Origin of the sequence: Corynebacterium sp. BD556, from assembly GCF_038452275.1 — a bacterium.
In the GTDB taxonomy this organism is placed as follows: domain Bacteria; phylum Actinomycetota; class Actinomycetes; order Mycobacteriales; family Mycobacteriaceae; genus Corynebacterium; species Corynebacterium mayonis.
This window is the reverse complement of record NZ_CP141643.1, coordinates 399,362-630,047: the sequence shown is the minus strand read 5'-3', so window position 1 is coordinate 630,047 and position 230,686 is coordinate 399,362. Positions and strand designations below refer to the sequence as shown.

Annotated in this window: 197 protein-coding genes, 5 tRNA genes, 5 pseudogenes and 1 riboswitch (2 of these 208 cut by a window edge); of the genes and pseudogenes, 88 read left to right on the top strand and 119 right to left on the bottom strand. The window is 60.9% G+C overall.

The window, feature by feature from the left end:
- Nucleotides 1-953: the 5' portion of a pyridoxal-phosphate dependent enzyme gene (locus VLL26_RS02965; protein ID WP_342319635.1), read on the bottom strand. Its footprint begins 4 nt before the window's first position; the window shows 953 of its 957 coding nt (coding positions 1-953); the start codon lies at nucleotides 951-953; its stop codon lies off the left edge, out of view.
- Between the two features lie 90 nt (nucleotides 954-1,043).
- Between VLL26_RS02965 and VLL26_RS02960 the strand changes: the two genes are divergently transcribed.
- Nucleotides 1,044-3,617, top strand: coding sequence for a YhgE/Pip domain-containing protein (locus tag VLL26_RS02960; RefSeq protein WP_342319634.1), 2,574 nt, complete (start codon nucleotides 1,044-1,046; stop codon nucleotides 3,615-3,617).
- Nucleotides 3,617-5,803: a YhgE/Pip domain-containing protein gene (locus VLL26_RS02955; RefSeq protein WP_342319633.1), complete on the top strand. Its 2,187-nt coding sequence runs from the start codon at nucleotides 3,617-3,619 to the stop codon at nucleotides 5,801-5,803. Before VLL26_RS02960 ends, VLL26_RS02955 begins: the two co-directional genes overlap by 1 nt.
- A 418-nt stretch (nucleotides 5,804-6,221) precedes the next feature.
- Here the strand turns inward: VLL26_RS02955 and VLL26_RS02950 are convergent.
- The 5 genes from VLL26_RS02950 to chrA all read right to left on the bottom strand — a co-directional run bounded on the left by VLL26_RS02950 (nucleotide 6,222) and on the right by chrA (nucleotide 8,812).
- Nucleotides 6,222-6,297 (bottom strand) — tRNA-Glu (locus tag VLL26_RS02950).
- A 282-nt stretch (nucleotides 6,298-6,579) separates the two neighbouring features.
- Complete coding sequence (locus VLL26_RS02945; protein ID WP_342319632.1) at nucleotides 6,580-6,711, bottom strand: hypothetical protein; 132 nt, start codon at nucleotides 6,709-6,711, stop codon at nucleotides 6,580-6,582.
- Between the two features lie 108 nt (nucleotides 6,712-6,819).
- The gene (locus VLL26_RS02940; RefSeq protein ID WP_342319631.1) at nucleotides 6,820-7,380 is read right to left on the bottom strand and encodes an alpha/beta hydrolase-fold protein; all 561 of its coding nucleotides are present in this window, start codon (nucleotides 7,378-7,380) and stop codon (nucleotides 6,820-6,822) included.
- A gap of 30 nt (nucleotides 7,381-7,410) precedes the next feature.
- The gene (locus VLL26_RS02935) at nucleotides 7,411-7,569 is read right to left on the bottom strand and encodes a hypothetical protein (RefSeq protein ID WP_342319630.1); all 159 of its coding nucleotides are present in this window, start codon (nucleotides 7,567-7,569) and stop codon (nucleotides 7,411-7,413) included.
- A gap of 10 nt (nucleotides 7,570-7,579) precedes the next feature.
- Entirely contained in the window at nucleotides 7,580-8,812 is a 1,233-nt protein-coding gene (chrA, locus tag VLL26_RS02930; protein ID WP_342319629.1) for a chromate efflux transporter, read from the bottom strand.
- An 896-nt stretch (nucleotides 8,813-9,708) separates the two neighbouring features.
- On the opposite strand from chrA, the gene VLL26_RS02925 reads away from it, so the two are divergent.
- Nucleotides 9,709-10,002 carry a hypothetical protein gene (locus VLL26_RS02925; protein WP_342319628.1) on the top strand — a complete coding sequence of 98 codons (294 nt, stop codon included), beginning with the start codon at nucleotides 9,709-9,711 and terminating at the stop codon, nucleotides 10,000-10,002.
- A gap of 24 nt (nucleotides 10,003-10,026) precedes the next feature.
- On the opposite strand, the gene VLL26_RS02920 is transcribed toward VLL26_RS02925, so the two are convergent.
- From VLL26_RS02920 to gltX, 4 genes are all read right to left on the bottom strand, one after another.
- A complete protein-coding gene (locus VLL26_RS02920) occupies nucleotides 10,027-11,241 on the bottom strand; it encodes an alpha/beta hydrolase (RefSeq protein WP_342319627.1) in 1,215 nt (404 codons plus the stop codon).
- Between the two features lie 127 nt (nucleotides 11,242-11,368).
- Nucleotides 11,369-11,441: transfer RNA gene (locus tag VLL26_RS02915), tRNA-Glu, on the bottom strand.
- A 27-nt stretch (nucleotides 11,442-11,468) separates the two neighbouring features.
- A tRNA-Gln gene (locus tag VLL26_RS02910) sits at nucleotides 11,469-11,540 on the bottom strand.
- 145 nt (nucleotides 11,541-11,685) lie between these two features.
- Nucleotides 11,686-13,185 (bottom strand): glutamate--tRNA ligase, encoded by a 1,500-nt coding sequence (gene gltX / locus VLL26_RS02905; RefSeq protein WP_342319626.1) that lies wholly within the window; start codon nucleotides 13,183-13,185, stop codon nucleotides 11,686-11,688.
- 176 nt (nucleotides 13,186-13,361) lie between these two features.
- Between gltX and VLL26_RS02900 the strand changes: the two genes are divergently transcribed.
- Complete coding sequence (locus tag VLL26_RS02900; protein WP_342319625.1) at nucleotides 13,362-15,851, top strand: choice-of-anchor M domain-containing protein; 2,490 nt, start codon at nucleotides 13,362-13,364, stop codon at nucleotides 15,849-15,851.
- A gap of 36 nt (nucleotides 15,852-15,887) precedes the next feature.
- The gene (locus VLL26_RS02895; RefSeq protein ID WP_342319624.1) at nucleotides 15,888-16,496 is read left to right on the top strand and encodes a choice-of-anchor M domain-containing protein; all 609 of its coding nucleotides are present in this window, start codon (nucleotides 15,888-15,890) and stop codon (nucleotides 16,494-16,496) included.
- A gap of 19 nt (nucleotides 16,497-16,515) precedes the next feature.
- On the opposite strand, the gene VLL26_RS02890 is transcribed toward VLL26_RS02895, so the two are convergent.
- A protein-coding gene (locus VLL26_RS02890) for an IS3 family transposase (protein ID WP_342319623.1) occupies nucleotides 16,516-17,750 on the bottom strand; the annotation gives its coding sequence in 2 pieces (ribosomal slippage) (nucleotides 16,516-17,462 and nucleotides 17,462-17,750; 1,236 coding nt in all).
- Nucleotides 17,751-17,800: 50 nt separating this feature from the next.
- Between VLL26_RS02890 and VLL26_RS02885 the strand changes: the two genes are divergently transcribed.
- The 7 genes from VLL26_RS02885 to VLL26_RS02855 all read left to right on the top strand — a co-directional run bounded on the left by VLL26_RS02885 (nucleotide 17,801) and on the right by VLL26_RS02855 (nucleotide 25,190).
- A complete protein-coding gene (locus VLL26_RS02885; protein WP_342319622.1) occupies nucleotides 17,801-18,778 on the top strand; it encodes a choice-of-anchor M domain-containing protein in 978 nt (325 codons plus the stop codon).
- A complete protein-coding gene (locus VLL26_RS02880) occupies nucleotides 18,775-20,277 on the top strand; it encodes an anchored repeat ABC transporter, substrate-binding protein (RefSeq protein WP_342319621.1) in 1,503 nt (500 codons plus the stop codon). The genes VLL26_RS02885 and VLL26_RS02880 overlap by 4 nt, the downstream gene beginning before the upstream one ends.
- A gap of 17 nt (nucleotides 20,278-20,294) precedes the next feature.
- Entirely contained in the window at nucleotides 20,295-21,197 is a 903-nt protein-coding gene (locus VLL26_RS02875) for a choice-of-anchor M domain-containing protein (RefSeq protein WP_342319620.1), read from the top strand.
- The gene (locus VLL26_RS02870; protein WP_342319619.1) at nucleotides 21,194-21,940 is read left to right on the top strand and encodes an anchored repeat-type ABC transporter ATP-binding subunit; all 747 of its coding nucleotides are present in this window, start codon (nucleotides 21,194-21,196) and stop codon (nucleotides 21,938-21,940) included. Before VLL26_RS02875 ends, VLL26_RS02870 begins: the two co-directional genes overlap by 4 nt.
- Nucleotides 21,940-22,788 (top strand): anchored repeat-type ABC transporter permease subunit, encoded by an 849-nt coding sequence (locus VLL26_RS02865; RefSeq protein WP_342319618.1) that lies wholly within the window; start codon nucleotides 21,940-21,942, stop codon nucleotides 22,786-22,788. The genes VLL26_RS02870 and VLL26_RS02865 overlap by 1 nt, the downstream gene beginning before the upstream one ends.
- Entirely contained in the window at nucleotides 22,785-23,987 is a 1,203-nt protein-coding gene (locus VLL26_RS02860; protein ID WP_342319617.1) for a choice-of-anchor M domain-containing protein, read from the top strand. Before VLL26_RS02865 ends, VLL26_RS02860 begins: the two co-directional genes overlap by 4 nt.
- Before the next feature lie 78 nt (nucleotides 23,988-24,065).
- Nucleotides 24,066-25,190 carry an isochorismate synthase gene (locus tag VLL26_RS02855; protein ID WP_342319616.1) on the top strand — a complete coding sequence of 375 codons (1,125 nt, stop codon included), beginning with the start codon at nucleotides 24,066-24,068 and terminating at the stop codon, nucleotides 25,188-25,190.
- 51 nt (nucleotides 25,191-25,241) lie between these two features.
- Here VLL26_RS02855 and VLL26_RS02850 read toward each other — a convergent pair whose 3' ends face one another.
- The 9 genes from VLL26_RS02850 to VLL26_RS02810 all read right to left on the bottom strand — a co-directional run bounded on the left by VLL26_RS02850 (nucleotide 25,242) and on the right by VLL26_RS02810 (nucleotide 36,631).
- Complete coding sequence (locus VLL26_RS02850) at nucleotides 25,242-26,033, bottom strand: fumarylacetoacetate hydrolase family protein (protein ID WP_342319615.1); 792 nt, start codon at nucleotides 26,031-26,033, stop codon at nucleotides 25,242-25,244.
- A 34-nt stretch (nucleotides 26,034-26,067) separates the two neighbouring features.
- Nucleotides 26,068-26,640, bottom strand: a complete 573-nt coding sequence (locus VLL26_RS02845) for an exonuclease domain-containing protein (protein ID WP_342319614.1) — start codon at nucleotides 26,638-26,640, stop codon at nucleotides 26,068-26,070.
- Nucleotides 26,641-28,494 carry a DUF294 nucleotidyltransferase-like domain-containing protein gene (locus VLL26_RS02840; protein ID WP_342319613.1) on the bottom strand — a complete coding sequence of 618 codons (1,854 nt, stop codon included), beginning with the start codon at nucleotides 28,492-28,494 and terminating at the stop codon, nucleotides 26,641-26,643. It lies immediately after the preceding gene.
- A gap of 54 nt (nucleotides 28,495-28,548) precedes the next feature.
- Nucleotides 28,549-30,021: a cell wall-binding repeat-containing protein gene (locus VLL26_RS02835; RefSeq protein ID WP_342319612.1), complete on the bottom strand. Its 1,473-nt coding sequence runs from the start codon at nucleotides 30,019-30,021 to the stop codon at nucleotides 28,549-28,551.
- A 128-nt stretch (nucleotides 30,022-30,149) separates the two neighbouring features.
- On the bottom strand, nucleotides 30,150-31,172 hold the full coding sequence (locus VLL26_RS02830; protein ID WP_342319611.1) for a 3-isopropylmalate dehydrogenase: 1,023 nt from the start codon (nucleotides 31,170-31,172) through the stop codon (nucleotides 30,150-30,152).
- A 110-nt stretch (nucleotides 31,173-31,282) separates the two neighbouring features.
- Nucleotides 31,283-32,866, bottom strand: coding sequence for a phosphoglycerate dehydrogenase (serA, locus tag VLL26_RS02825; RefSeq protein WP_342319610.1), 1,584 nt, complete (start codon nucleotides 32,864-32,866; stop codon nucleotides 31,283-31,285).
- A 113-nt stretch (nucleotides 32,867-32,979) separates the two neighbouring features.
- Entirely contained in the window at nucleotides 32,980-33,873 is an 894-nt protein-coding gene (locus VLL26_RS02820; protein ID WP_342319609.1) for a hypothetical protein, read from the bottom strand.
- Entirely contained in the window at nucleotides 33,809-35,695 is a 1,887-nt protein-coding gene (locus VLL26_RS02815) for a GmrSD restriction endonuclease domain-containing protein (RefSeq protein WP_342319608.1), read from the bottom strand. The genes VLL26_RS02820 and VLL26_RS02815 overlap by 65 nt, the downstream gene beginning before the upstream one ends.
- Nucleotides 35,696-35,716: 21 nt before the next feature.
- Nucleotides 35,717-36,631, bottom strand: a complete 915-nt coding sequence (locus VLL26_RS02810) for a cation diffusion facilitator family transporter (protein ID WP_425292296.1) — start codon at nucleotides 36,629-36,631, stop codon at nucleotides 35,717-35,719.
- Between the two features lie 231 nt (nucleotides 36,632-36,862).
- Here VLL26_RS02810 and VLL26_RS02805 point away from each other — a divergent pair, with 231 nt between their 5' ends.
- A complete protein-coding gene (locus VLL26_RS02805; protein WP_342319606.1) occupies nucleotides 36,863-37,198 on the top strand; it encodes a hypothetical protein in 336 nt (111 codons plus the stop codon).
- A gap of 71 nt (nucleotides 37,199-37,269) precedes the next feature.
- Here VLL26_RS02805 and ilvC read toward each other — a convergent pair whose 3' ends face one another.
- The 3 genes from ilvC to VLL26_RS02790 form a co-directional block, all read right to left on the bottom strand.
- Nucleotides 37,270-38,286: a ketol-acid reductoisomerase gene (gene ilvC, locus VLL26_RS02800; protein ID WP_342319605.1), complete on the bottom strand. Its 1,017-nt coding sequence runs from the start codon at nucleotides 38,284-38,286 to the stop codon at nucleotides 37,270-37,272.
- A gap of 96 nt (nucleotides 38,287-38,382) precedes the next feature.
- On the bottom strand, nucleotides 38,383-38,898 hold the full coding sequence (ilvN, locus tag VLL26_RS02795; RefSeq protein WP_342319604.1) for an acetolactate synthase small subunit: 516 nt from the start codon (nucleotides 38,896-38,898) through the stop codon (nucleotides 38,383-38,385).
- Nucleotides 38,899-38,900: 2 nt separating this feature from the next.
- A complete protein-coding gene (locus VLL26_RS02790) occupies nucleotides 38,901-40,799 on the bottom strand; it encodes an acetolactate synthase large subunit (RefSeq protein ID WP_425292285.1) in 1,899 nt (632 codons plus the stop codon).
- Nucleotides 40,800-41,051: 252 nt separating this feature from the next.
- On the opposite strand from VLL26_RS02790, the gene VLL26_RS02785 reads away from it, so the two are divergent.
- The 3 genes from VLL26_RS02785 to ilvD are packed head-to-tail and all read left to right on the top strand — an operon-like array spanning nucleotide 41,052 to nucleotide 45,059.
- Complete coding sequence (locus VLL26_RS02785) at nucleotides 41,052-42,593, top strand: mechanosensitive ion channel family protein (RefSeq protein ID WP_342319602.1); 1,542 nt, start codon at nucleotides 41,052-41,054, stop codon at nucleotides 42,591-42,593.
- 57 nt (nucleotides 42,594-42,650) lie between these two features.
- Complete coding sequence (locus VLL26_RS02780; protein ID WP_342319601.1) at nucleotides 42,651-43,214, top strand: PH domain-containing protein; 564 nt, start codon at nucleotides 42,651-42,653, stop codon at nucleotides 43,212-43,214.
- Nucleotides 43,215-43,217: 3 nt separating this feature from the next.
- Nucleotides 43,218-45,059, top strand: a complete 1,842-nt coding sequence (gene ilvD, locus VLL26_RS02775) for a dihydroxy-acid dehydratase (protein WP_342319600.1) — start codon at nucleotides 43,218-43,220, stop codon at nucleotides 45,057-45,059.
- A gap of 72 nt (nucleotides 45,060-45,131) precedes the next feature.
- Here ilvD and VLL26_RS02770 read toward each other — a convergent pair whose 3' ends face one another.
- Nucleotides 45,132-46,007, bottom strand: a complete 876-nt coding sequence (locus VLL26_RS02770; protein WP_342319599.1) for a DoxX family protein — start codon at nucleotides 46,005-46,007, stop codon at nucleotides 45,132-45,134.
- A 116-nt stretch (nucleotides 46,008-46,123) separates the two neighbouring features.
- Between VLL26_RS02770 and VLL26_RS02765 the strand changes: the two genes are divergently transcribed.
- On the top strand, nucleotides 46,124-47,197 hold the full coding sequence (locus VLL26_RS02765) for a glutathione S-transferase family protein (RefSeq protein ID WP_342319598.1): 1,074 nt from the start codon (nucleotides 46,124-46,126) through the stop codon (nucleotides 47,195-47,197).
- A gap of 714 nt (nucleotides 47,198-47,911) precedes the next feature.
- On the opposite strand, the gene gatB is transcribed toward VLL26_RS02765, so the two are convergent.
- From gatB to gatC, 5 genes are all read right to left on the bottom strand, one after another.
- Nucleotides 47,912-49,411 (bottom strand): Asp-tRNA(Asn)/Glu-tRNA(Gln) amidotransferase subunit GatB, encoded by a 1,500-nt coding sequence (gatB, locus tag VLL26_RS02760; protein WP_342319597.1) that lies wholly within the window; start codon nucleotides 49,409-49,411, stop codon nucleotides 47,912-47,914.
- Between the two features lie 451 nt (nucleotides 49,412-49,862).
- Nucleotides 49,863-50,894, bottom strand: a complete 1,032-nt coding sequence (locus tag VLL26_RS02755; RefSeq protein ID WP_342319596.1) for a 6-phosphofructokinase — start codon at nucleotides 50,892-50,894, stop codon at nucleotides 49,863-49,865.
- Nucleotides 50,895-50,940: 46 nt separating this feature from the next.
- Nucleotides 50,941-51,780, bottom strand: a complete 840-nt coding sequence (locus VLL26_RS02750; protein WP_342319595.1) for a siderophore-interacting protein — start codon at nucleotides 51,778-51,780, stop codon at nucleotides 50,941-50,943.
- Nucleotides 51,781-51,807: 27 nt separating this feature from the next.
- A complete protein-coding gene (gatA, locus tag VLL26_RS02745) occupies nucleotides 51,808-53,295 on the bottom strand; it encodes an Asp-tRNA(Asn)/Glu-tRNA(Gln) amidotransferase subunit GatA (RefSeq protein WP_342319594.1) in 1,488 nt (495 codons plus the stop codon).
- Between the two features lie 3 nt (nucleotides 53,296-53,298).
- Nucleotides 53,299-53,607, bottom strand: a complete 309-nt coding sequence (gene gatC / locus VLL26_RS02740; protein WP_342319593.1) for an Asp-tRNA(Asn)/Glu-tRNA(Gln) amidotransferase subunit GatC — start codon at nucleotides 53,605-53,607, stop codon at nucleotides 53,299-53,301.
- Nucleotides 53,608-53,736: 129 nt separating this feature from the next.
- Between gatC and VLL26_RS02735 the strand changes: the two genes are divergently transcribed.
- From VLL26_RS02735 to VLL26_RS02720, 4 genes are read left to right on the top strand one after another with little or no spacing between them, the layout of a single operon-like run.
- The gene (locus VLL26_RS02735; RefSeq protein WP_342319592.1) at nucleotides 53,737-54,405 is read left to right on the top strand and encodes an amino acid-binding ACT domain protein; all 669 of its coding nucleotides are present in this window, start codon (nucleotides 53,737-53,739) and stop codon (nucleotides 54,403-54,405) included.
- A gap of 56 nt (nucleotides 54,406-54,461) precedes the next feature.
- Nucleotides 54,462-54,959, top strand: coding sequence for a winged helix-turn-helix domain-containing protein (locus VLL26_RS02730; protein ID WP_342319591.1), 498 nt, complete (start codon nucleotides 54,462-54,464; stop codon nucleotides 54,957-54,959).
- Entirely contained in the window at nucleotides 54,959-55,981 is a 1,023-nt protein-coding gene (locus tag VLL26_RS02725) for a serine hydrolase domain-containing protein (RefSeq protein ID WP_342319590.1), read from the top strand. Before VLL26_RS02730 ends, VLL26_RS02725 begins: the two co-directional genes overlap by 1 nt.
- Nucleotides 55,978-56,214 carry a hypothetical protein gene (locus VLL26_RS02720; RefSeq protein WP_342319589.1) on the top strand — a complete coding sequence of 79 codons (237 nt, stop codon included), beginning with the start codon at nucleotides 55,978-55,980 and terminating at the stop codon, nucleotides 56,212-56,214. Before VLL26_RS02725 ends, VLL26_RS02720 begins: the two co-directional genes overlap by 4 nt.
- A gap of 46 nt (nucleotides 56,215-56,260) precedes the next feature.
- Here the strand turns inward: VLL26_RS02720 and ligA are convergent, their stop codons facing one another.
- Nucleotides 56,261-58,276 carry an NAD-dependent DNA ligase LigA gene (gene ligA / locus VLL26_RS02715; protein WP_342319588.1) on the bottom strand — a complete coding sequence of 672 codons (2,016 nt, stop codon included), beginning with the start codon at nucleotides 58,274-58,276 and terminating at the stop codon, nucleotides 56,261-56,263.
- Between the two features lie 58 nt (nucleotides 58,277-58,334).
- Between ligA and VLL26_RS02710 the strand changes: the two genes are divergently transcribed.
- Nucleotides 58,335-59,006: a 3'-5' exonuclease gene (locus VLL26_RS02710; RefSeq protein WP_342319587.1), complete on the top strand. Its 672-nt coding sequence runs from the start codon at nucleotides 58,335-58,337 to the stop codon at nucleotides 59,004-59,006.
- A gap of 8 nt (nucleotides 59,007-59,014) precedes the next feature.
- On the opposite strand, the gene VLL26_RS02705 is transcribed toward VLL26_RS02710, so the two are convergent.
- Together VLL26_RS02705 and mnmA are read right to left on the bottom strand one after the other, a co-directional pair.
- On the bottom strand, nucleotides 59,015-59,884 hold the full coding sequence (locus tag VLL26_RS02705) for a methionine synthase (RefSeq protein WP_342319586.1): 870 nt from the start codon (nucleotides 59,882-59,884) through the stop codon (nucleotides 59,015-59,017).
- Between the two features lie 9 nt (nucleotides 59,885-59,893).
- On the bottom strand, nucleotides 59,894-60,991 hold the full coding sequence (mnmA, locus tag VLL26_RS02700) for a tRNA 2-thiouridine(34) synthase MnmA (RefSeq protein WP_342319585.1): 1,098 nt from the start codon (nucleotides 60,989-60,991) through the stop codon (nucleotides 59,894-59,896).
- 26 nt (nucleotides 60,992-61,017) lie between these two features.
- Between mnmA and VLL26_RS02695 the strand changes: the two genes are divergently transcribed.
- Complete coding sequence (locus tag VLL26_RS02695) at nucleotides 61,018-61,812, top strand: spermidine synthase (protein ID WP_342319584.1); 795 nt, start codon at nucleotides 61,018-61,020, stop codon at nucleotides 61,810-61,812.
- A 558-nt stretch (nucleotides 61,813-62,370) separates the two neighbouring features.
- Here VLL26_RS02695 and VLL26_RS02690 read toward each other — a convergent pair.
- The 5 genes from VLL26_RS02690 to VLL26_RS02670 form a co-directional block, all read right to left on the bottom strand.
- Nucleotides 62,371-63,432 carry a glycoside hydrolase family 25 protein gene (locus tag VLL26_RS02690; RefSeq protein ID WP_342319583.1) on the bottom strand — a complete coding sequence of 354 codons (1,062 nt, stop codon included), beginning with the start codon at nucleotides 63,430-63,432 and terminating at the stop codon, nucleotides 62,371-62,373.
- Between the two features lie 86 nt (nucleotides 63,433-63,518).
- Nucleotides 63,519-64,655: a cysteine desulfurase family protein gene (locus tag VLL26_RS02685; RefSeq protein ID WP_342319582.1), complete on the bottom strand. Its 1,137-nt coding sequence runs from the start codon at nucleotides 64,653-64,655 to the stop codon at nucleotides 63,519-63,521.
- A 36-nt stretch (nucleotides 64,656-64,691) separates the two neighbouring features.
- Nucleotides 64,692-65,840, bottom strand: a complete 1,149-nt coding sequence (locus tag VLL26_RS02680; RefSeq protein WP_342319581.1) for a THUMP-like domain-containing protein — start codon at nucleotides 65,838-65,840, stop codon at nucleotides 64,692-64,694.
- The gene (locus VLL26_RS02675) at nucleotides 65,830-66,681 is read right to left on the bottom strand and encodes an NUDIX hydrolase (protein WP_342319580.1); all 852 of its coding nucleotides are present in this window, start codon (nucleotides 66,679-66,681) and stop codon (nucleotides 65,830-65,832) included. Before VLL26_RS02675 ends, VLL26_RS02680 begins: the two co-directional genes overlap by 11 nt.
- Before the next feature lie 104 nt (nucleotides 66,682-66,785).
- Nucleotides 66,786-67,583: an ABC transporter ATP-binding protein gene (locus tag VLL26_RS02670; RefSeq protein ID WP_342320132.1), complete on the bottom strand. Its 798-nt coding sequence runs from the start codon at nucleotides 67,581-67,583 to the stop codon at nucleotides 66,786-66,788.
- A gap of 167 nt (nucleotides 67,584-67,750) precedes the next feature.
- Between VLL26_RS02670 and VLL26_RS02665 the strand changes: the two genes are divergently transcribed.
- Together VLL26_RS02665 and glgB are read left to right on the top strand one after the other, a co-directional pair.
- The gene (locus VLL26_RS02665; protein WP_342319579.1) at nucleotides 67,751-69,781 is read left to right on the top strand and encodes a maltotransferase domain-containing protein; all 2,031 of its coding nucleotides are present in this window, start codon (nucleotides 67,751-67,753) and stop codon (nucleotides 69,779-69,781) included.
- A 69-nt stretch (nucleotides 69,782-69,850) separates the two neighbouring features.
- Nucleotides 69,851-72,049: a 1,4-alpha-glucan branching protein GlgB gene (glgB, locus tag VLL26_RS02660; RefSeq protein WP_342319578.1), complete on the top strand. Its 2,199-nt coding sequence runs from the start codon at nucleotides 69,851-69,853 to the stop codon at nucleotides 72,047-72,049.
- 10 nt (nucleotides 72,050-72,059) lie between these two features.
- On the opposite strand, the gene VLL26_RS02655 is transcribed toward glgB, so the two are convergent.
- The 15 genes from VLL26_RS02655 to atpB form a co-directional block, all read right to left on the bottom strand.
- Nucleotides 72,060-72,962 (bottom strand): tetratricopeptide repeat protein, encoded by a 903-nt coding sequence (locus VLL26_RS02655; protein WP_342319577.1) that lies wholly within the window; start codon nucleotides 72,960-72,962, stop codon nucleotides 72,060-72,062.
- Between the two features lie 9 nt (nucleotides 72,963-72,971).
- The gene (locus VLL26_RS02650; protein ID WP_342319576.1) at nucleotides 72,972-73,220 is read right to left on the bottom strand and encodes a thiamine-binding protein; all 249 of its coding nucleotides are present in this window, start codon (nucleotides 73,218-73,220) and stop codon (nucleotides 72,972-72,974) included.
- Nucleotides 73,221-73,299: 79 nt separating this feature from the next.
- Complete coding sequence (gene istB / locus VLL26_RS02645; RefSeq protein WP_342319408.1) at nucleotides 73,300-74,097, bottom strand: IS21-like element helper ATPase IstB; 798 nt, start codon at nucleotides 74,095-74,097, stop codon at nucleotides 73,300-73,302.
- Nucleotides 74,098-74,140: 43 nt separating this feature from the next.
- Nucleotides 74,141-75,343 (bottom strand): IS21 family transposase, encoded by a 1,203-nt coding sequence (istA, locus tag VLL26_RS02640; protein ID WP_342318463.1) that lies wholly within the window; start codon nucleotides 75,341-75,343, stop codon nucleotides 74,141-74,143.
- A gap of 124 nt (nucleotides 75,344-75,467) precedes the next feature.
- Nucleotides 75,468-75,755, bottom strand: a complete 288-nt coding sequence (locus tag VLL26_RS02635; RefSeq protein ID WP_342319575.1) for a hypothetical protein — start codon at nucleotides 75,753-75,755, stop codon at nucleotides 75,468-75,470.
- Nucleotides 75,756-75,816: 61 nt separating this feature from the next.
- A complete protein-coding gene (gene nucS / locus VLL26_RS02630; RefSeq protein WP_342319574.1) occupies nucleotides 75,817-76,509 on the bottom strand; it encodes an endonuclease NucS in 693 nt (230 codons plus the stop codon).
- A 55-nt stretch (nucleotides 76,510-76,564) separates the two neighbouring features.
- A complete protein-coding gene (locus tag VLL26_RS02625; RefSeq protein ID WP_342319573.1) occupies nucleotides 76,565-77,032 on the bottom strand; it encodes a DUF2550 domain-containing protein in 468 nt (155 codons plus the stop codon).
- Between the two features lie 163 nt (nucleotides 77,033-77,195).
- Complete coding sequence (locus VLL26_RS02620) at nucleotides 77,196-77,570, bottom strand: F0F1 ATP synthase subunit epsilon (RefSeq protein WP_342319572.1); 375 nt, start codon at nucleotides 77,568-77,570, stop codon at nucleotides 77,196-77,198.
- A gap of 10 nt (nucleotides 77,571-77,580) precedes the next feature.
- The gene (atpD, locus tag VLL26_RS02615; protein WP_342319571.1) at nucleotides 77,581-79,101 is read right to left on the bottom strand and encodes a F0F1 ATP synthase subunit beta; all 1,521 of its coding nucleotides are present in this window, start codon (nucleotides 79,099-79,101) and stop codon (nucleotides 77,581-77,583) included.
- 3 nt (nucleotides 79,102-79,104) lie between these two features.
- Nucleotides 79,105-80,079, bottom strand: a complete 975-nt coding sequence (locus VLL26_RS02610; RefSeq protein ID WP_342319570.1) for a F0F1 ATP synthase subunit gamma — start codon at nucleotides 80,077-80,079, stop codon at nucleotides 79,105-79,107.
- A 48-nt stretch (nucleotides 80,080-80,127) separates the two neighbouring features.
- The gene (gene atpA, locus VLL26_RS02605; protein ID WP_342319569.1) at nucleotides 80,128-81,795 is read right to left on the bottom strand and encodes a F0F1 ATP synthase subunit alpha; all 1,668 of its coding nucleotides are present in this window, start codon (nucleotides 81,793-81,795) and stop codon (nucleotides 80,128-80,130) included.
- A gap of 10 nt (nucleotides 81,796-81,805) precedes the next feature.
- Nucleotides 81,806-82,648: a F0F1 ATP synthase subunit delta gene (locus VLL26_RS02600; RefSeq protein ID WP_342319568.1), complete on the bottom strand. Its 843-nt coding sequence runs from the start codon at nucleotides 82,646-82,648 to the stop codon at nucleotides 81,806-81,808.
- A 5-nt stretch (nucleotides 82,649-82,653) separates the two neighbouring features.
- Nucleotides 82,654-83,223, bottom strand: coding sequence for a F0F1 ATP synthase subunit B (locus VLL26_RS02595; RefSeq protein WP_342319567.1), 570 nt, complete (start codon nucleotides 83,221-83,223; stop codon nucleotides 82,654-82,656).
- Nucleotides 83,224-83,267: 44 nt separating this feature from the next.
- Nucleotides 83,268-83,513, bottom strand: a complete 246-nt coding sequence (locus tag VLL26_RS02590) for an ATP synthase F0 subunit C (RefSeq protein ID WP_038589976.1) — start codon at nucleotides 83,511-83,513, stop codon at nucleotides 83,268-83,270.
- Nucleotides 83,514-83,618: 105 nt separating this feature from the next.
- The gene (gene atpB / locus VLL26_RS02585; protein WP_342320131.1) at nucleotides 83,619-84,413 is read right to left on the bottom strand and encodes a F0F1 ATP synthase subunit A; all 795 of its coding nucleotides are present in this window, start codon (nucleotides 84,411-84,413) and stop codon (nucleotides 83,619-83,621) included.
- Between the two features lie 502 nt (nucleotides 84,414-84,915).
- On the opposite strand from atpB, the gene VLL26_RS02580 reads away from it, so the two are divergent.
- Nucleotides 84,916-85,449, top strand: a complete 534-nt coding sequence (locus VLL26_RS02580; protein WP_342319566.1) for a YceI family protein — start codon at nucleotides 84,916-84,918, stop codon at nucleotides 85,447-85,449.
- 210 nt (nucleotides 85,450-85,659) lie between these two features.
- Here the strand turns inward: VLL26_RS02580 and VLL26_RS02575 are convergent, their stop codons facing one another.
- The 8 genes from VLL26_RS02575 to rho all read right to left on the bottom strand — a co-directional run bounded on the left by VLL26_RS02575 (nucleotide 85,660) and on the right by rho (nucleotide 93,784).
- Nucleotides 85,660-86,136: a hypothetical protein gene (locus VLL26_RS02575; RefSeq protein ID WP_342320129.1), complete on the bottom strand. Its 477-nt coding sequence runs from the start codon at nucleotides 86,134-86,136 to the stop codon at nucleotides 85,660-85,662.
- A gap of 133 nt (nucleotides 86,137-86,269) precedes the next feature.
- Nucleotides 86,270-86,434: a hypothetical protein gene (locus VLL26_RS02570; RefSeq protein ID WP_342319565.1), complete on the bottom strand. Its 165-nt coding sequence runs from the start codon at nucleotides 86,432-86,434 to the stop codon at nucleotides 86,270-86,272.
- Between the two features lie 442 nt (nucleotides 86,435-86,876).
- Nucleotides 86,877-87,977, bottom strand: coding sequence for an FAD-dependent oxidoreductase (locus VLL26_RS02565; RefSeq protein ID WP_342319564.1), 1,101 nt, complete (start codon nucleotides 87,975-87,977; stop codon nucleotides 86,877-86,879).
- A gap of 20 nt (nucleotides 87,978-87,997) precedes the next feature.
- Nucleotides 87,998-89,167 carry an MraY family glycosyltransferase gene (locus tag VLL26_RS02560; RefSeq protein ID WP_342319563.1) on the bottom strand — a complete coding sequence of 390 codons (1,170 nt, stop codon included), beginning with the start codon at nucleotides 89,165-89,167 and terminating at the stop codon, nucleotides 87,998-88,000.
- Nucleotides 89,168-89,833, bottom strand: coding sequence for an L-threonylcarbamoyladenylate synthase (locus tag VLL26_RS02555; protein ID WP_342319562.1), 666 nt, complete (start codon nucleotides 89,831-89,833; stop codon nucleotides 89,168-89,170).
- A gap of 30 nt (nucleotides 89,834-89,863) precedes the next feature.
- Nucleotides 89,864-90,715, bottom strand: coding sequence for a peptide chain release factor N(5)-glutamine methyltransferase (gene prmC / locus VLL26_RS02550; RefSeq protein ID WP_342319561.1), 852 nt, complete (start codon nucleotides 90,713-90,715; stop codon nucleotides 89,864-89,866).
- Entirely contained in the window at nucleotides 90,702-91,793 is a 1,092-nt protein-coding gene (gene prfA / locus VLL26_RS02545; protein ID WP_342319560.1) for a peptide chain release factor 1, read from the bottom strand. The genes prmC and prfA overlap by 14 nt, the downstream gene beginning before the upstream one ends.
- Nucleotides 91,793-93,784, bottom strand: a complete 1,992-nt coding sequence (gene rho, locus VLL26_RS02540; RefSeq protein ID WP_342319559.1) for a transcription termination factor Rho — start codon at nucleotides 93,782-93,784, stop codon at nucleotides 91,793-91,795. Before rho ends, prfA begins: the two co-directional genes overlap by 1 nt.
- Nucleotides 93,785-94,247: 463 nt before the next feature.
- On the opposite strand from rho, the gene VLL26_RS02535 reads away from it, so the two are divergent.
- From VLL26_RS02535 to VLL26_RS02505, 7 genes are all read left to right on the top strand, one after another.
- Nucleotides 94,248-96,035, top strand: a complete 1,788-nt coding sequence (locus VLL26_RS02535) for a long-chain fatty-acid--CoA ligase (protein WP_342319558.1) — start codon at nucleotides 94,248-94,250, stop codon at nucleotides 96,033-96,035.
- 51 nt (nucleotides 96,036-96,086) lie between these two features.
- Nucleotides 96,087-97,118, top strand: coding sequence for a GTP 3',8-cyclase MoaA (gene moaA, locus VLL26_RS02530; protein WP_342319557.1), 1,032 nt, complete (start codon nucleotides 96,087-96,089; stop codon nucleotides 97,116-97,118).
- Between the two features lie 3 nt (nucleotides 97,119-97,121).
- Nucleotides 97,122-98,360 (top strand): molybdopterin molybdotransferase MoeA, encoded by a 1,239-nt coding sequence (locus VLL26_RS02525; RefSeq protein ID WP_342319556.1) that lies wholly within the window; start codon nucleotides 97,122-97,124, stop codon nucleotides 98,358-98,360.
- A gap of 18 nt (nucleotides 98,361-98,378) precedes the next feature.
- On the top strand, nucleotides 98,379-98,852 hold the full coding sequence (gene moaC, locus VLL26_RS02520) for a cyclic pyranopterin monophosphate synthase MoaC (protein WP_342319555.1): 474 nt from the start codon (nucleotides 98,379-98,381) through the stop codon (nucleotides 98,850-98,852).
- 10 nt (nucleotides 98,853-98,862) lie between these two features.
- Nucleotides 98,863-99,405 (top strand): molybdenum cofactor guanylyltransferase, encoded by a 543-nt coding sequence (mobA, locus tag VLL26_RS02515; protein ID WP_342320128.1) that lies wholly within the window; start codon nucleotides 98,863-98,865, stop codon nucleotides 99,403-99,405.
- Between the two features lie 63 nt (nucleotides 99,406-99,468).
- A complete protein-coding gene (gene modA / locus VLL26_RS02510; protein ID WP_425292284.1) occupies nucleotides 99,469-100,215 on the top strand; it encodes a molybdate ABC transporter substrate-binding protein in 747 nt (248 codons plus the stop codon).
- A gap of 72 nt (nucleotides 100,216-100,287) precedes the next feature.
- Nucleotides 100,288-102,114, top strand: coding sequence for an ATP-binding cassette domain-containing protein (locus VLL26_RS02505; protein WP_342319553.1), 1,827 nt, complete (start codon nucleotides 100,288-100,290; stop codon nucleotides 102,112-102,114).
- 274 nt (nucleotides 102,115-102,388) lie between these two features.
- Here the strand turns inward: VLL26_RS02505 and VLL26_RS02500 are convergent, their stop codons facing one another.
- Nucleotides 102,389-102,643, bottom strand: coding sequence for a MoaD/ThiS family protein (locus VLL26_RS02500; protein WP_342319552.1), 255 nt, complete (start codon nucleotides 102,641-102,643; stop codon nucleotides 102,389-102,391).
- Nucleotides 102,644-102,679: 36 nt separating this feature from the next.
- Here VLL26_RS02500 and VLL26_RS02495 point away from each other — a divergent pair, with 36 nt between their 5' ends.
- From VLL26_RS02495 to VLL26_RS02480, 4 genes are read left to right on the top strand one after another with little or no spacing between them, the layout of a single operon-like run.
- Nucleotides 102,680-103,849 (top strand): molybdopterin molybdotransferase MoeA, encoded by a 1,170-nt coding sequence (locus VLL26_RS02495; RefSeq protein ID WP_342319551.1) that lies wholly within the window; start codon nucleotides 102,680-102,682, stop codon nucleotides 103,847-103,849.
- A 13-nt stretch (nucleotides 103,850-103,862) separates the two neighbouring features.
- The gene (locus VLL26_RS02490) at nucleotides 103,863-104,336 is read left to right on the top strand and encodes a MogA/MoaB family molybdenum cofactor biosynthesis protein (protein WP_342319550.1); all 474 of its coding nucleotides are present in this window, start codon (nucleotides 103,863-103,865) and stop codon (nucleotides 104,334-104,336) included.
- Nucleotides 104,323-104,787 (top strand): molybdenum cofactor biosynthesis protein MoaE, encoded by a 465-nt coding sequence (locus tag VLL26_RS02485; RefSeq protein WP_342319549.1) that lies wholly within the window; start codon nucleotides 104,323-104,325, stop codon nucleotides 104,785-104,787. The genes VLL26_RS02490 and VLL26_RS02485 overlap by 14 nt, the downstream gene beginning before the upstream one ends.
- A complete protein-coding gene (locus VLL26_RS02480; protein WP_342319548.1) occupies nucleotides 104,780-105,805 on the top strand; it encodes a ThiF family adenylyltransferase in 1,026 nt (341 codons plus the stop codon). Before VLL26_RS02485 ends, VLL26_RS02480 begins: the two co-directional genes overlap by 8 nt.
- Here the strand turns inward: VLL26_RS02480 and thrB are convergent.
- The 4 genes from thrB to argS form a co-directional block, all read right to left on the bottom strand.
- The gene (thrB, locus tag VLL26_RS02475) at nucleotides 105,791-106,720 is read right to left on the bottom strand and encodes a homoserine kinase (protein WP_342319547.1); all 930 of its coding nucleotides are present in this window, start codon (nucleotides 106,718-106,720) and stop codon (nucleotides 105,791-105,793) included. The genes VLL26_RS02480 and thrB overlap by 15 nt on opposite strands.
- An 11-nt stretch (nucleotides 106,721-106,731) precedes the next feature.
- Nucleotides 106,732-108,084 carry a homoserine dehydrogenase gene (locus tag VLL26_RS02470; protein ID WP_342319546.1) on the bottom strand — a complete coding sequence of 451 codons (1,353 nt, stop codon included), beginning with the start codon at nucleotides 108,082-108,084 and terminating at the stop codon, nucleotides 106,732-106,734.
- Nucleotides 108,085-108,181: 97 nt separating this feature from the next.
- A complete protein-coding gene (lysA, locus tag VLL26_RS02465) occupies nucleotides 108,182-109,531 on the bottom strand; it encodes a diaminopimelate decarboxylase (protein WP_342319545.1) in 1,350 nt (449 codons plus the stop codon).
- A 5-nt stretch (nucleotides 109,532-109,536) separates the two neighbouring features.
- Nucleotides 109,537-111,189: an arginine--tRNA ligase gene (gene argS / locus VLL26_RS02460; RefSeq protein ID WP_342319544.1), complete on the bottom strand. Its 1,653-nt coding sequence runs from the start codon at nucleotides 111,187-111,189 to the stop codon at nucleotides 109,537-109,539.
- A gap of 111 nt (nucleotides 111,190-111,300) precedes the next feature.
- Between argS and VLL26_RS02455 the strand changes: the two genes are divergently transcribed.
- The 6 genes from VLL26_RS02455 (at nucleotide 111,301) to VLL26_RS02430 (ending at nucleotide 117,645) form a co-directional block, all read left to right on the top strand.
- Nucleotides 111,301-112,086: a (Fe-S)-binding protein gene (locus tag VLL26_RS02455; protein WP_342319543.1), complete on the top strand. Its 786-nt coding sequence runs from the start codon at nucleotides 111,301-111,303 to the stop codon at nucleotides 112,084-112,086.
- The gene (locus tag VLL26_RS02450; protein ID WP_342320127.1) at nucleotides 112,083-113,609 is read left to right on the top strand and encodes a LutB/LldF family L-lactate oxidation iron-sulfur protein; all 1,527 of its coding nucleotides are present in this window, start codon (nucleotides 112,083-112,085) and stop codon (nucleotides 113,607-113,609) included. The genes VLL26_RS02455 and VLL26_RS02450 overlap by 4 nt, the downstream gene beginning before the upstream one ends.
- Before the next feature lies 1 nt (nucleotide 113,610).
- Nucleotides 113,611-114,273: a LutC/YkgG family protein gene (locus VLL26_RS02445; RefSeq protein WP_342319542.1), complete on the top strand. Its 663-nt coding sequence runs from the start codon at nucleotides 113,611-113,613 to the stop codon at nucleotides 114,271-114,273.
- A 163-nt stretch (nucleotides 114,274-114,436) separates the two neighbouring features.
- Entirely contained in the window at nucleotides 114,437-116,071 is a 1,635-nt protein-coding gene (locus tag VLL26_RS02440; protein ID WP_342319541.1) for an alpha/beta fold hydrolase, read from the top strand.
- Nucleotides 116,072-116,152: 81 nt separating this feature from the next.
- Nucleotides 116,153-116,229: transfer RNA gene (locus VLL26_RS02435), tRNA-Arg, on the top strand.
- Nucleotides 116,230-116,565: 336 nt separating this feature from the next.
- Nucleotides 116,566-117,645, top strand: a complete 1,080-nt coding sequence (locus VLL26_RS02430; protein WP_342319540.1) for an alpha/beta hydrolase — start codon at nucleotides 116,566-116,568, stop codon at nucleotides 117,643-117,645.
- On the opposite strand, the gene VLL26_RS02425 is transcribed toward VLL26_RS02430, so the two are convergent.
- From VLL26_RS02425 to VLL26_RS02400, 6 genes are all read right to left on the bottom strand, one after another.
- Nucleotides 117,626-117,832 (bottom strand): PspC domain-containing protein, encoded by a 207-nt coding sequence (locus VLL26_RS02425; protein ID WP_342319539.1) that lies wholly within the window; start codon nucleotides 117,830-117,832, stop codon nucleotides 117,626-117,628. The two genes, VLL26_RS02430 and VLL26_RS02425, sit on opposite strands and share 20 nt — an antisense overlap.
- A gap of 126 nt (nucleotides 117,833-117,958) precedes the next feature.
- Complete coding sequence (locus VLL26_RS02420) at nucleotides 117,959-118,468, bottom strand: MarR family winged helix-turn-helix transcriptional regulator (RefSeq protein ID WP_342319538.1); 510 nt, start codon at nucleotides 118,466-118,468, stop codon at nucleotides 117,959-117,961.
- A gap of 32 nt (nucleotides 118,469-118,500) precedes the next feature.
- Nucleotides 118,501-121,128 (bottom strand): AAA family ATPase, encoded by a 2,628-nt coding sequence (locus tag VLL26_RS02415; RefSeq protein WP_342319537.1) that lies wholly within the window; start codon nucleotides 121,126-121,128, stop codon nucleotides 118,501-118,503.
- Nucleotides 121,129-121,132: 4 nt separating this feature from the next.
- Nucleotides 121,133-122,263: a metallophosphoesterase family protein gene (locus VLL26_RS02410; protein WP_342319536.1), complete on the bottom strand. Its 1,131-nt coding sequence runs from the start codon at nucleotides 122,261-122,263 to the stop codon at nucleotides 121,133-121,135.
- A 78-nt stretch (nucleotides 122,264-122,341) separates the two neighbouring features.
- Nucleotides 122,342-123,190 (bottom strand): hypothetical protein, encoded by an 849-nt coding sequence (locus tag VLL26_RS02405; RefSeq protein WP_342319535.1) that lies wholly within the window; start codon nucleotides 123,188-123,190, stop codon nucleotides 122,342-122,344.
- Nucleotides 123,191-126,181, bottom strand: coding sequence for a DEAD/DEAH box helicase (locus tag VLL26_RS02400; RefSeq protein ID WP_342319534.1), 2,991 nt, complete (start codon nucleotides 126,179-126,181; stop codon nucleotides 123,191-123,193). It abuts the gene before it with no gap.
- A 130-nt stretch (nucleotides 126,182-126,311) separates the two neighbouring features.
- On the opposite strand from VLL26_RS02400, the gene putP reads away from it, so the two are divergent.
- The 3 genes from putP to VLL26_RS02385 are packed head-to-tail and all read left to right on the top strand — an operon-like array spanning nucleotide 126,312 to nucleotide 129,133.
- Entirely contained in the window at nucleotides 126,312-127,973 is a 1,662-nt protein-coding gene (putP, locus tag VLL26_RS02395) for a sodium/proline symporter PutP (RefSeq protein WP_342319533.1), read from the top strand.
- Between the two features lie 7 nt (nucleotides 127,974-127,980).
- Nucleotides 127,981-128,637: a GmrSD restriction endonuclease domain-containing protein gene (locus VLL26_RS02390; protein WP_342319532.1), complete on the top strand. Its 657-nt coding sequence runs from the start codon at nucleotides 127,981-127,983 to the stop codon at nucleotides 128,635-128,637.
- A 10-nt stretch (nucleotides 128,638-128,647) separates the two neighbouring features.
- On the top strand, nucleotides 128,648-129,133 hold the full coding sequence (locus VLL26_RS02385; protein ID WP_342319531.1) for a DUF2269 domain-containing protein: 486 nt from the start codon (nucleotides 128,648-128,650) through the stop codon (nucleotides 129,131-129,133).
- A 158-nt stretch (nucleotides 129,134-129,291) separates the two neighbouring features.
- Here the strand turns inward: VLL26_RS02385 and VLL26_RS02380 are convergent, their stop codons facing one another.
- Complete coding sequence (locus VLL26_RS02380) at nucleotides 129,292-130,122, bottom strand: trypsin-like serine protease (RefSeq protein ID WP_342319530.1); 831 nt, start codon at nucleotides 130,120-130,122, stop codon at nucleotides 129,292-129,294.
- Nucleotides 130,123-130,323: 201 nt separating this feature from the next.
- A complete protein-coding gene (locus tag VLL26_RS02375) occupies nucleotides 130,324-132,378 on the bottom strand; it encodes a DEAD/DEAH box helicase (protein WP_342319529.1) in 2,055 nt (684 codons plus the stop codon).
- A gap of 377 nt (nucleotides 132,379-132,755) precedes the next feature.
- On the opposite strand from VLL26_RS02375, the gene VLL26_RS02370 reads away from it, so the two are divergent.
- The 3 genes from VLL26_RS02370 (at nucleotide 132,756) to VLL26_RS02360 (ending at nucleotide 135,887) form a co-directional block, all read left to right on the top strand.
- Nucleotides 132,756-133,811, top strand: coding sequence for a DNA cytosine methyltransferase (locus VLL26_RS02370; RefSeq protein ID WP_342319528.1), 1,056 nt, complete (start codon nucleotides 132,756-132,758; stop codon nucleotides 133,809-133,811).
- Entirely contained in the window at nucleotides 133,804-134,748 is a 945-nt protein-coding gene (locus VLL26_RS02365) for a NaeI family type II restriction endonuclease (protein ID WP_342319527.1), read from the top strand. The genes VLL26_RS02370 and VLL26_RS02365 overlap by 8 nt, the downstream gene beginning before the upstream one ends.
- 173 nt (nucleotides 134,749-134,921) lie before the next feature.
- Nucleotides 134,922-135,887, top strand: a complete 966-nt coding sequence (locus VLL26_RS02360) for an L-lactate dehydrogenase (protein WP_342319526.1) — start codon at nucleotides 134,922-134,924, stop codon at nucleotides 135,885-135,887.
- 21 nt (nucleotides 135,888-135,908) lie between these two features.
- Here the strand turns inward: VLL26_RS02360 and VLL26_RS02355 are convergent, their stop codons facing one another.
- Together VLL26_RS02355 and VLL26_RS02350 are read right to left on the bottom strand one after the other, a co-directional pair.
- Nucleotides 135,909-136,898 (bottom strand): nucleoside hydrolase, encoded by a 990-nt coding sequence (locus VLL26_RS02355; RefSeq protein WP_342319525.1) that lies wholly within the window; start codon nucleotides 136,896-136,898, stop codon nucleotides 135,909-135,911.
- 4 nt (nucleotides 136,899-136,902) lie between these two features.
- Nucleotides 136,903-138,147, bottom strand: a complete 1,245-nt coding sequence (locus tag VLL26_RS02350) for an MFS transporter (RefSeq protein WP_342319524.1) — start codon at nucleotides 138,145-138,147, stop codon at nucleotides 136,903-136,905.
- 102 nt (nucleotides 138,148-138,249) lie between these two features.
- Between VLL26_RS02350 and VLL26_RS02345 the strand changes: the two genes are divergently transcribed.
- Entirely contained in the window at nucleotides 138,250-138,753 is a 504-nt protein-coding gene (locus VLL26_RS02345) for a hypothetical protein (protein WP_342319523.1), read from the top strand.
- Here VLL26_RS02345 and VLL26_RS02340 read toward each other — a convergent pair.
- Nucleotides 138,750-139,586, bottom strand: coding sequence for a hypothetical protein (locus VLL26_RS02340; protein WP_342319522.1), 837 nt, complete (start codon nucleotides 139,584-139,586; stop codon nucleotides 138,750-138,752). The two genes, VLL26_RS02345 and VLL26_RS02340, sit on opposite strands and share 4 nt — an antisense overlap.
- A gap of 117 nt (nucleotides 139,587-139,703) precedes the next feature.
- The gene (locus tag VLL26_RS02335) at nucleotides 139,704-141,287 is read right to left on the bottom strand and encodes a carboxylesterase/lipase family protein (protein ID WP_342319521.1); all 1,584 of its coding nucleotides are present in this window, start codon (nucleotides 141,285-141,287) and stop codon (nucleotides 139,704-139,706) included.
- A gap of 225 nt (nucleotides 141,288-141,512) precedes the next feature.
- Here VLL26_RS02335 and VLL26_RS02330 point away from each other — a divergent pair, with 225 nt between their 5' ends.
- The 3 genes from VLL26_RS02330 (at nucleotide 141,513) to VLL26_RS02320 (ending at nucleotide 149,916) form a co-directional block, all read left to right on the top strand.
- On the top strand, nucleotides 141,513-142,328 hold the full coding sequence (locus VLL26_RS02330) for a hypothetical protein (RefSeq protein WP_342319520.1): 816 nt from the start codon (nucleotides 141,513-141,515) through the stop codon (nucleotides 142,326-142,328).
- Nucleotides 142,329-142,415: 87 nt separating this feature from the next.
- Nucleotides 142,416-146,045, top strand: a complete 3,630-nt coding sequence (locus tag VLL26_RS02325; protein ID WP_342319519.1) for an ABC transporter ATP-binding protein — start codon at nucleotides 142,416-142,418, stop codon at nucleotides 146,043-146,045.
- Nucleotides 146,046-146,169: 124 nt separating this feature from the next.
- Nucleotides 146,170-149,916 carry a multifunctional oxoglutarate decarboxylase/oxoglutarate dehydrogenase thiamine pyrophosphate-binding subunit/dihydrolipoyllysine-residue succinyltransferase subunit gene (locus VLL26_RS02320; protein WP_342319518.1) on the top strand — a complete coding sequence of 1,249 codons (3,747 nt, stop codon included), beginning with the start codon at nucleotides 146,170-146,172 and terminating at the stop codon, nucleotides 149,914-149,916.
- A gap of 200 nt (nucleotides 149,917-150,116) precedes the next feature.
- Here the strand turns inward: VLL26_RS02320 and VLL26_RS02315 are convergent, their stop codons facing one another.
- Together VLL26_RS02315 and VLL26_RS02310 are read right to left on the bottom strand one after the other, a co-directional pair.
- Nucleotides 150,117-150,851, bottom strand: a complete 735-nt coding sequence (locus VLL26_RS02315; RefSeq protein WP_342319517.1) for a hypothetical protein — start codon at nucleotides 150,849-150,851, stop codon at nucleotides 150,117-150,119.
- Between the two features lie 18 nt (nucleotides 150,852-150,869).
- Nucleotides 150,870-151,127 (bottom strand): hypothetical protein, encoded by a 258-nt coding sequence (locus VLL26_RS02310; RefSeq protein WP_342319516.1) that lies wholly within the window; start codon nucleotides 151,125-151,127, stop codon nucleotides 150,870-150,872.
- Nucleotides 151,128-151,248: 121 nt separating this feature from the next.
- Between VLL26_RS02310 and VLL26_RS02305 the strand changes: the two genes are divergently transcribed.
- A protein-coding gene (locus VLL26_RS02305) for an IS3 family transposase (protein ID WP_342318484.1) occupies nucleotides 151,249-152,489 on the top strand; the annotation gives its coding sequence in 2 pieces (ribosomal slippage) (nucleotides 151,249-151,576 and nucleotides 151,576-152,489; 1,242 coding nt in all).
- Here VLL26_RS02305 and VLL26_RS02300 read toward each other — a convergent pair.
- Nucleotides 152,486-152,725, bottom strand: coding sequence for a general stress protein (locus VLL26_RS02300; protein WP_425292283.1), 240 nt, complete (start codon nucleotides 152,723-152,725; stop codon nucleotides 152,486-152,488). The genes VLL26_RS02305 and VLL26_RS02300 overlap by 4 nt on opposite strands.
- 98 nt (nucleotides 152,726-152,823) lie before the next feature.
- On the opposite strand from VLL26_RS02300, the gene VLL26_RS02295 reads away from it, so the two are divergent.
- A complete protein-coding gene (locus tag VLL26_RS02295; RefSeq protein ID WP_342319515.1) occupies nucleotides 152,824-153,972 on the top strand; it encodes an Mrp/NBP35 family ATP-binding protein in 1,149 nt (382 codons plus the stop codon).
- On the opposite strand, the gene tatB is transcribed toward VLL26_RS02295, so the two are convergent.
- The 3 genes from tatB to sigE form a co-directional block, all read right to left on the bottom strand.
- Nucleotides 153,969-154,361 carry a Sec-independent protein translocase protein TatB gene (gene tatB / locus VLL26_RS02290; protein WP_342319514.1) on the bottom strand — a complete coding sequence of 131 codons (393 nt, stop codon included), beginning with the start codon at nucleotides 154,359-154,361 and terminating at the stop codon, nucleotides 153,969-153,971. The two genes, VLL26_RS02295 and tatB, sit on opposite strands and share 4 nt — an antisense overlap.
- 10 nt (nucleotides 154,362-154,371) lie before the next feature.
- Entirely contained in the window at nucleotides 154,372-154,692 is a 321-nt protein-coding gene (locus VLL26_RS02285; RefSeq protein WP_342319513.1) for an anti-sigma factor family protein, read from the bottom strand.
- A 136-nt stretch (nucleotides 154,693-154,828) separates the two neighbouring features.
- On the bottom strand, nucleotides 154,829-155,482 hold the full coding sequence (gene sigE / locus VLL26_RS02280) for an RNA polymerase sigma factor SigE (protein ID WP_342319512.1): 654 nt from the start codon (nucleotides 155,480-155,482) through the stop codon (nucleotides 154,829-154,831).
- 178 nt (nucleotides 155,483-155,660) lie between these two features.
- On the opposite strand from sigE, the gene VLL26_RS02275 reads away from it, so the two are divergent.
- Complete coding sequence (locus tag VLL26_RS02275) at nucleotides 155,661-156,308, top strand: O-methyltransferase (RefSeq protein WP_425292295.1); 648 nt, start codon at nucleotides 155,661-155,663, stop codon at nucleotides 156,306-156,308.
- On the opposite strand, the gene glgC is transcribed toward VLL26_RS02275, so the two are convergent.
- Nucleotides 156,305-157,522, bottom strand: coding sequence for a glucose-1-phosphate adenylyltransferase (glgC, locus tag VLL26_RS02270; protein WP_342319510.1), 1,218 nt, complete (start codon nucleotides 157,520-157,522; stop codon nucleotides 156,305-156,307). The two genes, VLL26_RS02275 and glgC, sit on opposite strands and share 4 nt — an antisense overlap.
- A 90-nt stretch (nucleotides 157,523-157,612) precedes the next feature.
- Between glgC and glgA the strand changes: the two genes are divergently transcribed.
- A complete protein-coding gene (glgA, locus tag VLL26_RS02265) occupies nucleotides 157,613-158,779 on the top strand; it encodes a glycogen synthase (RefSeq protein ID WP_342319509.1) in 1,167 nt (388 codons plus the stop codon).
- A gap of 42 nt (nucleotides 158,780-158,821) precedes the next feature.
- Nucleotides 158,822-160,225, top strand: coding sequence for a GH32 C-terminal domain-containing protein (locus tag VLL26_RS02260; RefSeq protein ID WP_342319508.1), 1,404 nt, complete (start codon nucleotides 158,822-158,824; stop codon nucleotides 160,223-160,225).
- 6 nt (nucleotides 160,226-160,231) lie between these two features.
- Here VLL26_RS02260 and VLL26_RS02255 read toward each other — a convergent pair whose 3' ends face one another.
- The 7 genes from VLL26_RS02255 to dapE form a co-directional block, all read right to left on the bottom strand.
- Complete coding sequence (locus tag VLL26_RS02255) at nucleotides 160,232-161,101, bottom strand: methyltransferase domain-containing protein (protein WP_342319507.1); 870 nt, start codon at nucleotides 161,099-161,101, stop codon at nucleotides 160,232-160,234.
- 47 nt (nucleotides 161,102-161,148) lie between these two features.
- Nucleotides 161,149-161,319 carry a DUF3117 domain-containing protein gene (locus VLL26_RS02250; RefSeq protein WP_342319506.1) on the bottom strand — a complete coding sequence of 57 codons (171 nt, stop codon included), beginning with the start codon at nucleotides 161,317-161,319 and terminating at the stop codon, nucleotides 161,149-161,151.
- Nucleotides 161,320-161,353: 34 nt separating this feature from the next.
- Entirely contained in the window at nucleotides 161,354-161,641 is a 288-nt protein-coding gene (locus tag VLL26_RS02245) for a cell division protein DivIVA (RefSeq protein ID WP_342319505.1), read from the bottom strand.
- Between the two features lie 25 nt (nucleotides 161,642-161,666).
- On the bottom strand, nucleotides 161,667-162,398 hold the full coding sequence (locus VLL26_RS02240) for a glucosyl-3-phosphoglycerate synthase (RefSeq protein ID WP_342319504.1): 732 nt from the start codon (nucleotides 162,396-162,398) through the stop codon (nucleotides 161,667-161,669).
- Entirely contained in the window at nucleotides 162,395-163,207 is an 813-nt protein-coding gene (folP, locus tag VLL26_RS02235; protein WP_342320126.1) for a dihydropteroate synthase, read from the bottom strand. The genes VLL26_RS02240 and folP overlap by 4 nt, the downstream gene beginning before the upstream one ends.
- Before the next feature lie 15 nt (nucleotides 163,208-163,222).
- Nucleotides 163,223-163,972, bottom strand: coding sequence for a TIGR00730 family Rossman fold protein (locus tag VLL26_RS02230; RefSeq protein ID WP_342319503.1), 750 nt, complete (start codon nucleotides 163,970-163,972; stop codon nucleotides 163,223-163,225).
- A gap of 113 nt (nucleotides 163,973-164,085) precedes the next feature.
- A complete protein-coding gene (gene dapE / locus VLL26_RS02225) occupies nucleotides 164,086-165,189 on the bottom strand; it encodes a succinyl-diaminopimelate desuccinylase (protein ID WP_342319502.1) in 1,104 nt (367 codons plus the stop codon).
- 40 nt (nucleotides 165,190-165,229) lie between these two features.
- Here dapE and VLL26_RS02220 point away from each other — a divergent pair, with 40 nt between their 5' ends.
- From VLL26_RS02220 to dapD, 4 genes are all read left to right on the top strand, one after another.
- On the top strand, nucleotides 165,230-166,165 hold the full coding sequence (locus tag VLL26_RS02220) for a succinyltransferase (protein WP_342319501.1): 936 nt from the start codon (nucleotides 165,230-165,232) through the stop codon (nucleotides 166,163-166,165).
- A 62-nt stretch (nucleotides 166,166-166,227) separates the two neighbouring features.
- Entirely contained in the window at nucleotides 166,228-167,664 is a 1,437-nt protein-coding gene (locus tag VLL26_RS02215) for an amino acid permease (protein ID WP_342319500.1), read from the top strand.
- Nucleotides 167,665-169,068 (top strand): amino acid permease, encoded by a 1,404-nt coding sequence (locus tag VLL26_RS02210; protein ID WP_342319499.1) that lies wholly within the window; start codon nucleotides 167,665-167,667, stop codon nucleotides 169,066-169,068.
- Between the two features lie 5 nt (nucleotides 169,069-169,073).
- Nucleotides 169,074-170,039, top strand: a complete 966-nt coding sequence (dapD, locus tag VLL26_RS02205; RefSeq protein WP_342319498.1) for a 2,3,4,5-tetrahydropyridine-2,6-dicarboxylate N-succinyltransferase — start codon at nucleotides 169,074-169,076, stop codon at nucleotides 170,037-170,039.
- Between the two features lie 97 nt (nucleotides 170,040-170,136).
- Here the strand turns inward: dapD and VLL26_RS02200 are convergent, their stop codons facing one another.
- The 7 genes from VLL26_RS02200 to typA all read right to left on the bottom strand — a co-directional run bounded on the left by VLL26_RS02200 (nucleotide 170,137) and on the right by typA (nucleotide 177,097).
- The gene (locus VLL26_RS02200; RefSeq protein WP_342320125.1) at nucleotides 170,137-170,712 is read right to left on the bottom strand and encodes a GtrA family protein; all 576 of its coding nucleotides are present in this window, start codon (nucleotides 170,710-170,712) and stop codon (nucleotides 170,137-170,139) included.
- 111 nt (nucleotides 170,713-170,823) lie between these two features.
- Nucleotides 170,824-171,936 (bottom strand): succinyldiaminopimelate transaminase, encoded by a 1,113-nt coding sequence (gene dapC, locus VLL26_RS02195; RefSeq protein ID WP_342319497.1) that lies wholly within the window; start codon nucleotides 171,934-171,936, stop codon nucleotides 170,824-170,826.
- A 33-nt stretch (nucleotides 171,937-171,969) separates the two neighbouring features.
- Nucleotides 171,970-172,293, bottom strand: coding sequence for a ferredoxin (fdxA, locus tag VLL26_RS02190; RefSeq protein ID WP_342319496.1), 324 nt, complete (start codon nucleotides 172,291-172,293; stop codon nucleotides 171,970-171,972).
- Between the two features lie 13 nt (nucleotides 172,294-172,306).
- Nucleotides 172,307-172,684: a hypothetical protein gene (locus tag VLL26_RS02185; RefSeq protein ID WP_342319495.1), complete on the bottom strand. Its 378-nt coding sequence runs from the start codon at nucleotides 172,682-172,684 to the stop codon at nucleotides 172,307-172,309.
- On the bottom strand, nucleotides 172,681-173,514 hold the full coding sequence (gene mshB / locus VLL26_RS02180; protein ID WP_342319494.1) for an N-acetyl-1-D-myo-inositol-2-amino-2-deoxy-alpha-D-glucopyranoside deacetylase: 834 nt from the start codon (nucleotides 173,512-173,514) through the stop codon (nucleotides 172,681-172,683). Before mshB ends, VLL26_RS02185 begins: the two co-directional genes overlap by 4 nt.
- Nucleotides 173,511-175,169, bottom strand: a complete 1,659-nt coding sequence (locus tag VLL26_RS02175; protein WP_342319493.1) for an ABC transporter family substrate-binding protein — start codon at nucleotides 175,167-175,169, stop codon at nucleotides 173,511-173,513. Before VLL26_RS02175 ends, mshB begins: the two co-directional genes overlap by 4 nt.
- Before the next feature lie 11 nt (nucleotides 175,170-175,180).
- On the bottom strand, nucleotides 175,181-177,097 hold the full coding sequence (gene typA, locus VLL26_RS02170; RefSeq protein WP_342319492.1) for a translational GTPase TypA: 1,917 nt from the start codon (nucleotides 177,095-177,097) through the stop codon (nucleotides 175,181-175,183).
- Nucleotides 177,098-177,281: 184 nt separating this feature from the next.
- On the opposite strand from typA, the gene VLL26_RS02165 reads away from it, so the two are divergent.
- The 6 genes from VLL26_RS02165 (at nucleotide 177,282) to VLL26_RS02140 (ending at nucleotide 184,501) form a co-directional block, all read left to right on the top strand.
- A complete protein-coding gene (locus VLL26_RS02165; RefSeq protein WP_342319490.1) occupies nucleotides 177,282-178,022 on the top strand; it encodes a hypothetical protein in 741 nt (246 codons plus the stop codon).
- A 2-nt stretch (nucleotides 178,023-178,024) separates the two neighbouring features.
- Nucleotides 178,025-178,561, top strand: a complete 537-nt coding sequence (locus VLL26_RS02160) for a DUF402 domain-containing protein (RefSeq protein WP_342319489.1) — start codon at nucleotides 178,025-178,027, stop codon at nucleotides 178,559-178,561.
- Nucleotides 178,562-178,757: 196 nt separating this feature from the next.
- Nucleotides 178,758-180,485 carry an ABC transporter family substrate-binding protein gene (locus VLL26_RS02155; RefSeq protein WP_342319488.1) on the top strand — a complete coding sequence of 576 codons (1,728 nt, stop codon included), beginning with the start codon at nucleotides 178,758-178,760 and terminating at the stop codon, nucleotides 180,483-180,485.
- Between the two features lie 113 nt (nucleotides 180,486-180,598).
- On the top strand, nucleotides 180,599-181,582 hold the full coding sequence (locus VLL26_RS02150; RefSeq protein WP_342319487.1) for an ABC transporter permease: 984 nt from the start codon (nucleotides 180,599-180,601) through the stop codon (nucleotides 181,580-181,582).
- 94 nt (nucleotides 181,583-181,676) lie between these two features.
- On the top strand, nucleotides 181,677-182,612 hold the full coding sequence (locus VLL26_RS02145; protein WP_425292294.1) for an ABC transporter permease: 936 nt from the start codon (nucleotides 181,677-181,679) through the stop codon (nucleotides 182,610-182,612).
- On the top strand, nucleotides 182,609-184,501 hold the full coding sequence (locus VLL26_RS02140) for an ABC transporter ATP-binding protein (RefSeq protein ID WP_342319485.1): 1,893 nt from the start codon (nucleotides 182,609-182,611) through the stop codon (nucleotides 184,499-184,501). Before VLL26_RS02145 ends, VLL26_RS02140 begins: the two co-directional genes overlap by 4 nt.
- A 32-nt stretch (nucleotides 184,502-184,533) precedes the next feature.
- Here VLL26_RS02140 and VLL26_RS02135 read toward each other — a convergent pair whose 3' ends face one another.
- The 3 genes from VLL26_RS02135 to VLL26_RS02125 are packed head-to-tail and all read right to left on the bottom strand — an operon-like array spanning nucleotide 184,534 to nucleotide 187,070.
- Nucleotides 184,534-185,001 carry a hypothetical protein gene (locus VLL26_RS02135; protein ID WP_342319484.1) on the bottom strand — a complete coding sequence of 156 codons (468 nt, stop codon included), beginning with the start codon at nucleotides 184,999-185,001 and terminating at the stop codon, nucleotides 184,534-184,536.
- The gene (locus VLL26_RS02130) at nucleotides 185,002-185,754 is read right to left on the bottom strand and encodes an energy-coupling factor transporter transmembrane component T family protein (protein WP_342319483.1); all 753 of its coding nucleotides are present in this window, start codon (nucleotides 185,752-185,754) and stop codon (nucleotides 185,002-185,004) included. It lies immediately after the preceding gene.
- Nucleotides 185,751-187,070 (bottom strand): ABC transporter ATP-binding protein, encoded by a 1,320-nt coding sequence (locus tag VLL26_RS02125; protein WP_342319482.1) that lies wholly within the window; start codon nucleotides 187,068-187,070, stop codon nucleotides 185,751-185,753. The genes VLL26_RS02130 and VLL26_RS02125 overlap by 4 nt, the downstream gene beginning before the upstream one ends.
- A gap of 109 nt (nucleotides 187,071-187,179) precedes the next feature.
- On the opposite strand from VLL26_RS02125, the gene VLL26_RS02120 reads away from it, so the two are divergent.
- Nucleotides 187,180-188,420, top strand: a protein-coding gene (locus VLL26_RS02120; RefSeq protein ID WP_342318167.1) for an IS3 family transposase whose coding sequence is annotated in 2 segments (ribosomal slippage) — nucleotides 187,180-187,507 and nucleotides 187,507-188,420 — 1,242 coding nt in all. Because the reading frame shifts where the segments join, the coding sequence is not laid out codon by codon here.
- Here the strand turns inward: VLL26_RS02120 and VLL26_RS02115 are convergent.
- The 5 genes from VLL26_RS02115 to VLL26_RS02095 all read right to left on the bottom strand — a co-directional run bounded on the left by VLL26_RS02115 (nucleotide 188,401) and on the right by VLL26_RS02095 (nucleotide 194,731).
- Nucleotides 188,401-189,036: an ECF transporter S component gene (locus VLL26_RS02115; protein WP_342319481.1), complete on the bottom strand. Its 636-nt coding sequence runs from the start codon at nucleotides 189,034-189,036 to the stop codon at nucleotides 188,401-188,403. The genes VLL26_RS02120 and VLL26_RS02115 overlap by 20 nt on opposite strands.
- Nucleotides 189,028-189,134, bottom strand: a riboswitch (TPP riboswitch). It overlaps the preceding gene by 9 nt.
- 306 nt (nucleotides 189,135-189,440) lie before the next feature.
- On the bottom strand, nucleotides 189,441-191,150 hold the full coding sequence (locus VLL26_RS02110) for an ABC transporter ATP-binding protein (protein ID WP_342319480.1): 1,710 nt from the start codon (nucleotides 191,148-191,150) through the stop codon (nucleotides 189,441-189,443).
- On the bottom strand, nucleotides 191,147-192,109 hold the full coding sequence (locus tag VLL26_RS02105; RefSeq protein ID WP_342319479.1) for an ABC transporter permease: 963 nt from the start codon (nucleotides 192,107-192,109) through the stop codon (nucleotides 191,147-191,149). Before VLL26_RS02105 ends, VLL26_RS02110 begins: the two co-directional genes overlap by 4 nt.
- Entirely contained in the window at nucleotides 192,102-193,028 is a 927-nt protein-coding gene (locus VLL26_RS02100; RefSeq protein WP_342319478.1) for an ABC transporter permease, read from the bottom strand. Before VLL26_RS02100 ends, VLL26_RS02105 begins: the two co-directional genes overlap by 8 nt.
- A gap of 44 nt (nucleotides 193,029-193,072) precedes the next feature.
- Nucleotides 193,073-194,731 (bottom strand): peptide ABC transporter substrate-binding protein, encoded by a 1,659-nt coding sequence (locus tag VLL26_RS02095; RefSeq protein WP_425292293.1) that lies wholly within the window; start codon nucleotides 194,729-194,731, stop codon nucleotides 193,073-193,075.
- Between the two features lie 190 nt (nucleotides 194,732-194,921).
- Between VLL26_RS02095 and VLL26_RS02090 the strand changes: the two genes are divergently transcribed.
- Both VLL26_RS02090 and VLL26_RS02085 read left to right on the top strand, forming a co-directional pair.
- The gene (locus VLL26_RS02090; protein WP_342319476.1) at nucleotides 194,922-195,851 is read left to right on the top strand and encodes a DUF808 domain-containing protein; all 930 of its coding nucleotides are present in this window, start codon (nucleotides 194,922-194,924) and stop codon (nucleotides 195,849-195,851) included.
- A gap of 111 nt (nucleotides 195,852-195,962) precedes the next feature.
- Nucleotides 195,963-196,397 carry a cupin domain-containing protein gene (locus tag VLL26_RS02085; RefSeq protein WP_342319475.1) on the top strand — a complete coding sequence of 145 codons (435 nt, stop codon included), beginning with the start codon at nucleotides 195,963-195,965 and terminating at the stop codon, nucleotides 196,395-196,397.
- Between the two features lie 74 nt (nucleotides 196,398-196,471).
- Here the strand turns inward: VLL26_RS02085 and selB are convergent, their stop codons facing one another.
- From selB to VLL26_RS02070, 3 genes are all read right to left on the bottom strand, one after another.
- Entirely contained in the window at nucleotides 196,472-198,229 is a 1,758-nt protein-coding gene (gene selB, locus VLL26_RS02080) for a selenocysteine-specific translation elongation factor (protein WP_342319474.1), read from the bottom strand.
- Nucleotides 198,217-199,494: an L-seryl-tRNA(Sec) selenium transferase gene (gene selA / locus VLL26_RS02075; RefSeq protein ID WP_342319473.1), complete on the bottom strand. Its 1,278-nt coding sequence runs from the start codon at nucleotides 199,492-199,494 to the stop codon at nucleotides 198,217-198,219. Before selA ends, selB begins: the two co-directional genes overlap by 13 nt.
- A gap of 22 nt (nucleotides 199,495-199,516) precedes the next feature.
- Nucleotides 199,517-199,611: transfer RNA gene (locus VLL26_RS02070), tRNA-Sec, on the bottom strand.
- Nucleotides 199,612-199,636: 25 nt separating this feature from the next.
- Here VLL26_RS02070 and selD point away from each other — a divergent pair.
- Nucleotides 199,637-200,614 (top strand): selenide, water dikinase SelD, encoded by a 978-nt coding sequence (gene selD / locus VLL26_RS02065; protein ID WP_342319472.1) that lies wholly within the window; start codon nucleotides 199,637-199,639, stop codon nucleotides 200,612-200,614.
- A gap of 12 nt (nucleotides 200,615-200,626) precedes the next feature.
- Here selD and nrfD read toward each other — a convergent pair whose 3' ends face one another.
- Genes nrfD through fdnG form a run of 3 tightly spaced genes read right to left on the bottom strand, consistent with a single transcriptional unit; the run spans nucleotide 200,627 to nucleotide 205,949 of the window.
- Nucleotides 200,627-201,721: an NrfD/PsrC family molybdoenzyme membrane anchor subunit gene (gene nrfD / locus VLL26_RS02060; RefSeq protein ID WP_342319471.1), complete on the bottom strand. Its 1,095-nt coding sequence runs from the start codon at nucleotides 201,719-201,721 to the stop codon at nucleotides 200,627-200,629.
- Nucleotide 201,722: 1 nt separating this feature from the next.
- Nucleotides 201,723-202,715 carry a 4Fe-4S dicluster domain-containing protein gene (locus tag VLL26_RS02055; protein ID WP_425292282.1) on the bottom strand — a complete coding sequence of 331 codons (993 nt, stop codon included), beginning with the start codon at nucleotides 202,713-202,715 and terminating at the stop codon, nucleotides 201,723-201,725.
- Nucleotides 202,716-205,949, bottom strand: a complete 3,234-nt coding sequence (gene fdnG / locus VLL26_RS02050; protein ID WP_342319470.1) for a formate dehydrogenase-N subunit alpha — start codon at nucleotides 205,947-205,949, stop codon at nucleotides 202,716-202,718.
- Nucleotides 205,950-206,056: 107 nt separating this feature from the next.
- Here fdnG and VLL26_RS02045 point away from each other — a divergent pair, with 107 nt between their 5' ends.
- The 4 genes from VLL26_RS02045 (at nucleotide 206,057) to VLL26_RS02030 (ending at nucleotide 212,235) form a co-directional block, all read left to right on the top strand.
- The gene (locus VLL26_RS02045; RefSeq protein ID WP_342319469.1) at nucleotides 206,057-207,100 is read left to right on the top strand and encodes a hypothetical protein; all 1,044 of its coding nucleotides are present in this window, start codon (nucleotides 206,057-206,059) and stop codon (nucleotides 207,098-207,100) included.
- A 103-nt stretch (nucleotides 207,101-207,203) separates the two neighbouring features.
- Complete coding sequence (locus VLL26_RS02040; RefSeq protein WP_342319468.1) at nucleotides 207,204-208,538, top strand: DUF4185 domain-containing protein; 1,335 nt, start codon at nucleotides 207,204-207,206, stop codon at nucleotides 208,536-208,538.
- 121 nt (nucleotides 208,539-208,659) lie between these two features.
- The gene (locus VLL26_RS02035) at nucleotides 208,660-210,711 is read left to right on the top strand and encodes a bifunctional metallophosphatase/5'-nucleotidase (protein ID WP_342319467.1); all 2,052 of its coding nucleotides are present in this window, start codon (nucleotides 208,660-208,662) and stop codon (nucleotides 210,709-210,711) included.
- Nucleotides 210,712-210,798: 87 nt separating this feature from the next.
- A complete protein-coding gene (locus VLL26_RS02030; protein ID WP_342319466.1) occupies nucleotides 210,799-212,235 on the top strand; it encodes a DHA2 family efflux MFS transporter permease subunit in 1,437 nt (478 codons plus the stop codon).
- 13 nt (nucleotides 212,236-212,248) lie between these two features.
- Here the strand turns inward: VLL26_RS02030 and VLL26_RS02025 are convergent, their stop codons facing one another.
- Nucleotides 212,249-212,662 (bottom strand): GNAT family N-acetyltransferase, encoded by a 414-nt coding sequence (locus VLL26_RS02025; protein ID WP_342319465.1) that lies wholly within the window; start codon nucleotides 212,660-212,662, stop codon nucleotides 212,249-212,251.
- 21 nt (nucleotides 212,663-212,683) lie between these two features.
- On the opposite strand from VLL26_RS02025, the gene VLL26_RS02020 reads away from it, so the two are divergent.
- Nucleotides 212,684-213,451 (top strand): spermidine synthase, encoded by a 768-nt coding sequence (locus VLL26_RS02020; protein ID WP_342319464.1) that lies wholly within the window; start codon nucleotides 212,684-212,686, stop codon nucleotides 213,449-213,451.
- Between the two features lie 155 nt (nucleotides 213,452-213,606).
- Here the strand turns inward: VLL26_RS02020 and VLL26_RS02015 are convergent, their stop codons facing one another.
- From VLL26_RS02015 to VLL26_RS02000, 4 genes are all read right to left on the bottom strand, one after another.
- Nucleotides 213,607-214,182, bottom strand: a complete 576-nt coding sequence (locus VLL26_RS02015) for an NADPH-dependent FMN reductase (RefSeq protein ID WP_342319463.1) — start codon at nucleotides 214,180-214,182, stop codon at nucleotides 213,607-213,609.
- A 148-nt stretch (nucleotides 214,183-214,330) separates the two neighbouring features.
- Nucleotides 214,331-215,902, bottom strand: coding sequence for a metallophosphoesterase family protein (locus VLL26_RS02010; protein ID WP_342319462.1), 1,572 nt, complete (start codon nucleotides 215,900-215,902; stop codon nucleotides 214,331-214,333).
- A gap of 166 nt (nucleotides 215,903-216,068) precedes the next feature.
- Complete coding sequence (locus VLL26_RS02005) at nucleotides 216,069-217,310, bottom strand: IS110 family transposase (RefSeq protein ID WP_342319461.1); 1,242 nt, start codon at nucleotides 217,308-217,310, stop codon at nucleotides 216,069-216,071.
- A 751-nt stretch (nucleotides 217,311-218,061) separates the two neighbouring features.
- Nucleotides 218,062-219,302 (bottom strand): IS3 family transposase gene (locus VLL26_RS02000; protein ID WP_342318167.1). Its coding sequence is split into 2 segments (ribosomal slippage): nucleotides 218,062-218,975 and nucleotides 218,975-219,302, totalling 1,242 coding nucleotides; the frame shifts between segments, so codons are not numbered across the junction.
- A gap of 71 nt (nucleotides 219,303-219,373) precedes the next feature.
- On the opposite strand from VLL26_RS02000, the pseudogene VLL26_RS01995 reads away from it, so the two are divergent.
- The 6 genes and pseudogenes from VLL26_RS01995 to VLL26_RS01975 all read left to right on the top strand — a co-directional run.
- Nucleotides 219,374-220,255, top strand: a pseudogene (locus tag VLL26_RS01995) (IS256 family transposase); the annotation flags it as partial.
- A gap of 57 nt (nucleotides 220,256-220,312) precedes the next feature.
- Nucleotides 220,313-220,426 (top strand): HAD hydrolase-like protein, encoded by a 114-nt coding sequence (locus tag VLL26_RS11130; RefSeq protein WP_425292292.1) that lies wholly within the window; start codon nucleotides 220,313-220,315, stop codon nucleotides 220,424-220,426.
- Between the two features lie 84 nt (nucleotides 220,427-220,510).
- On the top strand, nucleotides 220,511-221,764 hold the full coding sequence (locus tag VLL26_RS01990; RefSeq protein ID WP_342319460.1) for an L-tyrosine/L-tryptophan isonitrile synthase family protein: 1,254 nt from the start codon (nucleotides 220,511-220,513) through the stop codon (nucleotides 221,762-221,764).
- Nucleotides 221,761-222,978, top strand: coding sequence for an MFS transporter (locus tag VLL26_RS01985; RefSeq protein WP_342319459.1), 1,218 nt, complete (start codon nucleotides 221,761-221,763; stop codon nucleotides 222,976-222,978). The genes VLL26_RS01990 and VLL26_RS01985 overlap by 4 nt, the downstream gene beginning before the upstream one ends.
- A gap of 284 nt (nucleotides 222,979-223,262) precedes the next feature.
- A pseudogene (locus tag VLL26_RS01980) lies at nucleotides 223,263-224,325 on the top strand (IS110 family transposase); the annotation flags it as partial.
- Between the two features lie 53 nt (nucleotides 224,326-224,378).
- Nucleotides 224,379-224,903 (top strand): annotated as a pseudogene (locus VLL26_RS01975) (transposase); the annotation flags it as partial.
- A gap of 37 nt (nucleotides 224,904-224,940) precedes the next feature.
- On the opposite strand, the gene VLL26_RS01970 reads toward VLL26_RS01975, so the two are convergent.
- Nucleotides 224,941-226,181 (bottom strand): IS3 family transposase gene (locus VLL26_RS01970; RefSeq protein WP_342318167.1). Its coding sequence is split into 2 segments (ribosomal slippage): nucleotides 224,941-225,854 and nucleotides 225,854-226,181, totalling 1,242 coding nucleotides; the frame shifts between segments, so codons are not numbered across the junction.
- Between the two features lie 74 nt (nucleotides 226,182-226,255).
- Here VLL26_RS01970 and VLL26_RS01965 point away from each other — a divergent pair.
- A pseudogene (locus tag VLL26_RS01965) lies at nucleotides 226,256-227,074 on the top strand (IS256 family transposase); the annotation flags it as partial.
- A 37-nt stretch (nucleotides 227,075-227,111) separates the two neighbouring features.
- Nucleotides 227,112-227,297: pseudogene (locus VLL26_RS01960) on the top strand (helix-turn-helix domain-containing protein); the annotation flags it as partial.
- Between the two features lie 335 nt (nucleotides 227,298-227,632).
- On the opposite strand, the gene VLL26_RS01955 reads toward VLL26_RS01960, so the two are convergent.
- Complete coding sequence (locus VLL26_RS01955) at nucleotides 227,633-228,259, bottom strand: TMEM175 family protein (RefSeq protein WP_342319458.1); 627 nt, start codon at nucleotides 228,257-228,259, stop codon at nucleotides 227,633-227,635.
- On the opposite strand from VLL26_RS01955, the gene VLL26_RS01950 reads away from it, so the two are divergent.
- The 3 genes from VLL26_RS01950 to VLL26_RS01940 form a co-directional block, all read left to right on the top strand.
- Nucleotides 228,258-228,503, top strand: coding sequence for a hypothetical protein (locus tag VLL26_RS01950; protein WP_342319457.1), 246 nt, complete (start codon nucleotides 228,258-228,260; stop codon nucleotides 228,501-228,503). The genes VLL26_RS01955 and VLL26_RS01950 overlap by 2 nt on opposite strands.
- A gap of 629 nt (nucleotides 228,504-229,132) precedes the next feature.
- A complete protein-coding gene (locus tag VLL26_RS01945; protein ID WP_342319456.1) occupies nucleotides 229,133-229,489 on the top strand; it encodes a helix-turn-helix domain-containing protein in 357 nt (118 codons plus the stop codon).
- Nucleotides 229,486-230,686: the 5' portion of a DNA primase family protein gene (locus tag VLL26_RS01940; RefSeq protein ID WP_342319455.1), read on the top strand. Its footprint extends 713 nt past the window's final position; 1,201 of the gene's 1,914 nt are visible here — the first part of the coding sequence; its start codon is at nucleotides 229,486-229,488; the stop codon falls past the right edge of the window. The genes VLL26_RS01945 and VLL26_RS01940 overlap by 4 nt, the downstream gene beginning before the upstream one ends.

Here is a 230,686-nt window from a genome sequence, read left to right as displayed (position 1 = left end):
TTTTGGACGTTCCTTTCGACCCATTCGTCGTTGTATACCGTATCGAGGTAGGCGCGGCCGTCATCGTGAAAAATGGCGGCTATTTCCGCGCCCGGGTTGTTGCGCACCAGCTTGTCGACGCCCACGCACACCGCCCCACCCGAAGCCCCCGGCAAAAAACCTGTCGTGCGGGCGGTTTTCCGCGCGGCCGCAACGGCGTCGGCGGCGCAGACACGGATGATGTCATCGGGGGTGACGTGGCGTGAAAGATCCGTTACCACACCGGCCCCATAGCCGGGCAGGACGCGCTGTCCGCGGGCGCCGTTGAAAAGCACCGAGCCTTCAGCGTCGACGGCGACAATGCGGGTGCCTAAGCCGTGTTCTTTAGCGAAGCGTTGGCAGCCCCCAATGGTGCCCGTGGTGCTAACGGCCGCGACCACAAAATCTGGGGCGTGGCCAAGTTGCTCAACAATCTCACGCATGGTGCCTTCGCTATGGGCGACAAACGCCGCCTGGTTGGAGTACTGGTCGAGGTTGACCGCGCCGAGTTCTTTGACGAGGGCGGCGGCTTTCATGCGGCGTGCCTGCAGCCAGTCCCCGGTGCTCGGGTCGGGGGCAGTGACCTTGTGGATGGTCGCGCCGAGGGCGCTCATGTGGGCCAAGGTGACACGGTTGGCGCGCGGATCAACGACGCAGTGGAAGTCGTAGCCGCCCAGGGCGGCCTCGCGGGCGAGGGCCACACCTAGGTTTCCGGAACTAGATTCAACCATCACCGCCCCGGGGGTGAGCACCCCGCGCTGGATGGCATCGCTGACAAGAGCGCGGGCAGTGCGATCCTTGGCACTGCCGCCCGGATTGAAACTCTCCAGCTTCGCCCACACGCGGCAGCCTTGTTCGCCCTCCAGCGAATACAGCCGCACGAGAGGTGTGTGTCCAACGGCCGAGAGCAGATCCGACCCTGTGTCATAAAGCATGGCCTTCATCTTATGGCGATGTAAGGCAGCAAACCGGCAGGCGGTGTAGCGGGTGGGTGAGAAGGTACCCAAAGGGAGTACTATCGACGCGTGGTTAAAAGCGGCGAAATTCTGGCAAGGGACATCCGACGGCTGATGCGTGTGCCGCGCGCCATCATCATCATTATCGGCGTGCTGGTCACCCCGGCACTCTACGCCTGGTTCAACATCAACGCCTTTTGGGACCCCTACGAGCAAACGCGAAACATTCACATTGCCGTGGTCAACCAAGACCGCGGCGCTTCCACCGAGCAAATCGGGGATGTTGATGTGGGCGGCCAAATTGTCGAAGAACTCAAAGAAAACGACGCGATCGGTTGGGAGTTCGTCGACGAAAGCCGTGCTCACGAGGGCCTCAAACGCGGTGAGTTCTACGCCGTGTTCCTCATCCCGCCTTCATTTAGTGAGGATTTTTTAAGCCTGACCAGCGGCACCTACACCCAGCCGGTGTTGGAATACTACGTCAACGAAAAAACTAACGGAGTCTCCCCCGCCATCACCGACACGGGTGCTACTGCGGTGGAGACTTCAGTAACCGAAGCATTTAAGAAGAAGGTTGGCGAGGCCGCCGCCGCTGAACTGCGCGACGCCGGGGTGAGTTTGCGCGCCAATGCGCAGGAGGTGCGCGACGAGACTGGAGGCGGCCTCGGTCAGGTCGCCGCCGATTTGGACGCCGCCAGCGAGCGGGTTTCTGCGATGCGTGGCTCCGTCGAAAGTGCCCGCCCCGTCGTCACTGAGCTCAACAATGTTGTCACCTCCGTTGACACCGCCCTCGGCGAAATAGGCACCGCACTCGGTGACAGCGAGGCGCTCGTGCGGGAGCTGGAGGCCACCTCCGCTGATTTCGCCGCCGCGAACTCCACCGCTTTCATCGAATCCGCCAATGCGGTGAGCACGGGTGCCGCCGCTGCTCAGGCCTCCATCGCGGGAGCGACCGACCAACTCTATACGGTTAAGCGTCGCGCTCAGGTTCTGGCGAACGAGATCGACGGCGTAGTCACCCAGGGCGAGGCCGCCTCCGCGCAATTGCGCGCCTTGTCAACGGTTGCTCCTTTATCGCCGCAGATCAAAGGCAATATTGACGCTGCAATCGGGGTGCTTGATCAACGCACAGACGCTTCCCGGGCGGTGTTAGACAGCCTCAATCAGCTCGACGCCAACTCCACCGCCGCACTGGGCTCGCTTGAAGCGCTCGGCCAATCCTTGCAAAAGGCCACCGCCGAATCGAGCGAAACTGCCCGCGCCGCCAGCCGCCAGCTCGCCTCTACCGTGCCCGCCGTCAACGCCTCCTTGGCAAGGCTTTCCGGCAACCTGGCTACCGTCCAAGGCGCCGTGCGAAGCCAGCAGGCCCTGACGGATGAAACGACCGAGTTGTTGGCTGGGGTGGATCGCCAACTTGGGGCGTCGACAAGCGTGCTCGACGAAGTTGCAGGAAACCTCAACACACTTGCTAACGGCGCCCGCGACGCACAAAGCGACGTGGCCTTGCTGTTGTCCACCTCCGACTCGGACGCCCTCAACACCGTCACCGGGCTCAACTCCCTAAAGATCGGCGAATACATCGCATCGCCCATCAACGTTGAGCAGCAGCCGCTTTTCCCCACCGACAACTACGGCAGTTCCATGGCTGCGTTTTTTACCAACTTGGCCCTGTGGATCGGCGTGTTCGTGCTCACCATCATTTTCCGCGTCGAAGTCGACCTGGAAGGCTTCCGGCGCCTCACCGTCGGCCAGGCTTACATGGGCCGCTTCATGCTTTTTGCCACTCTCGCCGTCGCCCAGGCCGTGGTGGTCTCTGTGGGAAACATGGCCTTCGGTGTGCAAATGATTTCCGCCCCCGCATTTTTGCTCACCGCCGTAGCCACCAGCGTGGCCTACACCGGCATCATCTACGCACTCGTCTCGGCGTTGGGGCACATCGGGCGCGGACTAACAGTTTTCCTTGTGCTCATCCAAATCCCTGGCGCCTCCGGGCTCTACCCCATCGAACTCATGCCTGGCTTTTTCCAGCGCATCTACCCCTTCTTGCCGTTTCGCTACGGAATCGACGCCATGCGCGAGACCATCGCAGGTTTCTCCGGCGGCTCCTACATGAAGTGCATGGGTGCGCTGGCGGTGATGTCGCTGGTAGCTTTGACCCTCGGCTGGTTGTTCCGGCGCACCTCCTCACACGCAAATCACCTTTTCAACCGGGAATTGGAGCGCACCAACCTGATCAGCAATGAAAACGTTGAAGTCATGGGCTCCCCTTATCGAATTTCAGATATCGTCGCTGCGCTGGCGGACCGTGAGGAGTTCAACGCCGGGGTCACACGCCGCTCCCATTTCCTGCGGGAGCACTACCACACGCTCATCGCTGCGGGCCTCGGCGCGGGTGTCGTGGGAATTTGCATCATCACTCTCATGGCGCAGATTTTGCCCACCGACAAATCAGTCATGCTGGCGGTGGCCGTCGGCTGGACACTTCTGACTATTTTCTACTTGGGGTCGGTGGAGTACCTCATGCGCAGCCTGACGGACTCGGAGGAAGTGTCGCGGTTGAAAGACAGTGAGCTGCGTGACGTAGTGGTCCACAGTCACGATTCCGGCCCCGCTAGGGCTGAAACCGCAGGAGGCAAGCAGTAATGAGGGCAGCACTTTCCATTGCCGCAAATGATCTGCGGCGTCTTTACACCAACGTCATGGCGGCGATTGTCATGATCGGGCTCATCGCCCTGCCTTGTTTCTTTGTTTGGTTCAACGTGCTGGCAACCTGGGATCCTTTCGGCAACACTGAGCGGTTGAAGGTCGCGGTGGCTAACGCCGACCGCGGCCACACCAGCGAGCTGACGCCTTTAAACGTCAACGTCGGCGATATGGTTTTGTCTAAGCTTTACCGCGACCGGGAAATGGATTGGGTAATTACTGACCCGCAGCGTGCGGTTGAAGGGGCCAAATCCGGCGAATACTACGCCGCGATCGTGCTTCCAGAAACGCTCAGCGAGGACATGTTCAACTTCTACGCCACCAATGCGCAACCCAGCACTATCCATCTTTACGTCAACGAGAAGAAGAACCCGATTTCTCCCCTGCTGGTTTCCTCCGGCACTAATGACGTCAGCGCGCAAATCAACGCCTCGTTTACCCGCACACTGTCCGAGGTTTCCTTCGGGCTGATTGAGTCGGCGGGCGAAGTCATCACCGACGGGGAGACCACCCGCGCCTTGGGCAATCTTGAAACGCGGGTGGGCAACGTGCGCGACCAACTTCTCTCTGGGGCATCCACGGTAGATGCTCTTGCAGCACTGACCGAGTCAAGTGTGCCGCTTGTTGAGGGCGCTGAGCGTCTCGCGTCCTCCGTCGGGGCTAACTTGGGGCAAGTCCAACTCACCGGCTTGAGCCCTTCGGGCGTTTCCGGCACTGAGCTTGGTGCTGGCGCCGATGCGTTAGGGGCAACTCTTGCCGCTACCGCCGATAGTTACGCTGCCGTCGGTGAGCGTGTTGACCAGTTGCTGGCCAACACAGGCGCCGCCTCGGAATCCACTGCCGCCGCATTGACGCAGGCCGCCGGCCGCGTTGATGTCCAAATTCGGCAGTACACGGCGCTGCGTGACCAGCTCGACCGTGATCTTGCCCCGGTCCTGCCGCTGCCGGCCCGCCCGCAGCTCACTGAAGTCACCGCCGCCCTCGACGAGGCGATCGCCCGGCAAACCGGGGTGCGCGACAGGCTTAACGACGCCGCCGCAAACCTCACAGCCGGCACCGGCGACAGCGGCGACCGCCAGGAGATCAAGGACTCTATCGCGAGTGCCCGTGAATCGTTAGACGCGGCACGCACCACCTTCGACACGCGCATCACACCACAATTGGAAACATTGTCGGGCTCGGTGAGCATGATTCAAGGCAGCGTCGACAAAGCCCGCGCCGACATGGGCGGGGTTGCCCGCGCTTTGGATGACAGGCCCGGCTCGCTGCGCGAGTCATTGTCCACAACCAGCGCGAATCTGCGCACCATGGCTGATTCTTTGCGCAGTAGTGCGGCGACGATGAACAGCGCGCAGCAAAAAATCGCCGCAGCTCGCGACGGCGGAGATTTAAGCGAACTCGCCGATTTGGTTTCTCAGCGGCCGCAAGAGCTTGCCGACGCCTTCGTTCACCCCATCAAGGTCGAGCGCAACGCCGTGTTTCCGCGGGTGAGCTTCGGAGCGGGCATGGCCCCGCTCTACACCATGCTTGCTTTGTGGGTCGGTGCACTTCTCACCGCCGTCGCCCTGCGCTTCGACGAGGACTCCATCGAGCAAAACGTGACGGCAAATGAGAACCTTCACCGGGCGCAGATCTACTTCGGCCGCTACCTCACCTTCGCCGCAACAGGGCTGATCCAATCGACACTGATCGTGGCCGGACTTATTGCCTACGTGGAGCTTGAACCTGCCCACAGTTTCCTGCTGTATGTTGCGGCATGGGTGTCCTCGCTGGTCTATCACCTCATCTGTTATTCGCTTGTGTTGGCGTTGAGCAACGCCGGGAAAGCCATCGGCGTATTGATTCTTGTGTTGCAAGTCTCCGCGGCGGGAGGTGCCTACCCATTGCCGCTTCTTCCTGGCTGGGTGCAAGCACTCAGCCCCTGGCTGCCCGCTACCTACTCAATTGCGGCTATGCGCGCGGCGATCTTCGGCACCTACGAAGGAGACTTCCTCACAGCCCTCGGCATGCTGTTGCTCTTTGCCTTGCCCTTCCTTTTGCTCGGCCTGGTGCTGCGCGAAAAGCTGCGCCCGGCGATAGCCAAAATGGACGGCGCGGTGGCGAAAACGAAGGTGATGATGACGTAGTGGTTGCGCGGGACCCGTGGTGGCAGCCCGCTTGGACACTTTCATCGCCGGCAACGCGGCGCGCGCTGTGAGATATTTGCGTCAACAAAACAGAGCTTGTCGACGCCACCTTCACCCCCACGACCAAAGTAGACATCCTGGGGCAAAAACAGCGCAGCGCCAACGTGGGCCCGACCGGCTAGAGCCCCGCCCGGCTTGGGCGCGCTCACCTTGGGGGCGAAGAAGCACAACGGGGGCTTTAACTCCAACACGGCAGACGATATGGATTCAGCCGCCGTGTTCGAGCGGAATAAGTCTAGGCGCGTAGCCGAGTGCCGCACACCCCCAGCTTCCATTCCACCGCAACAAAAGCAAAAAGATACACCCAGCGAATCCTCACCGGCTGCCCCGTTAGTCAGCGTGGCATCTAACCACGAAGTGGTACCCCGTACGGGATTTGAACCCGTGTTACCGCCGTGAGAGGGCGACGTCCTAGGCCGCTAGACGAACGGGGCTTGTTCCTTTGTCGTTTGCGACTCGTTAAACTTAAAGCACCGTGCCTGAAATCTACAAATCATCAGGCCAGTTACGTTTCTTTATTGCACTCCAATGGCGGGTCCGATGGTGCGCCAACTGGTGCGCATTTCCAATTCGAACAGGCCCCAGGTGTGGGTGCCTTCCGGGGTTTCGAACCAGTCGACGTCAAGGCCTGCCCGGCGCGCTTCAGAGGCGAAGTGTGCCGAGCTGGCGTAGGAGGATCCTTCGATAACCCTGGGGGCACCGAGACGTTTGGTGCGTCAGGACAATCCTGCCCCACCGTCGATTTTTCCGGGCACTCCCATGGAGGCGCCGACAAAGAAGGCTACATTTTTCAGGTTGAGTACTGCGGAGTGTTTCACCCACGCTTCGTTGCCTGGAAGTCCCCACATGTTGAGCGGGTTTCCTCCGTTCATGTCTACGGCTGCGGAGGTCCATGCTCCACCAAGCAGGCCGGTGGTGGCGGGGCAGCCTGAGTAGGATCCAGCGGCGACGAAGCGTTACGGGTCGAATCCCGCGATAGAGATGGCTGGGCCGCCCGACATGGAAATCCCGGCGATTGCGTCGCGGCTAGTGCCGTGGAAGGTGGCGTCGATAAGCGGCGGCAGCTCTTTAGTCATATACGTCAACCATTTGTTGAGACCCGTTTTCGGGTCTTCGCGGTACCAATCGGCCTGCATGGAGGATATGGAACCCTTCGGAGTGACCACGTTGACATGTTTGGTGGCGAAGAAAGACTCGTAATCCGAGGAATTGTGCCACGTAAAACCGCCGCCAGCGCCGTCGGCACCCATCATCAAGTAGAAGGTGGGCCGCGGTTCGGTGCTGTCTGTGCCGCCGGGCAAAAGGATGTCGTTTTTTACCTCACGGCCCATCGACGGTAAAACCTGTGAGCTCATAGAGATCGCCGCGGATGTGTTCAAGCTCAACGAGCTGCCCACCACGCCAACGCCCTGGTACAGCGAGGAACCGAAGATGCCGCGGCCAAGAATGGCCAACAGCAGGGCGGGCACCGCCAGCAGGGGAACCTGCGAAAACACGCTTAAGTGAGCCAAGGGCACACTCGCCCAATCCAACACCGTGGAACCTGTTTAGCTGGGCAACCCCGTGATCACCGAGGACAGTGGGTTGACCGACGACAAACTGTGGTTTTGCGGCGGCAGCGCCTGAGCGCCAGCAGAGACAAGCCCGGGGCTAAGCGCTACTCCAGCGGCAAGAGCGATGGAAAGCGGGCGGGAAATAGTGCCCATTGGGCACACGCTACTGCATGCCCAAGCCAGCACCTGCCCAACCTGCGACCGCAGCAGCAACGACCACAGCCCACGCAGGGGTTCGAAACGCCTGCAAAGCAGCAAACGCGGCAATGGCCAGCGCCATAGTCGCAGGCCCCGTCACACCCGCGGTAAAGACCGGACTGTACAGCGCCGCACCCAAAAGGCCCACCACCGCAGCATTCGCACCAGCAAGCACCCCGGCGGCTGCGCGGTGGTGGCGCAGCCTTTCCCAATAAGGCAGCGCCCCCAACACCAACAGCGCCGCCGGCAAGAAGATCGAGACGGTGGCCAGGGTCGCACCCCACCACCAACTAATGCCCTGCGAGCTGGCCCCCAGATACGAAGCAAAAGTAAACAGCGGGCCGGGCACGGCCTGGGCAGCACCATAACCAGCGAGGAAAACATCGCGGCTGACCAGGTCGGTGGGCACGGTCGCCTGCTCCAAAAGCGGCAGCACCACGTGACCCCCGCCGAAAACCAACGCACCTGAACGGTAGAAGGTGGCCATAATAGCCGCACCCACACCACCTGTTGCGCCAGCGAGCCACGGCAAACCAACCAACAGCAACCCAAAGAGCACAAGGCTGGCAAGCCCGACTGCCTTAGGTACTGGCGAGGCCGCGGCGGGTTCTTGTTGGGCCTGCGGTTTTGTTTTCAGCGCTAACCCCGCCGCAGCGCCACAAGCAATCGCCGCTACCTGGGCCGCCGGGTGCGCGATGAGAAGCACTACCGCCGCTGCCGCCGCCGCAATTAGCGCCCGCCATTTATCCGTGAGCAAATTTTTCGCCATGCCGAAAACAGCGTGGGCCACCACGGCCACCGCCGCCGCCTTCAACCCCACAATCCAACCCGCACCTTCAACATCACCCAGGTATCCAACGCCTAACGCGAAGGCCACCAAAGCCACCACCGAGGGCATGGTGAAGGCGAACCACGCCGCAGCCAGACCCGCATAACCCGCGCGGCGAAGCCCCACCGCCATACCTACTTGGCTCGAAGCGGGCCCGGGCAAAAACTGACACAGAGCAACCAAATCTGCGTACTCGCGCTCCCCCAGCCATTTGCGGCGGGTAACAAACTCCTCGCGGAAATAACCCAAGTGGGCCACCGGCCCGCCAAAGGAGGTCACGCCGAGGCGGAGGAAAACCCAAAAGACCTCCCACAGGCGCCCCCACTTACCGGCTTGGGGCGGTACGGATAAGGATTCGCTGTCTGACACCTAAAAAGAATCGCACACCGCGCATGACCACGCAGCATAAATCTGCCTTTCTAACTGCCTCGGGGATCGGCCCCACCACGCGATGATGCTGACTGTCTAAAGGGCACTAACAATGTTGACCTTGCTCGCCCGCCTTGTGCTCTCAGACCATAGAAATGTCTGACCTATTGTGTGAGGAAAGCAAAAAGCCTTCTCGCTTTCGGGCTGTGAGCACCTTTGATAAGGCAGCGTGATCAGGGCTGCTTGCTGCATCCGTGCTTTCTTCAATCCCCTGCCTGAAATTCACGTTTCCCAGCACCTCGCTTTGCACCGCCTCAAAGGTGCGTTGGTCGAAGTTGCCGCGGATCATCGCTTTTGGCTGCGATGTGCTGGCGTCTGTGTCGCGGCGCAGCCTCGCACTGTGGCTAAGGCGAAAGGGACAACCTGGCCGTCGATGGAAAACACGGAGCCCAAGGTACGGTTGCCGGGGCTGGGTCGGAGGCTGTGCGTGGCTTGTTTTCTCCGCATTTGTGGAAGGCAGTGGGGATAAGGGGGCTAGTTGAGGCCATTTTTATTCCTTGATCTCGCTTGAGAAATAGGAAGTTTTTCGCGCGCCGGTGGTAGGCCTCTTCTTATGCGTCCACGGTTTCGGTGAGTTCGCCTCCAGCAAGCACTTGAAGTTGCGGGACCGGTACTGCACCCAGGAGGAGATTCCACTTGCTTTTCAAATTCCCTTTACGCACTTGAGGTCGCAATGCTTCACGCTGTGGGTTTGGCGCAGGCAGGAAGGAAGTCAGAATACAGCGTACAGCGCCGGTGTGAGATTAAACACCCACACTGAAAACGTATTGAAAATGCCCGGTTCTTTGCCTTTAATGAAAGTGGAATGAAAACGCTATCGCTTTAAAGGAGCACCCATGACTGAGCACAACCCTCACGACAACCACGACCACACCCACGGTGAGAACTGCGGCCACGTCGCCGTCCTGCACCGCGATCACGTCGACTACGTCCACGACGGACATATCCACCGTGAGCATGACGGACACTGGGACGAGTGCGAACCAACGCAACACCACATCCACACCGATCATCCCCATACCCACGGTGAAGGCTGCGGCCACGACGCTATTGCCCACGGCGACCACGTTGACTACATCCACGACGGACATCGCCACGCGCTTCACGACGGCCACTGGTGCGAGCACTAGACATCCACCGCACCCTTAGTTTCACTAATCGACGCCCAAAGCCGGGCCGATCGTTTTCCACGTTGCTGGGAGCTGACGGCGAAACAGCCCCCAGTTATGGGTGCCCTCGTTAAACTCATAAAAATCGACGTCAAGACCTGCTTCGCGCGACCTATCAACAAAATAGCGAGTACAGGTGTACGCGAACTGCTCATCAACAACCAATAGCGGCGCCGGGGAATCTTTCACCGGCTCGTCACTTTCAGCGGGAACACCCCGCGAAGCAGCGGCGAAAACCTTCAAGCCCCGCATGTCCTCCACACGCAACACCGGCGAATGGGCAGCCCACGCCGGGTCCGCCGAGCTGCCCCACATGTTTGTCGGGTCCGCCCCATAAAAGCGCACAGTAGATGATGCAAACGCTTGACCAAACACACCCGTAGTTGACGGGCAGCTCGAATAGGTTCCGGCCACCTTGAAACGATCATCAAGCGTGGCGATAAGCAAAGCGGGCCCACCCGACATCGACATGCCCGCAATAGCATCATTGCCGGTGCCGTAAAAGTGGGCGTCGATAAGCGCAGGAAGCTCCTTAGCCAAGTAGGTCGACCACTTGTACCGCCCGAACTTCGGATCCTCCCGCGCCCAGTCCGCCTGCTGCGAACCAATCGCGCCACGGGGCGTGACCACGTTGATCAACTTATCGCGGAAAAAATCAGGCGCGCCGCCTGCGCCCGTCCACCCGCCGCCGCCCGCGCCGCCGAGGAGGTAAAAGGTCGGGCGCGGCGCGGTGTTGTCCGGCCCTCCCTCCGGCAGGACGAGGTCGTTGGTGATGCTGCGCTGCATCGACGGCGAGTACACCGTAAGCTCCCACAAGTTATCGCGCACGTGCTCAAGGCTGACAAACTCCGCCGGCGGAGCGTCCGGATCGGGGAAGGTGTCGGCGAGATCCACGTCGCTAGAGCCCAGCTTCGAGCTGGTCTCGAAAGCGAAGCGCTCGAAGGAGAGGTAACCGACGAGCCCGCCCATGAGCGCCGAGATGAGCAGCGCGGGAAGTGCCACCGGGTGGATGTCGGAGCGGAAACTGGAAAACGCGGCGGCGATCGAGGAGGCGTCAAGCAGTGTGGAGCCGGTCTCGACAACCTCGCCGGAGGAGAGCGAGGACAAAGCGTTAGCGTCGGGTGCGGTCAGGGTGGAAGCTGTGAGGGCTGCTGCCACGCACAGGGCCACGCCGCGGCGATGAGGCTGAGGCGTTTTCACCCCCAAAACTTTACCTAATAACCACCTTGGAAACTACTTGCCGCTTCCGCAAAACTTGCCGTGTGGTGGGTTCACCCGGTGACGCTAAAGCGCCCAACCCGGAGGACCGGATTGGGCGCTTTCTTTGTACCCCGTACGGGATTTGAACCCGTGTTACCGCCGTGAGAGGGCGACGTCCTAGGCCGCTAGACGAACGGGGCATGAGGACACAGAACTAAGTTCTGCAGCTGGCCTACCTGGACTCGAACCAAGAATGACGGTACCAGAAACCGTTGTGTTGCCAATTACACCATAGGCCATCGTGTTTTAGATCCTGCAGCTCGGGCTTTTCGGCTCGCGCTGCCCTTTCTGAACAACGTGGATTACTATAGCCACCACACTGGCGGGGAGACAAATCGCCAGCTCAGTGTCGTTGGGCGTCATCTGCTAATGTCACGCGCGTTGCTATTGTGCCGCTGGGGCGTACGGCGTCGCTGCGCGCGCTGCGCGCAGGCGGGCCAGGGTGGATTCCCGGCCGAGAAGCTCCATGGACTCAAACAGCGGCGGGGAGATGGCTTCGCCGGAGATGCCCACGCGAAGCGCCCCGAAGGCGGTACGCGGTTTGAGGTCGAGGTCCTCGATGAGCGCTTTGTTCAGCGCGGCCTCGATCTTGGCGGTGGTCCACTCCCCTTCGCCGAGCACCTCGAGGGCGACAATGCCGGCGTCGAGAGGCTGGATCGCGGCCTCCTTGAGGTTTTTGCGCGCGGCTTTGTCGTTGAGTTCGAGGTCGACGTCGGCGGTGACGAGGAACTTGAGCAGGCTGTAGGCGTCGGAAAGCACTTTGATGCGTGTTTGTACGAGGTCGGCTGCGACGGCGAATTTGTCGGCTGGGTAGTCCGCGGGAAAGTCCGTGAACTCGGTGAGGTAGTCGCGCAGGCGCGCGGCGAAGTCTGCTGCTTCAAGCAGGCGGATCTGGTCGGCGTTGATCGCCTCGAGTTTTTTCTGGTCGAAGCGTGCCGGGTTGCCCAGTACGTCGGAGACGTCGAAGGCGGCGACGAGCTCGTCTGCGGTGAAGATGTCTTTGTCGGCGGATAGCGACCAGCCCAGCAAGGCAAGGTAGTTGATCATCCCCTCGGGGATGATGCCGTTGTCGCGGTGGTTAAACAAGTTGGATTCGGGGTCGCGCTTGGACAGCTTTTTGTTTCCTTGGCCCATTACGAAGGGCAGGTGGCCAAATTGCGGGGTGAAGTCTGTCACGCCGATGCGCTTGAGCGCTTCGTACATGGCCATCTGGCGCGGGGTGGAAGAAAGGAGGTCTTCGCCGCGCAATACGTGGGTGATTTGCATAAGGGCGTCGTCGACCGGGTTGACCAGGGTGTAGAGGGGTGCGCCGTTGGAGCGGGCCACCACGTAGTCGGGCTGCGTGTCGGACTTGAAGGTCACCTCGCCGCGAACCAGATCGGTCCAGGTCCAGTCTTGATCCGGCATGCGCAGGCGCCAGACGGGTTTGCGGCCTTCGGCCTCGAAGGCGGCGATTTGGGCCTCGGAAAGTTCGCGGTCGTAGTTGTCGTATCCAAGTTGCGGGTCGCGGCCTGCCGCTTTGTGGCGTTCTTGGACTTCCTCGTTGGTGGAGTAGGCCGGGTAGACCTCACCGGCTTCGATGAGCTTGTCCAGGACTTCTTTGTAGATGTCCATGCGTTGGGACTGGCGGTAGGGCTCGTGTGGGCCTCCCTTGACTACTCCTTCGTCCCAGTCGAGGCCGAGCCAGGTCAGCGAATCGATGATCGCTTGGTAGGACTCCTCGGAATCGCGGGCGGCGTCGGTGTCTTCGATGCGAAACACCAGGGTTCCTTTGGTGTGGCGCGCATAGGCCCAGTTGAATAGGGCTGTGCGCACCATGCCCACGTGTGGGGTGCCGGTGGGCGATGGGCAGAAGCGAACTCGTACGTCAGTCATGTAGGCCATGTTACTTTCCTGCCTGCCGCGTGCTGGTTTGGGAGTCTCGCCGGCGGGGGTAATGAAAATAGTTTTCATCAGTGCAGCTTGGGCGAGGTCACGGGGGTAAAGGCTTAATGGAATCTATTTCCATTAGCTATCTTAAGGCCCATAGCTGACCACCCGACCCGACAAAGAAAGGGACCATGTCCGTGCCTCGCCACCTCCGCGTCGCCATCGCCGCGCTGACTACCGCCGCGCTTATCTCCCCCATCACCGCAGCCGTCGCCACAGCCGGGCCCGACGACGGCAAGACAGTCGCCACCAAATCGCATGTCGACGCCCCCAAAACCTACTGGCAAGGCGACACCTTCGACCTGAAAACCTCCTTCAGGGACACCACCGTCGGCCTCAACGAATCCGTGGTGTGGATTGGTAAAGGCTGGGGCCGAGCAGGCCAAAGCCAGTACCAGTTCACCGTGCCCGAAAACCCGAAAATGTCCTTCTTGGGCGCCCCCGGCGACACCGTCTACTCCGCCCCCGCTGTCAGCTCAGGCAACCACGACCCGGTCTGGCTCGGCTTCGGCGCGGACACCGACATTCCCGTTGACACCTTCCGCGACGGCTACGCCACACTCGACTTGGTATCCGTCGACGGCCCGGGCCGAGTAGACATGTTCACCTGGTACGACGATCCGGCTGGTTTCCGCCACATGCTTTCCTCGGCCAGTGACGGACCCCGCTCAGCTCTTTTAACCGCCGGCACGCACACCCACAACTACACCACCTTCACCAAACCTGGCCGCTACGCTTTGACGTTTCGCACGGTTGCGCGCGACACCCACGGCAAGCTCATTTCCTCGCAGCTTTCCACGCTCGCCATCCAGGTCGGCGGGCAGCAGCCGCGAGAGACTCCGACCCCGTCCACCCAGCAACGCTACGAGGCCGCTCCCGCCGGCAACCTCACCGACGCGGACTACACTTTCTCCGCCGCCGCGCTGCCTCAACCTTCACGCGACGGCGATAACAACCTCACCCGCCTGAGTTTTACTTCGAAGGACAGCACGTTAAAAGGCACGCTGACTTTGCTTATCGACGGCCACTTCCTCACCGACCTCCCAGTCGACAACGGCGAGGCCACCTGGGATGAGATGCTGGTCCCCGAAACCTCCCAATTGCAGGCCGTGTTCACCCCGGCAGGTGAAGGTGCGCGCTGGTCCTCACCGGCCCTTACCGTCGAGACGGGCCGAGAGTCCTCTGTAAGTTCCAGCGCGGGCGAAGCCGCGATCATGGAACCGACACAGCCTGAGATCAACACAGATTTGGCCCTTGAGCCTCACGAACTGGTAGACACTTCCTTTACCGCGGAGATCACCCCGGCGGAAGAAGACGGCTACACCCGTGTCACGCTCGACTTCGATGACTCGACTTTCCGCGGCTTTTTGCGCGGTGGGATCTATACGGACGCCGATTCCACCTATTCTGATGAAGCCTTTGAAGCCACCATCGAAAACGGCCATGCTGAGTTTCTCTTTGAAGACGACGGCGACCTCGACACCAGGCAGGTACGCCTGATTGTTTTGCCCCACCCCACGATGAACGCAACCGCACACACCGTGGCAATGGAAAAGCCGCACGAGGCGGGGGTGAAACAGACGCTACGCGCAAAGCTGGAACGCAAAGAGGCTTCGACGAGCGCGGACGCCCCCAAGCCGCTGACCTGCCACGGCGCTTATGTCCTCGACCGCGGCCACGTGGACATTAAAGCCACCGGCAGTAAAGACAGTTTCGGTCTGGTGCTCAAAGACGAGACGGGGCTGATCGAACGCGGCGCGCACGATCGCGCGCTTTCCGACGTCGTCCTCGGCGCCCACGACAACTCCCGCCAGACCCGCAAGGGCTCCCTCCTGCTCGACCCTGCCCTGGATTACCTGGGCAAAGAGGGCTCCGAGTTTTACCTGCTGCCGATGACGCAAAACCCCGACGTGATTTGGCCGGGCTACAACACCCAAGACATCGACTATTCGCTGATCGACGGCACCGTCGATCTCCACATCGAACCAACCAGCGCCCCGACAGGCGGCCACATGGGCATGTTCCTAGTCAAGGGGCTGGGCAACGAGATTGAGAACCTGCTCAGCACCAAAGACGGCGACACCGTCATCGAAACGGCCTACGCCACCCACACCCACACCAACTGGGCATTTACCAAACCGGGCATCTACACCTTCGACACGTGGTACTCGGCAAAAGCCAAAAACGGCACCGCACTGACCTCCGCGAAGCAAACCCTCACCATCGCCATCGGAGACGCCGCAGTAAAAGACTGCCAGAACCCGACCGAGCCGAGCACGAAGCCGACCGAGCCGAGCACGAAGCCGTCCGAGCCGAGCACGAAGCCGTCCGAGCCGAGCACTAAGCCGTCCGAGCCGAGCACGAAGCCGTCCGAGCCGAGCACGAAGCCGACCGAGCCGAGCACCAAGCCGACCGAGCCGAGCACCAAGCCGACCGAGCCGAAGCCCTCGGAGAAACCACAACCTCCGAAGATGCCGGAACTGTCAGGCGAGCCCTCCGATGTACTCGTCGTGCTCGCGTGGCTGATGAGCGCCGCCTTCGCCGGTGCCGTGGTCTACTTCCTGATCAATAAAGCCCCCGCCCTTCAGGAGCTGATCCGCCCCTACCTGCCCCGCTTCTAGCCAAGCATCCGTTCGCAGAGAACAGAAAGGTTTTACATGCTTAGCACCCGCCGTCTGCCTGCGGTCGCTGCTTTCATCCTCGCGTTAATCCCCACAATCGTTTTCGGTGCCGCCTCGCCTGCACAAGCAGACACTGTCGTGTTCGACACCGGACACGTCGACGCCTTCCACGTCACTGCACCCGGGAATGCCCTCGAGCTGGACATGAAAGAGGACGTCACCGGGTCTGCGGTACGCCGCTCACCAGAGTCCGTGATCCTCCACGTAGCTGAGGCCGCCTGGTCGGAGGAGACTTCCGCGGTGCCTGGAATCGACCGGGCCACCTACTACCTTCCGCAAACGCAACAAGCGGATCTGATTTGGCCCGGGTGGGATACCCAATCTGTCGCCGGTGCGGGGTTTAGCACCATCGACCTCAACTTCAAGCGGGTCAGCGGCCCCGGCGAGATCTACATTTTCGAAACCGGCGGTTTAGGAGGCATCAACTCTGTCGTGGCAGACGGATCCCTCCACCTTTCCTCCGGCACCACAATCACCCAAGCTAACCCGGCGCACCGCCACATCAACTGGGCATTTACCGAACCCGGCCAATACACCATGGAGGTCTCCGCCTCCGGCACGAACACTTCCGGTACCACGGTGTGAAGTGCCCCGGGTTTTGTTCCTAGGCATGTGCCTTGATTTCCATTATGTCCTGAGCTGAGCTTTTGCTCCAAAATTCTGATTCAACCTCCGCCGGCGTGCGGTAGTCTAGGGACTGGTGGAGCCGTGATTCGTTCCACCAATTCACCCATTCAAACGTCGCGATTTCCACCTCGACAACGTCCGCCCACCTCCGAGTTTGAATGAGTTCATTCTTGTAGGAACCGTTAACGTTTTCAGCCAGAGCATTGTCGTAGGAGTCACCGACCGTCCCAGTAGACGCAGCGATCCCGTGCTCACCCAGACGCTCGTTGTAGATGATGCTGACGTATTGCGAGCCGTGGTCCGAATGGTGAACTAGACCTTCGGTTTTCTTCGCACACACAATCGCTTGGTTCAGCGCCTGCAGAGGCAACGCCTCGGTACGCATCGAGTCTGACAACGCCCACCCGACAATCCTGCGGGAATACACATCAGTGACAAATGCGGTGTAGACGAAGCCTTTCCGCGTGCGCACATAGGTGATGTCAGCCACCCACAGTCGGTTGGGGCTTGGCGCTCTGAATTCACGATTGACCAGATCAGGTCGCACATCCGGCCCCTTCGGCTTGCGGGTCGTGCGAGGTGCACCTCCTTTGCCTTTGCCGGACAGACCGGCCAGGCGCATCAGGCGGGCGGTCTGCTCGCGGCCGATATGAATGCCTTCACGTCGAAGGGCACGCCACATTTTCCGCACGCCGTAAACGCCGTAATTGTTTGCGTGAACCTGGCGAACATGCTCCATGACAGCTGCGTCACGAAGTGCGCGGGCACTTAAGCCCCGGGCTTTCGACTGCCTGTAACCACGCGAGGTAATGAAGCCACCTTCACGATTATTCTTTAACGTCGCACAGATGAACTCGACCGTGAAACGATCCCGATAGTCGTCGACGAACCGGATCATTTCCGACGTGTTGGGCCGAGTTCCGATGCGAAAAAAGCCGAGGCAGCTTTCAACAGCTCGTTGGTGTCACGTAGCTCCTGAACTTCGCGCCGTAGCCTGGCGTTTTCAGCAGCCAAGTCTTCAGGCAAATGATCAGGGACTCGTCCGTCGCGGCGAGCAGCCTGCGTCCACTGTCGGGCTGTGTGCCACGAGACACCCAGTTTGGGTGCGACAGCCTGACATGCGTCTTGCATCGAAAGATTTTCCGCCACGATACGGTCTTCAACGAGACGGACAACGCGGTCCTTCGCATCCTGGTCAAATTTCCTCGGCATGTTCCAGATTTTCCCATCTACTCAAACGGAACAAAACCTGGGGCACTTCAGTGGAAAGCAACACCGCCACCTACACCTGGACGGTGGGCAACGACAACGCCACAACCACCGCCAACACCAGTGCGAAAAGCAGCACCAACGAGAACAACGGCCCAGACGCCAGTGCACGATCCAGCACTGAGAGCAACGCCGCACTTACCCCTAGCCACTCCGTGCAAGCGCGCGATGCAGGCGGGCAGGGGCAGGTGGACGTCGAAAAGCAAGCCGCACCTGATAATGCCTGCGTGCCAGGTTTGGTGCCACTGATCAAAGACGACCGCCGCGTGCCTGCAACGTGGGCCAGCCCTCAATCCCTAGAGTTCTCCCTCGGCCCTACGGCGAAGAAATCGCTGCCCTCCGCCGTAGGGCCCGTGCCCGCCGGTGAAGTATGGATGATCGGCGCAACCCAGGAGCCCGGCGTGCCGTGGCTTGGCGCAAACACCCAACACCCCAGCATGCTGGAAGCAGGTCTAGGTCCCGTCACCTGGGAGCTTGTCTCTTTCGACGGCCCCGGCGCGATGAGCGTTTACACCCAAGGGGGGTTAGGCCAAATAGTCGGCGAAGAATGGTTCAACGCCGACAACGGCCGTGGCTTTGGAACCCACACCATCGCCCCAAACTCACACGTCCATCCCGTGTGGCTGTTTAGCGCGCCCGGTACCTACAAGGTGGGCATCAAACAGTCGGCAAGCAAAGACGGAAAAACCTATTCCGGCGCTGGGGTGCTGACCTTCCACGTCGGCGGCGGCGCCAGCGCAGCAAACGATGGACACTTCGACCTCGGCGCAGAATTTAACGCGGCTGGCGGCGACTGCGGCGCCGCAGGTGTGGGCGGATCGTCCAACGCCTCCCAAAACGCGAAGGGCACTTTGGCGCAGACTGGTTCCACCTTCATGACCCTTCCCTACGCCGCACTCGGGCTGGGCATGATTGCGCTCGGAGCCGGTGTGGTGCGCCTGGCCGTGCTGACAGGCAGGGCGAAAAAGTGAGGCTTCGCACTGTTTTACCCGGCCTCGCTGCCGCCGTCGCTATCATCAGCGCGGCGGCCTTTGGCCTGTCTCAAACTGCAGCGCCCGCCGCTGATCCAGCTCCGGACACCCCGCTAGTGGTCGCCACCACGCCAATTATCACGGATCTGGCGCGCAACGTCGCAGGCGAGCGCGCCCACGTGCGCGGGTTGATGCCGCCGAGCGCGGACCCGCACACCTTCGAACCGGGGCTGCGGGCGGTACGCGACATCGCAAACGCCGCCCTGGTGCTGACCAATGGGCTGCTACTCGAGCCGACGTCGCTCGCAGCCACGGTGTCTAGCACCGCACAAGACAACACCCCGGTTGTTCCGGTGGCTGAGAAAATTACCAACCACGGCGGCGAGTTGATTCCCCTGGTAGAAAACGCCTCCCTTGATACGGTGTGGCTGGGGCTGCGCAGCGCCACTGACTTAGCCGCAACCACCCCCGTCGACCTTCGCCTCAGCCAAGCCGACGGGCCAGGCGACGCCGCCGCCTATATCACCACCACCTTCGGCCGCCCGGAGGTGCTGTTTAACACTGCAGACGGAATAAACCAGTCAGATTCAGTGCAGTTGCCTGCCGGGGCACACACCCACGTTTCCTGGGCTTTTTCCCGCCCCGGCAAATACACACTGCGCTTTGAAAGCGGTGCCGCGAAGGCAGATGTGACAATCGCTGTCGGGGTGGACGCAAACACGATTGCAGCAAACACCAACGCCGACGTGATTGACTCCGGGCACGTCGACATTACCGCCGGCAAGCGCATCACCCTGGTGCGCGATACCCCGCTGGGTGGGCGCGAAGAACTCTCACCGGACTCCGCCATCATCGCGGTGCCCTCCACCACCTTGCAGCCGATCCCAGGCGACCCGCAGTTTCGCTTCCTAGGCAGGCCCGGCACGGAGACATACCTGCTGCCGCAGGCAGTGTTGGGCAAACACATCCACGGCGAGATAGACCCCCACGTGTGGCACGACGCCGCAGCGGCTGCCGCCATGGTGGAAGAAATCCGCGACGAGCTGATCCGTGTGGACCCCGCCGGCGCCGCCCACTACCGCAACAACGCCGAAGCCTACTTAAGGCGCGTTGCCGCAGCAGACACCTACGTGCGCGACAAAATCAACTCAATTCCGAAAGAAAAACGCTACCTGGTGACTACCCACCACGGCTACGCCTACCTCGGGCGTGCCTACGGAATAAAGATCGCGGGTTTTGTCAGCCCCAACCCTTCCGTGGAGCCGACTCCACGCGATGTCATGGCACTCTCTCGCACCTTGGAAAACCTACAGGTTCCGGCTGTTTTTGTGGAGCCGACACTGGCCCACACGCCCACTACCCTGACGCAGTCCGCCGCAACACACGGAGTTGAGGTCTGCCCCATTCACGGAGACACCCTCGATGACAGCGCCCCGACATACCTCGAATTGATGACAACTAACGCCGACAGCTTGGCTTTATGCCTGAGCAAACGGTGAGAAAGGACATGATGAAGATGCGCACGCCACTTGCAATAATTGCCGCCGCGGGACTGCTCGTGGGTTCAGCACCTTTGGGGGTAGCTCCTTGGGCCGCAGGCCAACAGGCACCCATCGACCCGGCACTGACCCAACACGTCGACGCCGCCGAGCATGTCGCACCCCCGGGCGAGTTAACCACCATCGACTCGGGTCACGTGGACTTAGGCCCAATGCTCGCCCCTTCCAAGGGGCTGTTCGCCCGCGATGATACCGCCACCTCACCTGTGTGGCGCCACCTCGACGACGTGGTTTTTTACGTCTCAAACGCCGCTGCCCAGCAGTTACCCGCAGGCGATGAGTTCGCTTTCGTCGGCGCCGCGCCCGGTGAAACCGTGTGGGTTGTGCCGCAAACGGAGGTCGCCGGGGTGCCGTGGCTTGGGTGGAACACGCAGTCGCCGTCGCTGCTTAACGCCGCCGATCAGGGCGTGACTTTTGAATTTGCTGGCCACCAGGGCCCGGGTGATTTCAGCCTGTTTTTGCAAAACGGCGGTTTCGAACCACCCCAGGTGCTGTGGTTAAGCTCCGCTGATTCAACCCAGACGTTTTGGGCGCAGCTCAACACACACACCCACGCCAACTGGGTGTTTACTGAACCCGGCATACATAAGGTGGCGCTTACTATCACCGCACCACTCAACGACGGCACTGAGTTCACCGACACCCAAATCCTCACCTTCGCCGTGGGCGAAAACACCGATCCGGCCGCCGCGCACTTTACTGAATGGGAAGGTGCTCTGCCTGAGACTGCCGCAGCCGAGGAAACCTCTTCTAAATCCGGCGCTGGCACAGTGGTGTTTTTCGCCGTAGCTGGGCTGCTGCTGGCCGTCGTCATCGGCGGACCTTTGGTGGCTCTACGCCAGAAGGCGGCGCGCCGATGAGCTTGTTGCGCATAGATAAGGTCAGCGTTTCGCTTTCGGGCCGTCCGGTGGTCAGCAACACCAGCCTGCGGGTGGCTAAGGGCGAGTTTGTGGGCCTTTTGGGCCCCAACGGTGCAGGCAAAACCACCCTTTTGCGCGCCGTTCTCGGCCTGGTGCCAGCCACTGAGGGTGGGGTTGATATTGCGGGCCACACCGGCAAGGCGCTAAGGCGCCTGGTTGGTTACGTTCCGCAACGCCACGATGTGGCCTGGGACTTCCCCATCGACGTTCGCGCGGCTGTGCTCGGCGGTCGCACGGGGTTAATCGGGTGGCTGCGCCGGCCCAGCGCCGCAGATCACGAGGCCGTCGATGACGCTCTTGCGCGGGTGCGCTTGACGGAGCTAGACCACCGCCCCATCGGCGAGTTGTCCGGCGGGCAACGCCAACGGGTGCTTGTTGCCCGGGCCCTGGCCACTCGCCCTCGCCTTTTGCTTCTCGACGAACCCTTCACCGGACTCGACATCCCCAGCACCGAGCAGCTTCTTGACCTGTTCGGCGCACTCGCCGCGCAAGGCACCGCAATAGTCATGTCCACCCACAACCTTGCCGAGGCAGTCCACACCTGCAGCAGGATCGTACTTTTCAACCGCACCGTGATCGCCGACAGCGCCACAGATGATCTTAGCGAGCCTTCCCCCTGGATGGACACCTTCGGTGTGCGTCCCGGCTCCCCTCTTTTGGCGTCCGTGGGGGTGAGCTCCTAATGCTGTCCATCGCTGATTTCCTCCACGACCTCACCAACCCCTCGCTGAGCTTTCTGCCCCGCGCGTTGTTAGTGTCATTGATTTCCGCAATTGTGTGCGCCGTAGTTGGAACCCATGTGGTGCTGCGCGGCATGGCCTTTATCGGCGACGCCGTGGCACATGCCGTCTTTCCCGGCATCGCGGTCGCCTTCGCACTACAGTTTTCCCTTCTTGCCGGGGGCGCACTCGCCGGCGCGGCAGTAGCGGTGCTCATCGCCGTGTTCTCCCAACGCCGCCGCATTAAAGAGGACACCGTCATCGGGATCTTCTTCGCCGCCAGCTTCGCCCTCGGAATCATCCTCATTTCTCGCGTACAGGGCTACACCGCGTCGCTGACAAACGTGCTTTTCGGCTCAATTACCGGTGTCACAGAGCGCGACATAATGGTGGCGGCGGTTGTGGGGGCGTCGATAAGCGGGCTGCTTTTTGCCCTGACCCCGCAGCTCACCGCGGTCGCGCTGGACCGCGAAACCGCCCGCGCCATGAACTTGCCTGTCTTTGCGCTTGACCTCGTGCTCTACCTCGCCGTGACCGCAGCGGTGGTGATTTCGGTGCGCACCATCGGCAACATTCTCGTGCTCGCACTGTTGATTACCCCAGCGGCCGCCGCCCGCCTTCTCACCGACCACTTACACACCATGACGGCGCTGGCCGCCGCGATCGGCGCAGTCTCCGCGGTGGTGGGCATCTACCTATCGTGGGCACTCGACCTGCCCACCGGCGCCACCATCGTGCTGAGCGTCACCGCTGTCTTTCTCGCCGCGTGGCTTATCGCACCCGCGCGCCACAACCGGAAAGGAACCCCATGACCCGCCTCGCTGCCGCACTAACCGTCGCAGCACTGAGCTTTCCGCTTCTCAACGTCCCCGCAGCACTCGCCGCTGAAACCTGCACCGCTGACCACACTGTCAACGTCGGCCACATCATCCGCAGCGGACACCAAGACATCCACGTGCTCGCAGGCAACGACGTGGTAGTCCGTGACGAAGGCACCGACCGCACCTCCGGTAGCTTCAGTATCGCCGTGCCCGACACCACCCTGCGCGCAGGCGGACCGGCACCCCTCGGCGCAGCCTTTCACGCCATCGACCAGGCACAAACCGCCGGGGTGCCGTGGCTCGGCTTTTCAACCGAGGACATCTCCACCCCCGCCACCTTCTCTTTCGCCTCAGTCCAAGGCCCGGGCCGCGTCCTTGCCTGGCATACCAAGCTCAGCACCACAATTGATTTTCTGCTTGACAGTGCCGATCCGGCTTCGGCCTACACACTTGCCGCGGGGCGCCACGACCATGTCAACTGGGCGTTTACCCAACCCGGCGCCTACCGCATTGTCATGAAGGTCGAAACCGACACAACCGCCGAGATTGAGTTTTTCGCCCTCGTCGGGGACAAAACCATCAACGACGCCGCAAACGGGCAGGTAAGTATCCCCTGTTCCTCTCAGCGCCTCCCGGACGAGGGGCCCGAACGCCTCGCCGCCGAAATCAACGACATCGGACGCGAATTTACGGCGTTGGACAAACAATGGGGCACTTTCAACCGCCATATCGACGAGATCCTCAGCGCATCGACGAGCACCAGCACCGCCCAACCCACCCCCACCCAGCGCGCTGCGGCAAAAAACACTATCCCACCAAGCGCACAGCCCACCACCTCGACGCCTGCGCCCCAGGGCAACCCTCCGCGAGAAACAATGCGGGGTGCGGCGGGCCCGTCGCGCGTTGCGAAGAAAACGGAAAATACATCCGCAAAGAACACGGCAGCGAAACGCTCCGCTGCTGCCGCCGCACAGGCAACGAAGCGGGACTCCACACCAACCCCTGCCCCCTCTGTTTTGCAGCAGGCAGGATCGCCTCCTGCACAGCCGGCATCCATTGAGGCGGCGCAGGCAGGCGGGTGGCGCTCGCAGAACTGGTGGGCTGGGCTTAGCACAGGAATCGGCATCACCACGTTCATCGGTGGTGTGGCCCTGCTCGCCTTCGCCCGCAGATTGCTGCCTTCCTCTTAGCCACACCACAAGACGCAGAAAAAGTGGAAGCGGTGCTTAGATTAAGGCGGCCGGGGCGAGGTATTACACTGTCTCCCCATGTGTGCCTACCGTCCCGCGAGCGCCCCGGACTTCCTTTTGTCCCGGGCGCACGGTTCTGTACGCACCCAGGGCTCCCGCGAGACATTTACCGATGTTTTCACAGCCATTGACGCCCTAGAAAAAGGCCGCGTCGACATGATTGTCGGCGCGTTGCCTTTTGAAACGGGGGCGCCCGCGGCACTGACCGTGCCGGAAAGAATAATCCGCGAAGACGGCCCCCTTGAACCCCACTCCTACTACCGGCAAGGTGAAGGTTCAGTTCTGCACGCCAGCATCACCGGCTACGACCCGGAGCCGGAAGAACATTTGCGCCGAGTAGAAGCCGCCGTAGGGACAATCCAAGCCTCAAGACTGGGCAAGGTCGTCCTCGCCCGCGCCGTCGACCTCAGCTTCGACCCGCCCGTCGACCCGCTTTTAGTCGCGGCGCGTCTCATTGACAACTCCTACCACCGCGATGGCTTCATCGCTGATCTCACCCCTGCTGGTCGCCCCGGCAACATGCTGGTCGGCTCCTCCCCCGAAGTTCTTGTGCGCCGCCACGGCCGGACCGTGTCCTCCTACCCGATGGCCGGATCTGCCCCGCGCACAGGAGTAGAAGCCGCTGACCGCGAAGCCGTCGAGAAGCTTTTAAGCAGCGCCAAGGATCTTGAGGAACACCAGTTTGTCGTCGACCATCTGCGCGAGAAGCTCGAACCCTACTGCGAAAAGCTCGATATCGCACCGCGGCCGCAGATTACGCGCACCAACGAAATGTGGCACCTGGCTACCCCGGTGGTGGGCACGCTGAAGAACCCGGAAATGACCGCTTTGGAGCTCGCGGTGCATGTTCACCCGACACCGGCGATTTGTGGCACGCCGACGCACGCTGCTGAAGCTCTCATTACGACCGCGGAATCCGACCGCGGTTTCTACGCCGGGGCGGTGGGCTACACCGACGCCAGCGGTGACGGCGAATACATGGTTGCCATTCGCTGCGCAGAAGTCGCAGGCGACGGGGCCTCGGCACGCGCGTGGGCGGGAGGCGGCATAGTCGCCGACTCCGACCCGCAAGCAGAGCTCGATGAAACCACCGCGAAACTGCGCACCATCATGCGTGCGCTCGGGCTCCAGCGGCACCTTTAGCGCAACGACCGCCACGCCGACAGGGGCGACGCTGTTGCCCGCACTGCCCGGCTAGGCGCGCTCGACCGGGTTGCCCAGGGAGCCGATGCCGGGGATTTCCACCTCAATGTAGTCGCCCGGGACCATGGGGGCGGTGCCTGCGGGCGATCCTGTGCAAATCACGTCGCCGGGCAGCAACGTAAAGGAGGCGGTGATGAATTCAATGATCTCGCCCAAATCCATGATCATTTGATCCGAATTGGAGTTTTGCTTAGTTTCTCTGGTGCCGTCGTGGGTGAGGTGGGCTTTGATGGGCAGGTCGGAGAAATCGAACTTGTCTAAGTCAGTCTCAATCCAAGGGCCGAGCGGGCAGAAAGTGTCGATGCCCTTCGCACGCGCCCACTGACCGTCGGCGAACTGCAGGTCACGCGAGGAGACATCGTTGACGATTGTCACTCCACGCACAACCGACCTCCAGTCTGCGGCCTTGACATTTTTGCAAGGCTTGCCGATAACTAAGGCCAGTTCACCTTCGAACTCCACCCGTGTGGCAAACTCCGGGATCTTGATCGGGGCGTGCGGGCCAATGACCGCCGTGGGCGGTTTGAGAAACAGGGTCGGTGGGAGGTGCTCGGAAGACTGCTTGAATACCTCCGCCACGTGGTCGGCGTAGTTGCGGCCGATGGCCACCACCTTCGACGGCAGCATGGGGGCAAGCAGACGTACCTGATCCAAAGACCACTGTTTGCCCGTGTACTCCGGTTCAGTAAAAGGCGTGCCCGCGATCGCCTTCGCCGTGGTTGCCTCATCACTGATGACTGCGAAGGTCATCCCTTCGGGTGTCGCAATTCTTCCAAAACGCATGGAGATGAGCTTACCTATTCTTCACAGTCGTGTATCAGTAAGGCGAGCTGCTTAGCGCAAGATACAGCTCAGCGCACGCGATGGCGTCGTTTAACGCATTGTGGTTGCCGTACCAAGGAAGTCCGTAGCGCTCCCGCACACGCGCCAGGCGCAGGTCCTCACCACGTGGGTAGGTGCCCATCCGCTCCATGTGACGCCGCTCCATCACGAAGGTGTCTGCCACATCGGCCTCGCGGATTTTCCATTTCTTGCCGTAGGTCCGCTTCATTGCCGCGCCAAGAAAGCCCAACTCCATCTGCGCAAAGTGCGCAAGCAGGCGCCGGTTGGCGAGGTCTTTTTCGAACTCTTCGAGGATGTGCGCAAGTTCCACACCATCTTTTTCGATGTCTGCATCGGTCACACCGTGCAAGGTCGCTGACTCCCCTACCTGGGCGCCAGCCACGAGGAAGTGCCGTGCCCCGGACAGGTCGATCACGCGACCGTTGACGGGCACCCAACCCACCGAAATTAGTTGGTCGCGCTCCGGTTTCAGCCCGGTTGTTTCCACGTCGACGGCGAGCAGGCGGGTGGGATCAGCCGCACCGCGTGCAGAAAACAAGTTAAACATCTACACCGCCCTCACCGGGTATTGGCTGCTTAAAGCAGACTGCAGGGACTTAATCACCCCGAAAGCGTCGCGCAGCGCGTCACGGTCGCTGCCGGATAACTGCTTCGGATCGATGTGGTAATTCGGGCGTGTCCCTTCGCGTACCTGCTTGGACTGCTGCTGGAGAGCCAGGTTGGACAGGTACTCGTAGGCGCCGATGAGATCATCTGCTCCACGTTGGGACAAACTGCTGCCTGCCGAGGCGCGGATCCGCGACAAAGTGTCCACCTCGGAGACACCTGTGGTGATTGCGTAAAGGCGCGCCATTTGCACCACCGCCGCGGTGCCGCCGCGTTTGACATCAAGGGTGTCGGCGTATTCTCCGCTGCGTTCCACCACCAGACCCCGAAAAAATCCCAGGGGTGGTTCGCGGAAGGTGGCCAAGGCCGCCAGGTGGGTGTGGAGGCGCTTGGAACCTCGCGCTGCCGTCAGCGCCGCCTGGTGGACGCGCTCAGACATTTGTTTGTCGCCGACCATGCAGCGAAAGTCGAAAAAGACTTGGGCGTAGAGCAAAGCATCCGGTTTCGGGGCGGTGACCCAGCCGTGGAAGGTGCGGTCCCACTCGTCGACGGTCATGCGCCACTGCGGGTTCATCGCCATCATGTCACCCGGGCACAGCACCTGACCGGCCGCATCGAGCCCCCGGCAGACAAATTCAGTTAACTGCGCGAAGTACTCCCCGTGTTTCTCCTCGTCGTAGGAGTTGTCTAGCACCAAAGCGTTGTCCTGGTCGGACGCGGGACCCATTTCGTGGCGGGCCTGCGAGCCGACCGCCACGAAGGCGAAAGGAATTGGGGCCGGGCCGAACTTCTCTTGGCCGAGCACGAACAGGCGCCGCGCCACGGCATCGGCGATGCTGGTCAGCAGCCGTTGAGTTTCGAAGGCGGAGGCGCCACGTTCCATAAAGCGGCTGGCGATCTCCGCCGCACGCACGTAGGCGTCTTTGAGATCTTCCAAGCTGGCCCGGTCGACTGCGGCGGCGAGGAAGATCGGGTTGGCCCGCAACGGGCGCATAATGTCTGTTCCGGTGACAACGCCGACGAGCCCGTCGCCGCCTTGCACTGGTAGGTGGTGTACTCCACGCTCGCTCATCAGCAGCATCACCTCGAACACGAGGGTTTCTTCGCTGACCGTAAGGACCGGGGAAGTCATCACCTGCGCGACGGGGGTGTCTGGGTCGATCTTGCGGGCAACGACCCGCGAGCGCAGGTCGCGGTCGGTGAGGATACCTAGTTCTTCGCCGCCTTCGATCACGATGGAGGAGACGTGGTTTTCCACCATGTGCTGCGCGGCTTGCGCAATGCTTGCCGACGCCCCAATGCTGACCACTCCTTTACCGGAGAGCAGCTCCCTGACGGGGGTGCGCATGACGTTGGCTTCTTCGTGCTCTTTGCGCAGTTCGTCGGCAGCCGCGCGAATCCGCCTCGACTGCGACAAGAAGTATCGCTCAAGGAACGGGTGCTGCGCGAGGAGTTCGCGGAAATGCTCCCGCGGAAGCATCAGCAAAAGGCTGTCTTCTACCGCGGTCATGGTGTAGCGGGAGACGGGGTCGTCGAAAAGCGAAGAATAGCCGAAGTTGCGGCCCGCGTCGCGGCGGTCCAACAAGATCTCCTGGCTATCGGAGACGTCTACCGCACCAGAGCGGATCACATACAGGGAGCTGTTGTCCTCGCCGGCGCGAATGATCACCTCGCCACGGCGCACATAGGTTATGCCCATCTGTGCTGGTAGCTGGTTGAGAACGTCCTCAGGCAGGCGGGCGAAAGGCTCGTGGTTGGCAAGAAAGGCCGCGATCTCGACCAATTCAACATTCATACCCCAACTCTAACCCGGCGCAACCCGTTGAACGGGCGTCTTCAGGCCCGCACATTATTGGTAGCTGACAAACCAGGGGCGCGGCTCAACCTCGTGAAAGGTCTGCTCCGGGGTGAACATGGGGGTGTCTTCGTCGATAAAGTTTTTCCACGCCAGGTGGAAGTTCGGATCGAGCCCTTGGCGCAAGACGTTGAAAGTGTCGAACTTTTGCCCCGGGGTGCCGTGTCCATCGGCGTGCAAAACGTAAGCCAACTCGGGGTGTTCGGTGCGGATATTTTCCCTATCCGGGAACATGGCTACCTGGAACTGGTGCAGCACAAAGACCTTCTGGGGCAGGTTATTGTCGCGGGTTAGCTGCGCCAACCAATCAGCGACGACGTTGATTTCCTCGGCGGTGGCAGAACCCACGCGCGACAATGGTTGCTCACCTGGGTGAAGTTTCCACTCGGCGTCCAAGGCGAGACCTACGTTGGGGCGTTTGAGCAGTTCTTTGTAGAGCTTAGCCTGGCGGAGGAAATCACCCTGGCCAGGCTGCAGGTCTAACACGGCGTAGCCGCCGATTTCGGTGATCGCATCGATATAGGGCACGACCTGCGTGGGATCAGTCTCGTTGGAAAAGTCGCCGTCGTCGCCTGGGCTGTTGGAGGCGACCGTGACAATGATCTCAAAGGCCGGGATGATCGGCTGCGTATCTAGCGCCTGATACTTCTCGGCGTATTCCTTGGCTCGTTGCGCGGCCTCTGCCGGTGGCTGCTCCCCCAGCACGCCCAGCGCCGGGCCGGAAGGATGACCGTAGAGCGCGATCATGCGTCGACCTGGAAAGAGCAAACCCCCGCCGCCTGGCAACTCGCCGTTTCCGGCTAGCTCGACGCGCTTGGAAAACTCCTCGCTTGTGCCCCATTGCTGTCCAAGCGCTATCGCGTCTTTTTCGCTGACGGTACGCATAGATTCGGCGGTGGCGCGCGGGTCTGCGGTAAAAACCACGCTCACGTGAGCTCCCGCGGCTTTGGCGGTGCCAGCAGCCGCCACAGACGTCTCTTCGGTTGCCAGCATCGGCGGCAATGCAATGTCGAGCGGGTGTGCTGGTTGCAGCTTTGCGATTGCTTCTGCCTCCCGGCCAGGGCCGGGCACGTCCAGCGGCTCAACCTCTTGGTGTGAATCCGCGGTGACTTCGATGACTTCGGAGGCGCCGAGGCGGGAAATTTCGGCGTCGACGGCTTCTTGCGAGCCCGGGGTGCGCACCAGAAGCGGCGCTCCAATGTCGTTGGCCAGCGCCACCGCACGCAACTGGGCGTCGCGGTCGTTGACCGCCACCACCACGGAATCGGAGGAGTCGAAGAGGCGGGCGGAGACGTCCACGCCGGAGCCGTTGGCGTCCGCGAGAACTTCCGGGCCTTGCATCTCAAGTTCTTTCACCTGGCCCGCACCGCCTACGAAACTATTGCTGCACCCGGCGAGCACCAGGGTTGCCGCTGCGGCGAGTGCGCAAAGAGAAAGCGGGCGGAAAGAAGCGGCAGGTAGGCTCATGCGGTTTTCCTCCTCGGGCCCCGGATGAGGGCCAGGGATTCTGCAATGATAAAAAAAGGGGCGAAAGCACCTCGGGTTGAGCTTGCCTTTTAGCGGCGCGCATGGACCGTACCCACCCTACTTCACTGCTACCCGGTCGCACACATGGCCGCTATGCGCTCGCCGACCTCCTGGGTTCGAACCGGGGCGTCTGCGCGGGCGGCTACATCTTTTTCCACCGCGTCCTCGATGCGCGTTGCTACTGCCTCATCGCCGAGCCAGCGCAGCATCATGGCCACCGATAGGATCATCGCGGTGGGATCAGCGATGCCTTTGCCTGCGATGTCGGGGGCCGAGCCGTGAACCGGCTCAAACATGGAGGGGTTGGTGCGTGAGGCGTCGATGTTTCCGGAGCAGGCCTGCCCCACGCCGCCGGTGACCGCGCCCGCAAGGTCGGTGAGGATGTCGCCAAAGAGGTTGTCGGTGACGATGACGTCGTAGCGTTGAGGATCGGTGACCATGTAGATGGTTGCGGCGTCGATGTGGTTGTAGTCCACCGCGACCTGTGGAAACTCGCGGCCCACTTCCTCGACGGTGCGCGCCCACAGGCCGCCGGCGTTGACCAGGACGTTCGTTTTGTGAACCAGGGTGAGTTTGCGGCGCCGCGACGCGGCGGTTTCAAAGGCGTGGCGCACGAGGCGTTCCACACCAAAGCGGGTGTTTTGCGAGACTTCGCACGCGATTTCGTGTGGGGTGCCCTGACGCAGGGTCCCGCCGTTGCCGGCGTAGAGGCTTTCGGTTCCCTCGCGCACCACCACGAAGTCGATCTCGCCGGGGTTTGCCAGGGGGCTTATCGACGACGGGTACAACCGCGATGGGCGCAGGTTGACAAAATGGTCCAATTTGAAACGCAGCGGCAAAAGCAGGCCGCGTTCGAGGACTCCGGCTGGTACTTTGTCTGGGTCACCGATCGCGCCAAGCAGGATCGCGTCGTGTTCTCGCAGGCTGGCTAGGTCCTCGTCGGTGAGTAGTTCGCCGTTGCGCAGGTAGCGGCGCGCACCGAGGTCGTAGTCGGTGATCTCAACGTCGGAGCGCACGCGGTGGAGGACCTTGAGTCCTTGCTCCATCACCTCGGTGCCGATGCCGTCTCCCGCGATCACAGCGATCTTCATTTTTGAGATTCCTTTCTCACCTGATGAACTTTTGCGTCATCCTAGCAGGCAGCACAAAGGGCCCGCAGATAAACCACCCACGGACCCTGCCACCAAAGACGAACGCAGCCCTAGTCCAACAACACCTGAACAGAGCTAGCCTGAATCGACTCGGCAACAGCCGCCTCAAGCTCCTCCGGCACCTCTTTTTCCACACGCAGGATCAACACGACCCCATCGCCCTTGCTCACCGGAGTCATCGCGGCAGCCTCAATGTTGATGTCAGCATCGCCCAGCCTGGTGCCCACCTTGCCCAGCGCGCCCGGCTGGTCCGTGTAACGCAAGAAGATGTTTCGGCCCTGCGCACGCAGATCCAAACCACGGCCGTTAATGCGCACAATCTTTTCAACATTTTCCAGCCCGGTCAGCGCGCCGGTAATCGTTTGAACATCACCGGAGGCCGAAACAACCTGGACCTCCAGCTCACTGCGGTGAATACGCGCCTCGGACTTAGTCTGCACGCTGTACTCAAGGCCGCGATCTTTGGCAAACTGCGGGGCGTTGACAAAGGTGACGGGTTGGCTAGTAATACCGGAGAACAACCCACGCACAGCCGACAAACCAAGCACAGACACGTCCTCGGTGGACAGCTCACCGGAGGCGGTGACCTTGAGGGAAACTGGGGCGTCGTCAAGCAACTTGCCCGCAATAAGACCCAACTTGCGGGCCAGCTCCAACCAACGCGACGTCTCCTCCCCGGCGCGGCCACCGGAGACGTTGACAGCATCCGCCACGAACTCCCCTGCCAGAGCTTTAAGGACGGAAGCAGCCACATCAGTACCAGCGCGGTCCTGCGCCTCCACCGTCGACGCACCCAAGTGCGGGGTCACCACAACTTGATCCAGACCGAAAAGCGGGGAGTCAGTGCACGGCTCGGTGGCAAAAACATCGAAGCCGGCCCCGCGAATCTTGCCCGCCACGATAGCCTCAGCAAGCGCCTGCTCATCAACAAGCCCACCACGCGCAGCATTAATGATGATCTGGCCCTCCTTCGCCTTCGACAGAAGCTGCGCACCGAACATGCCCGCGGTCTCCTTCGTCTTTGGCAAGTGAATGGTGACAAAGTCAGCGCGGCCCATAAGCTCCTCTAACTCCACCAACTCAACGCCGAGCTGAGCGGCGCGGGCCGGGTTGGCATAAGGGTCGTAAGCGATGATCTCGGTTTCAAAAGCCTGCAGCCGCTGGGCGAAAAGCTGACCGATGTGACCAAAACCCACGATGCCGACGGTCTTGTTGTAGATCTCCACACCCTTAAAAGCCGAACGCTTCCACTCAGCGTCGCGCAGGGTCTTGTCCGCCGCCGGGATCTGACGCGCGGTGGACAGCAGCAGGGCAATTGCGTGCTCGCACGCGGAATGAATGTTGGAAGTCGGCGCGTTGACCACCATGATGCCGCGCTCAGTGGCGGCATCAATGTCGACGTTATCAAGGCCGACACCAGCGCGACCGATGATCTTCAGCTTCGGCGCAGCTTCGATAACCTCACGGTCTACGGTGGTCGCGGAACGCACAAGAAGGGCCTCAGCTTCGGCAACGGCAGCGAGAAGCTCCTTCCGGTTCGGGCCGTCAACCCAACGGACCTCCACGGTATCGCCCAGTGCGTCGACGGTTGTTGAGGACAGCTTGTCAGCGATGAGCACGACGGGTGCGTTCACGAGATGTCTCCTTGGGGTTACTCAAAAAAGGGTGGAATCCCACATCTGGGTGAGGTGAGTTACCGGACGCACACAGCATAAACCCGCCTCTGTCCCCGCACACACTCAGGGTCTTAATAAAATGCCTCAGCGCGGATAATTTGCGATCTCAAGTGTGCCGCAGAACCAAACTGCCCACCCAAGGCAATCAACGGCGAATCCGCCAACCCGGCCATCGCCTTGAAAGTTTCGACGGACTCCGTCGGGTCCGTCTCCTCGACCATTCTGATCCGCGCCCCGAAGCCGCGCAGGTTCGCAATCGCCGCAATTGAGCTGTGTTGCGTTGCCACCACCACCGGCGCCATATCCGCATCCCGGCGCGAATGTACCGGAAAAGGACGCGCCGCCGCCTTCGGCATCACAACCGGATCCGCCCACGTCGCCTTAACCCAGGTCGGCTCCACCGAGCGCATCTCTGCCACCGCCGCAGCACCCTCACCAGGGGTATCAACCTCCGTGACCGCAAAACTTAAGGTAGTCATATCCCCCAGCGCTTGATAACCACCGGGATCACGGAAAATGCGTACCACTCCAGTAGATTGCGCCAGCCCGACATTGCCGACGGTAAGCACAGTCAACACCTTCATCCGCTGCAGATGGGCAAGAACCTCATTGTGGTTGTCTTGGGTGTGAACAAGCAACGGGGCATGCGCCACGACAGCTATCGACGCCGCCCGCAACTGGGCCTCCGGCGTTTCATCGGAGACCACGAGAATCTCGGAAGTGTCAAACAGAAGTTGAGCTGTTTGAAAACCATAAGGGTCATCAATGACGACCGGATGGGGCTCGAAGCGTTCCGAGACGTGACGCGACTGGTTGGCGGTGCGCGCCTCCGCCACCGGGTCAGAGGCGGTGGTGTTCTGGCACGCGGCAAGCTCGCAGGCCACCGCGATAACAGCCACGCTACCCGCCGTGACCCGCCACATCCTGCGCAGTCTCACCTGCCCGTTGAGCAGCTTTGCCTTCATCGCTTCCCTGCCTCTTTGTCGCATCCGCTTGCATTGGCGCACCGCTTAAGAGCCCTATCGTATCCTCGCTACCGTCGAGGTCGTGGCTGACTTGCTTACCCATCGAGTATTCGATGATCTCCGTGAAGCGCTGCAGCCGGTCACGGAAGAAAGCCTCATGCTCGGAGGCAAACAGCAAAGCCGGGTCGGTGTGGTGTTGGGCAAGCATCGCGTCGAACTCGGCGTCTTCCATGATCGACTTCGATTGCAGGCGGGGCAAGTAGCGTTTGGGACTGTTGCTTTCAATAAGTATCTTGGTGCGAATACCCATCGGTGTGCGGTTGAGCACCGACTCCGCAAGGAGAGGGGCAACATTGTGCATCTCACAGTAGGCCGCCGGGAAGATTTTGTTGAAACGCACTTCAAGACGGCGATAGTCCGCCGCCGTGAATTCTTGTCCGGTGCGCCAATCCCTGGCGCCACGGCCCATGAGAAGCGCGTACATGCCACGGAAAACCCCGCTGGTAGCGTCCGCGGTCAGAAGCCGGGACTGGGCGAACTGCGCGTCGGCTACGGAGCGCGGCCATTCTTCGCGCTGCCCCAGCACCCACGGGGTGACCTCGTCGACGTCGCCGCCCGAACGGATGGTGGGGGCCAGACCACCATAGAGCTCACCGAACATTCCGCACCAAAACCACTGGTTGAGCCGGTCAGTGCCCCGCTGGTCGAGGTCGCGGCCACTTTCCTCCAAACGGGCAAGGATCGCAGCCAATGAGACGATCTGCGCTGGATACGGCACCTGATCGCGGGAGAAGAAACAGCGCTTTTGCAGGAAGTGCGCTGCCGCGGTGAAGGCGCGCCCCAGCTCGTCGACACTGGCTTGGTAATCCTCCACGCTAAGGTTGAGGATGTCGCCGCGGTGCCCGACTGCACCCCCAGTGCGGCTGGTGACTACCAGCGACATGGCGCGCAGAAACTCGATCCTGCCAATGCCGTCGAGCACCGGGTATTCACGCAGCCCCTTCTTTACCTTCTCCCAACTGCCCACCAAGGAAAACCCCGGATCCTGAACGGCGAAAAGGGAGGTGAGAAGCTCGAAAACGTCCATCTGCACGCCCGCTGAGTTCGCGTGGGCGAAGATCTGCCCTATGCCGGTCAGTGAAGTGGTGCGATCCACACGAATCACCGGCACAGTGTAGGCAGGCAGCGGCCCCATCACCCGAAAGTGGAAGGCCTTGACCGCTTCACGACGCCCCGTGGCCTCACCCTCGGCCGCCACCACCATGTCGAACAACAAGTCCACACTCTCCGGACGCAGCAGCTCGGACACCGGCATCACCCCAGCCGCGACCATATCCTCGCGGCTGGTGATTCCCCCAGGAATCTGCGGGCCGAAGTGAGAAGCCACCCGCCCCTGATCGTCGACGGGGAAAACCGCCTCGACCGGCATGGGGTCGGCCGAGGACGCCTTGACCACATCGACAAAGAAGCGACGTTTAATCTCCCGGCCCAAAAAGTCGCGGGCAGGCACCACACCGTCACCGCACAAGGCGTGGTAGAGGGAGGTCAGGCGCTGTTGGCCGTCGAGAAGCACAAGGCCCGGACTCACATCCGCCGCCGGCAGGCCGTGGATGGCGCGCGATTTGAAACGCACCTCAACGTTGCGTGTGTCCAAAGCGAGAAGTGAACCGATGGGATAGCCGCGCAGCACCGAGGTGACCAGCGTGCGCACACGGTCGATATCCCACACGTAATCACGCTGGAAATCAGGCACCTGCAATTCCCCGCGCTCGGTGCGGGCAAACAAGTCGGACAAAGAATAACTCGGCGTGGTGAACCCCATGCGGCTCACTCTAAGCCAGGATCAACAAACATTCTCGGCAGCTTCATGCTTCACGTGCCCAGGGCGCTCAATCTGAATCGTGGAATGGCTGATGTTAATGCTCCGCAGTGCCTCTTGCGCGCGACACATCACGCTCGTCGCCTCGTGCGTTTCAGGCACCACAAGATGAACCGAAGCCAACACGTCCGTACCGTTGAGCGACCACAGGTGAAGATCGTGCAGCTCCGTAACACCGTCAAGTGAGCGCAGCACCGGCTCCACCTCCCTCGCATCAAAACTCGGGGGAACCTGCTCAAGCAGGACACTGAGACAGTGCTTCAGAAGCTGCCAGGCACGCGGCAGAACCAAAGCGGCGATAATCAAAGAGGCAATCACATCGGCGTAGGTCCAACCGGTGATCATGATCACCGCGCCAGCGATCAGAACCGCCACGGAACCCAGCATGTCAGACAGCACATGAAGAAATGCGCCCTCCATATTGACAGAGTGCTCACGCTGGCTGTGCAAGACCCAGGCGGAAGCCGCGTTAGCTACCAAACCGATGACCGCAATGATCATCATCGGGCCCGCCAAAATCTCCACGGGGGAACTTAGGCGATGGATCGCCTCGATGACAATCCACACAGAGACAACAAGGACAGTCACGGCGTTGACCAAGGCCGCAAGCACCTCGACGCGGCGGTAGCCATACGTCGCCTGGCGGGTAAACGCCCGGCGCCCGATGGCAATGGCAACAACGGCGATGATGAGCCCGGCGGCGTCGGAAAGCATGTGCATGGCGTCGGCCATCAACGCCACCGAGCCGGTAAGCCAGCCACCGACGAGTTCCGCGAAAAAGACCGTGGAGGTAATTGTCAAAGCCGCAACGAGCGCGCGCATCGGCGCGGCTGAGGGTGGCGCGTGGCTGTGGCTGTGCTGGTGGTGATGTTTCTGCATGTGACGGTGCGACATGATCCTGACTGTAGCCCCCACCGCACTTATTGGCAATCTAATGAAAACGCAAGCCAACAGGAAGCCGCCCCTCCTGCCCTGGAGTTTCACTGCCTGAACGCAATAAAGCAACAAAACTCACCATGCACTACCCGCGAAGTAGTTGTTAGCGTCGGACACAGCACAACTATGTGCGCGCAAACGGCTTTACCCCTGACCTGGCAAGAAGAAGGAAACATGACCCACCCGAAAGACCAAGAAGTCTGGAATAACGCCGCGGACACCGCACCCGTTAACCTTTCCCACCAGATCACACCCTCCGCAACAGCTCCTGGCGCCGAGGACAGCCCAACCGCCATCTCTACGCCCGACTCCGAAAACGGCTGGTGGAAGTGGCTATTGGGCATCCTGGGGTTTTTGCTACTCACCTGGATCGTGTGGAGCCTCATTGGCGGCGACACGGACGGCGAATTCGCCACCGCCAGCACCGACGCCGCCAGCGTCGCGGCTGAGAAGGTGGGGCCGAGCGCATCTCGACCCCTCCTGCCGGAAACTGAGCAAACAATTCCCTGACATGCCAAAGCTCCCCTCACTCCACGGCTGCGTTGGGGGTGAAAGGGGAGCTTGTGGTTATCCGGAGTGCTTTAGCGCGCGGTGTCGGTGAGCGGGTTTTTTACCCAGCTCATCATGTCGCGCAGCTTTGCCCCGGTTTTCTCAATTGGGTGTGCGGCGACTGCGGCGCGTAGGCCCTCAAGTTCCTTGTTGCCATTTTCGACGTTGGCGACGAGGCGCTTGGTGAACTCGCCGGATTGGATGTCCTTCAAAATGTCGCGCATGCGCTCCTTGGCACCCTCGTCGATGACGCGCGGGCCGGAAAGGTAACCGCCGAACTCAGCCGTGTCGGACACGGAGTAGTTCATGTTGCCCAGGCCGCCCTCGTAAATGAGATCGACAATCAGCTTCAGTTCGTGCAGGCACTCGAAATAAGCCATCTCCGGCTCGTAGCCTGCCTCAGTGAGCACCTCAAAGCCCTTCATGATGAGGTCCTCCATGCCACCGCACAAAACAGCCTGCTCACCAAAGAGATCGGTGACAGTCTCCGCCTCGAAGGTCGTGGGGATGACGCCGGCGCGGGCGCCACCGATAGCGGCGGCGTAGGACAGTGCGAGCTGCTTGCCGTTGCCCTGCGGGTCCTGCTCAACAGCGATGAGGGCGGGGACTCCCTTGCCGTCGACAAAGGTGCGGCGCACCAAGTGCCCCGGGCCTTTCGGGGCGACCATCGCGACGGTGATGTCATCGGAGGGCTTGATCAGTTTGAAATGGATGTTCAGGCCATGTCCGAAAAACAGGGCGTCGCCTGGGCTCAGGTTCGGCTCAATGTCGCGGGTGAAGATCTCTGCTTGGGAGGTATCCGGGGTCAGCAGCATGATCACGTCGGCCCACTTCGCGGCGTCGGCGTTGCTTTTGACCTCGAAGCCTGCCTCTGCCGCTTTTTCGGCGGATTTGGAGCCTTCGCGCAGGCCGATGACGACCTCGACGCCGGACTCACGGAGGTTCTGTGCGTGGGCATGGCCCTGGGAGCCGTAGCCGATGACGGCAACTTTCTTGCCCTGGATCAGCGACAGGTCCGCGTCGTCGTCGTAGTAAACATCAATGGCCATTCTTGGATCCTTTCCTAATATATGAGACTCTGATTCCACATTATGACACATGCTTGGTGTGCCGTGGGATAAACGGGGCACCGACTTGAAAAGAAACTACTTCGAAGGTGCGAAAGTTTTCGGGCCGCGGTTTAGCGCCACCTGCCCCGACTGCACAAGCTCTTTGACTCCAAAGGTTTCCATCACGTCAAGAAAAGCGCGCAACTTCTCCGGCGTACCAGTCGCCTCCACCACCACCGACTCAGGCGCAACATCGACCACGCGGGCACGAAAGATATTCGCCGCGTCGACAACGTGCGGTCGATTGGAATTGTCCGCCGTCACCTTGACCAACATGAGCGAACGCGCGATCGTCGTCTCGTCGTCAAGGCGCACAACTTTCAGCACCTGGATCAATTTGTGAAGCTGCTTAGTGATCTGCTCAATGTGATACTCCGAAGCATCAACGACAATAGTCAAACGGTTAATGCCCTCGTTTTCGGTTTGCGCGGACACCAGCGACACGAGGTTATAACCGCGCCTGGTAAACAACGCAGTGACTCGTGTGATGATGCCATCGAGGTCAAGCACCAGCACGGAGAGGATGTTACGGGTGGATTCGTCCCTATTCATTTCTACTTCTCCTCCTGCACGGACTGGACCGCCTTGCTGGCGTTATGGATGGCTTCGGGAGTCTCAGCGGCGGACTCCTCCAAATCGAAAAACGGCCGGATGTTCAAGGCGTACTGCATATCGGAGTTGCTCGATCCTGCGGCGACCATCGGCCAGACCTGCGCGTCCTCACCAACAATGAACTCGATGAGCACCGGCCGATCGTTGATCTCCCGGGCCTTTTGAATGGTGGGAAGGACATCTTCTTCCTTCGTCACCCGGAAGGACACGGCGCCGAGGGCCTCCCCTAGCTTGAGAAAGTCCGGCACATAGACCTCTCCGCCGAGTTTCGTGTGCGAATAATTACCTTCGTAAAACAGGGTTTGCCACTGGCGCACCATGCCAAGATTGCCGTTGTTAATCAGCGCGATCTTAATTGGGAAGCCTTCCAGTGCCGCGGTAGTGATTTCCTGGTTGGTCATTTGGAAACAACCATCGCCGTCAATCGCCCACACTTCCTTGTCGGGCCGACCAGCCTTCGCACCCATCGCCGCCGGGATCGCGTAGCCCATCGTCCCGAGGCCACCGGAGTTCAGCCAGGTGCGCGGGTGCTCGAAGTCAATAAACTGCGCCGACCACATCTGGTGCTGGCCCACCCCAGCGACATAAATCGCCTCCGGGCCAACCTCACGCGAGAGCGTCTCGATGACAAATTGCGGCGCAAGCTTGCCATCGGACTGCGGGTCGTAGCCCCGCGGGAAGCGCTCTTTGAGGTCGCGCAGCCGCTTCAACCATTCGCTTGTCGACGGCACCTCAATGCCCTTATCCCGGAAGGCGTCGGCAAGCTTGCCCAAAACACGCTTCGCATCGCCAACGATCGGGACATCAACCTCACGAATCTTTCCCACCTCGGCCGGGTCAATATCGGCGTGAATAGTCTTGGCGTGAGGCGCAAAAGTCTCGACATCTCCGGTGACCCGATCATCGAAGCGCGCACCGACGGCGATGAGCAAGTCAGACTCCTGCAGCGCGCCCACAGCCGGAACGCAGCCGTGCATACCCGGCATACCCATATACAGCGGGTGGTGGTGCGGGAAAGAACCAAGCGCCATCAAGGTGGTCACCACGGGCACGCCGGTTAACTCCGCGAACTCACGCAACTCGCGGTGCGCCTCCGCCTTAATCACGCCGCCACCGATATAAAGAACCGGCTTCTTCGCCTCCGAAATTAACTTCGCCGCCTGCATGATCTGGCGCGAGTGCGGCTTGGTGTTCGGCTTGTAGCCAGGCAGATCAAGCTCCGGCGGCCAGGAAAACTCGATCTCCTCCGCCTGCAAATCCTTCGGGATGTCCACCAACACCGGGCCGGGCCGTCCCGTCGCCGCCAGGTGCAGCGCAGTCGCAATCGCCTGCGGGATCTCCTCAGCACGTCCAACCATGAGGTTGTGTTTAGTCACCGGCATGGTCACGCCTCGAATGTCTGCTTCCTGGAAAGCATCAGTGCCGATCAGCGGCGAGCCAACCTGGCCGGTAATCGCAACAATTGGGACAGAATCAAGGTAGGCGTCGGCAAGCGCGGTAACCAAGTTGGTCGCGCCCGGCCCGGAGGTGGCGACACAAACGCCGACCTTCCCGGTGGCCTGAGCATAACCTTCCGCAGCGTGTCCGGCGCCCTGTTCGTGGCGCACCAAGACGTGGCGGAGTTTTTCGGCGTTATAGAGGGCGTCGTAAAGCGGCAGGACTGCACCCCCAGGAAGCCCGAAGACGATATCGACTCCGGCTTCCTCCAGGCTGCGCACGACCGCGGTGGCGCCCGAGATGCGTTCGGGGGCGCGCTCGGCCGAGCCCGAGGTGTCCTTATTGTCCTTCTCCACCTGTTTCGCAGGCGCGTGAGCAGCAGCCACGGGTGAGAACTCCTTCATTGTGGGTGGTGTACGGCGGATGACCAAAAACAAATCCCCCGCGCAGCTTCACTTGCGTGCTGCTCGGGGGCGCTTGTTGTTGCGACTGAGTACAACTTCAGTCCGCTACGGCAAGCGCCGCATCGGAATAATTAGTACGAGTCGCGAGATGATCATGTTGCTCATCATACACAGAGAGCTATGTAACGCACTTCAAACCCTTAGTTTTATTTCAGCAATCCCAGGCAAACCCTGTCTAATCTGGGACTCACTATGCCTTTCGGATACATCTTTGAAGAACTATGGCGCTGGTTAGCCCACACGGGAATCAACCTTGCCCTGCTCATTTTGTTGGCCTTGCTCATCCCCAGAGCCGGACGTTTTGCAAACCGGATCGTGGAGAAGAAAATCACCCAAAGCATGGACAACGACGAAGGTAAGACCCACCTCGCCCTCGCCAATGTCGGCATCAACATCGCGCAGATCCTCGCATTTTTCTTGCTTTTGGTGTTCTTCCTCCAGCAAGTCGGGTTTTCGCTCGCCGGCGCCGCCATCCCCGCCACCGTTGTCTCCGCCGCCATCGGTTTTGGCGCACAAAGCATCATCGCAGACTTCCTCGCCGGTTTTTTCATCCTGACGGAAAAGCAGTACGGCGTAGGCGACTGGGTTTCTTTCGACATCTCCGGAACGGATGTCGAGGGCACCGTCATCCAAATCACCATGCGCTCGACTTACATCCGCACCCTCGAGGACGCGACCGTGTCCGTGCCGAACTCCACCGCGCGCGTGTGCATTAACTACTCCAACTACTGGTCCTCAGCAAAGGTAGTTATCCCGGTGCCGCTGCTTAGTTCCCAAAACACCGCCGAGGTAATTCAACGCGCCGAAAGAGCGGCCCGTCGCGCCATCGCCCAGCCGGAGGTGGCAAAGAACCTTTTAGGAGATCTAGATGTCCACCCGGCGGTTGGGGTCAACCCACCAACCACCGTGGGGATGCCGTGGACAATGGACATGCGTTTTTTGATCCGCGTCGAGCCACTGAGCCAGTGGATGGTGGAGCGCGCCATCCGCATTCAGGTCCTCGACGAGTTCTGGTCGGAGTACGGCTCCGCCCCAACTGTCTCCGGTACCCGCCTCGACCACGTCGTCGACCACACTCATGTGCTTGGGGCAATGACATCGCCCTCCGCTAACGCCCCCACCGAGGTGTTGGCGCCGGAGCTGCCGGAAGCAACCGCCGCCGGCATTGTCGGCCCGCACAGCACCCGACTGTTGCCCATCCCCGGCGAGGGCGCGCCGGGGGCAAGCTCCGACAACAGCGAAGCCACACGCGCCGCGGAGGCCGAACACGACCCAGCGACAGATTCGCTTTCCGACGACACCAGCGGCACCTTCGCCCCCCGCACCCTTTTCGGCGGCACCATGCGCCTGTCCACCGGTGTGTTACTCGGCGCTTTCCTCGTGTTGCTCATCATTCGCGGCCTCACCTTAGGGCCCGCCGAAGGATCGGAAGGCAAAGGTGGCGTCCTCGCCCCGCCGCCACGCCCAGCGGTGACCTCTACTCACAACCCCGCCCCGCAGCCTGCCCCCAAGCCGACGGCCTACCCTGCCCCGACGTCAACTTTGCCCACCGTCGAGCAGTCCCCCACCGGGACAGTAAGCTCTACTCCCGCCACGCCCGACAACCCACAGGAACCACAGAACAACGACAGCACCCAGGCACCTCCGGCCCCGCAAACGGATGCTGGCCGAGCGAACGCCCCGCAACCCGCACAGCCCCCAACTGTTGAGACGCCGGCTGACGCCGCCCAGTAGTTCGGGCCCACAGCCCTTCCGACCGGCGTGTCTGTAGGGTTTACTAGCATGTCTTGCATGACTGACACGCCGACTACTGGGGCGAAGGTGTTTCGCCCCAGCCGCGAACACATCATCGCCATCGTGTTGATGACAGGCATCGCCCTCATCGGCATTTCCTGGGCCCCGCTGAAGCTCGGCTGGATCCTCCTTGTCCCCGTCGCCTGGATTACCTGGATATCTACCGCCTCAACCCGCGTCGACGAGCGCGGCATAACGATGAAATACCCGGCGAGAAAAACCCACGAGATCCCATGGGAGGACTTCGCGGGCATCGCCTTCAAAGGCACCCGCGCGTTGGCCACGACCACCGGCGGGACCGAACACCTCATGCCAGGGGTGACGTTTAATTCCCTCCCTGAACTCTCCGCAGCCTCGCGTGGCCGCATCACCGACGTGATCACCCGATCCGCGGAAGCCGCCGACGGCAAATACGAGATTATCGACAGGCACGGGCGTAAAGTCCTGCTCACCCGCGAGGAATACGACCAATACTTGGTCGAGCACCCGGATCTGCCCGGCCCGCGCCCCAACAAAGCAGAGCCTAGGCCAGAAAACACGCCAGAAAATAGGAAGGACTAAGCTATGAAGATCCCGCTTCGCTCCCGTGTGACGACAGTTGGCCGCCAGGCGGCTGGCGCCCGCGCCCTGTGGCTCGCCACCGGCACTAAGGAAAACGAGTTCGGCAAACCGATCGTGGCGATCGTCAACTCCTATACCCAGTTCGTTCCAGGCCACGTTCACCTCAAAAACGTCGGCGACATCGTCGCTGAGGCCGTGCGCGCGGCGGGGGGAATCCCGAAAGAGTTCAACACGATCGCCGTTGATGACGGTATCGCGATGGGCCACTCCGGCATGCTTTACTCCCTTCCCTCACGGGAGATCATTTCGGATTCGGTCGAGTACATGGTCAACGCCCACACCGTCGATGCGATGGTGTGCATCTCCAACTGCGACAAAATCACCCCCGGCATGCTCAACGCCGCGCTGCGTTTGAACATCCCAGCAGTGTTCGTCTCCGGCGGCCCAATGGAAGCTGGTAAAGCCATCGCCGTCGACGGAGTTACCAAGCCGAAGTCGGATCTCGTTGATGCGATCGCCCTGTCCGCCGATGAGCGAGTCAGCGACGCTGAACTCGACGAGATTGCCAACAACGCCTGCCCGACCTGCGGCTCCTGCTCCGGAATGTTCACAGCGAACTCGATGAACTGCCTGACGGAGGCGCTTGGCCTATCCTTGCCCGGAAACGGCACCACCTTGGCTACCCACACCGCGCGCCGCGCCCTGTTCGACCGCGCCGGCGAGGCCATTGTGGAGCTGTGCCAGCGCTACTACGGTGAGGGCGACGAGTCGGTCCTCCCGCGCAGTATCGCCTCCGAGAAGGCCTTCCGCAACGCGATGGCTTTAGATATGGCGATGGGCGGATCCACCAACACCATCTTGCACATCCTCGCGGCCGCGCAAGAAGGAGAAATTGACTTCGACTTAGACGATATCGACGAGCTTTCGCACCGCATTCCCTGCTTGTCTAAAGTCGCGCCCAATGGCAACGCCCACGTTGAGGATGTCCACCGCGCTGGCGGGATTCCCGCCATTTTGGGTGAGCTCAACCGTGCCGGACTGCTGCATACCGACGTCCACTCGGTGGCCTACCCAACCCTTGACGCCTGGCTCGCTGATTGGGACATCCGCGGCGGCAGCGCCACCGAAGAAGCGATAGAGCTCTACCACGCCGCCCCCGGCGGACGCCGGACCACGGAAGCTTTTTCCCAATCCGCGCGCTGGTCACAACTTGACACCGACGCAGCCAACGGCGTCATCCACGACGTTGAACACCCCTTCACCTCCGACGGTGGCTTGGTTGTTTTGCGTGGCAACCTCGCCCCTGATGGGGCAATTTTGAAAACCGCGGGCGTGGAGGAGGGCCTGTGGGAGTTCTCCGGACCCGCCCGCGTGGTGGACTCGCAGGAACAGGCTGTCTCCACCATCTTGGCCCGCGAAGTCCAGGAAGGCGAGGTGGTGGTTATCCGCTACGAAGGCCCCGCTGGCGGGCCCGGTATGCAGGAAATGCTGCACCCCACGTCCTTCCTCAAGGGCGCAGGTCTGGGCAAAAAGTGCGCCTTGATCACCGACGGACGTTTCTCCGGCGGCACCTCGGGGCTGTCTATCGGCCACATCTCCCCCGAAGCCGCGCACGGCGGACTGATCGGACTGATCGAAAACGGCGACACCATCAGCATCTCGGTGGCAAACCGGGAGCTGCGTCTCGATGTTCCAGAAGATGAGATTGAGAGGCGTCGTCAAGCAATGAACGCCTCCGAGCGGCCGTGGACCCCGAACCGTAACCGCACAGTCTCCAAGGCGTTGCGGGCCTATGCCAAGATGACTACCAGCGCCGACAAAGGTGCAGTCAGGAAAGTTGACTAGGGCACAAAGAAAACGCGGCGCTGCCTTGAGCAAAGGCTAAACCCCGAGGCTTAGCCTTTGCTTAAGGGTCTTTTACGCACCCCGGGCGCTTTCTGGCCCCGCCCCGAACCACCACAGCAGCACCGCGGCGGCGATGCCGAGAACGGCGAAAATCCAGGAGCTGGCCAGCGGTCGGCGCGCCCAACTGCGGCCAGCATCGACCGCGTAGAAGCCGGGACCGGTGAACTGCACAACAAGGCTGGCACCGACAAGCATGACCGCCAACCAGACGGAGGGATCCCAGTTGAACACGCTTGCGGCCTGACCCGACTGAACAACAGCATGAGCGGCGAGAAACCCTGTCACGGCTGTTGCCACCATCGCCGCGACGGGCAACAGCAAGCCGAGCAGCAAAAACACTCCAGCGGCCAGTTCGAGCGTGGGAAGAACAACGGCCAAAACATCCCCTGCCGGGTATGACCTGAAGGCGTCTTCCAAACCATTAATGCCCTCGGAGCCGCCGAGACGGAAGAAAACCTTGACGGAGTCGAGGATTAAAAAACCACCGAGCAAGAGGCGCAGCAACAACAACCCTAAATCGATCGTGCCACGGCGAGCCGGGGGCGCAGAGGCAACGCTAGCGGATTGCTCAAACCCAGTGTCCGTGGGCTCAACGAGGCTCGGGTCGGGCGCCGCCGCGGACTGCGGGTAGGCACCGACGGTGGCGGGTTCTTGCGAAACAGCGCTTTGGGTTGCATCGCGCGCGATAGCCACCGTCTCGTTCGCGGGTTGGGACACACCTGGTGAGATCTGAGCCCCGGAGGAGGCAAAGACCTCGGTCGGCGCGGCCTTGCCTGTGCGCTGGTAGATGTCTTGCTGTGTTGCATCTCCGGCTGGCTGGTACGCGGGGATGTCCTTTTCCACGCCGAAGTCGTCGGGTGTCACGTCTCGCCTGTTTGTGTCATTCATACAGTTGAATCTATGCGAGGCAAAGACGTTCCACGGGGTTCTGCTTCGGCGTGTCCCCCGGGCAAGCCCAACATTAGTTGTTGACACTTCATCATTTCTTCGCCATGCTAGGAGACATGGATAAAAGCAAATGGAACCAAGCCCCGCAAAATGCCTCCACCGACGGCGCCTTCGAACGTGACACAAACTATATTGAGGACCGGTTTAGCCACAAGGTCGAAGCCGGCTCCGACCCCGCCCCGCGTGGCGACGGCACCTACGACTGGCCCGTCGAGGCCGGCCGCTACCGCCTCATGGCAGCCCGCGCCTGCCCATGGGCACACCGCACCATCATCTCCCGCCGCCTACTCGGACTAGAAGACGCAATCTCCCTGGGCCTAGCCGGGCCCACCCACGACAAGGACTCGTGGGTCTTTGACGTTGACCCGGGCGAAGTCGACCCTGTCACCGGCCTGCACCGCCTGAAGGACGCCTACGAAAACCGCATCCCCGACTACCCGCGAGGAATCACCGTCCCAGCCATCGTCGAGGTGGACGGCAAAGATTCGCGCGTGGCCACCAACTACTTCCGTTACATCCCTGTCGACTTCAACGACGAGTGGCGCCAGTTCCACCGCGAAGGAGCCCCGGACCTCTACCCGGAGGACCTACGCGAGGAAATCGACGAGGTGTCTTCCTACATTTACAAATACGTCAACAACGGCGTGTACCGCTGCGGATTCACCAGCGACCAAGCGGAGTACGAAAAGGCCTACACCGAGCTGTGGACCGCTCTCGACTGGCTTGAGGAGCGCCTGGGCAAGCAACGCTACCTCGTCGGAGAGCACATCACGCTGGCCGATATCTATCTCTACCCCACCTTGATCCGCTTCGACCCCGTCTACGTCGGCCACTTCAAGACCTCCCGCAACCGCATCGAGCAGATGCCCAACCTGCGCGGGTACCTGCAAGAGCTCTATCAGCTCCCCGGCTTCGGCGACACCACCGACTTCACGGAGATCAAGCAGCATTACTACATCACGCACCACGAGATTAACCCCACCGGAGTCGTGCCTGCTGGCCCCGACATGGCGTGGCTGGCCCAACCGCATGACCGTGACCGCTTCGGCGGGGCACCCTACGCGGAAAACGTCACAGCACCGAACCCGGTACGCCCCGGCGAAGAAGTCAAAAACCCGGCGGGTTTCTAAAGGCTAACTTTTCGCAGCGAAAGGCCCTCCCTGGTCCGGAAAACTTGGTGGACCTAACCTCTTGTCCCCCCTAAAAAGACGCAAGATAGAACGATCCACCACAGTTTCCCTCGCCTTCGTCGCGCTCTTTTTCGGCGCGGGCTTCGCCTCCGGGCAGGAAACAATGTGACACGTCCTTGCCTAGGGGACCTGGGAAAAATCTGCTCGATAAGCGCCGGAATGATAATCCTCGTCGGCGCCTCGCCGTTGCAACTCGGATCGTGGTGCCACGCCGACGGACACAGCGCGCCTGACGCCCGAACGTGTCGAAATCAGCGCACTAATCCACGAAATCAACGCTGTTTTGGGACAGCCCTATCAGTTGATTCCATCCAGGGCTCGGCTACCTCGAAATGGCGCTCATCGTAGCAATGGTGGGCTCTTGGCTCAAGGAGAAAACTTCAAGCAAGCCGAACGCCATGACCGACTCCCGGACCATGCAGAAACCTCCCGCACCCCGCCCGCGCCCGAAAAACCTCAGAGGCGAATCCGACCTGGACGAGTCTCGCCTGCTACCGCGTGCAGCAAGGGGGTCTGTGCCGCACTAGAAGCAAATCCCGAAAGTGGTTTTCCCTGCACAAAGCACCCGGGCGACTGCAAGGCCAACAAAACGATCTCCAAAAAAGGTTCCTTCCCCACAGGGGAGGAACCTAAAAGAGAGTCTTTCGGGTGCCGCTAAGACAGCTTCTGCGCGATCAATTTGTTCACCTGGCCCGGATCGGCCTTGCCCTGCGTCGCCTTCATCACGGCACCAACGATAGCTCCGGTGACCTTGGTGTTGCCCGCACGATACTTCTCGACGATATCCGGGTTGGCCGCCAGCGCCTCGTCGACGGCTTTCTCAAGAGCGCCGTCGTCGCGCACGACCTCAAGGCCCCGGTTCGCGACAACCTCGTCGACATTTCCTTCTCCGGCGATGACGCCGTCAATGGCCTGGCGCCCCAACTTTGTTGTCAGCTTGCCCTCTTTAACCAACTCAACCACACGCGCGACATCTACCGGCTCAATGCCTACGGCGTCGAGTTCCTTGCCCAACTCGTTAGCTTTGGCCATGATGTAGGACACCCACCACGCGCGGGCCTCATCGGGCGTCGTGCCCGCCTCGACGGTATCGGCAACCAAGTCGAGCGCACCAGCGTTTACCAGGTCACGGAACTCCTTTTCCGGAAGTTGCCACTCCTTTTGGATGCGCGCGCGACGCACCCACGGCAGCTCCGGCAGAGTCTGGCGGATTTCCTCGACCCACTCCTTCTTCGCAATCACCGGAGGAAGATCCGGATCGTTGAAGTAGCGGTAGTCGCTCGCCTCCTCCTTCGGCCGTCCCTTCGACGTGGTGCCGTCCTTTTCCTGGTAATGGCGAGTCTCTTGAACAATTTCCCCGCCTTCAACCAAGACCTGCGCCTGGCGCATCATCTCAAATCGCACCGCCTGCTCGACGGACTTCAGCGAGTTGATGTTCTTCGTCTCGGTGCGAGTGCCAAACTCCTTTTGCCCGATGGGGCGAAGGGAAACGTTGGCGTCGCAACGCATGGAGCCTTGATCCATGCGCGCATCAGAGACTCCGAGGGCCTTGACTAACTCGCGAAGTGCCGCGACGTAAGCCTTCGCCACCTCGGGAGCACGCTCTTTTGCCCCGATGATGGGCTTAGTCACAATTTCGATAAGCGGTACACCAGCCCGGTTGCAGTCAACCAATGAAGCCGTAGCGCCGGAAATCCGACCGGAGGCGGAGCCCAGGTGTGTGAGCTTGCCCGTGTCCTCCTCCATGTGTGCCCGCTCGATCTCGACGCGCCACTCAGTGCCGTCTTCGAGTTGGACGTCCAGGTAGCCGTCGTAAGCAATTGGCTCGTCATACTGTGAAATCTGGTAGTTCTTCGGCTGATCCGGGTAAAAGTAGTTCTTGCGTGCGAAGCGGGAACGCTCCGCGATGCTGCAGTTGAGGGCTAGGCCGATCTTGATGGCCCACTCGACGCCCTTCGCGTTGACCACAGGCAGCGCACCAGGCAAGCCCAACGAAACTGGATCGATATTGGTGTTCGGTTGAGCGCCGAAGTGAGCGGAAGACGTGGAGAACATTTTCGTTTCCGTGGCGAGTTCGACGTGCACTTCAAGCCCCATAACGGGGTCGAATTTTTCCAGCACCTCGTCGTAATCCATTACGTCATAGGCAGTCATGCGCACCAGTCTAGTGCCCGCCACACCGGGACGTAGCACTCCCCGGCCTATCCATTCACCCGAGATCTGGCCAAAACTATCCGAAAAACTGTTGAATAGTTTTTCCTAATGTAATTCAGGATAGTTGGACATGAGTGCAGTTTCTTGCGCCTTGGACTGCTCGCGTTGCACGTACTCGGTAGGGTGTCTTTCGGGGATGGGCCCCGGCGCCCGGTCCACTGCTGATACTCACATAAGCAGCGCAGACCGGTATCCGGTGCGCGTCGTCGATGGGGGTTCGTCGGCGCACATTCACCGGGTGGGAGGTGGGGAGAAGATGGACGATGCCTGCGTGGCATCCGGCACAAACTACGCTTCGACAGTTTCCTGCGCTTTTCAGCCGTCCATTGCGCGATGAGAGGCGAGCTTTTTCGGCGTGTGCTGGGGTGGGCCTCGCGTCTTAGTAGCACACTTAACCGAACATGATCCGCGCGGCGTCAATACGCCGCTGCGGGACACGCTTTAGGTGTTCGACGGATTCCTCCAAAGTAACTAGCTCAATGTCCTCGCCGCGCAAGGCAACACAGGTGCCGAATTGCCCCGCGTGCGCTGCGCGGGCCGCATGCAGGCCGTAACGTGTGGCCAAAACACGGTCGTAAGCAGTGGGAGTACCGCCGCGCTGAATGTGTCCGAGCACAGTGGTACGCACGTCGTAGCCTAGGCGCTCTTTGATCTCGTCGGCGATGATCTGTCCCATTCCGTTAAATGTGACATGGCCGAACTGATCTTCCTCACCAAGGCTTGCGTCCATCGTCCCTTCCCGTGGCACGGCACCCTCAGCGACGACGACAATGCCGTATTTCTCTCCCATCTGAAAGCGGCGCTCCATCGCCTTGCAAATATCAGCGATGTCGAAAGGCTCCTCCGGGATCACGGTATAGTGCGCTCCCCCGGCCATGCCGGCGTGCAGCGCGATCCACCCGACATGTCGGCCCATGACCTCGACGATGAGGATACGGTTGTGGGACTCGGCTGTGGTGTGGAGCCTGTCGATCGCGTCGGTGGCCACGGACACAGCCGTGTCGAACCCAAAGGTGTAATCGGTGGCGTCGACATCGTTGTCGATAGTCTTTGGCACGCCGACGACCGGGATACCGTTGTCAGAAAGCCACTTCGCGCCCTTGAGGGTGCCTTCTCCGCCGATCGCAATGAGGGCATCGACTTCAGCGTCGGCCAGATTTTCCTTAATCTGCTCTAGGCCAGCTTTGAACTTATCTGGGTGCAGCCGCCCCGTGCCGAGGATCGTTCCGCCCCTCAGGAGGATGGAGTCGATGAATGCGTCGTCGTAAAGGTCCATCCTGCGGTCTTCCATCAGCCCAACCCAGCCGTCGAGGTAGCCCACGACGGTTGAGCCGAACTCGGCGCTGGAGGTGCGGACGATCCCCCGGATGACGGCGTTGAGTCCTGGGCAGTCGCCGCCAGAGGTCAAAGTGGCAAGTCGCATGGACACCACTTTATCCTCGCTCTCGGCCACCTTCCACGGAAGGTGCTCACAGACCTTCCCGGGCTTCGAGTAACTCCATCTCCGCAACGAACTCGCGTTTCGACGCTTGCCAGTCGTCTTCGGTCATCCCCAAACGCCAGTACCCGGAAATGGAGACGTCCTTTTTCTCCACTTCGTTTTCAATAAAGAGGAAGCGGCGCATTTCCTTGACCATTTCCGCGACACCGTGGATGAACCAGCCGGTTGGCTTGTCGGGGATCCCTGCGTCGCGCACAGCCTGCGCCAAGGCCGTGCCGTGTAGCGCATTGTCGCGGTAGATCCAGCGCATGTTCACCCCCTCGCCGTGCGGCATCTCAAATTCGGCTCCGGCGCCGGAGATTTCCACGTAAACATCTGCGGTCGCGCCCGGCGGAAGCTTCTCAACACCCGCTGCAATCGCTGGTGCTGCAGTCTCATCACCCACAAAAACGAAGTGGGAGTAGATCTTTTCGGGGTGCCATGCGCCTCCTGGTCCAACAAAGGCGATGACGTCTCCGATTTCGGCACGGCTCGCCCACGAGCTGGCCAGTCCGGTGGTTGAGTGGACGACGAAGTCTATGTCCATGTCCCCGCTTTCCACGTCCACCCGGCGCAAAGTGTACGTCCTAGTGACGGGGTGGAGATGGCGCGGCCGGGTCGCGCGGATGTCGGCTAAGTCGAAGGGCCACGAGTAGTCGGCTTCTTCGGGGACGAACAGAAACTTGATGTAGTGGTCCGTGTGCGCCAGCTTCTGACCTTTGAGGCCTGGAGCGTTGAGCGACAGCCGGATCATTTCCGGGGAGAGCTGGACTTTATTAGTCACCCTCGCTTCGCTGGCACGTCGGACGGGTCGGGACGGATTGGTCATGCAGGTAAGCCTAACCTATCCTGCCCCTTATGCGTTCAGACCCGCCTCGAAGGCCGCGCCGACACGGTACAAACGGTCGTCCGCGAATGCCGGTGCGATGAGCTGCAAACCCACCGGCATATTTGTGTCCTCGGCCTGACCCGCAGGCACCGACATGCCAGGCAGGCCGGCAAGGTTTAACGGCAAAGTAAACAGGTCGAAGTTATACATAGCCAAGGGGTCATCGACCTTCTCACCGAGCTTAAAGGCGGTTTGCGGAGCTGTCGGCCCAGCAATCACATCCACTTTTTCGAAGGCACGCTCGAAGTCGCGGGCGATAAGCGTGCGTACGCGCTGGGCCTGCAAGTAGTAGGCATCGTAGTAGCCAACAGACAGCGCATAGGTGCCCAGCAGGATACGACGCTTGGCTTCGGAGCCGAAACCTGTGCCGCGGGTTTGGGCCATGACCTGCTCGGCGGAACGAGTGCCGTCGTCTCCTACGCGCAGGCCGTAACGCATGCCATCGAAGCGGGCCAAGTTAGAGGAAACCTCGGACATCTGGATGATGTAATAAGCGCCCATCACGTCGTCGAAACTCGGACAATCAACCTCGACAATCTCCGCTCCCTGGCGCTGGAGCTGAGCAAAGGCGGCGTTGATAACTTTGCTCACACCCTCTTGGGTGCCCGGACGGTCGAACTGCTTAATGCGACCGATTCGCACACCGCTGAGGTCGCCCGAAGCACCCTCGCGCGCCGCGGCAACAACAGGGGCAACCTCACGCTCGACGGAGGTCGCGTCAAATTCATCGTGCCCAGCGATGATCTCGTGGAGCAGCGCCGTGTCCAAGACGTTGTTGGCGCAGGGGCCTACCTGATCGAGGGAGGAAGCGCAGGCGATCACGCCGTAGCGCGAGACGGCGCCGTAGGTCGGCTTAACACCGACGGTGCCGGTCAACGACGCGGGTTGGCGGATGGAACCACCCGTATCTGTGCCGATACCGAGCGGTGCTTGACCGGAGGCGAGGGCTGCGGCGGTACCGCCACCGGAGCCACCCGGGGTTCTTTCAAGATCGTGCGGGTTTTTGGTGTTCTTGTATGCGGAGTTCTCCGTCGAAGATCCCATGGCGAACTCGTCAAGGTTCGTCTTGCCCAAAATGGGGATACCAGCTTCACGCAGACGAGTAACCACCGTGGCGTCGTAGGGGCTCATGTAGCCTTCGAGAATCTTCGAGGCGGCCGTGGTGGGGGCGTCGGTAGTAACTAGCAGATCTTTCAGCGCGAGGGGCACTCCTGCTAGGGCGGAGGCGGGCTTGTTTCCCGCCTTGACCTGAGCGTCGACCTCATCGGCTGCGGCGAGAGCCGCTTCGGCGCCGACATGGAGGAAAGCGCCGAGCGTTTGGTCTGTCGCCGCGATCCGGTCGAGGAATGCCTGAGTGACCTCGCGTGAGGTTAACTCGCCGGTTTGAATCTTCTCGGCGAGGACGTGGGCAGGCAAACTGATGAGTCCTTCGGCGGGCATCGTGTAACCGGTCATGATTTACTCGCCTTCTCCTAGAATCTGCGGCACAACAAAACGTTCGTCTTCCACTGCGGGAGCCTGGTCGAGCGCTTGTTGTTGTGTCAGGGTCTTCTTTTCCACGTCGGGGCGCATGCCGGCGTCGATGGAGTGCGGGTGGCTCATCGGTTCGACACCTTCGGTGTTGACGCTTTGGACCTTGGAGACCGCGTCGACGATCTCATCGAGTTGGGCCGCGAGCTGGTCGAGCTCACTTTCGGCCATAGAGATCCTGGCAAGTCGTGCGATGTGGGCGACCTCATCGCGGGAGATCCCTGAAGTTTCAGACAATGCAAATCCAATCTTCGGCGGTGTGCAACCTAAAAACGACACCATCTTAAACCACGGCCTCCGCGCGCCGGGCGTGACGGGCAGCGAGTGGGGGCGAGTGCGCGTAGCCCCCGGTGATATAAATAGCTCATGTCCTATTTGATCCGCGTGACCCTTCCCGATACCCCGGGCAGCCTCGGCGAGCTCGCTGAGGCACTGGGAATGATCGATGCTGACATCCGCTCCGTGGACATCGTACAATCGGACAGCAACGGCGAGGTCACGGACGACATCGTGGTCGAGCTTCCTACCGGCACGCTTGTCGACGCCCTCATTACCGCCGCCGCCAGCGTCGACGGCGTGGAAGTAGACAGCATCCGTCCCTTCACCGGGCGGGTGGATCGACGCGGGCAGATCGAGATGCTCGCCCGGATCGCTTCGCAGACAAAAAACGTCCACTCCGCGATGGAGGAGCTTGTCTCCGTCATGCCCCAGGCGATGACCTCCTCGTGGGCTGTTGCATTGGAAGACACCGGAGAAGGTTTGGTGCGCGTCGCCGCCTCCCAGGCAGCTCCGGGCGACGACGGATCCTCGCCGGTCATGCACGGTGTCGACGCCGCTCGTATTTTGCAACCTGAGTCTGATGACTGGGTGCCTCAGCCGTGGTGGCTGCTGGACACAACCCTTGCTGCGTGCCCTTTGACCGGCACGAACATGGTGCTGATCGTCGGAAGGATCGGCGGCCCGGATTTTTTGGCTTCCGAGGTCAAGCAAGTGGGCGATTTGGGAACGATCATCGGGGCGATGCTGCGGAAATGAAATTTGACAACACCCCACCATTGTCAACTTTTTAAAATTCTGGAATTATAGAGTGTATGGATCTTACACTCCTTGATCGCCTGAGCACGCTCGAAGAACGCGTCGACAAGCTAGAAAAACAACTCCTCCACTCCCCTCCCTCCCTCGTCGAGGGTCTGCCCGACATCATCTCCCCCATCAATAACAACCCCGAACTGCCAGACGGCGCCGTAACCTTCGGCGGATCCGTGGCCGTGGGCAAACAGATCGCCACGTACCAATGGGCACGACCCACCCACTGGATCACCGACAACACATGGGAAGAACAAATCGGCCGCATCGCTGCCCTCGCCCACCCCGTCCGCGGCGAAATCCTGCGGTACGTACTGTGCGATCCCGCGACAGCAGCCAAACTAGTCTCAGCCGGAGTAGTCTCCTCAATGGGAACCGCCTACCACCACCTCAACGAGCTGCAAGCCGGCGGCTGGGTAACCAAAGCCAACGGCGCATACTCCGTGCCCCCATCCCGCGTGATCGCCCTAATGACAATCATCACCGCAGCGGAGGCACACTGATGAAACAGGCAATCATCGGCGCCGCGGCCGGCCTGGCCACCGCTGGCATACTCCTCGCTTTCGGGCCACTTCCCCTTAACCTATCTAGCGAATCCACCGGCTCAGAAACAATCTCGGCTACCCTCACCGACGAAGCCGCCAAAGGCCACCACGACCTTACTGCATTCATCTACGACAACGGCGAGGTCACCTTCGGCGGGCTGGGCGCCGATGAACACACCGAAGTCGAGATCGGCTCGCTGACAAAGACGTTCAACGCGGAGCTCGTGCGCCAACTCGTGGAGGAAAAACAGCTCACTGTTGAAACCACCGTCGGTGAACTCTACGAGGTCAACGACACCCCCATCGCCGACGTCACCATCGGCGAACTGCTAAACCACACCGCGGGCCTTGACACCATCGAATCCATCACCACAGTCGAACTGCTCACCGCCCGAGTGCGCGACGGCGGCAACCCCTACCGCCGCGACACCCCACAACAAATCTTGGACTCCGCCAAGGACGCAACGCTCAAAGGCCGTGGCGAGTACAACTACTCGAATTACAGCCAAGCGTTGCTCGGCCAGTTGCTCGCCTTGCACACCGGCAGCTCCTACGAAGCGATGCTGCGCACCCGGATCTTCGAGCCCGCCGGGATGAGCGAGACTTACCTTGCCGCACCGGGCACTGTCGACGACGCCCCGCGCGGCCGCAGAACCGATGGGCGTGCAGCAAAGCCCTGGGACATGGACGGTTGGGCGCCGGCCGGCGCGATCCGCTCCACAGCCACCGACATGGCAAAGTACGTTGCGTGGGTCGCAGACCACGGCAGGCCCGACGACGGCTGGCTCGAGCGGGAAATTGACGGCACAGAATACCCCTACCACAACGGCGGGACCGGGGGCTTTAGCACAGTCATCGTGTGGGATCCGGCAGACCCGAAGCGCGCGGCTTTCGTCGCCGGCAATACACCCTTGGGTGTGGAGGTTATCGGTGCAGCCTTGCTTCGCACCCCAGGCACAGGGAAGGAAAACAAACCATGATCCAAGTGATAATCATGCTGCTCATGCTCACGCTCACTGCAGTAACCGTTGCGCGCCGGAAACTCACACCAGGCAAGGAACTGTTCAACACAGCCGTGACCGCGGGAGTATTAATCCTCGTCTCCCAGACAACCCCGTGGAACACGGCGCTTCCTTACCTCCTGTGGCTGGCCATAGCCGCCGCGGCAGCAGTGCTGGTGGGCATCAGCGCAGCGCGACTCGCCTCCGCCTAACACCAGGGCCCGCTCTACACCGTGCCCGTTCTACACCGTGCCCGTTCTACACCGTGCCCGTTTCCAGAAGCTGAATGAACTCCTGCTCATTCAAGACGCGCACGCCCAACTCCTCGGCTTTGGCTGCCTTGGACCCGGGCTTTTCACCCACAACAACATAGTCGGTGTTTTTCGACACCGACCCGGCAGCCTTCCCGCCGCGCGACAGGATCGCTTCTTTCACCTCATCGCGGGTGAAATTTTCGAGTTTTCCAGTCGCAACCACCGTCAAACCCTCCAAAGTAAGCGAAGTTGCTTGCTCGTTGGAATCCTGCATGCTCACCCCAGCCTCACGCCACTTACGCACGATTTCTCGGTGCCAATCCACCTCGAACCAGTCCTTAAAAGACTCGGCAATAACCATACCGACGCCATCAGTTTCGGCCAAATCGTTAACGGGGGCGTCGACAAGCGCGTCCATGCTCTTGTAGCGCGCAGCGAGCGCGCGAGCGGCAGTGGGCCCAACGTGGCGGATCGACAAAGCGACGATCACACGCCACAAATCGGTCTCACGGACAGTAGCGAGGTTATCCAAAAGCTTGCGCCCGCTGGAGTTCACTTTGCCTGCCTTATTCGTATACAACTCCGAGAGCTCAAGTCGATCCTCCGTCAGGTCAAAAAGATCACCCTCGTCAGCAAGGATGCCCCGGCTCGTCAAATCAATCGCACCCTTCTCACCGAGCGCCTCAATATCGAAAGCTCCACGACCAGCAAGGTACTTCAGCCGTTGCGCTAGCTGCGCCGGGCAGGAACGGGTATTGGGGCAGCGCCAGTCGGCGTCACCCTCGCGTGCCGGCGCAAGTTTCGTTCCACAACTCGGGCAGTTGTCCGGAAAAATGAATTCACGCTCGGTGCCGTCGCGAAGGTCAGCGACAGGACCCAACACCTCGGGGATGATCTCACCAGCCTTGCGCACAACCACAGTGTCACCAATGAGCACACCCTTGCGCTTGACCTCGTCTGGATTATGCAAAGTAGCCAAGGACACTGTTGACCCTGACACCAGCACTGGCTTGAGAATCGCAAACGGAGTTGCGCGCCCCGTGCGCCCCACAGATACCTGGATGTCAAGCAAGGTCGTGGTGACCTCCTCCGGCGGGTACTTGTAGGCGATCGCCCATCGCGGCGCCCGCGATGTCGCGCCGAGGCGGCGCTGCTGCTCGACGTTGTCTACCTTTATCACCAGCCCATCCGTTTCGTGGATAGCATCATGGCGGTGCTCCGCCCAATAAGCAACCGCCTCGTGGACCTCGTCCGCGGTCTCAGCGCGGCGGGTGTACTCCGAGACGGGCAACCCCCAACTCTTGAGCTTTTCATAAGCCTCATACTGAGTCTGCGGCTCAAAACCCTCGCGGGCACCGATGCCGTGGCAAATCATGCGCAGCTTGCGCTTCTTTACATCCTCCGGGTTCTTCTGACGCAAACCTCCCGCCGCGGTATTGCGAGGGTTAGCGAAAGGTTTGCCGCCTTCCTTCTGGCGCAGCTCGTTGAGCGCAGGGAAATCCTCGGGGCGAATAAACACCTCGCCGCGCACCTCAAGAAGCGGCGGGAAATCACCCTTTAGCTTGTGCGGGATGTCTGGAATGACCCTGGCGTTGTCGGTGATGTCCTCGCCCACCGTGCCGTCACCGCGCGTCGCGGCGCGGATGAGCAAGCCATTTTCAAAAACCAAGTCAATCGAAAGCCCATCAATTTTAAGCTCCGTCAAATAAGGACCGGGAGTTTTGTCCAACCAATGCGCAAGCTCCTCGCGGGAAAAGACATTATCGAGACTCATCATGCGCTCAAGGTGAGCCACGTCCGCGAACGCACTCGACGTTGGTGCACCTACCTGCAAGGTCGGTGAATCCGGTACCACCAATTCCGGGTGGTCCTTTTCCAGCTTTTGCAAAGACTGGTACAGCAAGTCGAATTCGGCGTCCGAAATCACCGGCTGAGCGTTGTAGTAAAGGTTTCTGTGATGGCGCACCTTGTCGGCAAGTTCTTCCCACTGGCGTCGAAGATCAGGCGAGATGTCAGTCATGCCTTTAAAGCTTAGCGACCCGCCCGACATGTGTACCCCACCAACTAAAATACGGCTCATGGCCACCTTCGACGCCTCACGCATGCTTTCTTTCGACCTCGAGACAACCTCTACTGATCCCGCCACAGCGCGCATCGTCACCTCGGCGCTCGTGCTTATCGACGGCCCCGAGGTTTCCTTCACCGAAGACCTCGCCGATCCCGGTGTGGACATCCCCGAAGCTGCCGCGAAGATCCACGGGATCACCACGCAGAAAGCCCGCGCTGAGGGCCGCCCGCACGAGGAGGTGCTGAACAAAACGGTCGACAGCATCAAAAAGGGGTGGGATGACGGCCTGACCTTAATCGTGTTCAACGCTCCCTACGATCTTTCGGTGCTGCGCGCCCTAACGGGCGATTTCACTGTCACCGGCCCCGTCTACGACCCCTTGGTAATCGACCGCGCCAAGGACCGCCGCCGCCGCGGTAAGCGCACCCTGACCGATATGGCTGCCCACTACGGGGTGCGCTTGGACAACGCACACGAGGCGACCGCCGATGCGATGGCGGCAGCCCGTATCGCCTGGAAGCAGGTGCGTGTGTGGCCGGAGTTAGCGCAGATGGACGTCGGGGAGCTGATGGAGTATCAGGCCGTCGAGTTCTACAACAACGCTTTAGGGTTAAAGAAGTATTTTCAGGGCCAGGGCCGGGACGTGAGCGACTTCAACCTGTCCTGGCCCATGATTGGTTAGGTTCGTGTTCACAGCAAGCCCTCGGACATCTCGCGGGCCTGTTTGTAGTTGCTGGCGGCGCCGACAAGAGTGGTGGCGGGCCGCGCCCACACATCGATGTTGACGCTGGCGGGATCGATCTGGACGTCATCGAAAAAGCGCCACAACTGCGACGGCTCAACTGGGGCCACCGCCAAGCGAGTACCGCCTTCGATAAGTCGTGCCAGGGCATCCTTTTGCTGGGTCTGGGTGGCTGCCGCCACATCGACAGTGAGCCAGTCAGTTTCCACCAGTGCATCGGTGTGTAGGAGGAAATCGCCGAACGGTTCGAGGCGCTCCAATGGCTCCGGAACTGCCGGAATGTCGTGGTAACGGGTGGCGCCGCGCAGCTCGCCGCGCATCACTTGGCCAAGTCTCGGCTCGTCGAGCTGGAGCACGGTTCGTGCGCTGAAGCGGCGGGCCACGTCCTGAAGGTGCTCATTGACGGCCTCGGCCAGCGCTTCGGTGATGTCGCGCAACGCTCCCGGGTCCGTGATCATGCGGTGGCCGTTTTTCATCTCCACCTCTGCAGCGAGCGTCCACGGCCCCACCACCTGCACCTTCAACGTATCCACCTTGCCCCAGTAGCCTTCTAACTCGTCCAAGTCTCGTGGCATGTGGTCGCGCACCGTGCGGTGCTGGCTGGACACGCGCCACCCGCGGGGGCCGCGGTCGATGGGGATGGGGACAAGCGCGGCGGTGCGTCCGATCGCATCGAAGCCGATTCCGCGGGCGGGTAGCTGCGGGAGATGCGGCAACGGGGATTCGCTAATGACCACGTCCGCGGCCTGCCGCAGGTCCGTTCCGGGCAGCTCCCCTAAGCCGAATGCGGTGGAACCTGACGTGGGTATTGACGCCATGACTGCAGATTACCCGTGTGCTTTGTTGTCTCGTCGCGCGAGAATGGTTCCAGATCCGAGCACTATGTCTCCGCGCCCATCCGGGTCCGGCAGGTAGATCACTGCGGCCTGGCCGGGAGCGACACCTTCGAGCGGCTCATGCAAGGCAAGCACCATCTCATCGCCTTCGATCGTGGCGCGACAGCCCACCACACCACCGTGGGCGCGCACCTGCACGAGCGCTTCAAAGGTGCCGCTCATCGCCTCATGCAAGACCTTGAGCCGGTCGGCGCGGATCTCATGGACTTTCAGCGCCTCGCGCGGACCTACGGTCACATCCCCTGTTTCGGCGTCGATGGCAGTGACGTAGCGCGGTTTGCCGTCGGCGGCGGGTTCACGCAAGTCCAGGCCGCGGCGTTGCCCGATCGTGTACTGGAACGCCCCGTCGTGGGTTTTGAGTGTCGTGCCGTCTTGATCGCGGATGAGGCCCGGACGCATGCCGATACTTTTGCCCAAAAACGCCTGGGTGTTGCCGTCAGGAATGAAACAGATGTCGTAGGAATCGGGCTTGTGGGCCGTGGCGAAGCCGTGGCGGGCTGCCTCCGCGCGGATCTGGGGCTTTTCGGTGTCGCCGACTGGGAATATGCAGGAGTCGAGCTCGCGGCGGTTGAGCACTCCGAGGACGTAGGACTGGTCTTTGTTCGGGTCTGTGGAGCGCCGTAAGTTGCCTTCGCTGTCGACGATGGCGTAGTGGCCGGTGGCTACTGCGTCGAAACCCAGGGCTAGAGCGCGTTCCAACAAGGCTGCAAACTTAATTTTCTCGTTGCACCTCAAACATGGGTTGGGGGTTTCGCCGTGTTGGTAGGACCAGACGAAGTTGTCAATGACTTCTTCTTGGAAGCGCTCTGAGAAGTCCCACACGTAGAAGGGAATGCCCAACTTGTCGCAGACGCGCCGTGCGTCAGCTGAGTCCTCCAAGGAGCAGCAGCCGCGCGCTGTTTCCCGGGTGGCTTGGGCGTCGCGCGACAGGGCTAGGTGGACACCGACGACGTCGTGGCCGGCTTCGACAAGTCGAGCGGCCGCCACGGAACTGTCGACTCCCCCGCTCATAGCAACCAAAACGCGCATACCGCGGCAGTGTACTCTCGCTGTCCATGGCCTCACAAAGCGAGTTCCATGAGATCGACACAGGTGTCGCCGAAATCTTCACTGAACCCGACGGCTCCATGGTTCTACTGGTCAACGGGGTGCCAAGCTCGCACGTTGTGCCAGGCGACCCGCTTCGCCTCGATTTTGAGTACATGCGCTGGATTGCCTCTTTCCTCGACCACGAAACCACCTTCGACAAACCGCGCCTGACGCATCTCGGCGGCGGCGCCTGCACACTGGCGCGCTACTTTGCGGCAGCGTGGACTGGCAGCCGGAACACGGTGGTTGAAATCGACTCTAAGCTTGCCGTTCTTGCACGCGAGCTGTTCGACGTTCCTCGGGCCCCGGCTGTCAAAATTAGGGTCGGCGACGCCCGCGAAGAAACCTTCGGGTTTAAACCCGCCACCCGCGATGTGATAATCCGGGACGTGTTCAGCTCCGCGCTGACCCCGCGGAGCCTAACCACAGTGGAGTTTTACGCGGCGGCGAAGTTGAGTTTGAGCAACAACGGCGTCTACGTGGCCAACTGTGGCTCGCACAGCGACCTGAAGGAAGCGCGTGAGGAATTGGCGGGAATGGTTGAAGTGTGGCCGTACGTGGGTGTCATCGCAGATCCTCCCATGCTAAAAGGTCGCCGTTATGGAAACCTTGTGCTCATCGGTGCCAACCACCCGGTAGAAGCGAGCCCCCCACTGACCCGTGACCTGCTTAAAGGGGCTGTGCCCGCTCATCTCAAGTCCATGCAGTGGGTGCGCGATCTTTTGCGCCGGGCACCGGCGCTAGCACGCCACGATCCTTAACAATTCCGTGGTTTGGAAGGCGGCTGCGGTTGGAAAGCTGACCCGATAGGAGCCGCGAGCGACGTGGTTGACGGTGCGGTCTCGATTCGACGCCGCGCTGGATTTGTGGGCGAGATACGTCTTCAGAGCTGTCGTTGCGGATTATTCACCGCAGCGTACGGACGTCGGGCTCGATTCTGAACTGCGCGCGGTTGACGTCGCTAAATCGCAGCGCTACTTCGGTGGGCACGTGGGCTGCGCTGTGAAAAAAGCGGCAGGATCTGCGCCCCACGCCAACCAGTGTGGAGGTTGGCAAGCCAACTCTGCCATGAACGATAAGATGCGCTCTTGCGCTTTGTGGGTTGGCAGTTGAGCTAAGTAAGGCCGAGATCTGCGACGCTGAACTGCGCCATCGCTACAGCAACACCCGCGCAGCCGGGGAGCAAACAGACGCGGGCGCTACCGGTACAACCATGTGCAACTTCACTCGTGGATGGGAAATAGCCCGAGGATTTCAGGCGAGCACGTCAACGCCGCGAGATAATCCCCCTCGGGGCTTATCTCGCGGTTGCCACAAAGTTAGGCGGAGGCGTTGTGAAGCAGGATTAGCAGGTCACCGACGGAGTAGTCGCCGATCATCATCGTGCGCAGGTCCTCGACGGGCAGCTCACCGCTGGCAACCAAATCGCGCACGGAGTTGGTGATGTTCTCAGCGTCAAAGTTGTTAAATCCCACCTGCTCGGCCGCCTGAGCAAGTTGCGGCGCGGCGAGGATACCGGCTGCAAGAGCGAGGATGGCCACCACCAGGGCGGTGTTATCTTGGGCCAAAACTGCCAGTTCTCCCGACTCGGGTGCCTGGAAGCTCTCGAGGACTCCGCCACCGGCGGTGAGGTCGCCACCGACGAAGTTGTGGAAGGCGCTGATGTCGCCGTTGAAGATGTTGTGGTCAACCGGGGTGCTGACTCCGGCGATGCGTCCGGCGTCGCTGCGCTGCCATACCGAAACTTTGTCCCAGCCGCCGACTGGGCGCGGAGCTTGGTTTTGGTAGGCGGCCAGCCACAACGGGTAGCCGGTGAAAGCGTTGGTGTTGTTCATGCGCTCGTACCAGAAGTAGCGGTAGGTATACACCATGGGCTTTTTGCCTGTGGCGCGCTCGACTTCGGTCAGGAAGGTCTGTGTCCATACGGCGAGGGCCGCGGGGTTGAGACCTTCGTCGACTTCGAGGTCGAGAACGGGTGGGAGATTGAGCTCTGGGCCTGCGTTGATTGCGGCGGCGAAGTCGTGAGCTTGGGCCACCGGATCCTTGGCGGGGCGGGCATAGTGGTAGGCGCCTACGGCGAGTCCTGCCTCGCGGGCAAGGCGGGCGTCTTCGTCGTAGTAGACGTTTTTCCAGCCCACTCCTTCCGTCGCCTTGACGAAGGCGAAGTGCTGGCCGCCGGGCCCGGCGACGGTCCGCCAGTCGATCTGGCGTCCGTCTGGGCGCTGGTGTCCTGCGACATCAACGCCTTGGACGAGGTCGGCGATGGGTTGTGCTCCGGCGTTGGTGTTACGGGTTGGGCTGAAGGGAACGGCGACTGCCAAGGCGGTTGCTACAAGGGCCGCAACGAGGGCGGCGGTGATGGTCTGAACTTTGTGGTTCATGTGCATGGTAGGCAGTGTAACCCAGTTTTCAACTTAAACAACACCTAACACACAAACAACATAAATCACACTAGTAACATGGGGTGCTAGAGGGCGCCGGCGACCCGAGCCCGTTCAACAATCGCGGGCAGCTCGCGGATGAGAAAGTCCACCTCCTCTTCGGTCGTCGTGCGGCCCAGCGTTAAACGCAGCGCCCCCATCCCCTCGCGCGTGCCTACCCCCATCGCATCAAGCACGTGACTCATTCGGCTTACCCCAGCCGAGCATGCAGAGCCCGTTGAGGCTTCGATTCCTTTGCTGTCGAGCAGCATGATCATTGCGTCGCCGCTCGCCCCAGGGAACAAAAAGTGCACGTGGCCTGGCAGCACGTTGCCGTCAACGGTCACGGTAGTCTCCGGCACGTTCTCAATGATGCCGCGAATCAGCTTCGTGCGAAGCTTGTCGACGACCTCCCGCTCCCCCTCCATCTCCTCTACTGCCTCCGCCAAAGCCACCGCTGTCGCCACCGCCGAAGCGACATCGACGGTGCCCGAGCGAATGCCGCGCTCCTGCCCGCCCCCAATAATCAACGGCAGTGGGGCCGGGGATCGTTTGGCCAAAAGGATGCCGGTGCCACGCGGCCCACCGAACTTATGTGCCGAAGCAGCGAGCGTGGTCACCCCAAGGGCGTGGAAATCGACGGGGATTTTCCCCACGGCCTGGACGGCGTCGACGTGGAAGGCTGTGCCTACCCGCGAAGCGCGCTCCGCAAGCTCAGCCACCGGCTGCACCACACCCGTCTCATTGTTAGCCAGCATGCACGTCGCTACCGCCGCCGGCTCATCAAGGACGGCGGCATCCGCGACGACACCGTCGGAACCCACCGGAAGCCACTTCACCTCTGCGCCTTCCTCGGCACCGAGGGACTTCACCGTTTCCAGCACGGCAGCGTGCTCAATCGGTGAGGACACCACCCGGGTCAGGCCACTGGACTTGACCGCTGTGCGATAAAGGCCGCGGATAGCCACATTGTCGGCCTCAGTGCCGGAGCTAACAAAGATCACTTCTGTTGGTTGCGCTCCCAGCGCCGCGGCGATTGATTCGCGAGCGTCCGTCAGTGCGCAGTTCGCAGCACGGCCCGATTTGTACTGCCCACCGGGGTTGAGGGCTCCTGCGTGCTCCACCCAAGCGTCGATGGCGCTTTGCCTCATCGGAGTGGTCGCGGCGTGATCGAAATATGCCATGCGAAGGAGTTTAGCGGCACCGGCATACCGCGAGTTCTAGCCCCATTCACGCGGCCCGCATACATAGGCAGTTGCTCCGCCGCCGACACGCGCGATGACTACTGCTGCCTGATTAGGCCCCTTCAACCTTAACTGGGTTCGCAGCACGTCGGGATTAAGATCCACTCCCCGCACAAGGATCTCAATCGCCCCCACGCCGCGCTGCTTCAATGCGCCCCGCAGTTTTTTCAACGGCACAGCCTCTTTGAAGGCAAAGCCCGAATAGCCCGCCGGTATGGCTGGCCCGGTAAGGAAAGCAATATGTTTATCAAGCATGCTCAAACCGTGGCGATGCGCCCAATGGCGCACCAGCCCGGCGCGGATGACCGCGCCGTCGGGTTCAACGATAAAACTATCCGGTGGCGCTACCTCCACATCTTCTGGCTCGGCATCGGTTATCCGCTCCTGGTGGGCACCGAGAACCACAGCCTCGCGCCGCAGCCCCGCGGAAAGACCGGGGCTATACAGGCAAGCCTCTTTCACCCCGCCGCGCAGGGAAACAACACTGACCAGGCCTTCCCACTGAGAGTAATCGATGCCGGGGGCGCATTTGACCGCTAGTTCGCGCCCGTTGCAGGCCTCGATCAGTGCGGGCAGGGGTGGGTTGAGCTTGGCGGGGTCGGTGATGCGGCGTCCCTCGACCCGGCGCGCAGGATCGGCCACCACGGCGGTGCCGGTGCGCAGCGAAGTAACCGGGGCGAGCGCGTCCGCCCGCGCCAGCCAAGCACCAGCGCCGAGGTTGTACCTCGCCATACGCAGTCGCGCTGCGTCCAGGTCGGAGCCCAACCAGCTCATGCCTCGGGAAATCGCGGCCCGCGCTTCCGTGCCAATAGAGCAGGTCACGTCGTGGATGAAAGCGATACCTGCTTGGTGCAGCCTTTCAACGCGCACCTCAGCAACGGCGGCCGGGGTGGCCTGCTGGGCAGAATCCGAGTCGGCGAGCCAGTGGGCGGGAAATTTACTTTCCGCACTGCGCCGCGCCCCGACGAGTTCCAGCACGGCCCGGGCCAAATCGCCGAAATGTTCCTGGGCGAGCGCGCGGTCAGCAAAAAGTCTCCCCTTGCTCAAAGTGAACTGATGCTGCATGTCAGCGATTTCTTCGGCCCGTGCAAAAAGCTGATCGACTTCAGTGACACTAAATGCCATGAGGGCGACCGATCCTGTCGATGGGAGGGTTCAGGAAATACTCCCGGAAGCGCGGGTGGTTGACTGGATCACCCACGATCGGGCTGATGCTCGCGTCGCGGACGGCATCTAACAAATCAGCAACGCTTAAATAAGCGCTCAAATCCACCAACTGCGCCCAGGTAGCCGGCGCTAAGCGCACCAGACCTGCGCGCCAGCCATCGATTAGCAACTGAGGCGAAAACCAGTTCGCGTCATCCGCCTCCCCTGTCGCACCATCAGGTTCCTGACCATCGGGGGCGACAGCAAGCCACGAAAAGACGTCGAAAAGCGTGCCCCTCTCAGAACGGCCCACCCACCGCGCATAAGGGTAAATGAGGTCGGCGTGGACGTTGAGGTTAAACGCCCGAAGCACGTCGGTCAAAGACAGCTCGTGGGACTCCAGCTTGAGGCGCTCTTTGTGGTAATCGCTGGCGTCGCGAAGCAAGTTGCCGTCGTCGTCGACGGCGAACAGTGTGCCTGTTTCCTCGAAAAGTTCGCGCACCGCCGCAAAAAGCAACGCATGTGCTTTGTACTTAGTCACCCCCAACTGGCGAGCCAATGAAATTGCGGAGCGACCAACCCACAACTCACCGTCGTCCCAGACCCTGCCCGGAAAATCGCGGCTGTCTACCCCACCTCCAGGAAAGACGGTCATTCCGGGAAAGTTGCGCATGGTCAAAACTCGCTCTTGCATCCAGACTTCTAGGCCGCCAGATCCATCCCTGGTGAGGATCACCGTGCTAGCCAGGCGGGCACCTTGATACCCCGCCATGTCGAAGGGATCAATCTCGTCCTTCGTGTCACGGCGATAAGCAACCATGGGTGCTCACCTCCCCAACCACATACCGTTTCGGCGGCACCCGCGCTGCGCGGGCCCACCTCACAGGCTATCGCTTTTGCTTCACCGGCTGGCGCACAGTTGCCCTAACGCCGATGCGAACCGCCGCGTCGCGCCCGGCGCGCGGCGAAACGTCCATCGCTGTAGGTGACCTCAATGGGCTGGTGGTAGGCCTTCGAAACGTTATCGGAGGTCAACACATCTTCGATCAGGCCCTGGGCGACGACTGCCCCTTCGTCGAGAAGCATCGCGTGGGTAAAGCCGAGCGGGATCTCCTCCAAGTGGTGGGTGATCATGACGATCGCCGGGGCATCAGGATCAAGCGCAAGATCGCCCAGGTAGCCCACCAAATCCTCACGCCCGCCCAAGTCCATACCGGCGGCAGGCTCATCCATAATGAGCAACTCCGGGTTGGTCATAATGGCCCGCGCTATCAAGACGCGTTTGCGTTCGCCGTCGGAAAGCGTGCCCCACGTACGCTCCATCAGGTGCATCGCACCGACTTGCTCAAGCACATCGAGGGCTTGCTCATAATCCACCTCATCGTACTCCTCGCGCCACCGACCCACGATGGCGTAACCGGCGGAAACAACGAGGTCTTTCACCTTCTCGTTGCCCGGTACACGCTGGGCAAGCGCCGAGGAGGTCACGCCAATGGCTAGCCGCAAATCACGCATGTCAGTTCGCCCGAGCTGCTCGCCCAACACGAAAGCAACCCCAGCGGAAGGAAACTCCTGCGCAGCAGCCATCCGGATCAGGGTCGTCTTGCCCGCCCCATTGGGGCCAATGACCACCCAGCGCTCATCCAGCTCGACCTGCCAGTCGACCGGACCCACCAGCGTGTTGCCGCCGCGGATAAACTCGACGCCCTGGAAATCGATCATAAGATCCGGGTCAGTCGAAGGTTTCTGGGTCTTGGTCTCGTTCGCACTCACGCCCTCTATCTTGGCGCAAAATTTCTTGCTGCGGTGGACCCCGGCGCGCCGGTGCCCAAGTGGCTAAATTAGAGGGAGTACATGGCCCCCGCTTCCGGTAAGGACACCTTCCCCTGATGATTGGACGATTTGGCATTGACGACGTTCGCCCACAGGTCTCCGGGCGCACCCTTCCCTCCAAGGCAGTTGTGGGAGAGGTCGTCCCCATCTCGGCGCTGGTCTGGCGCGAAGGCCACGATGCCGTCGCCGCCACCCTAGTGATCATGCAGCCCGACGGCGAGCAGTTCTCGGTGCATATGCAGCAAGAACGCCACCGCCCCGACTACGTCCACGCGGTGTTCGTGCCGGACACCGAAGGCCTGTGGAGATTCCGCGTCGACGCCTGGAGCGACGTCATGGCGACGTGGCGCAACGCCATCACCAAAAAGCTCAACGCCGGCCAGTCCGACGCAGAGCTGGCCAACGACATCGCTCACGGCGTGGAGCTGTTTGAGGCGGCGGCAGCGCAAACCCCGGCCACCGAGCGAGGACTTCTCCACGCGGCCGCTACAGCCCTCGCCGATGACTCGCGTGGACTCGCCGAGCGCATTACCCCAGCCTTAAGCGAGGAGGTCATCGAGGTGTTGGAGGCCTATCCGCTACGCGAACAAGTAACCCAGGGCCCCGTCTGCGACATTCTGGTGGAGCGCCGGGAGGCACTGGTCAACTCCTGGTATGAGCTTTTCCCCCGCTCCACCGGAGGGGTCGACGCCAACGGCGCCCCCGTCCACGGCACCTGGGACAGCACCGCCAAGGCCCTAGACCGCGTTGCCGAGATGGGTTTCGACACTGTCTATTTTCCGCCTATTCACCCAATTGGCACGCTTAACCGCAAGGGGCGCAACAACACGTTGACCCCCGAGGTTGGCGATGTAGGCTCGCCGTGGGCAGTGGGGTCCGAAGATGGCGGCCACGACGCTTTCCACCCTGAGCTCGGCGGCGAAAAAGAGTTCCTCAGCATGCTGGAGCACGCCAAGGAGTTGGGCCTTGAAATCGCCCTCGATTTTGCCCTGCAGGCCGCACCGGATCACCCATGGGCACACGAGCACCCCGAGTTCTTCACCGTTTTAGCCGACGGCACCATCGCCTACGCCGAAAACCCGCCGAAGAAGTACCAAGACATTTACCCAATCAACTTTGACAACGCGCCTGAGGCTTTGTACGACGAGATCTACCGCGTCCTCATGTACTGGGTGAACCTGGGAATTACCACCTTCCGGGTGGACAACCCACACACCAAACCCGTCAACTTCTGGCACTGGCTCATTGCGAAGGTCCATACAACCCATCCCGAGGTGATCTTCCTCGCTGAGGCTTTCACCCGCCCGCCGCGCATGTACGGGCTGGCCAAGGCAGGCTTTTCGCAGTCCTACACCCACTTCACGTGGAAAACAAGCAAAGATGAGCTCACCGACTTTACACAGATGCTTGTCACCGTCGCCGACGTCTCCCGCCCCAACCTTTTTGTCAACACCCCTGACATTTTGCATGCCTCTTTGCAAAACGGTGGCCCCGCCGCCTTCGCCATCCGAGCCACCTTGGCCGCAACTTTAAGCCCCTTGTGGGGTGTGTACTCCGGCTACGAACTCTACGAGTCCGAGCCGGTCAAACCGGGCAGCGAAGAATACCTCGACTCGGAGAAATACGAGCTGCGCCCGCGCGACTTTGCAGCCGCGGCGCAGCGCGGCGAATCCTTAGAACCCTACATCACTTTGCTCAACACAATTCGCCGCGAAAACCCCGCCCTGCAGCAACTGCGGCAAATCCGCTTCCACGAGGTAGGCAACGACCAGATTATTGCTTATTCCAAGGTCGACGCCGTCACCGGCAACACGGTGCTGGTGGTGGTCAACTTGGATCCGCACTCAACCCAAGAAGGTATGGTCGCAGTCAACGCCGAAGCCATTGGTCGGCACCCAGGCGAATCCCTCCCAGTTCACGACCTGATCACGGGGGCGACCTACGTGTGGACCGCCGGTGAAGACAACTACGTGCGCCTCTGGCCACAGGGCCACGTCGCCCACATCTTCCGGCTGCCGGAGGCGAGCCCGCAGAGCCGAGAAATCCTCGCGTTCCGGCAGATCCCCGACCACGATTACAGGCCGTAGGGGCGCGCTGCGGTAGCGTCACTAGGAAAACTTCCTCCACCCGACCCAGGCTTTTAATAAGGACACCACATGACGGGCATCGACTCGACCCTCTTGATCCCCGAGCACGACCGACAACGCTTATTGGAGTGCAAACACCACGCACCGCATGACTTCTATGGTTGGCACCCAACACCGACGGGCTCTGTCGTGCGGGCCCGTCTTCTCGGCGCACTTCGCGTGGAGCTGCTCATCCACAACACCACCGTGGAGATGCAGCCGATGGGAGACGACATCTGGGTTACCGGCCTCGCAGACAAACACGCCCCCGACTACCGCTTCCGCGTAACCTACCCGGACGCTGAACCGCTCATCCAAGCCGACCCCTACCACTTCCTGCCCACCCTCGGCGCGCTCGACCTGCACCTGATCAGCGAAGGACGCCACGAAAGGCTGTGGGAGGTGCTCGGCGCCAACGTCCGCACCTACTCCACCACCCTCGGCGAGGTCACTGGCACATCCTTCGCCGTGTGGGCGCCGAACGCCCAAGGCGTTGCCGTCGTCGGCGACTTCTGCGGCTGGAACCCAAACCAGTACCCCATGCGCACCCTCGGCTCGACCGGCGTATGGGAAATTTTCATCCCCGGCATCCTCCCTGGCGCGACCTACAAATACGCGGTGCAGACCGCGCAGGGCCAACGCATCGACAAAGCTGACCCCATGGCCAAGCAGACCCTCGCCCCACCGGAGACAGTTTCGGTGGTCGCCGGGCCCTCCAGCTTCCAGTGGAGCGACGAGAAATGGCTGTCCAAACGCCAAGAAATCGATACCGCCGAAGCCCCCATGAGCGTCTACGAGTGCCACATCGGGTCCTGGAAACAAGGCGCGACCTACCGCACACTCATAGACGAGCTCGTGCCTTATCTCGTCGACAACGGCTTCACTCACGTCGAATTCCTCCCGGTCGCGGAGCACCCCTTCGGCGGATCATGGGGATACCAAGTCACCGGCTACTACGCCCCTACCGCGCGCTGGGGCAGCCCGGATGAGTTCCGGGAGCTCGTCGACAAGCTTCATGCCCACGGCATCGGGGTGTTCGTCGACTGGGTGCCGGCGCACTTCCCCAAAGACGATTGGGCATTAGCACGCTTCGACGGCACCGCCCTTTACGAACATCCCGACTGGCGACGCGGCGAACAAAAAGACTGGGGCACCTACGTCTTCGACTTCGGCCGCAACGAGGTGCGCAACTTCCTCGTCGCCAACGCCTTGTACTGGTGCGAGGAATTCCACCTCGACGGCCTGCGCGTCGACGCCGTAGCCTCCATGCTCTACCTGGACTACTCCCGCAACCCTGGTGAATGGCTGCCCAACCAACACGGCGGGCGCGAGAACTGGGACGCGGTGCAGTTCCTGCAGGAGATGAACGCGACCGTCCACCGCACCCACCCTGGTGTGGTCACCATCGCCGAAGAATCTACAGCGTGGCCCGGCGTGACCGCCCAAACATCCTCCGGAGGCCTGGGATTTAGCCTGAAGTGGAACATGGGCTGGATGAATGACACCCTCGAGTACTTCTCCCTCGACCCCGTACACCGCTTCCACCACCACAACGAAATCACTTTCTCACTGGTCTACGCCTTTTCAGAAAAGTACGTCCTGCCTTTTTCACACGACGAGGTGGTCCACGGCAAAGGATCTCTGTGGCAACGTCTGCCCGGCGACGACTGGAACAAAGCCGCTGGGCTTCGTTCGCTCTACGGATACATGTTCTCGCACCCCGGCAAACAGCTCATGTTCATGGGTTGCGAGTGGGGTCAAACCACCGAATGGGACGAGGCCCACTCGATCAACTGGGACAATGTCTCCGAGAACTGGAGCCACGGCTACCACCGCGGCATCCAGCGCCTCGTGCGCGACCTCAACGTGGTCTACCGCGACACCCCCGCCCTGTTCTCGCAGGACAACACGCCGATGGGCTTCCAATGGATCAAAAGCGACGACGCACAGCGAAATGTCCTCGCTTACCTTCGGTGGGGCTCCGACGGCAACCCAGTGCTCGCGGTGGTTAACCTCTCGGGAACATCCCACCTTGACTACCGGCTCGGGCTGCCCATCGCCGGCACGTGGCAGCTAGTGATCAACACCGATGACGCCGTCTACGGCGGCGCCGGAAACGACCTCGCCGGCACGGTCTCGACCGAGCCGACGCAGTGGGACCACTTTGAGCAGTCGCTCGCCTTGCACCTGCCGGCGATGAGCACCCAGCTCTACAAGCTGGAGCGCTAAAAGGAGCGACCTAAAACAGCGCCGAAGCCAACTTTGTGCGGGCCTCAATCACGCGCGGATCCCCAGGCTCAAACAGCGTAAACAGGTCGAGGAGACGTTCTTTGGCGCGCGGGGAAGTTTTCACCAGCGCCACAAGGCGCGTAAAGGCCTTCTCCGGCGCACCAGCGACAACTTCGGCATCGGCGGCAGCAAGTTGCTTGTCGACGTCGCCCGGATCCGCTTCCGCCTCCGCAACCGGATCGGTGGTGCGCCCCTTGAGATCCAAACGCTTCAGTACCGCCACGGTCGCCTTGGCCTGTCTGACCTCGGTGTTCGAGGGGTCGTCGGCAAGCACCGCGTCGTAGATGGTGCTTGCGGCGTCGAAATCACCCCGGTTGAGCGACGCCGTGGCATCCGCTAAGCGAGGGTCGTGCACAAAATCCGTATCCTGGGGCCTCTTCTCGTCGGGCAGGCCCTCAAGCTGAGGCCCAAGCTGCGCAACAACGGCCTCAACCCACGCCTTCAACTCCTCTCGCGGCTGGTTGCCTTCAAAACTCGCCACTGGCCGCGCCGCAGCCAACGCAATGACCGTGGGCACCACCTGCACGCCCAGCATCTGGGCGAGCAAAGGCGAATCTTCAGCGTTGACGTAAGCAACCCTAAAGGCCCGCTGCCCGGCCGCAAGCTGTGCAAAAGTTGTCTTCAGCTCCCCCGATTCACCGGAGTGCTCCGAGCCAACCAACACAATCACCGGCACCTGCGCAGAGCGGCGCAGCACCTCATCTTCAAAACTGTCCTGGGTGGCGGTGATGAAAGGCTCGAAACCGTCCTCCTGAGCAGTAAAGGCGGCGGTGCTGCCGCCTTGCACAGCGCCACCACCAGCCTTATTTTTCAACGCCGACAGGTCAACGGCGCCCGAAACGAAATCAGCCATGGTTTACTCTTATCCCTCAAGGTGCTTGTTCAAAGACTCCATTTTCTGATGGAGCATATCGGTATAGCCGGGGCGAATATCGGCCTTGATCACCAGCGAAACACGCGGCGAAACCTCCTCGACTGCCTCCGTGGCCCGTTTGATCACCTCCATCACCTCGTCCCACTCCCCCTCGATGGTGGTAAACATCGCCGTGGTTTCGTTTGGCAGCCCAGAAGCACGCACAATGCGCACCGCACGCGCAACCGCCTCGGACATCTCCGCGTTCGCATTTGTGAGCGCTCTTCGAAATGTAGCCCACTGGCGCTCTTTGAAAAGTAGCCCAGTGTGGTCGTTGTTATTGTGCCTGATGTGGGGTTGGTGAGGGGGTTGTTGGTGCGGGTATTTCGCGTCCTTTGATGCGGTGGCTTACTCCTCGGTGTTGAAAGATTTTGGCGTGGTGGACGATGCGGTCGACCATGGCGGTGGCTACTGTGATGTCGCCGAAGCATTGCGCCCATTGGGAAAACGCTAGGTTTGAGGTCACGATGATGGAGCCGTGTTCGTAGCGTCTGGAGACGAGTTGAAAAAACAGGTTCGCCGCGTCAGCTTCGACGGGAATGTAGCCGAGTTCGTCGATGATGAGCAGGTGGTAGCGGTTTAATCGTTTCAGCAGCGTTTCGAGTTTGCCGGTGTTGTGGGCTTCAGTGAGGGTGTTTACCCACCCGGCGGCGGTGTCGAAGAGGACGCGATAGCCTTGCTGCGCTGCTGTGATGCCAAGTGCGGTGGCGAGGTGGGTTTTGCCGGTTCCGGGTGGGCCGAGCAGGACGACGTTTTCAGCTGTGGCGACCCAGGCCCCGGTTTCAAGGCGTGCGATTTCAGTGCGGTCAATACTGGGTTGTGCGGTGAAGTCGAAGTCGGCGATGGTTTTCACGGCCGGAAAGCCGGCGCGTTTGACGCGTAATGATGCTCCGGATTCTGCGCGGGCGGTCGCTTCGACAGATAGCACGGCGGCGAGGTACTCCTCGAATGTCCAGGATTGGCTACGTGCTTGATCGGCGATGGTTGAGTAGACGTTGTCGATGCGTGGGGCTTTCAACTCCCGTGCGAGGTGACTAATTGCCGCCGCGGTGTCGTGGGCGCTGGTGCGGGTCATAGGAAAGAGCTCTCCTTGAAGTTTGTGGGGCGTTGAGGCCGTGTTAGGCGATGTGGTCGTAGATGGATAGGTCAGCGATGTCAACAGCGGTATCTGGCTGGAATCTCTCGCCCGCCGTAGCTAGGTCGCGGCGCATGGCGCGGGCAGTTTGGGCGTGGGCGGGGTCGGTGATGACCTTGTGCTGGCCCCAGTGGCGCGGGTGCACCGCGGCGGGTTCACCGTGTGGCCCGGTCACGGCGATTTCATCAAGCGTGCTGCGCACAGTGACTAGTCGGTCAATGAATGTCGGATCCACGCTGTACTGGTTGGTGTCAACGGTGACGTAGTAGTTTCGCGGCAGGCGCACCGCGGGCCTGACACCGAACACCGGCGGATACGGTGGCAAGGGGCGCATCGCCCGCTGATCAGCTGCAAACAAGTCCGCCGGTGTGGCCTTCAACGTGGTGTGAACGCGTGCGTTGGCGATTGTGGTGAACCACTCATCAAGTTGGGCTTGCACATCCACCGGGTCGCTGAACCGGCGCCCGGGGAAGAAGGAACGCTTCATGTACCCGTTGGTGCGCTCGACGATGCCTTTAGATTCCGGGTCCCGCGGTGGGGTCTGAACGATTCTGCAGCACAGCGCCCCGCCGAATGCGGCAACAGGCTCGCACAGCTTCGCCTTGCCAATCCCGGACTCGTGATCCCACACGAGCCGATCTGGTACCGCTTGGAAATCACGTGTTATCAACTGCCACATCCCGGCGATCAAGTCATCAGTCGTGCGCGAGGGAAGCACACACGCCGCAGCGAAACGAGAATGCGAGGCTGCCATCACCAACACCGGCAACGCGCGGTAGACCCCATCAGCATCAGGTAGTCCACCCGGTGCAAAAGTGAGATCACATTGGATCTCACGCCCCGGGGCGTGAGTAAGGGTATCGACTGGGTCGGCGGGCATATACTCAGTCCGGATCCTGGCAACGTGTTTGCGAAACCATGAATCCGAGCCTGTCCAGCCCACTCGCTGAGCCAACACCTTGGCATTAAGCTGCGGTGTTTCCGTGAGAAGTTCCCTGACCTGCGGTTCAAACGGATCGAAACTCGTGCCTTTGGCATCCCGTGGCTTGTAACAAGGCGGCGAATCTGAAGCCAAAGCCTTCTCCACCGTCTTCTTCGCACAGCCCACTTCGGCCGCGATCTTCCTCAATGACAGACCCTGCCCACGCAGGTATCGGATCTGCGCCCATTCCTCCAATGAAATCACCCATCCAATCTTTTCCGGGTGGGCTACTTTTCGAGGAGCGTTTTGGGCTACTTTTCAAAGAGCGCTGACAGCATTATCAGTAACCGTCGGAGCAATGGAAAAAGCTGCAATCATGCGTCCCAGCTTAGCGACGCTGCCAACAGTTCTTGTGCCAATGCCTGCGGTCATCTACCCCACGGCCACTATCCCTCGGCCAAACCACAATGTGCGCCACCCCAGGCGGAATGTTCTGGTTGCACCCAGGGCAAACGTAGAACTTACTCGCCGCCGCCGAACCCATGCTGCGCACCATGTAAATTTCCCCGCGAGTCCACGAAGGTCCTTCTTCTTGCCTAGTTCCCAAAAAGGTGGAGCCGTCCTGCGGCAGCCGGTAAGAGGGAGTAATTCGATCGCGCCGGTTGCGCCGCAGCATGGCAAATTTTTCCTTCCCAGAGCTTGTGAAATGCGGATTGTGAAATGCGCGACAACGGCCGCTAAAACAAACGCAGCTCGTCGGACTCGATTCCGCGCAGTTCGTCGTAGTCGAGAGTCAAGCAGCGAAAACCCCGATCAGCGGCCAACGTGCGGGCCTGAGGCTTAAACTCCTGGGCCGCGAGAACCCCGTAAACAGGGGCCAGCAGTGTGTCACGGTTCAGAAGCTCAACGTAGCGTGAAAGCTGCTCCACCCCATCTAGTCCACCGCGGCGTTTAATTTCCACCGCGAAAGTCGCCCCCTCAGAATTACGCGCGAGGATATCCACCGGACCGATCGCCGTCGGATACTCGCGGCGCACGAGTGTAAATCCTTCCCCCAGTACGGTGATGTGCTCGGCCAGCAACTCCTGCAGGTGCGCTTCGACGCCATCTTTTACCAAGCCCGGGTCTTGCCCCAGCTCGATCTCATTATCGGAGAGCACCTCCCCAATAGTGATACGCAACTGATCACCCTTGTTGTTTTCCACGATCCACAGCTCATCACCAGTATCCTCACCGTCGATATCCACCACAGCTTCGGTCCTGATCGTGCACGGCGGAGTCATCCAGTTCAAAGGCTTGTAAGCTCGGTCATCCGCATGAATCGACACCGAACCGTCGGCCTTCACCATAATCAGACGCTTTGCCAACGGCAGGTGAGCATCCAAACGGCCCACATAGTCCACAGTGCACTCGGCAATAAGCAAACGCATAAGCAACAGATTACAGGGCGTGGACTGACAACAGAGCCCCGCATGCGCACAGGCCTTAGGCGCCCTTGCGGTTGCCGTTGTGGCGCTGGTGCGCCAAAAAATTCAAATCGCGGCGTTGCTGCCTTTGATCCGGGGCTGCCTCGATCCAGGACACCAACGCCATCTGAGCGTGCAGCGGGGCCGCAAACTCCAAAGCGCCAAATGGGCTACTCAACTGGAGGATCTCTGCCACCTGCGGCATGAACTCACGCTCATCAGCGCTTAATTGCCTTACCCCATCGATGGTGATACTGCGTCGTTCCAAACTCAAATCATTCGTCAAAGACAACGACCTCAGCTTATAAAACTGCAGCACCTCACCCTTATAATGCAAAATTCCATGACGCCACCCGTGCACACCCCGAGCAGGCAAGCGGCGAAACATTCCCTGTGCGCCAGCATTGCGAAACCGCATGAACCGCCACGCCGCCACAAACGAAGCAAAAACAACGAGCAGAACGACGGCGTAGACCACGACCTCCATCAACCACTCCTAGTCACTGCGAGAAGGGAGATAAATAATGGGTTAAGTCTAGCCCCGCACAGCCACAGCGCACCAATCCCACTGTTTTTGCCGTTCAAATACCTTCACGCAGAAAAGCGAAAACCCCGCCGAAGCGGGGTTTTCGTCAGAGTACTCTGCCGGACTAGCTATTAGCGCCGCTGCGGCGCACGGCAGCAAGCTCGGCCATGGCGCGAGCTTTTTGCTCCGCGTCGCCACTGGAAAGCTCGCTTTCAGCGTCGCGGGAATTAACCTCATCAGCGAAAACAGCAAAGTCAGCGAGGACGGTGACCTTGTTGCCTTGCACAGAAAGGAAACCTCCCTGCACGGCAGCGACGATGCGCTCGCCGTCGATCGGGCGGATCGTCACAACGCCGTAGTCCTTGAGACGCCCGAGGAACGGCTCATGGCCGGGCAGAATACCGATCTCACCCTCGGTGGTCTGGGCTGTGAGGATGCTAGCCTGACCCGACCACAGCATGCGGTCGACCGAGACGAGTTGTACGGTGATTTCAGCCATGTCGGCCCTCCTACTTCTCCTGCAGCTTCTTGTACTGAGCCTCGACGTCGTCGAGACCGCCAAGGTTGGAGAATGCCTGCTCCGGGTAAGCGTCAAACTCACCCTCGCACAGCTTGTCAAAGGCCTCGATAGTCTCCTCGAGCGGCACGTAGGAGCCCTCATCGCCGGTGAACTTCTTTGCCACAAAGAAGTTCTGGCCAAGGAAACGCTCCAACTTACGGGCACGCATAACGGTGATCTTGTCTTCTTCAGACAGCTCGTCCATACCGAGAATGGCGATGATGTCCTGCAGTTCCTTGTTCTTCTGCAAGATGCCAATGACTTTCTGGGCCACCGCGTAGTGGCGCTCACCGACGATGCCCGGCTCAAGAATACGAGAGGTCGACGTCAGCGGGTCCACAGCGGGGTAAATGCCCTTCGATGCGATAGAGCGCGACAGCTCAGTGGTCGCATCCAGGTGGGCAAAGGTCGTCGCCGGAGCCGGGTCGGTGTAGTCATCCGCCGGCACGTAAACAGCCTGCAGCGAAGTAATCGAACGGCCCTTGGTCGAGGTAATGCGTTCCTGAAGAACACCCATCTCATCGGCCAGCGTCGGCTGGTAACCCACAGCGGACGGCATGCGGCCGAGAAGGGTCGAAACCTCAGAACCAGCCTGGGTGAAACGGAAGATATTGTCAATGAAGAGCAAAACGTCCTGGTTCTGCTCGTCACGGAAATACTCCGCCATAGTCAAACCAGACAGGGCGACACGCATACGCACTCCCGGCGGCTCGTCCATCTGGCCGAAGACAAGAGCGGTATCTGGAAGCACACCCATGTCTTCCATCTCCAGGAACAGATCGGTGCCTTCACGGGTGCGCTCGCCGACGCCGGCGAAGACCGAAGTACCAGAAAACTCGCGGGCAATACGAGTAATCATCTCCTGGATAAGGACAGTCTTGCCCACACCAGCTCCGCCAAACAGGCCGATCTTTCCACCCTTGACGTACGGGGTCAAAAGATCGATGACCTTAATACCGGTTTCAAGAATCTCAGTCTTGCCTTCGAGATCCTTAAAGGCCGGAGGCTCGCGGTGGATCCCCCAGCGCTCACCATCCTTGCCTACCGACGGGTCATCAAGGCACTCGCCGAGCGCGTTGAAGACGTGACCCTTGACCTGGTCGCCGACCGGAACAGAAATGGGGTTACCGGAGTCGCGGACCTGGGCGCCACGGACAAGACCGTCGGTCGGGGCCATGGCAATGGTGCGCACCAGGTTATCGCCCAAGAACTGGGCAACCTCAAGGGTGATGGTTTTGGACAGCTCGCCGAGCTCAATGTCGACATGCACGGCGTTGTAAAGTTCAGGCAGTTCGCCACGTGGGAACTCCACGTCGACGACTGCGCCAATGACGCGCACGACACGGCCATTTTCGGAACCTGCAGGCTTCTGCGTGTTCTCGGCCGGGGCGGGGCGTGCCTCGGTCTGGGTAACCTCAGCACCACCAGCCGCCTCGTCGTTGCGCTCCTCGAAAGAGTGAGCAGTAGTCATGTTTTAGTCGCTTTCTCCGCTACCGGACAGCGCACCAGCGCCGCCGATGATCTCGGTGATTTCCTGGGTAATTTTAGCCTGACGGGCTTGGTTTGCCTCACGCGACAGGTTGTTAGCCAGGTCCGTCGCGTTATCCGTCGCATTCTTCATAGCCGTGCGCCGCGAGGCGGACTCGGACGCCGAAGACTCCATGAACAGCGAGTACAGGTACCTCGAAACGTAAGCCGGAAGCAGGTCCGCCATGAGCGTGTCGGGGTCCGGCTCGAACTCCATGTCGGGCTGGACGTTAGCGTCCGTGGTCAGCATGTCTTCCTGCTTGTATTCGATCTCGTGCAAGACGGGCTCGATCGGCAAAACCTGCTGAACACGAGCTTCCTGGCTCAGCATCGAGACGAACTCGGTGTAGACCACGTGGAGCTGGTCGAAACCACGCACCGCTTGGCCCTCCGGGCCGGTCAGTCCCTCGCGCCATTCAACTTCGCCTTCAGAGCCGGCAAGGAAGCCATTGATGAGGTGGTGGCGCACATCGTGCGTCGCCTCCCACGTCGGCTTCTGGGACCAGCCGGTCCATGCACCCGCGACATCCATTTCGCGGAACCGGAAATGGGTGACGCCCTTGCCACCAGTCACGTAGCGCACAACCTCGTAGCCGGCTTGGATGAGCATCTTCTCAAGCTCAGCCGTCTTTTTGAGAACGTTGTGGTTGTAACCGCCAGCCATACCGCGGTCGGAGGTGACCACAAGGATTGCCGCGACACGACCGTTTGCACGCTCACGGAGCATGGGGTGGTCGAGGGTAGTCGCGGCCGCGAGGCGCTCCATGACGTCTTGAATCTCATCAGCGTAAGGCTTAGCGGCTTGAACACGCTGCTGCGCCTTGGTGATCTGCGAGGTCGCGATCAATTCCTGTGCTTTGGTGATCTTCTTCGTGGAGTTCACGGACCGGATGCGGTCACGCAGTTCGCGAAGTGTTGCCATGGTTTACTCTCCTCCCTTCCTTTCGTAGTGGTAATCCAAGAGTTTTCACTACTTGGAGCGGTTGACGTTGAGCTGGTGCTTGGAAACCTCGCTGGCATCCAAAGGCTCAGCCTCGGGTTCGCGCACCACACGCTGTCCGTCCGAGGCCTGGAAGCCGCGGGCGAACTCCTCGTTGGCGCGAAGCAAAGCCTGCTGGGAATCCTCATCCAAAGCCTTGCCTCCGGCGATCTGCTCGTAGACCTGCGGGGCGTTGGAGCGAATGTAGTCTTGCAGCTCAGATTCGTAACGACGGACGTCCGCAACGGGAACGACGTCGAAGGCGCCCTCGTTGGCAAGCCAGATCGAGATGATCTGGTACTCCACCGGCTGTGGCGAGTTCTCCGACTGCTTCAGCAGCTCAACGAGACGCTGACCACGCTCAAGCTGGCGCTTCGAGGCGGAGTCAAGGTCGGAGGCGAACGCAGCGAAGGCCTCGAGGTCGCGGTACGCAGCCAAGTCCAAACGCAGGTTTCCGGCGACCTTCTTCATCCCCTTGGTCTGCGCGGCACCACCGACACGGGAAACGGAGATACCAACGTCGATGGCCGGGCGGACGCCCTGGTTAAACAGGTCGGACTGGAGGAATACCTGGCCGTCGGTAATCGAGATGACGTTCGTCGGAATGAACGCACCGACGTCATTTGCCTTCGTCTCAATGATCGGCAACGCGGTCAAGGAGCCAGCACCGAGCTCGTCGTTAAGCTTGGCGGCACGCTCCAGCAAACGCGAGTGCAGGTAAAACACGTCGCCCGGGTATGCTTCGCGGCCCGGCGGGCGGCGCAGCAGCAAGGAAATCGCACGGTAGGCCTCGGCCTGCTTAGTCAGGTCATCGTAGATAACCAAAACGTGCTTGCCCTGGTACATCCAGTGCTGACCCAAAGCCGCACCGGAGAAAGGCGCGAGCCACTTAAAGCCTGCAGAGTCGGAGGCGGGAGCAGCCACAATGGTGGTGTATTCCAACGCACCATGCTGCTCCAAGGTGGCACGCACACCAGCAATAGTGGAGCCCTTCTGCCCCACTGCCACGTAAATGCAGCGAACTTGCTGGCTCGGGTCACCAGTTTCCCAGTAGGACTTCTGGTTCAAAATTGTGTCGATGCAGACCGCCGTTTTGCCGGTCTTGCGGTCACCGATGATGAGCTGACGCTGGCCACGGCCGATCGGCGTCATGGCGTCGATCGCCTTGATGCCGGTGGCCATCGGTTCCTCGACCGGCTGACGGTCGAGAACGCCTGCGGCCTGCAGCTCAAGTGCGCGCTCATCGGTGGATTCGATCGGGCCCAGGCCGTCGATCGGCTGGCCCAGGGGGTTGATCACTCGGCCGAGGAAGTTCTCCCCGACCGGGATGGACAGGACCTCGCCGGTCCTTTTGACTTTGTCGCCCTCGGTGAGGGTCTCGAAGTTGCCCAAGACGACGACACCGATAGTGTCCGTATCAAGGTTCTGTGCAACACCGATGACACCGTTGGGGAACTCGAGCAGCTCATTCGTCATGCAGCCCGGCAGCCCAGAGACCTGGGCAATGCCGTCGGCAGCCGAAATCACCACGCCGACCTCCTCACGGGAGGCCTCCGCAGAGTAGCTCGAGGTGTAGTTCGCTATCGCGCTACGGATCTCATCGGAGGAGATCGTCAGCTCCGCCATGTTCTTCCTGCTCTCGGTTGTTTGTTCCAGCATGTATTCAGTATTAATAGGCCGTGTTTGCGGCTAGGTCGGCGCGCAGACGCGAGAGTTTACCTCGGGTCGAACCGTCGATTTCCTCGTCGCCTACTCGGATCACCATTCCGCCGAGGAGGCTGGGGTCTACCTCGGTGTGAATAGCTATCTCGCGGCCGTAAATGGATTCCAGCTTTGCGGATAGTGCCTCGCGTTGCCCGGAGCTAAGCTCCTCAGCGGCAGAAATGCGAGCCACTGTCTTGCCCCGCATCTGCGCGACTTCTTCGGACACTGCCGCAAGATCGTCGATCGGGTTGCGTACAGGGCGGCCGATGACCTGAAGTGCGATGGCTTCGGTGAACATGCTCACCTTGCCGTAGATGACGTTGGCCAAAAGGCTGCGCCTCTGCTTGGCTGGTGCCTTGCGGTCCGAAAGGAGCTGGGTCAGTTCCGCATTGTTCTCGAGGAGTACGGAAAGCTGAAAAAGCTCACTTTCAATTTGCTCCAACTGGCCATTGGCCTTCGCTGCAAGCATGAGCGCGAAACGACCCAGGTTGACAACCCCGGTGCGCATCTCACGCGACGACGACCACTCTTGGTTTGCGATCGAACGCAAAACAGCAAGGGTCGGCTCGGCGACTTTCCCACTAAAAACTTCATTGAGGATGCCCTCTCGGGCGGCGACCTCAAGGGAGGGATCAGTCAGGGCGACTCGCAGGGCTCGCTCCCGATCGAGTTCATCGGCGATGAGGAGAAGCTCGGTGCCAATTTGGGCCGCAGCCGCGACGGAGGATTCACCCTCCCCGGAGGAACGGATGATCTCACCGAGCTCTTTTTCAACTCGCGCCAGTGCTTCTCGACTTGTTGCCTTCATCTCGCCTACTTCCTTGTCGAGACGTGGTCCAGCTCGGCCAGGAAGTCGTCGATCGTGTTCGAGCGGCGGGTAGAGTCCGACAGCTCGGTACCGAGCAAACGCTCAGCCAGGTTGATCGAGTTCTGTCCCATCTCGTTGCGCAGCTCCGAGACAACCTGCTCGCGCGATGCTTGCAGTTGCTTCTCGCCAGCCTCGAGGATTCGGGCAGCCTCAACCTCGGCGTTGGCGCGGGCCTGCGCCTCGATCTCCTTGCCACGCTCGCGCGCAGCTTCACGGATCTCGGCGGCTTCAGCACGGGCCTCAGCCAGTTCAGCGTTGTTCTTCTCCAGAGCAGCCTTGGCTTCAGCCTGGGCGACCTGAGCACGCTCGATGCCGCCCTTGATTCGGTCTTCGCGCTCCGCGAGCACTTCCTGGAACTTCGGAAGAACGAACTTCCAAAAGAGGAGGAAGATGACGATGAAGACGACCAACGACCAAACCACGTCGTACATGGGAGGCAAAAGGATGGAGGGCTCGCCCTCGAGGGGCAGGGTCTCTCCTTCTGCCGCCACAACAAAATTAGTGACGCTTGTCATGGGTTGCTCCTGATCTAAAAGGTTTACGTGTGTGCGCTGGTTTTTTAGAACAGGAAGCCGGCAACGAGGCCGATCAGGGCAAGTGCCTCAACGAAGGCGATACCCAGGAACATGGTGGTGCGGAGCTGGCCGGCCATCTCCGGCTGGCGTGCCATACCCTCGACGGTCTTGCCGACCAGCATACCGATGCCGATGCCCGGGCCGATGGTGGCAATGCCGTAGCCGATGGACTGCAGGCCGTCGAAGGCGGTGACGGTTTCGTTTGCCTGGGCGAGGATGATGTCGTTCATGTGAAAGTCGTTCCCTTTCTTGGTGCCCGCCGATTTCTGTGGTTGTGGCGGGCGAGTGACGAAATATGTGGGGTATGTAGTTTGGCCTGATTGTTTCGCGGCTCGCTAGTGCGCATCAGCGTGTAGCGACAGCTCGATGTACACCGCCGTTAGAAGGGCGAAGATGTACGCCTGCAGGAAGATGATAATCAACTCGTACAGGGTGAACAGCAGCGCTGCGACGAGGGTCAGACCACTCAATCCGGTCCAGGCGTTGAGCTGCCAGAAGAAGAAGTTCGTGGCAGAGTACAGCAGGACAAGAATGATGTGGCCAGCCAGGAAGTTCGCCATGAGACGAAGCGCCAGCGTGACCGGGCGGAGAATGAACGTCGAGAAGATCTCGATCGGGATCACCAAAAGGTGAAGGAGGGGCGGCAGCCCAGGAATCACGACCGAGTGCTTGAAATAGCTCGCGCCGTAGCGCTGAACACCGGCGTAGATCATCGCGATGTAGGCAACACCTGCAAGCACGATCGGCAGGCCGATGCGCGAACTTGGTGAGATGTTAAGCCCCGGAATGATCGTTGCGGCGTTCATAAACAAGATCGTGAAGAAGATTGTCGCGATTACCGGCAGGAATCGCTTGCCGTCCTTCTTTCCCAACGTGTCTTCTGCGATGTGAATGCGGACAAAGTCCACACCCATCTCCGCCAGGTTTTGCATGCCTTTAGGGACCAACTGCGGTTTCCTAAACGCTATAGCAAAAAGGAGCACCAAAATCGCCGCCACAAAAAGCCGGACAATCATGATGCGGTCCAGTGCGAACCACCCGTTAGCGAAGTCTTCACCAACGATCTGGCCATACGTATGCCCCGGGAAAAATTCTGGACCAAGTGCGGGCGCGTGGAAGGTACCCTTCATGCCCTCGGCCAAAGTTGTAACGCTCAGCGTTCTCTCCCGTTCTCGGGCCGCACCCGCAAGGCGGACGCGGTGCGATGGACGTCTTCAAAACACTGCATCCGCGGCGGACTCCGTCGCACATCAGCGACCGCGAAGCAGGGGATGTTTCTTCAGGCAGTTCAACGCCAACCTTCAAGCAGGCCTATATCTACCTCAAGCAAACCCAGCGGATAGCCTAACAGGTCTGTGGCATCTTGGGGGCTTTAGGGGGCTTTCGCGGCACATTCGTCCGCGTGGGGGCGGCCCGTTTCCCCCCAAAGCGCCGCTGTACTGGGGTTTTGCGGTGCCGCAGGGCGGTATTAAACGTGTCACATTAGGCTTGGGGGCGGGCCTTTAGCTCGGATTTTCCTTTCGGTGTCGAAAGGTGTGTCAAACTAGAGCCCACTGACCTTGTTGACAAGTCATCAAGATGGTGTATTGTTGACATTGCACTGAATCAGCCAATTAGAAAAGGACTTTCATCATGCAGGAATTCGCAGGTACCTGGGTTATCGATCCGGCTCACACCAACATCGGCTTCACCGCGCGCCACGCTATGGTCACCAAAGTTCGCGGTAAGTTCGAGGAGTTCGACGCAAAGGTAATCGTCGACGCGGAAGACCCCAGCAAGTCCCACGCCTCCGCCGTCATCAAGACTGGCTCGGTTAACACCAACAACGCTGACCGTGACGGTCACGTCCGCGGCGCCGATTTCTTTGCTGTCGACGAGTTCCCCGAGATGACCTTTGAATCGACCGGCTTCAGCGTCGAAGGCACATCCGGCACCGTCAGCGGCGATCTGACCATCAAGGGTGTCACCAAGCCGGTTACCTTGGACGTCGAAATCTTCGGCGTGGACGAGGACCCCTTCGGTGCAACCCGTATCGGTTTCGAGGCTTCCACCAAGATCAACCGTAAGGACTTCGGCATCGATTTCCAGGCTCCGATGGGATCCGGCGGCGTGCTGATCTCCGAGCAAATCGTGATTTCGATCGACGGCTCCGGCATCAAGCAGTAAATCGCGCCGCGTACTTAAAAATGGCTCCCTGAAAAGGGGGCCATTTTTTCTTGCCTGTGTACGCTTAAGCGCCGCTTGATAGCCGATTTTTCACCCGTTGCAGCAGCTCTTAGCTAGCTGCCGAGCAAACCAACCTGGGCAAACCGATTGAACGAATGGGCTTTGTCACACCTTGGCCCCCTTAGCCCGCGGCCCCCTGAGCCCGCATTTTCAGCTTCCGACGTAGGACACACGCGAGGTCAAAATTCCCCAGGCTTCGGCAGAGAGCACCACAATCAAAGCCACGATGGTAGTCACCGCGAAGGCGGTGTGGTCATAGAAATCGCGGTTGCGGATGAATAAAAGGATGATAATAAGGACCACCATTTTGATGAGCCAACCGCCGAGCACGATCGCCATTGTTGTCGCTGGTGTTGATCCCGAGGTTGCGAGAACGCTTGCTGCGGTCAACAAAACAAAACCCCCGCCGATCAGTGCCCCCATCACAACAGCCCACAGTCCAGGCAATCCGCCAACTTTGCCCCACACAATCAGCGACACAATCGTGAAGGCAACAAGGATCCATCCGCCGAGTTGAAGGGCCCGCACAAGGGGGCGCCGCGGGTCATCGAAGTTGGTCGCATCCGCGACCACGAGATCGCTATTGCTTGCCGACGCTGCCTTGCCACCTCCCGTCGAATCTGACATACGGGCTGACTCGGGCTGAGATGACTGAGAGTTCACAAGGCCCCATCCTAGCTGCGGAACCAGCGTTTCCTCTAACGCCGGCAGGCTTTCCGCGCGTGGGATGGGGCCTTCAAGAAAATCTCTGGTCTGTGTCTTAGACGCCGTAGTACTGGTAGAGCACGTCGGAGTACTGCTCGCGCAGCTCTGCGTTGGTCGGCTCGTCTTCGGCGTTTGCGAGGCCAGCACCGGCGAAGGTCAACCCTCCGGCAACGGCGACGGCGCTAGCGGTACGAACGACGGTGTGTGCGATACTCTTCATCTTCATTCTCCTCATCACTCTCGCTTCTTATTTCTCGTGTATCCACCGGGGCGTTTTCGCTTGGGTTGTGCATCAACGCTCCCGTGTTCCCCTTTGTACGCCTTTGTTGGTGATTCGTCAATAAATTTTTTTCACGCGCCCTGGTCTCCACCCACCACAATCGCTTGAGACCTCGCCATCTCCATACCAGATTGCAGCACGCCCGCCAAGGACGAGGGCTCTCACAGTGGCAAAAACCGGCACACATGGCGAAGTCGCGCCCTGTGCTATCGACTGCAAGGACTCACGAGTGCGATACCTTCACCCAACACCGCTTACTTCGAGGCCAACCGATCCCCGAGTGCAGCATCCCACAGCTAATTCAAACAATGTCACGCCTGCTGTAAAAGCGCCGGGGTGCAGATGCGTCGCCTAGTCGGGTTCATCAACGGCAGCACCCCACTTACAAAGGTGTTTGCGTAATCGCCACCACGGCCTCTCGGCCCGCCCGGTTCGCGCCGACGGTGGACTGCGAGGGCCCGTAGCCGATCATGAACAAGCGTGGCTCATCCAGGCTGCGCGACTGGTCCACGCGCATGCCTCCATGTTTAGTGCGCAGGCGCAGCGCAGAAAGGTGGCGAATCGACGGGCGGAAACCTGTCGCCCACAAAATCACGTCGGCTAACTCCACTGACCCGTCGGGCATTTTCACTCCCTCGGGAACCACAGCACTAAACATCGGGTGCCACTTCAGTACGCCGCGCTTTTCAGCCTCGATAACCCACTGCTGGCGCCCCATCCCCGTAGCGCTGACGACGCTTTTCGGTGCCAGCCCCAGACGGGTTCTCTTTGCGACTTCCTCCACTCCCCGCGCAAGGCGATCACTGCCCAGCTCCTCCCAGACCGGTTCGGTCCGGCTGACCCAGAACGTCTCGGTGACCTTAGAAATCTCGTTGAGCAGTTGCGTGGCTGAAATTCCGCCACCGACTACCACCACCCGCTGCCCGGCGAAATCCTCCGCCCTGACGTAATCGCGGGTGTGGAGCTGCTTGCCTTTGAAGCTGTGCTGGCCGGGGTACATCGGCCAATGGGGTTGGTCCCAGGTGCCGGTGGCGTTGATGACAAAGTCGGCGGTGAACCGGCGTCCGTCGTCAAGATGGACGTGCAAGCGGCCATCCTCACGCAAGGAGGGCTCAGAAGAATCTCGCGTGACCTCACGCACCGTCACAGGCCGTTGAACGTGCAGATCAAATTTTTCCTCAAAGCGGGCGAAGTAATCTGGCACCGCCACGTTTGAACGCTCCGTCGGAGCTGGCGCTTCTAACTTCATGCCCGGCAGGTCGAAAATGCCGTTAACCGTTTCCATGGTCAGACTGTCCCAGCGGTGCTGCCAGGCCCCGCCAGGGGCAGGGTTTTTATCCACGATGAGGAAGCTGCGCTCACCATTGCGGGCCTGAGCAAAGGGCACGAAACCGCGGTGGCGTAAATGGTAAGCAGCCGACAATCCAGCCTGCCCGGCACCAATTACCACAACGTCCGAAAACGCCTCACCATCGGCCGGCATGTCGTCTCCTCCGCTCACGATTACTCTCCGATAGCGGCACCGTCAGGGTGTAGACCGCGGGGACCAATTTTACCCCGGATGAGCGGCACAGCCGTCAAAACCACAGCACCGCACACCGCTGCAGCCGTCAATCCCACCGCCCACTCAAGGGGAACGACAGAAAAGCTCACAGCCCCGAAAGCGACTGCGCACACCCACATATACAACACCAACACCGTTCGCCGGTGCGTGTGTCCTAGGCGCAACAAACGGTGATGGATGTGGCCGGCGTCGGCAACAAAGGGGCTTTGCCCCCTGGCCGTGCGGCGCACAACGGCCCACACCAGATCCACAATCGGAAAGGAAATGGCGGCGGCTACGACGACAATCGGGCTCATTAAAGCCACGAAGTCGGCAGCCCCATAAAGCGCGAGGTTAATCTTTCCGGAGGCAGACACCGACGCCGCCGCCAGCAAAAGGCCAATAAGCATCGCCCCGGAATCCCCCATGAAAATCCGCGCCGGCTCAAAGTTGTGCGGTAAAAACCCAGCACAAATGCCCACCAATGCTGCGCAGATGATCGCCGGGGGGTACGCCGAGACTGCCCCGCCCTGATCATGGAGTACCGTGAGCGAGAAAACCAAGATGGCGGTGCCCGCAATCATGCCGAGTCCAGCAGCGAGCCCATCAATGCCGTCGACAAAATTGATGGCGTTAATGAGCATCACCGTGAAAATCGCGCTCGCAGTAACCCCTTGGATATGGTCCAAAATAAGCGTAGTGCCCCCGTCAACGGGGACGTAGAAAACGGTGAACACCAAGCCCAGCAGGCTCATCAACACCGCAGCGACAAATTGCCCAATGAGTTTTGTCACCGCCCCCAGCTCGTAGAGATCATCCATCACACCAATGACAACGATGGCAAAAGCCCCGGCGAGCACGGCATCCATCTCTGGGGTGACCGGAGCGAAACCGCGGGTCAGCGCAGGCAACTGTTGGGCAAGAAAGTAAGCGGAGGCAAAACCGCTAAACATTGCCAACCCACCCACCGAGGGCGTGGGCTGGGTATGCACATCGCGCTGGCGGATCTCCGCTACACGGCCCGTACGCACCAAGAGGGAGCGCACGACACCTGTAGCGATGTATGTAATAGCGGCGGCGACGAGCAGAACAAGGCCTAATTCGCGCAGCGGGACTCCAGCGCCCGACATCTACTTCCTCCGCAGTGCCTCAGGGTCAAGGTTGAGAACTTCACCGATGTGTTCGGCGCTGGTGGCGCCGTGCCGCAAAATGACCGGCGTGGGCCGCGAGATGTCGATGATGGTTGAGGGTTCGCCCACCTCCGAGACTCCCCCATCGAGGTAGACGGAAATGGCATCACCGAACTGCTGCTTCGCCCCAATGGCGGTAGTCGGCGGCTCGTGGCCGGTCAGGTTCGCGCTAGAGACACCCATCGGGCCCACCTCACGCAAAAGCTCAAGGGCAAGGGGCTGATTAGGCATCCGCAGCAGCACCGTGCCCCGCGTATCTCCCAGGTTCCACGGCAAACTCGGAGCCTCCGGCATGATAATAGACAATCCCCCCGGCCAGAACGCCTCGATGAGGGTCTGAGCGGTGTCGGTCATTTCACGCACGAGTCCTTGCACTGTGAGCCAGGAACCAACAAGGACCGGCACGGGCATATCGGGGCCACGCCTTTTGGTGGCCAAAAGCCTCGCGATGGCGTCATTGTTGAAGGCATCAGCACCAATGCCGTAAACAGTATCGGTGGGCATGACCACGCATTGCCCGGCGCGCACAGCCTCGACTGCCGCAGACAGGCCGGCTTGACGCCCCTCAGGATCCAGACAGTTGTAAATCTGGCTCGGCCTCGACATAGCTCTCCTTCAGTTGGCGGCACACTACGATCAGCCTTCCACTTTACTCGCGGTGACAAACCGATCCCGGTCGGCTAAGTCCTTGACAGCCTGCACGGCGGTAAAGCGGGCGTCGGCTAGAAGCACCTCACGAACTGCCCCCGACGTGGTGTCATCATGCTCAATGCCGATCGCGCCGCCAGGTTTTAAAAGGCCAGCCGCCACCGGTACGAGCCCACGGATAGCATCCATTCCGTCGCCTCCAGAAAAAACAGCCTCACTCGGGTCGAAATACACCTCTGCGGACAAATTGGGGTCTTCGGGCACATACGGCGGGTTAGAAACAACCAGATCTACTGTTCCGCGCAACTGAGCCAACAGCCCCGGATCCGTCATGTCCCCCGCCACCACAGTCAGCCGCGCACCGTGGGCGCGGACGTTGTCCTCCGCGTAGGCGCGCGCCTTAGCTGAAAGTTCCACAGCGGTAACGTGCGCGTCAGGACGATGGTGCGCAATAAACAACGCCAATGCCCCCGTGCCCGTGCCCAAGTCCACGACCACAGGTTCAGCCACATCTTCTATAGCCTCAACCGCCCACTGCCCCAACACCTCCGTTTCAGGCCGCGGGATAAACACCCCGGGCCCGACTCGCAGCTCCAAGGGGCCGAACGCAGCTCGACCCGTGATGTGTTGCAACGGTTCGCGCTGCGCCCGCCGGGCAATTGCTGAAACGTAGTCATCTGCAAAAGTTGGGGAGGGCTTAGCGAAGATGAGCTGGGTCGGGGGGACGTCGAGAAGCCACGCGGCGATGAGACGGGCGTCGACCTCAGGCGTGGCAACGCCCGCACCAGCCAATTCCTCGGCGGCGCGGGCGATCATTTCGCGCAGATTATTCCGCTTCAAGGCGTTCCTGGCGCTCGTGGTCTTGGAGAGCTGCGATCAACTCGTCCATGTTGCCGTCGAGTACCGAATCAAGGTTGTTCGCCTTGTAGTTGATGCGGTGGTCGGAAATGCGGTTCTCCGGCCAGTTATAGGTACGGATGCGCTCGGAGCGGTCCATTGTGCGCACCTGGGAGGCGCGGCCCTCCGCCGCCTCGGCATCCGCCTTGTCCCTTTCCAACTGATCCAGGCGGGCCTGCAGCACCTGCATAGCACGCGCTCGGTTCTGAATCTGGGAACGCTCGTTTTGGCAAGTCACGACGATATTTGTGGGCAGGTGGGTGATACGCACGGCCGAATCCGTGGTGTTGACGCCCTGCCCGCCCTTGCCGGAGGATCGGTAGACGTCGACTCGCAGATCCTTCTCGTCGATGTTTACAGACCCAATCTCCTCAGGTTCCGGGTAGACCAATACACCAGCCGCGGAGGTCTGGATGCGTCCCTGGGACTCCGTGACGGGGACGCGCTGGACGCGGTGAACGCCTCCTTCAAACTTCAGCTTGCTCCACGCACCATCACGCGAAGGGTTCTTCGACTTGACAGACACAGTCATGTCCTTTGCCCCGCCAAGATCGGACTCCGCGAGATCCAACACGCCCCAAACAAGATCGTGTTTTTCACAATACTTCTGGTACATGCGAGCCAAATCGGCGGCGAAAAGTGCGGCTTCTTCACCACCAGCACCAGCCTTGATTTCCATGATGATGTCATCACCGTCGTGCTCGTCGCGCGGCGCAAGCAGATCAGCCAGCTCCTCCTCCAGGCGCACAATCTCACCTTCGAGGCGGGTCGCTTCTTCCGCGAACTCCTTATCCTCGCTGGCCATCTCAGACGCGGCCTCGTAGTCCTCCCGGGCCTGGACAAGCGCGTCGTTGACTTTGATGATCGGCTGCAACTGCGCGTAGCGCTTCGACAACTTGCGGAACTGCTCCTGGTCGCCGGCGATTTCCGGATCACCCATCTGCGCCTGGATGCCCTGGTATTCGGACACGTAGTCGTCGACAAGCGAGACATGCGAGCCCGACTGAGAAGGTGTGGCCATTAGCTGTACTCCTCTTCGTTCTCAGCCGCCGCCATCGGGGCGGAGTTAGCCACGCCCATGAGGAATTCCCCGTTGCTCTTCGTCTTCTTCAACTGCTTGATCAGCATGTCAATCGACTGCTGCGGGTCAAGCGCCGAGAGGATACGGCGCAGCTTATGCATCACGCGGGCTTCCTCCGGGCTCATCAAAAGCTCATCCTTGCGCGTGCCGGAAGGGTTAACATCGACCGCCGGGAACACACGACGCTCGGCGATCTTCCGGTCCAGTTTGAGCTCAGCGTTGCCCGTGCCCTTGAACTCCTCGAAAATGACAGTGTCACCGGCAGAACCAGTCTCCACCATGGCGGTCGCGATGATCGTCAACGAACCGCCCTCCTCGATGTTGCGGGCCGCACCCAAGAAACGCTTCGGTGGGTACAGCGCATTAGAGTCCACACCGCCGGAGAGGATACGGCCGGAAGCCGGCGAGGAGTTGTTGTAGGCGCGGCCCAATCGGGTAATGGAATCGAGCAAGACCACCACGTCTTGGCCCATCTCCACAAGACGCTTCGCTCGTTCAATGGCCAGCTCCGCCACAGCGGTGTGCTCACTCGGCGGGCGGTCGAAGGTCGAAGCGATGACCTCACCTTTGACGCTGCGCTGCATGTCGGTGACTTCCTCGGGACGCTCGTCGACAAGCACGACCATGAGGTAGCACTCCGGATTATTCGTCGCAATCGCATTAGCGATGTTTTGCAAGATCGTTGTCTTACCGGCCTTCGGAGGAGAGACGATGAGGGCGCGCTGCCCCTTGCCAATCGGCATCACCAGATCGATGACACGGGTGGTCAAGATGTTCGGCTCCGTCTCCAGGCGCAAGCGCTTGTTCGGATACAGCGGAGTGAGTTTGTGGAACTCCTTGCGCTGCTTCGCCTCCTCCGGGCTCATCCCGTTGACCGTATCGACGCGCACTAGCTGGTTGTAGCGCTGGCGGTTGCGGCCGTTGCCGTGGGAGTGGCCCTGGCCGTTGGCGCGAACCTGACCAATCACGGCGTCGCCGGAGCGCAGGCCATTGTGGCGAACCAACTTGTTGTTAACAAAAACGTCCGCTTGGTTTTGGCGGTAGCCGGTTGTGCGGATAAACGCGGAGTTATTGTCCACCACATCAATGATGCCGGCGACTTCCTGCAGTTCAGACGGGTCGAAGTCCTGGTTATTTCCAGCGTTTCCACCGTTATCTGTGCCGGTGCTGGTGCTGTTGTCACCACGATTGCGGTTGCGGTTGCGCCGCCCCCGACGTCCGCGGCGGCCACCGCCGTCTAGCTCGTCGCGGTTGTTGCGCCCGCCCTTGCCCCCACGGTTGTCACGATCTTCCCGGTTGTCACGCTGACTGCGGTTGCTGCGGTGAGCGTCCTTATCGAAGCCGCCGGTGTCCTCGGGGTTGTCTTTGTTATCGCGCTGGTCGTTATCGCGCTGGTCGTTGTCGCGCTGGTCGTTGTCGCGCTGGTCGTTGTCGTCGTGGTTTTGGCGAGCGCGGTTTCGGCGCGCGCGGCGGGCAGCAGAGCGCGATTCGTAGCGTTGCTGATCCTCCACTCCGGAGTGCTCAACATTATCTGCCTTGCCGGCGGGGGTGCCGTTATCGGCGTTATCGGCGTTATCGCCGCGGTTCGCCTCATCGCGTGCATGTGCGGCAGGTGCGTAATCGGCGGCGGGTGCCCCGCGGCGGCGGGTGGCGCGGCGGCGGGGCTGCTCGCCCGCTGGGGCCTCGGCTTGTCGCCCCGACTCGCCTGTGCTGGTGGCGGGATCGGCCGCGGCCTCGTGGGAGGAGGTGCGGCCGGTGGGGGTGGCCGCACCTCGGCGCGGTGCGACCCCGGTGTTGATCGCTTCGATCAATTCGCCTTTGCGGAGTCCAGACAGGCCTTTGATGCCTTTCTCCGCGGCGATTTTACGCAGTTCTGGGATCTTGAGCGCAGCGAGGTTTTGCCCCTGCGCGTTGGTGCCCGATTCGGTCACGGATGTCCTTTCGTCGCTTTACCGGCGGTGCGTGGCGGCTTCTTCCCTGGTTGGGGTTCGGGGCACTGTGATTTTGTCTCAGTGCGAAACCGTGCCGGAAGCGTTCGTGTGCAATTTATGTGTCAGTGTTACCCCTTCGGGGAGCGCTTGCGTCTGCCTCCCCTGCTGCGGAACCCACCGTCGCACGATCCCGTTTTGCGGCTTCTGCTGAGAACGCAAGGGGCGTGGAGTGCGGTGTAGAGCCGATCGTGGGGTGAAACACCTGCCCGCGGGCCCTTCGGTGGGATTTGTCCCCTCCGGGCTGTGGTGCGGGTTGTCCAAAAAGAGACCTGTCGTGCTGTCGCGGCGCCATGCCGACGTCATGCGAACCTGACACGTTTGGACTCCCGCGCGCTATTGTAACCCATGTTTAAAATTTTGTAGTTGTCGGGACTGCCTCGCGCGTCGCGCTAGAGTGGAACGCATGCTCTCGACCATGCAGGAAGTGCCTTTTTCCGTCGGCCGCATTCTCTCTCACGGCGAGTCCGTTCATGCGACGACGAAGGTGACGACGTGGCGCGCGGGTGAGGCGGAGGAGTCAAACTTCGCGGCTATCGGTGCGCGCGCCGCTGCGCTTGCCCATGCTCTCCACGACGATTTGGGGATCGACTCGGATCAGCGGGTAGCCACCTTCATGTATAACTGCGCAGAGCACCTTGAGGTGATGTTCGCGGTGGCGTCGAAAGGCGCAGTGTTTACCCCGCTGAATGTGCAGCTCATGGAGGATCAAGTGGCCTACGTGATCAACCATTCAGAAGCTGAGGTGATCGTGGCCGATCCGCGCCTGGCGGTGCGCTTAAGCGCGATTGTTGCGCGGTGCCCCGCGGTGCGCGCCGTTGTTTTTACAGGTTTGCAGCCTGTGCCTGCCGACGCCACGTTCCCTCCCGGGGTGGAGATCAAGCGCTACGAGATGCTTCTCGACGGCCGCTCCACCACCTACAACTGGCCGGAGCTGCCCGAAAATACCGCTGCCGCGCTGGTGTATTCCACCGCCACCACGGGCGCGCCGAAAGGTGTGGCCTATTCTCACCGCTCTATTTGGCTTGAGGCGATGAGTTTGCGCTCCACGGACTCGCTGGCGGTGTCTCACGGTGAGTCCTTCCTGTGCTGTATTCCCGTCTATCACGTGTTGAGCTGGGGTGTGCCTTTCGCAGCTTTCCTCGTCGGCGCCCCGTTGGTGCTGCCAGATTCAGATATGTCTGCGCCTACTTTGGCGCGGCTGATCGCCGCAACGCACCCCCGCGTTGCCCACGGTGTGCCCACGTTGTGGATCCAACTGATGGTGCACTACCTGAATAATCCGCCGGAGCGCATGAGCCTGACGGAGATTTATGTGGGAGGTTCCCCTGCCCCGCCTGCGCTGATCAAGGTGTGGGAGGAACGCTACGGCGTGGACGTGGTTCACGTTTGGGGGATGACGGAGACGTCGACAGTAGGCTCCATCGCCCGGCCCCCCTCGGGGGTTTCCGGTGAAGCGCGCTGGGCCTACCGAATTTCCCAAGGTCGTTTCGCCCCCTGGTTGGAGTACCGCGTTGTTCACGAAGGCGAAGTGATGGCTTCGACAGACCGCACGGAAGGCGAAATTCAAGTGCGCGGCAACATGGTTGCGGCGTCTTATTACCACTCACCCACTCAGGAGCCAGGCGAGATTGCCAGTTCTTTCCGGGGTGAGGAAGTCACGGATGTGCGCGAGTTTTTCACGGCGGATGGTTGGCTGCGCACCGGTGATGTGGGCACGGTGACCAACGACGGTTTCATGACGCTCTATGACCGTGCCCGCGACGTTATCCGCTCCGGCGGGGAGTGGATCTACTCTGCCCAGGTGGAAAACCTAATTATGGAAGCCCCAGATGTCGTTGAATGTGCAGTAATTGGCTACCCGGACAAAAAGTGGGGCGAGCGGCCTTTGGCGGTGACGGTTTTGCACGGCGGTATCGAGCCCACTGCAGATACTGCCGCCCGGCTGCGCGAAGGCTTGTCCGGCGCTTTACCGACGTGGATGGCGCCGGAATACTGGACGTTTGTCACTTCGATCGACAAGACTTCGGTGGGTAAGTTCGACAAAAAGGACTTGCGCAAGCACCTGGCCAACGACGAGTTCGACATCATCGCGCTGCCCGGGCCGGGCAACCGCTCACGCGGCAATCCGACGTCACACGGAGGTGATGAGGCAGCCGCGCGCCGGGACAGCGGTTTTTCCCATAGCCCTTAAATCCGTTGCCGGAAGGGGCTGATTTGGCCCCACTCGTACAATGGGCGCATTATGTCCACCTTTGCACCTCTTCAACTCGTCGACCAGTACGGGCGCATCGCGCGCGACCTGCGCGTTAGCCTGACGGACCGCTGCAATTTGCGCTGCACGTACTGCATGCCTCCTGATGGTCTGGAGTGGTTGCCGACCGAGCACACCCTAAACCGCACTGAGGTGCTCCGCTTGATTGGTATTGGTGTGGAAAGGCTCGGTATCCGGGCGGTTCGTTTTACGGGCGGCGAGCCGCTGATGCGCAAGTCCTTGGAGGACATCATCGCCGAAACCATGACGCTGCGAACCGACGAGGGGCGCGCCCCGCGCACTGCGATCACCACGAATGCTTTGGGCTTAGATAAGCGTGCCGCGGCGTTGGCCGAAGCTGGTTTGGAGCGCATCAACATTTCGCTAGATTCTGTGGACCGTAACTCTTTTGCCGCCTTAACCCGCCGCGACAGGTTGGGCGACGTTTTGCGTGGTATCGATGCTGCCCTTGAAGCGGGTCTGAGCCCCATTAAGGTCAATTCGGTGGTTATGCCTGGGGTGAACTTTGACGGGGTGTGTGACCTCTTGCGTTTTAGTTTGAGCCGCGGGCTGCAGCTACGTTTCATTGAGCAGATGCCTCTGGGCCCGAAGGGCCAATGGACGCGTACAGGTATGGTCACTGCAGAAATGCTGGTGGAGCGGTTGCGTCAGGAGTTTAGTCTTCGTCCGGCTGCTGAGCCTCGTGGCTCTGCGCCTGCGGCGCTGTGGGATGTAACCGATGGCACCCTGGAGGGCCAAGTTGGCATCATTGCCAGTGTGACCCACCCCTTCTGTGGTGCGTGTGATCGCACCCGTTTGACCACGGATGGGGCTATTAGGTCGTGTCTGTTCTCTGCTGCGGCCGATGAAGTTTCGCTGCGCGACATGATGCGCGACGGCGCCACTGATGAGGAGCTTGCCCGTGCGTGGGCTGAGGCGATGTGGTTGAAGAAACCGGGCCACGGCATTGATGATGAAGGTTTCCTTCAGCCGGAGCGTACGATGAGTGAGATCGGGGGCTAAAAGATGTCACGGCCCACCATCGGGCAACACCTTGAAAGGGTGCAGGGACTCGCCGCGTCGCGCCGGGTTGAAGTTGAAAAGGTGGCGGTGGAAACGGCTCGCGGCTTAGTGCTTGCTGCCGATGCTGTGACTGCCCGGCCTGTGCCGCCTTTTGCCAATTCTGCGATGGATGGCTTTGCGGTGCATGCGGCGTCGCTGGTCGGTCCCGGCCCGTGGACTTTTCCGGTTGTCGGTGATGTTGCGGCGGGTGCGGCTGCGCTCGCGTGCCCTGTCGGCGCTGCGGTGCGGGTGATGACGGGTGCGCCCGTGCCTGAGGGCGAAGATATCGTGGTGGTGCCGGTCGAGCAGACCAATGTTGCGCGCGGCCCGCAGCCGCTGCCAGCGACGGTGAGGATTATCCGTGTTGACCCGGCGCGCAGCCACGTGCGCCAGGCGGGCAGTTCCCTCGCTGTCGGTTCTGTTGCTGCCCCAGCCGGCTCGCTTGTCGACGCGGGACTGCTTGCCGCCTTGATCTCCGCTGGTGTGCGCCATGTTGATGTGTGGGCGCGGCCCCGAGTGGCTGTGGTCTCCACTGGTGATGAGTTGGTGGCCTGGCCATTGGTGCCGGCAGAAGGCCAGCTCAGTGATTCGAATCAGCCGATGATTGCCGCGCTTTGTGAACAAAACGGTGCGGCTTCAGTTGAGCGGTTGCGCTCTGGCGATAACCCTGCCTTTTTCGCTTCGCTTCTTGATCACGCCGCGCGCGAGTGTGATCTGGTCCTAACTACCGGCGGTATCAGCGCCGGGGCTTTTGATGTAGTGCGCGAGGTGTTGGAGCCCACTGACGGCGCCTGGTTCGGCGAGGTGGCGCAGCGCCCCGGCGGTCCGCAGGGAGTGGCGCTGTGGGGTGGGACTCCCGTGGTGTGTTTGCCGGGCAACCCGGTTGCCGCCTACGTGTCTTTCCACCTCTATATCGTGCCCCTGCTCGCTTCTTTCCGGGGCCTATCGGCTCCTTTCCCCGTGATCACCGCGCGCACCGGCGAGGGTTTTCGGCCTTCGCGAAGCGCTGTGCCTCGGGTCGTGCCCGTGCGCTTGGACTTTTCCGGAGAGCAACCCACCGCGACCCCTTTTTCGGCCAATGTGCACTCGGCAAGCGATGTCGGGGCTTTGGGCAATATAGATGGCTATGTTGTTTTAGACCCGGAGGCGATGGCTTCCAACGCGGTGCCTGAAAGCCTTAAGGTCTACCTGACCCGTAGTTGAATACTTAGAGGAAACGCAATGCAATTTACCCACCTGAACTCCTCCGGCGAGGCCTACATGGTCGATGTCACAGCGAAGCAGCCGACGGTGCGTGAGGCTAGCGCCCAGGGCGAGGTCGCCTGTTCGCCTGAGGTAATCTCGGCGCTTCGTGAGGGCACTGTGCCCAAAGGCGACGTTTTCGCTGTGGCCCGGGTCGCGGGGATTAGTGCAGCGAAGCGGGTTCCGGAGCTGTTGCCTTTGGCACACACGATCGGCGTCCATGGGTGCTCGGTTGACCTGGAGTTGCGCGAGGACCACCTTTTCATTTCAGCCACTGTGCGTACCGCGGATCGCACTGGTGTGGAGATGGAGGCGCTTACCGCCGTCAGCGTCGCCGCGCTGAGCGTGGTGGACATGGTCAAAGGCGTCGACCGCAGCGCCTACATTCGGAGGATGGGCATTACCGCAAAATCGGGTGGGCGCTCTGGGGACTGGTCGCGTGAGCTGCCCTAGCCCCGCAGAGATCGGGGTGATCGTCCTCGCCGGGGGCCGCTCGACGCGCATGGGCACGGACAAGGCCCAGGTCAGGGTGGGGGGCAGGCGGCTCGTCGACAAGCTTCTCGACGCCCTCCCCGCCGCTCACCCCGTCATCGTCGTCTCCCCGGAGGACCTGGGGGTGCCGACGGTCAGCGAGGACCCGCCCTACGGCGGCCCGGTGGCGGGCATCGCGGCCGGGGCGCGCGCCCTGGACACCCCGTTTGTGGCCGTCGTGGCGGTGGACGCCCCGCACTCGCCCGGCCTGCTTCCCGCGCTATCTGCGGCCCTGGGCTGCCGCGACTGCGCCGCGATCGTCTCCGCCGACGGCACCGTGCAGCCACTGTGTGCCCTGTGGCGGCGCAGCAGCCTGCTCGTCGCGCTGGAGTCCGTCAGCGCGCGCAACGCGCCGGCAATGAAGCTGCTGCGCGCCGCGGGCTGCGTCGCGCTCGTCGACGGCGACGGCCGGGAGCGCGACTTCGACACCCCCGACGATCTGTTGGAACTCGGTGAGGTCGACCTCGGGGACTGAAAGCCGTGACCGCCGTCTGCACCAGGTAACGTTCACCACAGAACCGACCCACAGGAGGAAACCATGCGTGTGATCCGTGCTGCCGCCGCGCTGCTCGCCGCCGCCGCGCTTGCCGGCTGCTCACCGTCCGGCCCGACCGGGCAGGGCGAGCCCGACGGGCTGGTGGTCCTCGGGGCGGCGTCGACACGCGTGCTCAACGAGGACATCCAGCGCCTCTCCCCCAACACACTGACCTTCGTCAACGCGGGCTCCTCCGACCTGGTCCAGCAGCTTCGCGACGGCTCCCCCGGCGATCTCCTCATCACCGCCGACCAGAAAACCATGGACACCGCCGTCGCCGACGGCGTGGCCGACAATCCCCGCGTGCTGGCCACCAACTCGATGGTTCTCGTCGTGCCCCGGGGCAACCCCGCCGGCATCACCCGGGTCGAGGACGTGCAGCGCGAGGACGTCCACCTAGTCACCTGCGATGCCCAGGTGCCCTGCGGCGCGGTGACCGGCCAGCTCGCGGAGGCCAACGGGCTGGCCCTGGCCCCAGTGTCGCTCGAGCACAACGTGGCGGACACGCTGGGCAAGGTCGTTTCGGGGGAGGCAGACGCAGGCTTCGTCTACCGCACCGACGCCGCGGCCGCAGGCGACGCCGTCGAGGTCATCGAAATCCCCCACGCCGAGGAATACCCGAACTCGCTGGTCGCCGCCGTGACCACAGGTACGCAACAACGAGACGAGGCCGAGCGGCTGCTGGATACGCTCAGCGGCGAGGAGATGGCAAAGGTCTGGGCCCGCCACGGCTTCACCCCGGCGGAGTAGGCACCAGTGACCGGCCCGCCCCAGGCAACCGCAAGACCGCCGTACCCGGCCCCGCGCCCCACCCCCGCGGCCGTGCGCGTGCTGGGTGTGGTTGCCCTGGCCACCATCCTCGCACCGGTTGCCGCACTGGGCACGCGGGTGCCGTGGGGCCGGATCGGCACCGTCCTCGCCGCGGAGGAGACGGCACAACTTTTGCGCGTTACCGTGGCCTCCTCTTTGCTTTCCTGCTTGATCACAGTGCTCATCGGCACGCCGCTGGCTCTGTGGATGCGCAACCTGCGCCGCGGGGCGCAGGTTGCGCGCCTGCTCGTCCTGGTCCCGCTCGCCCTGCCCCCGGTGGTCGCGGGCCTGGCGCTGACAGCCCTCATTGGGCGCCGCGGCCTCGCCGCCCCAGTCCTTGACCTGCTCGGGGTCCAGTTCGCCTTCGCGTTTTCCGGGGTGGTGGCCTCGCACGTCTTCGTGGCGCTGCCTTTCGTGGTGATCACCCTTGACTCCGCGCTGCGCCAGCTCGACGGTGAGGTCCTCGATTCCGCCGCCGGGGTGGGCATCTCCCCGTCCCGGGCGATGCTGCGCATCATCCTGCCCGCCGTCGCCCCGGCGCTCGTCTCCGCCGCGGGGCTGGCGTGCGCGCGCTCGCTGGGCGAGTTCGGTACCACGCTGACCTTCGCCGGCTCCCTGCCGGGGGTGACGCGCACGATGCCGCTGGGTATCTACATCGCCCGAGAGATCGACCAGCCGCTCGCATACGCGCTGGCCGCGGTGCTGACAGGCCTGGCGGTTGCCACGCTCGCCCTCGCCCTCGTTCCGTCTGCTCTGTCGGGCCGCGGGCCTGCGCCGCGCCCGCGAGTGACGGGCTCGATCGACGCCGCCGCACTGGAGCCCCTTTGCCGCCCTGCGGGCGACGGGCCGGAGGTCTCGGTCGGCGGCGCCACCTTCCCGGCCGGGACGACCACGGCGCTAATCGGCCCGAACGGCTCGGGCAAGACAACCTTGCTGGGCCAGATCGCCGGGCGGCTCACGGGCCCGGAGGTCCACATCGCTGGGCGCCGCGTCGACGGCCTGCCCGCCCACCGGCGCGGGGTGGTCATGCTCACCCAAACCCCCGGACTGCCGCCCACCTCCACCCCGCTGAAGGCGGTGGCGATGGTGATCGGCGAGGTAAGCGCGGCGCGTTCGCTGCTTGACGCCGCCGGGCTTGCCGAGCTTGCCGACGTCCCCGTGCGCGCCCTTTCTGGCGGCCAGGCTGCCCAGGTGGCCCTCGTCCGGGCACTAGCTGCGCGCCCCCGCGTCCTGCTTCTCGACGAGCCCCTCGCCGCCATCGACGTCCACTCCGCCCGCCGCTGGCACCACATCCTGCGCGCAACCGCTTCCGGCCGCACCGCCATCGTGGTCACGCACAACCCCCTCGACATCGCCGCGCTTTCCCAGCACACCGCGGTGATGGAGCGGGGAGACGTCGTTGCGCTGCGACCCACGGACGAGGAGCTGCGCGCCCCGAGCACCGCGTTTTCCGCGCGCCTGGCTGGGCGCAACCTCCTGCCCGTCACCCTGATAAGCGGTGCCGGTCCCGGACAGCCGGTCGTCGCGCACACGCCGTGTGGCCCCCTGCGGGCGACGGCCGCGCCAGTTAGCGAAGACGGCGGGGCGGTGGTGGCCGTCTTCTCCCCTACCGACGTGCGCCTGACGGACCCGGCCAGCAGCGATTTGCGGGCACGGGTGGTCTCTCTGACCCCGACGGCCTCGGGCGGAGTGGACGTCGAACTCGACGCCGGAGACGGAGTTCTCGTGTGCCCCACAGGGCGTAACGAAGCTCACGCGCTCGAACCGGGGGCGTGGGTCGGCGTCCACGTGCCAGCCGCCGCGGTCCTGATTTTCCCTGTTCGCACGCTCCGGCGTTGAGGTCGGTGCCGGACCAACCCATGTATCGTTGCGCTTCCGTGGAAGAAGGAATCTAGGACAGTTCACACGTTTGACGCCAGCGCATCAACAGAACACGCTTACGCCACTTCCTGCACATCTGGCGTGCACAGGACATGGAATCAAAGGGGAAGAATCCGCCCGCGGAGGCCGAATCGGGGGATTCTTAGCCTTGAGTTTTTCACCGCGCGAATCGCGCTGCCCCAGGAAGAAGCCGCATGTCAACGCGCGGGTCTACCTCGTTTGCTTCTCCCACCTAACCCCCCGCAAACGGTGGCAGCACATCGACTCGCGTGGCGCCCTCCAGCGACCGGTCCCGCCCGGCGCGGGCGCCGTCGACGAGGAAAGTGCAGCGCTGCACAATATCCGCCAGGCTCAGGCCCGAATCGGTGGTGCCGGTGTGGCGGGAGGTGGCGTCGTCAAGCAGGTGCCCGAGGGTGGGGAACTGCCCGACCTCCTCCTCGCGGACCCCGGCGGCGGCGCGGGCGGCGGCGAAGTAGTGGATACGCATGGGCCCATCCTAGGGCAGCATGTTTACGCTTAAGCCATGAGTAGAACGCCCGAGCAGCACGCTGCGGCCATCCGCGCTCTGTTCCCGCTGCGCCCCGCCGCGCCGATGAATGTAGCGGAGGCAGCGCGCCTGCGGGCGCGGCTCGCCGCCGATGTTCACGCGCGCGAGGATCAGCCCGGCTTCGACAATTCGCAGATGGACGGCTACGCGGTCGCCTCGCTCGAGCCCCGCTTAGCGACGTCCGGCCCCACCATCCCGGCGGGCACCGACCCTGCCTCCCTCTACCCCGTTGGCTTGGGCGCGCTCGCCGCCCCGATCATGACAGGCGCGCGGCTGCCCGCGGGTACGCTCGCCGTGGTTCCCGTCGAGCGCTGCTCTCCCGCCGAGTTCGTGGCCGAGGGCGAGCAGGTCGGGCTGCCGCAGGCGTCGGCGGGCCAGTTCTGCCGCCGGGCGGGCTCGGACATCGGTGCGGGCGAGGTGCTCGCTCGCGCCGGCGCCGAGGTCACCGCGGCGCTCTACGGGGCGCTCGTCGCCCAGGGCATCGAGGCCGTCGAGGTGGTCCGCCAGGCGCGCATCCTCATCATCACCGGCGGCGCGGAGGTCGGCGCGCCGGGGTCAAGGGTGGGCGCGGCGTCCGTGCGCGACACCAACGGTCCGCTCATCGAGCTGCTCGCCCAGCGCCACGGCATCGCGGTGGCGGGACGAATCAGCACCGACGACGACCCGGCGGCGCTCAACCGTGCCGTGGAGGAGGCGGTTGAGCGCTTCGCCCCGGACGCCGTGGTCACCTCGGGCGGCATCAGCCACGGGAAGTTCGAGGTGGTACGCCAGGTGTTCACCGACGGCTGGTACGGCCACGTGGACCAGCAGCCCGGCGGGCCGCAGGGGCTGTCCACCTTCCGCGGCGTGCCCGTGATCAGCCTGCCCGGCAACCCGGTGTCCACGCTGGTCAGCTTCCGTCTCTATGTCGCGCCCGTGCTCGGCCATGCCCCCGAGCCTGTCCTCGTGCCGCTCGCTGAGTCCGTCACCGGCATCGAGGGGCGCGCGCAGTTTTTCAGGGGCCGCTTCGACAACGGCCGCGCCACCCCCGTCGGCGGAGCCGGGTCCCACCTGCTGGCCCAGGCGGCGCCGGCGCAGTGCCTGATCCGGGTGCCCGCGGGTGCGACGCTGTCAGCCGGGGACCTCGCGCGCGTCTACCCGCTGTAGAGTGGTCACCGCTATGCGAAAAGCTTCAGTGATCGTCGCCTCCACCCGCGCCGCCGCGGGCACCTACGAGGACACCTCGGGCGCGTACGCCGTCGAGTTCCTGCGCTCCCGGGGATTTGACACCCCGGACGCGGTGATCGTGCCCGACGCGGGCATCGCCCAGGCCGTACACGAGGCCTTGGCCGCGCAGCCTGCGGTCCTGCTGACCTCCGGGGGCACGGGCATCACGGCAGACGACCTCACCGTCGAGATTGTCGAGCCACTGCTGGACAAGCAGTTGCCCGGCATCGTCTCCGCCTTCTGGGCGAGGGGCCTGGAGACCACCCCGACCGCCGTGCTCTCCCGCGCGGTCGCGGGTATCACCGGGCGCACCTTCGTGATGACGCTGCCCGGCTCCCGCGGCGGCGTCAAGGACGGCTGCGCGGTGCTCGACCCGCTTATCGACCACATCCTTGAGCTCACGGAGGGCAGCCGTGACCACACCTAACGACCCCGACTTTGTCGCCGCCCAAACCTCGCAGGTCACGGGAACAGCCATCACGGAGCAGCCCCTTGAGCAGCTTCTCGACGCCGCCGCGGCCGCCACCATGACCGAGGCGATGGGCGCCCTCGTGCGCTTCGAGGGGGTGGTGCGCAACCACGACGGCGGCGCGGTAGTCGCCGCCTTAAGCTACGAGGCCCACCCGAGCGCTGCCGCCGAGCTCGAGCGCGTCGCGGGCGAGGTCGCGGGTGCCCACCCCGTGCGCGTTTTCGCCGCCCACCGCACCGGGCTAGTGCCGATCGGTGAGATGGCGTTTGTGGTGTTGGTGGCCGGGGCGCACCGTCGTGAAGCGTTCACGGCGTGCGCGGAAATCGCCGACCGCGTCAAGGCCGAGGTGCCCATCTGGAAGGAGCAGAACCTCGCGGACGGCACCACGCAGTGGGTGGGCATTGAGTAGCCGCTACGAGCGCCAGGTCGCGCTCATCGGCCCCGCCGCACAGGAAAAGCTGGCCGCGGCGCATGTGGCGGTGCTCGGGGCCGGGGGTCTGGGTTCGCCTGCCCTGCTCTACCTCGCCGCCGCGGGCGTCGGCACCATCACCGTCATCGACGACGACACCGTCGATGTGACAAACCTGCACCGCCAGGTCATCCACTCCACGTCCACGCTTGGAAAATCCAAGGCGGGCTCAGCAAAGCAACGGATGACGCAGCTCAACCCGCAGGTTCGCGTCAACGCTGTTGCGCAGCGCCTCACCTGGGAAAACGCGCTCGATCTGCTCCGCGGCGCGGACGTGGTGCTCGACGGTTCCGACAATTTCGACGCCCGCCACGTAGCTAGCCACGCCGCCGCGCGCCTGGACATCCCGCACGTCTGGGCCTCGATCCTCGGCCACGAGGCGCAGCTCTCCGTTTTCTGGGCCGGCCGCGGCCCGGTCTACGAGGACCTCTTTCCCGCCCCGCCCCCGCCGGGCAGCGTGCCCTCCTGCGCCCAGGCCGGGGTGCTCGGCCCGCTGGTCGGCATGGTCGGCTCCGCAATGGCGATGGAGGCCGTCAAAATCATCACGGGCCTCGGCGAGCCGCTTTTCGGTCGCCTTGCCTACCTCGATTCGCTCACCATGAACTGGGAGTTCGTCCCCGTCCTCGCCGACGCCGAAGTCACGCGCCGCGTGCTTGTCGACGCCCCACCCCACGGCCCGGCCGAAGTCGACGCCCCCGCCCCCGGCGCCACAGTCATCGACGTGCGCACCCCGGAGGAGTTCGCCCGCTCCCACCTCGAAGGCGCCGTCAACGTCCCCCTCGACGAGATTCTCGCCGGGCGCACCCCAGCGGAGGCGGAGAACGGCGCGGTGGTCGTCTGCGCGCGCGGGGCGCGTTCGGCGCAGGCCGTCGCCGCGCTCGAGGCGCGCGGCGTGCGCGGCCTCGCCAGCCTGCGCGGCGGGCTGCAGCGCTACCGAAGCGACTCAGCCCCGGGTTAATTCAGCCGTGGCAGGCCCGGCGATGTCCAAGTCGATCACGCGCAGCCCGGCCTCGCGGGCGGCGTCGAGGATCTTCCCCGGCACCGGCTCGGTACTCAGCACCAGCGCGGTCGGGCCCGCGCCCGACAGGAAAGCGGCGTAACCGCGGTTGCGCAGATGGTTGACCCACTCCGAGGTCACCGGCAGCACGTCGGCGCGGTACGGCTGGTGCAGCCGGTCGCGCGTGCCTTCCCACAGCAGCTCCGGGTGGTGCTGGATAGCCACCGTCATCACGGCCGTGCGCGAAACGTTGAAGCGGGCGTCGGTATGCGTGACGTGGCTGGGCAGCACCTTGCGCACCGCGTTGGTGGAGGCGTGGAAGTCGGGCACGAGGGCGGTCGCGCGGATCGAGGGGTGCACGTCGATGCCCACCGCCCGGTAGGAGGGGTGGGAAACGCCGTCGACAGGCACATCGGTCCAGGACACCACGGCCCCGCCGAGCACGGAGGCGGCGGCGTTGTCGGGGTGGCCCTCGAAGGCCGACGCCAGTTGCACCACCGTCTCGGTATCAAGCGGGGACCCCGCCAGGGTGTTCGCGGCCACGACGCCGGCGACGGCAGCGGAGGCGGAAGATCCCAGCCCGCGCGACTGCGGAATAGCGTTGGTGCAGGTGACTTTCAGCCCGGGCGCTAAGACGTCGGCGGCTTTCAGCGTGGAGCGGATCGCTTTGACCACGAGGTGGGACGAGTCGCGGGGCAGCTCGTCGGCGCCCTCACCGAAGATGTCGATCTCGAGGCCGGAGGCGGTGACCTCCACCTCGACGGTGTCGTAGATGCCCAAGGCCAAGCCGAGGGTGTCGAAGCCGGGCCCGAGGTTCGCCGAGGAGCCCGGGACGGTGACGGTGGCCTTCAGGCCGAGGGGAAGCTCGTTCGCCATAGCGCCGGCCTTTACGCGTCGAGGCGGATGACGGAGTTGACCGCGCGCACGTCCTCGTGCTCGCTGAGCTTGTCGACGATGCCGCGCAGGTTCTTCTCACTCGCCGAGTGGGTCACCACAATTAGGTGGGCCTCTTTACCGGATTCCTCCTGGCGCACCGCGGACAGGGACACCCCTGCCTCCGCAAAGGTACGCGCCAAGTCAGAGAGCACCCCAACGCGATCATTGACCGTCATATTGATGTGGTAGCGGCTGGTGACCTCACCGAAGTCCACCACTGGGTAGTCGGCATAAGGGTTGTCGGCTGGGGCGCGACCGCCGTGGACCTTGTTGCGCGCAGCACCGACTAAGTCCCCCAGTACCGCGGAGGCAGTGGGGGCACCACCAGCACCGTTGCCGTAGAACATGAGACGCCCGGCGGCCTCGGCCTCCACAAAGATCGCGTTGTAGGACTTGTCCACGCTGGCCAACGGGTGCTCATTCGGCACCAAAGTCGGGTGGACACGCGCGTTGACGCCCGTGGTGTTGCCGGCGGCGTCGACAAGCCTTTCGCAGATGGCAAGCAATTTGATCGTGTGGCCGGATTCCGTGGCCGCGTTGATATCGTCCGCGGTGATCTTGGTGATGCCCTCGCAGTAGACGTCCGCGAAGTTCACGCGGGTGTGAAAACCCATGGAAGCAAGAATCGCGGCCTTGGAAGCAGCGTCGTGGCCCTCGACATCAGCCGTCGGATCCGCCTCGGCGTAGCCTAAACGAGTCGCCTCGGCCAAAGCCTCGTCGTAGCCCATGCCGGTGGTGGTCATGGCGTCGAGGATGAAGTTAGTAGTGCCGTTGACGATGCCGGAGATGCGCTGCACCTGGTCACCGGCCAAGGAGCGGCGCAACATGCCCACGACGGGGATGGCTGCGGCCACGGCCGCCTCATAATACAAGTCCACCCCGGCCTCATTAGCCGCCGTGGACAGCTCGTCGGCGTGCGCCGCCACAAGAGCTTTGTTGGCGGTGACGACTGATTTGCCGTTCTTCAACGCCTGCAGAACCAGCTCGCGCGGGTAATCGATACCGCCGATAAGCTCGACAACAATGTCAATATCGTCGCGGGAAATGAGCGAGCGGGCGTCGTCGGTAAGCTCGATGCCTTCCAGACCTGGCGCGCCGGCATGCTTGGTCACATCGCTGACCGCCACGCCACGGACTTCGATGCGTCCGCCGATGCGGTGCTCGAGGTTGTCGCTAAATTCACCGATTAAGCGCAGCACTTCGGAGCCAACGGTGCCTTTGCCCAAAATGGCCACACCGACCGCCTCGCCGATTCCTTTACCAGGGAAGTTACCGTTGCGATTTTCCACATGTGCTGCCGTCATAGTGCTCGAAAGCTCCTGTCTTGGGTGTTACTTTCTGGGGCGAGTGTACCGATTAGTCTAAATTAGCCGGAAGTTTAGTTCGACCTTAACCAATGGCTCAAACCTCCCGTGCAAGCAGGTCCTCGAGCGTTTCGCGGCGGATCATCAAAGTGGTGCGGCCCGCACGGACAGACACCACAGCAGGACGGGCGAAAGCGTTGTAATTCGACGCCATGGAGTAGCAGTAGGCGCCCGTGGCCGCCAGCGCTATAAGGTCGCCGCTTTCGATTCCCTCTGGCCACACCGCATCCTGGATCAAAATGTCGCCGGACTCGCAGTGCGAGCCCACCAGCCGAGTGTCGATTTCCTTGCCCTCAACGAAACGGTTAACCACACGCGCGTCGTACTCCGACTGGTAGAGGGCAGGGCGAATGTTATCGCTCATGCCGCCGTCGACGGCGATGTAGCGTCGAGTGTGCGTGTAGGAGGTGTGGACGTCTTTGATAGTGCCCGCAGTGTAGACAGTCACCGTCGAAGGACCAGCAATCGCCCGGCCCGGCTCCACCACCACCGTCGGCGCGGCGATCCCCACCTCCGCAGCGACCTGCCGAACCGCACGCAACAAATCCTGCGCCACCGCAGTGACATCGAGGGGTTCTTCCTGCGGCAGGTAGGCGATGCCATAGCCGCCGCCTAAATCAAGGTAGTCCAACGCCACTGAACGCTCCTCGTGGATCTGGCGGTAGAGCTGGAGAACACGCTCGGCAGCCAACTTGAAGCCTTCCGCGTCGAAAACCTGCGATCCGACGTGGCAATGCAGGCCCGTCAGCCTCAGGTGTGCCGCTTCGATCGCGTCCACAGCCGCGGCGAAAGCAGACCCCGAGGCAAGCGAAAGCCCAAACTTTTGGTCTTCGTGGCTGGTGGCGACGAACTCGTGGGTGTGCGCATCCACGCCGGGCTTGACGCGCACGAAAACGTCCTGGATTGCCCCTAGCTCACCTGCCACCGCGTTAAGCGAGGCGAGTTCCTGGTGGGAGTCGATGACCACGTGGCCCACCTGCGACTCAACACACAAACGCAGAAAAGAAACAGACTTGTTGTTGCCGTGGACGGTAATTCGCTCCGCCGGAAAACCCGCGGCCAGCGCGATACGCAGCTCGTTTTCACTGGCAACGTCAAGGGCGAGGCCCTCCTCATCCACCCAGCGCGCGATGCGCCGGGTCAAAAAAGCCTTCGAGGCGTAGTGGACGTTTTCCGCCCCCTCAAAGGCGCGCGCCATATCGCGGCAGCGGGAACGGAAATCGTCCTCGTCCACCACCATGACGGGCGTGTCGTATTCCTCGACAATTTCTGGCAAGGGCACCCCAGCGATGGTGACCACGCCGTCGTCTTGTCGGGCGGCGCCGCGCGGCCACACATGCCCCGGCAGGTCGTTGAAGTGCTCCGAATAATGCTGGGCCGGGCTCACAGGACTTACATCCTCTCCGGCGCGCTCACGCCCACCAGGTTGAGGGCGTTAGACAGCACCTGGCGGGTCGCCATAGCGAGAGCAAGACGCGCGGAGTGGATCGCAGCCGGGTCCTCCCCCGCCTTCGGCAGGATCTGGCACGAGTCGTAGAACTTGTGGAAAGAGCTGGCCAGTTCCTCGGCGTAGCGGGCGATGCGGTGCGGCTCGCGCAGCTCGGCGGCGGCTGTGACCACGGCTGGAAACTCGCCAAGGGTGCGGATCAAATCACCCTCCTTGTCGTGCACGAGCAAGGAAACGTCCGGATCTCCGATGGCCACTGCCGCCTCATCGGCCCGTCGCGCGATGGAGCACAGCCGCGCGTGCCCATACTGCACGTAGTAGACAGGATTATCGGAAGATGCTTTTGTCCACAGATCCAGGTCGATATCGAGGCTTTGGTCCACCGACGAGCGCACCAGCGCGTAGCGCGCCCCATCGACGCCGATCGCCTCAACCAGGTCGTCGAGGGTGATGATGGTGCCGGCCCGCTTCGACATCTTCACCGGTGTGCCTTCGCGCACCAGGTTAACCATTTGCCCGATGAGCACCTCCACCGCCTCCGGGTTGTACCCCAGTGCGGCCGCGGCGGCACGCAAGCGTGCAATATAGCCGTGGTGGTCGGCCCCCAGCATGTAGATGGCAAGTGTGTGTCCGCGGCTGAATTTGTCGGCCACATAGGCGATGTCGCCGGCGATGTAGGCGGCGTTGCCGTCGGATTTGATCACAACGCGGTCTTTGTCATCGCCGAAGTCGCTCGAACGCAACCACCACGCGCCGTCCTGCTCGTACAGATTGCCGTTGTCTTTCAAGGTGGCGATAGCTTGGTCCACCGCACCGGATTCAAACAGAGAGTTTTCGTGGAAGAACACATCGAAGTTCACACCGAACTGCTCCAGGGAGTCCTTGATGTGAGCGAACATCATCTCCACACCTGCGGCGCGAAAATTCTCCTGCACCTCAGCGTCGGTGCCGTCGAGAGCGTCCGGGCGTATGACTACGACCTTTTCAGCGATCTCGGAGATATAGGCGCCACCATAGCCGTCCTCCGGGGCCGGCTCTCCCTTGGCCGCTGCCACCAGGGAGCGCGCGAACCTGTCGATTTGCCCGCCGTGGTCGTTGAAATAGTATTCACGGGTTACTTCCGCGCCCACCGCCTCCAAGACACGGCCAAGCGAGTCGCCCACCGCCGCCCAGCGTGTGCCGCCCAGGTGGACGGGGCCGGTCGGGTTCGCGGAGACGAACTCCAAGTTGATTTTCTGGCCAGCATAGATATTCGACCCGCCGTAGGTGTCAGCCGCGGCGAGGATGTCGGTGACGATCTTGCCCTGAGCATCGGCGGCCAGGCGCAGGTTAATAAAGCCCGGGCCGGCCACCTCAGCGCTGGCGAAGGCGCCGTTGTCTGCCAGGGCCTCGACCAGCCAACCGGCGAGCTCACGCGGGTTGGTGCCCGCTTTCTTGGCCACCTGGAGAGCAATGTTGGTGGCGTAGTCGCCGTGCTCGGGGTTGCGGGGTCGTTCCACGGTGACGGTGTCCGGGACGACGGATGCGTCCAGCTCGTGGGCAGAAAGTACAGCGCGGGTGGCCGCCTGGATCGCGGCGGCAAGGTCTGCTGGAGTCATGGGGCCCAAGTCTAATTCAGTACCCGGACATCCATAAGTTTCAGGTGAGCTCCAGGCGTAGCATCGGAGTCGACACTACCCCTCCACTGCGCGAAGGAGACGTAAACAAGTATGCGGGTCGCTTTGTTTTCCACCTGTATCGGCGACGCACTTTTCCCAGACGCCCACAAGGCCTCAGCCCTGGTGCTCTCGCGCCTCGGTTACGAGGTTGTGTTCCCGCAAGGGCAGACGTGCTGCGGGCAAATGCACGTCAACACCGGCTACCAGCGTCAGGCGGTGCCGATCATTGAAAGCTATGTCGAGGCCTTTTCCGATCCTTCCATCGACTACGTGGTCGCCCCCTCCGGCTCCTGCGCCGGAGCCGTGCGCCACCAGCACGCCACCCTCGCCGAGCGCTACGGCTCAGCCTCGCTGGCCCAAGAAGCGCGACACACCGCTGCAAAAACCTATGAGCTCACTGAGTTCATCACCGACGTGGCAGGCACTCACAACCTCGGGGCGTTTTTCCCGCACCGGGTGACCTACCACGAGTCTTGCCACTCGAAGCGGGTGCTGGGGGTGGGCGAGCGACCCTACGACTTGTTGCGCAATGTCGAGGGCCTGGACTTAGTCGATCTGCCCAACAAGGAGGAGTGTTGCGGATTCGGAGGCACCTTCGCTGTAAAGATGAGCGAAGTCTCCGCCGCGATGGTCGCGGACAAAACCCGCCACATCAAAGACACCCAGGCCGAGTACGTCACCGCTGGTGACTCCTCATGTTTGATGAACATTGCGGGGGCCTTAAGCCGCCAGCACCTGGGCATCCGCGCCTTGCACATCGCCGAGATCCTCGCTTCCACCAAGGAACACCCGTGGACGCCGAGATCGGCCGCTTACTCGAAGGAGTCAATGCTGTGAAGGTTTCCCTCGGCACACCCCCCATGCCCCCTCACGCGCACGGCCCCAGCCACCTGCGCGGTGACGTGAAGTTTCAAAAACGTGCGCACATCGAGCTTGACGACGCCACAAAGCGCCGCAACCTGCACTACGCAACCACCACCATCCGCACCAAGCGCCAGGGCGTCGTTGATGAACTCGACGACTGGGAGGCGCTGCGCGAAGCTGGCTCGACCATTAAACGCGATGTGCTGGCGCGCCTGCCGGAACTGCTCGAGCAGTTCGAGGCCGCCGTTACCGCCCGCGGCGGGCATGTCCATTGGGCGCGCGATTCCCGCGAGGCCAACGACATTATCCGCGATTTGATCCAGGCCACCGGAGAGACAGAGGTAGTCAAGATCAAATCCATGGCCACCCAGGAAATCGCCCTCAACGAGGAGCTTGAAAAGGCAGGTATCCACGCGCAGGAAACCGACCTGGCGGAGCTGATAGTCCAGCTTGGGGAGGACTTCCCCTCGCATATCTTGGTGCCGGCCATCCACCGCAACCGCGCGGAGATCCGCGATATTTTCACCCGCACCATGCCAAACGTGGATGCTTCTTTGTCCGCCGAACCGGCGGACTTGGCGGAAGCGGCCCGCGCACACCTGCGCGAGCAGTTTATGAAGGCGAAGGTGGCCATCTCGGGCGCGAATTTCGGCATTGCAGAAACAGGTACTGTCTCCATCGTCGAATCTGAGGGCAATGGCCGGATGTGTCTGACACTTCCGGAAACTCTCATCAGCGTGATGGGGGTGGAAAAGCTCCTTCCCTCTTTCGACGACCTCGGCGTGTTCCTGCAGCTTCTGCCGCGCTCATCTACCGGTGAGCGGATGAACCCTTATACTTCCTTGTGGTCGGGCGTGACCGAAGGCGACGGCCCGCAAAACTTTCACATCGTGTTGTTAGACAACGGCCGCACCGCCGCGCTCGCAGACGAAATTGGGCGCGAAGCCCTCAAATGTATCCGTTGCTCCGCCTGCTTGAACGTCTGCCCAGTCTACGAGCGTGCCGGCGGGCACTCCTACGGCTCGACCTATCCCGGCCCCATCGGCGCGATCCTCACCCCGCAATTGACCGGCATGGACTCGGCTGATGACCCGAACTCCTCTTTGCCTTACGCTTCTTCCCTGTGCGGGCGCTGCGACGAGGTATGCCCGGTTAAAATCCCCATCACGGACATCCTCCTTGAGTTGCGCCACCGCAAGGTAGAAGACCACACTGCCCGCTTGGAATCTTTTGCCTTCGGCGCGATCAGTCTGCTGTGGGGCAAACCTGGCCTGTGGGACAAGGTAGTGCGCACGCTAGCGTTGGGGCGCCTTTTTGGCGGCGTCAACAAACAGATCACAACACTTCCCGCACCCATGTCGACGTGGACGAACTACCGCGACGTTGCCATCCCGCCGAAGAAGTCTTTTCGGCAGTGGTGGGAATCTGAGGAAGCACAAAGCTTGCTTGCCGAGGCCTATAGCAACGCCCAGAACAAAAACAGTGAGGACAACTGACATGTCCACGACCCGAAACGAAGCAGCAAAAAAGGAAATCCTCCAACGGGTACACAACGCCTTGACGCTGTCAGGTGCTCCCGCCAGCGTCGAGCACGCGCAGGCCCGCCGCAGCACCGTCGAGCGTGGTTCCGCCGAGCTGCGGGCGTTGCTCGTCGACAGGCTGGAGGATTACAAGGCAACGGTCGTCGAAACCACCGAGGACGAACTGTCAGCCAGAATTGCGGCGGTGCTGCACGAACGCGATTGTTCCCACGTGGTGTATGCCCCGGGGCTGCCCACATCCTTGTTTGCTGACTTCACTGGCAACGCGCGCCCCGACAATACTTCTGACGATCCCCGCATGCTCGGGGAGGTCGACGCAGTTGTCACCGACTCGCACGTCACCTGCGCACTGACCGGCACCATCACCCTCGAATCTGGGCCGCAGTGCGGGCGGCGGGCCCTCAGCCTGGTGCCTGATCGCCACGTCGTGATCGTGCGTGATAAAACCGTCGTCTACGGGGTGCCCGAGATGATCGCCCGGCTCAACCCCGACACACCCGCCACCATGATCTCGGGGCCGTCCGCCACCTCCGACATCGAACTGGTGCGCGTCGAGGGCGTCCACGGCCCGCGCGACCTCATCGTGTTCCTTGTCAGTTCAGCGGACCCACAACCATAGCTGCACTTCAGCACGCAATTTGGCCGGTCGCCCCTAGACCATTGGAGCGACCGGCCAAATTGCTGTCATTGTTTCCCGTGCAACGCTTTCCATCGCGCGCATGACATAGTATGAGGCAAACACTATAAAAATCCATGAATCAATCCTGGAAAGGACCGATATTTTGGCACGGAAGTCCCCGAAAAACCGCTTTGCTTCACTTGTTGGCGCTGCCGCGATGACGCTCGGTGGTGTCCTCGCCATGATGCCGACGGCAAACGCGCAAGCTACCCCTGAAATCCAGTGGGAACCGTGCCCGGTACACGTCGACGCCCCGACCGCGCAGTGCGGACGTTTCGCCACCCCGATGGATTACTCCAATCCAGCAGGCGCGAAGATATCCATCGGCGTAATGAAGATTCCGGCTGCCAACCCCGCGGCACGCCGCGGCGCCCTCTACGGCAACCCTGGTGGCCCTGGCGGCGACGCCTACACCTACTTCGGCACATCACAAGCCGGTTTTCAATGGCCGCAGGAAATCCGCGACGAATGGGACCTCATCGCCGTCCAACCGCGGGGCCTGCTGCACTCCACACCACTTGAATGTTCCTTCCCGGAATCCGGCGACCTGTCCTCCGCGGCCAAATTGCAGGCAGACATGTTGCTGAACACCGGCGCGGCCACCCGCCAGCTATGCCAAGGCCCCATCCCCGGCTACGCACAAACCCTAACCACCGAAAACAACGCGCGAGATTGGGAAGCCGCACGCAAAGCTTTGGGCTACGACACCATCTCCATCATGGGGTTGTCCTACGGCACCTACCTCGGCTCCGCTTACGCCACCTTGTTCCCCAACACGACGGACAAAGTCGTTCTTGACTCCGCCATGGACCCCAACGCCCAGTGGCAAAAGCTCATGTCCGACCAGCAAGCAGGATACGAACGGGTCCTCAACGAATACTTCGACTACGTGGCACGCAATGACGAGCGCTACCAGATGGGTAACACCCCACTGAAGGCATACCAGTACTGGTCAAACAAAATCGTCGCGGAAACCGGCACCAACCCGACTGTGACCCCGCCGCCTGCCCGAGTCGGCGACCTGCCGCCGGGACTGGCCTTCGTCGGCCAAGCCGGAGCTGACGCGATGACCGCCACCGGCAAAGCACGTGTCGAAAGCGAAGGTATCGTCTCCCGCCTGCTCAACCCCGGCGCTAACCAAGTCAACTCGAAGCTTCTCTCAGCCACTCGTTTCATGCTGCCCCAAGCAATGAATTGGGACACCCTGGCGCGGTTGACCAACGGAACCCTTCAAACCCCGCTCGCCGGCGAGCCGATTCCGGACCCCTCGAAGGAGGTTCTTGAGGAGTTTCAGGCACAGCAGATCGCTCTCGTGCAACTCCAAGGCGCGCAACTGTGCAACGAGAACGTCTCCCCCGCCAACCCCCTTCTCATCCCCGCCTATGTGTGGTCGAACTTCGTCACCGGCGACATCTTCACCGCACCCAACGCGATGATCGGCTCGGGCGCGTACTGCAATGGTGCCGCTCCCGTCACCGGCAAGGTGGCCCTGAGCGCAGCGGGGTTGAAAACCCGCCCGATGCAAATCAACGCCATCAACGACCCACAGACCATCTACGCCGGACACGGCACCATCGCCAACGCCATGAACTCCCAGCTCGTCACCGTCCACGGCCCAGGACACGGTCATGTCGCGCTGGGCAACAAGGTCGTTGACCGCATGGTCGTTGACTACCTGCGCACCGGAAAGGTCACCTCCGCACACGCCCCCGGCTACTTCGAAGCACTCAGCTACTAAGCGCACAATCAGGCTTTTTCGCCACGCTCGCAAGGGGTGCTAGGGTTATTACTCGTTGCCCTGCAACTAGGGCAACAGATTGTCTCCGTAGCTCAGTGGATTAGAGCATCGGTTTCCGGTACCGAAGGTCGCAGGTTCGAATCCTGTCGGGGACACCATGTGCCATCAGTCGCGACATGATGGACAAACCGGCGCTTCGGGTTTTCTTCAGGCGCCGGTTTTGTGCTTTCACCCGCCATACCGATTCAACATCGATAAGCTGCGGGAAAACTAGGGTTCTTGTTGACAACTCGGCCCCCTTTAGCGGCGCGATTGCCTGCCCTGGATCAAAACGCAAGACACAGCGCGTTGAGGCCGACTGCTTTTTCGTCTCGCGCGTTACAGCCAGCCCATGAACTTCCCGCACCACCGTCGCTTGCGCTCAACATGTGGCACCGCACATTTCTTTCTAAATTCCCGCACACCGCGGCACGTGAACACCCTACGATTGCTCCATGAACCTGCATGAAGCCCTTACCTCCGCGGCGGCGGCCGCGCTCAAGGCCACCCCAAACAAGGTCCTGGCGTTATTCGGCACTACCCGTTGCGCCGATGGGTGGACCTTGGCGGCGGATGTGCGCGTCTCCGAAGTCGCCGTCAACTTACTCAGCGAGGATTTCGCCGGGTTATCCCCCGTCAGGGCCCGCGAGATCATCGAAGCCGACGCCCGCATGGGCGCGGGCCCCAGAATCGACGTCGGTGCGGTGTGGGAGGACACGATCGCGGACATACCGGTGCGTTTCTACCGCCCCGCCGGATATACCGATCGCGCACAGGATCTTCCCACGGTGCTCTACATGCACGGCGGTGGGTGGGTGACCGGCTCACCTGACACCCACGACAACACTGCCCGCTTTTTGTGCCGGGGCGCGCAGGTGCAAGTCATCCAGGTGGATTACCCGCTCGCGCCCGAATACCCGTTCCCCCACGCCCACAACGCGGTGGGTGCGGTTGTCGACGAGGTGCTGGGCGGCGGGGTTGGGGGCGTCGACAAGCATCGCGTAGCGGTTGCTGGCGATTCCGCCGGGGCCACCTTGTCGGCCGTTGCCTGCCTCGAGCGGGCTGCTCGCAACGAAACCCAACCGGCGATGCAGATGTTGTTCGTCCCGGCGACAAACCTTGCGGAGATATCTACGGCCTCTCACCGCGAATTCGCTAGCGGGCACTATTTGACCCGGAAGCAACTCGACTGGTACTACGACCATTACCTCGGCACTGAGCGAAACAGGCGCGAATGGCGCGTCTCTCCCCTTTTCGCCCCGCGGGAACTACTCGCCAAGGTTGCGCCAGCATACATTGCGGTGGCGGGTTTCGATCCGCTCCGCGACGAAGGCATTGCCTACGCCGAAGCTCTCTCTGCAGCCGGCACCCACACCACCTTGGTGGTACACCAAGGGTTGGTACACCCGTTTGTCAACGCCTTTTACGTTTGGCAAGAAGCCAATGAGGCGATGTGGCAGGCGGTGGGGGCGCTTCGCTTCGGTCTCGGCGTCCAAGCTGCAGGCGGCAAGTGGGCTAAAGGCCCTCGGGCATAATTACCCACGCAATGATGTAGGCGATGATGCCGGGGAAAAACCCGGTCAGCGACAAAGCGACAAAGCCGAGGCGCACGATCGTGGGATCTAAGTTGAAACGCTCGGCGATGCCGCCGCACACACCTGCGATCCACCGCTGCGTCAACGACCGCGTCAGGCGCTTGTGGGGATTGGGTTGATAGGTCATTTCGGGGTCCTTTCCTCGTTTTTTCCGACTAGTTCAATCCAACCCGCCAGAGTGGTTGTGTGGCAACGGGGACAACCCTGATTTCTACCCTGATATAACCCTGACGCCGCAGTGCCAGCAAGGGTCCTAGTGTTCGGGTGGCTCCGCCGTGAGCGTGCTGTTGAACCCCGGAACCCCTGGCACGTTGTCGACTTCCGCGATGCCCTGGGCGAAGCGCTTGAGCGCCTCGGCGTCTTCCATGCTGAGGTGGTCAAAGATGACGCGCCGTACGCTTTCGACGTGGTCGGGGGCAGCCTGGCGCAGACGCGCTTGACCTTCGTCTGTGAGGATCACGAGCACGCCGCGGGCATCACCTGGGCTTTTGCATTTGCTGACCAGGCCTCGGCGCTGCATGCGAGTAACTTGGTGCGAGGTGCGGGAGCGGTCCCAATCGAGGTTCGCACACAGATCGCGCAGGCGCAGTTGGTGGTCTTGCGCTTCGCTCAGGGCGACGAGCACGGAGAACTCAGAAGCCGACAGGGCGCATCCTCTTTGCAGGGTCTCGTCGACCACACGGTTGACTTTACGGGATGCGGCCAGCAGCGCCCGCCACAGCGCTTGTTCTTCGTCGTTAAGCCAGCGTGGTCCAGTGCTCATAAAACGCACGTTACTACGTTGTTAAGCGATACCTAAATAACTTCGCTTTTCAGCTCGCTTATCGACGCCCTGCGCACCGCGTCCACCCGGTCGAAACGCTGCGGGTCACAGGTGAACACGAAAACCTGCGCTGTCTTGCCTGCCCGGGTGAACAGGGAGTTCATCAAGGCTATCCGCCGCGGGTCGGTGGCGCCTAGTGCATCGTCGACGACCACCGGCGCAGGAGTGTGTCCTTTTTGCGTCTGCCCAGCTAATTCCGCGATGGCGAACCTAGTTAAGATGGCCATTTGTTCCTTCGCGCCGCCCGAAAGTTCCTCAAGAGGGACCGTGGTGCCGTTGATGGTGCGCCCGGTGACCCGCAATTCCTCATCCAGGTTGAACTCCACCCCGTGGCCAAAGACTACGGAGGCGTGTCCGGCGAGCGCCTTGGCAAAAGGTTGGGCGTAGCGGGCCCTGGCTTCGTCGCGGTGGCGGCGCATGGTGTCCCACAAAAGGCGGGCCGCGTCGGCGCGACGCAGGGTGCGCTGCAGCCGCGCACGAGCGGTGTCCAATTCAGCTTCGGCGCGGTCAGCTTGCTCAGCCACGCCAGTAGCGACGTTAATGTAGCTGCCTAGCTCCAGGATGCGGCGCTCGGCGGCTTCGCGGCGCTGTTTCAGGCTCGTCAGCCTAGTTTCCGCGCCGCGCAAAAGTTCCTCGGCAAGCTCCGGGTTTGCCTGCGCTAGCTTGTCCTCCAGCTCAACGGAAACTTTCTTTGCTTCCCGCTGGTCAACCTCAGCCTTCATAAGGTTTGTGCGCAGTTGCTCACTGGTGGCTTTTTCTCCCGCCGCTGCCAACACTGCCGCGGAATGGTCAATCTCCGCGTCCTTAAGCTCTTTTTCTGTCTCCAAGCGCACCAGGGCTGTCGCGGCTTTCCTCTCCTCCCACGGCTTGAGTGCCGCTTCAGCTTGGGCCTGCTTCGCCTCGGCTTCTTCACGTGCGTTTTCTGCCTCCTCCACCGCTGCTTCGGCGGCGTCGAGTTCGCCTGCTGCAGCAAGAGTTTCATCTTTGGCCAGCAGGTCGTGCTCGGCACGCAGCGCGTGGACATCGTGTCCCTCGGTCAGCTCGTCCAACTTGGCGCGCGCTGCGGCAACTTCGGCGGTGTGCCTGGCGTGGTTATCGCGCGTCGCGCGCGCCTCGTCCACATTGGCGCAACCGGTTTCCTCCAGGACCTTGTTTAACTCCTGCTCAGCGGCGAGCAAATCTTCCTCGGTGCAAGAATCAGCCCCGCCCGCGCGGTAGACAGCAGTGATGCCTTCTAAGGTGATCTCGGTGCCCTCACGAAGCGTCAGCGGTGTGGTTGTTCCGGCGGTGAGGTCGCGGCGGACACCGTCGATGGTGATCGAGGTGTCCTCACCGGGGGTGACATCCAATTTGGCGGCTGTGGCCTCCGCCAACTTCCGGTAAAGCGCGACCTGGTTGGCTGCGTTTTCCACCCGGCGCACGTCCTCGGGGGTAACGGGGCGCGCGGGTGTGTCCCGCAGCAGCGCGGACAGCGCGGCTTCCGCCGTGTCGATCCTGGCTAGCTGCTGTGTCAACTCCCGGAATCGCTGGGCAGCCAAAGCGACCTCTCGTCCGGCGCGCGCTGCGGCAGCGGCCTTGCGTGCGGAGTCGAAAACTCGCCGCGCATCATCACGAGCCGCAACAAGATCATCCACGGCTTCGGCCTCCTCAGTGGCTTTCAGGCGCGCAGCCGCAATCTTTTCCGCCAGTGCCGCAGCGTCCTCACGCAGATGGGAAAGGCGGTGTTCCTGTTCGTCGCGTGCCGCCACATCTTCTCTCGCCCGGTTCACATCAACCTCGGCGCGCTGCACCTGCTCCAGGGCAGCAGCCGCCTCGGCGCGCACAGCCAACGCCGCGGCGGCCTCCGCTTCTTTTTGCGCAAGCTCATCGCGTGCTGCGGGTAGCTCCTTGTCAATGCCGGCGATCTCGGCGCTTCTGCGGTGGACTTCCTCCACCGCCGCGGCAAGCTCCGCCACTTCGGCGCGTTTGTCCTTTTCCACCTGCGCCAGCTTGTCTACCTGGTCGCGGAGCCTTTTCAGGGTGATTTTTTCCTTGCCGTTGGCGTCGAAGTAGCGGTGGTACTCTTTGGCAACGCGCGTGGTCAACTCCGTGTCCTCCAACCCCGCCTCGGCCTCGCCGCTGCTGGAATCAAGCGCGCGGGTAATCGAGGGGATTCCCACCGCGGCAATGCCAGGATCGATCGCACCCTGACGCAAGAACAGGGTTTGGGCCAGTTCCTGCTCCAAGTGCTCCCCTACAATCGCCAACAGTTTGTCGTCTGCCTCGCGGCCAGAAAGCTGCTGCGCCTCGGGGGCGGTGATATTTAACTCACTGCGCTTAGAGCGCAGGAACTTTTTGAAGATGGTGAAACGGTAGGGCCCCACCGAGGCCGTCAGGGTGATGGCGGGGCCCACATCGCGTCCGATGGGCTGCAGTGACTTCACCTTGGCGTTGCCAAAACTTGATTTTTCGTACAGCACCGCGTCAAGTGCGTCCAAAATGGTGGATTTTCCTGTCTCGTTGTCGCCGTCGATGATGATGACTCCCGTGGCGGGAAGATCGCGCAGTTCAAGGTGCTCAATGCCGCGCACATTGTCGAGGATCAGGTCGTGGATCTGCATTGGATTAGTCCTCCTTAGAGAGGCGAAACAGCAGGTTAATGGCGTCACGGGAGGGTTGGGAATCCGCGGTGGATAAAAGCTCGTCCAAGGTGGCGCGGGCGAAGCCGGAAAGCGGTAAATCAGCCAGTTCCTCCTCGCTAGGTTCCAGATGTAAGTTCATCAAACGATCCCGCTCGTAAAGGGCGGCAAAAACCGGTTCCACATCGGCAATTCCCTGTTCAAGGCGTTGCGTCGCTGCCAAACCCAAGGTTCCGTCGATGGAATACTTCACCACGGTGCGCGCCTTGTCGGGGTAAGCCTGAAGCTGCTCAAGAATCCGATCCACGTCCGCATCCTCTGTGACCTCCCAGTGCAACGCGTCGAAAACCCACGTGCCCACGTGAACCTTCTCCACCTCGACCTGACCTTTGTCCAGAGTCACCACAAGCGCGTTGCCAGAATCTGTCTCATTGCCGGCCGCTCCGAGGCGCCGGTCGTGGAAATCGGTAGTTTCCGGGGAACCGGAAAACCACACCTTGCCGCTTGCGCCGAGCTGCCGGGTGGAATGGGTATCACCCAAAGCTAGATAGTCGATTGTCGCGTCGGCAAGTTTGGCCTCCACGTTGGTTAAGTCGATGGTGTCAACCGCGGGCTCTCCCATGCGGGTTTCGACCTGCCCGTGGCCCACTGCGATGCGCACCGCCTCCGTTGGCCCGAGTGGGCGAAGCGCTTTGGCCACCAGATCCTCCGAGGCGAACTTCGCGGTCAGCGGCGCGCCGACGATCTCGACTCCCTCGCGGACTGTGACCGGCTCGAAACTATCCAGCACGTGAACGGAGTCAACAACCTGGGTGTCCATAAACATCGAATCCGCCACAAGCGGATCATGGTTGCCGGGCAAAAGATAGACCGGCACCGGCAGCGCCTTGAGCGCCTCCAATGCGCGCCCGCGGGTTTGTTTTTCCAAAGAGTTATGCTCAAAGACATCTCCCGCGACGACGATGAACTCAGCGCCACGCGATGTCGCAAGACGGCCCAGGGCAGCCACGGCGGCCAGGCGGGCATCGTCGAAGCGCGACTGCGCTTCCGCCGACAGGAACTTCCGGGTCATGCCCAACTGCAAATCTGAGGTGTGGATAAAAGTCACGGCGCTCATGAACACAATGTTTAGCACGCTCCTGCGACACGACTACTCCCACAGAAAAAGACCAGCTCACCGACCTGGCCACCTTGGTTAGTCCTCGCGAATCAACTCGTCGTAAAGGTCCTCGACGTCGGCCACCGCCCGCATCTGGTCAATGTTTGTGAAAGACACCGACGCCACCGCCCGGTGCAAAAGCTCGAGATCGGAGTCGTCGATCATCGGGGCCACCTTCGGTTTCGGCAACTTGGGCAACTCCCGGCCCGCCCAGAAGAAGTCAGAACCTTCCTTGGCGTTTTCCTTCGCCACCTCGCTCGCCTGGCGCTGCACCCCTTTTTCAACCATGTCGAGGGTCAGGGAGCGCAGGGAGAAAACGGTGGCCGGGTGGGCGTCGACAAGCTCGGCGGCCTTGACCGCTACCGCCACGGCATGTTTGCACACCCGCGCGTCGTCAGGGCAGTCGCAGAAGAAGCGAATGCTGTCTGAATCAGGCGCAAGGAGCGCAGAGAGCACCCGGGGGCTGAGCTCTCCACGCCTGGCTTTATCCACCGCCCCCGCCTGGCTGGCCAAAAACGTCAGCATTTCCTGAATGTCGCCCGCGCTGCGCCTGGGCAACTGCACTACCACAGTAAACGGGTCGTTTTGGCTGCCAGCCACCAACGCATCGAAACCCGCCTGGCGCGCCAGAAGCTCAATAACATGGCCCTGTTCGGCGTATTTCTTCCCACGCGCGATCCGACCTTCGTCGGCGTTGTTCAACGCGGCCGCCAACAAGCGACGCGCGGCAGGGCCCTGGCTGGTCGGCGTTTCCACTCGAGCGCGCGCCGTGGGAAAACGCGCCACAGGTGAACCCGTCTGTTCCTTCGGCGGGGCTTCACGCCGCCGCGCCCCGAAGTTCGCATAAATGACGTTGTCTTTGCGTGGGCGCTGTGTGCCACTCATTTACTCTTGCCCCTTGTAGCTCAAAAGCTGCGCCAGATCATCAGCGTCAAGCTCCGTGATCCATCCTTCTCCCTCACCGACGACCGTACCGGCCAAGTGCATCTTGCCTTCAAGCACATCCTGGATAGATTCTTCCAAGGTGCCACGGGTCACCATTTTGTACACCGAGACATCCTTGCGTTGCCCGATGCGAAACGCCCTATCCGTCGCCTGGTTTTCCACTGCCGGGTTCCACCAGCGATCCATGTGGACAACCACAGAGGCCGCGGTTAGGTTCAGCCCCGTGCCGCCCGCCTTGAGCGAAAGAATCATCGCGCGCGGCCCGTCGGGGGCCTGGAATTGCTCCACCATGCTATCGCGGGCTGATTTGCCTACCCCGCCGTGAAGGAAGGGCACCTTCTCACCGAGGCGCTGACTTAAAAAGGGCTGCAAGATGTCGCCAAAAGCCTTGTACTGGGTGAAGATCAGCATGCGTTTATCTGCAGCTACGGCTTCCTCGACAAGCTCCATGAGCAGTGCGACCTTGCCCGAGCGGTGTTTGCCGTTGATCATCACCGAGGAGCCATCACCAAGGAAATGCGCCGGGTGGTTGCAAATCTGCTTGATGCGCGTGATCGACGCCAACACGAGGCCTTTCCGGGCAATGCCTTTGCGCCTTTCCAGTTCGGCTGTGAGGTCGTCGACAAGCGCCTTGTATAACGCGGCCTGCTCCGCGGTCATCTCAACGATGCGCACCGTCTCCTGTTTTTCCGGCAGATCATCAATGATCGTCGGGTCTGTCTTGAGCCGCCGCAAAATAAACGGAGCGGTCAAGCGTTGGAGGCGCTCGCCCATAACTTCGGCAAGTTCTGTGTCACGACGAGTTTCGATGACTTTCGCGAAATGGTTGCGGAAGAAACTCTGCGAGCCAAGCATGCCAGGGTTGACGAAGTCGAGGATGCTGCGCAGCTCGCTGAGCTTATTTTCAATCGGCGTGCCAGTAAGCGCAATGCGGTGGCGTGCCGGTATCGTGCGCACGCTTTTCGACGCCAACGTGCCCGTGTTCTTAATCGCCTGCGCCTCATCCAGCACGACATGGTCCCACGTGATTGCGCCCAACTCGCGAGCATCGCGCGCCACCACCCCGTAAGAGGTGATGACGAGATCCGTCCCGGCGATCAACTGTTCTAAATCTTCACCTTTGCGCCGCTGCGCACCATGGTGAACCACCGCCTTCAGCCCCGGCACGAAACGCGCCACCTCCCGCGCCCAATTACCCACCACCGATGTCGGCGCCACCACAAGAGTAGGACCCGTCACGCGGCCCTCGGCGTGCTCCACCGCAAGCAAGGTGAGCAACTGGAGCGTCTTGCCGAGCCCCATGTCGTCGGCAAGCACCGCGCCCAACTGATTGCGGGACATGTAATACAGCCAGTCCACTCCACGACGCTGATACTCGCGCAACTCGGCCACGACCGCATCCGGGATCTCCACACGCTCGGGAGCGGGACGATCCATACCACCGACCAGCGCAGTAAACCACTTCGATCCGGTGAACTCGACCGGCTCATCCACACTGGCTTCCACCGCCAAACGCCGCAACTCAGCGGCGGTCACAGTGCCGGAAGAAAGGTCTTTGGCCGAGTCCTCGGCACGCTCGGTGAGCTGCGCCATGTACTTTTTGGTCTTGGCCAACGATGCATTATCCGCCAGCACCCATTGCCCACGCAGCTTTACCAAGCCCGACTTGGAATTGACCAAGGCGTTCATCTCTGCGTCGGTAAGTTCCTGGCCGCCGACAGAAATGCGCCAGTCATAATTGACCAACGTGTCGAAGCTGAAATTGGTCGCCGTCGAAGAATCATAAGGATCATCAAGCCTTGAGACCTTAATGCTCGCGGAAGTCTCAGCGTTCGACCAAGCCTTCGGCAACATGACCGCGAAATGGCGGGCCCTCAAACGAAGCGCATCAACGGTGACGAAGCGGACAATTTCATCAGTGGACAAATACACATCCCACTCCCCCTCGGTGCCGCTCACATCCGTCCAGGGCCGACGCGTGTACACCCCAGGATCCAACAGGTCGGTAACTTCCTGGGCGCGCGACAATTCACGACGCAAAGTCTGGATCGTCTGCGCATCATAATCATTGAGATAAATCGGCCGCGGCGCGTCCGTACCGGAGCGCACCTGCACACGCACAGGCCACTGCACCGCATCCTCGTCTTGCGCCTCACTGCCCTCCCCAACCCCGGCTAACTCGTGAGGCTGCTCCACAATGAACACCAACTGCAGATTGACCGCCGTAATCGAACCATTCCACTGGCTAATACGCTGTGACAACTGCGCACCACCACGGCGCAGCGGCGTCGAATGCAAAAGCGAATTGACAAAGTCATGCCAGGGATACGGGCGGGCGTTTTCCTGCACCTCCCGCAAATGTGCCGAGCACACCCAATGTACGAAAGTCTGCGCAATGCTCTCACTAAGATTCGGGTTGTTGACGCTAAGCACCCCAGGCGCTGCCGCAACCATCTCCGCCAGCCAACCCCGCTCATCGACCCCAGTGCCCAACTGCCACTCCGCGAACCACTGTCCATCACGGTACGGCACATGAATACTCACCCGTCCCGCCCGGATGAACCGGGTCACTCCGTTGTACGCGCGGAGAAGCCAATACATATCCGGGGCGATCGATGCCTTGTGCTGCGCCGAAACGGCCGGGGAGGAACCGTCGAGAAAAGCCATCGCCGCCAGGCACTCCACAGCCTGCTCCGGGCCGAAAGCGGCAGTGGGCACGTTGAGATCCACATGGCGGCCACGTGGCGTTTGCAAACGGATCCGGGCACGTGGGCGAAAGTCAACATCTTTGAGCATGGCCTCCACCGACGGAGGAAAAGTGCCCGCCGGCACCTGCGAGGGCACCACGATCCTGTGCCCTTCCACCTGCTCAACCCACAAATTGAGCCCGGAATCCGGCAACCAAAGGCCGTGCAGGAGGAATTCAGGCATAACTTCCCTTATACCATCCTTATACGATGAACAAAGCCGCGTGCCGCAAGCTGTAAATACCTAAGCAACGCGTTAGGCTCGTGGCGCTTTTTCGTGTTTCCAAGTTTTCTCAAAAGGAGTCATCCAGTTTATGTCTGAAAGTGCTTGGCTAATTCTAGCCATCGTCTTGTACTTCGGTGTCATGCTCGCCATCGGGGTCTATTCGTGGCGCCACACCAGCAAATACGACGATTATGTTTTGGGTGACCGCGGTCTGCACCCCTTCGTCGCGGCGCTGTCCGCCGGCGCCTCCGACATGTCCGGCTGGTTGCTCATGGGCCTGCCAGGTGCCATTTACCTCGCCGGAATGAGCGAAGTGTGGATCGTCATCGGCTTGTTCCTCGGCACCTGGGCGAACTGGAAGTGGATTGCGCCTCGGCTGCGTTCCTTCAGCCAGGTGGACAACAACTCCATCACTTTGCCGTCCTTCTTTGAAAACCGCACCCACGATACCTCGCGCCTGCTGCGCATCGTCGCCGCCTTGATCATCATCGTCTTTTTTACCTTCTACGTCTCCTCGGGCATGGTTACCGGCGGGCGCTACTTCGAATCAACCTTCGACGGCAGCTACACCACCGGCATGCTAATCATCGGTGCGGTGACCGTACTTTACGTGTTCATCGGCGGGTTCCTTGCTGTGTCCTACACCGACGTGGTGCAGGGCACCTTGATGTTTTTAGCCCTCCTGACTGTGCCGGTAATAGCAATGGTGACCCTTTCTCACCCCAGCGACATCTTCTCCTTCCCCACCAACAACGCCTACGGCCCGCACCCGGACGGCAACCCGACCTACTTCAACTTGGTCGCTGGTGTGTCTATGGCCACCATCGTGGGCAACTTGGCGTGGGGCCTGGGCTACTTCGGCCAGCCACACATCGTGACCCGCTTCATGGCGCTGCGCACCCCAGCTCAAGCAAAAGCCGCCCGCCGCTCCGCCACCATCTGGGTCTTCTTCTGCTTCCTCGGCTCGATCCTCACCGCCTTAGTCTCCACCGTCTACTTCGCGCAGAAATCGGCGAACGTGACCGACCAAACGAACTACGAAACGATATTTTTGGACCTCACCCGGATCATGTTCCACCCGCTGATAGCCGGCATCATCCTGACGGCTGTACTCGCGGCGATCATGTCCACGATGTCCTCACAACTTCTCATTGCCTCCACCGCCTTAGTTGAAGACCTCTACCGCATCGTGTCCAAGAAGAAACCAACGCACGCAACCTTAATCCTCCTGTCGCGCGCCATGGTCGTCCTAGTCGCGGTTGTGTCCATGCTCATGGCCATCAACCCCTCCGACACGATCCTCGGGCTCGTTGGCTTCGCATGGGCAGGCTTCGGCGCGGCCTTCGGCCCCGTCGTTATCGCGTCGCTTTACTGGCGTCGCCTGACTTCCACGGGTGCATTGGTAGGCATGGTTGTTGGCGCAGTCACCGTGTTCGTCTGGGGCTCCGTTGACGCCCTGTCCGGCATCATTTATGAGATCGTCCCCGGTGTCATTTTCGCCACCGCCGCCATGGTCATCGTCTCCCTTTTCACCACGAACCCGTCTGAGGTGGAAAAGGACTTCGACACCGCCATCGCTGTCAACGAATACGCCATGGACAACCCGAAAACCTCCTTCAACGAGGTGATACAAAAAATCGCCCCGGAAAAAGCCACCGCCGCCACCGCTGCAGCTTTTCACGCTCAACCGCAGCGCTACGATTCCAGCGGCAAACCGAAGGGGAACCGGAAAGGGCCCGCCGGCGTCTAACAAGGGTGTGCGCTACTACCTCGCCCTTTTGACGGTCCTGACAATCGCTTTCTCCCCGTTTCCCACTGGGCTGTCACGCTCCATACCGGCGGCCGACCACGCGCCGCCGCTGCGCGTAACCGTCACCGGCTACGACCGCGAGGCCTTCGGACCAGGCTGGGCACACCTAAGTGAAGGCTGCACCACCCGCACTTTTGTCATGGCTAAAGCCTTCGCAGCCACCGAATGTTCCACCGCCTACCCCGACTGGCCAGTGGATTCCATTTCGGATCCCTACACCGGCGAGCAAATCGCGCCGACCGATGTGGAGGTCGACCACCTGGTGCCGCTCTCGGCGGCGTGGGATATGGGAGCGCACGCTTGGCCGAGAAAACGCCGCGAAGCCTTCGCCAACGATCCACGCAACCTTATCGTCGTTGCGGCGGCCGTAAACCGGGAAAAATCGGACCAACTTCCTAGCGAATGGATGCCGTCAAATTGGCGAGCACGGTGCGCCTACGCCCGACAGCTCACCGCCGTAGCCTACGCCTACGATCTTGTTTTGCCTCAACCCGACCTCCGCGCCGCGAAACGCGCCTGCGCCGGCACCGCCGGAATCCTCGGCCGCGAACACCTTGCACCTGTGCGCGTCCCGGAGACTGGCAAACTCAGCGGCGTGCCGTAAGGTGGAGCTCATGACTCAAATTCTTATCTTCGCCCACGTTGCAGCAGCAATCCTGCTGCTCGGCCCGGTCATGGTTGCGACCTCCATGTTCCCGGGTGTGGCCGTCAAAGCCACCACAGGCAATGAGGAGGCCATCGGCCGCGCCTCCATCCTCCACAGCCTTACCAACCGCTACGGCGTTTTGTCCCTGCTGGTGCCACTACTCGGCGCCGCTGTGCTGATCTCCGGCTGGGTAAACTACAAGAGCAACTTCCTGCTGCACACCGCGATCATCCTGACCGCGATTGCGTGGGCCATCCTGTTTTTCATGGTCATCCCGCAGCAGCGCAAAATCATGGGCAACCTCGGGGCACTCGACGCCGCCGAAGCAGACCCCGCCGACCGCACATCCAACTTCGAAGGCGCCAAGGCTAAGGCTGCCGCCGGCGCGGGCATCTTCAACCTGATGTGGTTTTTGGCCCTCATTCTCATGTTCCTGCCAGCCCCAGGAATGTAAACACTCCCCCACACGCATAAAGAGGGTGTCACCCGCACGCACCAGGTTGCGCGGTGACACCCTCTTTGTGTGGAGTTCAAGAGTGACGTGGGCACGCAGCGTGGCTGCGGTTTCTTTGCGCCGCGAGGAAAGCAAAGGCCCCACAGCCCAGCCTGCGCCTAGGAATAGTTGATAAGGCCGGGGATACGCAGCCCAAGGCTATTGAAGATGCTCATGAACTGAGCGAAAGCCCCACGAATCAGATCGGCTCCTGGGCCCCGAGATGAGCCAGTGGCAACAAGCAGCAGATTCTGCACGTACAGGGCGAAAAGATTCGTCTCTGACACGCCAGGGCCGTCAACCGGATGCACACCGATGATGAAGTCACGCTTGCCAATCAAAGGCAAGGGAGCTGCAGTCCACATGCTAGAAACCACGCCGACGAAGCCGCGGCCGGGCACCCACATGGGCCCACCAGAATCACCCGGCTGAGTCAAACGCGCGTCGACGAAATAAGTGTTGCCCACAGCACCTTCAAAAGTTCCACAGGTCGGTTCGCTAGTGCGGCGGTTGGTGATTTGCCCGTAATAGCAAACCCTCTCGCCGGGCCGAATGCTGCCTGGGTTGACCCAGGCGTCGCCGGAGAAATAATTTGGGGCGATACGTACACCGTTATCCCATTGGATGGCGGCCCAGTCATTGCCCAGATGTTCGTCATAAACCTTGGAGCGGAAGAAGGTGCCCACTGCCCCGGACTGGGTACCCGTGTTTAAATCGAGCAGGTGAACACGCGCCCCCTCTTCTCCGCAGTGGGCGGCGGTGAAGCTGCGTTGCCTACCAGCCTCGTTGAAGCCGATCGTGCAAAAACCGGTGCCTTCAACATAGATGGCACCACCCTGGCGAGCTTCCGAGACGGACTGCGCCTGGACTTGCACCGGCGCGAGACCTCCCGCCCCTAGGGTGACAAGAATTGCAGCCGCAAACGCAGCGACGGGGCGAAATGCCTTCATCTCCATCTTCCTTCTTTCTCGGTGGCGCAAAATATCTCGCGCGCAGGGACGACGCTTAACTGCGCCTTCCACCCAACCAATCTTGCACACGCGATGCGTTGATGATTCTAGTGGCAAGCCGAAACCCCCGACTACTGAACTGCATCTCGCCTTCAGTTAAGCATCAATGCACTTCAGTAGTCGGGGGTTGTGAGCTGGTGGTTAATCGCGCCACTCGCGGCCCCCGCGGCCGCGGCGTCCGCCGCGGTCATCGAAGTCACGGCCCCCGCGTCCGCCGCGGTATCCACCACCGCGGTATCCACCGCCGCGACCACCACGATGCGGGGAACCCTTATCCGGTTGAATATTGATCAACTGGCCTGAGATGCGCGTATCACTCAGGCGATCAAGCACGCCACGGTCCAGGTTCTTCGGCAGCTCCACCAAAGAGAAGTCTCCACCGATGGTGATGCGGCCAAAGTCACGAGAGTTCAGCCCACCTTCGTTAGCTAAAGCACCGACGATCGCACCTGGGCGGACGTGTTGACGCTTACCAACATCAAGACGGTAAGTATCAAAGTTTTCATTGTCGCCCTCAAAACGGCTACGACGCCCACCACGGTCAAAACGGTCCCCACGATCGCCACGATCATCGCGGTCAAAGCGATCCCTACGATCCCGGCCGAATCGCCCGCCGCGCTCATCGCGGTCGAAACGGTCACGGTCCCGGCCCCGCTTCTCCTTTGGCGGCTCCTTCATCAGGAACTCCTCACCGGCATGCGCCTGAGCGGCAAGGGCAGCCGCAATGTCATCCATCGGCACATCATTGGTCGAGGAATACTCACGCACCATCTGCTTGAAGGTCTGCAACTGGCTCGACTCCAAAGACTCGGTGATCGAATCCATAAAGCTCACCTTGCGGCTCTCGTTGACCTCGTCAACAGTAGGCAAGTCCATTTCATCTATCCGCGCATTGGTCACCCGCTCAATGGAGCGCAGCATGCGACGCTCACGCGGAGTGACAAACAAGATCGCCTCACCCGTGCGACCGGCACGCCCAGTACGACCGATGCGGTGAACGTAGCTTTCCGTGTCGTTCGGAATGTCATAGTTGAGCACGTGGCTGATGCGCTCAACATCCAAACCACGGGCCGCAACATCGGTAGCAACCAAGATGTCGAGGCGCCCGTCGCGAAGCTGATCCACAGTGCGCTCACGTTGCTGCTGCGCAATATCACCGTTGATGGCCGCGGCAGAAAAACCGCGAGCGCGTAACTTCTCGGCGACCTCCTCGGTCGCCTGCTTGGTACGCACAAACACAATCATGGCCTCGAACTCAGTCACCTCAAGAATACGGGTGATAGCGTCCAGCTTGTTGCGGTGCGCCGTAAACAAGTAACGCTGCGTGATATTCGTGTTAGTGCGAGTCTCGGACTTAACCGTGACCTCGGCAGGATTGTTCAAATACTGCTTGGAAATCCGGCGGATACCGTTGGGCATTGTCGCCGAAAAAAGCGCAACCTGCTTCGCCTCAGGGGTGTCTTCCAGGATGCGTTCAACATCCTCCTGAAAACCCATATTGAGCATCTCATCTGCCTCATCGAGCACGAGGAAACGCAAACTGGAGATGTCCAGGGAGCCTTTCTCCAAATGGTCGATGACACGACCCGGCGTACCCACGATGATCTGGGCTCCACGGCGCAGACCAGATAATTGGATGCCATAGGCTTGGCCGCCGTAGATCGGCAGCACCGAAATCTTGCCCAGATGATCGGCAAAGGACTGGAAGGAGTCCGACACCTGCAGCGCCAGCTCACGTGTCGGCGCAAGAATCAGCGCCTGCGGGTAACGCTCATCAACATCGATCTGCGACAAAATCGGCAACGCGAACGCCGCCGTCTTGCCGGTACCCGTCTGCGCAAGGCCGACAACGTCGCGGCCTTCCATCAGCAGCGGGATGGTTTCTTCCTGGATGGCAGACGGTTTTTCAAAACCAACCTTCTTCACCGCGTCGACGACGCGGGACGGCAGGCCAAGGTGATCAAACCCGTGGCTCAGGTCAGCGGCATCTTCTGAGGTGAAGTCTGCGTCAGAGTTATCAGTTTCAACAGTGGCCTCGGTATTCTCCGAAGCGCCGGTTTCCTCAGAAGTGCCCGCTTCCCTGGTGTCGTTATCTGCAGCGCTAAACACTGCGACATCCTGCGGGTTTTCCTGAGTTTCCGACAAGTTCATATCCGGCTCAAACTCGCTGCCGGTAGCGTTTTCGGAATTGCTCATTGCCCCTCACCCTACGCCAGCAGCGGCAAGAATACTATTTGAGGCCTTTTCGCTTGACGACGCCGGCCTGGTTCGATGTGAGAATTCCCGCTATCTAACTCTTGCTTGCGATCATCTAGAGGGGAAGGCTGAGGCATTCTAGTCCGGAACCCCGCTCTAGGAAAATGCTCTAATTTATCTCTGCTTCGTCACCCTGATTAACGGGTAGCGGCGACTAAAAAAGGTGAGGATGAAAGAGAAGTCGCATCGGGTTCACCATAATCATTATCATTTCCAGTTAGCACAGGAATGCAAACATATGTACTATATTAGATTCCCAGTGTCGGTAGCGCCTTTAGTATCGTCAGCATTGAGTACATTGAGCAAAAGGGTTGGCTGTGATTTCCAAAGAGTTGTCTATATCCCGCACCGAGGAATTTACGTCGCTTGAAATCTGCGCAGGAGCTGGAGGGCAGGCGCTCGGCCTTGAGAGGGCTGGTTTTAGGCACAATGCTGTAGTTGAGCTTGATGGTTGGGCAGCCGAGACACTGCGCCTCAATCGCGGTTCGGAATGCGACGTCAATTGGAATGTCTTGGAAATGGACGTGCATGATTTGGACGGCACTCAATGGAAAGATCAGGTCGATCTTTTTGCCGGTGGAGTGCCCTGCCCCCCATTCTCTATCGCCGGTAAACAATTAGGCGCAGAAGATGAGCGCGATCTCTTCCCTCAAGCACTGCGTCTAGTCGAAGAAATTGATCCTCGGGCTGTAATGATCGAAAACGTAAAGGGGTTAGCCCAAAAGCGTTTCGATTCTTACCGGGGGCAACTTCTCAAAGCTTTCAGCGATTTGGGCTATGAAACGCAGTGGAAGATCTTTCAAGCCGCGGACTTCGGTGTTCCGCAGTTAAGGCCACGATTTATTCTTATCGCCCTGAAACCGGAGGTTTCCCCGCATTTTCGCTGGCCGGAACCAATACATCGTCAGCTTTCAGTGGGAGAAGCGCTGCACCACCTGATGGAGGAGCGTGGTTGGCCGGGAGCAGACGCATGGGCAGAGAATGCACGAACAGTTGCACCGACTCTGGTTGGTGGTTCAAAGAAGCATGGTGGTCCTGACGTCGGTCCGACGCGGGCCAAAGCAGCGTGGAAGAAACTGGGCGTGAAAGGCACGTCGATTGCAGAGGAAGCACCGGGACCAGAGTTTCCCGTTAATGATCCGGAGAATCTGCCACGTTTGACGGTGAAGATGGGAGGCGTTATTCAAGGATTCCCGGAGAATTGGCTATGGGCTGGAGGGAAAACCGCACAGTGGAGGCAGGTGGGGAACGCGTTCCCACCGCCAGTCGCGGAAGCAATTGGGGTTAAAATCCGCGAGGCGCTTTCACGTTCAAAAACGGAACAATCCCGCCTCCTAGTGGAATCCGATCTTCCGAGGGTTGCTGGTGCCTGATAGCAAAGCAGAGTTGGTCCTGGGCCAACTACCAGATGATACGGTTGCGAAAGCCTTGGCTGAACATTTCCGTTACCGAATTCCCGCTGGCGAAGAAATGGGAAGGGTCTTTAGGCAAACTTTTGACCAAGCCTACGATGGGCAGCACACCGGACGGTTTCGTCCATCTGAACTCAGCAAAACCGAGTTGGCCCACATCGGGTCACTTCTGGAGATCAACATTCGGAGGGCTTTCAGCTCGTTCATCTCTGACGGCGACTTCATGGACTATAAGATTTTGGGAAACGAGGTTGACTGTAAATACTCGAAGCAAATGTACGGATGGATGATCCCCAACGAGACGATAGGTCATCACGCCATGCTGTGCCATGCGAGTGAGGAGTTTTCGACATTTCGCGTGGGTTTTTTGAAAATTAGTCCTGAGGTTTTAAATCAGGGGCAGAATCGGGATCAAAAGAAAACTCTCAACCGCATCGGGCGAAGCTCCATTCAATGGGCGTGGCTAGATCAGTCCTATCCGAAAAACACACTTTTGCATCTAGACCCGAAGGATGCCTCTGAAATCATGTCAGATACTTCAGGGCAAAGAAGGCTCAACAACCTTTTTCGCAAGGTACAGGGCGAGTTGATTCCCCGTGGAGTCATCTACACAGTGGCTCAGCAAAAAGATCCCATGAAAAGAATTAGAGCTAACGGAGGTGCGCGTACCACCCTCGCTCCCGAAGGAATCTTGATTCTCGGGGATTATCAGCGACACCAACGAATCGCACGGGATCTCGAGCTTCCAATCTGCAAAAACGGGGACAGTCTCGCCATTCGCGTGGTGTCAACCGCCGATGACTTCACCGGGCCGAAAACTGAAATAGAAGGTAAGCTCTGGCGCATTGCCCAAGCAGACGACCCGGTGGAGCAAGCTCCCCTTATTCCTATGGCTTGATAAGCTCCGGATGAACCTTTTTGATGCTGATTCAGGGCTCGCGCGTGCCAACCGAGATTTCAGGTTAAGGACTCCCCCGCTTTCCCTTGCAGTAGTAATCACTAGCAGCACTGCGCCCCACGCCGTACCCTTGTGGTTGGTACTTTTCCGGGGATTTTTAAGGGGATTCAACCATGACCGTTACTCAAGGTAACAAGATCGTTCTCATTGGCGCAGGCGCTGTGGGTATTGCCTATGCTTATGCGCTGCTTAACCAGGGGCTCACGGATCATTTGGCCATCATTGATCTCGACGAGGCCATGACGTGGGCGCAGGTGGAGGACTTATCGCATGCGATTCCTTATTCGGGCCATAACGCGCAGGTAAGCGTCGGCTCGTATGAGGATTGTCGGGATGCGGCGTTGGTTGTCAATTGCGCGGGTGTGGCCCAGCGTGACGGCGAGTCTCGCCTTGACTTGGTGGCGCGCAATGTGAAGATTTTCGAGTCGATCAATCGCGAGGTCATGGGTCATGGTTTCAACGGGATTTACCTGGTGGCCACGAACCCTGTGGACGTGTTGACTTATGCGACGTGGACGCAAACCCGCCTGCCGTGGAATCAGGTCATTGGTTCTGGCACGGTGCTTGACACTGCTCGGTGGCGGCACAATTTGGGCCGTCACTTCGACGTCGCGGCTTCTGCGGTTCATTCCTATGTCATTGGTGAGCACGGTGATTCTGAGTTGGCGGTGTTGTCGTCGGGCAGCGTCGCGGGTGTCCCTTTGCCACGCATCCTGGCGAAGGAGGCGGAGTCGAATCCGCAGATCCATGATGAGTTTGAGGAGATGTTCCGCAAAACCCGTGATGCGGCTTATGGGATCATCCAGCGCAAGGGCAACACGTCTTATGGCATTGGTTCGGCGCTCGCGCGTATTACCCGCGCGATTTTGCGCAATGAGGATGTGGCTTTGCCGGTGTCGGTGAAGCTCAATGGCGAGTATGCCCGCGATGACGTTTTCATTGGCACCCCGACGATTTTGAACCGTGGCGGGGTGCGCAATGTTGTGGAGTTGCGTCTTGACCCGGAGGAGTTTGAGCGTTTTGATGCTTCTGCTGCCACGTTGCGTGGCGTGATCGATTCGCTTGATTTGCCGGAGTAGCTGGGTGCGGTTTCGGGGTGGTTAGTCTTCGGCGCGGGCGTGTCGGATTGCGGCGAGGCCGCCGTTGGTGAAGCGGGCGTGGACGCCGCAGGCGCGTTCGAATTCGGCCCAGGCGGCGTCAATGTCGGCGGTTGTGACGACGTGCGCGTTGTTTTCGCGCTCCCAGATGCCGCGTGTGTCGATCACGGAGGTGCCGCGCATGAGCTCGGAGTCGGCTTCGATGTCGATGGTGGTCAGTGGGGCGTCGAAAAGCACTGTGCCCAACGCTATTTCGCAGGCGAGCAGGTCGTGGATCTGTGCCCGGTAGCCTTCCCCGACTTCCTCGTGGAATTCGAAGTAGAAGCGCATGATTTCCGGCAGCTTCTTCGCCATTGGAAAGGCTCCAAGCTTGTCGACGATCCCTTCTAGCCGCTCCGGTTCCAGCAGCATCTTTTCCGTCACTTCCAGTGAACATACTGTCAGTGGCGCTGGTGCGGCGGCGAATACTTCCTTGGCTGCGTGCGGGTCAACCCAGAAGTTCCACTCTGCGCTCGGCGTGGTGTTGCCAGGGTAATTAAATGCTCCGCCCATCACTGTGATGTGTTGAAGGCGCGCGTAGTGGTGCGGGTGGAGCCGCTTAAATGTCGCGAGGTTGGTCATCGGGCCGGTGATGATCAGGTGCAGGTCCTGAGTGCCGCGTTCGATGGAGTCGATCCACAGCGCGTCCCAATCGCTCTCAACGAAGCGTTGTGGTGCGGTGATGTAACCGAGCCCGGTTGGCCCGTGAGTTTCCGGGGTGGTGGTCAGCTCGTATTTCAGTGGGGTTGTTACCCCAGCGGCCAGCGGGGTGGTGCGCAGCGCGCACTGCCCTAACACCCAGGCGGCGTTGACGGCGCCTTGGTCGGCGTCAATGTTTCCGGCGGTGGTGGTTACCGCGTCAATTTCGATGCGGCCCTCATGGTGCAGAGCACTTAGGTAGATCAAGGCTATGGTGTCGTCGATGCCCGGGTCGCAGTCCAAAATTACGCGCATTGTTTTACTCCTTTGGTTCTGTTTGGATCGGGTTTTTGGCATCGGGATATGTGCCCGGTTTGGTTTCCTTGCCGTGGATTAACCACATCGTGAGGGCGAGCAGGGCGATGACGCTGGTGGAGAGAAAAGCTACGGGGAAGCCGAAGGTCTCAGCGATAAATCCCACGATGATGGGGGCGAAGATTGCGCCGGCGTCCTGGGTCATTTGAAAGGTGGACAGCACTTTGCCGCCGGAGCGGTGGTTGCCGATGATGTCGGCCAATGATGCCTGTTGGGCGGGGTTCATCAGGCCGCCGCCTACGCCGGCGAGCGCGGAGGTGATCATCAGTGGCCAAAAGCGCGTCGAAAAGCCCATCATCCCCGTGAACACCGCGATGGTGACAAGGCCCGCAATGATCAGTGGCTTGCGGCCGAGTCGGTCGGCGAGCCGGCCGGAAAACTGCAGTGTGATCGCGGTTCCCACCGCGAAGGAGGTCAGCGCGAGACCTGAAGCGGCGCCGCCGTTGGCGAAGACGGCTGCGGCAAATAGTGGCAGCACGGCGGTGCGGACACCGAAATTTGCCCACCCATTAGCAAAACCGGCAGCGAGGAGACTGTGATAGGTCGGCATGGACAACGCGGCGCGCAACCCCATGGGGGGTAAGTTTGGGGGTAGTTGCGCGCGACCTCGCGGGCTGGAAGTGACAATCCAGACCATGGCGGCTGCGGCTGCTACCACGATGCCGTAGATGGCGAAGGGGATGCGAAGCCCTAAATACGACAGGGCCGCGCCGATGATGGGGCCGAAGATGTTGCCGAGCAGAAACGCGGAAGCGTACAGCGCGTTGGCGTGCCCGCGGATGTTGGGGTGTGTGACGCGCACGATCAGTGCTTGGGCGGACAATGTAAACATCGTTGAGCCGAAGCCTGCGATGAAACGTAACGCGAGGACCTGCCAGTAGCTTTGCGCGAATGCCACCATAAACGTTGCGCCTGCCACGATGAATAAACCGGTGAGGTAGATGGGGCGCGAGCCCAGCTTATCCACCAATAATCCGGCTCCCGGCGCGCCGATGACTCGGGCGGCGGCGAAGATGGACACAACGGCTCCGGCTGCGGCCATGGAGACGCCAAAGCTGGTGGTGAACTGCGGCAGGATCGGAGCGATGAAGCCGTAGCCCAGGGCAATAATGAACGCGGCCCCAGCCAGGACCTTGATGGTGGCGGGGATTTTCGGTTCCAGGTGATCGGTGACAGTTTTTGGTGACATTTCTTTTAACAGCCTAGACCCTTGTGTCAAATCTCCATCCGGTCGAACATATTTTCTATATATGTCCGGGGTGTGTCGACCCTATGTTCTAAGGTTCACGGCATGACTACAGACAGCACCGCCTTCATCACGCCCACGTCCACCGATCTCACCGAGCACATCACCGCCCGTTACCCCACCACCGTCGCGGCGCTGCGCAGCATCATCCGGCATCCCCGCTCGCTGGCGCGCGCAACAGCCGCGTGGCGGCCACCTCTTAAGACACTCCCCCGGATCGGCCACGGCGAGGAGCTGACCGTCGCTGTCATCCGGCGCCGCGTCGGCCCGCGCGCCCGGGCACGAATCCAGGGATTCGGGGAGGAAAACGTGCCCGCGTACCTCATAGAGCTGCGTATCACGAGCCGGACCGGGCTTAGCGCGGACCCGGTGATCACCGAGGCATGGATCCGCGCTCTGTTGCCCGGCAAACAGGTGGCCGCGGTCCACGAAATCTCCTCGCCGCGGGCCATCAACTACGTGTGGCTCGCCGATTTTTCCTACACCCCCGTCAAATCCCCTCCCTCCCTGTTCGAAGGGATCACACCGGCGCAGCCCCAGGCCAGTTAGAAATCTTCTGCCTCGACCTCGACGGCCAAAGGGTCGGTGTCAGGGTCGGTGTCCAAGGACGCCGACAGCGAACCCGATTCCTCATTAAGCTCTGGATCGTCCTCGCCGAAGATGTCGTAGATATCTGGCTCGTCGAAGTCGTCCTCGACGGGGACAAGCTGCGCCTCCCACTCCTCCGCTTGGTCGGCAGCCAGGGAGAGAATGTCAAAAAGCCTGTCGAAGTCGGTGTAGGAGCCAAGCTCTAAAAGCTCCGCCTCGGCAACGGCCTCATTATGGATAGTCTCGAAAAGGTGCTGGCGGTCCCGGTCGGTAAGCTCACCATCACCGTCGGATTCCCACAGCTCACCTATGGCGTCATCCATGAGGTCCTCGTAATTGTCAGTCAGCGCGATGAAAGCCACCGAGGCGGTAGCCTGATTGTCACGTACCTCCACTAGAACCTGGATCTCCGCGTTGTCGCCAACCTCGGCGCGCACCAATTGATTGTTCACCCGATCAGGGAAAAACTCAAGGTCAGAGATGCGCTCATCGGTGCTTTCAAGCAGGTCGCGCAGAACCGTGACCACCTCGTCGGTAGCGATGTGTTCGGAGACGGTCGCCACGGCCGTCTCGACCGAAAACACCACGGAAACCAGCACAGCCTCAAACTCATCGTCATCCTCGTCCACATCTGCGGCGGCGATATAAACGTTCGCCGCAGGCAGGTGGGCATCAATTTCCTCAAACTGGATCTCCACGTCCGCGGTGATCGGCACGAACATCGTCGCGCCATGCACCCGCGATTCGATTCCTTCACGGTCAAGGGCGGCGGCAATGTCCTCGAAAAAGCTCACAGCGCACCATTTCCTTCCAAAGTGGTTGAGTTGAAAATCCATCCGGCGGAGGATCAGTCGACGGGGCGGCGACTCGCTCCAGCCTAGCCACGCAACGCCCACTCCGCCCGTGCAGACTCAGCGTTCGGCGCCTGCTTCAAGGCCAAAGCTATCGAACAGGTCCGTGCGGTTGTTTCCCCACTCACGCATGTCAAAGCGCTCCCACGCCCGACGCTGCGCCGACTTCGGATCGAATACCACCCGAAATTCGTCGTGAAACACCGCCGTGGCCCGCCCTGGCCGGTCGTCGCTGCGAAAGCCGTAGCGCGGCCACTGTTCCCCCGGCGTGCCGGTGTGAAAAAACCTACCCCAGTGGTACTGCATTACGCGGCTGACATCGTCGAAGGCATCGCGAGATCCCAGCCCGGCACGGCTTCCCAGCCTGTCGATACGCGAAGCTCTCGTCGCATCCGGATCGCCAAAGACCACGCCGAGGTCCGCAGTGTGCATCGCCCCTAGCCCTAAGCGGCGCATGGTGGTGGAGGCCCAAGAAAAGCGGTACATCCACGTCGGTGCGACCCAGCGGTGCGCGGTGGCTAAGGCAACTGACGGGGCCCAAAACACTGCATCGGCGATGAGTTCGGCGAAGTCCCGGCGCCCGCCGGCGTGGTCATAAGTGGCCAATACCCGCCCGGCATTGTCGGCATCGAAAACGGATAGGGCGCGTTCAGCGGCGCGCTGCCGCGCACGGGCGGTGGCGTACATGGCTTTGGCAAAGCTGGCCTCGTCCTCGTTGGTGCCAATGATCAGCGGCACCGGTGCCTGCTCGCCACGTTCAAAAACGTCCAAGGGGTGCGCGGGCAGTGTGGTGCCGTCGACAGTCGGCATGAAAGCAGTGTTCAACTGCAGGGCCTCGCGGCCGTTGAGGAGCATGCTTTGCCCCACGCGCACTAGTTCGCGGGCGTCCTCGGCGCGCAACTGGTCAAGGGTGGTCAAGCGGGACAACCCCATGCCGTCGATAAGCTTGCGCACCCACATCGCGGCCTGCACACGTGAGTGAACGCTGGCGCCCGGCGGGGACTGGGCGATGCCGCGGTGAAACAGCCCCTGCGCGGCGGGCGCGCACATCAGGTGCGTTACGGCAGCTCCGCCTGCAGATTCGCCCATGATTGTCACGTTGTCCGGATCCCCGCCGAAGGCGGCGATGTTGGCGCGCACCCAATGCAAAGCCAGGATCTGATCGAGCAGCGCCGGGTTGGCCACGCAGTCCTCTCCGACGGAGCGAAAATCAAGGTAGCCCAGCACGCCGAGGCGGAAATTCACCGAAACGTAGACCACGTCGGTGGCTACAGCCAAGTTGTGCCCCTGGAGGACTTTTTCGTGGCTGGCCCCAGTAACGAAGGTGCCGCCATGGAAGTAGACCACGACGGGCAAGGTGTCGTCGGTGTCGGGACGTACCACATCGAGCCTTAAACAGTCCTCAGTTCCCACGACAGCGTCCATCCAGCCGAAAGAACCTTGCAGTGCGGGCGGCGCGTATTGGGTGCAGTCGCGCACACCTTCCCAGTGTTCAACGGGCCGCGGGGGGCGAAAGCGGCGCGTGCCCGAGGTGTCTGCCCCAAAAGGAACGCCGCGCCAGGTGCGCACACGTGTGTGCTCGTCCACGACCCCCATGACCTGCCCCGCCGTCGTGCGAACAACGGGCCCTGCCGCTGATTCCATGCACCCCAGCATAGCGGGCCAGTAGAATTTGTTCTCTGCACAAAAACTGCCAGCGGCCACCGCCCTTACGCGGGGAATGGTCTTTGCGGCCGAGGTGTTAACTAAGGAAGCGATAGCAACAGGCGCACACCAAATTTTACAAGGACTCGATTCATGTTCACTCGAAGGAAATTCTCAGGGACTACAACACAGGATCCTGCAGTTCAACACATCATCACCGATGCGATGAACTCCGATCTAGCCACCCTGGAAAAAGAGGCCGGCCCGATCGGCCGCGCGTTTATCAGCACCGTAGACAAGGCTGTGCACCTGCAGGCGAGCTCCATTCACGGCTACGTCAACTGGTTGCGCCGCCAGAACCCTAAGATGTCCCCGGCAGAGATCCAGGGGCTGATGGACAAGCACTTTCGCAACACTGTCACTGGCACCGGGGTAGGCGTTGGCGTCGCAGCGGCAGTTCCAGGGGTGGGCTTGGTCACCGGTTCCGCCGCAATTGCAGGCGAGTCCGTCGTCTTCCTCGATCTGGCCGCCTTTTACACCATGGCCAGCGCCTACCTGCGCGGCGTGGACATCACGGACTCGGAGCACCGCCGCTCCATCGTCTTGGTCGTACTCACGGGCGCGAAGGGGTTGGCCGTGGTGGATGCGCTGCTCGGCCCGGAGGCGAAAAAGATCCCTACCGCCGCGACCCTGGCGCGGTTTTCCGGCCCGAAGCTGGCCGAGGCAAACAACATTCTCACCCGCGCCGCGATGAAGCAGATCACGCGCCGCATGCGCCGCGCGTGGATCGGCAAACTGCTCCCACTTGGACTAGGAGCCGTCGCCGGTGCAGGCGCGAACCGTAAACTGGCGGCCGCCGTCATTTCCAACGTGGCACCCGGCCTCGGCCCGATCCCGGCCCGCTTCCCAGCTGAGCCGCCAGCCGATCCTTCCCCCGATCAAACCCCCACCGATGAAAAGAAGGGCTTGATGGAGTTTGTTACCCGGGCATTTTCCCGAGATAGGGATACAGGCAAGGACCGCAACAACGCCACCAACTAACACCACGAGAGAGGCGGAGCGACAACCTTGGCCCACCCCACATTGACCCACTTTGGTGGCCGTAAACCAAATCTGCTGGTGCGTGCCATGGCCGCGAACAAGCCAGCCACAATCCTCGCTTTTGCAACGGCGGGCCTTGCAGCCGTGGCGCAGGTTTCGCTGCCCGCGCTGACCGGCCGCGCCATTGACGTAGCCACTGGGGTGGTGCCGGGCTCTGTGACCTATTTGGCGTGGTCGATGGTCGCAATCGCCCTGGTGACCTATGCGCTGTCCTGGTTGAGGCGCTGGTCGGCGGGGCGGTTGGCGTCCTCAACCCAACTGTGGGTGCGCACGGCGCTTTTGCGCGCGCTGCAACGCCTCGACGGGCCCGGCCAGGACAACATTGTCACCGGCCAGATCGTCGCCCGTTCCATTGCGGACTTAAGCCAACTGAACACGGTGCTTGGCCCAATGTCGATGTTTTTCACCCGCTTTTTGCAGTTGGTGTTCACCATCGTGGCCATGGCCGTTGTGGATGTGCGCCTGACAGCGTTGTCTTTGTGCCTTTTGCCTGCGATCTTGTGGGAGGCGAATCGCTCCCGCAAGGCGCTTTACGCGGCGACTTGGGTGGCGCAGCAGGCCACCGCAGACATGGCCGCGCATGTGGAACAAACCGTCTCCGGTGTGCGCGTGGTCAAGGCTTTTGGTCGCGAGGAACGCGCCATTGATGAGCTTGACCGGCTGAGCCGCTCGCTGTATGCGGTGAAGATGCGCTCGGCGAAGCTGATGGCTCGCTTTCAGCCGCTGTTGAGCCAGCTTCCCCAGCTCGCTCTCGTCATCACTATCGTGGCCGGCGGCCTCGCCGCTATTGATGGACGCATCTCGCTGGGAGGCTTTGTTTCCTTTACTGCGTACCTGACCTCCATGACGAGCATGCTCAGCATGCTCACCAACCAGTACGTGCGCTTGCAGATGGGCATGAGCTCTTTCGATCGCCTTGACGAGGTGCTCAGCCTTCGCCCGCAACGCGAGGATCCGATTTTGCCTGCGCCCACCCCACCAGGCCCCGTTGGTATCCGCTTCGACAACGTGCGTTTTTCCAGCGGCGGACACAGGGTACTCGACGGTTTTGATTTGAGTGTGCGCCCTGGTGAGTTTGTCTCCGTTGTCGGCCCGGCCGGCGCCGGCAAGACCATGGCGGTGCAGCTCGCCGGCGCTTTTTACGAGCCCGAGCAGGGCAGTGTCTCATTAGTGAGCGATTCCGGTTCAACCAACTTTGCCGATTTAACGACCGCGCAGATCCGCGAGAAGGTCACCTGCGTGTTCGACGAGGCTTTCCTTTTTTCTTCCAGCCTGCGCGACAACATCGCCATGGGTGCCCCGCGCGAGGTGACAGACGCCGAGGTGCGCGAGGCTGCGCGCCTCGCGCGCGCCGACGAGTTCATCGAAAGCCTCCCAAACGGCTATGACACGCTCGTCGGTGAGCGCGGTTTGACGTTGTCCGGCGGCCAGCGCCAGCGTGTCGCTTTGGCTCGCGCGCTTATTTCGCGCCCTGCTGTGCTTGTGCTTGACGACGCCACCAGTGCCATCGACGCCGAAAATGAGGCTGTCATCTTGGCGAATCTGCGTGAACACCTCAAAGATGTCGCTGTCATTGCCGTGGCGCACCGCCAGTCCACCGTGGATCACTCGGACCGCGTCGTGGTTGTCGACCAGGGCCGTGTGCTTGTCGACGCCCCCCGCGACCACGCCACCACGACCGACATTTACCGCGCTTTGATGGACCCCTCCCCCGACGCCGTCACCCCTGAGCCTGCCGAGCCAAGCCCGGCGAAGCTGTGGCCAGATATCTCCCCTGCCGACAAAGAACATGTTCTCACCGAGGTGGGCGGCGGGCGCGACAACCGTTCGATAGTGGCTACACCTGAGCTGCGTGAGCGGGTGGCGCACCTCCCGCCGCCCAAAGAAATGCCGAACATTGATACCACCCGCCTGCGCGAGCCTGGCCAAGACTTTGCGGTCTCCAGCTTGTTCGGCGCGGTGCGCTGGCTCATCGCGGCCACTGTCGCCCTCCTCATCGTGGGTGTTTTGGCGCAGTTGGCCTTCCCTACCCTGATCCGCTCCGGCATTGACGACGGCATCACCCCCGGTGACCCTCGCGCTTTGTGGACTGTCGGCTCCCTCGCCTTGGGTGTGGTGGTGATCGGGTGGGCCAGCGAAACTCTCATGACGGTGCTCAGCGCCCGCTCCGGTGAGCGTTTGCTTTACGGCCTGCGTATTCGTAGCTACGCCCACCTGCAACGTCTCGGAATGTCCTATTTCGAGCGCCACCTCTCAGGCCGCATCATGACCCGCATGACCACCGATATCGATGCTTTGTCAAGCTTTTTGCAGACCGGTTTGGCCCAAGCGATCGTTTCCTCCGGAACACTGCTCGGCGTGGTGGTTATGCTTTTTGCCACCGACGCTGGGCTGACCGTGGTGGCCTTGGCGGCTGTGCCGGTCATCGCCTTGGCAACGTATTTCTTCCGTATCTACTCCAAGCGTTGGTACTCCGCCATGCGGACCCAAGTCTCCGCCGTCAACGGCGAATTCGCCGAGCTGATCGGTGGGATCCGCTCCACCCAGATGCACCTGGGGGAAGCTGCCACCGAAGCTCACTTCGAAAAAGAAGCCGACACATACCGCCGCTACAGCATGCGCTCGGCGACGCTGATGGCCACGTACTTCCCCGGTATGCAGGCGATCTCCCAGATCATGACGGCCGTGATCATTCTCGTCGGGGGCCAGCGCGTGGCCGCGGGTGAGCTCTCCGTCGGCGTCCTCGTCGCTTTTACTATGTATCTGGCGCAGCTTTACGGCCCGATCCAGGAACTCGGCCAGATCTTCGACTCCTGGCAGCAGGCCACCATTTCCTTCGGTCGCATCCAGGACCTGTTAAACACCACCACGACGGTGCCCGACGATGGCACCGATTCGGATGCCGCCGACAAGGCACGCGGAGACGTCACCTTTGAAAACGTCACCTTCAGCTACGGGGGCCGCGACGGAGATGAGCCGGGAGAGACAGTCATCGAAGATCTCAACCTCACCCTGCGCAGCGGCGAAACCGTGGCACTTGTCGGCTCCACCGGGGCAGGTAAATCGACCGTCGTCAAGCTTTTGGCGCGCTTCTACGACCCCATCGAGGGCACCGTACGCGCCTCGGGCCGCGACATCGCATCTTTCCCGCTGTCCGACTGGCGCCGCGCCGTGGCCCAGGTGCCGCAAGAAACCTACATCTTCCCCGGAACCGTGGCCGACAACATCGCCTACGGCGTCGACAATGCAACCGAGGCCGAGATCGAAAACGCCGTGCGCGCCATCGGAGCACTCAACGTCATTGCGACGATTCCCGGCGGGTTCAACCACACGGTCGGAGAACGCGGCCGAGGTTTAAGCTCCGGGCAGCGCCAAATCATCGCCCTAGCGCGCGCAGAGATGCTACATCCCAACATTGTGCTTCTCGACGAAGCCACAGCCACCCTCGACCCCGCAACCGAAAAGGCCGTCCTCGACGCCGCCGAGCACACCACCGTGGGGCGCACCTCCGTAATCGTCGCCCACCGATTGGCCACAGCGGCACGGGCAGACCGTGTACTTGTCCTCAATAAAGGACGTATCATGGAAGACGGTGCGCACGGGGACCTCCTTAAGCAAGGAGGTGCTTACGCGCGAATGTGGTCTATTAACCGCTAACGGGGGTGAGCACACCCCATACCGAAGAAAAACTGCCAAGTGAGTTAGCACTCACTCGGCGATGACAATTAGAGTCAATAAAGTTACCGCTTTATATACCCAAGAAGAGAGGCGAACACCTGCCGTGAGCAGCGACAAGACTTTCGGCCAGAACGACTGGCTGGTAGATCAGATGTTCCAGCAGTACAAGGAAGATCCCAACTCAGTCGACCAGGAATGGCGCGAACTGTTTGACAAACAGGGATCCCCCGCTACTGCTCAGGGCACTCCGTCGGTCTCCCCGGCGAAGTCCGCGGAGGGTGTCTCTGAGGCTAAAACCTCCCCCAAGGTGGCCAAGAGCACGGCCGCACCGAGCCAGGACGGTCGCCAAACGAAGGTGGATCAAGCCGCCGAAAACGCGGTGAAGAAGCCCTCCAAAACGCTTCCGAAGCCGAAGGTTTCCCCGCTGGACAAGCTCAGTTCCATCACCACCGAACCGGGTGAAATCCAGCTCAAGGGAGCGTTTCGGGCCATCGCGAAAAACATGAACGAGTCCCTCAGCGTGCCCACCGCCACCACGGTGCGTGACATGCCGGTCAAGCTCATGTTTGAAAACCGTGCCCTGATCAACGACCACCTCAAGCGCACGCGCGGCGGCAAGATCTCGTTTACCCACATCCTCGGCTACGCCATCGTCCAGTCCACCAAGCTGCACCCGGACATGAACAAGAACTACCGCGAGGAAGGCAACAAGTCCTTCGCGGTACAGCCGGATCACATTAACCTGGGCCTGGCCATCGACCTGCCCCAAAAGGACGGCTCCCGCTCCCTCGTCGTCGCCGCTATCAAAGAGTGCGAACGGCTCTCCTTCAACGAGTTCGTCGACGCTTACGAAGACATCGTGGCCCGCGCCCGCGTGGGCAAGCTCACCATGGACGACTTCCAGGGTGTGACCATTCAACTGACCAACCCTGGCGGCATCGGTACCCGCCACTCCATCCCACGTTTGATGAAGGGCCAAGGCACCATCGTCGGCGTCGGCGCCATGGATTACCCGGCTGAATTCGCCGGCGCCTCCGAGGACCGCCTCGCCGAACTAGGCGTGGGCAAATTGGTCACGTTGACCTCTACCTACGATCACCGCGTGATTCAGGGTGCCGAATCGGGTGAGTTTTTGCGCGATATCTCGCAGCTCATCATCGACGACACATTCTGGGACGAAGTCTTTGAGTCCCTCGAAATTCCTTACGCTCCGCTGCGCTGGGCCCAGGATTTGCCGAACTCCGGCATTAACAAGGACACCCGGGTCATGCAGCTCATCGAGGCTTACCGTTCCCGCGGCCACCTCATTGCCGACACGAACCCGCTGCGCTGGCAGCAGCCGGGCCTGCCCAAGCCGGACGCTCGCGACCTCCTCATGGAAACCCACGGACTGACCTTGTGGGACCTTGACCGCACCTTCCACGTCGGTGGTTTCGGCGGCAAGGAAACCATGACCCTACGCGAGGTCATGTCCCGCCTGCGCGCCGCTTACACCCTCCACGTCGGCGCTGAGTTCACGCACATCCTCGACCGCGACGAACGTGAATGGCTGCGCGACCGCATGGAAGCTGGCATGCCCAAGCCGACCAACGCGGAACAGAAATACATTTTGCAAAAGCTCAACGCCGCCGAGGCCTTTGAGAACTTCCTGCAGACCAAGTACCTGGGCCAGAAACGTTTCTCCCTGGAAGGCGCCGAGACTCTCATTCCGCTGATGGACGCCGTCATCGACACCGCCGCCGGCCAAGGCCTAGACGAAGTTGTCATTGGTATGCCGCACCGCGGCCGTCTGAACGTCTTGTTCAACATTGTGGGCAAGCCGGTTGCCACTATTTTCACCGAGTTTGAAGGCAATATGCAGTCCGCCCAGCAGGGCGGCTCCGGCGATGTGAAGTACCACCTTGGTTTTCAGGGAGAGCACATCCAGATGTTCGGCGACGGCGAGATCAAAGTGTCTTTGGCCGCCAACCCCTCCCACCTCGAGGCCGTCGACCCGGTTCTGGTGGGTATCGCCCGTGCGAAGGACGACCACCTGAAGCACACCGAGGGCCGCAACGACCACCCAATCGTTCCCCTCATGCTTCACGGCGACGCCTCCTTCGCTGGCCTGGGAGTGGTGCAAGAGACGCTAAACCTGTCCAACCTCAACGGATACACCGTCGGCGGCACCGTCCACATCGTGGTCAACAACCAAATCGGTTTCACCACCACCCCGGACGCTGGCCGCTCCACCTACTACGCCACCGACCTGGCCAAAGGCTTCGACTGCCCAGTCTTCCACGTCAACGGCGACGACCCGGAAGCAGCCGCTTGGGTGGCGCAGTTGGCCACCGAATACCGCCGCGAGTTCGGCAAGGATGTTTTCATTGACTTGATCTGCTACCGTTTGCGCGGCCATAACGAAGCTGATGATCCGACCGTGACTCAGCCTCTCATGTACGAGCAGATTCAAAGCCACCCCTCGGTGCGCACCCGCTACACCAATGACCTCATCGGCCGCGGCGACATTACCGAGGAGGAGGCGGAGATTGCAGCACAGGACTTCGTGGACCAGCTCGACTCCGTTTTCTCCGACGTCAAGTCGCATGCAGGCAAGCCGAGCGAACAGACAGGCATCACCGAAGCCCAAAAGCTCACCCGGGGCCTGGACACCAACATTTCCGAGGACGTGTTCAATCGCCTCGCGGAGGCCTTCGCCACCTTGCCGGAGGAGTTCACCCCGAACAAGCGCTTGAAGGCGGTTTTGAAAAAGCGCGGCAGCTCCTTTACCGAGGGAGACATTGACTGGGGTTGGGGTGAGCTGCTCGCCTTCGGCTCGCTCGCCGAGGAAGGCAAGTACGTTCGCCTCGCCGGCGAGGACTCACAGCGCGGCACCTTCACCCAACGTCACGCAGTGCTCTACAACCCGGAAAACGGCGAGTCCTACAACCCTCTAGACGCAAACGCGCACAAGGCTGGCAACAATGGCCGCTTCGAGGTGTATAACTCCGCACTGACCGAGTTCGCGGGAATGGGCTTCGAGTATGGCTACACCGTGGGCAACCGCGATGCCGTCGTGGCATGGGAGGCGCAGTTCGGAGACTTCGCCAACGGCGCCCAAACCATCATCGACGAGTACGTTTCCTCCGGTGAAACCAAGTGGGGCGAGCTGTCCTCCCTGATTTCCCTTCTGCCGCACGGCTACGAGGGCCAGGGCCCGGACCACTCCTCCGCCCGCATCGAACGTTTCTTGCAGCTCGTCGCTGAAGGTTCGATGACGATCGCTCAGCCGTCCACCCCAGCGAACCACTTCCACCTGTTGCGCCGCCAAGGCCTCGGGGAGATGAAGCGTCCCCTGGTTGTGTTCACCCCCAAGTCGATGCTGCGTAACAAGGCGGCTGTGTCCCAGCCGAGCGACTTCATCGAGGTCAACCGCTTCCAGTCCGTGATCGACGACCCGAACTTCGTCCAGCGCGGCAATGAGAAGATCGACGGTGCGGACCACTCCAAGGTTGAAACAATCATGCTGTGCTCCGGCAAGATTTACTACGAGCTGGATAAGCGCCGCAAGGATGACAACCGCGACGACGTCGCCATCGTGCGCGTGGAGATGCTCCACCCGATCCCCTTCAACCGTCTGCGAGATGCCTTCGCTAACTACCCGAATGCCACGGAGATCCGCTGGGTCCAGGACGAACCGGCTAATCAGGGCGCATGGCCGTTCTACAATGAGCACCTGCGCAACCTAATCCCGGAGATGCCGGAAATGGTCCGCATTTCCCGCCGCTCCCAGTCCACCACCGCCACCGGCGTGGCGAAGGTGCACCAGCAAGAGGAAAAGCAGTTGCTAGACGAGGCCTTCAAGAAGTAGGCCCCGCTACACAAAGACCGGCTTTTGCGTTTGGCAACAAGCCGGTCTTCTTTTGTGCGCTCGTGGTGTTTGCTGTGGCGCACAGCGACGCGCCCGCAGCGCTTATTGCTTGACTAGCTTTGCCACCCCCGACAACCTGGCCTTAGCGAACTCAAAGCGCGGGCGCGTTAGGGCCGGAAGTCTTTGCCGCTTGCCGCAGGCTAGATTGGGGCCTGCTGTTGGGATATATCTTCGGGATCTTCAATGCGCACGTTCGGATCGATACTGGCGTATTCAAGCAACCAGTCGGCGACGACCTCGTTGACGGGATCGCCGGCGCGAACGTGCTCCGACATCTCCATGAGGTCTTTCGTGTTGAGCACACGGGTGATGAAATTGATGCGCTGAACCTGAGCACGCGTAAACATGTTCTTGCTAAACACCGGGATGATGTTGTGGGGCAAATGCGGAACACCACCAGTGTTTTCGTCGCAGCCTTGCGCCGGCGAAGGATCGACAGTCATCACGGTGCCGGGAAACGCCCCGACGACAGCGTCGTAGGTTGCCACCGAAGCTTCGTCACTGCCCGAAGCGAAGGCTTGCCCTGTGTGTTCTTCTGCCAATCTCACGGCGGCGCCCGGATTCAACTTGTGCAACAAAACCCCGGTGCAAGCGAAGGTGAAGTTGGCGTTTTGGGTGGTGATGATATCCACCGCGCTAGTGCGCGAATCTAGTTCGGCTTCGGTGACGGAGGAATTGCGTCCGAGCGCCGTGAGAACTTGGTGGAAAATCTCCGCGAGCACCACCTGCTCCGGCTCGTACGGGTTCACCGCGATTGTGACCGTATCCTTTTCGCCGGGGCGATCGGGTAGACCCGGCCTGTCGGAGGTGCATCCCGCGAGGATGAGGCAGCCGGCGCCAAGAGCACCGACGGCGCGGCGTCGAAAGTGTCTCACCTGAATCATTCTAATGTGCTATTCGGAGGTGAAATCCATCCGGCCGATCGCGTCACGGGCCCGCGGGGCGCTTTCCGGTTCACACAGGATGTCGTAATGGCCTGCCACGATGTTGGTCGCAGAGGAAAAATCACGCTTTCCACCCGTGAAGGCGTAACTTACGGCGGCGAAAACCAACCCGAAGATAACACCGATGCCGAGAGAGGACACCACAACTGCCCACCCGCCCGAGGACGGGGCGAAAAGGGCCAGCAAAAGACCGATGAAAATGCCCATCCAGCCGCCGGAGACTGCTCCACCTGCCAGAACCCGCGGCCATGTGAGCCGGGACCTGACCCCTTGGTGGTGGACACGCTGAAACCAGCATTTCGCTGGGGAAGTGAGGTACCTTTCCACCATGCCACGCAAGACCTACACCGAGCAGTTCAAGCGTGACGCAGTGACGTTGTACGAGTCGACCCCTGGAGCCACGATCAACGCGATCGCCTCCGATCTCGGGGTCAACCGCAACTCCCTGCGCACCTGGCTCGACGCCTTCGGCACCGGCACCAAAACCAACGCCAACGGTGAAAAAGTCGCCAGCCCGATCGCCGCAGCCAACAGCGAACGTACTCCTGCTCAAGGACTCTCCGATGCCGAACGCATCCGCATGCTGGAACGCGAAAACGCCACGCTACGGGAAGAACGAGAGATCCTGCGCAAGGCGGCCAAATATTTCGCGGAAGAGACGAACTGGTGAACCGCTTTCAGTTCGTTGATGACCACCGAGACTTCTACGAGGTCAAGCGGTTATGTGAGGTCCTGAAGATCAACCGGTCCTCCTACTACAAGTGGAAATCTGCTGCTCCTGCCCGCCGGCGACGCCTCGTCGCTGACGCGGCGCTGGGAGCGAGGATCAAGGCCGTGTTCACAGCTGAGAACGGCTGTTACGGGGCGAAACGCATCACAGCGGCCATCAACTCGGATCCGACCAGCGATGATCGCCTCAATCACAAGCGCACCGCCAGGCTGATGCGCCAGATGGAATTGTTCGGCTACACCAAGAAACGCCGCGTAAAGACCACGGTGTCTGCGAAACGCGCTCCGACGTTTCCGGATCTGCTCGCACGCCGTTTCACCGCGGAGAAACCAAACATGGTCTACGTCGGCGATATCACCTACCTCCCGATTGCAGATGGGTCGAATATGTACCTGGCGACGGTCATCGACTGCTACTCGCGGCAGTTGACCGGTTTCGCGATCGCCGTCCACATGCGTACGGAGTTAGTTGAAGAGGCTTTGATGATGGCTTACGGGATCCGTGGCGGGCTTGACGGAGCGATTTTCCACTCCGATCATGGCAGTGTATACACCTCTGATCGGTACCGAAGACTATGTGAACGTCTCGGTGTTACCCAATCGATGGGAGCAATTGGTACCAGCGCGGATAATTCTCTGGCGGAGTCGTTCAACGCCACGTTGAAACGGGAAGTCCTTCAAGATGCACCTGTTTTCGCCAGTCAGCTGGTGTGTCGCCGGGACGTGTTCCAATGGTGCAGTCGCTACAACACCAAACGCCTGCACTCGAGGTGCGGCTATCGTTCGCCGAACGCCTTTGAATCTTCCGAAACAGCTATACTCAAAACCGCATCTGATTAAAACTCCGTGTCCACTTTCCGGGGTTCAGACCCCCGGCCTGTGACGTTTTCAACCTGCATCAAATCGACGCCCACGATAGTCAGGTGCTGCACGGGGAAGTCGCTGTCGGCTAAGGAGTCGACAGCGCGCTGCGCATCAGCGTAGGTGTCAAACCGGCCCACCGGCCACCCGGATGGGCGCTGGCGGGCGTTTGTCGGGTTCATACCTAAGTCGTTGGGGCGTGGCTGAAAGGCCATGGCGTTGATTCCTTTGTGGTTGTCGGCATCTTCTTGAGTTCCTCTACCACGGTAGCCTGTCGCCTAGATCAGGTGATGACGCATATACTTATGCCCAAATGTCTAACTCCACTGCACTTACCCACGACCTCGTCATGCAGGCACTGAGCCGCGTCGAGGACCCGGAAATCGGCAAACCACTGACCGAGCTCGACATGATCGAATCGGTTGCGATCAACGGCGCGGATGTCACCGTCGGGGTCTATCTCACCATCGCCGGATGCCCCATGCGCGAGACCATCCAGGACAATGTTCGCGCCGTTGTCGAAGAACTCGACGGCGTAGATTCCGCGACCGTGACCATGCACACCATGTCCGAACAGCAGCGTCGCGCACTGCGCGAGAAGCTGCGCGGTGCGCAGACCACCCCGGAGATCCCGTTTGCGGACAAGGACTCCACCACCCGCGTGTTCGCGGTGGCTTCCGGCAAAGGTGGTGTGGGAAAATCCTCTGTCACCGTCAACTTGGCCACTGCTCTCGCCGCCGAAGGCCTCAGCGTGGGCATCCTCGACGCCGACATATACGGCCATTCCATTCCAGGTCTGATGGGGTCGACGGATTTGTCTCCCACCGTCGTCGACGACATGATCATGCCGCCGATCACCCACAACGTCCGACACATCTCCGTAGGCCAGTTCGTCGAAGGCAACGCCCCCGTCGTGTGGCGCGGACCGATGCTTACCCGCGCAATCCAGCAGTTCCTTTCCGATGTTTACTGGGGCGATCTCGACGTTTTGTTCATGGACCTGCCGCCCGGAACCGGTGACGTAGCCATCACTGTTGCTCAACTAATCCCACACGCTGAACTGATTGTGGTGACCACCCCGCAGGCCGCCGCGGCCCAGGTCGCTGAGCGCGCCGGCACTATTTCCCAGCAGACCGGCCAACGCATCGCCGGCGTGGTGGAAAACATGTCGGGGATGATTATGCCGGACGGCACCGTGATGAACATTTTTGGCGACGGGGGCGGCAAAAATGTCGCGCAACGCCTCACCGCGTTGAGCGATAGCGGCGAGGTCAAACTGCTGGGTTCCATTCCGCTGGATCCAAAACTGCGCGAGCACGGAGACGACGGCACACCTGTCGTTTTATCGGAGCCGGAATCCCCCTCCGCCCAGGCGCTGCAAAAGATCGCGTCCGCGCTGAAAATCCGGCGCAACTCCCTGGCTGGCAAAAACCTCTCGCTCGGCGTGCACCCGCAAAGCTAGAGAACATCCTCCCAGGAAAACCCCGCGCCTTTATCGCGGTGGGGAGGTTTGTAAGTCTCCGGGGGCTGCGGGCTTTCCATCCGGTCCCGCGGATCGGGGCTGGTTTCGACGTCGAAAGGTTCATCGTCGAAAAGCGCCTTGGTAATGGCGCGGCGCGGCCCCATCGAAGCGTACTTCGTCACCGTGTCCAAGGGTTTGCGAAACTCCTCGAACTCCGCTAAACCGCTGTCTAACTCGAGTTCTTTCTTCGCGTTGTCGATCGCCTTGCGGGCGGCGTAAATCGCCGCCCGGACATCCTGGATAACACCAGGTAGCCGCTCAGGGCCAATAACAATAAGTCCGATAATCAGGACGAAGAAAATCTCGCCCCACCCGATGCTGGAGAACACGGCTCACACCTTACCCGCGGCGTTTAATTGCTCGCAGGGCAGTCTCCACGAAGTCAGCGACATCCCCGAAAACCGCCTCACCCTTAGAGCGCCCTGCACCCCGCTCCTCACCACAGCAGTCGTCCTGCACCCGGTTAAGCCGCTCGAGGAGGTTTTGCGGGGCGCGGATCGATGGATCTGCCTTCGATGAGCGCAGCCGCTCCGCTGCGGCCCGCTGAATACTCACCTCGTTGCGACATTCCTCGCAGCGCAGCATGTGGGTGCGGGCACGGTGCGCTGCGGTGTCAGACAGTTCCCCATCCACGAAGGCGGCGACCGCCTCAGTGCTCAAATGCTCAGTAGAGCGAAAGCGCGGAAAGCCGGATGGATCAGTCGCATGAATGTTGATGGCGCCTAACCTCCTTCGACCCCGTGGGCGTGTACGTGCGTGTTTTCTTCACCCACTTTATACCGGGCAGAGCGAAGGGCTAGCGGGCGCGAATGAGTTCGTGCGCGGCGGCGTCGTCAAGCGCCTGCTCCTCAAGGCTGAGGCGCAACTGCGTCCGACCACGGTGAATCCGCGAGCGCACTGTGCCCATCTTCACACCGAGAGTCTCGGCGATTTCCTCGTAGCTCATCCCCACCACATCACACAACACCACCGCGACACGGAAATCGGGGCCGAGCTCATCAAGTGCGCGCTGCAAAGCGGGATCGAGGTTAGAGGCGTTATACACCTGTTCAGGGGTCATGTCGGTGCCAGGAACACGCTCGTAATCCTCCGGCAGCGCTTCCATGCGAATCTTCGCGCGGTGGCGCACCATATCCAAAAACAGGTTCGTAGTGATCCGGTGCAACCAGCCCTCAAAAGTTCCAGGCTGGTAGCGCTTCAAGCTGCGAAAGACACGCATGAATGTTTCCTGCGTCAAATCTTCCGCATCGTGCTGGTTGCCAGCCAAGCGGAAGGCAAGGCGGTAAACGCTGTCGGCGTGCTCCGCCACCAGCTCCGACCAAGAAGGCATGTCCCCTTCGCCTGCGTCGAACGCCGCCGTGCCACTGAGCTGTTCGCCCGCTAAACGCTCAGCAGCCGGTGAGACAAAATTCTCGGGCGTCTCGCCCACAGACGGAAGGTCGCTTCGCATACCGTGTATTTTTCCAAACTCCGTCCCCAAAGGCCATTGAATAACCCTTAAAATTCTCCCGTGGCGACATAACAGTTACCTAAATGGTTCTCCCTGCGGCCCCGCAGCGTGCTGCCGCCCTGAACCGCCTCATTGACCCCCTATAGTAAAAGGCGTGAACGACTCCGCCTTTTCCACTATGAACGACTACATCGTGCAGCGCTGCCGCGAGTCGGCGTCGGCTGCCCACGGTGAGTTCGCCCGCGGCCTAGAGCAGGCCCGCACCGATGCCGAGGAAAGCTTTTTGCCCGCCCCCGGCACCGCTCTCGGCCAACTTCTGACCACCCTGGCTGCCGCCGGCGCCTCCCCCAATGGTGCGGTTGCCGTGACCCCCGCCGCCGGCGTTGTGGGCCTACACATCCTCCACGGACTGTCGGAGAAAGCTACGCTGACCTGCATCGAGCCTGAAGCCGAACACCAAACGGGGGCGCGCGAGGCTTTCCGTACCGCAGGTTTCGCCCCGGCGCGCGCTCGCTTCCTCACCGCGCGGCCACTCGATGTGATGGGGCGGTTGGCTCCGGAGTCCTACCACCTCGTCTACGCCGACGTCGCGCCGGTGGAGCTTTCCTCCATGCTTGCCGCCGCGTGGCCGCTGCTTGCCCGCGGCGGAACACTCCTCATCGCAGATTCGCTTCTCGACGGAACCATTGCCGACCCGACCCGCCGCGACCGCGACACGGAGGCAGTCCGGGCGCTGTGGGAAGACGCTGACAAGCTAGGCGATGAGGCCGCTGTGGTCACCCGCCTGCCTCTCGACGGCGGGATCACCTTAGTGACGAAGCGCTAAACAACTTCGTTTTTGCCCACCACGACAACACCATTTTCAGAGACTGTGTAGCGTTGCCGGTCACGCCCGGCATCGACGCCGATGATCTCCCCTTCGGAAACAAAGACGTTTTTGTCGAGGATTGCGTGGCGCACCACGGCACCTTTGCCCACGCGCACTCCTGGCATGAGAACCGAACCTTCCACCGTCGCACCCTCCTCAATGCGCACATCTGTCGACAGCACCGAGTTGCGCACTGTTGCTCCTGAGACAATCGAGCCGGAGGCCACGATCGACTCCTGCGAAATGCCTCCCATGACGAACTTCGCCGGCGGCAAGTTGCCGTCCTCTGTGGAGTGAATCGGCCACGCCTTGTTGTAAAGGTTGAAGATCGGGTGCGAGGAAATCAAATCCATGTGAGCCTCGTAGAAGGAGTCGATGGTGCCCACATCGCGCCAATATCCTTTGTCGCGATCCGTCGCACCCGGCACTTCGTTCTGCGAGAAGTCATAGACGTTGGCGTCACCTTTGCCCACGAAGTACGGGATGATGTCGCCTCCCATGTCGTGGGAAGAATCGTCGTTTTGCTCATCTTCTAGAAGTGCCTTCACCAAAGCTTCCGTGGTGAAAACGTAGTTGCCCATGGAGGCGAAGGTGACGTCTGGGTCGTCCGGGGTGCCGGGCGGGTCAGCCGGCTTTTCCAAAAACTCGGTGACGGTTCCGTCCGGGTCCGCCTGAATACAGCCGAAGGCGCTGGCCTCCGACCGCGGCACACGAATGCCGGCGACGGTGGCGGCCTTGCCGGATCGAATGTGGTCGTGAACCATCTGGGATGGGTCCATGCGGTAGACGTGGTCGGCGCCGAAGACGAGGACGTAGTCCGGTTTGTCGTCGTAGATCAGGTTCAGCGACTGGACAATCGCGTCGGCAGAGCCGCTGTACCAACGTTTGCCACGGCGCTGCTGCGCCGGCACGGAAGCAATGTACTGCGGGGTCGGCCCCGACATGTTCCACGCGGTGGCCACGTGGCGGTCGAGCGAGTGGGACTTGTATTGGGTCAACACGGCGATGCGGGTGTAGCCTGCGTTGACCAAGTTGGACAGGACGAAATCGATAAGGCGGTAGGTACCGCCAAAGGGGACGGCGGGTTTCGCGCGGTCGGCGGTCAGCGGGAATAGGCGCTTTCCCTCTCCGCCCGCTAGGACAATGGCTAGAACTCTCGGCTGGCTTCTCACACCACTTCAGCTTAGCCACCTTAAAGCACCTGTGCAGGGGGTTCCTGGGGTTCCTGCACCGTTGGGCAAACGCCACTAGGCTCGGCGGATATGAGAGTCGGAATGATGACCCGAGAGTATCCGCCGGAGGTCTACGGCGGAGCCGGTGTCCATGTCGCGGAATTGACCCGCTTCATGCGGGAGATTACCCAGGTTCACGTCCATTGCATGGGGGCACCCCGCAAGGAGGAGGGTGTTTTCGTTCACGGCGTTGACCCCGATCTTGATGGGGCCAACGGAGCCATCAAAACCCTCTCCACGGGCCTGCGTATGGCGCACGCCGCGAACAACTTGGACGTAGTCCACTCCCACACGTGGTACGCGGGCCTTGGCGGTCACCTAACTGGCCTGCTTTACAACATTCCCCACGTGGTTACTGCCCACTCCCTCGAACCGGACCGGCCGTGGAAGCGCGAGCAGCTCGGCGGGGGCTACGACGTGTCGTCTTGGTCGGAGAAAAACGCGATGGAAAACGCCGACGCGGTCATCGCGGTATCGTCCGGCATGAAAGAGGCAATTTTGCGCGCCTACCCGCGCATTGAGCCGGACAAGGTGCACGTGGTGCTCAACGGCATCGACACCGCCCGCTGGTTCCCGGGTGCTGCCACTGGCGGCGAATCAGTAACTGAGGTCCTTGGGGTGGATCGATCCAAGCCGATCGCCGCGTTTGTCGGTCGCATCACTCGGCAAAAGGGCGTGCCGCACCTGCTTAAGGCGGCGCGCCGCTTCGACGAGGACGTCCAGCTCATTTTGTGTGCCGGCGCGCCGGACACCCCGGAGATAGCCGCGGAGACTGAACAGCTCGTGGACACTTTGCGCGCGGAGCGCGACGGCGTGTTCTGGGTCAAAGATATGCTGCCGCCGGAAAAGATCCGTGAGGTTTACGCGGCGGCCGACGTGTTCGTCTGCCCCTCTATTTACGAACCTTTAGGCATTGTCAACTTGGAGGCGATGGCCTGCGCCACTGCGGTGGTTGCCTCCCGCGTGGGCGGCATTCCTGAGGTCGTGATCGACGGGGAGACTGGCATCTTGGTCGACTACGACGAGGAAGATCCGGCAAGTTTCGAGGCGGGAATCGCCGCGGCCGTCAACGCAGTCGTTGGCGACCGGCAGCGTTGCGTACAAATGGGCGAGGCGGGTCTGGCCCGCGCTCGCGATGAGTTTTCTTGGGCCACCATCGCCCAGCAGACCATCGATGTGTACAAGCATCTGATCTAGAGTTTTTTAGCCGCAAAACCAGTAAGGACCTTTTTTAGATCTATGAGTATTTACAGGCCGGAGCTACATTTCACCGCGGATACAGGCATTCTTGAGGCCGCCGCAGGCACGCTTTGCGACGACTCCCTCACCCCCGACTTGCCCGTCTGGCACATGTTCTACCAGTACAAGTTTTCCCCTGATGAGCCGAGCCGCTGGGGCCATGCAATGTCGGAGGGCAACCCCTTCGACTGGGTGGAGTGCAACGACGCGGTCGTTGCCACCGGCGGCGAAACCCAGGTGCGCGCGGGCTCGGTCGTGGCGGCGCGTGGCGGCGTGGATCTTTACTTCACGTCAGTGACTCAGGCAGGTACATCAATTCAGGTCACCCGCGCGGAGGATTTGAGCGAGCTATGTGAGGACATTGACGATGATTTTTCTGTTTCCTCCGCTTTTCAGCGCCGCGGTGACGTAGTCTCCGACGCCGCCGATTTCAACCGCTTCCGCTCCCCTTGTGTGGTGCCAGGTTGGCTCCACAACGAGGACCGTGACCAGGGTTCAGCCGGGTGGCTGATGCTGGCGGTGGCCGGCGAGAGCGACAACCCACAAGTAGTGGTGTTGCGTTCCGGGGATGGCGATTCCTGGAAGGCGCTTGGCGAGCTTGAATTTCATGGTGAGCCGGGTTTCGATGCGGCATCTGAAAGCATCGTCGCACCCCGACTCGCCCGGCTGCGCGACGAAGTCGACGCCGTCATCTACGACGTGTTGCTCATTACCCTGGAGCGTGGCGGCCGCGACGAAACTTTTTACTTGGTGGGCACCTTAAAAGACAATGTTTTTACCGTGGTCACTTCCGCTCAGCCGGTCGACCAAGGCCACGATTTTTCCCGCCCGCGCACCACAACCTGGACCGAAAGCGCCCGCTCGCTGGACCAGCGTTTCAACCGTACCTACATTTACGGCCCGCTGCGCAGTTCCGGGCGTGACGCGGATTTGACGGAGGAGAAGAACTGGGAGACGGGCGGTTGGGCTGGTGTGCTGTCCCTGCCGCGCCGGGTGACGCTGCAAAACGGGCATATCTATCAAACCCCTGCACCGGGCCTTCCCGACGCCGTCGAGGAAACTCGCCGCGCAAAAATGTGGACCGGCATCTGCGACATCCCGGTGGGCTCCAAGGTTGTCGCCGAGCTTCTCGACGCCCACGGGGAACCCGCCGCCGTCATCACCCATTGCGGAGACGCAATCGAGCTGGATCGCTTCGACGGCACACCAGCTCGCGCGGAGCTTGCTGAGGCCGACGAGGACAACATCACCATCGTGGTGGACAGTTCCACCATCGAGGTTTTCGCTGGGGGCGGCGCCGTCGTGCTGTCCTCACGTTTTTGGCCCGCCGACGGGTGCTCGGGCATCCGCGTGCGCAGCCACGGTGACGCCGAGATTTACAGCGAGTGGCGCAGGGGCCATTAAAGCCCTTTATGCGCTTAAGCGGGCTTTGCGGAAGCGCACGAGGCGGGCACGCGCCGTCACATCGAGGGTTTCCGGCAGCTTCGCCACATTGTCCATCAACACGGCCGGGTCAAGATGGCGCGCCGAGGGGCTCATGCCAACCTGCGCGGCGATCGACTCGCGGTCAAGGCTGATCGGAAACTCCACCAGCTCAGCCTCACCAACTTGCTCCAAGTGGCCCTCAGCCTGCTCAAAAAGTCGGTTGAGCTTGCCCTCCTCCACGCCGAGAATACCCAGTGGCTGGCGCAGCTCGTCGAGGTGGCCGGTGTCTGCGACCAAGATGACAGCCTCCCCGTTGTCTGTCAGCACGCGGGCGAACTCTGCCGGATTGCGGGGCGCGAAAACCACGGTTAGGGCGTCGACGGAAGCGTCGAGAAGCGGCAGGCCATCCCACACATCAGCGACAACAGCCCCAAGGCGCGGATGCGCCTTGGCCAAATGCTTCGCCGCCGGTGCAGAAATGTCAATACCCACGCCGCGGGAACCAGCAATACTGTCGAGAGTGTGGGACAGATAATAGCCGGTGCCGGCGCCGACCTCGAGAACAACCGGATCTTCAGCCCGGCTATTTTCCACAACATCGCAAACGTGTTCAGTCACCGTCTCCACAAAGGGAGCGAAGTGCCCCTGGGCGAGGAAAATCTCGCGCGCGGTGACCATCTCCGCGCTGTCACCCTTGTGGTTTAACCCCTTGCCGCCGGCGAGGGTGACGTAGCCCTGCCGTGCCACGTCATAAGAATGCCCCGACTCCGAGAGGAGACGAGAAAAATCGTCAACACCCCGGAGCGGGGTACGGTCAATGGGGTCAGCGAGGACGTCAACGATGTCTTTGAGCATGTCGCGATACTACCGCGTCCACCCTCGCCTCGCGGCCAGCGGTGCTTTTACTGCCCTGCAGCCGCGGTGAGAAGCTCGCCGAGTTCTGCCGCTTCTTCCTTGCTCATCTCAACCACGAGGCGTCCACCGCCGTCGGAGGGGATGCGCATGACGATCTTGCGGCTCTCCTCCACTGCTTCCATGGGTCCGTTGCCGGTCCTCGGCTTCATAGCTGCCATCTGGGGTCCTCCTGATAATGAAAAAGAATTGCCCCTAGTCTACGCTCTTTTGCCCCTCCGGGCCCCGGGTGTGACCCCGCGCCCGCAACAAATCCTCCACCAAAGCATCAACCTGGTCCATGCGGTAGCCGCGGTGCACAACCTCCAACTCGATGTCTGCCACACGCCCCTCCGCAAGGGCACGGTGGTTGTGGGCGATGACTTCACGGCTCGGTGGCATCGGCGCAAGTTCTTCTCCCCTGCCGAAAATCTTGGAAGACAAAAGAAAACCGATGACGCTGACGAGCGCAATAATGACGATCAAAAGGATCCAGGAAGACATGCACTACATACTATCGCGCGCGAATTCAAGACCACGGTTCGCGCTGCGGCACCGGCTGGCCCACCCCGGCGCGCGCAAGCAGCGTCGCAGCCACAATCTCAGCCATCGGGGCAAGTTCTTTCAGGGGACGGTTGCGGTGGCGGCGGATGCCCAGCTCCACTTGGGCGATCGAGCGGGGGCCGTGGGCACGAGAAACATCGATAAGAAGTCCCGCCTCCACGCCATATCCGTCGACGAAAGGAAGCGACATAGCGGTGGCGCGACGGATGGCGTACTCGCCTGCCAGCGGCTGGTTGATATGGGACAGCTCGGGGAAAAGAGCCCGGATCAGGGGCTTGGCCGTCAATTCTGTGACGCGGCCGCCGCCGGTGGCGGCACCGTCAATGCCCCGGCAGTAATCCGCCTTGACCAGGTGAATGGTGGGATCGTCTAAAGGTTTCGCCAGTCGGTCAACCCACGTCGGTTCCAGGGAGGTGACATCGGCGTCGAGGAAAACAACCACTTCGCCGCGCGCCACTTTTACCCCGCGCCACAAAGCCTCACCCTTGCCGGGACGCACCGCAATAGCCGGGGCTATCTCGCGCCAGTTAAAAACGCGCGCTCCCGCGGCACCAGCAACCCGCGTTGTGTCGTCGGCGGAGTCGGAATCGACCACGATGACTTCGTCGGCGCACGATTGAAGGCAAGCTTCGACGACACCTCCCACCGTCGATTCCTCGTTAAGGGCCGGAACCACCACGGAAACAGTTCCGCTCACGCCAACCCCCGGGTTGTGTCGGCCGGTGCCCACTGCCCAGCGATGGCTGCGGTCATACGGATGACGTCGATAGTTTCTTCCACTTCGTGGGCGCGAAACAGCGCTACACCGCGCGCAGCGCACCACGCCGTGGCTGCGAGCGTGCCGGGGACACGCCCGTCCACCGGCCGGTTGAGTGTTTCACCGACAAAATCCTTGTTGCTCAGCGCCATCAGCACCGGCCAGCCGGTGGCCACGAGCTCGTCGACACGGCGCAGAATTTCGAGGCCGTGAAAAGTGTTTTTGCCGAAGTCGTGGGCCGGGTCGATAAAAACCATGTCCTGACGTGCCCCGAGAGACACCGCCCGTTCCGCCAAAGCCGTGGTCTCGCGGATGATGTCGGCGACAACGTCGTCGAAATGCACCCTGTAGGGCCTGGTACGTGGGGAGATGCCGCCTGTGTGCGAGCAAACGTAACCCACCCCGTAGTGGCCGGCAACCTCAACCAACTCCGGGTCGTAGCCCGCCCACGTGTCGTTGATTAAGTCGGCGCCAGCCGCGATGGCTTCATCGGCCACGCTGGCGCGCCAGGTATCTACGGAAATACTCACATGAGGATGGCGCTGACGCAGGGCGCGGATCAGCGGAACAACCCGCTCGATTTCTTCTTCCGGGCTGACGTGCTCGCCCGGGCCCGCTTTGACTCCGCCGATGTCGACGATTTGCGCGCCTTGGGCGATGACCTGCCCCGCCCGCTCAAGCGCCTTTTGCGCGGCGAAGGTCGCTCCCTTGTCGTAGAAAGAATCTGGGGTGCGGTTGACTATCGCCATGACGTGGGCAGGCACTTAATTGACGTCCCCTTCAGCGCGGCGGCTGTTCAAGCGTTGGTCCGTCATCACGCGGTGCTTTTCCATGATGTAGTCGACCGCTTCCGCAACGGAGTCGGTGACCAAAAACAGCTCATCGTCGCCCGGGGAGATAAGTCCACGGCCGAGCAGCTCGCTGCGGATCCAAGCTACTAATCCGCCCCAGAACTCGGCACCGATCAGCACCATCGGAAAATTTGTTACCTTGCCTGTTTGCACCATGACCAGCATCTCAAAAACCTCATCGAGGGTGCCGAAACCGCCGGGCAGAGAAATGAAAGCCTGTGAGTACTTCAAAAACATTGTTTTACGGGCGAAGAAGTAGCGAAAGTTCAATCCCAGATCGACCCACTCGTTGAGGCCCTGCTCGAAGGGCAGCTCGATGCCCAAACCAACCGAGATGCCACCGGCGTTATGCGCGCCGCGGTTCGGCCCTTCCATCAAACCGGGCCCGCCGCCAGTAATCACCGCGTAGCCGGCTTTGACCAGTGCCTCCCCGAGTTCGCATGCCAGGTCGTACTCAGGGGTGCCTTCGCCCAGCCGCGCCGAACCAAAGACGGTGACTGCCTTGGGCAAGTCACTTAAAGCGTCGAAGCCGGCGACGAACTCCGACTGGATGCGCATTACCCGCCATGGGTCGGCGTGCTTCCAATCGTGGTCGCTGCTTCCCAAAGACTCAAGCAGTCGTTGGTCGTGCGTGGAGGTCTGCTTCTTTTCCGAACGAAGCATCAGCGGGCCTCGCAGTTTGCGGTCGCGGTCGGGCCGGGGTGATTTGTGAAGCGCCAAAGTGATTTCCGTGCTTTCTTTCTCTGTAGTGTTGGTCGGGGTTTGTTGGCTTGTGTTTATGCGTCGTTGTCCTCGCCGGCCAGGTAGGCATTGAGGATGTGCGCAACCGTGCGGATCTGGTCGACGGGGCACTGCTCATCTTTCTTATGGGCAAAGCCGGGGTCACCAGCCCCGAAGTTGACGGCCGGAATTCCCAGGCTAGAAAACCGGGCCACGTCCGTCCATCCGAACTTGCCACGGTAGTCACCGCCCACGGCCGCCACGAGGCCTGCGGCGACGGGGTTATCTAGGCCCGGCATCGCCGCCGGTGCAATATCGTCGTAAACCAGTTCAAGGCCTTCCTCCAGCGCGAGGGTTTCTTCCAGGTGTGCCTTGGCCTTGTCAATACTGCGGTCGGGCGCGTAGCGGAAGTTGATGATTAGCTGCGCTTTATCCGGGATTGTGTTGGTGGCCACGAAACCGCTGAGGCCGACGACATTGAGGCCTTCGCGGTATTTACAGCCGGCTATTTCAACGCTGCGGGGTTCGTAGGCTGCGACCCTGGTCATGACTCCGGCGAGGTGGTGGGCGGCGTTGTCTCCTAGCCAACTGCGTGCCGAGTGGGCGCGGGTGCCGTGGGCGTTGACTAATACGCGGATGGAGCCCTGGCAGCCCGCTTCGATCATCGCGCCGGAGGGCTCCCCCAGAAGCGCAATGTCGCCTTGTAGCAGCGCTGGGTGGTCACGCTCAAGCAGATACAGGCCGTTGTACTCTGAGGAGACTTCCTCGGCCTCGTACGCGATCATGGTCAGATCGAAGGGGCTGGCCCCAGATGAAGCGAAGCGCGCGAAAGCCGACAGGTAGCAGGCCAGTCCAGATTTCATGTCCACTGCCCCGCAGCCGTAGAGGATGTCTCCGACGAAGTGGTGCGGGGTGTTTTCTGCCAGCGGCACGGTGTCGATGTGGCCGGCAAGCACGACGCGGCGCTCACGCCCGAAGTGGGTGCGTGCGACGATCGTGTTGTTTTTGCGGATCAGCTCAATCTCGCCTGCGGCGTCGAGAGCGCCCAGCGCGTCATAGATCGCGTCGGCGATTTCTTTTTCGTGGTGCGAGGGCGATTCAATGTCGATCAGCGCCGCGGTGAGATCAACTGGATCTGCAAACAAATCTAAGGTAGCCACACGGCCAATCCTAACCAGACCCGCCCGTTATGATGAGCGCATGACGCAGCTTCTTACGCTTGCAGCCGTGGCCACAGGTATCGCGAACATCGCGGCGGACGGCACGGTGTTGGACTCTTGGTATCCCGCGCCCGAATTGGTGGAGGACGCATCTTTGCTTGTCGACGCCACCGAGCGAGTCTCCGCCCGCGACCTCGACGACAAGTTCCTCAGCTTGATCGGCATGGACCGCGACCGTCAGGTCGAGTTGGTTCCAGTTCGCACCACCATTACCGACCTGTCGGTTCCGCCGCGCGACGCGCACGACGTCTTTTTGCGTTTGCACCTTCTGTCGCACCGGCTGGTGCGCCCCCATGAGGTAAACATGGACGACTGCCTCGACAGGTTAGTGCCGGTGGTGTGGACCAATAAAGGCCCGTGCCTGCCCGATAATTTCGAGTGGTTGCGTGGCACTTTGCGTGCCCGCGGCCAAATTCACGTCTACGGGATCGAGCGTTTGCCGCGCATGGTTGACTACGTCGTGCCCACCGGCGTGACTATTGCCGAGGCTGAGCGTGTGCGTTTAGGTGCCTACCTGGCACCGGGTACCTCGGTGATGCGTGAAGGCTATGTGTCGTGGAACAGCGGCTCGCTTGGCCCGGCGCGCATTGAGGGACGTTTGTCTTCCGCGGTGACCATCGGTGAGGGAACCGACGTTGCCCTGTCCGCCACTGTTATGGCGGGGCGCGAAGACGGGCATAATCGGGTCGCGCTGAGAATCGGCCGTGACTGCATTTTGCACCCGTCTTCCGGCCTCATTGGGGTTGATTTGGGTGATCGCTGCGAAATTGGGATGAATGTCATGCTAGAGCCCGGCACTGCGCTTTTCGACGCCCGCAGCGGCGACATTGTCCACGCCCGTGACATTGCAGGTCAAAGCGACATTTCTGTGGCTAATGAGCCGCATTTTGCCTGCCCGGTCGTGCGCTCTCGTTGAGGGGATAAGCACTTTGCGCCACCGATGAGTCTTTGTATTGTGGCGGTTATTACAGTAAAGCCATGTCTTTTCCCCCCGCAGCCGCAGTCCAGGCTTCGCCCGGCCTGCGCCAAGACCTCAAAACTCGCCACTTGACCATGATGGGTCTTGGCTCCGCCATCGGCGCCGGCCTGTTTCTTGGCACTGGTGTGGGTATTCAAGCCGCTGGCCCGGCCGTCGTTCTCGCCTATCTCGTCGCGGGTTTCATCACCGTGTGCGTCATGCAGATGCTCGCCGAGATGGTCGCAGCCCGACCCTCCTCCGGCACCTTTTCGACCTATGCTGAGCAGGCCTTTGGCCGTTGGGCGGGCTTCGCCGTCGGCTGGCTGTACTGGTTTATGATGGTGATGATCATGGCGGTGGAGATCACCGGCGCCTCCGGCATTATCGCCGGCTGGTTCGGTCTTTCCCCGTGGATTCCCGCCTTGGCGGCGATTGTGGTCTTTACCGTTATCAACTTTGCTGCGGTGCGCAACTACGGCGAGTTTGAGTTCTGGTTTGCTCTCATCAAGGTCGCCGTCATTATCGGCTTCCTAGTTCTCGGCACCCTTTTATGGCTGGGGCTGCTTCCCGCCTCGGGCTTTGTGGGCTTGAGCAACGTCTCCGAAGTCGGCTTCATCCCGAACGGCTGGGGTGGCGTGGCTACCGCCTTGCTCGCTGTCGCTTTCGCCTTCGGCGGCATAGAAATGGTCACTATCGCCGCGGCTGAATCTGAGCACCCTGAGACTGCGGTCCACTCAGCAATCCGCTCGATCTTGTGGCGTATTGGCATCTTCTACGTCGGCTCTGTGGTGCTAATCGCCTTGCTTTTGCCCTATGAGCAAATCGGTGGAGCGGCAGACGCCTCCGGCTCCCCGTTTACCGCGGTATTGCATCTGGCGAACATCCCTGGCGCGGTCGGCGTCATGGAGGCCGTCATCGTCGTCGCGCTGCTCTCGGCGTGCAATACGCAGATCTACGGCACCTCACGTTTCTTGCACAATCTCGCTGAGCGTGGCGACGCGCCCGGCTTCTTCCGGGCCACCGACTCCCGCGGCGTGCCGCTGCGCGGTGTTGTTGTGTCCGTGATCTTTGGTTTCATTGCGGTTGCTTTGCAGTATTGGAACCCGCCGGGCCTTCTTGCCTTCCTCCTTAACGCAGTCGGAGGCTGCCTGGTCGTGATTTGGCTGGTTGTGTCCTTTTCCTTCCTGCGTTTACATCCGCACCTGGTTCGCGGCGGTGAGCTCACGCACGTGCGGATGTGGGCGCCGCAATACCTGCCGTGGGTAACAATCGGCCTGATTGTGGCCCTTGTTGCTTTGATGGCCACCACTGAAAGCGGCCGCGATCAGATCCTGGCCGTTACCGTGGTTGTCGGCGTGATTACCGCGCTCGGTGTCATCTTCACGCGCCGAGCCGCTGGTCATACCGCAGCTTCTGACACCACAACTTTCAACACTGTTTCAGAAAGGAAAGCTTAAATGAGCTCCGCAGCCTCCTCCCGGACGCAGGCAGGCGACGCCTCCCTGGGGACCGGTTTGAAAGACCGACACCTGACACTGATGGGCCTGGGCATGTCGGTCGGCGCTGGTCTCTTTCTCGGCGTTGGTGCGGGCATCCGTGCCGCCGGGCCTGCGATCATCCTCGCTTACGCTATTGCTGGTCTCGTGGTCATCGCCGTGATGCGAATGCTCGGCGAAATGGCCGCCGCGCGACCCTCCTCGGGTTCCTTCGCCACCTACGGCCGGCAGGCCTTTGGCCATTGGGCTGGTTTTTTGCTGGGTTGGCTTTACTGGTTTTTGCTCATCATGGTTGGTGGCGTTGAGATCACCGGCTCCTCGCAGATCATTGCCGGATGGTTCAATATCTCTCCGTGGATCCCGGCTTTGGTGAGCGTAGTTTTCTTCGCTGCGATCAACCTCGCCCAGGTCAAGGGCTTCGGTGAGTTTGAGTATTGGTTCGCGATGATCAAAATTGTGGTCATTATTGGTTTTTTGGTGATTGGTTCGCTGTTGTGGCTCGGTGTGCTGCCGGCCTCCGACTTCGTCGGGTTTACCAACATTCAGGACTCTGGCTTTGCACCTCATGGCATTACCGGCATCGGTGCGGGGTTGCTTGCTGTCGCCTTCGCCTTCGGCGGTATCGAGGTGGTCACTATCGCGGCGGCGGAGTCCGCCAACCCGGCCAAGGCTGTGCTGCGCGCGGTCAATTCGATTATTTGGCGCATCGCCGTTTTCTACATCGGTTCCGTGCTGATCATCATTTTGCTCATGCCTTATGAGACGATCTCTGGGGCTGATACCGCCGCCGATTCCCCGTTTTCTCATGTGTTGGAATCTGCGAACATCCCGGGTGCGGCGGCCTTCATGGAGGTCATTATTGTGCTCGCTCTTTTGTCAGCCTTCAATGCGCAAATCTACGGCACCTCCCGGATGGCGTACCAGCTCGCCAAGGACGGCGATGCCCCGGCGTGGCTGGGCAAGGTGGGCAAAGACGCTGTTCCGCGCAACGCCGTGCTTGTGTCGGTCTTTTTCGCCTTCGTCGCCGTCGGCTTGCAGTCCTGGAACCCGCCGGGGCTCATCGACTTCCTCATGAACGCAGTGGGTGGCTGCCTTGTTGTGATGTGGATCATGACCGTGCTTAGCTTCATCAAACTGCACCCAGAGCTGCAGGCGGGCGGAGAAAACAAGGCTTTGAAAGTGAGCTCAAGGTGGATTCCGTGGGCCACGCTGGCCGCTTTGCTTGGGTTGACGCTTTTGATGCTTAGTGACGCCTCCACCCGCAACCAGATCTTTTCCGTTGTTGCCCTGTCTGCGGTGCTGATCTTTGTATCATTCCTCACACGAGGCCTCTCCGGTGCTAACCGGTCGGATCGTCTAGGCTAACGGGCATGACAACTGCGATCGCCCGTGGCATTGCCACTGTTACTCACGACGGTACTGTTCTTGACGTTTGGTTCCCCGCTCCGAAACTGGGGGAGCCGGTCAGCGCCAACGGAACTAATCGTTTGGAGGAGGCTGATTCCCGCTTTGCGCACCTTGTCGGCCCCGACGAGGACCGTGGCGTCGCCCGGGTCGCAGTTGAGACATCGATCGCGGATTTGGATCAGCCGGCGATCGACGCCTACGACGTCTACTTGCGCCTGCACCTTTTGTCCCACCGGTTGATTAAGCCGCACGACGCCAACATGGACGGCGTGTTCGGACTTTTGGCCAACGTGGTGTGGACCAATTACGGCCCGTGTGCTGTTTCTGATTTCCAGATGACCCGCAGCAAGCTTGCCGCCAAGGGCCCGGTCGTGGTCTTTTCGGTGGATAAGTTTCCCCGGATGGTCGACTATGTTGTGCCCTCCGGTGTGCGCATTGGTGACGCTGACCGCATCCGCCTCGGCGCCTACCTTGCTGAGGGCACGACCGTCATGCACGAAGGTTTCGTCAATTTCAACGCGGGCACCTTGGGCTCCAGCATGGTCGAAGGTCGCATTTCCGCCGGTGTCACCGTGGGAGACGGTACGGACATCGGCGGCGGCGCCTCAATCATGGGCACTCTCTCCGGTGGCGGTAAGGAGACTATCTCCTTGGGCAAACGCTGCCTCCTCGGCGCCAACTCAGGCATCGGCATTTCGCTTGGCGACGACTCCATTGTCGAGGCCGGCCTCTACGTCACTGCCGGCACCAAAGTCACCCTTACCCCCGAAGTCGCCGCTGTTTTAGGGAAAACACCCGGCGCTGAGATCAAAGCTGTTGAACTCTCCGGCGTCAATGGCTTGCAGTACCGCCGCAACTCTCTCACTGGCGCGGTGGAAGTCGTCGCCGCCAAGGGCATTGAGCTCAACGAGGCTTTGCACAAAAACTAGGGCCGCGACCAACGGCGAAAGGCGCGACCTTACCTTAACCAGGGGTCGCGCCTGTTTGTTTGTTCAACTGGAGAGTGCGGGTTTTGGCAGCGCAGATTTATTGCTGGCGTGTTTCCAGGGGTGGGACCTTCGGTTTGGAAAAGGCCCAAAACTTGTTCACCAAAAAGTTCACCGGCATAGCGATGAGCGTGGACAAAAGCTGCGCCCAATAAGACTTGGTGCGAAGCCCCGTCGAACCATCGAAGATATGCTCCGGCAAAGAAAGCGGAGAAGTCTCGTTCATAAATAGAGTGAGGAAAACCAACGAAACGACGAAGGCAGCTAAGCCTGTGGCGAGGAAGGGGAGAAAACCCTTCAACCAAGGTTTCTGCGGAATCCGGCGGAAAGTCCAGGAGCGGTTGAGTTGGTAGTTCCACACGTTCGCCAGCAAAAAGGCGACCGTGGCCATGACGTGGTACCACCTCACGTTGAAGCGGGTGTTCAAAAGGTTAAAAAACACGTCCGCTTCGTGGAGGGAGAAACTGTAGTCGAGCAGTTTCTTCACCAACAAAAACACCAGGAGATTGACCACGACCCCGGAGCCGCCAACGATGCCGAACTTGATGAACTCACGGAATCCGATGAAAATCCTCGCGGAAAGGGAGGGAGCGGCAAGCTGCTGCAGCCCCACCACGGTTTTCCGGGCGACATCGGGGGTCGGACCAGTTGAGCTCACACGCCACTTCCTCGCTCGGGCCTTCAACGACTACGGACAGCCGAGTTTAGTCGCACAACGGGTCAGAGCCTAAACAGCTAGCCGCTCGGCGGCGGCTGCGATGTGTGCGTCGGTGGCTGTCAGAGCAATGCGCACGTACCCCTCGCCTGCTGGGCCGTAGAAGTCTCCGGGGGCGGCGAGGATGCCGCGCTCAGCGAGCCACAGCATGATTTCGCGGGAGGTGTTCGTCTCCTCGCGCCGCGCCCACAAATACAAACCGGCCTCAGAGTCGTCGATGGCAAAGCCGGCGGCAAGCAGTGCTTTAAGCATCACGGCGCGGCGGTTGGCGTAGGTAAGACGTTGGAGCTGTTCGTGCGTGTCTGCAGCTAAAGCGGCGACCATAGCGTGCTGCACCGGGCCAGGGACCATGAGTCCGGCATGTTTGCGGGCCAAAAGCAGCTCTTGGATGAGATCTTCGTCGCCGGCGATGAACCCTGCGCGGTACGAAGCCAAATTCGACGTTTTGGACAGCGACTGCAAGCACAACAGGTTCGTGTTGTCTCCATCGGTCACGCGCGGATCCAAAATGGATACCGGCTGCGCTGACCAGTGTAGCCCCATGTAGCACTCGTCGGAGGCGATGATCGCGCCCGTCTCGCGCGCAAACTCAACCCAGCGACGCATCTCATCGATGGTGCGCACCCGCCCGGTCGGGTTCGACGGCGAGTTTAGAAAAACAAGGTTTGCGCCTTCGACGGGTTCGTCGGAGCGTACCACTTCCGCCCCGGCGATCATGGCGCCGACCTCGTATGTCGGGTACGCCACCTCAGGAATCACCACGGTGGCTTCGCTGCCCCGCACGCCCAAGGTGGTGGGCAACCAAGCGATTGCTTCCTTGGTGCCCACCACTGGCAGCACGCATTGCTCGCTGAGGCCCGCCGCGTTGTAGCGGCGCTCGAGGGCGGTCACGATGGCGCTGCGAAGCTCGGGCGTTCCTGCGGTCTGCGGGTAGCCGGGCGCCGAACCGTTTTCAGCGAGGGCGAGTTGAATTGACGGGTCAACAGCATCGACAGGTGTGCCCACCGACAGGTCGATCAGACCGTCGGGGTGCTGCGCGGCCTTGGCCTTGATATCCGCGATGGTGTCCCACGGAAAATCGGGTAGCTGCTGCCCCAGCGGCGTCCGGTTAAAACTTGCCGACATGAAGCTTGCCTCCTCGTGTCGCGTCTTTTCGGTCTAGTCTTGGTTCTGCGGCGGCAATGCAGCGACAAATGGGTGGTCAAAGTCGAGCGGGCCGGTCTTAGCGGCCCCGCCCGGGGAGCCAAGATCATCGAAAAAGCCGACGTTCGCGTCGTAGTATTCACTCCACTCGTCGGGCGTGTCGTCTTCGTAAAAGATAGCCTCCACGGGGCAGGCGGGCTCGCAGGCACCGCAGTCCACACACTCGTCGGGGTGGATGTAGAGCATGCGCTTGCCCTCGTAGATGCAGTCGACCGGACATTCCTCTACACAGCTTCGGTCCAGTACGTCCACGCAGGGTTGGGCAATCACGTAAGTCATGATCGTCATTATGTCACTTGGACGAAAAGGCTGGCCACATACCACCCATTACCCCGGCGATGAACAACATAACGGTGAAAATATGTACCGGCACCAGCATGAAACCGGTGGAGGGCAGGGCGAACATCAGAATAAAAAACAAGGAGCTCCACACCGCAACAGGGATAAGCGCAACGGCCGGGTTAGGGCTCCACAGCCGCGCCGTGCGTGTCAAAACGAGGTTGAAAATCGCCGCCGCCGCAATCGTGACAGGAAAAGGCATGCCGAACAACGTCGCGTTGAGATACACCAGCTCTAAAAGAATCGACACCGCCGCCCCAATGCTCAACCATACGATGCCGCCGACAGCTTCCGCGCGGGAGAAGTCATCGCGCACGACCGGTGTGCTCATAAAGCGATCCCGTCCAAAAGCCCCGCGCCCGGGCGAAGCGGTTGCCCTGCCCCGCTGCGGTAGTGCTCACGTCGCGTAATTACCTGCGTAATCAGGTTCGACAAGGCATAAGTGGTGGGATCGCCCCCACCAATGATGACTTGGGTCGCGTGCGCCCGCATGGCCTCAACCTTAGCGCTGTAGGCTTCATCGTCGAGTGCGACGAAAGTGTCGGTCGCGTCGACAGCATCGAGTTCTCCCGGGGCAGGCATGCTCCAACCTTCAGGCGCGACAGGAGGCAGGTTGCCTTCAAGCTCGCTGCGCAGCCGCGCCGCCCACACCAGGCGCGGCACGCCAGTTTTCTCGGCAGCCAGATGCGCGATCTCATGCGCCCGGATGTGATCGGGGTGCCCATAACCACCGTGAGGGTCATAGGTGATCACCAGGTGCGGGCGTTCGGCTTCAAAGATGCTCACAAGCTCATCGACGCTTTCCTGGCCCCCGTTGACGAAAGCTCGCGGGTTCGCACTGGCGGTGGAACCGGCCATGCCGCTGTCGCGGTAGTGGCCCGCCCCGCCCAGGAAAACACCCCGCACCCCAAGTATTTCGAGGGAGCGGGCGAGCTCACTGATCCGGTAACCGCCGAGCTGATCGGCCTGATCCACCACGAGTTGCTGGTAGCGCTGCCCAATTACCTCACCTTCCTCACCAAGGGTGCAGGTAACCACGAGGACATCGGCCCCTCGACGCGCCATGTCCGCCAAGGCGCCTCCCGTCGAGATCGCCTCGTCGTCGGGGTGGGCGTGGACAGCCACGACCCGGTAGCCGCTTAAATCGCTTTGCCGCGTCATTTCACTTCGCGTCCTTTCCTGTCGGGGATGATGGCACTGCGCCAAGTCGCCGCCGTAGACACTCCCCCAGGCCACGCGGTCAACATGGGGTGGGGGCCAACGATACCGTCTGTCAAAGCGCGCAGACGCTTCTCAGTCAACAGCGCCACCCACACCACGTTCGCTTCCAAGGCGGCATCAGCTTCCTCACGCGCTTTGCCCCCCGGTATCTCACCAGTGAGGATCCGCTCCGCGAGTTCTTCTGTCTCCGGGGTACACAAACCGGAGAGGTTCCCGGCGCGGTAGGTGTCTGGCTGGCAGTACAATTCGCCGGCGATCGCAGGTGACGCACCGCGGCGCACCCGCCAGTTCACCACCATGTCGAGCTCGCCAGCGGGCAAATCTTGAGCGCTAATACGGTAAAAATCGGTGGTAATTACCTGCGCGGACACGCCGCGTGAAGCAAGCAGATCCACCAATGAGCGCGCCGCCGCAGCAGCGTGCGGGTCGGCCGGATCGACGCCGACGCGCAGGGGCCGAATCTCATGGGAGGCGGCGGCGAGTGTTGCCGGGGCCGCAGCACTCGCCGGACGGTGAGGCGCGATAGTCACATCAGTGCTGCGGCGCGCGGCAACGCGGGCGAGCAAGGCGACGTCGATAAGCGAGCGCAGCTCCTCGCGCGCCTCGACGGTGCCCAGCAGCGGTGAGGTAGTGGACAAAGTGATGCCAAGGTCGCGGGGGGCGTCGTAAAGCTGCGTTTGCACACCCGGCACCAGACCGACCACAGTCGAGGTAGTCTCCTGTGGCACCATATCGACGAAGGAAAGCTGGCCCACACGCAACTGCCCCGCGATCTGGGTAGTGTCTTGAACCCCAACAAGGGTCAAAATGTCTAGCTTGGCCGGGTTAGCGCCCCAAAAACGGTCGTTGCGGTTCAAAGTGATCGTGCTGCGGCCGCGATCGACGTTGACCACCATGAACCGACCTGCCGAGGCCGGAATGTCATCGCTGAGAGCCGTGGCGAAATCGGCTGCGTCCGGGCTAAAAAGGTGTGCCGGAAGAAGGTGGGAAAACAACACGCGCCACTCGGCGACCAAGGCCCGAAAGTCCACGTCGACAACCTTGCCCCCGGGACCGGAGACACGCACGTTGCTTATCGCACGGTAACCGGAAGGATCCACCACAGAAGGGGTGGCCGACATACCGCGCCACAGATAGGTGAAATCCGCCCCCGTAATCGGGGTGCCGTCAGACCACTGCGCTTCATCCGCGATGACATAACGCACTGTCATCGCAACGTCCTCCGACGGTGAGGTGGGAAGAACCGTGGCCACCTCGATCACGTCGGCATTACGCTTGCCATCCACGAAAGCGCTGGGAAGCACGAGATCGGCGATAGACTCCACGACCTCCGACTCATCGGCGGCCAAGTGCGGGTTGAGCCCGTTGCGCAACGGATCCACACCCACCTGCACCTGGGTGCGGGTGCCGCCGGAAGGAGCAAGTGGCCGCGTGGCCTCGGTGGAGGTTTCCTCCGGCTGCTCCTCCACCAAAGGTGGAGGCCCGGGATTAGCCGCACACGAGGCAACTAGAGCGCAGGAAGCAAGCAAAGCCGCGAAACGCCGACGCACCATAGCGGTGCGGCGGGTGCGCGACTTTGTCAATCGGGGAATCATCCCCTGGAATATTACTTATTCTTCTGCTTCTGCCGAGAGCGGGCCCGGCCACGTTCCGTGGAGTTGAGGATGATTTTGCGCACACGCATTGCCTCGGGGGCGACCTCGACACACTCATCTTCGTCGCAGAACTCGATGGCTTCATCGAGAGACAGCGTGCGGGCCTTCGACAAAGTAACCGTGGTGTCAGCCGAAGCTGCACGCATGTTGGTCAGCTTCTTTTCCTTAGTGATGTTGACATCCATGTCCTCGTCACGGCTGTTAGCTCCGACGACCATGCCCTCGTAAGTCTCTGCGCCTGGCTCGACGAAGAACTCGCCGCGATCAGACAACTGCTGCAGCGCATAAGCGGTGACTTGGCCGGAGCGGTCGGCCACCAACGAGCCTGTTGGACGGCCCTTGATTTCGCCGGCCCATAAACGGTGCTCAATTGAGTAGGAGTTGGCAATTCCCGCGCCACGGGTTTCGGTGAGGAAGGTTGTGCGGAAACCGATCAGGCCGCGGGAGGGCACATCAAATTCCATCCGCACCCAGTCTCCAGAGCCAGCGTTGCTCATCGCGGTCATTTGACCCTTGCGGTTGGCCAGCAGTTGCGTGACAGCACCTTGGTGTTCGGAAGGCACGTCGATGACCATGTGATCAAAAGGCTCGTAAGTTTTCCCGTCGATCTCCTTGGTCACCACCTGGGGTTTGCCCACGGTCAGTTCGAAGCCCTCACGGCGCATCGTCTCAATCAAGACGGTCAGCGCCATCTCGCCGCGCCCCTGCACCTCCCAGGCATCGGGGCGCTCGGTCGGCAGAACCTTGATTGACACGTTGCCGATTAACTCCTGGTCCAAGCGGGCCTTAATCATGCGGGCGGTGAGTTTGTCTCCGCCGTTGCGGCCAGCCATCGGGGAAGTGTTGACGCCGATAGTCATGGAAATTGCCGGGTCATCGACCGTAATGCGCGGCAGCGGCTCCACATTGTCCGGGTGAGTGAGGGTATCGCCGATCATAATTTCGTCGATACCGGAGACTGCTGCGATATCGCCGGCGATGACCTCACCTGTGGCCGGTACGCGGTCAAGGCCCTGCGTGACAAGCAATTCGGCAATCTTGACGTTTTTGACGTGCTGCTCGCCCTCGGCGTCGTAATGCACCCAAGCGACATTGTCACCCTTTTTCACCGCACCGCGGTAGACGCGAATCAACGCGATGCGACCAAGGAAGGACGAGGAGTCCAGGTTGGTCACCTGCGCCTGGAAAGGCGCATCGATGTCGGCGGAAGGCTCGGGCAAAACCTCATAGATGACATCGAACAGCGCCTGCAGGTCCTCGTTGTCTGGCAGCTCGCCGTCGCCGGGGTTTTCCAGGGAGGCGCGGCCAGCGCGACCGGAGGTGTAGAGCACCGGCAGCTCCAACAGGTTCTCCGCGGCCTCCGCAGCCTCCGGGTCTTCCAGGCTGGCGCCGAGCTCCAAAAGCAAGTCTTGAGCTTCTTCGACGACAGCGTCGATGCGGGCATCGGGACGGTCGGTCTTGTTCACGCAGATGATGACGGGCTTTTTCGCCTCGAGGGCTTTGCCCAGGACAAAGCGGGTTTGGGGAAGGGGGCCTTCGGAAGCGTCGATAAGCAGCACGACGCCGTCGACCATGGACAGACCGCGCTCGACCTCGCCGCCGAAGTCGGCGTGGCCGGGGGTGTCGATGACGTTGATGACTAGATCGCGGCCGTCCTTGCCCTGGCCAGCGCGGCGGATGGCGGTGTTTTTGGCAAGGATGGTGATGCCGCGTTCGGATTCAAGCTCGCCGGAGTCCATGACACGGTCACCGTGTTCGCCGTGGTCGCTGAACACACCTGACTGCTCCAGCATGGCGTTGACGAGGGTGGTTTTTCCGTGGTCAACGTGCGCCACAATGGCCACGTTGCGAAATTCAGGATGCGACACTGATTCGCTGCTCCTTTAAGCATCTATTGCATTGGGGGTTAAGAACGTCTAAACCCTACCCTTTAGAGGACCTACACGCACTTTCGTGCGTACGCTCTTGTCCACGCGGTCGCAGCTGAAGTTATTTCACTTGACGCTTTCAAAACTGCGACTAATGTGACAAGAGTTAATTAGGTCAACTTAAGTGAATCAAGCCTATTTTTGTGTCACCGAACACACCCGGACAAGCAAGGACTACACCGTGCCCCTCAGCCTCACCCGCCTGAAGAAAGCCGCGGCACTCGCCGTGACCATCGCACCCCTTACCTTCGCAGCACTTGCTGCACCGACCGCCACCGCCCAATCTGCACAGTCCTCCGACTTCGCCGACCACCTCGGCCGCCCCACCCCCATGGTGATGCAACAGCTAGACACCTTCACCCACCAGCCGTGGGTACCGCCAGAAATTTCCCAGGCACTGCGCACCGCGGTCGATTTCTACGCTGGCCGCGGAGCACTCGGCGGTCCCGCCCTGCCGGAAAACGGGCCCGCGATCAATCAATTCATCTGGCCTACCGTCGCCCTCAACTGCATCGGCCCTACACAGCATTCAACCGGCTCCGCCATCGCCGTGCCCGGACCGGCAGACATCCCCCTGCCCGGCGTTCCCGCAGGCCACGCCGGTTTCGTTTTCACCGCACTGGGCACCCCCGGTGCCGCGAAGAAGCAAGGGAGGATGCACGCATACTGGCTCAATCTATCCAATGGACGCGCCGGCGTAACGCCTTTAGATAACAAAGGGATAAACCCGACAGGACCAGCAACCCTGTCCGGTGTAGCCAACACTGGGCCGGGCCACGTCATCGCCGTCATCGGCGGAAACGTGCGCACCACTGCGAAAGTCTGTTCCTTCGCCCCGACCGCCGCTAGTTTCAACGTGAGGTAATCATGAGCCCTGATCTGCACCCGGTGAAGCAGGAGACTTTTGACACAACGTCGAACATCAACACCGACCCCAAGGGATTCCTGCGCGAAGTCGACACGTTCAAAATCACCGACTTCGGCCTTTACATGGCGCGCGGGGCAAATCACGAGAAGTTTGGCTACCTGGAGAGTTGGTTGCTACCCGAGCTGGGCCTTCGCGCCAACATCTTCCACTTTCGCGAGGGTGTCGAGGTGGCCCAAGACTTCTACTTCGATGTCGCTGACATCGACGTCGAAGGCGACGTGTGGCGCACCCGCGATCTCTACGTCGATCTCGTCTCTTTGACCGGCTCTCCCATCGACGTCCTCGATATCGACGAACTGGCCGCCGCCACGTCCGCCGGATTGATCAGCGCAGAGGAGGCCGAAAAGGCCATTGACGTGACCCTCAACGCCGTTGAGGGCATCACCCGCCATGACGATGACGCGATGGAGTGGCTGCGCACCCTAGGCATCGAACTTACTTGGGCGAAGGAAGTGGAGCTTACCCCCGTCGGTTAACCCCGATGGTTGACCTCCACACCTTACGCCACTTCGGCCACCTGCCTCACTGGTGGTCGTATTTTTATGCAATTTTTCGCACTAAAAAATTCACCAAGTTTTAACCTCTTCGTCAATTCCACGTCGATTTCTTCGTGACGGTTGACACAAATAAGCTAAGTTTCTTATGAAACGCTCAATCAGAAAGGATCCGTTTATGAAACACCGTCTCAGGACCGCCGCCCTGGTTGGTATCTCCGCCTTGTCTTTGACCCTTGCCTCCTGCGCCAACGACGGCAGCTCCGATGCAAGCTCGAACGCAGGGTCGCAGGCAAACTCCAGCGACGCCAAAAACTCACAGGCAAGCGGCGGTCTCGAGGTCAAACCAGCCGGTGACTACAACCCACTGGAGCGCGATCAGATCCAAGACGGCGGCGAGCTGACCCTGGCCACCACCGAGATGGCCGAGCAGCAAAACATCTTCCACGCCAACATGAACCGCTACACGCGCGACGTGTGGACGAAGTACAATCCGCAGCTTTCGCTTTTCGACGGCGACGGAACCTGGCACCCCAACCCCGCCTACCTCACTGAGGTATCGGACGAAGAAGTCGACGGCAAAACCCAGGTGACCTACACCATCCACCCGGACGCCACCTACAACGACGGCACCCCCATCGACTGGAAGGCCTTCGAGAACACCTGGAAGTTCAACAACGGCACCATGGAAGGCGTCCAGGTCAACTCCACCGACGGCTACGAGCTAATCGAGTCTGTGGAAATGGGCGACGACGACAAAACCGCTGTAGTCACTTTCAAGCAGGGCTACCCCTGGTGGCAGGGATTGTTCGGCGAGCTGGTTCCGCCGCAAATCCAAGACGCTGACACCTTCATGAACGCCTACATCAAGCAAGTCCACCCCGAGTGGGGCGCCGGCCCGATGAAGGTTGAAAACTTCGACCCGAACGGCGGCACCGTCACTTTCGTGCGCAACGAAAAGTGGTGGGGTGAGCCAGCCAAGCTGGACAAGATCACGCTGCGCGCCATGGAGGACCAAGCCTCGCTCAACGCCTTCCGCGCCGGCGAGATCGACGCAACCGGCATCGGCTCCCGCGACCGCTACAACACCGCCAAGGAGATGGGTGACGCCGTAGATCTGCGCGCCGCCTTGCGCCCCTCGACCTTCCTCATGACCATCAACTCCACCGCCCCCGGGTTGGAGGACAAGAAGGTTCGCGAGGCGATCATGCGCGGCATCGACCGCGAGCAGCTCGCCGCGATCCGCTTCCAGGGCCTCGACTACACCGAGGACCTGCCCGGTTCCTTCACCCTGTTCCAGACCCAGGACGGCTACCAGGACAGCTTCGGCTCCGTGATCCAGTACGACCAGGAAAAGTCGAAGGCCCTCTTTGAGGAAGCTGGCTACACCATGGGCGATGACGGCATCTACGCCAAGGACGGCCAGTCACTGTCGGTGCGCTACGTCACCCTCGGTGACTCGCCGATGGTTCAGGCGACCACCTCAGCGATCCAGGCAATGCTCAAGCAGGTCGGCGTGGACGTCAAAATTGAGGAGCGCCCGTCCTCCGACTTCTCGAAGGTCACGGCCAACCGCGACTTCGACCTGTTCATGAGCGGCTTCTCCAGCTCCGACCCGTTCGGCGTGGCCTACTTCGGCCAGATCTACTCCTCCGACTCCGAACTAAACAAGTCCGGCACCGGCAGCCCGGAGATGGATGCAAAGATTGAGCAGTTGCAGCAGATCGCGGATCCGGACGAGCAGATCAAGCGCGCAAATGAATTGGAGAAGGAAGCTCTCCAGGAGTTCGGCATCATGCCGTACGCCAACGGCCCGGACATGGTGGCTACCAAGAAGGGTCTGGCCAATTTCGGCGCCATGTCCTTCGGCGTTGTGCCGCTAGAAAACATCGGCTGGGCGAAGTAATTCCCCGCCGAGAAGTGACCGCTTCCACGTAGACGTGAAGAACCGCCCGCACCACAACCGGGCGGTTCTTTATTCTGTGCTATTTCAGCCCCGTGAATATATGAGAGACCCAGATGTTTCGATACCTGTTGCGAAAGTTACTTAGCTGGACGCTAATTATCTTCTTGGCCACCAACCTGACGTTCTTTTTGGCCAGCTTCTTCCTTGACCCCCGCTCCAACTACGCCGGGCGGCGCCCTCCCCTGTCGGCGGAGGAAATCGACAACCTCCTTCTGTCCCTCAACTTGAGCCCGAACATCCCGGTGGTGGAGCGCTGGTGGACATGGCTCACGGGCATCATCACCCGATGGGATTGGGGCCTGTCACCTTTAGGTGACTCCGTCAACGAGCAGATCTCGTTTCGCATCTGGGTCTCCGCGCAGCTCACACTCGTGGCAACGCTGATGTCCATCGTCATCGGTGTGGCCATCGGCGTCTACACGGCTTCACGCCAATATAAGCGCGCTGACCGCGCGTGGCAGGCGGTGTCCATCATCACGATGAACACCCACGTCGTCGTCGCCTCGATCGCAGTGGTCTGGCTGGGCCTAAAAATCAACGAATGGACGGGAAAGCGAGTCTTTTACGTCACCGGCTCGGCCTCCCCCAACCCAGGTAACCCCGTCGCCTATTTGGTCGATTCGGCGCAGCACCTAGTCCTGCCCACCGTCTCTTTGTTGATCATCTCCTACGCCGGATACCACTTCCTCCAACGCACACTGCTTTTGGACAACCTCAACGCGGACTACGTGCGCACCGCCCGCGCGAAAGGCCTGACTAAGTCCCAGGCCGTGCGCAAACACGCGCTGCGCACCTCGCTGATCCCGGTGGCGACATCAGTGGCTTTCTCCGTTCCCGGTATCTTCACCGGCGCGGTGATGACTGAGAAAATCTTCGCCTGGCAAGGCATGGGCCAGTATTTCCTGCAGACCATCTCACGCAACGACGTCCACGGCACCGTCGCCGTCGCCGCTTTCGGCGCGGCGATGACCGCTATCTCCGCGATTTTGGCGGACTTATTCGTCGTCGCTCTCGACCCGCGCGTGCGCGTGAGCTAAGGAGGCTTGAAAAATGGTTGACAAACCCACCCACTCCGAATCCCACTCCTCACCTGGGCGCTACGCTCCGACCGCCGCGATCCCTGTCAACGACATGACGCTGCACTCGGAGACAGGCAGCCAAGCCTACGGTGTGGCCACCAATGAAGCGCAGCCCTCGGCCTCCACGCCGCGGGGCACAAGCAAAATGACCATCTACCGGCGCCGCTTCATGCGCAACCGGATGGCCGTGGTCGGGCTAATCATCTTCGCTTTGCTGGTTCTTCTGGCGCTGACCGGTAAAATTTTTAGCCCCTGGGCCTTCGACGAGCCGGACTTTCTCAACCTTTCCACCCCGCCCTCGGCACAGCACTGGTTTGGCACCACCGACTCCGGCCACGACTTGTTCACCCAGGCTGTTCACGGACTGGGCCGCTCGCTGAGCATCGCGGTCCCTGCCTCACTTTTAATCTCCATCCTTTCTGCACTGCTAGGTGCGGGAGCCGCGCTGTACGGCGGGTGGATGGAAAAGGCGGTGTTGGCCGTGATCCACTTCATGCTGGCAGTTCCCACCTTCCTCATGATCGCCCTGCTCGTTGCGGGCTCAGGCGGCGACTGGAAGGTGCTCACAGTCGTGCTCGTTTTGTTCGGCTGGATGTATCCAGCCCGCGTGATCTGGTCACTCGCCCTGTCGGTGCGCGAAAACGACTATGTGCGCGCCGCCCGCTTCATGGGTGTCTCGCGCCCCCGCACGCTTGTGCGCCACATCATCCCGAACGTCGCCTCGCTGTTGATCATCCAGTTCATGATGGGGCTGGTGTCCACCATCATGTCAGAAACAGCCCTGTCCTTCCTCGGCTTGGGCGTGAAGCTTCCCGACGTCTCCCTAGGCACCCTTTTGCAGGTAGGCACCACCACCTTGGGCACAGCACCCTGGCAGTTCTACGTGCCCGCCCTGATCCTGACGCTTCTGACCACCTCAATGGCTTTCATCGCCGACGGCTTGCGCGATGCACTGGATCCAAACTCGAATTCCGGAGGTAAAGCATGACACACGAAACCCCCTTGCTTCAGGTGCGCGACCTCACAGTGTCCTTCCCCTCAGAAGCCGGCACCGTCGAGGCTGTCCGCGGCGTGGACTTCGACCTGAACGCGGGACGCACGTTGAGCATCGTCGGTGAGTCCGGTTCTGGTAAGTCTGTCACTTCGATGGCCGTTATGGGGCTGCTTCCCGAGTATGCAAAGATTTCCGGTTCTGTGAAGTTCAAAGGTGAGGAACTTCTCGGCAAATCTGACAAAGAAATGTCCGCGATCCGCGGCTCCGGAATCTCCATGATCTTCCAGGACCCCCTGTCGGCTCTGACTCCAGTGTTCGATATTGGCAGCCAACTCGTGGAGGCAATTCAAGCCCACCAGAAGATACCGAAAGCGAAGGCCCTCGACCGCGCCGCGGAGCTGCTGGACCTGGTGGGTATTCCCGAGCCGCGCAAGCGCCTGAAGTCATTTCCGCACGAGTTCTCGGGCGGTATGCGCCAGCGGGTGGTGATCGCCATCGCGATTGCCAACAACCCGAGTTTGATCATCGCTGATGAGCCGACCACAGCTCTCGACGTGACAATCCAGGCGCAGATCCTCGATTTGATCAAACTCGCCCAGCGTGAGACCGGCGCGGCCTGCATCATGATCACCCACGACATGGGTGTGGTAGCCAACATCGCAGACGACGTGCTAGTCATGTACGGTGGTCGCCCCGTCGAGATGGCTGATGTAAACACCCTTTTCACCGCCCCACGCATGCCCTATTCCATCGGGTTGCTGGGCTCGACGCCGCGCGTCGACCAGCCTTCGACAGAGCCGCTGACCTACATCGAAGGCAACCCGCCGCGACTGATCGGGATTGAAAACCGCTGCCAGTTCGCCCCGCGCTGCCCCATCGCCACCCACGACTGCCTCGCGGGCGAGCCTGCCCTCGTGCCCCATGACGGCGATGCCTCACACAAGGTCGCCTGCATCCGGGCGAACGAGATCGACGACGGCACCATCAACGGCCAACCCCTCTACCCCGCTCCGGTGTTGCCGGAGGATTCGCTCGCCCACATTCCACGCGATGAGCGCGAAATAACCCTTGAGGTGGAAAACTTAAACAAGGTTTTCCCCTTGACCAAAGGTGCTTTGGTCAAACGCAAGGTAGGCGAAGTCCACGCGGTCAAAAATGTTTCTTTCGACCTGCGCGCCGGCGAATGCATGGCGATTGTCGGAGAATCCGGCTCCGGCAAGACCACCACCTTGCTGGAAATCATGGACCTCGACCCCGCCGAAGGCAGCCGCATTGTGTTGTGCGGCCGCGACGCTTCGACTTTTAGTCGGGCACAGCGCCAAAGCGCACGGCGGGATGTGCAAATGGTGTTCCAGGATCCGATGAGTTCGCTCAACCCGCGCATGACGGTTCGCGAGATCCTGCTTGAGCCGCTTGAGTCGCTCGGCTACGAGGGCGACTTTGACGCGCGCATCGCGGAACTGATGCGCACTGTGGGACTGGATGCGACCCACATTGACCGTTTCCCAGGCCACTTCTCGGGCGGTCAGCGCCAACGCATCGGTTTGGCTCGCGCCTTGGCCACAAACCCGCGGGTCATCGTGCTCGACGAACCGGTTTCAGCCCTCGACGTCTCTATCCAGGCAGGTGTGATCAACCTGCTGGAATCCCTCAAGCGCGAGTTGGGCTTGTCGTACCTCTTTGTCGCCCACGATTTGTCGGTGGTGCGCCACCTGTCGGACCGCGTGGCAGTGATGTACAAGGGCGATTTCGTGGAGTTTGGTGATGCAGACGAGATCTTCGACAATCCTCAGCACCCTTACACCAAAGCGTTGTTGTCGGCGATCCCGATTCCTGATCCGAAGGTTGAGCGTACGAGAAAGCGCACTGTGTTCAACGTTTAACGTTTAACGTTTAACGTTTAACCCGGAAGCTCTCACCCCATCCGGACAGTGACGTCGACGGGCGCGGGCTGAAGCTTCGCCTCCTGCGCTGCCCACATGTCCCAATATTCCGCGTAGCCGGGGTCGCGCTTTAAAGCTCGCTGCTTTCGGGTCGCGGGAGGCGCAGTCACCCTGATCGCCACCACATGGCCTCTCGCCTGCGCCGCGCTAAGCGACGCCCCCGTCACCGCCCCGACTCCCTCCACGATCAGGTCCGCGGCAGGATCCAGGGCCACCCATGCACCGCGCCGGTCGCAGCGCCAGTCCCATCTCCAAAAGCCGGGCCTGGTCGGGTGCAACACATCCTCGGCCACCATGCGTGCCCCTTCTGCCAGCCCTGCCCACCCAGGGTAGAAATCGTCAAGGTGGACCACCTCCATCCCCAACGCCTGGCCCATGACGACAGCGAGGGTGGTTTTGCCCGCGCCGGAAGGGCCGTCGATAAGCACGGTGAAAGCCATCTAGCGCACGCTCCACAACGGCCGGAAATAGCCGGTGTACCACGCGATGCCGAGCGAGGCCGCAGCACCCGCAGCGCAAACCACCATGACGGCGAAATCAATGCGGTGCAAACGGGAGATGCGGGCGTGACTGCGCCCGCGGTAGCGGCCGAAACCACGCGCCTCCATGGCGGTAGCGAGTTTTCCGGCGCGTCGCAGACTCATTACCAACAACCCGAAGGCAAGCGAAAACCAGTAACGGACCCGACCAGTATCGGCAATCCCGCGGGCGCGGCGGGAGCGGCGCATCGCTTCCAAGTCACTGCGAAGCAACGTGAGCATGCGGAAGGCAGCCACGGTGCCGATAACGAATCGTTCGGGAAGCTTCAGCACCTGCGAAAGCCCGTCACCGAGATCTGTTGGATCCACCTCCGCCGAAAGCACCACGACGGGAAGCGCCACCGCAAGCACGCGCAACACCACGGCGAAGGCGAGGCTGAGCGAGAGCTCAGAGACCTCCACCAGCCCCCAGTTCACGTAGACGTCACCGCCGCTTTGGCCGTAGAGAGCCATGGGGATCCCCGAGATCGGCGCGACCAACATAAGTGGCCAGGCGCGGCGCAACAGGCGCACCCAGCTCACCCCACACACGGGCGCTGCCAGCACGGTAAGTGCAATCGCGACGGTAGCCGAAACCCAGTCCAACGTGACCATCAGCGGCGTGGTGAACAACGCCAAACCAAGAATCCTCGTCACCGGGTTAACCGAGCTCATCCCAGCACCTCCTGGTGGTCACCGAGTGATGCAATGAAGGCTTCGTCGTGGGTGATGGACACCACGGTAACTCCGTCGTCGGTAAGCTCACGGATCAGCCCGACCAACTCCACGAAGGTGCGGTCGTCTTGCCCGAAGGTGGGCTCGTCGAGAAACAGCAGGCGCGGTGCGTTGACCAGCGCTGTCGCCACAGACAAACGCCTCTTTTCCCCGCCGGAGAGGGTGAAGGGGTTGGCGCGGCGCAAATGATCCAGCCTGAGTCGCTGAAGCAACGAGTCAACGCGTTCTTTCGGCGCCCCAGATAATTCCATCTCCGCTTCAACAGTGCTGGTGACAAATTGGTGCTCCGGGTCTTGGAAGACGTAGCCGATGCGCTGCGCGAGCTGCTTCGACTTCCACGTCAGCGGCGCGCCTGCCAGCCCCTGGCGCACGGCCTGCGAATACTCGACCTGCCCTCGCTTGGTCTTAGTCAGACCCGCCAGCGCGAGCGCGAGCGTCGTTTTACCCGTGCCGTTAGCGCCCGTGATGACGGTAGAAAAGCCCTCCGGCACCTTCACGCTTCTCGACGGCCCCCACACCAATTCCAGCTCACTCGTGCGCACCGCCAACTGCGTGCCCACCGGAACCTTCCGCGCGGGCGGCAACTCGGGCGCACCCGGCAGATCCATGACAGAAACGAGGTGAAGGCCCTCAGAGTCGAGGCGGTAGAACGCATCCACGATGCCGGCCCAGGGCTTCGGGCGGTGCTCCACCACGATCAAACTCGCCCCCGTGCGGCGGCAGACCTGATCCACTGCACCAATGATGTCGGCGCGGCCTTGAGGGTCCAGGTTCGCCGTCGGCTCATCCAACACGATGATCGACGCGCCCATCGCAATTACCCCAGCTAAAGCAAGGCGCTGCTTCTGCCCGCCGGAAAGCTTGGAGGTGTTGTGCTCTAAAGGCACGTCCAAGCCGACGGCGTCGAGCGCTTCACGCACACGCTGCCAAATTTCATCACGGGGCACACCGAGGTTTTCCGCCCCGAAGGCAACGTCATCACCGACGCGAGTAAGAATCGTCTGCGCCTCCGGGTCCTGCATGACCATGCCGACGCTTCCGTCGACCTCGATCGTGCCGAGGCGGCGGCCATCTTCTCCATCTGCGGCCAACCCCGCTATGACGGAGACAAGGGTGGATTTTCCGGAACCGGAGTCACCCGTGATGAGTACGCGCTCTCCCGCCGCCACATCGAAATCCACACCTGTGAAGGCCGGGGTTTTGCGTGTGGCGTGGTGGTAGCCCAGCCCGCGGGCGGAAACGACAGTTTTAGCCACCTGCTGCCCTAAGCTTCGTTGCTGGCAAAGCGCTCACGCGGACCTGACCCCTTGGTGGTGGACACGCTGAAACCAGCATTTCGCTGGGGAAGTGAGGTACCTTTCCACCATGCCACGCAAGACCTACACCGAGCAGTTTAAGCGTGACGCAGTGACGTTGTACGAGTCGACCCCTGGAGCCACGATCAACGCGATCGCCTCCGATCTCGGGGTCAACCGCAACTCCCTGCGCACCTGGCTCGACGCCTTCGGCACCGGCACCAAAACCAACGCCAACGGTGAAAAAGTCGCCAGCCCGATCGCCGCAGCCAACAGCGAACGTACTCCTGCTCAAGGACTCTCCGATGCCGAACGCATCCGCATGCTGGAACGCGAAAACGCCACGCTACGGGAAGAACGAGAGATCCTGCGCAAGGCGGCCAAATATTTCGCGGAAGAGACGAACTGGTGAACCGCTTTCAGTTCGTTGATGACCACCGAGACTTCTACGAGGTCAAGCGGTTATGTGAGGTCCTGAAGATCAACCGGTCCTCCTACTACAAGTGGAAATCTGCTGCTCCTGCCCGCCGGCGACGCCTCGTCGCTGACGCGGCGCTGGGAGCGAGGATCAAGGCCGTGTTCACAGCTGAGAACGGCTGTTACGGGGCGAAACGCATCACAGCGGCCATCAACTCGGATCCGACCAGCGATGATCGCCTCAATCACAAGCGCACCGCCAGGCTGATGCGCCAGATGGAATTGTTCGGCTACACCAAGAAACGCCGCGTAAAGACCACGGTGTCTGCGAAACGCGCTCCGACGTTTCCGGATCTGCTCGCACGCCGTTTCACCGCGGAGAAACCAAACACGGTCTACGTCGGCGATATCACCTACCTCCCGATTGCAGATGGGTCGAATATGTACCTGGCGACGGTCATCGACTGCTACTCGCGGCAGTTGACCGGTTTCGCGATCGCCGTCCACATGCGTACGGAGTTAGTTGAAGAGGCTTTGATGATGGCTTACGGGATCCGTGGCGGGCTTGACGGAGCGATTTTCCACTCCGATCATGGCAGTGTATACACCTCTGATCGGTACCGAAGACTATGTGAACGTCTCGGTGTTACCCAATCGATGGGAGCAATTGGTACCAGCGCGGATAATTCTCTGGCGGAGTCGTTCAACGCCACGTTGAAACGGGAAGTCCTTCAAGATGCACCTGTTTTCGCCAGTCAGCTGGTGTGTCGCCGGGACGTGTTCCAATGGTGCAGTCGCTACAACACCAAACGCCTGCACTCGAGGTGCGGCTATCGTTCGCCGAACGCCTTTGAATCTTCCGAAACAGCTATACTCAAAACCGCATCTGATTAAAACTCCGTGTCCACTTTCCGGGGTTCAGACCCCGCCCCGCCGCGAAACGGTCCAAGGCACCAGTTTGGGCCAAAGCCTTGACCAGCCAGTAGCTGAGCAGGCCGGCAAGCACAATGCCGGAAATTGACATGCACCCCAAGTAGATGAGGTTATACTCCAGAGTCTTTGCCAGGTTTTCGGCGGTAAACAGCTCCACAATGAACGCACCTAGTGCAGAGCCGACGCCGGAGAGGGCGGCGACCACGGGGGTGAAACGCGAGTAGACAAAAAGCATAAAGACGATTTCTGCTCCCAGCCCCTGAGCCAAACCGGAATACAACGTCTCAATGCCCCACTGGCTGCCGATCAGTGTGGAGACGCTGGCGGCGATAACCTCGACGAAGATGGCGGCGCCCGGCTTGCGGATAATAAGCGCACCCAACGGGCCACCGAGGAACCAAATGCCGGCGAATAGGCCACCAAAGCCCGGGGTGAGCGCATCAAGGGCGCTGAACCCGGCGTAGCCTATGGTGTTCCACCCCCAAAAGATCAATCCGACGGCGACACCGAGAACAGCCGCGGTGACAATGTCAATAACCCTCCACTGCGAAGTGCGGGTCGGTGTTGCGTTGGTCATGTGTATCCTTCCTAAGCGCCGGCATTACCCGGATCAGGTTCAACGGTTCGCCGCAAGCGGCATCTCAGCTCTACTGTGGAGCACCCGTGTTCATGAGACGATTAGGCAGTTTAGCAACAACTCTTTTTCGCCTAACCTCCAGCTTCACCCCGCTGGCCTTTTTCATGGTCTGCACCAAAGTAGCTAAAGTGCAGGAGTTTTCCTTCCCAGCCGCGAAGTGCGGCGGGGAGTTTAACAACAACTCAATATGTGGTGGTTGCCCACCCACCGTCATGTCATGTTCGGTATGCCCCATTTTTTAACACTTGGGGTTTTACCCAAGGGGCGACTCATACCCGCCACTTTTTGAAGCACAAAAGAAGGCGCCGGAGGCCAACTGACCATGCGCCTTCCTTGCGCACCTCTTAGCGAAGTTCGATGCCGAGCTCCTCGCCCGTGCCTAACTCAATGTTCAAGCCGGGAACCGAGTTAATGAGGTTCTGCGTGTACTCGTGCTGCGGGTTGTCGAAAATGTCGTCGGCTGTGCCCGACTCTACCGCCTGGCCCTGGCGCATCACCACAATATCGTCGGCGGTTTGGCGCACCACCGCCAAATCGTGGGTGATGAACAAATAGGACAGTTTGAGCTCCTCCTGGAGCTGCGTCAGAAGGTTGAGGATCTGGTTTTGCACCAGCACATCGAGGGCGGAAACAGCTTCGTCGAGGACGATGACTTCTGGGTGCAAAGCCATCGCGCGCGCGATCGCGATGCGCTGACGCTGCCCACCCGACAGCTCATTGGGGTAGCGGCGCATCGCAGAGCGCGGCATCTGCACCATGTCGAGAAGTTGCGCCACTCGGGCCTCGCGCTCCTTACGGTTGCCAACCTTATGTAAGGTCAGCGGTTCCTCAATACAGCGGTAGATCGAGTACATCGGGTCGAGAGAACCATAAGGGTTTTGAAAAACAACCTGCATCTTGCGGCGCATGTTAAAAAGCTCACGGCCTTTTAACTCCGCCACGTTGCGCCCCTCGAACATGACCTTGCCGCTAGTTGGCTCAAGGAGGGAGAGAACCATGTTGGCAACGGTGGACTTTCCCGAACCCGACTCGCCCACCAAGGCGAGGGTGGAGCCCCGGCGAAGGTCAAAGGAGACGTCGTCAACCGCGCGCAGCTTCTTTTGGCTGCCACGTTGACCACGGATGTCGAACTCCTTGACCAAGTTCTCCACGCGCACCACAACCTCATCGCTGTGGTGCTCGCCCACCAGCCGCTCGCTGGACTCGATGCCCTGCTCCTTGGCGGACTGGATGCGTGCAGAAGCCAATGAGGGAGCAGCTTTGACCAAACGCTTCGTGTAGGGGTGCTGCGGGTTGCGCAGGATTTTCAGGCTGGGGCCCTTCTCCACGATGCGGCCGCGGTGCATGACCACCAAAAAGTCGGCACGTTCAGCCGCCAGGCCCAGGTCGTGGGTGATAAACAACAACGCGGTACCGAGCTCGGCGGTCAGCCCGTCGAGGTGGTCGAGGATCTTCTTTTGCACCGTTACGTCGAGCGCCGAGGTTGGCTCGTCAGCAATCAGAAGTTTCGGGCGAGCCGCCAAACCAATGGCGATCAAAGCGCGCTGGCGCATACCTCCGGAAAACTCATGAGGGAATTGCTTGGCGCGACGCTCAGCATCGGGAAGCCCTGCTTCCTCGAGAAGCTGCACCACGCGCTCGTGACGTTTCGTGCCTTCCACAACATTGTTCGCACGCAGGGACTCCTCCACCTGGGTGCCAATGCGCCACACCGGGTTGAGGTTGCTCATTGGGTCCTGCGGAACCAAACCGATGCGGTTGCCGCGCACCGCCTGCCAACCCTTCGCGTTGAGACCCGTTAGCTCCTCGCCTTCGAGCTTGATGGAGCCGTTTTGAACCTTGCCGGTGCCTGGCAAAAGACCCAAAATTGACATGGCGGCGGTCGATTTACCGGAGCCTGACTCGCCCACGATCGCCACAGATTGGCCGGGGTAAATGGTCAAGTCGAAATCACGTACGGCCTCCACGGTGCCCGTGGTCGACTCGAAGGTGATCTTTAGACCCTTAACGTCTAGAAGCGGCTGCGGAGCATCAGTCGTCATCTCTTTACTCATCGCTTCCTCGCCTTCGGGTCAAGGGCGTCACGCACGGCGTCGCCCATCATGATGAAGCTCAAAACGGTCATCGCCAGTGCAATCGCCGGGTAGAACAACACCATCGGCTGGGTACGCAACGAAGCTTGAGCAGCAGAGATGTCGCCGCCCCAGGACACGACGGTCGAGGGCAGGCCGATCCCGAGGAAGGACAGGGTAGCTTCCGCCACGATAAAGGTACCCAAGGCAACGGTGGCGTAGACAATAATTGGTGCTGCCGCGTTCGGCATGATGTGGGAAGTGATGATCCGCAAGTCGGAGGCGCCGAGCGCGCGGGCCGCGGTGACGAACTCGTCGTTTTTCACTCCCATCACGGCGCCGCGGGTGATACGGGCGATTTGGGTCCAGCCGAACATGGACAGGGCGAAGACCACCATCCAGATTGAGCGCTGGTTTTGGAACATGGACATGACCACGATCGCAGCGAGCACCAGTGGCACGGCGAAAAAGATGTCCGTCAGGCGCGACAAGATGGTGTCCCACACCCCGCCGTAAAAACCGGCGATTGCTCCGATGATCGCCCCTAAGACGGAAACCACCAAAGTGGTGAGCACACCAACGGTCACGGAGGCTCGCGCACCGTAAATCGTGCGAGAGAAAATATCGCAGCCTTGGCGGTCAAAGCCGAAGGGGTGCCCGGAGGTCGGCCCCTTCAGGGAGTCAGCCAGTTGGCAGGAGCGAGGATCGACGCTGGTGAATAAGCCCGGGGCGATAGCCAGCGCAACAGTGACCAGAATGAGGAATCCGGAGATCCAAAAAAGTGGGCGGCGGCGCAGGTAGCGCCACGCTTCCCCCCACTGGCTGGAAGGAGCGGAATCGTCGGCGACGGCGTCGACTGCGCCTAGGCCAGTTTCGTCTGTCTCCGCGATGAAGTACTCCTGGCCGGCAAGGACAGCTTGTGCTTGATCGTTTCTATGCATAGCGGATCCTTGGGTCGAGAACTGCGTAGAGGAGGTCGACTACTAGGTTAGCCACGATATAGACGATGACGAGCACGGTGGTAAAAGACACCACCGTGGCGGGCTCACCTTTAATGATGGCCTGGTAGATCGTGCCGCCGACGCCGTTGATGCCGAAGATCCCTTCGGTAACGATCGCGCCACTCATCAAGGCGCCGAGGTCGGCGCCCAGGAAGGTAACCACCGGGATCAACGAGTTGCGCAGCACATGGTGCGACATGACACGGCCGTTGCCGAGCCCTTTCGCGCGGGCGGTGCGCACGTAGTCCGCGCGCAGGTTCTCACTGACTGACTGTCGCGTGAGTCTGACCACATACGCCGTTGATAGCAAGCCCAGCACGATCGCGGGCATGAGCAACGCGGTGAAAGTTTCGTTGCGTCCCACGGTGACGGGCAAAAGTCCCCATTTCACGCCGACGAGGTATTGCAGCACGAAACCGATGACGAAGGAGGGCACCGCGATGACGAACAGCGTTGCCACCAAAATGGTGGAATCGAAGATTCCGCCGCGGCGAACACCGGCTATCACGCCCAAGATGATGCCCAGCACTGCCTCAATGGCCAACGCCATCACGGCGAGTTTGAGGGTGACCGGGAAAGCGTTTGCCATCACCTTGCTCACGGGTTGGCCGGAGAAAGTCGTTCCGAAGTCTCCGACGAAGATACCTTTGATATAGAGCAAGTATTGGACGATGAAAGGCTTATCGAGGTTGTACTCTGCCTCGATTCGTGCGCGCGCTGCCTCCGACAAGCCCCGGTCTCCGCCGAGAGCTTCTACTGGATCACCTGGCATGAGAAACACCAACGCGTACAGCAGAAGCGTCGCGCCGAAGAAGACAGGGATCATCTGGAGGAGCCGTCGCCCGATGTATCGCAACATGTTCGGGAGCTCTCCTTCGAGCTATGTATGTGGTTGTGGAGGTGTTACTTCTTGGTGATCTCGTAGTAGACCGGCTGGGACTTCCAGGAGAAGACCACGTTGTCGACGTTTTCCGAGGAGCCACCGGTGACGTTGGAGTACCACAGCGGAATAACCGGCAGTTCCCGAAGCAAGATCTCCTGCGCCTCGTTGTAGAGCGGGGTTGCCTCCTCAGCATCGCTCGCACCAGCAGCCCTCTTAAGCAGCGCATCGAACTCGGCGTTAGAGTAGTCACCGTCGTTGGAGCTGGCGTTGGTGGTGTAGAGCGGAACCAGGAAGTTGCTCAACAACGGGAAGTCACCTTGCCAACCGGTCCGGAAAGCTCCCTTGATGTTGCGCTTGGTCACGTCGTCGCGCAGCGACTTGAAGTCCGGGTAGGCGTTGCCCACAGCGTCGATGCCGAGGGTGTTGCGGATGGAGTTCGTCACCGCATCAACCCACGGCTGGTGGCCACCGTCAGCGTTGTAGCCGATGGTGAACTCTCCTTGGAACGGGGCGATCTCGTCGGCTGCGTCCCACAGACGCTTAGCTTCCTCCGGGTCGTAGTCCAACACCTCGGCGCCGTTGAGGTTGTCCGAGTGGCCTGGGATGACCGGGGAGGTGAAGTCGGTGGCCGGGGTGCGGGTGCCCTGGAAGATGGTGCCGGTGATTTCCTGGCGGTTGATTGCCTTAGACAGCGCCTGGCGGCGCAGGTTGCCTTCCTCACCGCTGAAGTGCTCGAGGTTTTCCGGGATGGTGAAGGACTGGAAAACCGCGGCCGGCTGGTTGATGGCGCGGTCGCCCAGTTCATCTTCGTAGGTGGAAAACGCGGAGTCCGGGATGGCGTCGAGAACATCAAGGTTGCCCGCCAAAAGGTCAGCGTAGGCCGCGGACTGCTGGGCATAGAAGACGAAGGTCACGCCGTCGTTTTGCGGCTTGCGGTCGCCGGTGTACTCCTCGTTCGGCACGATGGTGGCGTCCTGGTTGTGGTTCCACTCAGCCAGCTTGTACGGGCCGTTGGTGATCGGGTTTTCACCGTAGGCTTTGAGGTCGTCCATCGCGGAGGGGTGGAGCGGGAAGAAAGCGGAGTAGCCGAGCTGCTCCGGGAAGTCGGCTTCCGGCTGGTCGAGCTCGATGGTGAAGGTCTTGTCGTCGATGACCTTCAGGCCTTCCATAGACTCCTTGCCTTCCTCGAAGCCCATGATTGGTTCGTAGAAGGAGGCGGACAGGAGGGCTTCTTTCATGGTGAGGTTCCACGCGTTGACGAAGTCCTCGGCCTTGACCGGGGTGCCGTCAGACCACTTCACGTCGTCTTTGAGCACAACTTTGAAGGTCTTTTCGCCTTCCAGCTCGATGGATTCGGCCATCTCGTTGTGAGCGTTGCCTTCGGCGTCGTAGTACTTCAGGCCCGCGTAGATGTTGTCGACGATGCGGCCGCCACCAACTTCGTTAGTGTCGCCCGGCACCAGCGGGTTCTGCGGCTCGGAGCCGTTGACGAGGACGTAGTTGTCTCCGCCGGTGGATCCGGAGTCTGCGCCAGTGGCGTCGCTCGATCCGGAATCTCCGCATGCCGCCAGGCCCAGGGTCAGGGCGCCTGCCGCAATTACGGCTGCTGTCTTCTTGATTTCCACAGCATCTCCTTTGTAGTTAGGTCGTTCAATGGACGGCCGTCTAGTGCATTGCATCACAACGAGCACGTAGAGAACATTCCACCACACGAGACGCGAGAATATGTAATTTTGCTCAAAGCCTCCTCCCCTGTTCGCAGTTTTTTGCCAGCTCAGTCGAATTTTTGCTTGCTGCTTGAGTGCACACAGCCCGCTACACTGAAGTGGTCTTTTTCGTGTTATCCACAAAACTAAGGGGAGTTACCAAGTGTCCGGTGGCCTTTTAGCATTGCTTGACGACGTCGCCTTGATCGCGCGCACCGCAGCAGCCTCCGCTGACGACGTTGCCGGCATGACCGCCAAGACTTCCGCGAAGGCGGCGGGAGTTGTCATCGATGACGCTGCGGTGACCCCGCAGTACGTCACTAATGTCACCCCGGCGCGCGAACTACCGATGATTTGGCGGATCGCCAAAGGCTCGATCCGCAACAAGCTGCTTTTCATCTTGCCCGTTGCGTTGATCCTCAACGCGGTAGCACCTTGGGCGCTGGTGCCCATCCTCATGGTTGGCGGGGCCTATTTGTGCTTCGAGGGTGCGGAAAAGATCGCCCACAAGGTGCGCCGCGACGAAGATGCCGCGCAGCATGAGGCGCTTCACCGCACTGACAGTGACGAAGATTCCCTCGTCAAAAGCGCTATTGTGACTGACTTGATTTTGTCCGCCGAAATCATGATTATTGCCCTCGACGAAGTCAAAGAAGAACCGATCGCCATGGAGGCAGCCGTTTTAATTTCGGTGGGTATCTTCATCACCGTCGCCGTCTACGGCGCGGTAGGTCTGTTGGTCAAAATTGACGATATCGGCCACGGCATGGTCCGCCGCGGCACCGCGCCAAAGCTGGGCCGCGGACTGGTCAAAGGCATGCCGTATGTACTCAGCGCAATCGGCATCATCGGCACCGTCGCCATGCTGTGGGTCGGCGGGCACCTCATCATCCGCGGGATGCACGAGGTGATCGGCTGGCACTGGCCGCACGATTTGATTGAACGCGCAGCCGGGGCCGTCGGCGGTGGATTCGCCGGCTGGCTCGTCGACACCGGGATCTCCCTTGTCGCGGGACTTATCACAGGTTTCGCGGTCCTCGCCGTTGTCAGCCTTGTCAAAAAGACCGTTGTGGGTGCAACAAAGCCTGCTTAGGCTTGCCTACCAGGGATTTATCGTGCCGGCAGGAGCCAGCATGCGACGCAGTTGTGCACTACGGTGGGTGGTGGACAGTTAAACACCCGCTAATTTTTTGAGGAGTATCTCATGTCTGACGCATTGCGCACCGATCACGGACCTCATCCCTTCGTCACAAACATTGAGACGGCAACCGTCAACAATGATGCCTTTCGTGACACTCTCTGGACCGGCAAGTACCTCCAGCTAACCGTCATGTCAATCGAACCAGGCGGCGAAATCGGCGCCGAAATCCACGACGGCCACGACCAGTTCCTCCGCGTCGAGGCGGGCGAGTTGCACGCAATGATCGGCGAGAGCGAGGACAACCTCGAGGTCGACCAGGTAGTCAAGCACGACGACGCCATTTTCGTGCCCTCCGGCAAGTGGCACAACTTCGTCAACGAGGGCACCGAGACCGCCAAGGTCTACTCCATTTACGCTCCGCCGGAGCACAAACCCGGCACCTTCCACAAAACCAAAGACGAGGCGGACAACGACCCGCAGGAGACGGACGGGGTCTAAACCTCCGCTTTTGACCCGTCCGAAAGCCCCGCACCCGGGAAGGGTCGGGGCTGTGGTTTTTGCTGGCCTGCGCGCTAGCGCAACACGCGCGAGGTTGCGTCAACCCGGCGCGTAATACCTTGTGCGTCCAACAGCTCAAGAAGCGGTATGGCCACTCGCCGGGTGGTGCCCCACGCCTTGCGTGCCTCTGAGGCGGAGAAGGGCTCCGGCAGGTCAGCAAGCAGGCGCGCCGCCGTTTTGGGTGCGCTCGGCAGCAGAACTGTCTCGCCGACGCGAATCACCCGCCCGGCGCGCTCCGCCGCTGCCAACTCCTTCGTACCCAAGCCCCAGCGCTCCAGGTCACGGGCTTCAGGGGCGATAAGAGGCGTGGCGGCGAGGTGCTTTTCCAACTCGCGGATACCTGCTTCGGCCTCCCCGAGGCCATCCCGCGCGCCGCTGGAGACAACGCCGCCTGCGAGGTGGAGTTTCGCCGCGGCAGCTACCAGGGGCAGCACAGCCGGATCGGGAAGATCAAGCTTTTTTGCCGCCTCGTGGGTGCTCATGCCGGGCGAGAGGGGCTGGTCGGCTTCGTGCTGCCGCGCCGCGGTCAGCAGTGCTTCTTTCCACCGCATCACCTGGGTTGCGGTGATCCAGTAGCCGGCGAAGGCGACGGATCCCTGGGGAGGTTTAGCTTCCACACGGTAACCCAGTCGCCGAAGGTGCTCCGGGGTCACGGCGACGCGCCGGGCGATCTCTGCGGTGACGTCCGGCAGGTGCTCCAGGGCAGACAGACGGCGGCGCCCGTCGCCGCGCTTGTCCAAGGCGGGCGGATCGACGTCGAGCGCTCGCACCCCCGCCAGGATGTGTTCGGAGCCGGAACCGCGCAGCACTAAGGCGTCTTCAAGCGTCAACGGCAACTCGGCTGACAGGATGAGTCGGGCGTGATCGGGGCCGAAGGGGCGGACCTTTGCCGGCACGGCGGCTGTGCCGATGTGCACGACCAGTTCGTGTGGCAACTTGTTTAAGGCCGTGCCGGTGCTCCGGCGGACGTCGACAAGCGAACTCATCTGCCAAACGTCAGGTGTGGTCAAAGCGCTGCCGCGGCGGACGTCATCAGTTGTCACGTCGCGTAGGTTTATGGCAAGGCGCATGGCCGGGGTGGCGCGCTCGATGGCGCGGTTTTCGGAGTGAATGCCACGCACGCTGACTTTTCGTGAACCCAATTGCATGACGTCGCCGGGGGCGACTTCTCCGGCGCTTAATGTGCCGGTAACTACCGTTCCGGCACCCTTGATGGAAAACGCGCGGTCGACCCACAGGCGCACCCTGGTGGTTTTGTCGGACTTTGGTGCGCCGCGCAGCACGGCGATGAGTTGTTCCCGTAGCTCATCTAGGCCCTCGCCAGTTTTCGCCGAGACTTCCACCACCGGCCACTTTTCCAGTGTGGTGCCCTGTAGTTTCGCGGCGACCTCAGCACGCACCTGGGTCCGGCGCGGCGCGGATGCTTTATCGGCGCGAGTCAGCGCCACCACGCCGTGACGAATACCGAAGGCGTCAATGGCGTCGCGGTGGTCGGTGGATTGGCGCATCCACCCCTCATCGGCGGCAACGACGAGCATCACCACGGGTGCCGGGCCGACCCCGGCTAGCATGTTGGCGATGAATTTTTCATGCCCCGGCACGTCCACGAAAGCGACATTGTCGCCGTGTATATCTGCCCACACGAAACCTAAGTCGATGGTCAGCCCCCGGCGGCGTTCCTCCTCCCAGCGGTCCGGCTCCATTCCGGTCAACGCCTTAACCAGAGTGGATTTGCCGTGGTCGACGTGGCCCGCGGTGGCTACGACATACACTGCTTGATCCTTTCGGCTACGTCGCCGTCGCATGTTTGGGGAACGCATCGCAGGTCGATAAGGAGGTGTCCATCGTGGACACGCCCAACAATCGCCGGTTGGCCGGTTCTCAAAGGCTCCGCCACGGAGGCGGGAAGTTTCACCGCCCACCCCGGCAGCCTGTGCCCAGGCGCTCCCCCGCCGCCTACCCGGCCATCATGGGCGACCACGGTAGCTCCCACGCTGTGCGCCAGGCGCTCGGCGCGGCGCCTCAAGCTGTCTGGGTCAGCGTGCAAGTAGTCGTGGGTGGGTGTGGTGCGCTCCCGCACGCTCGCTTCCAGCGCGGCAAGGCGAAGCTTGTCAATGCGAAGCGCGCGTGCCAGGGGGTGCTTTGCAAGTGTGTCCACACTTTCTCGCTTGCCCAAGATCACACCAGCCTGCGGCCCACCCAGCAGCTTGTCGCCGGAAAACAAAACGATGTCCGCGCCCGCTTCGAGCGCCGTGGTCGCATCCGGCTCCCCGGGCAACGCCGGATCGGGGTGCAGCAGGCCCGAACCAGTATCGACAATCAGCGCGAGGCTGTGCTCGTTGGCGATCTTTCGCAACTGCTCGACTGTGGCCTCGGCGGTAAAACCCTGCACCCGGTAGTTGGAGGGGTGCACCTTGAGAATCGCTGCTGCTTGCCCGGCTTTGGCGGCGTAGTCCTGCGGGTGGGTGCGGTTGGTTGCACCGACTTCTTCAAGTTCAACTCGGGCCGATTCGATCAGCTCGGGCAGGCGGAAACCGGCGCCGATTTCGATCATCTCGCCGCGGGAGATGAGCACGCGGCCGCCTTCAGCCAGAGCCGTGGTGGCCAAAAGCAACGCGGCCGCTGCGTTGTTGACCACGAGGGCGGCTTCTGCGGCTGGGCAGGCTTCAACCAGTGCGCGTCGTGCACCTTCTCCCCTGGTGCGTGAGCGGGTTCCGGCAGCGAGGTCCATCTCCACGTCGACATAGGCTGCGGCGCGGGTCAGTTCCCGCGTGGCGGCCTGTGAAAGCGGGGCGCGGCCGATATTGGTGTGTACGACCACCCCGGTGGCGTTGATCACCGGCGTCATGGTTGCCAGAGGCTTCCGCGCGGCCTGCAGGAAACGTGTTTCTACCTCATCGACCGGGATTTCCCCGCGGCGCGCCATGTCTTGAAAGCGCTTCGCCAGAGCCTTTGCGGCCTCGGGTGCGAGCTGCCGGTTGTCCACCAGCGCACACAGCGCATCGGTTCTGGGGATGTGACGGCGCGGATCTGACACCGGGGCCTCCTTGCAACTTCAGTGGCGGAGACGGACAGGAATCGAACCTGCCAGACCGAGATGCTCGGCCTCACCAGTTTTGAAGACTGGGGCGCCCACCAGGACACGTACGCCTCCGCCGGGCAACGATACCATGGTCGCCATGACTGAAATTAGACTCACTGAGTATGCATCAGGAGGCGGCTGCGCCTGCAAAATCCCGCCGGGTGAGTTGGAGGACGCCGTCAAGGGACTCATCGGGTTTTCCGACCCCAACGTCATCGTGGGCCTTGATGACGGTGATGACGCCTCCGCCATCCGCGTGCGCGATGATCTTGCTGTGATCTCCACCGCTGACTTTTTCACCCCCGTGGTCAACGACGCCTACACCTGGGGAAAGATCGCAGCGGTCAACGCCTTGTCCGATGTCTACGCGATGGGCGGCACACCCATCACCGCCATCAACTTGCTTGGTTGGCCCCGCGAGGTGCTGCCCGCCGAGCTAATTCGGGAAGTCCTGCGCGGCGGTCTCGACGCCGCAACCGAAGCTGGAATTACCGTCACCGGTGGCCACTCCATCACCGCACCTGAACCGATCTACGGCATGGCCGCCACCGGCACCGCCGACCCGACGCGGCTGATGCGCAACGACGCCGCCGAGCCCGGGCTGCCCATCACCCTGACCAAGCCGATCGGCTCGGGGCTGCTCAACAACCGCCACAAAACCACTGGCGAGGTATTCGACCACGCCGTGCAGGTCATGACCACCCTCAACCGCGATGCCTCCCGCGCCGCCCTCGCTGCCGGAGCGAAGGCCGCCACCGACGTCACCGGTTTCGGGCTGCTCGGCCACCTGTTTAAGATGGCGCGCGCCTCCGGCATTGACGCCATCATCGACCACCGTACGGTGCCGCTTATCGACGGTGCCCAGCAAGCCCTCAAAGACGGCTTCGTCTCCGGCGGGACCCGCCGCAACCTGGATTGGGTTCGGGACCACCTCGACTCCACCCTCGATGAGGACGAACTGCTGATGCTTGCCGACGCCCAAACTTCCGGCGGTTTGCTCATCGTCGGTGAAGTCCCCGGCTACCCCGTGATCGGCGAAACCCGCCCCGGAACAGGGCGGGTCCACGTCAAATAAGGCGAGTGGGGGTTACTCGGCGGTCGTGATCGAATCGCCGATAATTCCCTGGCTGACCCGCTTGTTCAACCGCTCGCGCTGAGGTTCAACGACGTACTTCGGGTCCGCCACCGACTGCCTGCCCGCCTCCATGATGCCGAAACGGGTCAGGCAGGACCCAGCCAAAAGCGCCGCCCCGGCCGCTGCGGCTGCCGCCCGCTTGCGCCCAGCAAGCACCGCCACAACACCGCCGCTGAGAGTGCACACCTCAGCCGCTTTCAGCAGGCGCCCCGCCTTGCCTGTCTCAAAAGCTTCGCGCATGACCTCGCCGACGCTATCTTTGAGCCGGTGCATCGAGACCACATCCGCAGCCGCACCCGCTACGGCCAGGACGCGGGCCGGGGCGTTGTTGGCGGTGGAGGTAGTTAGCATCCCGGCGCCGCCTGAAGCGCACGCCGCGGAGGAAACAAACAACTCCGGAAGCGCTCGGCGCGCCGCCTGCCAGGCAGGCACCGACGTATCCCCAAGCAGCACCGCGGTGTAGGCGGCCAGCGGCGAGCCCAACAGCCCCGCCCCCATCGCGGCGGGTGTGGCAAGCCCGTGCAGCAGGTGACGCAGCACCTTGGGCACAGGCACAGCACGGTTGCTTAACTCGTCGAGCTCGGCTGCGGCGGGAAACGCCGCCAGCGAAGAAAACGCACCCAAAATCCAGGCGCCGACGTTCATCGGCGAGGACAGCTTGAACACGCGGAACATGTTGAGCAAACGCTCGGGGCGACCCAGGTCCACCACAAGAAACGCCGAACCCACCGATGCGGCAGAAAAGGCGACCAGGCTGGCGTTGCGGGCAAGTTCAGCGTTGCCGGTCACACGGCTGCCAACGGAAAGCATCGACGAGCCCCCAGCCAACCCCCCGAGGAAAAGGTAACCTGCGATCGGCCACTCCCACGGCGGGAACTTCACTATCGGCTTGCCGTAGTAAGAGTCGAACTGCTCGAACTGGGCCTCGGGGACCATCAGCTCCTCGCCGCGACGACCCCTGCCTTTTTGCTTGCCTGATTGACGGCGCTTCGGGCGCCGCGGCGGCTCCTGCGGGCGGTACTGATCAAAGCTGTTGCTGCCGGCCATTTTAACTGCGACCCCCAATCACAAACGCCGCCACGACCGTGCCGACTAAACCAGCCGCTGCCACGGCGGCACGCTGCGCAAGCTGCGGCAGGTTAAGGGTGGGCACCTCCGGATCCGGCGGAAGGCCGTAGACCTCGGGGGCGTCAAGAAGCAAAAAGATCGACCCTGTCCCGCCCACACCATCATGCGGGTTAGCGCCATACAAACGCGCCTCCGTCATGCCTTGCGCATGCAACTGAGCCACCCTCTTTTTCGCAGTCGCAAGCATCTCCTGGTGGGTGCCGTACTTGATCGACTGCGTCGGGCACGTCTTTGCGCAGGCAGGGATCTCCCCGATAGCCTGACGGTCAAAACACATCGTGCACTTCTGAGCCAAACCCAAGTTCTTAATCGGGGCCTTCTCCCCCGGCGTGAAGTCCTGGCCTTCGCGCTCATTGCGCTTGGTGACACCGCCGTCCGAACGGCGCTCAATTACCCCAAAAGGACAACCGGCCACGCACGTCCCGCAACCGTTGCACACGTCGTCTTGCACGACCACCGTGCCGTGCTCCGTGCGAAATAACGCACCCGTCGGGCACACATCCAAACAACCCGCATTAGTGCAGTGCTTGCACACATCCGACGACATCAACCAACGGAAATCCGGGGTGTCCGGGTGGCTGGGCAACTCGGAGCGCACCTCGGCAGGGCCCACGCCGGGCATGCCCAAGGAAATCAGCTTCGCACCTTCCTGCCGGGCCTGTTCAATGCGCTGCTCTTTCTGCTCGACGAAAGCGACATGGCGCCAAGTGTTCGCGCCGAGCGAGCCGGTGTTGTCGTAGGAATTACCGGACAGCTCATAGCCATCCTCCGGGTTACGGTTCCACTCCTTGCACGCCACCTCGCAGGCTTTACAACCAATACAAATAGAGGTGTCGGTGAAAAACGACATGCGCTCCGCCCGGTCGTAGCCGATGTGTGACGGCGACTCGGTCAAAAAATTCGTGGTGTGCATTTAGCCTTCCTTCTCCGACATGTGCCGCTTCGTCGAATCCTGCCGTGCAGTACCGGCGTCGTCGACAAGCGTCGTGCCCGTCTTTTCCGTCAGCTTCGCGCGACGCTGGTACTCGCGCACCAACCGGTCGCGCTCGGCGCCACGCGGCCTGCGGCCAGCAACGATATCGACAGCGGAGACTTTCGAGGCCTGAATGTTGACGTTCGGATCCAACATGATGCCCAAAAGGTCGTTCGGGCTATCGCCCTCAACCTCGGCGTAGTTGCCCTTGCCGTAATGGAAAGGCATGCCGATTTGCTCGAACTCGCGCCCATCCACAACGAGAGTTTTAAGCCGGTCGGTGACCAAGACCCGGGCCTCAATGGCGTTACGCGGCGAGATGATTGTGGCCCACCCGCCGTTTTCCAGGCCAAGTTTCGCCGCCAACTCCTCCGAAACCTCGCAAAACAGCTCGGGCTGCAACTCCGCGAGAAACGGCAGGGTACGCGTCATCGCGCCCGAGGTGTACATTTCCGTCAACCGGTACGTGTTCAGCATGTACGGGTACACCCCCAGCCCCGCCTCACCATAGTTCGGGGCTGAAAGGTTATCGGGGCTTTTCATCACGACACGCGACGGCGACTGCTGCTGCGCGTACAGCGGGTTCGGGAATTGCGACTCCTGCGGCTCATAGTGCGTCGGCAGTGGCCCGTCTACCATTCCCTTCGGCGCGAACAACCATCCTTTGCCATCAGCCTGCATGATGAAAGCGTCAGTGCCGGCCAATGCCGCTGGGCCGGAAGCATCACGCGGCGGCACGTACGCCGGGTCACGGTCGGCCGGGAAATCGACCACATCGTCCGAAACCCACGTGCCCTGCTCCGCGTCCCACCAAGCGAGCTTCTTACGCTCCGACCACGGCACACCCTGCCCATCGGCAGAAGCACGATTGTAAAGGACACGGCGGTTCGCGGGCCACGCGAACCCCCAATCAAGCGCAATCGCGCTGTCTGGATTGGCAGGTTCCTTCTTTGCCGAACGGTTCACACCGCCGGCGTAGACACCCGCGTAAATCCAACAGCCCGAAGCAGTAGTTCCGTCGGCCTTCAAATCGTTGAAATTGTCCACCAACTCGCCCTTGCGCGGGCCGTCGAGGAAGTAGCCGTTGATTTCCTTGAGCACCGACTCCGGCTCAATCTCACCTGTGGAATCGACCTCGTAGTCCCAAGTAATCGCCTGGAGCGGCACATCGCGCGGATCGGTGGAGTCCTTCAGGCGCTCCTTGATACGCAGACCCAGGTCGTAGAAGAACTGCAAATCAGACTCCGCCGCACCCGGTGCTTCATTAGCTTTAAAGCGCCACTGCAAGATCCTCGACGTTTGGGTGAAGGTTCCAGCCTTCTCAACATGGTTGGCAGCAGGAAAGAGAAAGACCTCCGTATCGATCTCCTCGGTGACCAGCTCGCCGGACTTAATCTCCGGTGAATCCTTCCAAAACGTCGCGGTTTCGATCTCCTGGAAATCCCGGACCACCAGCCATTTCAGCTTAGCCAGACCCATGCGCTGCATACGCCCATTCGACTGCGCCACCGCCGGGTTCTGCCCGAAGACGAAATAGCCGTCAACATCGCCGGAGTGCATCATCTGCAGCGTGTGATACGTCGAATGCGCACCAGTTAGGCGAGGCATGAGATCCAGGCCCCAATTGTTGTCCTTGGTGGCGTGCTCGCCCCAATAGGTCTTCATCAGGCTCACGGCGTACTTGTCACCGTTGTTCCAAAAGCCCTTTTGGTTCTCGTCGCGGATCGTATCCAGGTACGCCGGCCACGTCTGCGTCTCCACCTGGGGCATCGGCAAATAGCCCGGCAGCAGGTGGAAAAGCGTCGGCACATCGGTCGACCCCTGAATCGAGGCGTGCCCACGCAAAGCCATAATGCCGGAGCCGGGACGTCCCACATTGCCCATCAACAACTGCAAGATCGCGCAGGTGCGGATGAACTGCGCACCCAACGTGTGCTGTGTCCAGCCCAAAGCATAAGCGAAACACGTTGTGCGCTCGCGCCCGGAATTGGACACAATCGCATCCGCGAGGTATTCGAAATCCTTCCTCGAGATGCCGCACGACTTCTCGACTACCTCCGGGGTGTAGCGCGCATAGTGGCGCTTGAGGATCTGGAACACGCAGTTCGGGTCCTTTAGCGTGTCATCCTTCTTGATGTCCCAGGGTGTCTGCGCGTCATCTTCAAGCACGTACTGCCAAGTCGAATCGTCATACGTGCCGGTTTGTGGGTCGTAGCCGGAAAACAGCCCGTCCAAATCCTCGGTGTCTTTGAAGTTCGGATCAATGATGGCCGAGGCGTTGGTGAAGGTGCGCACATACTCATCGAAGTACAGGTCGTTGCTCAGCACATGGTTAATCAAGGCACCAAGCAAGATGATGTCGGAGCCACCACGGATCGGCACATGCTTGTGCGCCACAGCCGAAGTGCGAGTAAACCGCGGGTCAACGTGGATAATGCGGGCGCCACGCGCCTTCGCCTCCATCACCCACTGGAAGCCCACCGGGTGCGCCTCGGCCATATTAGAGCCCTGAATGACAATGCAGTCCGCATTCGCCATATCCTGCAGCGGCTGCGTCGCGCCGCCACGTCCAAACGAGGATCCCAAACTGGGAACCGTAGACGAGTGTCATATACGGGCTTGGTTTTCCAACTGGATCGCACCGGCGGCGGTGAACAACTTCTTAATCAGGTAGTTTTCCTCGTTGTCCATCGCCGCGCCACCAAGACCGGCAATGCCAAGCGTCCGGTTGAGCGGCAACCCTTCATCATTGCGGTCCTGCCAGCCGTTGCGGCGCGCCTCAAGGAAACGGTCAACCACCATTTCCATGGCCGTCTCGCGGTCAAGAACCTGCCACTCAGTAGAACGCGGCGCCCGATACAGAATGTCCGTCACACGGTTGGTGGCGTTGACTAGTTGCTCAGAGGCCGCGCCCTTGGGGCACAACCGCCCGCGCGAGTGAGGCGAATCCGGGTCGCCCTCAATCTGAATGACTTTGCCGTCTTTGACAAAAACATTCTGACCGCAGCCGACCGCGCAGTACGGGCAAACGCTTTTGACCACACGGTCCGCCTCGACCGTGCGACCCTGCATGGTGGCGCTCTTGCGGGATTCGGTGCTGCGGTCTCGCGCGAACACATCACCTTCCTGCAATTGGCGCACCACGGGCCAGTTGAGTGGGCTGATTCGAGACATGCCACAAGACTAACGCATGGATACGGCATGCGGCAGATTCCCACAACGAGCACCTAGAATGACGTCCATTCCCGCGCCGCCCCGCAATAGACTCTCAAGGAGTGTTCATGGCCCCAGCACGCTACCCGCTGTCCCCCTCCGCCTGGGGAACAGCAGTTGAGGTGGGCGTCGACAAGCCCGTGCAGGCCTTCCTGTACTCGGACTTGGGGGCGTCGACAAGCATGCACTTCATCGAGGTCGCGCTCGAACCGGACCCCATCGAAAACTCGTGGCGGGTGCGCTACGACGGCGGCATCCTCGGCGTCATCGACGCCGCACAGCGCGCCACATTCCCCCACATCAACCGCGTCCACGAAACGGCGCTGACCCCACACACCATGGCCGGAATCAAAATGGACGCCGACGGCCGCTACAGCGCCACCGTCTTTTTGCCCCCCGCCGAACTCGCCGTGCCACGCAACAACGCCGCCACCCCGGAAACGGTGATGCCCCCCGGAGATATGTACGTGGTGGACACCTCCACCGGCGAAATGACCGCCGGCGAGTTAAACGCCGCTTCCCCCGGCCAATGGTTTGTCACACTCAGCGTGTTAGACGGCATCGTCGTGGTAAGCCTCGACGGGCGCGTCGTGGGCAGCCTATCTCCAACTGAAAGCCACTACCTGATCCACGCCGGAAAAAACCTCGAGGCAGCCACCGCGCGTGCCTACATTATCGAGCAAATGGTGGGCCTTGACCTCGCCGTTGAAGGCAACGCCGAGCGTGTTCCCGCGCTGCGCAACGCTGAACACGCCGACACTTTGACCTCCGCCAGCAAAGACATAGAAGCTGTGACCACCTTTCCAGACGGCTCATGGGCCGTCACCGTCGCGGCGGAAAACGCCGTTAGCGGCGCGGACATGTCCACGCCGCGGGCTAACGCCCGCCGAGTCAAAGGGGTCTATGACGAACGTGACGAACTGAGCTTACGTGACGAACTGGGCGCGCCGCAGGAACCAAGCGTCGATTTCACCCCGACGAAAACCTGGCACATCTCCGCCGGAAACTACCTCACCGAAGTTGAAAAGGTTCGCCTGCGCCGTCAGCGTCGCCGGGAAGGTACAGCCGGACACCACCGCCGGGAAGGTACAGCCGGACACCACCGCCGGTAAGAATGACCTTTTAGCCTTCTGCTTGGTATAGTCGTGCTGTTTTTGCACACCGCTGATTTTTCAAGCACCTCCGCTTGTATTTTTGAAAAGGTTCTTCGCCGCTATGCGCCTTCGCCCCCTTGCCCTGACCGCCGCTCTCACTGTCACCCTCACCCCAGGTGTGGCCTCGCCCGTCGCCGACGCCCAAAGCTCTTTGAGCTCTTTGAGCTCTGCGAGTTCCTTAAGTTCTTTAAGCTCGGGCAGCTCCGGAGGCGGCCGCCAGAAAGATCCCTCCCCAATCCAGGACGCGCCAGGCACACCTATCGCCATGCCCGGTGACATTATCGTGCAGATCATGGGCGATTTGCTGGGCAACAACAAATCCGACCATGTCGGTTTCAAGGCCGGAGACCTAGGCATCATGACCCCTCTGGGCAACGGCGAGGAGTTCGCCATTATCTTCGGTGACTCCTTCCGGGGCAACACCTTGGGGCAGGGCGAGTGGATGAGCCCAGTGGGAGTGGTCGCCAGGATGGTCGACGGTGTGATCAAAATTATCCGCCCCCTCAACATTGGGGAGAAGGTCAACCCTTTGATCCGCTACTTCCGCGCCGAAGGAGACAACCTCACCCTCATTCCCTCCGACGTTCTCAACATCGACGGCACTCTCTACATGCAGGGCATGTGGAACCGCGGCATTGGCAATGTCGAATACACCGAAATTTGGAAGTCCACGGACAACGGCACCTCTTGGGCCTCCGTGGGCAAAACTAGCTCGTCCTACATGAATGGCTTGGGCAACCTTATTTCTTGGGAGCGCGGCGACGACGGCTACATCTACGCCGTGTCTTCCAGCTTCAAACGCGACCATCCCGTCTTTTTGTCGCGCTTCCGGGAAAACCACATGAATGACCGCTCGAAGTGGGAGCTTTTCAACCCGGCTACCGGCTCCTGGTCGAGTGCCGGCAACCCCATCTTGTCAGGCAATGTTGAGGCTGGTGAGATGAATTTGCGGCTCATCGACGGCCACTGGGTCCTCGTGATGTTCAACGAAGCGACCCTGCAAATCGAGGTCCGCATCTCCGACACGCTGGCCCGCGACTGGAACGATGTGCCGGTAGCAGTCATTGCCAAGCATGGTTTATGGAGCAATGAGCAGACCCCCGCCAACTTCTCCCAGCCTTACGGCGGCTACATCGTTCCGGGCTCCACCCTGGCGAACATGGACATCGTTGTCTCGCAGTGGAACACTTCCACGAACCGGCGCTATAACTCCACTCAGTTCAACGTCAAGGGCTTAGACGCCTTCTTTGGCGTTCGCGCCGTCAACCGCTCCATGTTGCGCTCCGTCCCGTTTAGCGCCACCGAGCCTGGTGAGCTGCAGGTCACGAAACTGCCGGGCACTTCTACCCCGGAGCAGGCGGCGGAAGACGCGGCACTGAGCCACACGGCACCCTAGGTGCGCCCCGCCCAGGCTTCACTTAGTTTTAAGCTGGGCAAAAGATTGACGTCACCTGGCGGGCCTAACCTTTCGGGCACATCACATTCTGTGAAGTTGCACTCGAAAGGATCCTTTTGCAATGCGTTTGCGCGCGCTTTCACGCTTAACTGTTGTCACTACTTCGATTTCCGCTTTGGCTGTTGCTGGTCTACCCGTGGCGACTGCCCAAAGCGCCCCCGGCAGTTTCACCATCTCTAACATCACCGACTTCCATGGCCGTTGGCAGTATGACGAGAGAAACGAGGTTCCCGGCGCCTTGAATCTGCGTTGCGCGGTGGACAAGGCCGAGGAAGCTGCAGGCGCAGACAACTTCGTTTTCACCTCCTCCGGCGATAACATCGGCGCCTCCCCGTACGCCGCTATGATTCTCGACGATGAACCGACCATTGAGGTTCTCAACCAGATGGGTCTGGACATCTCCGCGCTGGGCAACCACGAATTCGACAGGGGGGCTCAGGACTTGGTCAAACGTGTCGCACCGGCGGCGAAGTGGACCTACCTCGCCGCCGGAGTAGAGAGTTTGGATAAGACAGACATCAAAGACTACGAAATCCGGGAACTCGGCGGCGTCAAGGTCGCCTTCATCGGCGCTGTGACCCAGGACATGCCGAACCTAGTCTCCCCCTCCGGCATCGAGGGCATCACCTGGGCCAATCCAGCGGAGGCGATTAACAAGACCGCTGACGAGCTGACCTCTTCCGGCAAGGCCGATGCGGTTGTCGCCTTGGTGCACGAGGGCCACATTCCGGCAGAAGCCTGGTCTAACAACGTCGATGTCGTTTTCATGGGTCACTCCCACGAATTCGTTGACCCTTCTGAAAGCTCCCCGCTCATTTTGCAAACCGGCTCTTACTCCAAGGGGCTGGCCAATGTCACCTTTTCCTTCGACAAAGCCAGCAAAAAGCTCACCGCCGAGAAAGTCGAGCTGCTCAAGACGGAAGATCTGATGGCCTGCGATACGCAGCAAAATCTTGAGGAGCGCTACCCGGAGATCGCAGCCACCATCAATGCAGCACTTGAGGCTGCTGAGAAAGAGGGCCAACAGGTCCTCGGTGAACTCAACGAGTCCATTTACCGTGGCGCCGGCACTTCCGGCGCGCCGGGCAGCAACCGCGGCGTTGAGTCCCAGGTGAACAATTTGCTGGCCGAGGCCGCGAAATGGGGCGTGACTAACAACAGTTCTGTCAAGGCAGACATCGGTGTAATGAACGCGGGCGGTGTACGCGCCGACCTTTCCAAGGGCACCGTGACGTTCAAGGATGCCTTTGATGTGCAACCTTTCGGCAATGAGTTGACTTACACCACCTTAAAGGGCGCTGACTTCAAAGAGGCGCTTGAGCAGCAGTGGAAAGAGCCCGGGGCGCGACATGCTGTGCTTTCCCTCGGCGTGTCGGACAACGTTTCCTACACCTACGACGAGACCCGCCCGCTGGGCGATCGCATCACCAGCGTGCTTGTCGACGGCGAGCCGCTCGATCCGGCGCGCGACTACGTTGTCGCCGGCTCTACCTTCCTGCTCGGTGGCGGTGACAGCTTCACCGCCTTAACCAAGGGCACTGAGCTGGCCAACTTCGGCTTCCTCGACATCCAGGCATGGACTGAGTACCTCACGGCTTACCTGAAGGAAGGCTCCGTTGCCGGCCCGCGTACTGGCCAGTCCAACGTGGCTGTCCACCTCAATGAGCCACTCAAGGCCGGCGAGAACACCACCATAGAGCTCAGCTCCCTGATTTACTCCCTCGGCGAGACCGCGAAGCAGGTCACCGTCGAGATCGGTTCCGAAAAGGCTACCGCCGACATCGACACCTCCTACATCCCCGACGGCGTTGGAGAGGCCGGCAAGGCCAGTGTCACTCTCAAGGTTCCCGCTGACAGCAAACGGGAGGAAAGGCTACGCATCACTACCGACGCCGGCACGGATGTGTGGCTGCCGGTCACTGTCGACGGCGCTAAGCCTCAAAACCCGAGTCCTGAGCCCTCTCCCGGCGCCGAGAACTCCTCCTCATCTTCCCTCTCCCCAGCCCAGGCCATTTTGGTGGCTTTGGTCAGCCTGATTGGTTTTGGCTCTCTCGTAGCTTTTCTGGCCCCCCAGATGGAAAAGCTTTTGGGTGAACTAGCTCGCTTCCGCTAAGCATCACAAGGTTGTTTCTCGGGCCCGGCACCACCCGGGCCCTTGGTCATTGTCGACCACGTCTCGGTTGAGGGGTAGAGTCCAAGCGTGACCGACTCAACAACTAAGTCCCCGTGGCCAGCATTACTGGCCATGATGTTGGGCTTTTTCATGATCCTCGTCGACTCCACGATCGTTTCGGTGGCCATTCCAGCCATCACCTCGGGATTGGAGGCAAGCTACAACGAGGTGATCTGGGTCAACAGTTCTTATCTTCTCGCCTATGCGGTGCCGCTTCTTGTCACGGGCCGCCTCGGTGACCGCTTCGGCCCGCGCACCATGTATCTGCTTGGCCTGGCTGTGTTTACGGTGTCCTCACTGGCGTGCGGTTTGGCTGGCAGCATCTCGGCGTTGATCGTCGCCCGCGCCTTCCAAGGTTTAGGCGGGGCGATGGTGACCCCGCAGACGATGTCGATGATGATCCGCACTTTCCGCCCGGAGCAGCGTGGCTCCGCCATGGGTGTTTGGGGTGCTACGGCTGGCGTGGCTACTATCGTTGGCCCCCTCCTCGGGGGTTTGCTTGTCGACGCCGCTGGTTGGCAGTGGATCTTTTTCGTCAACGTCCCCTTCGGCCTTATTGGCTTGGTCCTCGCCTGGATCCACGTTCCGCGCCTGCAAAGGTTTGCCCGCCGCTTTGACTGGGTGGGCGTGGCGCTGAGTACCTTCGGCATGTTCAGCCTGATCTTCGGCATCCAGGAGGGTGAGCGTCTGAACTGGGCTTGGCGTGCGATGGCCCTGATCCTCGCCGGTCTGGCCCTGCTCGGCATTTTTGTCTGGTGGCAGTCCCGCACCACCCGCGATCCGCTGGTTCCTTTGCGGCTTTTCGCCGACCGCAACTTCTCGCTCGCCTCGCTGACGATCGCGACGGTGGGCTTTACTGTCTCCATCTACATCATCCCGTGGATGATTTACATCCAGTCGGTCCAGGGTTACTCCCCTACCCGCGCCGCTCTGCTCCTTCTGCCAGCCGGGTTAGTGTCGGGGCTGTTGGCGCCGCGCGTGGGCACAATGACTAACACCCGCTCACCTAAACCTTTCGCCATCGGCGGGCTGCTCCTTTTCGCCTTATCGGTGGCGATCACGGCCTTTTTGGCCAACCCGCAGGTTGATCCGCGCTGGATGCTCGTGGCCTCTGTGGTAGCCGGCGTAGCCAACTCTTTGGTGTGGGGCCCGCTGTCGATGATTGCCACTCGCAATCTCACCCCGGAGCTGGCCGGCACCGGCTCCTCGGTATATAACACGGTGCGTCAGATGGGAGCGGTGGTCGGCTCCGCTTCCATCGCAGCGCTGATGACAGCGCAGCTCAACGCCCAGCTAGGTGCCGGTGCCGGAAAGATCCCGCCGCAGGCGGGGACACTGCCCGAGGTCTTGCACGCACCTTTCGCCCAGGCAATGTCGAATTCACTGTGGTTGCCCGCCGTGGTGATCTTGGTGGGTGCGGCGGTAGCGACGTTGTTTTCTCAGACGCAATCGTGGGCGTCGTAAAGCATCCGTGCTTTTAAGACAATCGTGCGGTGTAGACGACGGCGTCGATTTCGACGAAGCCGTGGCGCCGCCAGAACTCCTGGCCGCGCTCGTTGAGCGGATCCGTCATCAGGTAGGCTCCCGGCGCGCCTTTCTCGCGCAGAAAGTCCTTGCAGGCGGCGGCGAGAGTGGCGCCGATGCCTTTGCCTTGGCTTTCGGGCCGCACACCAACCATGTGAATCCAGCCGAGGTGGCCATCGAAACCTGTCATGGCGAGGCCTTCGATGTTTTCCTCGGATTCGACCACGAGAATCGTCGAGCTCGGCGCCGCCAACGCCCGGTCGAAGTCGTTCGGGGGGTCGTTCCACGGCGCTGTGATGCCGGAGGCGTCCCAAATGTCGATGGCCGTCTGCTTGTCCTCGGGGGTTGCTTCGCGCACAGTGAGCATGGCAGACAAGAATAGTCGGTGATGAGCAAAGGCAAGCAAAGGCACGCGAAGCGGCGCATTGAGGGGCGCTACCCCATCGACACCGGCACTGCCACTATTGTTGCCGACCCGCTTCGCGACGGCGCCTACATCCTCGAAGTCAATAACGTGCCCAGCTCCTACGTTGTCCCGGGCGCACCCGAAGTTCTTGAGTACGACTACATGCGCTGGATCGCAGGGCTCATCCACCTGCCTGAACCTTTCGCCGCGGTGCACCTCGGCGCGGCTGGTTGCGCGCTGCCTTCTTATGTGGCGCACCGTTGGGAAAGCTCCAACACCGCCGTCGAGTTCGACCGCGGCCTTGCCCGACTCGTACGTGACATCTTCGCTCCCCCTGTAGACATCGTGGTGGCCGAGGCCCGCGCCTTCACCCACGCGCTCGCGCCGGCATCCGTCGACCTCATCGTGCGCGACGTCTTCGCCGGGCCCGTCACCCCAACCCCGCTAACCACGGTGGAGTTCTACCGGGCAGCGCAGGACGCTTTACGGCCGGGGGGAATCTTTGTCTTAAATATCGGCGACCGCGCTGGCTTGCCGGAGACTCGCGCGGAAACCGCAGGCCTCGCTGAGGTCTTTTCCCACCTCGGCGTCATAACTACCCAGGAGATGTTAAATGGAAGTGGCTACGGCAACGTCGTTGTCGCGGCGTCCCACTCCCCACTTTCTTGGTCGGGCGAGGCCGAGTTCCGCAGCACTGATTGGGTTCGTGCGCTCGGCGGCACGCCACGCCGCGACGCGCCGGCGCCATAGGCAATGAGCTTAACTTTTCGCACGTCTCCTTCCATTTCCATGTCCGCCCTTGGCGTGAGGTGACGTTTCTGCCTCGGGTCAGCGGGGTTATGAAACAGTGAGCGAAAGTGCGGCCTTGGTTGATCCGGTTTGGTTTTTTCGCTTCGTTTCGACGCCTATTTGCCGTTAACGTTGCTCTTTTCGACGATTTGCGCGAAGCGCTCGATGTAGTCGCGCACGAAGTTCTCCGTTCGCTCAACCAGGTTGCCGTTGTCGGTGAACACTTCCGGCGATGTGCCCAAAAACACTTCCGGCTGGCCTGGAAACGGCATGTCGAAGTAGGACAGTGCCAGGCGCAGATTCTTTTGCGCAGAATAGCCGCCCATCGCACCAACCGAGTGGGAGATGATGCCCGCCGGGTGATTCTTCCAGGCAACATCGGAGTTCGGCTTCGACCCGATGTCCACCGCGTTTTTCAGCACGGCTGGGATGGTTCGGTTGTTTTCGGGGGTGATAAACAAGATGCCGTCGGAAGCCTTGATGGTTTCGCGGAAGTGCGTGTACACCTGCGGCGTGGGGGTATCAATCTGTTGAGGGTCGTCATAGTCAAAGTTGTAAAGGGGAAGGTGGCCGATTTCCACGATCTCGGCAGCAAAACCCTTGGGAAACATGCGCAGCGCTTCGTTTGCGATTCTTCGGGCGAAGGAACCAGTGCGCAAGGATCCCACGAGGACAGAAATCTTGAATGACATTGAAACTCCTTGGAGAAGGCTCGCTCAGTGGCGAGTAATGCCCATTCAAGATAACAATTTTTCACCTTTTTTCATAGCCTTGAACTTACCTGTTCGAAGGTGTGGATTTTGGTGCGCTCGTTGCTTGAGCCAGCCGAAGCTCCGCCGCTTACAACTGCGGGATCGTCAACCCGAACTGCTCCGCAAAGGAACGCACCTGCGGCAAGTTCACCAACAGCGCGGCCAGGCCACCAAGAATGCCAAGCACCGCGGCCGCCACGATAACGCCCGTCGACGAACCATTTTCCGACGAACCGTTTTCCGACGAACCGTCTTCCGATGAGCCATCTGCCGATGAACTGCTTGATGATGATTCCGCCGATCCGGCCTCCGCCGGGTCAGTCGCGCTCCCGAAACGGGTGAGAGTGATATCGTCGACAAGCGAATCATCCGCAGCGTTCATGCTGCGCACATTGATCGCCGTGGGACTGACCTTCATCACGGAATAATCCGGGGTGTAATCCTGGTTCCAAAAAGCGACCGTGTCCTCGTTCAGGTTCCGCTCACGAGCCTCCTCAAACGTGATACCGGGGTAGCTCTTACCATCGTTGCCGGTAAAATCGTAAAACTTTCCACCACCGGCAGTACTCAAGGTGAGGTAAAGGACCTCCCCTTCACGCTTAGCCAAAACATCACCCGGCCCCGCCTGCGCCGTGGGCACAGTAGGCTCCAGACCATTCATCAAATGGGAACGGTTATACATGTGATCGTGACCGTTGAGCACCAAGTCAACGCCAACCTCAGAAAAGACCGGGCTTAGCTTCGCGCGCATGCGCTGAATATCCGACGTCGAGTAGCGCCCACCCTGGGAATGGAAAGCGAAGTGACTCGCCACAATAATCCAATCCTTACCAGCACCATGGGCCGCGACAGTGTCGCGGACAAACTGCGCCTGCTCACTAAGCCCCGCATCGTCCTTACGATTGGAATTAAGCCCAATGATCAGCGCGTTGTTCTGCTCAAAAAAGTAGTTCGAGGTGGAACCCAACTCGTTTGGAAGCCGCCAATGTTCCTTAAAGTGGCGGGTGGAAAGCGAAGAAGGATACGTCTCGTGGTTACCTTCAAGAACGCTAACGCGGTACTGCCGCAACTGCGGAGCCGAGAAAAAGGCGTTGTACTGCCCTAACGGGCCAATCATATCCCCCCACCCCTCAACCTGGTCGCCGAGACTAATAAACACCGAGGCACGAGGGGAAGCCTTCGCCGCGGCGGCAGCCGTGGCGCGCCACGTCGCGGCCTGCTGCGAAACCCTGGCACCCACCCCAATCTGAGCATCGGCTATCGCGATGGCCTCCCAGGTGCCGTCACCGTCGTCGATGCTAAACTGCTCCGGCTCACTCCATCCTCCCTGCTCAGATCCAATCTGATAGCTGTACGTCTTGCCCGGTTCAAGGCCGGTAGCTTCAGCGAACTTCGAAACGTATCCAATCGCCCCGAAATCAGCAATGCTCGACTGAACCTCACGAACCCGCTGCGGCGAATCCACCGGCGCGAAGCGCACCACTTCAGGTCCACGGTGATACGAACGCCAGGTGAAGTTCACGCTCGTCGCATCGGCGCCGACACCAGTGGCGGCCCGGTAAATGGGATTCTCAGCGGCAAAAGAGTTCGGGGCGAAAGCGACCGGCACGACGGACAGAGTGAGCGAAACGGCCGTAACCAGAGCGATATTTTTCAGCATGACAAGCCTAACCTTGGTGTCGACGGATACCAACCTGGCAATTCCACCATAAAAACATGTCCTCGACATGAAGTTTAAAAAGAATTTCCATGACTTCTTGACGGCGCTTCTCCCAAAGATGAGGAACCTCCACGCAGGCTCAGGGTTGTGATGCTCCTATATTGTGTCAAGCGCTTTTCAGAAATTTTTCGTAGGCCGATGCTAATTCCGTCAACGGACGTTTTCCAGTCTCGATGTCACTGATCCTCGCCGGGGCACACCCCAAATGCTTCGCTACAACCACCTGGGTGAGATGCTTCGCGATACGCAGTTCTTTCAACTCATCCCGACGAAGATCCCTGGGCTGTGGCGTACTGCGCCTGGTGCATATGACCCGGTAGATCTCCCGGACGATCGCGCGCTTCAGGCAGCGAATAATCTCCCTTTTCGACAACCCCTCCTCGGTACGCCGGGCGACGTACTCCCTGGTGCGCTGGTCACACTTCATCCTCACCATAGCGATTCGGTACAACGCTGAGTTCGCCCGCCGGTCACCACCACGATTGAGCCGGTGCCGGTTGGTTCGCCCAGAGCTTGCCGGCAGTGGAGCCACTCCACATAAGTGCGCCAGCGCTGCTTCGGAGTGGATGCGCTCCGGATTATCGCCGATGCTGATCAGCAGATCAGCGGAAACAAGAGCCCCACATCCCACGATGTTGCTGACATGGGGATTGATCACTGACACCAGGGCAGCGATCCGGGTTTCCAGCTCATCGCACTGCACCCGCAATGCGCGGTAGGTCGTGGCCAGAATCTTCAGGCTGGTCAGCACACCATTTCGCGGATCAGTACCATCCGACGACGGTCGGCAGTACACCAACGCGTTGACCAGAGCGTGGTTGGTCATCGTGGCGTAGCGGGTGCGGATGTCATCAGGGGCTGTGACCAGCAACGACTTCATCGTTGTGATGAGTTTCGCGGTGGTGGACACCAGCTGTTTCCGGGTGATCTGTAACGCTCGTAACGACTCCACCGGGCCCGTGGAATCTTTAGGCGTGCTCAGCCCTTCCCCGGTCAGGACCTGTCGCGCGGCGGCAAGGGCATCCACCGGATCTGATTTCCCATCCCGGCGTCGAATGCTGCGGGCCGGGCGCAGGACTTCAACGACCGTGTAGCCACGGTCTATGAGGTGCCGGGTTAATCCGGCACCGAAGGAGATGGTTCCTTCTACTCCGACGGCGCCGACACCGTGCTTGCTGAGGAACTCGGCGAGGTGTGTGTAGCCGGGCCTAGTGGTGGGGAAGGTTTCGGTGGCCAGGTGCCGGCCGGTTGGGGTCACCGCGGCGACGGTGTGGGTGTCGGTGTGGGTGTCGGTGTGGGTGTCGACCCCGGCGACGGGGCTTGCGGAGAGGTCGATGTCTGTGGTCATGGCTGTCAACGCTTTCGCATAGGGAAGTGATGAAGGTAGCCGCTGATCCGAGGGTTCGAGCAGACAGGACACTGATGGGACTACTACTATGGCACCTGCCGGGGTGCTCACGGTGAGAGGTCACGCTCCTATGAGGTCATGACCGAATCGCCGGATCGCGGTGCGGGGCGAGAACCAGCCCGGAAGACAGATCGCAACGAAGGCACACAATCAGATTGTGGCCAGTCCGTTAGTGGGTCATTCCGGATGGTTCTTGTCCCGCACTCCCATTATCAGTGTCCTCTAGCGTGGTGTATCTGCGACTGCCGGTGAGGGGCCTTAAGGATGTGTGAGGTGGCCAGTGAAGCGTCCTGGGTTTAGTTCCGCTTCTTTTACGGCCCAGTGTTGATGAGCTGGGTGAGATAGTTCTTGGTTTCTCTTTCCTGTGGGTTGGCATAGTCCAACGCTTTGTAAATGCCAAGTGCGGGTTTTTGGTAGGGGTGTTCCACGAAGGTGGTCGGGGTGGTATTCCGGCTTGTTGGTAGGGGGAGCCCGTCCTTGCTTGGACGGGCTGGTTGTTGGGGTTAGGTTTCTGTGGTGTTGCGGATTGTTGCGAGATGCTTGCGCATGTCGAAGTCTCCGATTTCGAGGTGGCGACCGCTGCTGATTCTGCTGACTAGGCAGTCGGCTCCTACCCGGTTGGGTAGTGCTTTGAGCCAGTAGCCTGCGCTTGATTGCGAGGGTCTGAACCCCGGAAAGTGGACACGGAGTTTTAATCAGATGCGGTTTTGAGTATAGCTGTTTCGGAAGATTCAAAGGCGTTCGGCGAACGATAGCCGCACCTCGAGTGCAGGCGTTTGGTGTTGTAGCGACTGCACCATTGGAACACGTCCCGGCGACACACCAGCTGACTGGCGAAAACAGGTGCATCTTGAAGGACTTCCCGTTTCAACGTGGCGTTGAACGACTCCGCCAGAGAATTATCCGCGCTGGTACCAATTGCTCCCATCGATTGGGTAACACCGAGACGTTCACATAGTCTTCGGTACCGATCAGAGGTGTATACACTGCCATGATCGGAGTGGAAAATCGCTCCGTCAAGCCCACCACGGATCCCGTAAGCCATCATCAAAGCCTCTTCAACTAACTCCGTACGCATGTGGACGGCGATCGCGAAACCGGTCAACTGCCGCGAGTAGCAGTCGATGACCGTCGCCAGGTACATATTCGACCCATCTGCAATCGGGAGGTAGGTGATATCGCCGACGTAGACCGTGTTTGGTTTCTCCGCGGTGAAACGGCGTGCGAGCAGATCCGGAAACGTCGGAGCGCGTTTCGCAGACACCGTGGTCTTTACGCGGCGTTTCTTGGTGTAGCCGAACAATTCCATCTGGCGCATCAGCCTGGCGGTGCGCTTGTGATTGAGGCGATCATCGCTGGTCGGATCCGAGTTGATGGCCGCTGTGATGCGTTTCGCCCCGTAACAGCCGTTCTCAGCTGTGAACACGGCCTTGATCCTCGCTCCCAGCGCCGCGTCAGCGACGAGGCGTCGCCGGCGGGCAGGAGCAGCAGATTTCCACTTGTAGTAGGAGGACCGGTTGATCTTCAGGACCTCACATAACCGCTTGACCTCGTAGAAGTCTCGGTGGTCATCAACGAACTGAAAGCGGTTCACCAGTTCGTCTCTTCCGCGAAATATTTGGCCGCCTTGCGCAGGATCTCTCGTTCTTCCCGTAGCGTGGCGTTTTCGCGTTCCAGCATGCGGATGCGTTCGGCATCGGAGAGTCCTTGAGCAGGAGTACGTTCGCTGTTGGCTGCGGCGATCGGGCTGGCGACTTTTTCACCGTTGGCGTTGGTTTTGGTGCCGGTGCCGAAGGCGTCGAGCCAGGTGCGCAGGGAGTTGCGGTTGACCCCGAGATCGGAGGCGATCGCGTTGATCGTGGCTCCAGGGGTCGACTCGTACAACGTCACTGCGTCACGCTTGAACTGCTCGGTGTAGGTCTTGCGTGGCATGGTGGAAAGGTACCTCACTTCCCCAGCGAAATGCTGGTTTCAGCGTGTCCACCACCAAGGGGTCAGGTCCGGTGGATATGAGCCCGGATACGATCAGCACCATTACCGATGCAGTCTTAGACGAGGTCATGATCTGGCAGAACCGTCAGCTCGACGAGTTTTACCCAGTAATCTTCCTTGATGCGCTACGCGTGAAGATCCGCGATGGCCACCGTGTAGTCAACAAGGCGTGCTACATGGCGGTGGGCATCGACATCGACGGTATCAAGCGCATCCTGGGCTTGTGGATTGCTGATAATGAAGGCGCCGCCTTGTGGGCATCGGTGTGCGCAGATCTGGCCAACCGTGGCGTCCAGGATGTCTTCATCGTCTGCTGTGATGGGCTTAAAGGCTTAGCGGAAGCCGTGGAGGCGACCTGGCCGAATTCGATGGTGCAGACCTGCATCGTGCACCTGATCCGGGCGGCGAACCGGTGGGTGTCCTATCAGGACCGAAAAGCTGTCTCCAGCGCGTTACGTGCGATCTACACGGCCGCAAACGAAGATACCGCCCGTGCCAGCTTAGATGCGTTCGAAACCTCTGAGCTTGGCCAGAAATACCCGCAGTCGGTGAAGGTGTGGCGTGATGCGTGGGAACGGTTCGTGCCGTTTTTGCAGTTCCCGCCAGCAGCGCGCAAGGTGTTGTACACCACGAATTCGATCGAGTCACTTAACGCTGAGCTGCGCAAAGCTACCCGGAATCGGGGCCAGTTCCCGAACGATACAGCGGCTGTGAAGACGCTTTGGCTGATGATTTGCAACATCGAAGACAAACGCGCTGCCAAACGCGCGAAGCAAGCCAAGCGCGCCGTTGAGTGCAACGGGTATGTTGAAGGAGCAAAGGCCAATGGCTGGAAGCAAGCCATCAACCAACTAGCTGTGGCATACCCCAACCGATTCGCGGAGTACTTGTAAACCAAACCCCCGCACACAAACTATCGGACACTCTCCTTATTCGCAGACGTTCTTGGGATACCCGCAGGGAAACAAACAATAGTCATAGGTGACAACCCAAATGTGGACGGCGTATTTGCTGCCAACCTGGGAGCTTCGTTTCACCTAGTGAGCAACGGGATCTGGCACTAAATCTCTCCAACCCAAAGAAAACTGGCACAATCCCACAGATCCGGGGAGGTCGACGACCGACTGCGGGACTTCGTAGAATAGCACATGACCCCAATTTTCCCAAGCAAAAATCACGCCACAACTCCATATGCGGGAGGCTACCGAATGGATAAGTCAAACTTCTCTAATGTGAAACTCTCTGAAGAGTTTTTTCATATTTCTTTCACCCCCACCAATTGGCTTACGGACCCCTGGAAGTGCATCGAAGCGACTGAGAGATGGACCCGACCCGACTCGGCCGTGCTCGAAACATTCGACACTGAGAAATTCAAGGAGAACTACTCCCGAAAGGCAGCTGTCCTTTCGGATGTAAGAAGCAGTTTTTCAGGAAATACTGTCGACGACATCATTATGATCATGGAGCACGAAAGGTTTCTAAAAGGGCCGAAAGGCAACCTTCTCCATGATGGAGTAACGAACCGTGCCAAAATCGAAACTGCAATAAGCAATGGGGTCCCCATAGAAATTGTCATCCCTTCATTTGCGGGTCGCCCACATAATCCTGCAGCTCATAAGCGAGTAGCTCCCGACTTAGGTGAAATGTATGCTCTTCTCCATCTCTTAGATATTTCAGATACCGTGAGGGAAGTGTATCCACCGGGACTACTGTTTACGCTCATTCTTGACGGAACAATTTATCGACCTTTCTACGGGTACGCCCACAATGAAGCTGTCCCCTACGAGGAGAACCTAAACCGGCAGATTTCGGCACTTGAAGCAGAAAATTCTCTGCGAACTATCGATATGTGGCCCATCTACCAAGAACGAAAGGATGAAGTCGCTGCGATCGAAGCAGAAGTAAGAGAGCACGTTTCGAGTCAGTGGAATGATCACGATCTTCCCTCCAGGCAAGATCTAATTGCCGCTCTTCGCCAGGGGGTTGAAACCACTCCCATAACTGTAGCTCTGATTGAGATGTACAAGAGTGGGTCTTACAAGAATGTTGACCTAGATAGTTTCTTCATTCGCGCAGAAAAGGCCCTTCTCAAGAGGGCAGAGCACGCCGCGTTCGAATACACCGTGCTTTTGACTATTATGCGTAGACTCGGTCTGGTGATGATCGCATTCCCAGATGCTATCCGCGGAACAGTCCACCCTAAGCCAGATCAATACTCTCCCATTATGCGCGATGCCAAAACTGTGATTTCCCCCTGGCAGGGCACCGCGATCGTCCGTCTAGATGGCTCCATTGTAACGGAGTATGAGGCTATTGTTTTTCAAGAGCCAGAGCGCTATAAAGCATGGTTTGTAAGGGGCGATGAAGCTCCCTTCTTCTATGAAGAAATCAAACTGCCTTGATCAAACCTCCGAAAAGTTCGACGAAAAGCACCCTTGGGTTAATCTGGCCGATAGTTGCCACCCAAATCTGCATATCCGCCGCGGTGGGACTAAATCTTACTATCACCGCACTTGCAGCCGTTGAGGTTACAGGCAAGGAATCATTGGGCGGACTAGCCCAGACAAGCACCATCTTGGGCGCCACATTCATTACCATAACGGCAACGAGAATCAGCATCCTCAAGGATAGGCTGTTTGCACTACGATGCACCATTGGTGTGGCTGCACTGGGATCCCTCGTTGCACACTTTGCCATCTCTACTAAAGGCTCCAGCGGATGGCTTCTCTTCGTTGGATTATTTCTCCTTGGGGGAGGCACGGTAAGCGCACTTATCTCTCGCTTTACAGCCACTGAGAAAGTCGGGCAAAATCAACAGGCCACATCTGCAATTGGCATAGTACTTTTCGGCTCCGCGATAGGCTCTGTAATAGGACCAAATATATATGGCCTCATCTCTCTAAACATCGAATCACCGATGGAGTGGGCATTCGTCGGGTCTGCTCTAACCTTCATGGTTGGACTACTGGTCCTATCTTTTGAAAGGCGCCAGAGCTACACATCGGGGACCCCACGCTCGACTGCCTCTTCAGAATCAGGACGTCTCATATGGAAGCAATCTTATGTTTTTATATTCGCCGCCGGAATCATTGCCCACGCATCGATGATTAGCCTGATGACAATGGCACCCATTTACACAGATAGAGTTTTTGGTCCATCTAGATCTGGAATCGTGATGACAGCTCACCTACTCGGCATGTATGCTACCGGACCTTTTGTGAGCTCTAGCCTTAATCGGTTCGGACTCAGAAAGACGCTTACGTGGGGAGCAACCGCCTTTCTAATCTCGATTTTCCTCTTAGTTTTTCTGCATAACTCTTTTATCCTGTTTACTGTGGGTCTCTTTGGAGTCGGAGTATTTTGGTCGGTAGGTATGATAATTTCCTCCACCCTTGCCTCTAAGATTAATGACACAAACCAACGAATGGCGCTCCAGGGCAGACTGGATCTGACCATAAACATTGCAGCGGGCGTGAGCTCTATCCTGTCTGGCATCTTAGTGACCATGATCGGATATCCACTGCTTGCAGGGCTAGTCTTCGCTTTTACATTCCTTGCCTTCGTTTCTGTATTTTCGCTAAACCGCATCAGATCGAAAGGACAGATACACCACTAACTAGGACACTGATAATGGGAGTGCGGGACAAGAACCATCCGGAATGACCCACTAACGGACTGGCCACAATCTGATTGTGTGCCTTCGTTGCGATCTGTCTTCCGGGCTGGTTCTCGCCCCGCACCGCGATCCGGCGATTCGGTCATGACCTCATAGGAGCGTGACCTCTCACCGTGAGCACCCCGGCAGGTGCCATAGTAGTAGTCCCATCAGTGTCCTGTCTGCTCGAACCCTCGGATCAGCGGCTACCTTCATCACTTCCCTATGCGAAAGCGTTGACAGCCATGACCACAGACATCGACCTCTCCGCAAGCCCCGTCGCCGGGGTCGACACCCACACCGACACCCACACCGACACCCACACCGTCGCCGCGGTGACCCCAACCGGCCGGCACCTGGCCACCGAAACCTTCCCCACCACCAGGCCCGGCTACACACACCTCGCCGAGTTCCTCAGCAAGCACGGTGTCGGCGCCGTCGGAGTAGAAGGAACCATCTCCTTCGGTGCCGGATTAACCCGGCACCTCATAGACCGTGGCTACACGGTCGTTGAAGTCCTGCGCCCGGCCCGCAGCATTCGACGCCGGGACGGGAAATGATCCGGTGGATGCCCTTGCCGCCGCGCGACAGGTCCTGACCGGGGAAGGGCTGAGCACGCCTAAAGATTCCACGGGCCCGGTGGAGTCGTTACGAGCGTTACAGATCACCCGGAAACAGCTGGTGTCCACCACCGCGAAACTCATCACAACGATGAAGTCGTTGCTGGTCACAGCCCCTGATGACATCCGCACCCGCTACGCCACGATGACCAACCACGCTCTGGTCAACGCGTTGGTGTACTGCCGACCGTCGTCGGATGGTACTGATCCGCGAAATGGTGTGCTGACCAGCCTGAAGATTCTGGCCACGACCTACCGCGCATTGCGGGTGCAGTGCGATGAGCTGGAAACCCGGATCGCTGCCCTGGTGTCAGTGATCAATCCCCATGTCAGCAACATCGTGGGATGTGGGGCTCTTGTTTCCGCTGATCTGCTGATCAGCATCGGCGATAATCCGGAGCGCATCCACTCCGAAGCAGCGCTGGCGCACTTATGTGGAGTGGCTCCACTGCCGGCAAGCTCTGGGCGAACCAACCGGCACCGGCTCAATCGTGGTGGTGACCGGCGGGCGAACTCAGCGTTGGACCGAATCGTTATGGTGAGGATGAAGTGTGACCAGCGCACCAGGGAGTACGTCGCCCGGCGTACCGAGGAGGGGTTGTCGAAAAGGGAGATTATTCGCTGCCTGAAGCGCGCGATCGTCCGGGAGATCTACCGGGTCATATGCACCAGGCGCAGTACGCCAGAGGGTGTCAGGAAGTTTGTGTGTGAGGCTCTGATACAGAAGGAGTTTCACCGATAATGACAACGGTGACAACGAAGAAAAACCATGACCAGGACAAGGTCAACGAGATCAGCGAGAAGCTGATGGAAAATCCTGAGCTCGCCAAGCTGATTGGCGAGTTGTCGACGTCCACCGGTGACGCCAGTGACCTGGTCAAAGGTCTGTTGCAGGCGTCGATTAACGCTGGTCTGCAGGCGGAAATGGATGCCCATTTGGGCTACCGTCATTCCGACCGGAAGATGAAGGCCCAGGTTGAACCAACACAGGGTGGTAACCACCGCAACGGGTCGTACACCAAGACGGTTAACTCTGGTTACGGCACGTTGGAAGTGACTGTACCCAGGGATCGTTGCGGCACGTTTACTCCCCAGATGGTGCCCAAGGGCGCACGCCGGCTGACAGAGCTCGATGACATAATCATCTCGCTGTACGCCGGTGGGATGACAGTGCGTGATATTCAGCACCATCTTGGGTCCACCCTGGGGGTGGATATGAGCCCGGATACGATCAGCACCATTACCGATGCAGTCTTAGACGAGGTCATGATGGGTCTGAACCCCGGAAAGTGGACACGGAGTTTTAATCAGATGCGGTTTTGAGTATAGCTGTTTCGGAAGATTCAAAGGCGTTCGGCGAACGATAGCCGCACCTCGAGTGCAGGCGTTTGGTGTTGTAGCGACTGCACCATTGGAACACGTCCCGGCGACACACCAGCTGACTGGCGAAAACAGGTGCATCTTGAAGGACTTCCCGTTTCAACGTGGCGTTGAACGACTCCGCCAGAGAATTATCCGCGCTGGTACCAATTGCTCCCATCGATTGGGTAACACCGAGACGTTCACATAGTCTTCGGTACCGATCAGAGGTGTATACACTGCCATGATCGGAGTGGAAAATCGCTCCGTCAAGCCCGCCACGGATCCCGTAAGCCATCATCAAAGCCTCTTCAACTAACTCCGTACGCATGTGGACGGCGATCGCGAAACCGGTCAACTGCCGCGAGTAGCAGTCGATGACCGTCGCCAGGTACATATTCGACCCATCTGCAATCGGGAGGTAGGTGATATCGCCGACGTAGACCGTGTTTGGTTTCTCCGCGGTGAAACGGCGTGCGAGCAGATCCGGAAACGTCGGAGCGCGTTTCGCAGACACCGTGGTCTTTACGCGGCGTTTCTTGGTGTAGCCGAACAATTCCATCTGGCGCATCAGCCTGGCGGTGCGCTTGTGATTGAGGCGATCATCGCTGGTCGGATCCGAGTTGATGGCCGCTGTGATGCGTTTCGCCCCGTAACAGCCGTTCTCAGCTGTGAACACGGCCTTGATCCTCGCTCCCAGCGCCGCGTCAGCGACGAGGCGTCGCCGGCGGGCAGGAGCAGCAGATTTCCACTTGTAGTAGGAGGACCGGTTGATCTTCAGGACCTCACATAACCGCTTGACCTCGTAGAAGTCTCGGTGGTCATCAACGAACTGAAAGCGGTTCACCAGTTCGTCTCTTCCGCGAAATATTTGGCCGCCTTGCGCAGGATCTCTCGTTCTTCCCGTAGCGTGGCGTTTTCGCGTTCCAGCATGCGGATGCGTTCGGCATCGGAGAGTCCTTGAGCAGGAGTACGTTCGCTGTTGGCTGCGGCGATCGGGCTGGCGACTTTTTCACCGTTGGCGTTGGTTTTGGTGCCGGTGCCGAAGGCGTCGAGCCAGGTGCGCAGGGAGTTGCGGTTGACCCCGAGATCGGAGGCGATCGCGTTGATCGTGGCTCCAGGGGTCGACTCGTACAACGTCACTGCGTCACGCTTGAACTGCTCGGTGTAGGTCTTGCGTGGCATGGTGGAAAGGTACCTCACTTCCCCAGCGAAATGCTGGTTTCAGCGTGTCCACCACCAAGGGGTCAGGTCCGATCTGGCAGAACCGTCAGCTCGACGAGTTTTACCCAGTAATCTTCCTTGATGCGCTACGCGTGAAGATCCGCGATGGCCACCGTGTAGTCAACAAGGCGTGCTACATGGCGGTGGGCATCGACATCGACGGTATCAAGCGCATCCTGGGCTTGTGAATTGCTGATAATGAAGGCGCCGCCTTGTGGGCATCGGTGTGCGCAGATCTGGCCAACCGTGGCGTCCAGGATGTCTTCATCGTCTGCTGTGATGGGCTTAAAGGCTTAGCGGAAGCCGTGGAGGCGACCTGGCCGAATTCGATGGTGCAGACCTGCATCGTGCACCTGATCCGGGCGGCGAACCGGTGGGTGTCCTATCAGGACCGAAAAGCTGTCTCCAGCGCGTTACGTGCGATCTACACGGCCGCAAACGAAGATACCGCCCGTGCCAGCTTAGATGCGTTCGAAACCTCTGAGCTTGGCCAGAAATACCCGCAGTCGGTGAAGGTGTGGCGTGATGCGTGGGAACGGTTCGTGCCGTTTTTGCAGTTCCCGCCAGCAGCGCGCAAGGTGTTATACACCACAAATTCGATCGAGTCACTTAACGCTGAGCTGCGCAAAGCTACCCGGAATCGGGGCCAGTTCCCGAACGATACAGCGGCTGTGAAGACGCTTTGGCTGATGATGTGCAACATCGAAGACAAACGCGCTGCCAAACGCGCGAAGCAAGCCAAGCGAGCCGTTGAGTGCAACGGGTATGTTGAAGGAGCAAAGGCCAATGGCTGGAAGCAAGCCATCAACCAACTAGCTGTGGCATACCCCAACCGATTCGCGGAGTACTTGTAAACCAAACCCCCGCACACAAACTATCGGACACTCTCGTACGCCACAGCCCAGGGATCTTCGTCGGGATGAGTTGAAAGAACTGCGTATCGCAAAGCATCTCACCCAGGTGGTTGTAGCGAAGCATTTGGGGTGTGCCCCGGCGAGGATCAGTGACATCGAGACTGGAAAACGTCCGTTGACGGAATTAGCATCGGCCTACGAAAAATTTCTGAAAAGCGCTTGACACAATATAGGAGCATCACAACCTGAGACATTTCAAAGAAACACCCAGAAGCTCTACCTGGTGTCGCGCACTTCATGCTCCGCTGCGCTTGATGTGAACCGTTCAAGTGCGACGTACGACTTCGAGTCGAAGCAGATCCAAAAAACAGACGCAGCGACAAATTACGTCTACGCCCCGCCGCTGCATACTCGCGTCGCAACACCTCGACAATCGCTCAACCGACGAGTCGAGCTACCTCGCCTGTCGCCTCTAGACAGCCCAGGCAGTCACGCACATCGATGACAGATACAGCACCAAGACTGCTCAGGCGATAACATTTCTAACTTTTGTGTGTCTCAATCTCCGCGCTGCAATGCCCGTTCAAGTCTGCGGTCGGGCACCACCCAGACAAACGCGACGATAACGAAACACCCCATCCCCGCCCAGGAAAAGTACGGACTTGGGGCCACAACGCCATCGCAGGCAGCGAGAATAATTCCCGCGAAATACAGCACCAAAGACAGAACGTCTTTTCTTCCCATCCGGGCCCAGCCCACCTTCAGAGCTTGCCGAAGCAGCGATTCGGGCCCTTCTTCAGTCATGAGGCTAGCCTGAAGCATGAAATAGGCCAGCGCGCACAGCAACAACACAACGCCGTAACACATCACTGGCACTTTCGCTAAACTTTCCTGATCTACCCACGCTGTGGAAAAGGGAAGCAAACTCAACCAAAACAGCCAGTGGTGATTCGCCCACAAAGATCGCCCACTCAGTTTTGACGCCGCATGCAGCAGGTGGTGGTGGTTGTTCCAATAAATGCCGACATAGGCGAAGCTCAGCACATAGGTCAGAAAGGAAACCCCGGTGGTGTCGACCAACACACGCCATGTGTTTCCTTCCGGCACCTTGAACGACAAGACCATGATCGTGATGATGATCGCGAGTACACCGTCGCTAAACGCCTCAAGGCGGGAAGTGGGCATGACAAATTGTAGCGCTCTGGTCACGGTCGGGGGAATGTACGCATGGACCGCGAGCATTTCGCTTCACGACGCACACCTTAGCGCCCACGGCACCCAGCGTTGCGACCGCTACCGCGCCACCTGGGAGCTCACCACCTCTCCGGGGTGGATCACGCGCGAGGTCGACGTCGTACTCAGCCTAGACCCCGACGGTGTGGTCGTGGACTACCCCGACCTGGCGCGGCTCACCAAAGTGGCCATCTGAAACGCTGCTGGCCGACGCTAACTTTGTATCGCTTTGATGCTCCAGTACCGGTTTTTTATTTCACCCACCGCAATCTAGCAGCCCGCATAAGCTCAGTCAGCCACCTCAGATTCGGCAGTTACTCGTTTTTAAACGACAATCGGTCCGCAAAGACCCAAGACCACGATCCTCCACCACCCGAAGATTCACCATTTACTAAGTGATATTGGGTCTAACACCGGGCGTACCGCAAGGCCCCAGCCGCCCTACACGTTGAAACGAAACTCCACCGCGTTGCGCAGGAAACGTACGTCACAAGGGGGAATGACAGGAGCTTGCAGTGATTTGGAGAGATGTGCTAGGCTCGGATCAAGCCATCGGGCCGAGCCCAAAAACCTCGGCACAGTGCGACATCCCCGCGCTGAGATGGTGAGCCTGGGGCGGCATGGGATTGGCCGTCTGGGGGTCTTTTGACCCTCACATCATCCTCGACGGGATGGATGGTGCTGAGAATAGAGCCGCGCCCACAGATGGGCAGGTCATCCTCCCGTGCGGGTGACAGCACTCCCGTGCGGGTGACAGCAGAGGTTTCCGACCGGTGAATCGGCGGTGACAAGCCTCTTTCCTACTCAGGGAAAGGGGCATTTTTCATGTCCTCCGCAACCAGGCTTTCCGAGCTGGGTACAGACTCGGATCGCACGCTCTCCTCAGCCGAGGCCGCCGAGTTCCTTGGTATCTCAGTGAAGACGCTGAACAACTGGCGCGTGAAGGGGCGCGGCCCCGCGTATGTGAAATACGCGGGTGCCATTGATGGGCTCGGTCGCCAGCGTGGCAGTGTCGCTTACAGGCTTGGCGATCTGCGTGAGTTCGTCGCTGAGCATCGCGTGGGCACGACGAGCTCCGATGAGTCGGTCAGTCGTCACATCACGGCCCTTGTGGACGCCGCTCCCCGCCTCAACGACGAGCAGATCGCCCGCCTTCGAGTTGCTCTCGGAGGTGCGGCATGAGCAACACAAATGAAGACCCCCGCATCCAGGGGGACACGGGGGCCGATCAGTTCAGTTATGAGCATACCATCGAAGATGAGGTGCGGGAAAGCATCCTCTTCCTCATCGACAAGGGCGTGTGCATCACCCCGAGCGAGTTCTACAGCCTCATCTCTGAGACGGTGATCCGCTGGGCGAACGCCGAGGGCCTGACGGGGACTAATCGTGGTCGACGGATGGATCGTAAGGCGTTCGATCTGATCCGCAACCTCCTTGCCATCATCAAGAAGAACAAGGGCAGCTGCGTCGTCAGGAGCGCGCCGGAGAACCTACCGCCGTTCATGCTCGCGCAGTTCATTGCCGCCGAGCATCGTGTGGTGCTCGTCGGCGAGGAGACTGACGAGGTAGCGAAGATGCCCCTCATGCGGTATCACGCATCGGGTCGTTTCGAGGGCACGTACCGCGAGATCACCGAGCGCGAGGGCGTACGCGAGCTTCTGAGCTCGTACACGAAGACGGCGAACTCGTATCTCGTGAACGAGGTGTACGCGCAGTTGCGTTCGCTCGCGCCGATGGTCAGCGAGTGCACCGAGCCTCACCTTGTCCCGGTGGACAACGGCATCTATAACGTCGAGACGCGCACGCTTGAGGCGTTCTCGCCGGATCGCGTGTACCTGACGAAGTGCATGACCGCCTACAACCCGAACGCCGTATCTCCGACACGGACACTGAAGGACGGCTCGCCCTGGGAGTTCAACGCCTGGCTGGCGGACCTTTTCACGGGTGATCTGGAACGGGTTGCACTCGTCTGGCAGACGATCACAGCTGCGCTGCGCGTCCATAAGAATTACGACAAGGCCGTGTGCTTCTACTCGTCCAAGGGCGAGGGCGGCAAGGGCACACTGCTCGTGCTCCTCAAGGAGCTCGTCGGTGCTGGCAATTGGGCGTCCGTGCCCCTCAAGAAGTTCTCTGACCGCTTCGGCACCGAGCCGCTCTTCGGCAAGTCGGCGGTCTTTACCGACGAGAATTCGGTGAGTGTCTTCACCGAGACTGCGAGCGACTTGAAGCAGTACATCACGCATGAGGTCATCACGATCGACCGGAAGAACCAGCGTGCCGTCCAGTGGCGTCCACACGGGGTCATGGTGCAGTGCCTCAACGATCTTCCTGAGTTCGCCGATAAGACCGATTCGCTGTGGCGGCGGTTCGCGTTCCTCC

Coding starts and splice junctions, on each gene's coding strand:
- VLL26_RS02650 (WP_342319576.1), bottom strand. CDS start 73,220: ATGTCCGAGGCGGTTGCGCGTGCGGTGCGCATTGTGCGTGCTTCTGGG.
- VLL26_RS02655 (WP_342319577.1), bottom strand. CDS start 72,962: ATGGCTGATTTCGTTTCGGGCGCCGTTGACCTGTCGGCGTTGAAAAAT.
- VLL26_RS01945 (WP_342319456.1), top strand. CDS start 229,133: ATGTCCTCCGCAACCAGGCTTTCCGAGCTGGGTACAGACTCGGATCGC.
- VLL26_RS02755 (WP_342319596.1), bottom strand. CDS start 50,894: ATGCGACTTGCCACTTTGACCTCTGGCGGCGACTGCCCAGGACTCAAC.
- VLL26_RS02425 (WP_342319539.1), bottom strand. CDS start 117,832: ATGACCTATCAACCCAATCCCCACAAGCGCCTGACGCGGTCGTTGACG.
- VLL26_RS02665 (WP_342319579.1), top strand. CDS start 67,751: ATGATTGGACGATTTGGCATTGACGACGTTCGCCCACAGGTCTCCGGG.
- VLL26_RS02005 (WP_342319461.1), bottom strand. CDS start 217,310: ATGACCACAGACATCGACCTCTCCGCAAGCCCCGTCGCCGGGGTCGAC.
- VLL26_RS02810 (WP_425292296.1), bottom strand. CDS start 36,631: ATGCAGAAACATCACCACCAGCACAGCCACAGCCACGCGCCACCCTCA.
- nrfD (WP_342319471.1), bottom strand. CDS start 201,721: ATGGCCGGCAGCAACAGCTTTGATCAGTACCGCCCGCAGGAGCCGCCG.
- VLL26_RS01955 (WP_342319458.1), bottom strand. CDS start 228,259: ATGCCCACTTCCCGCCTTGAGGCGTTTAGCGACGGTGTACTCGCGATC.
- VLL26_RS02595 (WP_342319567.1), bottom strand. CDS start 83,223: ATGACAAGCGTCACTAATTTTGTTGTGGCGGCAGAAGGAGAGACCCTG.
- VLL26_RS02490 (WP_342319550.1), top strand. CDS start 103,863: ATGCGAAAAGCTTCAGTGATCGTCGCCTCCACCCGCGCCGCCGCGGGC.
- VLL26_RS02400 (WP_342319534.1), bottom strand. CDS start 126,181: ATGCCTGAATTCCTCCTGCACGGCCTTTGGTTGCCGGATTCCGGGCTC.
- VLL26_RS02140 (WP_342319485.1), top strand. CDS start 182,609: ATGACACACGAAACCCCCTTGCTTCAGGTGCGCGACCTCACAGTGTCC.
- VLL26_RS02815 (WP_342319608.1), bottom strand. CDS start 35,695: ATGGGGTTCACCACGCCGAGTTATTCTTTGTCCGACTTGTTTGCCCGC.
- VLL26_RS02110 (WP_342319480.1), bottom strand. CDS start 191,150: ATGAGTAAAGAGATGACGACTGATGCTCCGCAGCCGCTTCTAGACGTT.
- VLL26_RS02040 (WP_342319468.1), top strand. CDS start 207,204: ATGCGCCTTCGCCCCCTTGCCCTGACCGCCGCTCTCACTGTCACCCTC.
- VLL26_RS02955 (WP_342319633.1), top strand. CDS start 3,617: ATGAGGGCAGCACTTTCCATTGCCGCAAATGATCTGCGGCGTCTTTAC.
- VLL26_RS02430 (WP_342319540.1), top strand. CDS start 116,566: ATGAACCTGCATGAAGCCCTTACCTCCGCGGCGGCGGCCGCGCTCAAG.
- fdxA (WP_342319496.1), bottom strand. CDS start 172,293: ATGACTTACGTGATTGCCCAACCCTGCGTGGACGTACTGGACCGAAGC.
- ilvD (WP_342319600.1), top strand. CDS start 43,218: ATGAAGATCCCGCTTCGCTCCCGTGTGACGACAGTTGGCCGCCAGGCG.
- VLL26_RS02300 (WP_425292283.1), bottom strand. CDS start 152,725: ATGGCCTTTCAGCCACGCCCCAACGACTTAGGTATGAACCCGACAAAC.
- VLL26_RS02765 (WP_342319598.1), top strand. CDS start 46,124: ATGGATAAAAGCAAATGGAACCAAGCCCCGCAAAATGCCTCCACCGAC.
- VLL26_RS02380 (WP_342319530.1), bottom strand. CDS start 130,122: ATGAAGGCATTTCGCCCCGTCGCTGCGTTTGCGGCTGCAATTCTTGTC.
- VLL26_RS02095 (WP_425292293.1), bottom strand. CDS start 194,731: ATGCAATGCACTAGACGGCCGTCCATTGAACGACCTAACTACAAAGGA.
- VLL26_RS02785 (WP_342319602.1), top strand. CDS start 41,052: ATGCCTTTCGGATACATCTTTGAAGAACTATGGCGCTGGTTAGCCCAC.
- VLL26_RS02015 (WP_342319463.1), bottom strand. CDS start 214,182: ATGTCATTCAAGATTTCTGTCCTCGTGGGATCCTTGCGCACTGGTTCC.
- VLL26_RS02610 (WP_342319570.1), bottom strand. CDS start 80,079: ATGGCAACACTTCGCGAACTGCGTGACCGCATCCGGTCCGTGAACTCC.
- VLL26_RS02705 (WP_342319586.1), bottom strand. CDS start 59,884: ATGGCGTCAATACCCACGTCAGGTTCCACCGCATTCGGCTTAGGGGAG.
- VLL26_RS02345 (WP_342319523.1), top strand. CDS start 138,250: ATGACTACAGACAGCACCGCCTTCATCACGCCCACGTCCACCGATCTC.
- VLL26_RS02445 (WP_342319542.1), top strand. CDS start 113,611: ATGTCCACGACCCGAAACGAAGCAGCAAAAAAGGAAATCCTCCAACGG.
- VLL26_RS02895 (WP_342319624.1), top strand. CDS start 15,888: ATGCTTAGCACCCGCCGTCTGCCTGCGGTCGCTGCTTTCATCCTCGCG.
- dapC (WP_342319497.1), bottom strand. CDS start 171,936: ATGTCGGCAAGTTTTAACCGGACGCCGCTGGGGCAGCAGCTACCCGAT.
- VLL26_RS02855 (WP_342319616.1), top strand. CDS start 24,066: ATGTGTGCCTACCGTCCCGCGAGCGCCCCGGACTTCCTTTTGTCCCGG.
- VLL26_RS02845 (WP_342319614.1), bottom strand. CDS start 26,640: ATGTTTAACTTGTTTTCTGCACGCGGTGCGGCTGATCCCACCCGCCTG.
- VLL26_RS02830 (WP_342319611.1), bottom strand. CDS start 31,172: ATGAAGATCGCTGTGATCGCGGGAGACGGCATCGGCACCGAGGTGATG.
- VLL26_RS02175 (WP_342319493.1), bottom strand. CDS start 175,169: ATGATTCCCCGATTGACAAAGTCGCGCACCCGCCGCACCGCTATGGTG.
- VLL26_RS02100 (WP_342319478.1), bottom strand. CDS start 193,028: ATGTTGCGATACATCGGGCGACGGCTCCTCCAGATGATCCCTGTCTTC.
- VLL26_RS02260 (WP_342319508.1), top strand. CDS start 158,822: ATGAGTATTTACAGGCCGGAGCTACATTTCACCGCGGATACAGGCATT.
- VLL26_RS02115 (WP_342319481.1), bottom strand. CDS start 189,036: ATGACCAACGCAACACCGACCCGCACTTCGCAGTGGAGGGTTATTGAC.
- VLL26_RS02750 (WP_342319595.1), bottom strand. CDS start 51,780: ATGACCAATCCGTCCCGACCCGTCCGACGTGCCAGCGAAGCGAGGGTG.
- VLL26_RS02335 (WP_342319521.1), bottom strand. CDS start 141,287: ATGGAATCAGCGGCAGGGCCCGTTGTTCGCACGACGGCGGGGCAGGTC.
- mshB (WP_342319494.1), bottom strand. CDS start 173,514: ATGACGCGGCAAAGCGATTTAAGCGGCTACCGGGTCGTGGCTGTCCAC.
- VLL26_RS02685 (WP_342319582.1), bottom strand. CDS start 64,655: ATGGCATATTTCGATCACGCCGCGACCACTCCGATGAGGCAAAGCGCC.
- istB (WP_342319408.1), bottom strand. CDS start 74,097: ATGACCCGCACCAGCGCCCACGACACCGCGGCGGCAATTAGTCACCTC.
- VLL26_RS02035 (WP_342319467.1), top strand. CDS start 208,660: ATGCGTTTGCGCGCGCTTTCACGCTTAACTGTTGTCACTACTTCGATT.
- VLL26_RS02945 (WP_342319632.1), bottom strand. CDS start 6,711: ATGTGGGGACTTCCAGGCAACGAAGCGTGGGTGAAACACTCCGCAGTA.
- glgB (WP_342319578.1), top strand. CDS start 69,851: ATGACGGGCATCGACTCGACCCTCTTGATCCCCGAGCACGACCGACAA.
- gatA (WP_342319594.1), bottom strand. CDS start 53,295: ATGACCGGTTACACGATGCCCGCCGAAGGACTCATCAGTTTGCCTGCC.
- VLL26_RS02350 (WP_342319524.1), bottom strand. CDS start 138,147: ATGTCACCAAAAACTGTCACCGATCACCTGGAACCGAAAATCCCCGCC.
- nucS (WP_342319574.1), bottom strand. CDS start 76,509: ATGCGTTTGCTTATTGCCGAGTGCACTGTGGACTATGTGGGCCGTTTG.
- VLL26_RS02085 (WP_342319475.1), top strand. CDS start 195,963: ATGTCTGACGCATTGCGCACCGATCACGGACCTCATCCCTTCGTCACA.
- VLL26_RS02600 (WP_342319568.1), bottom strand. CDS start 82,648: ATGAAGGCAACAAGTCGAGAAGCACTGGCGCGAGTTGAAAAAGAGCTC.
- VLL26_RS02185 (WP_342319495.1), bottom strand. CDS start 172,684: ATGAGCACACCGGTCGTGCGCGATGACTTCTCCCGCGCGGAAGCTGTC.
- VLL26_RS02670 (WP_342320132.1), bottom strand. CDS start 67,583: ATGATCGATTTCCAGGGCGTCGAGTTTATCCGCGGCGGCAACACGCTG.
- VLL26_RS02875 (WP_342319620.1), top strand. CDS start 20,295: ATGCGCACGCCACTTGCAATAATTGCCGCCGCGGGACTGCTCGTGGGT.
- VLL26_RS02410 (WP_342319536.1), bottom strand. CDS start 122,263: ATGAGCGCCGTGACTTTTATCCACACCTCAGATTTGCAGTTGGGCATG.
- glgA (WP_342319509.1), top strand. CDS start 157,613: ATGAGAGTCGGAATGATGACCCGAGAGTATCCGCCGGAGGTCTACGGC.
- VLL26_RS02720 (WP_342319589.1), top strand. CDS start 55,978: ATGATCCAAGTGATAATCATGCTGCTCATGCTCACGCTCACTGCAGTA.
- VLL26_RS02710 (WP_342319587.1), top strand. CDS start 58,335: ATGGCCACCTTCGACGCCTCACGCATGCTTTCTTTCGACCTCGAGACA.
- VLL26_RS02625 (WP_342319573.1), bottom strand. CDS start 77,032: ATGGAGGTCGTGGTCTACGCCGTCGTTCTGCTCGTTGTTTTTGCTTCG.
- VLL26_RS02230 (WP_342319503.1), bottom strand. CDS start 163,972: ATGCTTCGTTCGGAAAAGAAGCAGACCTCCACGCACGACCAACGACTG.
- VLL26_RS02155 (WP_342319488.1), top strand. CDS start 178,758: ATGAAACACCGTCTCAGGACCGCCGCCCTGGTTGGTATCTCCGCCTTG.
- VLL26_RS02820 (WP_342319609.1), bottom strand. CDS start 33,873: ATGAAGGCAAAGCTGCTCAACGGGCAGGTGAGACTGCGCAGGATGTGG.
- VLL26_RS02250 (WP_342319506.1), bottom strand. CDS start 161,319: ATGGCAGCTATGAAGCCGAGGACCGGCAACGGACCCATGGAAGCAGTG.
- VLL26_RS02620 (WP_342319572.1), bottom strand. CDS start 77,570: ATGGCTGAAATCACCGTACAACTCGTCTCGGTCGACCGCATGCTGTGG.
- VLL26_RS02695 (WP_342319584.1), top strand. CDS start 61,018: ATGGCCTCACAAAGCGAGTTCCATGAGATCGACACAGGTGTCGCCGAA.
- VLL26_RS02020 (WP_342319464.1), top strand. CDS start 212,684: ATGAGCAAAGGCAAGCAAAGGCACGCGAAGCGGCGCATTGAGGGGCGC.
- VLL26_RS02500 (WP_342319552.1), bottom strand. CDS start 102,643: ATGCGTATCCACTACTTCGCCGCCGCCCGCGCCGCCGCCGGGGTCCGC.
- VLL26_RS01990 (WP_342319460.1), top strand. CDS start 220,511: ATGACCCCAATTTTCCCAAGCAAAAATCACGCCACAACTCCATATGCG.
- VLL26_RS02355 (WP_342319525.1), bottom strand. CDS start 136,898: ATGCGCGTAATTTTGGACTGCGACCCGGGCATCGACGACACCATAGCC.
- VLL26_RS01950 (WP_342319457.1), top strand. CDS start 228,258: ATGACAAATTGTAGCGCTCTGGTCACGGTCGGGGGAATGTACGCATGG.
- VLL26_RS02580 (WP_342319566.1), top strand. CDS start 84,916: ATGCAGGAATTCGCAGGTACCTGGGTTATCGATCCGGCTCACACCAAC.
- VLL26_RS02900 (WP_342319625.1), top strand. CDS start 13,362: ATGTCCGTGCCTCGCCACCTCCGCGTCGCCATCGCCGCGCTGACTACC.
- VLL26_RS02150 (WP_342319487.1), top strand. CDS start 180,599: ATGTTTCGATACCTGTTGCGAAAGTTACTTAGCTGGACGCTAATTATC.
- VLL26_RS02360 (WP_342319526.1), top strand. CDS start 134,922: ATGACCGTTACTCAAGGTAACAAGATCGTTCTCATTGGCGCAGGCGCT.
- argS (WP_342319544.1), bottom strand. CDS start 111,189: ATGACTCCAGCAGACCTTGCCGCCGCGATCCAGGCGGCCACCCGCGCT.
- VLL26_RS02325 (WP_342319519.1), top strand. CDS start 142,416: ATGGCCGCGAACAAGCCAGCCACAATCCTCGCTTTTGCAACGGCGGGC.
- VLL26_RS02255 (WP_342319507.1), bottom strand. CDS start 161,101: ATGCTCAAAGACATCGTTGACGTCCTCGCTGACCCCATTGACCGTACC.
- prfA (WP_342319560.1), bottom strand. CDS start 91,793: ATGGCCACACCTTCTCAGTCGGGCTCGCATGTCTCGCTTGTCGACGAC.
- VLL26_RS02145 (WP_425292294.1), top strand. CDS start 181,677: ATGACGCTGCACTCGGAGACAGGCAGCCAAGCCTACGGTGTGGCCACC.
- gatB (WP_342319597.1), bottom strand. CDS start 49,411: ATGACTGCCTATGACGTAATGGATTACGACGAGGTGCTGGAAAAATTC.
- VLL26_RS02135 (WP_342319484.1), bottom strand. CDS start 185,001: ATGGCTTTCACCGTGCTTATCGACGGCCCTTCCGGCGCGGGCAAAACC.
- VLL26_RS02415 (WP_342319537.1), bottom strand. CDS start 121,128: ATGCAGATCCACGACCTGATCCTCGACAATGTGCGCGGCATTGAGCAC.
- VLL26_RS02045 (WP_342319469.1), top strand. CDS start 206,057: ATGGCCCCAGCACGCTACCCGCTGTCCCCCTCCGCCTGGGGAACAGCA.
- gltX (WP_342319626.1), bottom strand. CDS start 13,185: ATGGCCTACATGACTGACGTACGAGTTCGCTTCTGCCCATCGCCCACC.
- VLL26_RS02675 (WP_342319580.1), bottom strand. CDS start 66,681: ATGGTTGCTTATCGCCGTGACACGAAGGACGAGATTGATCCCTTCGAC.
- atpB (WP_342320131.1), bottom strand. CDS start 84,413: ATGAAGGGTACCTTCCACGCGCCCGCACTTGGTCCAGAATTTTTCCCG.
- VLL26_RS02210 (WP_342319499.1), top strand. CDS start 167,665: ATGAGCTCCGCAGCCTCCTCCCGGACGCAGGCAGGCGACGCCTCCCTG.
- VLL26_RS02025 (WP_342319465.1), bottom strand. CDS start 212,662: ATGCTCACTGTGCGCGAAGCAACCCCCGAGGACAAGCAGACGGCCATC.
- folP (WP_342320126.1), bottom strand. CDS start 163,207: ATGGCGATAGTCAACCGCACCCCAGATTCTTTCTACGACAAGGGAGCG.
- VLL26_RS02690 (WP_342319583.1), bottom strand. CDS start 63,432: ATGAACCACAAAGTTCAGACCATCACCGCCGCCCTCGTTGCGGCCCTT.
- VLL26_RS02405 (WP_342319535.1), bottom strand. CDS start 123,190: ATGAGTGGCACACAGCGCCCACGCAAAGACAACGTCATTTATGCGAAC.
- VLL26_RS02725 (WP_342319590.1), top strand. CDS start 54,959: ATGAAACAGGCAATCATCGGCGCCGCGGCCGGCCTGGCCACCGCTGGC.
- VLL26_RS02735 (WP_342319592.1), top strand. CDS start 53,737: ATGTCCTATTTGATCCGCGTGACCCTTCCCGATACCCCGGGCAGCCTC.
- VLL26_RS02590 (WP_038589976.1), bottom strand. CDS start 83,513: ATGAACGACATCATCCTCGCCCAGGCAAACGAAACCGTCACCGCCTTC.
- thrB (WP_342319547.1), bottom strand. CDS start 106,720: ATGGCGAACGAGCTTCCCCTCGGCCTGAAGGCCACCGTCACCGTCCCG.
- VLL26_RS02850 (WP_342319615.1), bottom strand. CDS start 26,033: ATGCGTTTTGGAAGAATTGCGACACCCGAAGGGATGACCTTCGCAGTC.
- VLL26_RS02105 (WP_342319479.1), bottom strand. CDS start 192,109: ATGCATAGAAACGATCAAGCACAAGCTGTCCTTGCCGGCCAGGAGTAC.
- moaA (WP_342319557.1), top strand. CDS start 96,087: ATGTCCACCTTTGCACCTCTTCAACTCGTCGACCAGTACGGGCGCATC.
- VLL26_RS02805 (WP_342319606.1), top strand. CDS start 36,863: ATGACCCACCCGAAAGACCAAGAAGTCTGGAATAACGCCGCGGACACC.
- VLL26_RS02680 (WP_342319581.1), bottom strand. CDS start 65,840: ATGGCATTTAGTGTCACTGAAGTCGATCAGCTTTTTGCACGGGCCGAA.
- VLL26_RS02860 (WP_342319617.1), top strand. CDS start 22,785: ATGACCCGCCTCGCTGCCGCACTAACCGTCGCAGCACTGAGCTTTCCG.
- VLL26_RS02525 (WP_342319556.1), top strand. CDS start 97,122: ATGTCACGGCCCACCATCGGGCAACACCTTGAAAGGGTGCAGGGACTC.
- VLL26_RS02215 (WP_342319500.1), top strand. CDS start 166,228: ATGTCTTTTCCCCCCGCAGCCGCAGTCCAGGCTTCGCCCGGCCTGCGC.
- VLL26_RS02220 (WP_342319501.1), top strand. CDS start 165,230: ATGACGCAGCTTCTTACGCTTGCAGCCGTGGCCACAGGTATCGCGAAC.
- VLL26_RS02385 (WP_342319531.1), top strand. CDS start 128,648: ATGACTCAAATTCTTATCTTCGCCCACGTTGCAGCAGCAATCCTGCTG.
- VLL26_RS02275 (WP_425292295.1), top strand. CDS start 155,661: ATGAACGACTACATCGTGCAGCGCTGCCGCGAGTCGGCGTCGGCTGCC.
- VLL26_RS02730 (WP_342319591.1), top strand. CDS start 54,462: ATGGATCTTACACTCCTTGATCGCCTGAGCACGCTCGAAGAACGCGTC.
- VLL26_RS02130 (WP_342319483.1), bottom strand. CDS start 185,754: ATGAGCTCGGTTAACCCGGTGACGAGGATTCTTGGTTTGGCGTTGTTC.
- VLL26_RS02495 (WP_342319551.1), top strand. CDS start 102,680: ATGAGTAGAACGCCCGAGCAGCACGCTGCGGCCATCCGCGCTCTGTTC.
- VLL26_RS02935 (WP_342319630.1), bottom strand. CDS start 7,569: ATGGGCACTATTTCCCGCCCGCTTTCCATCGCTCTTGCCGCTGGAGTA.
- VLL26_RS02565 (WP_342319564.1), bottom strand. CDS start 87,977: ATGCCGGCCGATGGTGAGGCGTTTTCGGACGTTGTGGTAATTGGTGCC.
- VLL26_RS02790 (WP_425292285.1), bottom strand. CDS start 40,799: ATGAAGGAGTTCTCACCCGTGGCTGCTGCTCACGCGCCTGCGAAACAG.
- VLL26_RS02575 (WP_342320129.1), bottom strand. CDS start 86,136: ATGTCAGATTCGACGGGAGGTGGCAAGGCAGCGTCGGCAAGCAATAGC.
- dapD (WP_342319498.1), top strand. CDS start 169,074: ATGACAACTGCGATCGCCCGTGGCATTGCCACTGTTACTCACGACGGT.
- VLL26_RS02455 (WP_342319543.1), top strand. CDS start 111,301: ATGCGGGTCGCTTTGTTTTCCACCTGTATCGGCGACGCACTTTTCCCA.
- mnmA (WP_342319585.1), bottom strand. CDS start 60,991: ATGCGCGTTTTGGTTGCTATGAGCGGGGGAGTCGACAGTTCCGTGGCG.
- ligA (WP_342319588.1), bottom strand. CDS start 58,276: ATGACTGACATCTCGCCTGATCTTCGACGCCAGTGGGAAGAACTTGCC.
- atpD (WP_342319571.1), bottom strand. CDS start 79,101: ATGACTACTGCTCACTCTTTCGAGGAGCGCAACGACGAGGCGGCTGGT.
- VLL26_RS02010 (WP_342319462.1), bottom strand. CDS start 215,902: ATGCTGAAAAATATCGCTCTGGTTACGGCCGTTTCGCTCACTCTGTCC.
- VLL26_RS02055 (WP_425292282.1), bottom strand. CDS start 202,715: ATGCACACCACGAATTTTTTGACCGAGTCGCCGTCACACATCGGCTAC.
- modA (WP_425292284.1), top strand. CDS start 99,469: ATGCGTGTGATCCGTGCTGCCGCCGCGCTGCTCGCCGCCGCCGCGCTT.
- VLL26_RS02330 (WP_342319520.1), top strand. CDS start 141,513: ATGAACTCCGATCTAGCCACCCTGGAAAAAGAGGCCGGCCCGATCGGC.
- putP (WP_342319533.1), top strand. CDS start 126,312: ATGTCTGAAAGTGCTTGGCTAATTCTAGCCATCGTCTTGTACTTCGGT.
- VLL26_RS02160 (WP_342319489.1), top strand. CDS start 178,025: ATGAGCCCTGATCTGCACCCGGTGAAGCAGGAGACTTTTGACACAACG.
- VLL26_RS02375 (WP_342319529.1), bottom strand. CDS start 132,378: ATGAGCAATTCCGAAAACGCTACCGGCAGCGAGTTTGAGCCGGATATG.
- VLL26_RS02870 (WP_342319619.1), top strand. CDS start 21,194: ATGAGCTTGTTGCGCATAGATAAGGTCAGCGTTTCGCTTTCGGGCCGT.
- VLL26_RS02470 (WP_342319546.1), bottom strand. CDS start 108,084: ATGACGGCAGCACATGTGGAAAATCGCAACGGTAACTTCCCTGGTAAA.
- VLL26_RS02865 (WP_342319618.1), top strand. CDS start 21,940: ATGCTGTCCATCGCTGATTTCCTCCACGACCTCACCAACCCCTCGCTG.
- VLL26_RS02635 (WP_342319575.1), bottom strand. CDS start 75,755: ATGCTGCGGCGCAACCGGCGCGATCGAATTACTCCCTCTTACCGGCTG.
- VLL26_RS02770 (WP_342319599.1), bottom strand. CDS start 46,007: ATGAATGACACAAACAGGCGAGACGTGACACCCGACGACTTCGGCGTG.
- VLL26_RS02780 (WP_342319601.1), top strand. CDS start 42,651: ATGACTGACACGCCGACTACTGGGGCGAAGGTGTTTCGCCCCAGCCGC.
- ilvN (WP_342319604.1), bottom strand. CDS start 38,898: ATGAATAGGGACGAATCCACCCGTAACATCCTCTCCGTGCTGGTGCTT.
- VLL26_RS02535 (WP_342319558.1), top strand. CDS start 94,248: ATGCTCTCGACCATGCAGGAAGTGCCTTTTTCCGTCGGCCGCATTCTC.
- VLL26_RS02560 (WP_342319563.1), bottom strand. CDS start 89,167: ATGTCGGGCGCTGGAGTCCCGCTGCGCGAATTAGGCCTTGTTCTGCTC.
- VLL26_RS02840 (WP_342319613.1), bottom strand. CDS start 28,494: ATGAATGTTGAATTGGTCGAGATCGCGGCCTTTCTTGCCAACCACGAG.
- VLL26_RS02295 (WP_342319515.1), top strand. CDS start 152,824: ATGTCTAACTCCACTGCACTTACCCACGACCTCGTCATGCAGGCACTG.
- VLL26_RS02555 (WP_342319562.1), bottom strand. CDS start 89,833: ATGTCGAGGCCGAGCCAGATTTACAACTGTCTGGATCCTGAGGGGCGT.
- selD (WP_342319472.1), top strand. CDS start 199,637: ATGACTGAAATTAGACTCACTGAGTATGCATCAGGAGGCGGCTGCGCC.
- VLL26_RS02570 (WP_342319565.1), bottom strand. CDS start 86,434: ATGAAGAGTATCGCACACACCGTCGTTCGTACCGCTAGCGCCGTCGCC.
- atpA (WP_342319569.1), bottom strand. CDS start 81,795: ATGCTGGAACAAACAACCGAGAGCAGGAAGAACATGGCGGAGCTGACG.
- ilvC (WP_342319605.1), bottom strand. CDS start 38,286: ATGGCCATTGATGTTTACTACGACGACGACGCGGACCTGTCGCTGATC.
- VLL26_RS02835 (WP_342319612.1), bottom strand. CDS start 30,021: ATGAGCCTACCTGCCGCTTCTTTCCGCCCGCTTTCTCTTTGCGCACTC.
- VLL26_RS02420 (WP_342319538.1), bottom strand. CDS start 118,468: ATGAGCACTGGACCACGCTGGCTTAACGACGAAGAACAAGCGCTGTGG.
- sigE (WP_342319512.1), bottom strand. CDS start 155,482: ATGCGAAGCGACCTTCCGTCTGTGGGCGAGACGCCCGAGAATTTTGTC.
- moaC (WP_342319555.1), top strand. CDS start 98,379: ATGCAATTTACCCACCTGAACTCCTCCGGCGAGGCCTACATGGTCGAT.
- VLL26_RS02925 (WP_342319628.1), top strand. CDS start 9,709: ATGACTGAGCACAACCCTCACGACAACCACGACCACACCCACGGTGAG.
- VLL26_RS02310 (WP_342319516.1), bottom strand. CDS start 151,127: ATGGGCATTTTCATCGGTCTTTTGCTGGCCCTTTTCGCCCCGTCCTCG.
- VLL26_RS02245 (WP_342319505.1), bottom strand. CDS start 161,641: ATGTCTTCCTGGATCCTTTTGATCGTCATTATTGCGCTCGTCAGCGTC.